At 69.1% G+C, this 225564-nt stretch carries 209 protein-coding genes, 5 tRNA genes, 1 rRNA gene, 3 pseudogenes and 1 riboswitch (1 of these 219 only partly in view); of the genes and pseudogenes, 167 read left to right on the top strand and 51 right to left on the bottom strand.

Features of this window, described 5'->3' with window-relative positions; genetic code table 11:
• Positions 1–138 precede the first annotated feature (138 nt).
• The 3 genes from rrf (at position 139) to ACZ7L5_RS00015 (ending at position 1185) form a co-directional block, all read left to right on the top strand.
• Positions 139–255: ribosomal RNA gene (gene rrf, locus ACZ7L5_RS00005) — 5S ribosomal RNA — on the top strand.
• A 114-nt stretch (positions 256–369) separates the two neighbouring features.
• A complete protein-coding gene (locus tag ACZ7L5_RS00010) occupies positions 370–1032 on the top strand; it encodes a DegT/DnrJ/EryC1/StrS family aminotransferase (RefSeq protein ID WP_363042130.1) in 663 nt (220 codons plus the stop codon).
• Positions 1033–1109: 77 nt separating this feature from the next.
• Positions 1110–1185, top strand: a tRNA-Thr gene (locus tag ACZ7L5_RS00015).
• Positions 1186–1249: 64 nt separating this feature from the next.
• On the opposite strand, the gene ACZ7L5_RS00020 is transcribed toward ACZ7L5_RS00015, so the two are convergent.
• A complete protein-coding gene (locus tag ACZ7L5_RS00020; protein WP_365062569.1) occupies positions 1250–4000 on the bottom strand; it encodes a SpoIIE family protein phosphatase in 2751 nt (916 codons plus the stop codon).
• 378 nt (positions 4001–4378) lie between these two features.
• Here ACZ7L5_RS00020 and ACZ7L5_RS00025 point away from each other — a divergent pair, with 378 nt between their 5' ends.
• From ACZ7L5_RS00025 to ACZ7L5_RS00065, 9 genes are all read left to right on the top strand, one after another.
• Positions 4379–9853, top strand: coding sequence for a HAMP domain-containing protein (locus ACZ7L5_RS00025; protein WP_471513019.1), 5475 nt, complete (start codon positions 4379–4381; stop codon positions 9851–9853).
• A 244-nt stretch (positions 9854–10097) separates the two neighbouring features.
• Entirely contained in the window at positions 10098–10778 is a 681-nt protein-coding gene (locus ACZ7L5_RS00030) for a response regulator (RefSeq protein WP_471513020.1), read from the top strand.
• Between the two features lie 160 nt (positions 10779–10938).
• Positions 10939–13677 carry a DNA translocase FtsK gene (locus tag ACZ7L5_RS00035; RefSeq protein WP_471513022.1) on the top strand — a complete coding sequence of 913 codons (2739 nt, stop codon included), beginning with the start codon at positions 10939–10941 and terminating at the stop codon, positions 13675–13677.
• Positions 13678–13956: 279 nt separating this feature from the next.
• A complete protein-coding gene (locus tag ACZ7L5_RS00040) occupies positions 13957–14787 on the top strand; it encodes a helix-turn-helix domain-containing protein (protein ID WP_363042053.1) in 831 nt (276 codons plus the stop codon).
• 94 nt (positions 14788–14881) lie between these two features.
• Positions 14882–16360 carry a 30S ribosomal protein S12 methylthiotransferase RimO gene (gene rimO, locus ACZ7L5_RS00045; RefSeq protein ID WP_362387713.1) on the top strand — a complete coding sequence of 493 codons (1479 nt, stop codon included), beginning with the start codon at positions 14882–14884 and terminating at the stop codon, positions 16358–16360.
• Positions 16357–17169, top strand: coding sequence for a CDP-diacylglycerol--glycerol-3-phosphate 3-phosphatidyltransferase (pgsA, locus tag ACZ7L5_RS00050; protein ID WP_471513024.1), 813 nt, complete (start codon positions 16357–16359; stop codon positions 17167–17169). Before rimO ends, pgsA begins: the two co-directional genes overlap by 4 nt.
• Positions 17166–17711 (top strand): CinA family protein, encoded by a 546-nt coding sequence (locus ACZ7L5_RS00055; RefSeq protein ID WP_471513026.1) that lies wholly within the window; start codon positions 17166–17168, stop codon positions 17709–17711. Before pgsA ends, ACZ7L5_RS00055 begins: the two co-directional genes overlap by 4 nt.
• A 109-nt stretch (positions 17712–17820) precedes the next feature.
• Complete coding sequence (locus ACZ7L5_RS00060) at positions 17821–18201, top strand: helix-turn-helix domain-containing protein (protein ID WP_062700236.1); 381 nt, start codon at positions 17821–17823, stop codon at positions 18199–18201.
• Between the two features lie 320 nt (positions 18202–18521).
• Positions 18522–18797, top strand: a complete 276-nt coding sequence (locus ACZ7L5_RS00065; protein ID WP_471513028.1) for a hypothetical protein — start codon at positions 18522–18524, stop codon at positions 18795–18797.
• Here ACZ7L5_RS00065 and ACZ7L5_RS00070 read toward each other — a convergent pair.
• From ACZ7L5_RS00070 to ACZ7L5_RS00080, 3 genes are all read right to left on the bottom strand, one after another.
• The gene (locus ACZ7L5_RS00070) at positions 18748–19512 is read right to left on the bottom strand and encodes an SDR family NAD(P)-dependent oxidoreductase (RefSeq protein ID WP_471513030.1); all 765 of its coding nucleotides are present in this window, start codon (positions 19510–19512) and stop codon (positions 18748–18750) included. The genes ACZ7L5_RS00065 and ACZ7L5_RS00070 overlap by 50 nt on opposite strands.
• A 32-nt stretch (positions 19513–19544) precedes the next feature.
• Positions 19545–20438 carry a DNA-formamidopyrimidine glycosylase family protein gene (locus ACZ7L5_RS00075; RefSeq protein ID WP_471513032.1) on the bottom strand — a complete coding sequence of 298 codons (894 nt, stop codon included), beginning with the start codon at positions 20436–20438 and terminating at the stop codon, positions 19545–19547.
• Between the two features lie 221 nt (positions 20439–20659).
• A complete protein-coding gene (locus ACZ7L5_RS00080) occupies positions 20660–25681 on the bottom strand; it encodes an ATP-dependent helicase (protein ID WP_471513035.1) in 5022 nt (1673 codons plus the stop codon).
• 340 nt (positions 25682–26021) lie between these two features.
• On the opposite strand from ACZ7L5_RS00080, the gene ACZ7L5_RS00085 reads away from it, so the two are divergent.
• The 3 genes from ACZ7L5_RS00085 to ACZ7L5_RS00095 are packed head-to-tail and all read left to right on the top strand — an operon-like array spanning position 26022 to position 27920.
• Positions 26022–26873, top strand: a complete 852-nt coding sequence (locus ACZ7L5_RS00085) for an AraC family transcriptional regulator (RefSeq protein ID WP_471513037.1) — start codon at positions 26022–26024, stop codon at positions 26871–26873.
• A 10-nt stretch (positions 26874–26883) separates the two neighbouring features.
• Positions 26884–27615 (top strand): AzlC family ABC transporter permease, encoded by a 732-nt coding sequence (locus ACZ7L5_RS00090; RefSeq protein WP_471513039.1) that lies wholly within the window; start codon positions 26884–26886, stop codon positions 27613–27615.
• Complete coding sequence (locus ACZ7L5_RS00095; RefSeq protein WP_365062552.1) at positions 27612–27920, top strand: AzlD domain-containing protein; 309 nt, start codon at positions 27612–27614, stop codon at positions 27918–27920. The genes ACZ7L5_RS00090 and ACZ7L5_RS00095 overlap by 4 nt, the downstream gene beginning before the upstream one ends.
• Before the next feature lie 6 nt (positions 27921–27926).
• Here ACZ7L5_RS00095 and ACZ7L5_RS00100 read toward each other — a convergent pair whose 3' ends face one another.
• Positions 27927–28871, bottom strand: coding sequence for a hypothetical protein (locus tag ACZ7L5_RS00100; protein ID WP_471513041.1), 945 nt, complete (start codon positions 28869–28871; stop codon positions 27927–27929).
• An 80-nt stretch (positions 28872–28951) separates the two neighbouring features.
• On the opposite strand from ACZ7L5_RS00100, the gene ACZ7L5_RS00105 reads away from it, so the two are divergent.
• The 4 genes from ACZ7L5_RS00105 (at position 28952) to recX (ending at position 32944) form a co-directional block, all read left to right on the top strand.
• Entirely contained in the window at positions 28952–29146 is a 195-nt protein-coding gene (locus ACZ7L5_RS00105) for a DUF3046 domain-containing protein (RefSeq protein WP_471513043.1), read from the top strand.
• A gap of 60 nt (positions 29147–29206) precedes the next feature.
• Entirely contained in the window at positions 29207–30484 is a 1278-nt protein-coding gene (locus tag ACZ7L5_RS00110; protein ID WP_471513045.1) for an AI-2E family transporter, read from the top strand.
• A gap of 373 nt (positions 30485–30857) precedes the next feature.
• Positions 30858–31985 (top strand): recombinase RecA, encoded by a 1128-nt coding sequence (gene recA / locus ACZ7L5_RS00115; RefSeq protein WP_363042080.1) that lies wholly within the window; start codon positions 30858–30860, stop codon positions 31983–31985.
• Between the two features lie 107 nt (positions 31986–32092).
• Positions 32093–32944: a recombination regulator RecX gene (recX, locus tag ACZ7L5_RS00120; protein WP_471513048.1), complete on the top strand. Its 852-nt coding sequence runs from the start codon at positions 32093–32095 to the stop codon at positions 32942–32944.
• A 109-nt stretch (positions 32945–33053) separates the two neighbouring features.
• Here recX and ACZ7L5_RS00125 read toward each other — a convergent pair whose 3' ends face one another.
• The 5 genes from ACZ7L5_RS00125 to ACZ7L5_RS00145 all read right to left on the bottom strand — a co-directional run bounded on the left by ACZ7L5_RS00125 (position 33054) and on the right by ACZ7L5_RS00145 (position 37100).
• On the bottom strand, positions 33054–33488 hold the full coding sequence (locus ACZ7L5_RS00125; protein ID WP_471513050.1) for a rhodanese-like domain-containing protein: 435 nt from the start codon (positions 33486–33488) through the stop codon (positions 33054–33056).
• 152 nt (positions 33489–33640) lie between these two features.
• On the bottom strand, positions 33641–34237 hold the full coding sequence (locus tag ACZ7L5_RS00130) for a cupin domain-containing protein (RefSeq protein WP_471513052.1): 597 nt from the start codon (positions 34235–34237) through the stop codon (positions 33641–33643).
• A gap of 90 nt (positions 34238–34327) precedes the next feature.
• On the bottom strand, positions 34328–34414 hold the full coding sequence (locus ACZ7L5_RS00135; protein ID WP_313960178.1) for a putative leader peptide: 87 nt from the start codon (positions 34412–34414) through the stop codon (positions 34328–34330).
• Between the two features lie 132 nt (positions 34415–34546).
• Positions 34547–36214 (bottom strand): FAD-dependent monooxygenase, encoded by a 1668-nt coding sequence (locus ACZ7L5_RS00140; protein ID WP_471513054.1) that lies wholly within the window; start codon positions 36212–36214, stop codon positions 34547–34549.
• Between the two features lie 256 nt (positions 36215–36470).
• Positions 36471–37100, bottom strand: a complete 630-nt coding sequence (locus ACZ7L5_RS00145; protein ID WP_471513055.1) for a response regulator transcription factor — start codon at positions 37098–37100, stop codon at positions 36471–36473.
• Positions 37101–37583: 483 nt separating this feature from the next.
• Between ACZ7L5_RS00145 and ACZ7L5_RS00150 the strand changes: the two genes are divergently transcribed.
• Complete coding sequence (locus tag ACZ7L5_RS00150; protein WP_471513056.1) at positions 37584–37928, top strand: hypothetical protein; 345 nt, start codon at positions 37584–37586, stop codon at positions 37926–37928.
• A 125-nt stretch (positions 37929–38053) separates the two neighbouring features.
• Positions 38054–38431, top strand: a complete 378-nt coding sequence (locus tag ACZ7L5_RS00155; protein ID WP_471513058.1) for a hypothetical protein — start codon at positions 38054–38056, stop codon at positions 38429–38431.
• 84 nt (positions 38432–38515) lie between these two features.
• On the opposite strand, the gene ACZ7L5_RS00160 is transcribed toward ACZ7L5_RS00155, so the two are convergent.
• The 4 genes from ACZ7L5_RS00160 to ACZ7L5_RS00175 form a co-directional block, all read right to left on the bottom strand.
• Positions 38516–39424: an amino acid ABC transporter permease gene (locus ACZ7L5_RS00160; protein WP_471513059.1), complete on the bottom strand. Its 909-nt coding sequence runs from the start codon at positions 39422–39424 to the stop codon at positions 38516–38518.
• Positions 39421–40086, bottom strand: a complete 666-nt coding sequence (locus tag ACZ7L5_RS00165; RefSeq protein WP_471514455.1) for an amino acid ABC transporter permease — start codon at positions 40084–40086, stop codon at positions 39421–39423. The genes ACZ7L5_RS00160 and ACZ7L5_RS00165 overlap by 4 nt, the downstream gene beginning before the upstream one ends.
• 75 nt (positions 40087–40161) lie before the next feature.
• Entirely contained in the window at positions 40162–41004 is an 843-nt protein-coding gene (locus tag ACZ7L5_RS00170) for a glutamate ABC transporter substrate-binding protein (RefSeq protein ID WP_471513060.1), read from the bottom strand.
• Between the two features lie 102 nt (positions 41005–41106).
• The gene (locus tag ACZ7L5_RS00175) at positions 41107–41883 is read right to left on the bottom strand and encodes an amino acid ABC transporter ATP-binding protein (protein WP_328422621.1); all 777 of its coding nucleotides are present in this window, start codon (positions 41881–41883) and stop codon (positions 41107–41109) included.
• Between the two features lie 288 nt (positions 41884–42171).
• Here ACZ7L5_RS00175 and ACZ7L5_RS00180 point away from each other — a divergent pair, with 288 nt between their 5' ends.
• Together ACZ7L5_RS00180 and ACZ7L5_RS00185 are read left to right on the top strand one after the other, a co-directional pair.
• A complete protein-coding gene (locus tag ACZ7L5_RS00180; protein ID WP_471513062.1) occupies positions 42172–42858 on the top strand; it encodes a response regulator transcription factor in 687 nt (228 codons plus the stop codon).
• Between the two features lie 9 nt (positions 42859–42867).
• Positions 42868–44262 carry a sensor histidine kinase gene (locus ACZ7L5_RS00185; RefSeq protein ID WP_363042098.1) on the top strand — a complete coding sequence of 465 codons (1395 nt, stop codon included), beginning with the start codon at positions 42868–42870 and terminating at the stop codon, positions 44260–44262.
• Positions 44263–44423: 161 nt separating this feature from the next.
• Here the strand turns inward: ACZ7L5_RS00185 and ACZ7L5_RS00190 are convergent, their stop codons facing one another.
• Complete coding sequence (locus tag ACZ7L5_RS00190; RefSeq protein ID WP_363042100.1) at positions 44424–45419, bottom strand: TAXI family TRAP transporter solute-binding subunit; 996 nt, start codon at positions 45417–45419, stop codon at positions 44424–44426.
• A gap of 299 nt (positions 45420–45718) precedes the next feature.
• On the opposite strand from ACZ7L5_RS00190, the gene ACZ7L5_RS00195 reads away from it, so the two are divergent.
• From ACZ7L5_RS00195 to ACZ7L5_RS00205, 3 genes are all read left to right on the top strand, one after another.
• Entirely contained in the window at positions 45719–46123 is a 405-nt protein-coding gene (locus tag ACZ7L5_RS00195; protein ID WP_471513065.1) for a pyrophosphohydrolase domain-containing protein, read from the top strand.
• Positions 46124–46209: 86 nt separating this feature from the next.
• Positions 46210–47727, top strand: a complete 1518-nt coding sequence (gene miaB, locus ACZ7L5_RS00200) for a tRNA (N6-isopentenyl adenosine(37)-C2)-methylthiotransferase MiaB (RefSeq protein WP_471513067.1) — start codon at positions 46210–46212, stop codon at positions 47725–47727.
• A gap of 105 nt (positions 47728–47832) precedes the next feature.
• Entirely contained in the window at positions 47833–48546 is a 714-nt protein-coding gene (locus tag ACZ7L5_RS00205; protein WP_471513069.1) for a class III extradiol dioxygenase subunit B-like domain-containing protein, read from the top strand.
• 120 nt (positions 48547–48666) lie between these two features.
• Here the strand turns inward: ACZ7L5_RS00205 and ACZ7L5_RS00210 are convergent, their stop codons facing one another.
• Both ACZ7L5_RS00210 and ACZ7L5_RS00215 read right to left on the bottom strand, forming a co-directional pair.
• On the bottom strand, positions 48667–48930 hold the full coding sequence (locus ACZ7L5_RS00210; RefSeq protein ID WP_471513071.1) for an antitoxin: 264 nt from the start codon (positions 48928–48930) through the stop codon (positions 48667–48669).
• A gap of 24 nt (positions 48931–48954) precedes the next feature.
• Positions 48955–49230 (bottom strand): hypothetical protein, encoded by a 276-nt coding sequence (locus tag ACZ7L5_RS00215; RefSeq protein WP_471513072.1) that lies wholly within the window; start codon positions 49228–49230, stop codon positions 48955–48957.
• Between the two features lie 182 nt (positions 49231–49412).
• Here ACZ7L5_RS00215 and miaA point away from each other — a divergent pair, with 182 nt between their 5' ends.
• From miaA to hflX, 6 genes are all read left to right on the top strand, one after another.
• Entirely contained in the window at positions 49413–50351 is a 939-nt protein-coding gene (gene miaA, locus ACZ7L5_RS00220; RefSeq protein WP_471513074.1) for a tRNA (adenosine(37)-N6)-dimethylallyltransferase MiaA, read from the top strand.
• 108 nt (positions 50352–50459) lie between these two features.
• Positions 50460–50963: a hypothetical protein gene (locus ACZ7L5_RS00225; RefSeq protein WP_328884299.1), complete on the top strand. Its 504-nt coding sequence runs from the start codon at positions 50460–50462 to the stop codon at positions 50961–50963.
• 60 nt (positions 50964–51023) lie between these two features.
• The gene (dapF, locus tag ACZ7L5_RS00230) at positions 51024–51893 is read left to right on the top strand and encodes a diaminopimelate epimerase (RefSeq protein WP_471513076.1); all 870 of its coding nucleotides are present in this window, start codon (positions 51024–51026) and stop codon (positions 51891–51893) included.
• Between the two features lie 299 nt (positions 51894–52192).
• Entirely contained in the window at positions 52193–54376 is a 2184-nt protein-coding gene (locus ACZ7L5_RS00235) for a RelA/SpoT family protein (protein ID WP_471513078.1), read from the top strand.
• Positions 54377–54584: 208 nt separating this feature from the next.
• Entirely contained in the window at positions 54585–56165 is a 1581-nt protein-coding gene (locus ACZ7L5_RS00240; RefSeq protein WP_471513080.1) for a M1 family metallopeptidase, read from the top strand.
• 191 nt (positions 56166–56356) lie between these two features.
• The gene (hflX, locus tag ACZ7L5_RS00245) at positions 56357–57850 is read left to right on the top strand and encodes a GTPase HflX (RefSeq protein ID WP_471513082.1); all 1494 of its coding nucleotides are present in this window, start codon (positions 56357–56359) and stop codon (positions 57848–57850) included.
• Between the two features lie 126 nt (positions 57851–57976).
• Here hflX and ACZ7L5_RS00250 read toward each other — a convergent pair whose 3' ends face one another.
• Positions 57977–59185: a trypsin-like serine peptidase gene (locus tag ACZ7L5_RS00250; protein WP_471513084.1), complete on the bottom strand. Its 1209-nt coding sequence runs from the start codon at positions 59183–59185 to the stop codon at positions 57977–57979.
• Positions 59186–59442: 257 nt separating this feature from the next.
• A complete protein-coding gene (locus ACZ7L5_RS00255; RefSeq protein ID WP_471513086.1) occupies positions 59443–60663 on the bottom strand; it encodes a trypsin-like serine peptidase in 1221 nt (406 codons plus the stop codon).
• A gap of 353 nt (positions 60664–61016) precedes the next feature.
• Here ACZ7L5_RS00255 and ACZ7L5_RS00260 point away from each other — a divergent pair, with 353 nt between their 5' ends.
• From ACZ7L5_RS00260 to ACZ7L5_RS00275, 4 genes are all read left to right on the top strand, one after another.
• A complete protein-coding gene (locus ACZ7L5_RS00260; RefSeq protein WP_471513088.1) occupies positions 61017–62678 on the top strand; it encodes a diaminobutyrate--2-oxoglutarate transaminase family protein in 1662 nt (553 codons plus the stop codon).
• 428 nt (positions 62679–63106) lie between these two features.
• Positions 63107–65167: an IucA/IucC family protein gene (locus ACZ7L5_RS00265; RefSeq protein WP_471513089.1), complete on the top strand. Its 2061-nt coding sequence runs from the start codon at positions 63107–63109 to the stop codon at positions 65165–65167.
• 195 nt (positions 65168–65362) lie between these two features.
• The gene (locus ACZ7L5_RS00270) at positions 65363–66187 is read left to right on the top strand and encodes a GNAT family N-acetyltransferase (protein WP_471513091.1); all 825 of its coding nucleotides are present in this window, start codon (positions 65363–65365) and stop codon (positions 66185–66187) included.
• Positions 66188–66673: 486 nt separating this feature from the next.
• Complete coding sequence (locus ACZ7L5_RS00275; RefSeq protein WP_471513093.1) at positions 66674–68662, top strand: ATP-dependent DNA helicase; 1989 nt, start codon at positions 66674–66676, stop codon at positions 68660–68662.
• Positions 68663–68897: 235 nt separating this feature from the next.
• Here ACZ7L5_RS00275 and lexA read toward each other — a convergent pair whose 3' ends face one another.
• The gene (gene lexA, locus ACZ7L5_RS00280) at positions 68898–69677 is read right to left on the bottom strand and encodes a transcriptional repressor LexA (RefSeq protein WP_328878695.1); all 780 of its coding nucleotides are present in this window, start codon (positions 69675–69677) and stop codon (positions 68898–68900) included.
• 563 nt (positions 69678–70240) lie between these two features.
• Between lexA and nrdR the strand changes: the two genes are divergently transcribed.
• A complete protein-coding gene (nrdR, locus tag ACZ7L5_RS00285) occupies positions 70241–70810 on the top strand; it encodes a transcriptional regulator NrdR (RefSeq protein WP_471513095.1) in 570 nt (189 codons plus the stop codon).
• 166 nt (positions 70811–70976) lie between these two features.
• Positions 70977–73871, top strand: a complete 2895-nt coding sequence (locus tag ACZ7L5_RS00290; RefSeq protein ID WP_471513097.1) for a vitamin B12-dependent ribonucleotide reductase — start codon at positions 70977–70979, stop codon at positions 73869–73871.
• 150 nt (positions 73872–74021) lie between these two features.
• Here the strand turns inward: ACZ7L5_RS00290 and ACZ7L5_RS00295 are convergent, their stop codons facing one another.
• Positions 74022–74633, bottom strand: coding sequence for a TerD family protein (locus tag ACZ7L5_RS00295; RefSeq protein WP_471513099.1), 612 nt, complete (start codon positions 74631–74633; stop codon positions 74022–74024).
• A gap of 77 nt (positions 74634–74710) precedes the next feature.
• Between ACZ7L5_RS00295 and ACZ7L5_RS00300 the strand changes: the two genes are divergently transcribed.
• From ACZ7L5_RS00300 to ACZ7L5_RS00310, 3 genes are all read left to right on the top strand, one after another.
• Positions 74711–75316 (top strand): YdbC family protein, encoded by a 606-nt coding sequence (locus ACZ7L5_RS00300; protein ID WP_363031855.1) that lies wholly within the window; start codon positions 74711–74713, stop codon positions 75314–75316.
• A gap of 120 nt (positions 75317–75436) precedes the next feature.
• Entirely contained in the window at positions 75437–76096 is a 660-nt protein-coding gene (locus ACZ7L5_RS00305; protein WP_328878692.1) for a histidine phosphatase family protein, read from the top strand.
• Positions 76097–76108: 12 nt separating this feature from the next.
• On the top strand, positions 76109–77014 hold the full coding sequence (locus tag ACZ7L5_RS00310; protein ID WP_471513101.1) for an ADP-ribosylglycohydrolase family protein: 906 nt from the start codon (positions 76109–76111) through the stop codon (positions 77012–77014).
• Positions 77015–77393: 379 nt separating this feature from the next.
• Here ACZ7L5_RS00310 and ACZ7L5_RS00315 read toward each other — a convergent pair whose 3' ends face one another.
• Positions 77394–78941: an MFS transporter gene (locus ACZ7L5_RS00315; protein ID WP_471513103.1), complete on the bottom strand. Its 1548-nt coding sequence runs from the start codon at positions 78939–78941 to the stop codon at positions 77394–77396.
• 187 nt (positions 78942–79128) lie between these two features.
• Here ACZ7L5_RS00315 and ACZ7L5_RS00320 point away from each other — a divergent pair, with 187 nt between their 5' ends.
• The 3 genes from ACZ7L5_RS00320 (at position 79129) to ACZ7L5_RS00330 (ending at position 81246) form a co-directional block, all read left to right on the top strand.
• On the top strand, positions 79129–79752 hold the full coding sequence (locus ACZ7L5_RS00320; RefSeq protein WP_363031852.1) for a TetR/AcrR family transcriptional regulator: 624 nt from the start codon (positions 79129–79131) through the stop codon (positions 79750–79752).
• Positions 79753–79834: 82 nt separating this feature from the next.
• Positions 79835–80536 (top strand): ribonuclease HII, encoded by a 702-nt coding sequence (locus tag ACZ7L5_RS00325; protein ID WP_471513105.1) that lies wholly within the window; start codon positions 79835–79837, stop codon positions 80534–80536.
• 68 nt (positions 80537–80604) lie between these two features.
• Positions 80605–81246 carry a hypothetical protein gene (locus tag ACZ7L5_RS00330; protein WP_471513106.1) on the top strand — a complete coding sequence of 214 codons (642 nt, stop codon included), beginning with the start codon at positions 80605–80607 and terminating at the stop codon, positions 81244–81246.
• Positions 81247–81759: 513 nt separating this feature from the next.
• Here the strand turns inward: ACZ7L5_RS00330 and ACZ7L5_RS00335 are convergent.
• Positions 81760–82395 (bottom strand): hypothetical protein, encoded by a 636-nt coding sequence (locus ACZ7L5_RS00335; protein ID WP_363031849.1) that lies wholly within the window; start codon positions 82393–82395, stop codon positions 81760–81762.
• A 336-nt stretch (positions 82396–82731) separates the two neighbouring features.
• Between ACZ7L5_RS00335 and ACZ7L5_RS00340 the strand changes: the two genes are divergently transcribed.
• From ACZ7L5_RS00340 to ACZ7L5_RS00375, 8 genes are all read left to right on the top strand, one after another.
• A complete protein-coding gene (locus ACZ7L5_RS00340) occupies positions 82732–84891 on the top strand; it encodes a RecQ family ATP-dependent DNA helicase (RefSeq protein ID WP_471513107.1) in 2160 nt (719 codons plus the stop codon).
• 607 nt (positions 84892–85498) lie between these two features.
• Positions 85499–87085, top strand: coding sequence for a DUF4192 domain-containing protein (locus tag ACZ7L5_RS00345; RefSeq protein ID WP_471513109.1), 1587 nt, complete (start codon positions 85499–85501; stop codon positions 87083–87085).
• A gap of 1073 nt (positions 87086–88158) precedes the next feature.
• Positions 88159–90048, top strand: a complete 1890-nt coding sequence (locus ACZ7L5_RS00350; RefSeq protein ID WP_471513111.1) for a glycogen debranching N-terminal domain-containing protein — start codon at positions 88159–88161, stop codon at positions 90046–90048.
• A gap of 130 nt (positions 90049–90178) precedes the next feature.
• On the top strand, positions 90179–90937 hold the full coding sequence (locus ACZ7L5_RS00355) for an NUDIX hydrolase (protein WP_099931797.1): 759 nt from the start codon (positions 90179–90181) through the stop codon (positions 90935–90937).
• A 418-nt stretch (positions 90938–91355) separates the two neighbouring features.
• A complete protein-coding gene (locus tag ACZ7L5_RS00360; protein WP_471513112.1) occupies positions 91356–93332 on the top strand; it encodes an ABC transporter ATP-binding protein in 1977 nt (658 codons plus the stop codon).
• Between the two features lie 163 nt (positions 93333–93495).
• On the top strand, positions 93496–94383 hold the full coding sequence (locus tag ACZ7L5_RS00365) for a FadR/GntR family transcriptional regulator (RefSeq protein ID WP_471513114.1): 888 nt from the start codon (positions 93496–93498) through the stop codon (positions 94381–94383).
• Between the two features lie 426 nt (positions 94384–94809).
• Positions 94810–96345 carry an RNA polymerase sigma factor gene (locus tag ACZ7L5_RS00370; protein ID WP_471513116.1) on the top strand — a complete coding sequence of 512 codons (1536 nt, stop codon included), beginning with the start codon at positions 94810–94812 and terminating at the stop codon, positions 96343–96345.
• Positions 96346–96507: 162 nt separating this feature from the next.
• The gene (locus tag ACZ7L5_RS00375) at positions 96508–97365 is read left to right on the top strand and encodes a S1 family serine peptidase (RefSeq protein WP_471513118.1); all 858 of its coding nucleotides are present in this window, start codon (positions 96508–96510) and stop codon (positions 97363–97365) included.
• Positions 97366–97474: 109 nt separating this feature from the next.
• Here ACZ7L5_RS00375 and ACZ7L5_RS00380 read toward each other — a convergent pair whose 3' ends face one another.
• Positions 97475–97705 (bottom strand): DUF7455 domain-containing protein, encoded by a 231-nt coding sequence (locus tag ACZ7L5_RS00380; protein ID WP_030790025.1) that lies wholly within the window; start codon positions 97703–97705, stop codon positions 97475–97477.
• 445 nt (positions 97706–98150) lie between these two features.
• Here ACZ7L5_RS00380 and ACZ7L5_RS00385 point away from each other — a divergent pair, with 445 nt between their 5' ends.
• The 3 genes from ACZ7L5_RS00385 (at position 98151) to ACZ7L5_RS00395 (ending at position 102505) form a co-directional block, all read left to right on the top strand.
• Positions 98151–100271, top strand: coding sequence for a DNA gyrase/topoisomerase IV subunit B (locus ACZ7L5_RS00385; protein WP_328878677.1), 2121 nt, complete (start codon positions 98151–98153; stop codon positions 100269–100271).
• A 219-nt stretch (positions 100272–100490) separates the two neighbouring features.
• Positions 100491–100916: a DUF485 domain-containing protein gene (locus ACZ7L5_RS00390; protein WP_471513120.1), complete on the top strand. Its 426-nt coding sequence runs from the start codon at positions 100491–100493 to the stop codon at positions 100914–100916.
• On the top strand, positions 100913–102505 hold the full coding sequence (locus tag ACZ7L5_RS00395; RefSeq protein WP_365062502.1) for a solute symporter family protein: 1593 nt from the start codon (positions 100913–100915) through the stop codon (positions 102503–102505). The genes ACZ7L5_RS00390 and ACZ7L5_RS00395 overlap by 4 nt, the downstream gene beginning before the upstream one ends.
• A gap of 134 nt (positions 102506–102639) precedes the next feature.
• Here ACZ7L5_RS00395 and ACZ7L5_RS00400 read toward each other — a convergent pair whose 3' ends face one another.
• The 5 genes from ACZ7L5_RS00400 to ACZ7L5_RS00420 all read right to left on the bottom strand — a co-directional run bounded on the left by ACZ7L5_RS00400 (position 102640) and on the right by ACZ7L5_RS00420 (position 107171).
• Positions 102640–103320, bottom strand: a complete 681-nt coding sequence (locus tag ACZ7L5_RS00400; RefSeq protein WP_471513122.1) for a response regulator — start codon at positions 103318–103320, stop codon at positions 102640–102642.
• Positions 103317–104993: a sensor histidine kinase gene (locus tag ACZ7L5_RS00405; protein ID WP_471513124.1), complete on the bottom strand. Its 1677-nt coding sequence runs from the start codon at positions 104991–104993 to the stop codon at positions 103317–103319. The genes ACZ7L5_RS00400 and ACZ7L5_RS00405 overlap by 4 nt, the downstream gene beginning before the upstream one ends.
• A gap of 107 nt (positions 104994–105100) precedes the next feature.
• Positions 105101–106042, bottom strand: a complete 942-nt coding sequence (locus ACZ7L5_RS00410) for a sucrase ferredoxin (RefSeq protein ID WP_471513126.1) — start codon at positions 106040–106042, stop codon at positions 105101–105103.
• A 220-nt stretch (positions 106043–106262) separates the two neighbouring features.
• The gene (locus tag ACZ7L5_RS00415; RefSeq protein ID WP_128430880.1) at positions 106263–106499 is read right to left on the bottom strand and encodes a hypothetical protein; all 237 of its coding nucleotides are present in this window, start codon (positions 106497–106499) and stop codon (positions 106263–106265) included.
• Positions 106500–106619: 120 nt separating this feature from the next.
• Positions 106620–107171, bottom strand: a complete 552-nt coding sequence (locus ACZ7L5_RS00420) for a DUF6082 family protein (RefSeq protein WP_471513128.1) — start codon at positions 107169–107171, stop codon at positions 106620–106622.
• Between the two features lie 323 nt (positions 107172–107494).
• Between ACZ7L5_RS00420 and ACZ7L5_RS00425 the strand changes: the two genes are divergently transcribed.
• Positions 107495–108559, top strand: a complete 1065-nt coding sequence (locus ACZ7L5_RS00425; RefSeq protein WP_471513130.1) for a CobW family GTP-binding protein — start codon at positions 107495–107497, stop codon at positions 108557–108559.
• Here the strand turns inward: ACZ7L5_RS00425 and ACZ7L5_RS00430 are convergent.
• Positions 108556–111012 carry a DNA gyrase/topoisomerase IV subunit A gene (locus tag ACZ7L5_RS00430; protein ID WP_467480579.1) on the bottom strand — a complete coding sequence of 819 codons (2457 nt, stop codon included), beginning with the start codon at positions 111010–111012 and terminating at the stop codon, positions 108556–108558. The two genes, ACZ7L5_RS00425 and ACZ7L5_RS00430, sit on opposite strands and share 4 nt — an antisense overlap.
• 546 nt (positions 111013–111558) lie before the next feature.
• Between ACZ7L5_RS00430 and ACZ7L5_RS00435 the strand changes: the two genes are divergently transcribed.
• From ACZ7L5_RS00435 to ACZ7L5_RS00450, 4 genes are all read left to right on the top strand, one after another.
• Complete coding sequence (locus ACZ7L5_RS00435) at positions 111559–112938, top strand: M16 family metallopeptidase (protein WP_362386603.1); 1380 nt, start codon at positions 111559–111561, stop codon at positions 112936–112938.
• Positions 112935–114323 carry a M16 family metallopeptidase gene (locus tag ACZ7L5_RS00440; protein ID WP_384192992.1) on the top strand — a complete coding sequence of 463 codons (1389 nt, stop codon included), beginning with the start codon at positions 112935–112937 and terminating at the stop codon, positions 114321–114323. The genes ACZ7L5_RS00435 and ACZ7L5_RS00440 overlap by 4 nt, the downstream gene beginning before the upstream one ends.
• A 212-nt stretch (positions 114324–114535) precedes the next feature.
• Positions 114536–114697: riboswitch (cyclic di-AMP (ydaO/yuaA leader) on the top strand.
• Between the two features lie 13 nt (positions 114698–114710).
• Entirely contained in the window at positions 114711–115493 is a 783-nt protein-coding gene (locus ACZ7L5_RS00445) for a M23 family metallopeptidase (protein WP_362386606.1), read from the top strand.
• Positions 115494–115694: 201 nt separating this feature from the next.
• Complete coding sequence (locus tag ACZ7L5_RS00450; protein WP_471513132.1) at positions 115695–116390, top strand: GntR family transcriptional regulator; 696 nt, start codon at positions 115695–115697, stop codon at positions 116388–116390.
• Positions 116391–116602: 212 nt separating this feature from the next.
• Here ACZ7L5_RS00450 and ACZ7L5_RS00455 read toward each other — a convergent pair whose 3' ends face one another.
• Complete coding sequence (locus ACZ7L5_RS00455) at positions 116603–116884, bottom strand: HPr family phosphocarrier protein (RefSeq protein WP_153543677.1); 282 nt, start codon at positions 116882–116884, stop codon at positions 116603–116605.
• Between the two features lie 190 nt (positions 116885–117074).
• Here ACZ7L5_RS00455 and ACZ7L5_RS00460 point away from each other — a divergent pair, with 190 nt between their 5' ends.
• From ACZ7L5_RS00460 to ACZ7L5_RS00475, 4 genes are read left to right on the top strand one after another with little or no spacing between them, the layout of a single operon-like run.
• Entirely contained in the window at positions 117075–119921 is a 2847-nt protein-coding gene (locus ACZ7L5_RS00460; RefSeq protein ID WP_471513134.1) for a bifunctional acetate--CoA ligase family protein/GNAT family N-acetyltransferase, read from the top strand.
• A gap of 52 nt (positions 119922–119973) precedes the next feature.
• A complete protein-coding gene (locus ACZ7L5_RS00465; protein WP_328422510.1) occupies positions 119974–120561 on the top strand; it encodes a DUF5998 family protein in 588 nt (195 codons plus the stop codon).
• 1 nt (position 120562) lies between these two features.
• Complete coding sequence (locus ACZ7L5_RS00470) at positions 120563–121756, top strand: alkaline phosphatase family protein (protein WP_471513136.1); 1194 nt, start codon at positions 120563–120565, stop codon at positions 121754–121756.
• A 55-nt stretch (positions 121757–121811) separates the two neighbouring features.
• Positions 121812–122459, top strand: coding sequence for a thymidine kinase (locus ACZ7L5_RS00475; protein ID WP_328878661.1), 648 nt, complete (start codon positions 121812–121814; stop codon positions 122457–122459).
• A gap of 37 nt (positions 122460–122496) precedes the next feature.
• Here the strand turns inward: ACZ7L5_RS00475 and ACZ7L5_RS00480 are convergent, their stop codons facing one another.
• Positions 122497–123300: a VOC family protein gene (locus ACZ7L5_RS00480; RefSeq protein ID WP_365062485.1), complete on the bottom strand. Its 804-nt coding sequence runs from the start codon at positions 123298–123300 to the stop codon at positions 122497–122499.
• Positions 123301–123595: 295 nt separating this feature from the next.
• Here ACZ7L5_RS00480 and ACZ7L5_RS00485 point away from each other — a divergent pair, with 295 nt between their 5' ends.
• Entirely contained in the window at positions 123596–124447 is an 852-nt protein-coding gene (locus ACZ7L5_RS00485; RefSeq protein ID WP_471513139.1) for a sulfurtransferase, read from the top strand.
• A 147-nt stretch (positions 124448–124594) separates the two neighbouring features.
• Here the strand turns inward: ACZ7L5_RS00485 and sepH are convergent, their stop codons facing one another.
• The 3 genes from sepH to ACZ7L5_RS00500 all read right to left on the bottom strand — a co-directional run bounded on the left by sepH (position 124595) and on the right by ACZ7L5_RS00500 (position 128617).
• Complete coding sequence (gene sepH / locus ACZ7L5_RS00490; protein WP_328878658.1) at positions 124595–125635, bottom strand: septation protein SepH; 1041 nt, start codon at positions 125633–125635, stop codon at positions 124595–124597.
• Positions 125636–126099: 464 nt separating this feature from the next.
• Entirely contained in the window at positions 126100–127419 is a 1320-nt protein-coding gene (locus tag ACZ7L5_RS00495) for a D-arabinono-1,4-lactone oxidase (RefSeq protein WP_471513140.1), read from the bottom strand.
• Positions 127379–128617, bottom strand: a complete 1239-nt coding sequence (locus ACZ7L5_RS00500; RefSeq protein ID WP_328878656.1) for an MFS transporter — start codon at positions 128615–128617, stop codon at positions 127379–127381. The genes ACZ7L5_RS00495 and ACZ7L5_RS00500 overlap by 41 nt, the downstream gene beginning before the upstream one ends.
• A gap of 223 nt (positions 128618–128840) precedes the next feature.
• Here ACZ7L5_RS00500 and ACZ7L5_RS00505 point away from each other — a divergent pair, with 223 nt between their 5' ends.
• Both ACZ7L5_RS00505 and ACZ7L5_RS00510 read left to right on the top strand, forming a co-directional pair.
• Positions 128841–129968 carry a ferrochelatase gene (locus ACZ7L5_RS00505; RefSeq protein ID WP_471513142.1) on the top strand — a complete coding sequence of 376 codons (1128 nt, stop codon included), beginning with the start codon at positions 128841–128843 and terminating at the stop codon, positions 129966–129968.
• An 8-nt stretch (positions 129969–129976) separates the two neighbouring features.
• Positions 129977–130792, top strand: coding sequence for an inositol monophosphatase family protein (locus ACZ7L5_RS00510; protein WP_471513144.1), 816 nt, complete (start codon positions 129977–129979; stop codon positions 130790–130792).
• A gap of 73 nt (positions 130793–130865) precedes the next feature.
• Here the strand turns inward: ACZ7L5_RS00510 and ACZ7L5_RS00515 are convergent, their stop codons facing one another.
• The gene (locus ACZ7L5_RS00515) at positions 130866–131039 is read right to left on the bottom strand and encodes a hypothetical protein (RefSeq protein WP_328878653.1); all 174 of its coding nucleotides are present in this window, start codon (positions 131037–131039) and stop codon (positions 130866–130868) included.
• A 419-nt stretch (positions 131040–131458) separates the two neighbouring features.
• Here ACZ7L5_RS00515 and ACZ7L5_RS00520 point away from each other — a divergent pair, with 419 nt between their 5' ends.
• The 4 genes from ACZ7L5_RS00520 (at position 131459) to ACZ7L5_RS00535 (ending at position 135010) form a co-directional block, all read left to right on the top strand.
• A complete protein-coding gene (locus ACZ7L5_RS00520; RefSeq protein ID WP_007385219.1) occupies positions 131459–132112 on the top strand; it encodes a response regulator transcription factor in 654 nt (217 codons plus the stop codon).
• A gap of 5 nt (positions 132113–132117) precedes the next feature.
• Positions 132118–133371: a sensor histidine kinase gene (locus ACZ7L5_RS00525; RefSeq protein ID WP_471513146.1), complete on the top strand. Its 1254-nt coding sequence runs from the start codon at positions 132118–132120 to the stop codon at positions 133369–133371.
• Positions 133372–133776: 405 nt separating this feature from the next.
• A complete protein-coding gene (locus tag ACZ7L5_RS00530; RefSeq protein WP_005481602.1) occupies positions 133777–134073 on the top strand; it encodes a DUF4193 domain-containing protein in 297 nt (98 codons plus the stop codon).
• Positions 134074–134086: 13 nt separating this feature from the next.
• Positions 134087–135010 (top strand): hypothetical protein, encoded by a 924-nt coding sequence (locus ACZ7L5_RS00535; RefSeq protein ID WP_363031823.1) that lies wholly within the window; start codon positions 134087–134089, stop codon positions 135008–135010.
• 110 nt (positions 135011–135120) lie between these two features.
• On the opposite strand, the gene ACZ7L5_RS00540 is transcribed toward ACZ7L5_RS00535, so the two are convergent.
• On the bottom strand, positions 135121–135582 hold the full coding sequence (locus tag ACZ7L5_RS00540; RefSeq protein WP_471513148.1) for a DUF3093 domain-containing protein: 462 nt from the start codon (positions 135580–135582) through the stop codon (positions 135121–135123).
• Positions 135583–135640: 58 nt separating this feature from the next.
• Here ACZ7L5_RS00540 and ACZ7L5_RS00545 point away from each other — a divergent pair, with 58 nt between their 5' ends.
• From ACZ7L5_RS00545 to ACZ7L5_RS00580, 8 genes are all read left to right on the top strand, one after another.
• The gene (locus ACZ7L5_RS00545; RefSeq protein WP_363031822.1) at positions 135641–136225 is read left to right on the top strand and encodes a PaaI family thioesterase; all 585 of its coding nucleotides are present in this window, start codon (positions 135641–135643) and stop codon (positions 136223–136225) included.
• A complete protein-coding gene (gene dut / locus ACZ7L5_RS00550; protein WP_328422480.1) occupies positions 136222–136773 on the top strand; it encodes a dUTP diphosphatase in 552 nt (183 codons plus the stop codon). Before ACZ7L5_RS00545 ends, dut begins: the two co-directional genes overlap by 4 nt.
• Position 136774: 1 nt before the next feature.
• Positions 136775–137533: a DUF3710 domain-containing protein gene (locus tag ACZ7L5_RS00555; RefSeq protein WP_328422478.1), complete on the top strand. Its 759-nt coding sequence runs from the start codon at positions 136775–136777 to the stop codon at positions 137531–137533.
• 158 nt (positions 137534–137691) lie between these two features.
• Positions 137692–138858: an alginate lyase family protein gene (locus tag ACZ7L5_RS00560; RefSeq protein ID WP_471513151.1), complete on the top strand. Its 1167-nt coding sequence runs from the start codon at positions 137692–137694 to the stop codon at positions 138856–138858.
• 139 nt (positions 138859–138997) lie between these two features.
• Positions 138998–141574 (top strand): sensor histidine kinase, encoded by a 2577-nt coding sequence (locus ACZ7L5_RS00565; protein WP_471513153.1) that lies wholly within the window; start codon positions 138998–139000, stop codon positions 141572–141574.
• Entirely contained in the window at positions 141568–142287 is a 720-nt protein-coding gene (locus tag ACZ7L5_RS00570; RefSeq protein ID WP_365068190.1) for a response regulator, read from the top strand. The genes ACZ7L5_RS00565 and ACZ7L5_RS00570 overlap by 7 nt, the downstream gene beginning before the upstream one ends.
• A gap of 85 nt (positions 142288–142372) precedes the next feature.
• Entirely contained in the window at positions 142373–142771 is a 399-nt protein-coding gene (locus tag ACZ7L5_RS00575; protein ID WP_328878645.1) for an OB-fold nucleic acid binding domain-containing protein, read from the top strand.
• 3 nt (positions 142772–142774) lie between these two features.
• Positions 142775–143515: a DUF3159 domain-containing protein gene (locus tag ACZ7L5_RS00580; protein WP_328878644.1), complete on the top strand. Its 741-nt coding sequence runs from the start codon at positions 142775–142777 to the stop codon at positions 143513–143515.
• Between the two features lie 183 nt (positions 143516–143698).
• Here the strand turns inward: ACZ7L5_RS00580 and ACZ7L5_RS00585 are convergent, their stop codons facing one another.
• Positions 143699–144376, bottom strand: a complete 678-nt coding sequence (locus ACZ7L5_RS00585; RefSeq protein ID WP_062670424.1) for a potassium channel family protein — start codon at positions 144374–144376, stop codon at positions 143699–143701.
• Positions 144376–145047, bottom strand: coding sequence for a potassium channel family protein (locus ACZ7L5_RS00590; RefSeq protein WP_328422468.1), 672 nt, complete (start codon positions 145045–145047; stop codon positions 144376–144378). The genes ACZ7L5_RS00585 and ACZ7L5_RS00590 overlap by 1 nt, the downstream gene beginning before the upstream one ends.
• Positions 145048–145563: 516 nt before the next feature.
• Here ACZ7L5_RS00590 and ACZ7L5_RS00595 point away from each other — a divergent pair.
• The 10 genes and pseudogenes from ACZ7L5_RS00595 to ACZ7L5_RS00640 all read left to right on the top strand — a co-directional run bounded on the left by ACZ7L5_RS00595 (position 145564) and on the right by ACZ7L5_RS00640 (position 157811).
• Positions 145564–147621, top strand: a complete 2058-nt coding sequence (locus ACZ7L5_RS00595; protein WP_471513156.1) for an APC family permease — start codon at positions 145564–145566, stop codon at positions 147619–147621.
• Positions 147622–148048: 427 nt separating this feature from the next.
• Positions 148049–149377 (top strand): class I SAM-dependent RNA methyltransferase, encoded by a 1329-nt coding sequence (locus ACZ7L5_RS00600; protein ID WP_471513158.1) that lies wholly within the window; start codon positions 148049–148051, stop codon positions 149375–149377.
• Between the two features lie 116 nt (positions 149378–149493).
• Positions 149494–149826, top strand: coding sequence for a hypothetical protein (locus tag ACZ7L5_RS00605; protein WP_471513160.1), 333 nt, complete (start codon positions 149494–149496; stop codon positions 149824–149826).
• Between the two features lie 1347 nt (positions 149827–151173).
• Entirely contained in the window at positions 151174–151983 is an 810-nt protein-coding gene (locus ACZ7L5_RS00610; RefSeq protein WP_471513162.1) for an SDR family oxidoreductase, read from the top strand.
• 695 nt (positions 151984–152678) lie between these two features.
• Positions 152679–153278 carry a flavodoxin family protein gene (locus ACZ7L5_RS00615; RefSeq protein WP_471514457.1) on the top strand — a complete coding sequence of 200 codons (600 nt, stop codon included), beginning with the start codon at positions 152679–152681 and terminating at the stop codon, positions 153276–153278.
• Positions 153266–153655, top strand: a pseudogene (locus tag ACZ7L5_RS00620) (DJ-1/PfpI family protein); the annotation flags it as partial. The gene ACZ7L5_RS00615 and the pseudogene ACZ7L5_RS00620, both read left to right, overlap by 13 nt.
• A gap of 32 nt (positions 153656–153687) precedes the next feature.
• Positions 153688–154089 carry a hypothetical protein gene (locus tag ACZ7L5_RS00625; protein ID WP_471513164.1) on the top strand — a complete coding sequence of 134 codons (402 nt, stop codon included), beginning with the start codon at positions 153688–153690 and terminating at the stop codon, positions 154087–154089.
• Positions 154086–154226 carry a hypothetical protein gene (locus ACZ7L5_RS00630; RefSeq protein ID WP_471513166.1) on the top strand — a complete coding sequence of 47 codons (141 nt, stop codon included), beginning with the start codon at positions 154086–154088 and terminating at the stop codon, positions 154224–154226. The genes ACZ7L5_RS00625 and ACZ7L5_RS00630 overlap by 4 nt, the downstream gene beginning before the upstream one ends.
• 216 nt (positions 154227–154442) lie before the next feature.
• Entirely contained in the window at positions 154443–155726 is a 1284-nt protein-coding gene (locus ACZ7L5_RS00635; RefSeq protein ID WP_471514459.1) for an ATP-grasp domain-containing protein, read from the top strand.
• A 48-nt stretch (positions 155727–155774) separates the two neighbouring features.
• Positions 155775–157811, top strand: coding sequence for a CocE/NonD family hydrolase (locus ACZ7L5_RS00640; protein WP_471513168.1), 2037 nt, complete (start codon positions 155775–155777; stop codon positions 157809–157811).
• A gap of 153 nt (positions 157812–157964) precedes the next feature.
• Here the strand turns inward: ACZ7L5_RS00640 and ACZ7L5_RS00645 are convergent, their stop codons facing one another.
• The 6 genes and pseudogenes from ACZ7L5_RS00645 to ACZ7L5_RS00670 all read right to left on the bottom strand — a co-directional run.
• Positions 157965–158642 (bottom strand): HAD family hydrolase, encoded by a 678-nt coding sequence (locus tag ACZ7L5_RS00645; RefSeq protein ID WP_471513170.1) that lies wholly within the window; start codon positions 158640–158642, stop codon positions 157965–157967.
• Positions 158639–159715, bottom strand: a complete 1077-nt coding sequence (locus ACZ7L5_RS00650) for an iron-containing redox enzyme family protein (protein ID WP_471513172.1) — start codon at positions 159713–159715, stop codon at positions 158639–158641. Before ACZ7L5_RS00650 ends, ACZ7L5_RS00645 begins: the two co-directional genes overlap by 4 nt.
• Positions 159712–159960, bottom strand: a complete 249-nt coding sequence (locus ACZ7L5_RS00655) for a CDGSH iron-sulfur domain-containing protein (RefSeq protein ID WP_471513174.1) — start codon at positions 159958–159960, stop codon at positions 159712–159714. Before ACZ7L5_RS00655 ends, ACZ7L5_RS00650 begins: the two co-directional genes overlap by 4 nt.
• On the bottom strand, positions 159944–160639 hold the full coding sequence (locus ACZ7L5_RS00660) for a HemK2/MTQ2 family protein methyltransferase (RefSeq protein WP_471513176.1): 696 nt from the start codon (positions 160637–160639) through the stop codon (positions 159944–159946). The genes ACZ7L5_RS00655 and ACZ7L5_RS00660 overlap by 17 nt, the downstream gene beginning before the upstream one ends.
• Positions 160640–161358: 719 nt before the next feature.
• The gene (locus tag ACZ7L5_RS00665) at positions 161359–162219 is read right to left on the bottom strand and encodes a DUF72 domain-containing protein (RefSeq protein ID WP_471514461.1); all 861 of its coding nucleotides are present in this window, start codon (positions 162217–162219) and stop codon (positions 161359–161361) included.
• Positions 162220–162447: 228 nt separating this feature from the next.
• Positions 162448–162543 (bottom strand): annotated as a pseudogene (locus ACZ7L5_RS00670) (ANTAR domain-containing protein); the annotation flags it as partial.
• Between the two features lie 128 nt (positions 162544–162671).
• On the opposite strand from ACZ7L5_RS00670, the gene ACZ7L5_RS00675 reads away from it, so the two are divergent.
• Positions 162672–163493, top strand: coding sequence for an SDR family NAD(P)-dependent oxidoreductase (locus ACZ7L5_RS00675; protein ID WP_471513178.1), 822 nt, complete (start codon positions 162672–162674; stop codon positions 163491–163493).
• A gap of 29 nt (positions 163494–163522) precedes the next feature.
• On the opposite strand, the gene ACZ7L5_RS00680 is transcribed toward ACZ7L5_RS00675, so the two are convergent.
• Entirely contained in the window at positions 163523–164041 is a 519-nt protein-coding gene (locus ACZ7L5_RS00680) for a GtrA domain-containing protein (RefSeq protein WP_471513179.1), read from the bottom strand.
• 389 nt (positions 164042–164430) lie between these two features.
• On the opposite strand from ACZ7L5_RS00680, the gene ACZ7L5_RS00685 reads away from it, so the two are divergent.
• From ACZ7L5_RS00685 to ACZ7L5_RS00700, 4 genes are all read left to right on the top strand, one after another.
• Positions 164431–164949, top strand: a complete 519-nt coding sequence (locus tag ACZ7L5_RS00685; protein ID WP_471513181.1) for a hypothetical protein — start codon at positions 164431–164433, stop codon at positions 164947–164949.
• A gap of 88 nt (positions 164950–165037) precedes the next feature.
• Positions 165038–165886, top strand: coding sequence for a DUF4097 family beta strand repeat-containing protein (locus ACZ7L5_RS00690; protein WP_471513183.1), 849 nt, complete (start codon positions 165038–165040; stop codon positions 165884–165886).
• Positions 165887–166075: 189 nt separating this feature from the next.
• Positions 166076–167110: an ATP-binding cassette domain-containing protein gene (locus tag ACZ7L5_RS00695; protein WP_471513185.1), complete on the top strand. Its 1035-nt coding sequence runs from the start codon at positions 166076–166078 to the stop codon at positions 167108–167110.
• Entirely contained in the window at positions 167107–167898 is a 792-nt protein-coding gene (locus tag ACZ7L5_RS00700; protein WP_471513186.1) for an ABC transporter permease, read from the top strand. The genes ACZ7L5_RS00695 and ACZ7L5_RS00700 overlap by 4 nt, the downstream gene beginning before the upstream one ends.
• Positions 167899–167949: 51 nt before the next feature.
• Here the strand turns inward: ACZ7L5_RS00700 and ACZ7L5_RS00705 are convergent, their stop codons facing one another.
• Positions 167950–168414 carry a DUF6174 domain-containing protein gene (locus ACZ7L5_RS00705; protein WP_471513188.1) on the bottom strand — a complete coding sequence of 155 codons (465 nt, stop codon included), beginning with the start codon at positions 168412–168414 and terminating at the stop codon, positions 167950–167952.
• A gap of 180 nt (positions 168415–168594) precedes the next feature.
• Complete coding sequence (locus ACZ7L5_RS00710) at positions 168595–169086, bottom strand: MarR family winged helix-turn-helix transcriptional regulator (protein WP_471513190.1); 492 nt, start codon at positions 169084–169086, stop codon at positions 168595–168597.
• Positions 169087–169187: 101 nt separating this feature from the next.
• On the opposite strand from ACZ7L5_RS00710, the gene ACZ7L5_RS00715 reads away from it, so the two are divergent.
• Positions 169188–169706: a YceI family protein gene (locus tag ACZ7L5_RS00715; RefSeq protein ID WP_471513191.1), complete on the top strand. Its 519-nt coding sequence runs from the start codon at positions 169188–169190 to the stop codon at positions 169704–169706.
• Between the two features lie 240 nt (positions 169707–169946).
• Here the strand turns inward: ACZ7L5_RS00715 and ACZ7L5_RS00720 are convergent, their stop codons facing one another.
• Entirely contained in the window at positions 169947–173996 is a 4050-nt protein-coding gene (locus ACZ7L5_RS00720) for a molybdopterin-dependent oxidoreductase (RefSeq protein WP_471513192.1), read from the bottom strand.
• Positions 173997–174252: 256 nt separating this feature from the next.
• Between ACZ7L5_RS00720 and ACZ7L5_RS00725 the strand changes: the two genes are divergently transcribed.
• The 4 genes from ACZ7L5_RS00725 to ACZ7L5_RS00740 all read left to right on the top strand — a co-directional run bounded on the left by ACZ7L5_RS00725 (position 174253) and on the right by ACZ7L5_RS00740 (position 176970).
• On the top strand, positions 174253–174642 hold the full coding sequence (locus tag ACZ7L5_RS00725) for a cell division protein SepF (protein ID WP_063807332.1): 390 nt from the start codon (positions 174253–174255) through the stop codon (positions 174640–174642).
• Between the two features lie 101 nt (positions 174643–174743).
• Positions 174744–176003, top strand: a complete 1260-nt coding sequence (locus ACZ7L5_RS00730) for an AAA family ATPase (protein ID WP_471513194.1) — start codon at positions 174744–174746, stop codon at positions 176001–176003.
• Complete coding sequence (locus ACZ7L5_RS00735) at positions 176000–176326, top strand: nucleotide pyrophosphohydrolase (protein ID WP_471513196.1); 327 nt, start codon at positions 176000–176002, stop codon at positions 176324–176326. The genes ACZ7L5_RS00730 and ACZ7L5_RS00735 overlap by 4 nt, the downstream gene beginning before the upstream one ends.
• Positions 176327–176508: 182 nt before the next feature.
• Positions 176509–176970: a DUF6099 family protein gene (locus ACZ7L5_RS00740; protein ID WP_363031794.1), complete on the top strand. Its 462-nt coding sequence runs from the start codon at positions 176509–176511 to the stop codon at positions 176968–176970.
• A 354-nt stretch (positions 176971–177324) separates the two neighbouring features.
• Here the strand turns inward: ACZ7L5_RS00740 and ACZ7L5_RS00745 are convergent, their stop codons facing one another.
• Positions 177325–177492 (bottom strand): hypothetical protein, encoded by a 168-nt coding sequence (locus ACZ7L5_RS00745; RefSeq protein ID WP_471513198.1) that lies wholly within the window; start codon positions 177490–177492, stop codon positions 177325–177327.
• A 243-nt stretch (positions 177493–177735) separates the two neighbouring features.
• Between ACZ7L5_RS00745 and ACZ7L5_RS00750 the strand changes: the two are divergent.
• The 7 genes and pseudogenes from ACZ7L5_RS00750 to ACZ7L5_RS00780 all read left to right on the top strand — a co-directional run.
• A pseudogene (locus ACZ7L5_RS00750) lies at positions 177736–177837 on the top strand (LLM class F420-dependent oxidoreductase); the annotation flags it as partial.
• Between the two features lie 22 nt (positions 177838–177859).
• Positions 177860–179632, top strand: a complete 1773-nt coding sequence (locus tag ACZ7L5_RS00755) for a recombinase family protein (RefSeq protein ID WP_471513200.1) — start codon at positions 177860–177862, stop codon at positions 179630–179632.
• A gap of 956 nt (positions 179633–180588) precedes the next feature.
• Positions 180589–180659, top strand: a tRNA-His gene (locus tag ACZ7L5_RS00760).
• A 2-nt stretch (positions 180660–180661) separates the two neighbouring features.
• A tRNA-Gln gene (locus tag ACZ7L5_RS00765) sits at positions 180662–180732 on the top strand.
• A 156-nt stretch (positions 180733–180888) separates the two neighbouring features.
• Positions 180889–180961: transfer RNA gene (locus tag ACZ7L5_RS00770), tRNA-Thr, on the top strand.
• A 215-nt stretch (positions 180962–181176) separates the two neighbouring features.
• Positions 181177–181249 (top strand) — tRNA-Pro (locus ACZ7L5_RS00775).
• A 94-nt stretch (positions 181250–181343) separates the two neighbouring features.
• Complete coding sequence (locus ACZ7L5_RS00780) at positions 181344–181670, top strand: hypothetical protein (protein WP_471513202.1); 327 nt, start codon at positions 181344–181346, stop codon at positions 181668–181670.
• A 63-nt stretch (positions 181671–181733) separates the two neighbouring features.
• On the opposite strand, the gene ACZ7L5_RS00785 is transcribed toward ACZ7L5_RS00780, so the two are convergent.
• Positions 181734–182171 carry a DUF4352 domain-containing protein gene (locus ACZ7L5_RS00785; RefSeq protein WP_471513203.1) on the bottom strand — a complete coding sequence of 146 codons (438 nt, stop codon included), beginning with the start codon at positions 182169–182171 and terminating at the stop codon, positions 181734–181736.
• A gap of 390 nt (positions 182172–182561) precedes the next feature.
• Here ACZ7L5_RS00785 and ACZ7L5_RS00790 point away from each other — a divergent pair, with 390 nt between their 5' ends.
• The 61 genes from ACZ7L5_RS00790 to ACZ7L5_RS01090 form a co-directional block, all read left to right on the top strand.
• Positions 182562–182750, top strand: a complete 189-nt coding sequence (locus ACZ7L5_RS00790; RefSeq protein WP_471513205.1) for an HNH endonuclease — start codon at positions 182562–182564, stop codon at positions 182748–182750.
• Between the two features lie 3 nt (positions 182751–182753).
• Positions 182754–183005, top strand: coding sequence for a hypothetical protein (locus ACZ7L5_RS00795; protein ID WP_471513206.1), 252 nt, complete (start codon positions 182754–182756; stop codon positions 183003–183005).
• Positions 183006–183313: 308 nt separating this feature from the next.
• Positions 183314–183877: a DNA primase gene (locus ACZ7L5_RS00800; protein WP_471513208.1), complete on the top strand. Its 564-nt coding sequence runs from the start codon at positions 183314–183316 to the stop codon at positions 183875–183877.
• 340 nt (positions 183878–184217) lie between these two features.
• Positions 184218–184682 carry a phage terminase small subunit gene (locus ACZ7L5_RS00805; protein ID WP_471513210.1) on the top strand — a complete coding sequence of 155 codons (465 nt, stop codon included), beginning with the start codon at positions 184218–184220 and terminating at the stop codon, positions 184680–184682.
• 80 nt (positions 184683–184762) lie between these two features.
• A complete protein-coding gene (locus ACZ7L5_RS00810) occupies positions 184763–186400 on the top strand; it encodes a terminase (protein ID WP_471513212.1) in 1638 nt (545 codons plus the stop codon).
• Positions 186401–186413: 13 nt separating this feature from the next.
• The gene (locus ACZ7L5_RS00815) at positions 186414–187940 is read left to right on the top strand and encodes a phage portal protein (protein WP_471513214.1); all 1527 of its coding nucleotides are present in this window, start codon (positions 186414–186416) and stop codon (positions 187938–187940) included.
• Positions 187915–188730 (top strand): hypothetical protein, encoded by an 816-nt coding sequence (locus ACZ7L5_RS00820; RefSeq protein WP_471513216.1) that lies wholly within the window; start codon positions 187915–187917, stop codon positions 188728–188730. Before ACZ7L5_RS00815 ends, ACZ7L5_RS00820 begins: the two co-directional genes overlap by 26 nt.
• A gap of 41 nt (positions 188731–188771) precedes the next feature.
• Entirely contained in the window at positions 188772–189446 is a 675-nt protein-coding gene (locus ACZ7L5_RS00825; RefSeq protein ID WP_471513217.1) for a hypothetical protein, read from the top strand.
• A 24-nt stretch (positions 189447–189470) separates the two neighbouring features.
• Positions 189471–189866: a head decoration protein gene (locus ACZ7L5_RS00830; protein ID WP_471513219.1), complete on the top strand. Its 396-nt coding sequence runs from the start codon at positions 189471–189473 to the stop codon at positions 189864–189866.
• A gap of 10 nt (positions 189867–189876) precedes the next feature.
• Entirely contained in the window at positions 189877–190905 is a 1029-nt protein-coding gene (locus tag ACZ7L5_RS00835) for a major capsid protein (protein ID WP_471513221.1), read from the top strand.
• A 243-nt stretch (positions 190906–191148) separates the two neighbouring features.
• Entirely contained in the window at positions 191149–191529 is a 381-nt protein-coding gene (locus ACZ7L5_RS00840; RefSeq protein WP_471513222.1) for a hypothetical protein, read from the top strand.
• Positions 191526–191882 carry a hypothetical protein gene (locus ACZ7L5_RS00845; RefSeq protein ID WP_471513224.1) on the top strand — a complete coding sequence of 119 codons (357 nt, stop codon included), beginning with the start codon at positions 191526–191528 and terminating at the stop codon, positions 191880–191882. The genes ACZ7L5_RS00840 and ACZ7L5_RS00845 overlap by 4 nt, the downstream gene beginning before the upstream one ends.
• Positions 191882–192220: a hypothetical protein gene (locus tag ACZ7L5_RS00850; protein ID WP_471513226.1), complete on the top strand. Its 339-nt coding sequence runs from the start codon at positions 191882–191884 to the stop codon at positions 192218–192220. Before ACZ7L5_RS00845 ends, ACZ7L5_RS00850 begins: the two co-directional genes overlap by 1 nt.
• Positions 192213–192578 (top strand): hypothetical protein, encoded by a 366-nt coding sequence (locus ACZ7L5_RS00855; protein WP_471513228.1) that lies wholly within the window; start codon positions 192213–192215, stop codon positions 192576–192578. Before ACZ7L5_RS00850 ends, ACZ7L5_RS00855 begins: the two co-directional genes overlap by 8 nt.
• A 62-nt stretch (positions 192579–192640) precedes the next feature.
• Entirely contained in the window at positions 192641–193231 is a 591-nt protein-coding gene (locus tag ACZ7L5_RS00860; protein WP_471513230.1) for a phage tail tube protein, read from the top strand.
• Positions 193232–193337: 106 nt separating this feature from the next.
• Positions 193338–193664: a hypothetical protein gene (locus ACZ7L5_RS00865; RefSeq protein WP_471513232.1), complete on the top strand. Its 327-nt coding sequence runs from the start codon at positions 193338–193340 to the stop codon at positions 193662–193664.
• A 35-nt stretch (positions 193665–193699) separates the two neighbouring features.
• Positions 193700–194077 (top strand): hypothetical protein, encoded by a 378-nt coding sequence (locus tag ACZ7L5_RS00870; protein WP_471513234.1) that lies wholly within the window; start codon positions 193700–193702, stop codon positions 194075–194077.
• Complete coding sequence (locus tag ACZ7L5_RS00875; protein ID WP_471513236.1) at positions 194077–198765, top strand: aggregation-promoting factor C-terminal-like domain-containing protein; 4689 nt, start codon at positions 194077–194079, stop codon at positions 198763–198765. Before ACZ7L5_RS00870 ends, ACZ7L5_RS00875 begins: the two co-directional genes overlap by 1 nt.
• A 556-nt stretch (positions 198766–199321) precedes the next feature.
• Complete coding sequence (locus tag ACZ7L5_RS00880; protein ID WP_471513237.1) at positions 199322–201118, top strand: hypothetical protein; 1797 nt, start codon at positions 199322–199324, stop codon at positions 201116–201118.
• Positions 201119–201125: 7 nt separating this feature from the next.
• A complete protein-coding gene (locus ACZ7L5_RS00885) occupies positions 201126–202235 on the top strand; it encodes a DUF5047 domain-containing protein (protein ID WP_471513239.1) in 1110 nt (369 codons plus the stop codon).
• Complete coding sequence (locus tag ACZ7L5_RS00890) at positions 202232–202486, top strand: hypothetical protein (protein WP_471513241.1); 255 nt, start codon at positions 202232–202234, stop codon at positions 202484–202486. Before ACZ7L5_RS00885 ends, ACZ7L5_RS00890 begins: the two co-directional genes overlap by 4 nt.
• A gap of 44 nt (positions 202487–202530) precedes the next feature.
• Entirely contained in the window at positions 202531–203163 is a 633-nt protein-coding gene (locus ACZ7L5_RS00895; RefSeq protein WP_471513243.1) for a hypothetical protein, read from the top strand.
• A gap of 69 nt (positions 203164–203232) precedes the next feature.
• Positions 203233–204306 (top strand): PGRP and LysM peptidoglycan-binding domain-containing protein, encoded by a 1074-nt coding sequence (locus ACZ7L5_RS00900; protein WP_471513245.1) that lies wholly within the window; start codon positions 203233–203235, stop codon positions 204304–204306.
• Complete coding sequence (locus ACZ7L5_RS00905) at positions 204303–204605, top strand: hypothetical protein (RefSeq protein WP_471513246.1); 303 nt, start codon at positions 204303–204305, stop codon at positions 204603–204605. Before ACZ7L5_RS00900 ends, ACZ7L5_RS00905 begins: the two co-directional genes overlap by 4 nt.
• Positions 204606–205502 carry a hypothetical protein gene (locus ACZ7L5_RS00910; RefSeq protein WP_471513248.1) on the top strand — a complete coding sequence of 299 codons (897 nt, stop codon included), beginning with the start codon at positions 204606–204608 and terminating at the stop codon, positions 205500–205502.
• 533 nt (positions 205503–206035) lie between these two features.
• A complete protein-coding gene (locus tag ACZ7L5_RS00915; RefSeq protein ID WP_471513250.1) occupies positions 206036–206626 on the top strand; it encodes a deoxynucleotide monophosphate kinase family protein in 591 nt (196 codons plus the stop codon).
• A gap of 12 nt (positions 206627–206638) precedes the next feature.
• Positions 206639–206881: a hypothetical protein gene (locus ACZ7L5_RS00920; RefSeq protein ID WP_471513251.1), complete on the top strand. Its 243-nt coding sequence runs from the start codon at positions 206639–206641 to the stop codon at positions 206879–206881.
• 382 nt (positions 206882–207263) lie between these two features.
• Positions 207264–207674, top strand: a complete 411-nt coding sequence (locus tag ACZ7L5_RS00925) for a hypothetical protein (RefSeq protein ID WP_471513253.1) — start codon at positions 207264–207266, stop codon at positions 207672–207674.
• An 88-nt stretch (positions 207675–207762) separates the two neighbouring features.
• On the top strand, positions 207763–208518 hold the full coding sequence (locus tag ACZ7L5_RS00930; RefSeq protein ID WP_471513255.1) for a hypothetical protein: 756 nt from the start codon (positions 207763–207765) through the stop codon (positions 208516–208518).
• Between the two features lie 243 nt (positions 208519–208761).
• Positions 208762–209565, top strand: a complete 804-nt coding sequence (locus ACZ7L5_RS00935) for a PD-(D/E)XK nuclease family protein (protein ID WP_471513257.1) — start codon at positions 208762–208764, stop codon at positions 209563–209565.
• A complete protein-coding gene (locus ACZ7L5_RS00940) occupies positions 209562–210071 on the top strand; it encodes a hypothetical protein (protein WP_471513259.1) in 510 nt (169 codons plus the stop codon). Before ACZ7L5_RS00935 ends, ACZ7L5_RS00940 begins: the two co-directional genes overlap by 4 nt.
• A gap of 67 nt (positions 210072–210138) precedes the next feature.
• The gene (locus ACZ7L5_RS00945; RefSeq protein WP_471513261.1) at positions 210139–210786 is read left to right on the top strand and encodes an RNA ligase family protein; all 648 of its coding nucleotides are present in this window, start codon (positions 210139–210141) and stop codon (positions 210784–210786) included.
• Positions 210783–210998: a hypothetical protein gene (locus ACZ7L5_RS00950; RefSeq protein ID WP_471513262.1), complete on the top strand. Its 216-nt coding sequence runs from the start codon at positions 210783–210785 to the stop codon at positions 210996–210998. Before ACZ7L5_RS00945 ends, ACZ7L5_RS00950 begins: the two co-directional genes overlap by 4 nt.
• 182 nt (positions 210999–211180) lie before the next feature.
• Positions 211181–212140, top strand: coding sequence for a phosphoadenosine phosphosulfate reductase domain-containing protein (locus ACZ7L5_RS00955; RefSeq protein WP_471513264.1), 960 nt, complete (start codon positions 211181–211183; stop codon positions 212138–212140).
• Positions 212137–212514, top strand: a complete 378-nt coding sequence (locus ACZ7L5_RS00960; protein ID WP_471513266.1) for an HIT family protein — start codon at positions 212137–212139, stop codon at positions 212512–212514. The genes ACZ7L5_RS00955 and ACZ7L5_RS00960 overlap by 4 nt, the downstream gene beginning before the upstream one ends.
• Positions 212515–212542: 28 nt before the next feature.
• Positions 212543–212728 (top strand): hypothetical protein, encoded by a 186-nt coding sequence (locus tag ACZ7L5_RS00965; protein WP_471513267.1) that lies wholly within the window; start codon positions 212543–212545, stop codon positions 212726–212728.
• Positions 212725–212964 carry a hypothetical protein gene (locus ACZ7L5_RS00970; RefSeq protein ID WP_471513269.1) on the top strand — a complete coding sequence of 80 codons (240 nt, stop codon included), beginning with the start codon at positions 212725–212727 and terminating at the stop codon, positions 212962–212964. The genes ACZ7L5_RS00965 and ACZ7L5_RS00970 overlap by 4 nt, the downstream gene beginning before the upstream one ends.
• Positions 212964–213149, top strand: a complete 186-nt coding sequence (locus tag ACZ7L5_RS00975) for a hypothetical protein (RefSeq protein WP_471513271.1) — start codon at positions 212964–212966, stop codon at positions 213147–213149. Before ACZ7L5_RS00970 ends, ACZ7L5_RS00975 begins: the two co-directional genes overlap by 1 nt.
• Entirely contained in the window at positions 213146–213448 is a 303-nt protein-coding gene (locus ACZ7L5_RS00980; RefSeq protein WP_471513273.1) for a hypothetical protein, read from the top strand. The genes ACZ7L5_RS00975 and ACZ7L5_RS00980 overlap by 4 nt, the downstream gene beginning before the upstream one ends.
• Positions 213445–213750, top strand: a complete 306-nt coding sequence (locus ACZ7L5_RS00985) for a hypothetical protein (RefSeq protein WP_471513274.1) — start codon at positions 213445–213447, stop codon at positions 213748–213750. Before ACZ7L5_RS00980 ends, ACZ7L5_RS00985 begins: the two co-directional genes overlap by 4 nt.
• Positions 213747–214190: a hypothetical protein gene (locus tag ACZ7L5_RS00990; protein ID WP_471513276.1), complete on the top strand. Its 444-nt coding sequence runs from the start codon at positions 213747–213749 to the stop codon at positions 214188–214190. Before ACZ7L5_RS00985 ends, ACZ7L5_RS00990 begins: the two co-directional genes overlap by 4 nt.
• Complete coding sequence (locus ACZ7L5_RS00995) at positions 214187–214405, top strand: hypothetical protein (RefSeq protein ID WP_471513277.1); 219 nt, start codon at positions 214187–214189, stop codon at positions 214403–214405. Before ACZ7L5_RS00990 ends, ACZ7L5_RS00995 begins: the two co-directional genes overlap by 4 nt.
• Complete coding sequence (locus tag ACZ7L5_RS01000; RefSeq protein ID WP_471513279.1) at positions 214402–214947, top strand: C40 family peptidase; 546 nt, start codon at positions 214402–214404, stop codon at positions 214945–214947. Before ACZ7L5_RS00995 ends, ACZ7L5_RS01000 begins: the two co-directional genes overlap by 4 nt.
• Entirely contained in the window at positions 214940–215476 is a 537-nt protein-coding gene (locus ACZ7L5_RS01005; protein WP_471513281.1) for a hypothetical protein, read from the top strand. The genes ACZ7L5_RS01000 and ACZ7L5_RS01005 overlap by 8 nt, the downstream gene beginning before the upstream one ends.
• Positions 215477–215594: 118 nt before the next feature.
• Positions 215595–216341 carry a recombination directionality factor gene (locus ACZ7L5_RS01010; RefSeq protein ID WP_471513283.1) on the top strand — a complete coding sequence of 249 codons (747 nt, stop codon included), beginning with the start codon at positions 215595–215597 and terminating at the stop codon, positions 216339–216341.
• Between the two features lie 101 nt (positions 216342–216442).
• Positions 216443–216946, top strand: coding sequence for a DNA cytosine methyltransferase (locus ACZ7L5_RS01015; protein ID WP_471513285.1), 504 nt, complete (start codon positions 216443–216445; stop codon positions 216944–216946).
• A 551-nt stretch (positions 216947–217497) separates the two neighbouring features.
• Positions 217498–217776, top strand: coding sequence for a hypothetical protein (locus ACZ7L5_RS01020; RefSeq protein WP_471513287.1), 279 nt, complete (start codon positions 217498–217500; stop codon positions 217774–217776).
• Positions 217773–218519 carry a phiSA1p31-related protein gene (locus ACZ7L5_RS01025; RefSeq protein ID WP_471513289.1) on the top strand — a complete coding sequence of 249 codons (747 nt, stop codon included), beginning with the start codon at positions 217773–217775 and terminating at the stop codon, positions 218517–218519. Before ACZ7L5_RS01020 ends, ACZ7L5_RS01025 begins: the two co-directional genes overlap by 4 nt.
• 75 nt (positions 218520–218594) lie before the next feature.
• Positions 218595–218765, top strand: a complete 171-nt coding sequence (locus ACZ7L5_RS01030) for a hypothetical protein (protein WP_471513291.1) — start codon at positions 218595–218597, stop codon at positions 218763–218765.
• Complete coding sequence (locus tag ACZ7L5_RS01035; protein ID WP_471513293.1) at positions 218762–218956, top strand: hypothetical protein; 195 nt, start codon at positions 218762–218764, stop codon at positions 218954–218956. The genes ACZ7L5_RS01030 and ACZ7L5_RS01035 overlap by 4 nt, the downstream gene beginning before the upstream one ends.
• Positions 218956–219204, top strand: coding sequence for a hypothetical protein (locus ACZ7L5_RS01040; RefSeq protein ID WP_471513295.1), 249 nt, complete (start codon positions 218956–218958; stop codon positions 219202–219204). The genes ACZ7L5_RS01035 and ACZ7L5_RS01040 overlap by 1 nt, the downstream gene beginning before the upstream one ends.
• Positions 219204–219560, top strand: coding sequence for a hypothetical protein (locus tag ACZ7L5_RS01045; protein WP_471513297.1), 357 nt, complete (start codon positions 219204–219206; stop codon positions 219558–219560). The genes ACZ7L5_RS01040 and ACZ7L5_RS01045 overlap by 1 nt, the downstream gene beginning before the upstream one ends.
• A complete protein-coding gene (locus ACZ7L5_RS01050) occupies positions 219560–219823 on the top strand; it encodes a hypothetical protein (protein ID WP_471513299.1) in 264 nt (87 codons plus the stop codon). Before ACZ7L5_RS01045 ends, ACZ7L5_RS01050 begins: the two co-directional genes overlap by 1 nt.
• Positions 219820–219957, top strand: a complete 138-nt coding sequence (locus ACZ7L5_RS01055; RefSeq protein ID WP_471513300.1) for a hypothetical protein — start codon at positions 219820–219822, stop codon at positions 219955–219957. The genes ACZ7L5_RS01050 and ACZ7L5_RS01055 overlap by 4 nt, the downstream gene beginning before the upstream one ends.
• Positions 219954–220217: a hypothetical protein gene (locus ACZ7L5_RS01060; protein WP_471513302.1), complete on the top strand. Its 264-nt coding sequence runs from the start codon at positions 219954–219956 to the stop codon at positions 220215–220217. Before ACZ7L5_RS01055 ends, ACZ7L5_RS01060 begins: the two co-directional genes overlap by 4 nt.
• Complete coding sequence (locus tag ACZ7L5_RS01065; RefSeq protein WP_471513304.1) at positions 220214–220408, top strand: hypothetical protein; 195 nt, start codon at positions 220214–220216, stop codon at positions 220406–220408. Before ACZ7L5_RS01060 ends, ACZ7L5_RS01065 begins: the two co-directional genes overlap by 4 nt.
• 235 nt (positions 220409–220643) lie before the next feature.
• On the top strand, positions 220644–220820 hold the full coding sequence (locus ACZ7L5_RS01070) for a hypothetical protein (RefSeq protein WP_471513306.1): 177 nt from the start codon (positions 220644–220646) through the stop codon (positions 220818–220820).
• On the top strand, positions 220804–221220 hold the full coding sequence (locus ACZ7L5_RS01075) for a hypothetical protein (RefSeq protein WP_471513308.1): 417 nt from the start codon (positions 220804–220806) through the stop codon (positions 221218–221220). The genes ACZ7L5_RS01070 and ACZ7L5_RS01075 overlap by 17 nt, the downstream gene beginning before the upstream one ends.
• Positions 221217–221435: a hypothetical protein gene (locus tag ACZ7L5_RS01080; protein ID WP_471513310.1), complete on the top strand. Its 219-nt coding sequence runs from the start codon at positions 221217–221219 to the stop codon at positions 221433–221435. The genes ACZ7L5_RS01075 and ACZ7L5_RS01080 overlap by 4 nt, the downstream gene beginning before the upstream one ends.
• The gene (locus ACZ7L5_RS01085; RefSeq protein WP_471513312.1) at positions 221374–224022 is read left to right on the top strand and encodes a phage/plasmid primase, P4 family; all 2649 of its coding nucleotides are present in this window, start codon (positions 221374–221376) and stop codon (positions 224020–224022) included. Before ACZ7L5_RS01080 ends, ACZ7L5_RS01085 begins: the two co-directional genes overlap by 62 nt.
• Positions 224019–225564: the 5' portion of a DNA polymerase gene (locus ACZ7L5_RS01090; protein WP_471513314.1), read on the top strand. Its footprint extends 374 nt past the window's final position; only the first 1546 of its 1920 coding nucleotides appear in the window; the start codon lies at positions 224019–224021; its stop codon lies beyond the right edge, outside the window. The genes ACZ7L5_RS01085 and ACZ7L5_RS01090 overlap by 4 nt, the downstream gene beginning before the upstream one ends.

A 225564-nucleotide genomic window follows, 5' to 3' on the forward strand; every position in this document is an offset into this window, starting at 1 on the left:
AAGCACGGTAACGTGTGGAGGTGACCGGTACTAATAGGCCGAGGGCTTGTCCATAGATGCTCGCGTCCACTGTGTTAGTTCTGAGGCAACGACCGATGTCCCCAGTTCGGGGTTTCCGGTTTGTTTGTTTCATAGTGTTTCGGTGGTTATAGCGTGAGGGAAACGCCCGGTTACATTCCGAACCCGGAAGCTAAGCCTTACAGCGCCGATGGTACTGCAGGGGGGACCCTGTGGGAGAGTAGGACGCCGCCGAACTCCTTTTAATAGGGTTGGATCCAGAACTTCGGTTCTGGGTCCAACCCTTTTTTGTTGCGCGTCACCTGAAGTTCACGTTTCGCAACCAACATCCCACACATGGGTACTGCTGCAATGCTCAGGGCCGCCGGCGTCGGAGTCGGTGACGAGGTTGTCGTACCGGCGTTCGGGAACGTCGATGTCGCCGAGGCCGTGGTCCTGGCCGGGGCGCTGCCGGTGTTCGCCGACATAGATCCGGTGACGTACTGCCTGGACGCCGGCGCTGTCGAGGCGGTCGTCACCTCGCGGACGGCTGCTGTCGTGGCCGTACATCGTTTTGGGCGGTGGGCCGACATCGCGCGGCTGCACGAGATCGGGCAGCGGCATGGGCTGCTGGTGTTGGAGCAGGGCGAGTCCGAGGTTCCGTACGACGAGATCGCTCAGCGTCGGCAGCGAGCCGCTTACCTGGACGCGAAGTTGAAGGGCGTTCAGACGCCCGATGGCGGTGACGGGCACACCTATCAGCAGTACGTCGTGCGCGTGCCGGGGAACGGGCGGCCGGATCGCGACGCATTCGCCCGGGCCGTGCGGGCCAGGGGAGTTGAGTGCCGGGTGCCGGTGAAGACGGCCGTGCACAGGCTGCCGGAGTACCGGCGGTGTGTGTCCCTGCCGGAGACCGAGCGGGCCGCTGACGAAACGTTGGCCCTGCCCGTCGACGCGTCTTTGACCAAGAGGGACATGCAGCGGATCGTGTCCGCCTGCAATGCGCTCGGAGGACTTCTCCAGCCCGCCTTCTGAGCGGGTTTGGGAGCACGGGTGTGTTCGGGGTACGATCTATTCCGTTGCCGCGAGGGAAGCTTCGCAAATGGTGACAGGCCCCTATAGCTCAGTCGGTAGAGCGTCTCCATGGTAAGGAGAAGGTCAACGGTTCGATTCCGTTTGGGGGCTCCAAACTGAAGGCCCCGCCCAATTGGGCGGGGCCTTTTGCATGTCCTCCCCGTGTGCTCCTCGGTCCCTAATCCTTGTGAAGGCCAGGGACGCGCATGGCAAGGATGGCCATGTCGTCGGACGGGGCGTCCGAGGCGAAGCGTTCGACGGCGCGCATGATGCGGGCCGCGACCGCGCCCGCGGTCAGACCCGTGCAGGTGGTGAGGACGTCGGTGAGGCCGTCGTCGCCCAGCATGCGGCTGCCCTCGCGGCGTTCGGTGACGCCGTCCGTGACGCACAGGAGGACGTCACCGGGATCGAGGGTGACCGTCTGCTCGTAGAGCTCCAGGTCTTCCATCACACCGAGGAGCGGCTGGGGTTCGGCCGCCGGCTCGACCGTGCCGTCCTGGCGCAGACGGAGGGGGAGCGGGTGGCCGGCGCAGACCACCTTCAGCTCGGCGCTGCCGTCCTCCTGCGGCCTCAACTCGCCGTAGAGGAGCGTCAGGAAGCGGCTGCGGGCGCCCTCGTCGAGGATCGCGGAGTTGAGGCGCTCCAGCACTGCCGGGCCACTGAGGCCCTCGCGTGCGAGGAGCCGGAGCGCGTGCCGGGCGAGTCCCGTGACCGCCGCCGCGTTCGGGCCCGTACCGCAGACGTCGCCGATGGCGAAGCCGTAGGCGCCGTCGCTGATCGGGAAGAGGTCGTAGAAGTCGCCTCCGACCTCGTTGCCCTCGCCGGCCGCGCGGTAGATGACCTCGACCTCGACGCCGTCGATCTCGGGCAGCTCGGGCGGCAGGAGGCTGCGCTGGAGGGACTGGCTGATGGCGGTGCGCTCGGAGTAGAGGCGGGCGTTGTCCAGGGCCAGGGCGGCCCTTCGCGAGAGGTCCTCCGCCAACTCCAGGATTTCCTGACGGAAGTGTTCGTCCGTCGGCTTGCCGAGCGTCAGCATGCCGATGACCCGGTTGCGGGCCACCAGCGGCAGTACGACCGTCTCGCCGCCCACCGCGGAAGCCGTGGCCAGGGTGGGGCCGATGCCGATGCCCGAGCTGACCCGGTGCGGGGGCTCGCCGAGGCCCAGGCTGCGCATGGAGGTGCGCAGGGCCGCCTGGTGGGCCGCCTGGGCAGGGGCCGACCAGACGCGGGCGCCGGGGGTGGGGACGGGGTCGGGAGGGGAGATCTTCGACAGCAGAGACTTAATGCCGTCGATGAGTTCCTCGTCCTCGTGCAGGACGTATGACAGGTACGGATCCGAGGCCTGGTCGGCGATCGTGTAGACCGCGCACCAGGTGGCAAGGGTGGGGACCGTCATCTGGGCCATCAGGGCCAGGGTCTGGTCGCGGTCCAGGGTTCCGGCGAGCAGGTCGGAGGCCTCGACGAGGAAGCTGAGCGAGCCGCGGCGCAGGCGTTCCAGTTCGCCCAGCCGGGCCGACTCCACGGCCAGGGCGATGCGGTCGGCGGCGAACTGGAGGCGCAGTGCCTCCTCGTTGGAGTATCTCGCGGGGGCCTCGGCGGCGACGCCGAGGGAGCCGGTGAGGCGGCCCTCGACCTTCAGGGGCACGGTGACGACCGAGCGCATGCCGGTGCCCCTGAGCAGCGGGACGGCGCCGGGGACCATCGTGAGGTCCTCGTGGACCGCCGGCATGCGGGCCGAGCCGTAGCGGCCGGGGCCTGCCTCGACGGGCACGCGCGCGAAGCGCTGGCGGGCGGAGGGCAGGCCGGTGGAGGCGCGGACCTCCAACTCCGTTTCGTCGTCCGTCGCCAGGAGCAGGAACGCCGAGTCGCCGTCGAGCATGTCGCGGGCGCGTTCCACCGTGCGCTGGAGGAGGCCGTCGAGGTCGTCCGGGGCGGGTGAGCCGATGAACACCTCGAACGGGTCGGTGCTCTGGGCGTCGTTGCCGGTGTCGGAGGCCGGGATGCGCAACGGCGTCTGCAGAACAGCCCGTTCGTGGTCCCGGACCAGGAGGCAGACCGTTGACGGTTCGCCGCCCGTGTCACGGACGCGGAGGTGGGAGGCGTACACCGGAGTGACGCGGCCGTTGGCGCCCCTTATGCCGTAGCTGCCCTCCCAGCGGGAGAGCTGGAGTGCTTCGGCGATGCCGGTACTCGTGCCCGGAGTGTGCGGCCAGGCGGCGAGGTCGGTGAGGGGCTTTCCGGTGACCTGCTCTGCCGCATAGCCGAAGAGGTCCTCGGCGTCCTCGTTCCAGGACGAGATGGCGCCCGTGCGGTCGATCTGGACCACCGCGACGCGGACGCGGCCGTCGGCGAGGGGGAGGAGGTCGGAGGGCAGGGACGGGCCGGCCGCGCGGGTGCCCACCGGGCGCTCGGGGAGGTCCAGTTGGAACCAGACCTGCTTGTGCGTGGGCGTGTATTCGACGCCCCAGCGGCCGGCCAGGGCCGCGCACAGCTGGAGGCCGCGGCCACCCTCGCGGTCGGGGCTGCCCATGTTGACAGGCGAGCCCTGGAGGGGGATCTCGCGCTCCGGATACCGGTCTGCCACCTCGACGCGTACGCCGTCGTCACTGCGCAGACACAGAACGTCCGCGGACGTGCCCGCGTGGACGACGGCGTTCGTCACCAATTCACTGGTGAGGACTACGGCGTCGTCGACGATGTCGGCGAAGCCCCAGCCCTGGAGTGTGTCGCGGACGAAGGAGCGGGCGCTCGCCACCGATCGCCCGACGGGGTCGAAGCTGGCTGCCGCGCGCGCGGTGATCACAGAACTCCTCGTCCGGTTGTCGACGTGCAAGGCCCCGTGGCCGGCCGGCTCGCGCCGCTGATGCGGCATCTGCGCGCCCGTCGGCCGCTCCGGGGATTGTCCCCCCGGGATCAGTCCGGTGGTCATGTCCGGCTGCCCCTCCGATGCCCGCTCGTTGCTCCTCCTGCCACCGCCCAGGCCGGACGGACCGGCGCGGCTGGACAGCCGCATGCAAGGTTACTTACCTTCGCCGTCCATGCGGATGCCGGTCTGCAGTGTTTCCGTCCGGAGGGTGTGCGGACGATGTGCGAAGCTGCCGAACTGTTATGGCCGGGTTCGGCGGGGGTGAAACACTGGGCAAGCTTCTTGTGAAGGTCCGGGCAGGCCGAGTGTCGTTCGCGTATCGCGGGCAGCAGCACGTGGTGTGGCCTGGTATATCCGGCAGGAATACCCAGCAGTAGCGAGAACGCCGAACAGCAGAACCCGAGCACAGCAGTAACGGTCGACCCCTGCGGGAGGGACACAGTGGAGTCTGGCGCAGCGACGCGGGGCACTAAGACGCGCGCGAAAGGCGGACAGTCCCTGAGGAACGAGCGTAAAACGCGAGGCGGGACCACTGCGGTGGACACGGCTGCCCTGAACCGGCTGCTGACGGCCCTTGTGTCGATGCGCGACGGGAACTTCCGAAAGCGGCTCACGGTGTCCGGGGACGGCGTGATGTCGGAGATTGCGGCCGTCTTCAACGAGGTGGCCGACCGCAATCTTCATCTGACGGGTGAGTTGGCGCGGGTGCGGCGCATGGTCGGCCGCGAGGGCAAGCTCACGGAACGGCTGGAGACGGGCGCCTGTGAGGGCTCCTGGGCGGCCGCCGTCGACAACTCCAACGCCCTGGTCGACGACCTCGTACGGCCCGTCTCCGAGGTCGGGCGGGTGCTGTCCGCGGTGGCCGACGGTGATCTGTCGCCGCGTATGGAGCTGCGGACGCAGGCACAGGACGGGACCGGGCACCCCCTGCGGGGCGAGTTCCTCAAGGTCGGACGTACTGTAAACAACCTTGTCGATCAACTGTCGACGTTCACCGACGAGGTCACGCGCGTGGCCAGCGAGGTGGGCACCGAGGGCAAGCTCGGCGGGCAGGCACGCGTGCGTGGCATGTCGGGTTCGTGGAAGGACCTCACGGACTCCGTCAACACCATGGCGTACCGGCTGACGGCCCAGGTGAGGGACATCGCGCTGGTGACCACCGCGGTCGCCAAGGGTGATCTGTCCCGTAAGGTCACGGTTCACGTGGCCGGCGAGATGCTCGAACTGAAGAACACCGTCAACACGATGGTGGACCAGTTGTCGTCGTTCTCCTCCGAGGTGACGCGAGTCGCGCGCGAGGTGGGGACCGAGGGTGAGCTGGGCGGTCAGGCGCAGGTGCCAGGTGTGGCCGGCGTGTGGAAGGACCTCACCGATTCGGTGAACCTCATGGCCGGCAACCTGACGGCGCAAGTGCGAGGAATCGCACAGGTGACGACGGCGGTCGCCAACGGTGATCTGTCGCAGAAGGTGACCGTGTCGGCACGCGGCGAGGTCGCGCAGCTCGCTGACACGATCAACCAGATGACCGAGACGCTGCGGATCTTCGCGGACGAGGTCACGCGCGTGGCGAACGAGGTCGGCGCCGAGGGCCGGCTGGGCGGCCAGGCGAACGTGCCGGGTGCGGCGGGCACCTGGAAGGACCTCACGGACTCCGTCAACACCGTGTTCCGGAATCTGACCATTCAGGTGAGGGACATCGCGGCGGTCACCACGGCTGTGGCCAACGGTGACCTGTCGCAGAAGGTCACGGTCGACGTGGCCGGCGAGATGCTCGAGCTGAAGAACACCGTCAACGGCATGGTCGACCAGCTGTCGTCGTTCGGTTCCGAGGTCACACGTGTCGCGCGTGAGGTCGGCGTGGAGGGTGAGCTCGGCGGTCAGGCCCAGGTGCCAGGGGCCGCGGGGACGTGGAAGGACCTGACGGACTCCGTCAACACGGCGTTCCGCAACCTCACCGGACAGGTGAGGAACATCGCCCAGGTGACCACGGCCGTGGCCAACGGTGACCTGTCGCAGAAGGTCACCGTGGACGTCTCCGGCGAGATGCTCCAGCTGAAGAACACCGTGAACACGATGGTGGACCAGCTGTCGTCCTTCGCCGACCAGGTCACGCGCATGGCCCGGGACGTGGGCACCGAGGGCAGGCTGGGCGGTCAGGCGGTCGTACCGGGGGTGGCCGGTACGTGGAAGGAGCTCACGGACTCCGTCAACGGAATGGCAGGAAACCTCACCGCCCAGGTGAGGAACATCGCCCAGGTGACCACGGCGGTGGCCCGGGGTGACCTGTCTCAGAAGATCGACGTCGACGCGCGCGGCGAGATCCTGGAGCTGAAGAACACCATCAACACGATGGTCGACCAGCTGTCGTCCTTCGCCGACCAGGTGACCCTGGTCGCGCGCGAGGTGGGCACCGAGGGCCGCCTGGGCGGACAGGCACAGGTGCCCGGCGTCGCCGGTGTGTGGCGTGACCTGACCGACTCCGTGAACGGCATGGCCTCCAACCTGACCGGCCAGGTGCGCAACATCGCCCAGGTCGCCACGGCGGTGGCCCGGGGTGACCTGTCCCAGAAGATCACCGTGGACGCGCGCGGCGAGATCCTGGAGCTGAAGAACACCCTGAACACGATGGTGGATCAGCTGTCGTCCTTCGCCGAAGAGGTCACGCGTGTGGCCCGTGAGGTGGGCACAGAGGGCATCCTCGGAGGTCAGGCCGAGGTGCAGGGTGTCTCCGGCACCTGGAAGGACCTCACGCAGTCCGTGAACTTCATGGCGAACAACCTGACGATCCAGGTGCGCAACATCGCCGAGGTCACGACCGCGGTCGCCAAGGGCGACCTGTCGAAGAAGATCACCGTCGATGCCAAGGGCGAGATCCTCGAGCTCGTCACCACCGTGAACACGATGGTGGACCAGCTGTCGTCCTTCGCCGAGCAGGTGACCCGAGTCGCCCGTGAGGTGGGCACGGACGGCATCCTCGGTGGCCAGGCGCACGTGCCGGGCGCCACGGGCATCTGGAAGGACCTCAGCAACAACGTCAACCTGATGGCCAACAACCTCACCGTTCAGGTGCGGAACATCTCCCAGGTCGCGGCGGCCGTCGCCAACGGTGACCTGACGCGGACGGTGACCATCGAGGCGCGCGGTGAGGTCGCGCAGCTCGCGGACACCTTCAACACCATGGTGAAGACGCTGAGTTCGTTCGCCGACCAGGTCACCAAGGTGGCCCGTGAGGTGGGCACGGACGGCATTCTCGGTGGTCAGGCGCATGTGCCGGGTGTGGCCGGTACCTGGAAGGACCTCACCGAGTCCGTGAACCAGATGGCGTCCAACCTGACCGGGCAGGTGCGCAACATCGCCATGGTCACGACCGCCATCGCCAAGGGTGACCTGACCAAGAAGATCGACATTGACGCCCGAGGCGAGATCCTCGAGCTCAAGACGACCATCAACACGATGGTCGACCAGCTGTCGTCCTTCGCCGAAGAGGTCACCCGAGTCGCCCGCGAGGTGGGCACCGAAGGACAGCTCGGCGGCCAGGCACGCGTGCGTGACGTCGACGGCACCTGGCGGGACCTCACCGAGTCCGTGAACGAAATGGCAGGAAACCTTACTCGGCAGGTACGTGCCATCGCGCGCGTGGCGACCGCGGTGACCCGCGGTGACCTGAACCTGAAGATCGACGTCGACGCGTCCGGCGAGATCCAGGAACTCCAGGACTACATCAACAAGATGATCGCCAACCTGCGCGACACCACGATCGCCAACAAGGAGCAGGACTGGCTCAAGGGCAACCTCGCCCGGATCTCGGCACTGATGCAGGGCCGCCGCGATCTGGCGGACGTCGCCTCGCTGATCATGAGCGAGCTGACGCCGGTGGTGACTGCGCAGCACGGTGCCTTCTTCGTCGCCATGCCGCTGCTCGACGGCAAGGACCTGGCGGCCGAGAACGATGACCAGTACGAGCTGCGGATGCTCGGGTCCTACGGCTACTCGATGGGTTCCATGCCGACGTCCTTCCGGCCGGGTGAGGCGCTCATCGGGACGGCAGCCGAGGAGAAGCGCACGATCCTGGTGGAGAACGCGCCCAGCGGCTATCTGAAGATCTCCTCCGGGCTCGGCGAGGCGCCGCCCGCGCAGGTGATCGTCCTTCCGGTGCTGTTCGAGGGCAAGGTGCTAGGCGTGATCGAGCTGGCCTCCTTCACGCCGTTCACGCAGATCCAAAAGGACTTCCTCAACCAGATCGCCGAGATGATCGCGACCAGCGTCAACACCATCTCCGTCAACACCAAGACCGAGGTGCTGCTGAAGCAGTCGCAGGAGCTGACCGAGCAGCTCCGTGAGCGGTCGGAAGAGCTGGAGAACCGGCAGAAGGCCCTTCAGGCGTCCAACGCCGAACTGGAGGAGAAGGCCGAGCTGCTGGCCCAGCAGAACCGCGACATCGAGGTGAAGAACACCGAGATCGAGGAGGCGCGGCAGGTCCTGGAGGAGCGCGCCGAGCAGCTCGCGGTCTCCATGCGCTACAAGAGCGAGTTCCTCGCCAACATGTCGCACGAGCTGCGTACGCCGCTCAACTCGCTGCTGATCCTGGCCAAGCTGCTCGCCGACAACGCGGAGGGCAACCTCTCGCCGAAGCAGGTCGAGTTCGCCGAGACCATCCACGGCGCCGGCTCCGACCTGCTCCAGCTGATCAACGACATCCTGGACCTCTCGAAGGTCGAGGCGGGCAAGATGGACGTCTCCCCGACGCGTATCGCGCTCGTGCAGCTCGTCGACTACGTGGAGGCCACCTTCCGGCCGCTCACCGCGGAGAAGGGCCTGGACCTGTCCGTGCGGGTCTCGCCCGAGCTGCCCGCCACCCTGCACACCGACGAGCAGCGGCTGCTGCAGGTGCTGCGCAACCTGCTGTCCAACGCGGTGAAGTTCACCGACTCCGGGTCGGTCGAGCTGGTCATCCGGCCCGCCGGGATGGACGTGCCGCAGAAGATCCGGGAGCAGCTGCTGGAGACCGGCTCGCTGACCGAGGCGGACGCGCCGCTGATCGCGTTCTCCGTTACCGACACCGGCATCGGGATCGCGGCCAGCAAGATGCGGGTGATCTTCGAGGCGTTCAAGCAGGCGGACGGCACGACCAGCCGTAAGTACGGCGGTACGGGGCTGGGGCTGTCGATCTCGCGGGAGATCGCGCAGTTGCTCGGCGGTGAGATTTACGCGCAGAGCGAGCCGGGACGCGGCTCGACGTTCACGCTGTATTTGCCGCTGCACCCGAGCGAACTGCCTCCGCACGGCTACCAGCAGCAGTTGCCGTCCCTCGATGCGGGCGACTTGGTGGCCTCGGCCGCCGAGCTGGCGGAGCTGGCCGACGTGGAGATCGAGACGCCGGCCGAGGTGCGGTCGTACCGGGAGACGCAAAACGGCGCCGCCGCTCTCTTCAGGCGCCGCCGCAGGGCCGCGAGCGAGCTGGAACAGCGGCCTGCGCAGCAGGAGCAGTGGACGGCGCCGGAGCCGGCCAGGACGCCGCAGTCGTTCCGGGGCGTCCGCTTCGGTGGCGAGAAGGTGCTGATCGTCGACGACGACATCCGTAACGTCTTCGCGCTGACCAGTGTCCTGGAGCAGCACGGCCTGTCCGTGCTGTACGCGGAGAACGGCCGTGAGGGCATCGAGGTCCTGGAGCAGCACGACGACGTGGCGGTCGTCCTGATGGACATCATGATGCCCGAGATGGACGGATACGCGACGACCACGGCGATCCGCAGGATGCCGCAGTTCGCCGGACTCCCGATCATCGCGCTGACCGCCAAGGCGATGAAGGGCGACCGGGAGAAGGCGATCGAGTCGGGCGCCTCCGACTACGTGACGAAGCCGGTCGACCCCGATCATCTGCTGGCGGTGATGGATCAGTGGATGGCCGAGGAGTGACGGCAGCTGACAGTGTTCACGCGGAGTTGCTGACTCAGTGTGCTCGAAGTCGTGTAGAAGTGCGGGATTCGGGGAACCTTCTGGTCTCCCGCTGCGTTTCTGCTACGTGCACAGTGACATCGCGGTGACAGGGTGTGGCGACAGGCGGGGTGCGGCTACCATGACCGGCACGAGGGCGGGCGGCGTAACGGAGTCGTCCCCTGGGGCGGAGCCCGGTGCACTGCCGGGGCGAGGAGGGCGGGCCATGGTGCAGAAGGCCAAGATCCTCCTGGTCGATGACCGGCCGGAGAATCTGCTGGCGCTGGAGGCGATCCTCTCTGCGCTCGATCAGACCCTGGTGCGGGCATCGTCCGGGGAGGAAGCGCTCAAAGCACTGCTGACGGACGACTTCGCGGTCATTCTGCTGGACGTCCAGATGCCGGGAATGGACGGTTTCGAAACCGCGGCGCACATCAAGCGCCGAGAACGGACCCGCGACATCCCGATCATCTTCCTCACCGCGATCAACCACGGCCCGCATCACACCTTCCGCGGCTACGCGGCGGGTGCGGTGGACTACATCTCCAAGCCGTTCGACCCGTGGGTGCTGCGGGCGAAGGTCTCGGTGTTCGTCGAGCTGTACATGAAGAACTGCCAGCTGCGAGAGCAGGCGGCGCTGCTGCGGCTCCAGTTGGAGGGCGGCGGCAAGGCCTCGGGTGCCGACCAGAAGGAGCCGGCGGGGCTGCTGGCCGAGCTGTCGGCGCGGCTGGCTGCGGTCGAGGAGCAGGCCGAGGCGCTGTCCAAGCAGCTTGACGACGACTCGGCGGATGCGGCCGCGGTGGCCACGGCGGCTCATCTCGAACGCAAACTCACGGGGTTGCGGCGGGCGCTCGACGCGCTGGAGCCGGGTACCGGGAGTACGTCGTCGGTTCCCTCGCAGAACTGACGTCGCGGTGGCGCGTGTTGACGCGCGTCGTATCCGGGCCGTCCGGCGTGTGACCGGCTCGTGAACCGGCGTCAGTTCACCGCCCCCGTAAGGACGACACGAACGGGTGAAGCAGTGGGCACACGTGTCCGCTGTCTTCTCCACCGGTAACCTCACACCCATGGCCTCACGTCCCTCCGCAGCCAAGAAGCCGCCCGCAAAGAAGGCGGCTGCTTCGGCGAAGGCTCCGGCGAAGAAGGCCGCCGCCAAGAAAGCCCCCGCGAAGAAGGCGCCGGCAAAGAAGGGCGCGGCGAAGAAAGCCGCGCCCGCGCCCAAGCCGGCGCCCAGTCCCACCGGGGGCATCTACCGCCTCGTACGCGCCGTCTGGCTCGGGCTCGCACACGCGGTCGGCGCGGTCTTCCGCGGCATAGGGCAGGGCGCGAAGAACCTCGACCCCGCCCATCGCAAGGACGGCATCGCGCTGTTGCTCCTAGGGCTCGCGCTGATCGTCGCCGCCGGCACTTGGTCCAACCTGCGCGGCCCCGTCGGCGACCTCGTCGAGATCATCGTGACCGGCGCCTTCGGCCGGCTCGACCTGCTGGTGCCGATACTGCTCGCGGTCATCGCCGTACGGTTCATCCGGCACCCCGAGCAGCCCGAGGCCAACGGCCGAATCGTCATCGGCCTGTCCGCGCTCGTCATCGGCGTGCTCGGCCAGGTCCACGTCGCCGTCGGCTCGCCCGCCCGCAGCGACGGCATGCAGGCCATACGGGACGCCGGCGGGCTGATCGGATGGGGCGCGGCGACTCCGCTGACGTACACCATGGGCGAGGTCCTCGCCGTACCGCTGCTCGTGCTGCTCACGATCTTCGGTCTGCTGGTCGTCACGGCCACCCCGGTCAACGCCATCCCGCAGCGGCTGCGACTGCTCGGTGTGAAGCTCGGGATCCTGCCCGACCCCGAAGAGGACGACGAGTACACCGACGACGAGCGCTACGACGACCAGTGGCGCGAATCGCTGCCCGCGGCGCGTGGTCGCAAGCGCCGTCCGGCCCCCGAGGCGTACGACCCCGACAGCGCCGAGCAGGAGGCCCTCTCGCGGCGTCGCGGCCGTCCGAGGCGCTCCGCGGTGCCGCAGCCCGAGATGGAACGTCCCATGGACGCTGTGGACGTCGCCGCGGCCGCCGCTGCCGCGCTCGACGGCGCTGTCCTGCACGGGATGCCGCCCTCGCCGATCGTCGCCGACCTCACCCAGGGCGTGAGCGTGGGCGACCGCGCGGAGACCACCCCGGTGCCGACGCCGGTCCCGGCTGCGCGTCCCAAGCAGGAGAAGCTCCCCAAGTCCGAGGTGACGAACCTCGGCAAGGCCGAGGTCCCGGACCTCACCAAGGCCGCGCCCGAGCAGATGCGCGACCTGCCCACGCGCGCCGAACAGCTCCAGCTGTCCGGTGACATCACGTACTCGCTCCCGTCGCTCGACCTGCTCGAGCGCGGCGGCCCCGGAAAGTCGCGCAGCGCCGCCAACGACGCCATCGTCGAGTCGCTCACCACCGTCTTCACCGAGTTCAAGGTCGACGCCCGCGTCACCGGCTTCACGCGCGGGCCGACGGTCACGCGCTACGAGGTCGAGCTCGGGCCGGCAGTGAAGGTCGAGCGGATCACCGCGCTGACGAAGAACATCGCGTACGCGGTCGCCAGCCCAGACGTGCGGATCATCAGCCCGATCCCCGGCAAGTCCGCGGTCGGCATCGAGATCCCCAACACCGACCGCGAGATGGTCAACCTCGGTGACGTGCTACGTCTCGCGGCCGCCGCCGAGGACGACCACCCGATGCTGGTCGCGCTCGGCAAGGACGTCGAGGGCGGCTACGTGATGGCCAACATCGCGAAGATGCCGCATGTGCTGGTCGCCGGTGCGACCGGTTCCGGTAAGTCGTCCTGCATTAACTGCTTGATCACTTCGGTGATGATGCGGGCGACCCCGGAGGACGTCCGCATGGTCCTGGTCGACCCCAAGCGCGTCGAGCTGACCGCCTACGAGGGCATCCCGCACCTGATCACGCCGATCATCACCAACCCGAAGCGGGCCGCCGAGGCGCTCCAGTGGGTCGTACGGGAGATGGACCTCCGGTACGACGACCTGGCTGCGTACGGATACCGGCACATCGACGACTTCAACGAAGCCGTTCGCAACGGCAAGGTGAAATCGCCCGAGGGCAGTGAGCGCGAGCTTCAGCCGTACCCGTACCTGCTGGTCATCGTGGATGAGCTCGCCGACCTGATGATGGTCGCGCCGCGCGACGTCGAGGACGCGATCGTGCGGATCACGCAGCTCGCGCGCGCGGCCGGCATCCACCTGGTGCTCGCCACGCAGCGGCCGTCGGTCGACGTCGTCACCGGTCTCATCAAGGCGAACGTCCCCTCACGGCTCGCGTTCGCCACGTCCTCGCTCGCGGACTCGCGCGTCATCCTCGATCAGCCCGGCGCGGAGAAGCTGATCGGCAAGGGCGACGGGCTGTTCCTGCCGATGGGTGCCAACAAGCCCACGCGTATGCAGGGCGCGTTCGTGACCGAGGAGGAGGTCGCGGTCGTCGTCCAGCACTGCAAGGACCAGATGGCTCCGGTCTTCCGGGACGACGTCGTCGTGGGGACGAAGCAGAAGAAGGAGATCGACGAGGACATCGGCGACGACCTCGACCTGCTGTGCCAGGCGGCCGAGCTGGTGGTCTCCACGCAGTTCGGTTCGACGTCGATGCTCCAGCGCAAGCTGCGGGTCGGTTTCGCGAAGGCGGGGCGGCTGATGGACCTCATGGAGTCCCGCAACATCGTCGGACCGAGCGAGGGCTCGAAGGCTCGTGACGTTCTTGTGAAACCTGATGAGCTGGACGGAGTGCTCGCCCAGATCCGCGGGGAGGCTTAAAAGAGTCCGGGGCGGAAAAGCGACACAGTGATGGCCTCCGACGGGTGGGTGATGAGTCGATGTCCGATCGTGACTCACCCGTAAGGGATCATTGAGCAACCGTTCCCCTTCGGCGTACGTCAAGTTGAGGGAAGCGCGACAATCTCGTACCCCCACCATCGGCGTGTCCGGCCATTCCGATGGCGTACAAAGTCCTACCGCCCGGTTGCCCCACCCTTTCGTACCCCCCCTAGACTGAACCTGCAGCACAGGTGGCTTAAACGCTCGAAAGGCGCCCCCGTGTCCATCGGCAACTCCCCTGAAGACGAGCGTCCGTTCGAAGACGTGTCCGAGGAAGCCCGCCCCTCGATCGGCCGTGCCCTCCAGCAGGCCCGTATCGATGCCGGGCTGACTGTCGACGACGTCACCAACGCCACCCGGGTCCGAATCGCCATCGTGCATGCCATCGAAGCGGACAACTTCGCCGCCTGTGGCGGTGACGTGTACGCCCGTGGCCACATCCGGACCCTGGCCAAAGCCGTCCACCTCGACCCTGCCCCGCTGCTCGCCCAGTACGACGACTCGCACGGCGGACGACCGGCGCCGACCCCGGCCGCCCCCCTGTTCGAGGCGGAGCGCATCCGCCCCGAGCGGCGCGGGCCCAACTGGACCGCGGCCATGGTCGCCGCGATCGTCGCCGTGATCGGGTTCGTCGGGTTCACCGCGTTCAAGGGCGAGGACGAGGGTGGCAAGTCGGCGGTCGCCGAGGGCGGCTCGACGCCGACGGCCGACAAGACCACACCCACGCCGAAGACCGACAAGCCCAAGGACCCGAAGCCGTCGGACAGCGCCATCGCCGCCGTCCCCCAGGACAAGGTGACCGTCCAGGTCAGCGCCGCCGACGGAAGGAGCTGGGTCGCCATCAAGGACCACAACGGCCGGCTTCTCTTCGACGGCCTCCTCAAGCAGGGCGACTCCAAGACGTTCCAGGACAGCGAGAAGATCAACCTCGTCCTCGGTGACGCCGGCGCGATCGACCTCTACGTCAACGGCAAGAAGATCGAGGACGACTGGCAGCCGGGCGCCGTGGAGCGCCTCACGTACACGAAGGGCGACCCGCAGGCCGGATAAGTCTGGCTCAAGGGTTTGGTTGCGGACGGGGTTGGCCAAGATCGGCCAACCCCGTCGACGTGGGCTGTCAGTGAGACAAAGTAGTCTTGAGCCCATGCCTGAACGCCGTACCGTCGCACTCGTCACTCTTGGCTGCGCCCGTAACGAGGTGGACTCGGAGGAGCTCGCAGGCCGCTTGGAGGCGGACGGCTGGGACCTCGTGGAGGACGCCGGGGACGCGGATGTCGCCGTCGTCAACACGTGTGGCTTCGTCGACGCCGCCAAGAAGGACTCCGTCGACGCCCTCCTGGAGGCCAACGACCTCAAGGGGCATGGGAGAACCCAGGCCGTCGTGGCGGTGGGCTGTATGGCCGAGCGGTACGGCAAGGAGCTCGCCGAGGCCCTCCCCGAGGCCGACGGCGTGCTCGGCTTCGACGACTACTCCAACATCTCGGACCGCCTGCAGACCATCCTGAACGGCGGCATCCACGCCGCGCACACCCCGCGCGACCGGCGCAAGCTGCTGCCGATCAGCCCGGCCGAGCGGCAGGAGTCCGCGGCCGACGTCGCGCTCCCCGGGCACGCGCCCGTCGACCTTCCGGACGGGCTCGCCCCGGCCTCCGGTCCCCGCGCGCCCCTGCGCCGCCGCCTCGACGGCGCCCCGGTCGCCTCGGTGAAGCTCGCCTCCGGCTGCGACCGGCGCTGCTCCTTCTGCGCCATCCCGTCCTTCCGCGGCTCCTTCATCTCGCGCCGACCCAGCGACGTGCTGAACGAGACCAGGTGGCTGGCCGAACAGGGCGTGAAGGAGATCATGCTGGTCTCCGAGAACAACACCTCGTACGGCAAGGACCTGGGCGACATCCGTCTGCTGGAGTCCCTCCTGCCGGAACTCGCCGAGGTCGACGGCATCGAGCGTGTCCGCGTCAGCTACCTCCAGCCGGCCGAGATGCGGCCCGGCCTCATCGACGTGCTGACCTCGACGCCGAAGATCGCCCCGTACTTCGACCTGTCCTTCCAGCACTCCGCTCCCGACGTACTGCGCTCGATGCGCCGCTTCGGGGACACCGACCGCTTCCTGGAGCTCCTCGACACCATCCGCGGCAAGGCACCGCAGGCCGGTGTGCGCTCCAACTTCATCGTCGGCTTCCCTGGCGAGACCGAGGCCGACCTCGCCGAGCTGGAGCGGTTCCTGAACGGTGCGCGGCTGGACGCCATCGGCGTCTTCGGCTACTCCGACGAGGACGGCACCGAGGCCGCCACCTACGAGAACAAGCTCGACGAGGACGTCGTGGCCGAGCGGCTGGCACGTGTCTCCCGGCTCGCGGAGGAACTCGTCTCGCAGCGGGCCGAGGAGCGCCTCGGGGAGACACTGCACGTGCTCGTCGAGTCGGTCGACTCCGAGGACGCGGAGGGTGCGTACGGCCGTGCGGCCCATCAGGCACCGGAGACGGACGGCCAGGTGCTGCTCACGAGCGGCGAGGGACTGAGCATCGGTCGTATGGTCGAGGCGAAGGTGGTCGGTACGGAAGGTGTCGACCTCGTGGCCGAGCCGCTGCAGGGCACGCTCGCGTGTAGTGAGGAGGCCGGCAGATGACCGGAGTTCCGGCGTCCGCCGCGGGTGGCTCCTCCCCGGCGGGTGCGGCAGGCAGAGCGAGTGCGGTGGGTTCGTCCAAGGCCGGTGGCCCGAAGGCCGGCGGTTCGAAGGCGACCGGTTCGAAGGCGGCCGGCGGCTCGAAGACGGGCGGCGCCGAAGGGGGCGTCCCCGGCGGTACGAAGCCCGCGCGCGGCGGGAAGATCGCGGCCGCGGCCGTCAATCAGGCAAGCGTCTGGAACGTCGCCAACCTCCTGACCATGCTCCGGCTGGTCCTCGTGCCCGCGTTCGTGGCACTGATGCTGGCCGACGGCGGATACGACCCGGCGTGGCGCTCGCTGGCCTGGGCGGCCTTCGCCATCGCCATGATCACCGACCTCTTCGACGGTCACCTGGCGCGCGCGTACAACCTCGTCACCGACTTCGGGAAGATCGCCGACCCCATCGCCGACAAGGCGATCATGGGGGCGGCGCTGATCTGTCTGTCCGCGCTGGGCGATCTGCCGTGGTGGGTGACGGGCATCATCCTCGGCCGGGAACTCGGGATCACGCTGCTTCGTTTCATCGTCATCCGGTACGGCGTGATTCCGGCGAGCCGCGGCGGCAAGCTCAAGACCCTGACGCAGGGCGTGGCCGTCGGGATGTACATCCTGGCGCTGACGGGGTGGCTGGCCACCCTGCGGTGGTGGGTGATGGCCGCGGCGGTCGTCCTGACCGTGGTGACCGGGCTCGACTATGTGAGACAAGCCATTGTGCTGCGCAGGCAAGGAATCGCAGAGCGCAAGGCCGCGTTGGAGGAGACGGAAGCGTGAGTTCTCCGGCATCCGACGTGGTGCGACTACTCACAGTGAAAGGCGAGACGCTCGCTGTCGCCGAGTCGCTGACCGGTGGACTGGTCGCGGCGGAAATCACAGCCGCCCCTGGGGCTTCCAAGGCCTTCCGGGGATCGGTCACCGCCTACGCCACCGAACTGAAGCATGAGCTGCTCGGCGTCGACGCCACGTTGCTGGCACGGCACGGAGCCGTGAATCCGCAGGTCGCGGCCCAGATGGCAGCCGGTGTGCGGAAGGCGCTGGGAGCCGACTGGGGCGTTGCCACGACCGGCGTAGCGGGACCCGAGGAGCAGGACGGACAGCCCGTGGGGACCGTCTTCGTCGCCGTGGACGGACCCGCCGGCCACGGTTCCGGTTCCGCCGGTGGCGGAAAAGTGGAGGCCCTGCGGTTGAACGGCGACCGCGCGGAAATTCGTATGGAGAGTGTACGGAGCGTACTCGCGCTCCTCCTGAAGGAGCTTGCGAGCGAACTCAGTGGGAATGAGCGGGCACAGGATACGGAACAGAACGGGGGGTTTTGATGTTTGCAGCCCTGAGTGAACACGACATCGCTCCCCGCACGGCCGCGGCGCAAGGCGGTACGGTGGGGCGTGAAGGATGCGGCTACGCGGTCCGAGGAGGGAGCCACCGATGATTCTGCTCCGTCGCCTGCTGGGTGACGTGCTGCGTCGGCAGCGCCAGCGCCAGGGCCGTACTCTGCGCGAAGTCTCCTCGTCCGCCCGAGTCTCGCTCGGCTATCTCTCCGAGGTGGAGCGGGGGCAGAAGGAGGCTTCCTCCGAGCTGCTTTCCGCGATCTGCGACGCGCTTGACGTACGGATGTCCGAGCTCATGCGGGAAGTGAGCGACGAGCTCGCCCTCGCCGAGCTGGCCCAGTCTGCTGCGGCCACTCCGAGCGAACCTGTACCCACGTCGGTCCGCCCGATGCTGGGTTCCGTGTCGGTGACCGGTGTGCCACCGGAACGGGTGACCATCAAGGCGCCTTCCGAGGCGGTCGACGTGGTCGCCGCCTGACTGTGACCATCGCGCGCGTGGCCTGACCGTGCGCTGAGATCTGTGTGGGGCCCCGGCCGGGCCTCCTCCAGGGAGACTTGGGGGAGTGCGGTCGGGGTTTCGTGCTGTCTGGGGGCTCCTGTGCTGCGCGGGGGCGCCTGGGACGGCCTATGGCGCCTTGCGGCGTCCGTTTGCCGGTGTCGGGCCCGGCGGTCATGGTGGAGGGTGTGATCGGCGCATGACGCGCTGTGATGACGTTGGCCCGCGCTGCATCCGTGTGCCGCCGGTGCGCCCTCCCGGTGGGTGAACGGGCGGCCTAGCCTCGGGCTGGAGGTGAGCGGATGGCACGGCCGATAGCGCGCTGGGGGGTGACCCTCGGGTTCGGGGCGCTGTGGTGGTGGGCCGTGCTGCGGCTCGCCCTGGCGCCCGGCGCGGGGGTGCTGGAGGGCGCCGTCGCCGCGGGAGGGTGGGGGCTGAGCCTGCTGCCGGTGCACTGTGTGCCGAAGGGGCGAGCCGCGGGAGCCGTTGACTCACGGCGATGGGCTCAGGCCTGGCGGGCGGGGCGCGCTACCACGGCATCGCCACACCACCGTTCGGACGCAGGATCTGCCCCGTAGTGAACGACGAGGCGTCGGACGCCAGGTGCAGCACCGCGTGCGCGATGTCCTCCGCTTCACCGACCCGACCCAGCGGCGACATACGGGCCATGAGCGCCTCGGTGTGCGTCTGGGCCGCGCCGTCGTGGCGGTCGGTCATGGGGGTGCGGATCCAGCCCGGGGCGACCGCGTTGACGCGGATGCCGTGCGGGCCCATCTCCGTCGCCAGTGTCTTGGTCAGCTGCACGACGGCCGCCTTGGCGGCTCCGTAGCAGAGCAGGCCCGGGCCGCCGGTGTCCACGGCGCCGGAGGCCATGGTGACGATGCTGCCTCTGATGTCTTGGGCGAGCATCGCGCGGGCCGCCTCCTGGCAGGCGTACAGCACTCCCTTGAAGTTGACGTTCAGTACCCGGTCGAGGTCCTCGTCGCGGGTCTCCAGGACCGGGCTGCTGTGCATGATCCCGGCGACCGCGGCCATCACGTCTAGTCGGTCGCAGGATGCGACGGCCTGGCGGAGCTGCTCGCGGTCGGTCACGTCGAGGTGATGGGTGTGGGCGGCGCCGCCGCTCGTTTTGATCAGGGTCGCCGTGTCGTGGAGGCCCTGTGCGTCGCGGTCGGCGCAGTGCACGGTTGCGCCGGCCTCGGCGAGGAGGACGGCCGAGGCGCGGCCGATGCCGCTGGCGGCGCCGGTGACGAATGCGGTGCGTCCGGAGAGGTCGTACGCCTTGACGGCCATGAAAGGACGGTACGAGGAGTTCTGATGGATCGTCAATTAGTGGTGTGGGGCGGAGTGCTGGGCCGCTCCGGCGAGCGGGGCCCTTGGGCGGTGTGTGGCGCCCTGCGCGCAGCGGTTGCGCTCGGGGCCGGGCCCGCCTGGCAGTTCGGGCACCAGTAGGTGGGGCGCTCGCGGGAACCGTCGCCCTGGTCGGCTGCGCGGATGGCGGTGCCGCAGCGCAGACAGGAACGCTTCGCACGGCCGTACACGAAGAGGTCCTGGCCGCGGCGGCCCGTCGTACTGCGGATCGGGCGGTCGCGGTTGGCTTCCAGGAGTTTCTTGGCGAGTACGGGCAGTTGGGCTGCGTGCTCGGCCGGGAGTGCGCCGACGGGGAGCCAGGGGGTGACTCGGAGCAGGAAGCAGAGCTCGCTCTTGTAGACATTGCCGATGCCGGCGAGGTTGCGCTGGTCCAGCAGGGCCTCGCCGAGGGGGCGGGCGGGGTCGGCCAGGAGGTTGGCGAGGGCGCGGTCAGGTGCCCAGTCCGGGCCCAGGAGGTCGGGGCCGAGGTGGCCCACTGCGCGGTGTTCCTCGGTGGTGCGCAGGAGGTCGAGGACGGGGAGGCGGTAGCCGACGGCTGTGCGGCCGGGGCGGGCGTCGGCGGCGGCGAGGACCAGACGGATCTGGTGGGCGGGGCCGCCCGTCCAGCGTTCCTGGTCGGCGAACACCTTCCAGGAACCTTCCATCCCGAGGTGCGTGTGGACCGTCAGGCCGCCCTCGATGCGGGTGAGGAGGTGTTTGCCGCGCGGGGTGACGTTCAGGACGGTGCGGCCCGTGAGATCGACCGTGGCGTACCTCGGTACCCGGAAGTCGCTGACGGTCAGCATCTCGCCCGCGAGGGCCGTGTGCAGCCGCTTCGCTGTCTGCCAGACCGTGTCTCCTTCGGGCATGGGTCAAGGGTGGCATGGGGGGCGAGGTGTGGGGTGCGGCTGTGTGGGGCGAGGGTGTGTGGGGCGGGTCGGATCGCAGGGTCCGTCGGGCTCGTGGGGGAGGGCTGAGGCTCGGGCTGGTGGTACGGGCGTGAGCTGGTCGTACGGGGTCAGGTTGGGCCGGGTTACGGGCTTCGGTATGGCCGGGTTGAGCGGCCGGACTGCCTCGTCCGAAGCCCGGGTCAGGCGCGTAGGCGTAGGCCTCGGGGTGTTGCGATGAAGCCCGCGCCTTCCAGGAGGGTGCCTATGGGGGACGTCAGGGCCGCGGCGCCGTTCACGCGCTCCACCGTGACGGTGCCGAGGGAACCCGCGCGGGCGGCTGCGGCGAGGGCCTCTGCTGCCGTGTGCAGCCGGGGGTCGTCGGTGGGCTCGATGTCCGGGGCCGAGGCCCAGGCCAGCAGGGTCTTGCCGCCGCGCTCCATGTAGAGGGTCAGCTCGCCGTCGACGAGTACGACTAGGGAGCCCGCCTTGCGGCCCGGCTTGTGTCCGGCGCCGGTCGGGGGCTCGGGCCAGGCGAGTGCGGCGCCGTACGCGTTCGCCGGGTCGGCGGCGGCGAGGACGACGGCCCGGGTGTCGGCGGCGGGGCGGGAGCGGCGGGCAGCGGAGCCTGGGCGGCCGGGGCCGGGGCCGGGGCCTGAGCCTGGGCCGAATCGGGGGCCGCCGCTGTGCCAGGCGGGGCCCTGGGGGGTGCGTCGGTCGCCCGGGGAGGCGAGGTCGCGGGGCGAGACGTAGTCGCCCGGACCGAGGTGGGCGTCCAGGAAGTCGTGGTCGAGGTCGGGGATGTCGTACGCGGGCGTGCCGTCGGGGTTGTCCCACGCGGCGTTGTCCCACGCTGGGGTGTTGCCCTGGTCGGCGCGAGGAGTGCCGAAGCCGTCGAGGGGGCCGTGCGTGTCAGATCCGCCGTAGCCGATGGGGGCGGCGCCGTCGCTGTCGGGAGTGCTGGGGCCGGGCAGGGCTTCGCCGCGTTCGCGGGCGTTGGCAACCGCGCGCAGGCGGTCCACCGCGCCGTCCATGGCGAACTGCGCGGCGCCGAGTCCCTCGACCACATAGCCGCGACGCGCCTGCCCGCTCTCCTCGAAGGCGGACAGGATGCGGTACGTCGCCGAGAAGCCGCCCTCGACGCCCTCGGCGGCGACCGCTCCCCGGGTCACCACGCCGTGCCGGTCGAGGAGCGCGCGGGCCAGGGCGTGGGCCCGCACTGTGGGGTCCGGCTCGTGGGCCGGGAGCAGGGACCAGCGGCCGGCGACGGTTGGGGGGCCGGTGCGGGACGCGGGGCGGGCGGCGGACGTGAGCGAGCCGTAGCGGCCGCGTGGGACGGTGCGCTTGGCGCGGTGGGCCGTGGAGCCCGCGGTGCGGCCCGAGCCCAGCAGGGAGCGCATGGGCGCGAGCGTGTCGTTCGTCAGGCGGCCGGACCAGGCCAGCTCCCAGAGTGCGTCGGCGAGTTGGGGGTCGGTGACATCGGGGTGCGTGGTGGCGCGGACCTGGTCGGTGATCTGGCGGAAGAACAGGCCGTAGCCGCCGGACAGGGCGTCCAGGACGGACTGGTGCAGTGCCGTCAGCTCCTGGGGGTGGGGCTGCGCCAGGAGCAGGGGGGCCGCGTCCGCCATGTAGAGGGACACCCAGCCGTCCTTGCCGGGCAGTGAGCCCGCTCCGGCCCAGACGACCTCGCCGGCGGCGGTGAGTTCGTCGAGCATCGCGGGGGTGTAGTTCGCGACGCGGGACGGCAGGACGAGTTTCTCCAGGGCGGACGCGGGCACGGACGCGCCCTGCAACTGCTCGATGGCGCGGACCAGTCCATCGATGCCGCGCAGCCCATGGCCCTTGCCGATGTGCTGCCACTGCGGCAGGAACTGCGCGAGCGCGGCCGGTGGCACCGGTTCCAGCTCATGACGCAGGGCAGCGAGGGAGCGGCGGCGCAGGCGACGCAGGACCGTGGCGTCGCACCACTCCTGGCCGATGCCGGCCGGGTGGAACTCGCCTTGTACGACCCGTCCGCTCCCCGCCAGCCGCTGGAGGGCGCCGTCGGTGATCGCGGCGCCCAGGCCGAAGCGGGCCGCCGCGGTGGCCGACGTGAACGGGCCGTGGGTGCGGGCATAGCGCGCGAGGAGGTCGCCGAGCGGGTCCTTGACCGGTTCGGTGAAGGCCTCGGGGACGCCGACCGGCAGTGCCGTGCCGAGCGCGTCGCGCAGGCGGCCCGAGTCCTCGATCGCCGCCCAGTGGTCCGTGCCGGCGATGCGGACCTTGATGGCGCGGCGGGCGCCGGCCAACTCCTGGGCCCACTGCGGCTCGGCGCCGCGCTCGACCAGCTCGGCGTCCGTGAGCGGGCCGAGGAGGCGAAGGACGTCCGCGACGCCTTCGACGTCCTTGACGCGGCGGTCCTCGGTGAGCCACTGGAGCTCTTGCTCCAGCTCGGTCAGCACCTCGGCGTCGAGCAGTTCCCGCAGCTCCGCCTGGCCCAGCAGCTCGGCCAGCAGGCGCGAGTCCAGCGACAGGGCGGCGGCGCGGCGCTCGGCGAGCGGGGAGTCTCCCTCGTACAGGAACTGGGCGACATACCCGAAGAGGAGGGAGCGCGCGAACGGGGACGGCTCGGGGGTGGTGACCTCGACGAGGCGTACCTTGCGGGCTTCGAGGTCGCCCATCAGCTCGGTCAGGCCGGGGACGTCGAAGACGTCCTGGAGGCATTCACGGACCGCCTCCAGCACGATCGGGAACGAGCCGAACTCGCCGGCGACCTGAAGCAGTTGGGCGGCGCGCTGGCGCTGTTGCCACAGCGGGGTGCGCTTGCCGGGGTTGCGGCGCGGCAGCAGCAGCGCGCGGGCGGCGCACTCGCGGAAGCGGGAGGCGAACAGGGCCGAGCCGCCGACCTGGTCGGTGACGATCTGGTCGACGTCGCCCTTGTCGAAGACGACGTCCGCCGCGCCGACGGGCGCCTGGTCGGCGTCGTACTCCGTGCCCGCCTTTCGCGGCTCCTGGTCGAGCAGGTCCAGGCCCATGAGGTCGGCGTCGGGCAGGCGCAGCACGATGCCGTCGTCGGCGTGCATGACCTGCGCGTCCATGCCGTACCGCTCGGAGAGCTTCGCGCCCAGGGCGAGTGCCCAGGGGGCGTGGACCTGGGCGCCGAAGGGGGAGTGCACGACGACGCGCCAGTCGCCGAGTTCGTCACGGAAGCGTTCGACGACGATCGTGCGGTCGTCCGGGATGTGGCCGCATGCCTCGCGCTGCTCGTCCAGGTAGGACAGGACGTTGTCGGCCGCCCAGGCGTCCAGGCCTGCGGTGAGGAGGCGCAGGCGGGCGTCCTCCTTGGGTAGCGAGCCGACCTCGCGCAGGAACGCGCCCACCGCGCGGCCCAGTTCGAGGGGGCGGCCCAGCTGGTCGCCCTTCCAGAAGGGGAGGCGGCCCGGTACGCCCGGTGCGGGGGAGACCAGGACGCGGTCGCGGGTGATGTCCTCGATGCGCCAGGAACTGGTGCCGAGCGTGAAGACGTCCCCGACGCGGGACTCGTAGACCATCTCCTCGTCGAGCTCGCCGACCCGGCCGCCGCCCTTCTTGGGGTCCGCCCCGGCGAGGAAGACACCGAACAGGCCGCGGTCCGGGATGGTGCCTCCGGAGGTGACGGCCAGGCGCTGTGCGCCGGGGCGGCCGGTGATCGTCCCGGCGACCCGGTCCCAGACCACGCGCGGGCGGAGCTCGGCGAACGCGTCCGACGGGTAGCGGCCGGCGAGCATGTCGAGGACCGCGGTGAACGCGGATTCGGGGAGCGACGCGAAGGGGGCGGCTCGGCGGACCATGGTGAGGAGGTCGTCGACCTGCCAGGTGTCCATCGCCGTCATGGCGACGAGTTGCTGGGCGAGGACATCCAGGGGATTGGCCGGGACCTTCAGGGACTCGATGGACCCGGTGCGCATCCTCTCGGTGACCACGGCTGCCTGGACGAGGTCGCCGCGGTACTTCGGGAAGACCACGCCGTTGGAGACGGCGCCCACCTGGTGACCTGCGCGGCCCACGCGCTGGAGGCCGGAGGCCACGGAGGGCGGTGACTCGACCTGGACGACGAGGTCGACGGCGCCCATGTCGATGCCCAGTTCGAGGCTGGAGGTGGCCACGACTGCGGGAAGGCGGCCTGCCTTGAGGTCCTCCTCGACCAGGGCGCGCTGCTCCTTGGAGACCGAGCCGTGGTGGGCGCGGGCGATGACCGGGGGCGCGCCCTGGGCTGCGCCCGAGCCGCCCATGAGCTCGGCCGGGGCGTGGTGCTCGTCCAGGGGTTCGCCGGTGGCCCGCTCGTAGGCGATCTCGTTGAGGCGGTTGCACAGGCGCTCCGCCAGACGGCGGGAGTTGGCGAAGACGATGGTGGAGCGGTGCGCCTGGACCAGGTCGGTGATCCGCTCCTCCACGTGGGGCCAGATCGAGGGGCGTTCCGCGCCTTCGGAGCCCTCGGCGACCGGGGAACCGCCCAGCTCGCCGAGGTCCTCGACGGGGACCACGACCGAGAGGTCGAACTCCTTGCCCGACTTCGGCTGGACGATCTCCACCTTGCGGCGGGGGGAGAGGTAGCGGGCGATCTCGTCGACCGGGCGGACGGTCGCGGAGAGGCCGATGCGGCGGGCCGGCCTCGGGAGCAGCTCGTCCAGGCGCTCCAGGGTGAGCGCCAGGTGGGCGCCGCGCTTGGTGCCCGCCACCGCATGGACCTCGTCCAGGATCACCGTCTCGATGCCGGTCAGGGCGTCGCGTGTCGCTGACGTCAGCATCAGGAAAAGGGACTCGGGGGTCGTGATGAGGATGTCCGGGGGGCGGGTCGACAGGGCTCGGCGCTCTGCGGCGGGAGTGTCGCCGGAGCGGATGCCGACCTTCACCTCGGGCTCGGGGAGGCCCAGGCGTACGGATTCCTGGCGGATGCCGGTCAGGGGGCTGCGGAGGTTGCGCTCGACGTCGACCGCCAGGGCCTTGAGGGGGGAGACGTAGAGGACTCGGCAGCGCTTCTTGGGGTCTGCCGGTGGGGGTGTGGCGGCCAGCTGGTCCAGGGCGGCGAGGAAGGCGGCCAGGGTTTTGCCGGAGCCGGTGGGGGCTACGACCAGCACGTCCGAGCCCTCGTGGATGGCCTGCCACGCGCCTGCCTGGGCTGCGGTGGGCGCGGAGAATGCGCCCGTGAACCAGCCGCGGGTGGCGGGGGAGAAGCCGGCTAGGGCTTGGTGCGGGTTGCTGACCATGCGTCCATCCTGCACCCGGGGACTGACAACGTGGCTGAGCTGGGGAAATGTGATCGGGGCGGCGGGGCGTCCTGCCTCCGGCGGTTGGGCCGTGATGCCTGCGGCGGCCTGTGCGGGTTCGGCGGGGGTGCGCGTAGTGCCTCGGTGCGTTTGTGGGTCGGGGCCGTGCCGGGGGTGTCCGTCCTCGGTCGGGCGGTTGCTGTGCCTCAAGAGGGGCTGTCTTTTGACGCCCGCCGCTGCGGGCGGACACCCCCCGGCACGTCCCCTTGCCGCCGTACGCGGGTGCTGCGCCGCGGGGTGCGCCGGGCGGTCGTGTCTCGCCGTCGCGGAGAATGGAGGCATGGCAGGTTCGGGTGAGCGGGCGCGGCACTGGCAGTACGCCGACTTGCCCGGTGTTGATCTGCTGCGGGCCAGGTACGTGCAGAAGACGTTTGTGCGGCATACCCATGAGAACTTTGTGATCGCCGCCATCGCCGATGGTGTGGAGGTCTTTCACTGTCGGGGTGCTGATCAGTACGCCGGGGCCGGTGCGCTTGCGTTGGTCAATCCGGAGACTCCGCATACCGGGCGGGCCGGGGTTCCTGAGGGGTGGCAGTACGGGGCCGTTTATCCGTCGCCCGAGGTGGTCGCCGAGATCGCGAGGGAGACCACTGCTCTTCGGGGGACGCCGGGGTTTGTGAGGCCGGTGCTCGATGATGCGTATGCCGTGGGGCTGGTGCATCAGGTGTTGCGGGCTGCGGATGAGGGGAATGCGCTGGCCGCCGACACGTTGCTTCGGGTGGCCGTGACCAGGCTGCTGCGGTTGAACGGTGGGGCTCTGCCGCAGCGGGAGGTGCGGACGGCCGGGGCTCGGGTCGCCGTACGTGCGCGTGAGGTGCTGGAGGGGCGGATGGCTGAGCCTCCGAGCCTGGAGAGGCTGGCTGTCGATCTCGGTACCGGTCCGTTTGCCTTGCTGCGGGCGTTTCGGGATCTGTACGGGATGCCGCCGCATACGTGGCTGACCGATGCGCGCGTGCGGCGGGCCCGGCGGATGCTGGATGCGGGGGTCTCGCCGGCGGAGGCGGCCGTTGCTGTGGGGTTCACCGATCAGCCGCATCTGAATCGGCACTTCAGCCGGATCGTCGGCGTTCCGCCTGGGGCCTATCAGCGGGAGCGCAAGAACGTACAAGACGTGACTGAGTGGCTGTCCTAGCGTCGCGGGTGTGTCAGAACAGAAAGCTCTCGAAGACCTCCGTGTCGACGGAGGCAAGCCCGACAGGGTTGTTGTACGAGACGCCCTGGGCGTTGGAGTCGCCGTTGGGTTGTCCGGGTTCGCCTTTGGGGTGACGTCGGCCGGTAGTGGGCTCACGCTCTTGCAGACCTGTGCGCTCAGCCTGCTGGTGTTCACGGGGGCGTCGCAGTTCGCGCTGGTCGGGGCGCTGGCTGCCGGGGGTGGTCCGTGGACCGCGGCCGCCGGTGCGTTCTTCCTTGGCGTGCGTAATGCCTTTTATGGGCTGCGGTTGTCGCAGTTGCTGAGCCTCACGCGCGTGGTGCGGCCGTTCGCGGCGCAGTGGGTGATCGACGAGACGGCGGCAGTAGCGCTGGCGCAGCCGACTCGGCGCAGTGCGCGGATCGGGTTCGTGGTGACAGGGCTCAGTCTGTACGTGCTGTGGAACCTCACCACGCTGCTCGGTGGTCTCGGGGCGGAGGCCATGGGGGACACCGATGCCTGGGGGCTGGATGCGGCCGGGCCTGCCGTCTTCCTGGCGTTGCTCGCCCCGATGCTGAAGTCCGCGACCGAGCGGGCTGTCGCCGGCCTGGCTGTGGTGCTGGGACTCGGGTTGTTGCCTGTTCTGCCTGCAGGCGTTCCGGTGCTGGTTGCCGCCCTTGCTGCGCCGGTCGTGGTGTGGGCGCAGGGGCGGCGTCGGGGAGATGTGCGGGAGGGGGAGCTGTGAACACCTGGATTGCGATCGGCGTCACCGCCCTCGGCTGCTACGGCGTCAAGCTCGTCGGGCTCCTCGTGCCGGCGGGTGCTCTGGAGAGGCCTCTCGTACGGCGTCTGGCCGCCCTGTTGCCCGTCGCCCTCCTTGCCGCCCTCACAGCTCAGCAGACGTTCGGTGACGGGCAGGCGCTGGTACTGGACGCGAGGGTGGCCGGAGTCGCAGCGGCTGCTGTGGCGCTGGTCCTGCGGGCTCCGTTCCTGCTTGTCGTCGCGGCGGCCGTGCTGGTGACGGCAGGGGTGCGCGCCCTGGGTGGGTGAGGTTCGTCAGCCGATGTGGCGGCCGTATGCCCTGAGCGTGCGCAGTGCCTCCAGCGTCACCATGGGGCGGGCCTCGGAGGCGATGCTGGGCGCCCACTGATGCCGGCGGATCTGCCAGCCGCCGTCCTCCTGCTGCTGGCCGGCGAGGTGGTCGAGGGAGCGGCTCATCTCGTCGTCGGTGAACCACGCGCGCGCGAAGGAGCGCGGTGTCCGCGCGTAGTCGTGCGGGAAGTGGTGCTCGCCTGGGGCGTAGTCGGGGGAGGGCGGGTACGCGTCGAGACTGTCCGGCTCCAGTACCACCAGGCGCTGGTCGCGCACGAGGCGGCCCAAGCGGTCGGCGGCCGCCTCCGCGCGCGGGCGGTCGGGAACGGAGTCCAGGAAGGCCACGGCAGCCTCGATCTCGTACGGATGGGACTTCTCCAGGGATTCGACCGCCTGCCAGCAGAAGTCCGTGGCCCGGAACAGCCAGGCGTGCCACACCTCGTTGCGGTGCAGCAGTCCGACGACCGGTCCGGTGGCCAGGAGCGAGCTGGGAGCGTCGTCCACGATCGGCATGAAGGGAGCCGCCGGGTAGCCGCGCTGGCTGGGATGGATCGCCGGGAGGGCGCCGTCCGGCGTGGAGACCGAGGTGAGGTAGCGGCAGACACGATCCACGCGCTGTCCGCCGCAGCGCTCTACGGCGTCCAGGATGTGCAGGGCGTGACCGGTGTGCAGCGGCTGGCTGACCGGGCCGCGCAGATCGGGCTCCAGCGCGTGGCCGTACCCGCCGTCCTCATTGCGATAGGCGTCCAGCGCGGTCTCCACCGGGTCGGCGGAACCGTTCAGGAAGTGGTACGCGAAGAGACGCTGCTCGAGCACGCGCGCGCTGAGCCAGACGAACTGCTCGGCGCGGAAGAGCGGGGAGTGCGCCGAGGGCGTCGGGGGGAGTGCGGAAGCTCCTGTTTCGGGCATGCGTCAGACCGTAGGACGGAAAGCGGTCTCGACAAGGGGTCCCGGGGCAGGCCCACTCTCAGGGGCGGGATACTGGACGCATGCGGTTGACGGTCTTCTGGGAGCGGATGGCGGATCACTTCGGTCCGGGCTACGCCGACACCTTCGCACGCGATCACGTGATGACGGAGCTCGGCGGGTGCACGGTGCACGAGGCGCTGAACGCCGGCTGGGAGGCGAAGGACGTGTGGCGTGTGGTGTGTGGCGTCATGAACGTTCCGGGTGAGAAGCGCTGACCGGTCACGAAGATCGCAGGACCGAAGCCGTTTGTCGGTGGCGTGGGCGACACTGGCTCCGTGGCACGCACTGACGAGACCGGGCAGCTCGCCCGGCACGGATCCCCGTTCGGCACGACGCCGCCGACCCCGCCATCGGGCGAGGGCGGCACCGAGTCGAACGCCCGTATGCCTCGTTGGCTCCCGCGCGCCATGGTGCTCGCGCTGGCGCTCGTCGGCGCGTTCCAGCTGGGCAGCTGGGCGTTTCACCAGCTCACGGGGCTGTTGATCAACGTCCTCATCGCGTTCTTCCTGGCTCTCGCCATCGAGCCCGCAGTGAGCTGGATGGCTGCGCGCGGTATGCGCCGCGGACTGGCCACCGGGATCGTCTTCCTCGCCGTGATCGTCGCGTCCGCCGGATTCGTGACCCTGCTCGGGTCCATGCTCGCGGGCCAGATCATCAAGATCGTCGAGGACTTCCCGAACTACCTCGACTCCGTCATCAACTGGATCAACGCGCACTTCAACACCGAGCTGCGCCGCGTGGACGTCCAGGAGGGCTTGCTCCGTTCCGACTGGCTGCGCAACTACGTGCAGAACAGCGCCACCGGGGTCCTGGCCGTGTCCGCACAGGTCCTCGGCGGTCTCTTCCAACTGCTGACGATCACGCTGTTCTCGTTCTACTTCGCCGCGGACGGCCCGCGACTGCGCCGCGCGCTGTGCTCCGTGCTGCCGCCGGCCAAGCAGGCCGAGGTACTGCGCGCGTGGGAGATCGCCGTCACCAAGACCGGCGGGTACCTGTACTCGCGCGGCCTCATGGCGCTCGTCTCCGGCGTGGCCCACTACATCCTGCTCGCGAGCCTGGATGTGCCGTACGCGCCCGTGCTCGCGGTGTGGGTCGGCCTGGTCTCGCAGTTCATCCCCACCATCGGCACGTATCTCGCGGGCGCCCTGCCCATGCTGATCGCCTTCACGGTCGATCCCTGGTACGCGCTGTGGGTGCTGATCTTCGTCGTGGTCTACCAGCAGTTCGAGAACTATGTGCTGCAGCCCAAGCTGACCTCGAAGACCGTCGACATCCACCCCGCGGTCGCCTTCGGTTCGGTCGTCGCCGGCACCGCCCTCCTCGGCGCGGTGGGCGCCCTGATCGCCATTCCGGCGATCGCCACGCTGCAGGCGTTCCTGGGGGCGTACGTGAAGCGGTACGACGTCACCGACGACCCCCGAGTGCACGGGCACCACCGGGGACGGAGAGCGGGGCGGGGTCTGGTCGCCCGCGCGCGGGCGCTGTGGGCCCCGCGGCCGGGAGCGGCCGAGCCAGGGGCGAAGACGGAGGACCCCGGGGAGAACTCCTCCTGAGGAGGAGCCGACGCCCGCGGGCTCCTCGCGGGGGCCGCCTTCGCCAGGCGCTTCAGGCAGGAGCATGGGCCGTGGAGCCCGGGGCGGAAGCCGGGCAATCCGCCCCGAGGAGCGGGCTGTCGGCCGGGAATCCGAGGCTGTGTCAGGCCGCGGACGTAGTCTCGTAGGTGCCGTGTGGTGCGCTTGACACGAAAATCGAACATCCATTCTGATGGAGGCATCGAAGAGGCGCTCGGCGGGCATTTCGCCAGGGTTTCGGTGGAGAAGTGACCGAGTTATCCACAGGCCGGACAGGCGTCGGGGCCCATTGTCAGTGGCAGGCGTTAGCGTCTTTGACGTGAAGCGATCGACTCAAGCAAATCGGGTGGAACCCATGGCAGGAACCGACCGCGAGAAGGCCCTGGACGCCGCGCTCGCACAGATTGAACGACAGTTCGGCAAGGGCGCAGTGATGCGCCTGGGCGAGCGGCCGAACGAGCCCATCGAGGTCATCCCCACCGGGTCGACCGCGCTCGACGTCGCCCTCGGCGTCGGCGGCCTGCCGCGCGGCCGCGTGGTGGAGGTGTACGGACCGGAATCCTCCGGTAAGACCACGCTGACCCTGCACGCGGTGGCCAACGCGCAGAAGGCCGGCGGTCAGGTCGCCTTCGTGGACGCGGAGCACGCCCTCGACCCCGAGTACGCGAAGAAGCTCGGCGTCGACATCGACAACCTGATCCTCTCGCAGCCCGACAACGGCGAGCAGGCCCTGGAGATCGTGGACATGCTGGTCCGCTCCGGCGCCCTCGACCTCATCGTCATCGACTCCGTCGCCGCGCTCGTCCCGCGCGCGGAGATCGAGGGCGAGATGGGCGACAGCCACGTCGGTCTGCAGGCCCGACTGATGAGCCAGGCCCTGCGGAAGATCACCAGCGCGCTCAACCAGTCGAAGACCACCGCGATCTTCATCAACCAGCTCCGCGAGAAGATCGGCGTGATGTTCGGCTCCCCGGAGACCACGACCGGTGGCCGGGCGCTGAAGTTCTACGCCTCGGTGCGTATCGACATCCGCCGCATCGAGACCCTGAAGGACGGCACGGACGCGGTCGGCAACCGCACCCGCTGCAAGGTAGTCAAGAACAAGGTCGCGCCGCCCTTCAAGCAGGCCGAGTTCGACATCCTCTACGGCCAGGGCATCAGCCGCGAGGGCGGCCTGATCGACATGGGCGTCGAGCACGGCTTCGTCCGCAAGGCCGGCGCCTGGTACACGTACGAGGGCGACCAGCTCGGCCAGGGCAAGGAGAACGCACGTAACTTCCTGAAGGACAACCCCGACCTGGCCAACGAGATCGAGAAGAAGATCAAGGAGAAGCTGGGCGTCGGCGTACGGCCCGAGGAGCCGGCCGCCGAGCCGGGCGCGGACGCCGCGGTCGCCGCCACCCCGGACGACGCCGCGAAGACGGTGCCCGCTCCGGCGGCGGCCAAGACGGCCAAGACCAAGGCCGCGGCAGCCAAGAGCTGATCCGTACGGTGCCTGATTCAAAAGCGTGGCGAACCGACTGGGCCGAGTCCGCCCGCCCCGACGTTTCGCATGAGCGGGGAAGGGGCGGCGACGGCCACGGGGGAGATATGGACCGGGGTAGCTACGACGGAGAAACCGCTCGGGGTGGTTACGGGGGATACGGCAGTGCGGCGTCGTACGGCACGAAGAGGCCGTACGACGACGGGCCGAGCGAGGGCATGCCGGGCGGTGGTGACTGGCCGGGCGACGGCATCCAGGGCAGCAGCGAGCGGCCCGAGGGCGGCTCGGCGGACGGCGGTGGATACGCCGGCGGCAGCTCGCGCCGGGGTGGCCGCAGGATGCGTGGTGAGGGCGGCTCGGCCGCAGGGCGTGGGCGCCGTCGGCGCGGCTTCGGGGAGTCGCCCGGTGAAGACGGAGGCGCCCCCTCCTCGTCGAGGGCCGAGAAGGGGGACCTTCCGGCGGACCCGGTGGAGCAGGCGCGGGCGATCTGCCTACGCCTGCTCACCGGGACCCCGCGGACGCGGAAGCAACTCGCGGACGCCCTGCGCAAGCGGGAGATCCCGGACGAGGCCGCCGAGGAGGTGCTCTCGCGGTTCGAGGAGGTCGGCCTCATCAACGACAGTGCGTTCGCGGATGCCTGGGTGGAGTCCCGGCACCACGGCCGGGGTCTCGCCAGACGCGCGCTCGCCCAGGAACTGCGCACCAAGGGCGTCGATTCCACACTGATCGACGCGGCCGTTTCGCAGCTCGACTCCGAGCAGGAAGAGACGACCGCACGCGAACTCGTCGCCCGCAAGCTGCGCTCCACGCGCGGGCTCGACCGCGACAAACGCCTGCGCCGCCTCGCGGGCATGCTCGCTCGCAAGGGCTATCCCGAGGGCCTGGCCCTCCGGGTGGTCCGGCAGGCGCTGGAGCAGGAGGGCGAGGACACGGAGTTCCTCGAGGGCGAGGGGTTCTGACCCCGGCAGGAGACATGGACGTGGGCGAGGGTCCGCGACCGCAGGATTCCGGCGCCGGACACGGTGGACGCGCGGGGGCGCCCATCGCGTTCGGGCCGGGATCACCGACCTAGACGTCCGCCCCTGGCCCCGAGGTCACCGGAAGCCCAGCCGCCCGCCACGCCTGGAACCCGCCGACCAGGTCGGTGGCCCGGTTCAGCCCCAGTCGCCGTAGCGACTCGGCCGCCAGACTGGACGCGTAGCCCTCGTTGCAGATCACCACGACCCGCAGGTCGTGGCCGGTGGCCTCGGGGGCGCGGTGGCTGCCCTGCGGGTCGAGCCGCCACTCCAGTTCGTTGCGCTCGACGACCAGGGCGCCGGGGATCAGACCGTCCCGCTCCCGCAGGGCCGCGTACCGGATGTCGACCAGCAGCGCCTCGCCGCCCTGAGTGGCCTCGTACGCCTCCCGAGGCTCGATCCGCTCGTAGACCGCGCGCACCCGCTCCAGCAATTCGTCGATGCCGATGGGCCGTTCGTCCACGCCGCGTCCAACCACGTCACTCACGCCTGTCTCCCACTCGCCCCCACCGACCGGCGACTCGCCTACCCCGCCCGGCAACTCGCTCACACCGACCGCGGCACTTGCCTTCAACTCACCGCTGCCAACCTGCCATTCGCTCGGACCTCGCACCACAGGTTCGCTTCCGGCCAGCCCGCTCACTGCCAGTCCTCCGGACGTTCCACCTGCTCAAGGCGCAGGATCGGCCCGCTGCGGCTGAAACGGCGGATCTGCGGCAGGGGTGGGTAGTAGGCGTGAACCGAGATCGCATGCCGGTCGGGGGACTCGTTGAGCACCTCGTGCACATGGTGGTGGCCGAAGGAGCGGCCCTTTCCGGCGGGCAGCCGCCGTTCCCGGTCGACGTCATCCGTCAGTTCCAGTGTCTTCCAGCCGTCGGCGGGCAGCCGGACGGCGAGTGAGTGCTCCTTGAGCTCACCGGCCGCCGTCACGAAGGCCCCGGCCGAGTCGGCGTGGTCGTGCCAGCCGGTGCCCGTTCCGGGGGGCCAGCCGATCAACCAGGCCTCGCTGCCGCCGGGACCCTCGAGCCGTACCCAGGTACGGCCCTCGGGGTCGAGCGGGAGCGAGGTGACCAACTCGGTGTCGGCCGCCGTGCGCCGTACGAAGTCGAGCAGGTCCGCCTGGGTCGGCGCGGAGCCCGGCGCGGAAACCCGCGCAGGAGCCGGCGCGGAGTTTGGCTTGGCGCCGGGCTCGGACGCGGCGACGGCGGTGGGGGAGGCGGCAGAGGGTACGGACACGGGCACCGTCCTGAAGAGAGTTCGCGAAGAGCGCGCGACAGCACATGCGGCAGAGTCAGCAGTGGTGCGCGCGGGAAAGGGGATGCGAGTTCAGCAGGACGGGCGACACACGCAGCCCGCATAGCGGACGAGGTCCATATGGACCCTCCGCCACAGGCGCACACAGGTGTCGGTCACGATCCGGAGTACACCACGCCGGTGCGGACCGGTCAACTCACTGTCACTATGCGGACCGCACCGTGACAGTGAGTGCTGCCATCCGGTGAGGTCGGGCTTATACGGCCGGGTCAGCGCGAGTTCTCTTCGACGTCAGCGCGAGCCGGCCGTAGCCCCGGCCTCCGCCGCCGCGGTCCCGGCTTCCGCCTCCGCCGCGCCGGCCGGTGCCTTGACCGGTCCGCCCAGCGCTGCCTCGGCCGCCGCGTACAGATCGGTCGGCCGCACCCCGCTCAATGCCGTCACCAGATGACCGTCGGGCCGCACCAGCAGGACCGAATGCGCGGCCGCCCCCGGATAGGCCTCCGCGACCAGCAACTCGGCTCGGTACGGCAGTGCCGTCACCGCGGCCGCCAGCCGAGGCATGATCCCGGCGGTCGCCCAGTGCTTGCGCTCCCAGACGCCAGTGCCCGGCGCGATCAGCAGGACCAGCAGCGCGCCGCGCCCGAGCCGGTCGCGCAGTTGTACGAAGGAACCGTCCTCCGCAGTGACCCGCACGTCCACGACCGGTGCACCGCGCGGCGTGTCCACCGGGACCTCGCCCTCCAGGGGCCCGGGCGCGAGCGGCGACCCGGCGTACGTCCCCAGCGCACCGATCGCGCCGTGCCCCAGGTGGCCGTCCATCAGCAGCGTGTCATGACCCCGGGCCGAGCCGGGGACGTAGGCACGCAGCCCACCGCCGCCACGCAGCAGCGGCAGCGCCTGGTCCGCGGCACGCAGTCGGGTGGCGACGACGGCGCGCCGCTCCGCCTGGTAGCTGTCGAGCAGTGCCTCGTGCGGCCCGTGGTGCCAGGCCGGTGCCAGCTTCCAGGCGAGGTTGTCGGCGTCCCGCAGCCCCTCGTCGAGACCGTGGGTGCCGAGCGTGCCGAGGCAGTGTGCCGCGTCCCCGGCGATAAAGACGCGCCCCACGCGCCAGCGGCGGGCCAGCCGGTGGTGGACCGTGTGAACTCCGGTGTCGAGGAGCTCGTACGGCGGTGTCGGCCCGCCGGTCCAGCCGGCGAGCGTCTCCCGGATGCGAGCCACCACCAGCTCCGGCGTGACCAGGTCCTTGCCCGGCGGCAGCAGCCAGTCCAGGCGCCACACCCCGTCCGGGAGCGGGCGTCCGGTGACCTCCCCAGCCGAAGGTCCGGACATCCGCCACGGCGGCATCCGATGAAGCAACGCCTGACCGTCCCACGGAAGTTCCGCACGCAGCGCAGCCACGGCGTGTCGCTCCACGGCCGTACGGCCGGGAAAGCGGATGTCCTGGAGTTTGCGCACGGTCGAGCGCGGGCCGTCGCAGCCCACCAGGTAACTGCCCCGCCACCAAGTTCCCTTGGGGCCGCGCGTGTGGGCGGTGACGCCCGACGGCTCCTGCTCGACGGCGTCCAGGCGGCTGTCCACGGCGATCCTGACGAGCGGTTCGCCTTCGAGGGCCGAGCGCAGGGCGCCGGTCAGCACGTGCTGGGCGATGTGCAAGGGGGCGGGGTTCGTGACGCCCTCGGGCTCGTTCGCCGCGTCGTCGAACGTGACCTCGCGCATCACCTGCTTGCGCCGCATCGCCCGCCATCCGGCCCAGCGGGCGCCGGCCTCGGCGATGGGCACGCCCGTCAGGCGCTCCATGAGGGCGGTGGTGTCCTCGCGCAGGACGACTGAGCGCGCGAGGCGGGGTTCGTCCTTGCCGGGCCCCTCGTCGAGTACGACGGACGGCACTTCCTGACGGGCCAGCGCCAGGGCGAGCGTGAGCCCCACGGGCCCCGCTCCGACGATGATCACCGGGTCCACGGCGCGGCGCCCCCTGCCCGCAGCGGTGTCCCGAGGGACGCAAGTGAACAGAAAGTTGGAGCAGGGTGCACGATCACAGAACGTATGCAACCCATTGCCGGTGCTTGCGTCAAGTGAGGGAGGGCAGTGGCGATCACGCCCTCGGCCATTCGGCACTCAGCCCGTCAGGGACCGGTGACGAGCGCTCCAATGACACTACCTGTGGAGGTGTGTGCCCACGGCGGGACACGGGAGCGGACGAAATAGGAAGTAGGCCCTAGGCTGCATCTCGCGTCTGGATGTCCCGCGCCAGCCAGGCGACGTGGGCGACGTGGACACGACTGGCGACGTCCAACTTCGTGCGAATTGCTCGGACGTGGTCCTTCACTGTCTCGGGACTGATGATCAGGTGTCCCGCGATCTGACGGTTTGACAATCCACGACCGATAAGCTCCAAAACTTCTCGCTCTCTTTGGCTCAATCGGTGGACCAGTTCTAGAGCAGACTGCTCTTGAGATGTCCTGGATTCTGGGGTGAGGCAGCGGATCACCGGCTCCGATATTTCGCTCGGAATTATAATTAACCCGTTCAGGATCGCTGGGAGGGCCCAGGATATGTGTTTTGTGACAGTTTCCTGGAGAAGGATCCCAGCCGCCCCTACTGCCAGGATGCGCCGAATATCATTCTCTGGAAGCTGGTCGACAACGACGAGAAGCGGAATTCCAGGATGCCCCTGTCTGGTGTGCTTCAGGGCGTCAATGGAGTTCTGCATCCAAAGATGACTGCTGATGACGACGTCAGGCTCTCCCTTACCTTCGACGCCAACCCTCAGCGATGGCTGCGATTCCAAAATTGCATGGAGATTTTCACGGAATGAATTCCCGTCATTGATTACTTTGATTCGCATTCCGCGCCCCCGATGGCTTGGTGATTTGCGGAACCTGGATATTGCTGGCCACCTGGTCAGGGCGACCTGTTTAGGCTATTTTTTCGCTCGATTGACTCAACGTCAAGGGTATATCGAGAGGCGTGTCGGCATGATTTATTCACTTGCAGTCAACTTTGCTAATTATCATCAACAAATGAACCTTTGCCTCGAATGGCATGTCTAGGTAGTGTCGCACATTTGTCGCTGATGCCCGATTGGGTCATCCTGTTGCCGGGGTGCGGCTTCCCCCCCCCGAAAAGGGGATATCGGACGGGTGGTCCGCCGCTGTGTAATAGGTGCGCGGCTCGCCAGTTTGGCGAACCGGAGTTGTTTGAAATGGAAATAGTCCCTGAGAGGGGATGAAGGATGCCATTGTCAGTCTCACGAAGCCGACCGCTCCGTATCTTGGCTCGGCGCAGTTCGCTCGTACTTGCGGGTGCCCTCCTTGCCTCTTCGGCAACGATGGTGACGGCGACCCCAGCTGCGGCCGCAGGCTGCACCGCACCCAAACTGAAAGTTTGGTATGACTCGGATCAGTTTGGGACGTACCTGAAAGCCTGGTTCAAGACAAACCCCGGCTGCACGTCGAGAGTGCTGAAATTGCGGGGGGAAATCTATTGCGGGGACCCCGTCAAGAAGGTCTACGACAAGAACACCAAGGGGAGGGCGCCACTGGAAACGGAAACGAAGACTCTGCCGCCCAAGAACAAGTGCCAGAAGTTCGTCGCCAAGGCCGTTATCAATTATTACGTCGGTGAGGACTTCGATGACATGTGGACGTGGAAGTGGGGTGACTACCCGGCATGACCAGACGCCGTGCAATCGCTGATTCGGGTGGCGCAGTCCCAGCCGTGACCAAGGAACCTCAGATGTCCCATTCTCGCAGTAGGCTGCGTACGAGACTCGCGGTGCTTGCGACTTCCCTTGCGGTAATGACCAGCGCTTTCGCCATCGCACCCGCAGCGGCCGACGATGTCGATGCCATCTACCTCGGCACGCGCAAGGGCAAGGTCAGTCTCGGTCTCCCCACGAAGTGGGAATACTCCGACAAGCAGTACCGCAGCCTGATGATGAGCAACACGCGTAACCACTACTTTCGCGTGACCTACAAAGGTTGCCAGGAATGGCGGGTCCGTATTTCCGTGGCTCATCCCCGCGGTGGATATACCGAAGATGAGACCACAGTGGCGGGGTGCAACAAGACCGCTGTGGTCAGCACTATCGGCAAGATGAATGCCAACGTCACCCTCGGTATCACCCTTACCGTGAGCGGAGACACTCATAGCGTCTCGGTCAAGCCCATCAACTGACCTATTGGGGCGGAACCCTGGTGGCAGGTTCGGGGGGCAGTGGCGAACGTGCCACTGCCCCCCGGTCTGTCTCCTGCCGGCTGGCTATTTCTCGGCACCGGTCCCGAAGGAGCCGCCGACTGCCGCGGGGTTGAGTTCCTCCATGTCTTCGGCACTGAGTACCGCACCCGTGCTCTTCTTACTGCGCCGCAGCCTGCGTTCCAGCCAGCTCGCGAAGCTCGTCAAGGCGAAGTTGATCACAATGAAGATCACGGCCACGACGGTGAAGCTGGCGATGGTGTTTGCGCCGTAGTACGAACTCATCGGGCTCACGGCGGCGATCAGGTCGGGGAACGTGAGGACCGCGCCGCCGAGGGCGGTGTCCTTCACGATCACGACCAGTTGGCTAACAATCGCCGGCAGCATAGCGGTGACTGCCTGAGGGAGCAGGATCGACGTCATGGTCTGGGTCTTGCGCAGACCGACCGCATGCGCGGCCTCCGTCTGGCCCTTGGGAAGAGCGAGGATGCCGGCACGGACGATCTCCGCGAGCACCGCTGCGTTGTAGAGCACCAGGCCTGTGACGACCGCGTACAGGGGGCGGTCGTCGGAGCTGACGTTCGTGTACTCGGAGTACAGGGCCACGCCGAAGATCATCAGGATCAGCACCGGGATGGCACGGAAGAATTCCACGATCATGCCGACCGGCACCCGGATCCAGGCATGGTCCGAGAGGCGTGCAATGCCGAGAACGGCGCCGAGCGGTAGCGCGATGACCATCGCGAGAGCCGCCGCGATCACGGTGTTTTTCAGGCCGGGCAGGAGGTACGTCGTCCATGCCTCGCTGCCGGAGAAGAAGGGTTTCCACTTCTCCCAGTCCAACTGGCCCTTGTCGTCGAGGCTCATGTACACCCACCACATGAGCGCGGCCAGCGCGACTAGGAACAGACCCGTGAAGAGTACGTTGCGCCTCTTGGCCCGCGGGCCCTGGGCGTCGTACAGGACTGAGGTCATCGCTTCACCGCCACCTTCTTGCCCACCCAGCCCAGGATCAAGCCGGTCGGCAGCGTCAGGCACACGAAGCCGAACGCGAAGATCGCGGAGATCAGCAGGAGTTGCGCCTCGTTCTCGATCATGTCCTTCATCAAGAAGGCAGCTTCGGCCACGCCGATTGCGGCAGCGACCGTGGTGTTCTTGGTGAGTGCGATCAGTACGTTGGTGAGCGGACCGACGACCGAACGGAACGCCTGCGGCAGCACGATCAGCGTCAGGACCTGGGTGAAGCTCAGTCCGATTGCGCGGGCTGCCTCCGCCTGGCCGACCGGAACGGTGTTGATGCCGGAGCGGATCGCCTCGCAGACGAACGCCGAGGTGTAGGCGATCAGACCGAGTACCGCAAGCCGGAAGTTGATGGACTCGAACCTGTCCGCACCCAGGCTGATACCGAGGGTCTGGTTGAGGCCCAACGAGGTGAACAGGATGATCACGGTCAGCGGGATGTTCCGCACCACGTTGACGTACGAGGTGCCGAAGCCCCGCATCAGAGGCACTGGGCCGACGCGCATGGCGGCCAGCAGGGTTCCCCATACCAGGGAGCCAACGGCGGAGAGCAGGGTGAGCTGCACCGTCACCCAGAAGGCTCCCAGCAGGTCATAACCTTTTAGAAAGTCGAACACGATCTCCCGCGCTTCCGCGTGTGGATTGGGCCCGTTGCGCCGCCCCAACGGGCGGCGCAACCATCAGGCGCTGATTCAGCTCTTGATGTCGCCGATCTTCGGCGCGGGCTCGTTCTGGTAGTTCGCGGGACCGAAGTTCGCCTTCACGGCCGCGTCCCAGGACTTGTCGGCGACCATGTCCTCCAGAGCCGTGTTGATCTTGTCCTTGAGGTCGCTGCCCTTCTTGACGCCAATGCCGTAGTTCTCGTTGGTCATCTTGAACCCGCCGAGCTTGAACTTGTCCTTGAAGTTCGCCTGGGAGGCGTAGCCGGCAAGGATGGAGTCGTCGGTTGTCAGCGCGTCGATGGCCTTGTTCTGCAGGCCACTCAGGCAGGCCGAGTACGTCGGGTACGTCTGCAGGTCGGCCTCGGGTGCCAGCTTGTCCTTGACGTTCTGCGCCGAGGTCGAGCCTGCCACCGAGCACAGCTTCTTGTTGTTGAGGTCGGACGGCGACTTGATCGAGTTGTCGTCGGCTCGGACCAGCACATCCTGGTGGGCCAGCAGGTACGGGCCAGCGAAGTCGACCTTCCCCTGGCGCTCAGGGGTGATCGAGTAGGAGGCGGCGATGAAGTCGACGTCACCGCGCTGCAGCATGGTCTCGCGGTCAGCGCTCTTCGCTTCCTTCCACTCGATCTGGTCCTCGGTGTAGCCGAGCTTCTTGGCGACGTACGTGGCGACGTCGACGTCGAAGCCGGAGTAACCCTGCGGCGTCTTCTGCCCGACGCCCGGCTGGTCGAACTTGATGCCGACGGTGATCTTCTTGTCGCCGCCCCCGGAGCCCGACCCGCTGTCGCTGTCGCCGTCACCACCACAAGCGGTGGCGGTGAGAGCGAGGACGACGGCAGCGGCGGCCGCGGCGGAGGCCTTGCGGAGCTTCATGGTGAACATCCTTTGCGTGATGAAGAGATGCGTGCCGTCAGGTGCGGCGGTTGACGCAGGTCGTCGGCTGCGTGACGCAGTCCGTCAGTGGGGCGGGATCCGTCAGTGATGCAGGATCTTGGACAGGAAGTCCTTGGCGCGGTCGCTGCGCGGGTTGCTGAAGAACTGGTCCGGCACAGCTTCTTCGACGATCTTGCCGTCCGCCATGAACACCACCCGGTTGGCGGCCGAACGGGCGAAGCCCATCTCATGGGTGACGACGATCATGGTCATGCCGTCCCGGGCGAGCTGCTGCATGACCTCCAGGACCTCGTTGATCATCTCCGGGTCGAGAGCCGACGTCGGCTCGTCGAAGAGCATGACCTTGGGGTCCATGGCCAGCGCTCGGGCGATGGCCACACGCTGCTGCTGGCCGCCGGAGAGCTGGGCAGGATACTTGTCCGCCTGGCTGGCCACGCCCACCCGGTCGAGCAGGGCGCGGGCCTTGTCCTCGGCGGCCTTCTTGTCGGTCTTGCGGACCTTGATCTGTCCCAGCATCACGTTCTCGAGCACGGTCTTGTGCGCGAAAAGGTTGAAGGACTGGAAGACCATTCCGACGTCGGCGCGCAGCTTGGCAAGCGCCTTGCCCTCGGCGGGCAGCGGCTTGCCGTCGATGGCGATCGCGCCGGAGTCGATCGTCTCGAGGCGGTTGATGGTGCGGCACAGGGTGGACTTGCCGGACCCGGAGGGTCCGATGACCACGACGACCTCACCGCGGGCGATCGTCAGGTCGATGTCCTGGAGCACGTGCAATGCGCCAAAGTGCTTGTTCACGTTCTTCAGGACGACCAGGTCGCCGGTCGCGGCCGCATCTTCCTTGGCCACCGATACTTCGGTCATCGCTCTCAGGCTCCGTCCTCCTCGGTTTCGGAGGACAGTAGTAACCGTATCCGACCTGCGTCATTAGTTCTGAGGGGAATCTGAGCATCACGATCCGATAGCAATCGGACACGTGTCGTAGCACTTGCGACCTGGGCGCGTACCGGCTGGATAACGGAAGCCGCGAGCAACCGGAACCCACTTGACGGCGTCATCGTCCATCAGCGTGACTTCCTTGGTGCACACGCGCGCGTGCACGCACTGTGTACCTGTCCGAATCGTACGTCCGATGAACCGAAGGAGGCCGGGATGAGACTGCTCCTCGTCGAGGACGACAACCACGTCGCCGCCGCGCTGTCCGCGGTCCTGGCACGTCACGGTTTCGACGTCACGCACGCGCGTAGCGGCGAGGAGGCCCTCCAGGCGCTCGTCCCCGAGGGCAACGGCTTCGGTGTCGTCCTCCTCGACCTCGGTCTGCCCGACCAGGACGGTTACGAGGTCTGCGGCAAGATCCGCAAGCGCACCAGCACCCCGGTGATCATGGTCACCGCACGCTCGGACGTCCGTTCGCGTATTCATGGCCTCAACCTCGGTGCCGACGACTATGTAGTGAAGCCGTACGACACCGGAGAGCTGCTCGCCCGGATCCACGCCGTCAGCCGGCGCACCGTCCAGGAGGACACCGTTACGGGCGGCGAGGGCGTGCTGCGCATGGGTGCCGTGCACATCGAGCTGAACACGCGCCAGGTGAGCGTCGACGGTTCGGTAATCCAACTGACCCGCAAGGAGTTCGATCTCCTCGCCCTGCTCGCCCAGCGCCCCGGTGTGGTCTTCCGTCGGGAGCAGATCATCAGCGAAGTGTGGCGCACGAGTTGGGAGGGGACCGGGCGCACTCTTGAGGTGCATGTGGCGTCCCTGCGCGCCAAGCTGCGCATGCCGGCGCTGATCGAGACCGTACGCGGCGTCGGCTATCGACTCGTCGCCCCGGCCTCGTAGCGGGCAAGGGTGCGCACTCGTCTTCTCCCGCTGCTCATCATCCTGATGGCGGCCGTCCTGCTTGCCCTCGGCGTACCGCTGGCCGTCAGCCTGGCTGCGGCCCAGCAGCAGAAGCTGGTCGTCGACCGTATCGACGACACCGCGTACTTCGCGGCCATCGCACGGCCCGCCGCCGACACCGCCAGCTCCGGGTCCCGCGACGAGCTGCGCATCCTCAGCCGGGAACTCGAGAGCTACTACGAGGTCTACGGCATCCGGGCCGGCGTCTTCCTGCCCAACGACACGCCCCTGGCCAACGGGCCGACGACGTGGTTCCTGCCCGAGACCGGTGAGGAGCGCGAGGCCTTCGAGGAGTCGCTGCTGAGCCGGCGCAGTCACGACCCCAAGCAGGTGTGGCCCTGGCAGCGCAACCGGCTCGTCATCGCCTCGCCGGTCATCCGGGACGGTGACGTCGTCGCGGTCGTGGTCACCGACTCGCCCACCGGACAGATGCGGTCGCGGATCCTGCACGGCTGGCTGATCATCGGCGCGGGCCTGACGGCCGCGATGCTGGTGGCCGTCGGGGCCGCCCTCCGGCTGACCGGCTGGGTGCTCAGGCCGGTGCGTGTGCTGGATGTGACCACGCACGAGATCGCGAGCGGCCGCCTGAAGTCCCGCGTCGCGGTCGCCAGCGGTCCGCCGGAACTTCGGCGGCTGGCCCGGTCGTTCAACGAGATGGCGGACAACGTCGAGGACGTGCTGGAGCAGCAGCGCGCCTTCGTCGCGGACGCCTCCCACCAGCTGCGCAACCCCCTCGCGGCGCTGCTGCTGCGGATCGAACTACTCGCTTTCGAGCTACCGGAGGGCAACGAGGAGATCGCTTCGGTGCAGGCTGAGGGCAAGCGCCTGGCGCAGGTCCTGGACGATCTGCTCGACCTGGCCCTGGCCGAGCACACCGCGGCCGACCTCCGGCTGACCGACGTCGGCGCGCTGACCGCCGAGCGCGTCGCGGCCTGGGCGCCGACTGCCCAGGCCAAGGGCGTGCAGCTGGTGGGGACCTGCCCGCCCACCACCGCTTGGGCCGACCCGGTGGCACTGTCCAGCGCGCTGGACGCGGTGATCGACAACGCGGTCAAGTTCACGCCCGAGGACGAGCGCGTCGAGGTGACCGTCACGTCCAACGGCAGCACGTCGACGATCGAGGTGACCGACAACGGCCCCGGCCTCACCGACGAGGAACTCGCTCGCGTCGGCGACCGCTTCTGGCGCAGTGGACGGCACCAGAACATCAAGGGCTCGGGCCTGGGCCTGTCGATCTCGCGGGCGCTGCTCGCTGCGGGCGGCGGCTCGATCTCGTACGGCCGTCATGAGCCGCACGGACTGCGGGTGACGGTGGCGGTGCCCAGGTCGGGGCCGACGCCTTAGCGCGCCCTGGCGGGGTTGAAAGCCTTAGCGCGCCCTGGCGGGGTTGAAAGCCTTAGCGTGCGCTGGTCGGCTGACAGCCTTGGCGCGCCCTGGGGGCTGACATGGGCCAGTCCGGCTGTTGGACGGCTTCCGTGGACCCGTTTCTGCGGTTCCGCAGAGCTCTACGGCTTCACCGAGCGGTAGTAGTTCCGGGCCCCGGTGTGCAGGGTCAGGGGGTTGGTGTAGATCGCCGTGCGCAGGTCGACGAGTTGGGCGGAGTGGACGTGGGCGCCGATGCCGTCGCGACTCTTGATCACCGTCCGGGTCAGCCATTCGGTGAGCCGGGGATCCATGTCCTTGCGGGTGATCAGCAGGTTGGAGACGGCGATCGTGGGCACCGTGTCGCCGTTCTGGATGGTCGGATAGGCCGACTCCGGCATGTTGGTCGCGCGGTAGAAGTGGGCCGCGTCGCCCTGGGCGTGCACCTTGGCGACGAGGCCGGCGTCGATCGGCACGAACCGGAACGCGGAGGTCTCGGCGATCTGCTCCAGCCCGCCCGTGGGCACCCCGCCCGACCAGAAGAACGCGTCGAGCTCGTGCCCCAGCCGCTTGGGCCCGGTGTCGATACCGTCCGACCTGGGCGTGATGTCCTTCTCCGGGTCGATGCCGGCGGCCTCCAGCACGCGCGTGGCGATCAGCCGCACGCCGGAGTTGGGCAGCCCTATGGCCACCCGCTTGCCCTTGAGGTCCGCGACGGAGCGGATGTCCGAGTCCGGCGGGACGACGAGCTGCACGTAGTCGTCGTACAGGCGGGCGACGCCGCGCAGCCGGTCCATGACGGGCTTGCCGTCGATCCGGTACGTGTCCACCGCGTCGGCGGCGGCGATCGTGAAGTCGGCCTTGCCGGTCGCCACACGCTCGACGTTCTCCTGCGACCCGGCACTGGTCAGCAGTCGCACCTTCAGCTGTGGCATGTCCTTGGCGAGCTCCTCGCGCAGCAGCTCGCCGTACTCCTGGTAGACCCCCGCGCGCGTGCCCGTGCTGAACGTGATCGTCCCGCTCGGCGTCTCCTCACCGAGGGGCAGCAGCCACCACAGCAGCAACCCGAGGGTCACGAACCCGGCGGCCGCGCCCTGCAGGGCCCGGCGCCTGCTGATGCGGGTGAGTGCCTTGGACATGCCTGCGATCCTGCCAGCCGGAACGCGGTGCTGACCAGGGCAGAGGTCACAGGCGGGCGGTGCGGACGGGGCGGGGAGGGCCGGCGACCGGCAGCGATCGGGCTCCGCGGGCGGCCCGCGGCAGCACCTTGGACGGCGGCCGCATCCGCGGTCACGACGGTCGGACCTGGTTGTCCCATCCGCCGCGAGGGTCGTCGGGACCCGACCGTCGGACTCCACTGTCCGACCCCACTGTCGGACCGGACTGTCCGACCCCACTGTCGGACCGGACTGTCAGACCCGGCCGATAAAGTCGCCGCATGAGTTCCTCTCCCGCCGACCTGGTCCGTGAATTCCACCTCGCCTTCGGTCTCGATGCCCGCAGTACACCGACCGAGGTCCCCGCGGAACTCGCCGCCCACCGTGGGGAACTGCTCGCCGAGGAGGCCGCCGAGGTCGCCGAGGTCTCCGTCACCGGCCCGCTCGACAAGCTCGCGCACGAGCTGGCCGACGTGGTCTACGTCGCGTACGGCACGGCCCTGGTCCACGGCATCGACCTCGACGCCGTCCTGGCCGAGATCCACCGCTCCAACATGACCAAGCTGGGCCCCGACGGCCGGGTCGCCCGCCGGGCCGACGGCAAGGTCCTCAAGGGTGAGCACTACGAGGTGCCGGACGTGTCGAGCGTGCTGCGCCGCCAGGGATGGGGCGTCGACGGGGCCTGACCGCGCGGCGACGGACGGTCGGGCGCTGACGGCGTGACCGTCTCGGGCCGGGGCAACGGGCCTTCACGACCGCATACCCTTGTCCCATGAGCAGCAGTGACCGGAGCCAGGCAGTGGGCGTGAAGACATACGAGGTGCGCACCTACGGGTGCCAGATGAACGTCCACGATTCCGAGCGATTGTCCGGGCTGCTCGAAGACGCCGGTTACGTACGCGCTCCCGAGGGCTCGGACGGGGACGCGGACGTCGTCGTCTTCAACACCTGCGCGGTCCGCGAGAACGCCGACAACAAGCTGTACGGCAACCTCGGCCATCTCGCGCCGATGAAGACCAAGCGGCCCGGCATGCAGATCGCGGTCGGCGGCTGCCTGGCGCAGAAGGACCGCGACACCATCGTGAAGCGGGCGCCCTGGGTGGACGTCGTCTTCGGCACGCACAACATCGGCAAGCTGCCCGTCCTGCTGGAACGCGCGCGCGTGCAGGAGGAGGCGCAGGTCGAGATCGCCGAGTCGCTGGAGGCGTTCCCGTCGACGCTGCCGACCCGGCGCGAGAGCGCCTACGCGGCCTGGGTGTCGATCTCCGTCGGCTGCAACAACACCTGCACCTTCTGCATCGTCCCGGCCCTGCGCGGCAAGGAGAAGGACCGTCGGCCCGGCGACATCCTCGCCGAGGTCGAGGCACTGGTCGCCGAGGGCGTCAGCGAGATCACGCTGCTCGGCCAGAACGTCAACGCCTACGGCTCCGACATCGGCGACCGCGAGGCGTTCAGCAAGCTGCTGCGGGCCTGCGGGACCATCGACGGCCTGGAGCGCGTCCGCTTCACGTCCCCGCACCCGCGCGACTTCACGGACGACGTCATCGCCGCCATGGCCGAGACGCCGAACGCGATGCCGCAGCTGCACATGCCGCTCCAGTCCGGCTCGGACACGGTCCTGAAGGCGATGCGCCGCTCCTACCGTCAGGAGCGCTACCTGGGGATCATCGAGAAGGTCCGCGCCGCCATCCCGCACGCCGCGATCACAACCGACATCATCGTGGGCTTCCCCGGCGAGACCGAGGAGGACTTCGAGCAGACGCTGCACGTGGTCCGCGAGGCCCGCTTCGCGCAGGCGTTCACCTTCCAGTACTCCAAACGCCCCGGCACCCCCGCGGCCACCATGGAGAACCAGATCCCCAAGAAGGTCGTCCAGGCGCGCTACGAGCGTCTCGTGGCCCTCCAGGAGGAGATCTCCTGGGACGAGAACAAGAAGCAGGTCGGCCGGACGTTCGAGCTGATGGTCGCCGAGGGCGAGGGCCGCAAGGACGGCGCCACCCACCGCCTGTCCGGGCGCGCCCCCGACAACCGCCTGGTCCACTTCACCAAGCCGGAGCAGGAGGTCCGCCCCGGCGACGTGGTCACCGTCGAGATCACGTACGCCGCCCCGCACCACCTCCTCGCCGAGGGGCCCGTCCTGGACGTGCGCCGCACGCGCGCGGGTGACGCGTGGGAGAAGCGCAACGCCGCCGAGGCCGCCCAGTCGGCGGGCGTGATGCTCGGCCTCCCGAAGATCGGCGTCCCGGCTCCGCTGCCGGTGGCGGCGGGGAGCGGCTGCGGCTGCGACTGAGGTGCGCGCGCTCCTCGACTGACCGAGTGCCGCGCAGTCCTCGACTGACCCGAGTGCTGATCGAGGAGTGACACCCTGCCGACCCGCAGGGTTACCCTGCCCATCATGCTTGTCGCTGCCGCAGTCTGCCCCTGCCCGCCTCTCCTCGTCCCGCAGGTCGCCGAGGGCGGCGCGCCCGAGCTGGACGCCGCGCGGGCGGCGTGCACGGACGCGCTCGGCGTCCTCGCAGCCGCCCGGCCCGACCTTCTCGTGGTGGTCGGCCCCGCCGAGGAGGGCGGGCACGGGACGTACGAGGAAGGTACGCCGGGCTCGTTCCGGGGGTTCGGCGTGGACGCCGACGTACGTCTCGGGGCGGAGTCGGCTGAGGAGCCTCAGCGCTCGCTGCCGACCTCGCTCGCCGTCGCGGCGTGGCTGCTGGAGCGAACCGCGTGGTCGGACGCCCCGATCGAGGGCCTCGGTGTGGGGGAACCTCTCGAGGCCGAGCGGTGTATTGATATCGGAAGGGACATCGCCGCCCAGGCCGACCGGGTGGCGCTGCTGGTGATGGGCGACGCCAGCGCCTGCCGCACGCTCAAGGCTCCCGGTTACCTCGACGAGCGGGCGGCACCTTTCGACGCGTCCGTCGCGCGTGCCCTGGGCAAGGCGGACGTGGCCGCCCTCAAGGAGCTGGACAGCGAGCTCGCACGCGAGCTGAAGGCCTCCGGCCGAGCCCCCTGGCAAGTCCTTGCGGGCGCTGCCGAGGAGGCGGGCCTAGCGGGCGCCTTGCTGTACGAGGACGCGCCTTACGGCGTGGGGTACTTGGTCGCGACCTGGTCGTAGCCCCCATCTGCCGGGTCGTGGCGCCCATCGACGCCGCCGGCATTCCGCATGCCGACGCTGTCCGGAAACGGCGGACGGCCGGGAGCGGTCAAGCTCCGCGGCCGTCCGGCGATGTGCCGTTCAGGTGGTCGGCGGGGGTGCGTCCGGCGGCGGTGTGCTGCTGCCGGTCGCCGTGTCCCTGTGCGCGAGTCGGCCCATGGCACCCTTGGCCTTGCCCGTGCCCGTGTGGATCTTGCCGCTGTACTTGCCCTTGGTCCGCTGGTCGACGGCCCTGGCGGCCTTGTCGAGGCCGTGATGGACCTGCTCCTCGTGCCGCTGCGCGAAGTCGGAGACCTTGTCCGTGGCCGGGGCGAGTTTGGCTTTCAAATTGTGCATCAGACCCATGCTTCACCTTCCCGCGCGGGGCAGTTACGTGCGGGCGCCCTCGCCGGCCTCACTGTCGGCCGCCTCGTCGGCGGACTGCTGCTTCGGGATTTCGACGCCGTCGTCGGAATCGGCATCGGCCTCGACGGCCTCCGCCGCCGTCGACTCAGCCGCGTTCTCAACCTTGGTCTCGGCTGACCCCTTCGCCTCCGCCGCCTCTTCCGCCGCCGCCTCGGCCGTTGGTGTGTCGGCCTGGGCCTCGGCGGTTGACGCCTCGTCCGTAGCCTTCGACCTCCGGAAAAGTCGTGCGAAAACGCCCATATCCACTCCATACGTTACTCGTGCGGTCGAAATCCCGCGTCGTCCGGTGCGTCCGTTTGCGCCCCCGGGCCGCCGCCTCCGCGAAACCGGCGGCGAGAACCTCGCAACAGGCAACGACCCCGCGCGTGTGCCGTCACGTAACTCGTTCGAGGCCACCCCGTGAGGTTTGCGAGACTGGGGCGGTGAGCAGTGCACCCCTCGCCCCCCGTGTCATCGCCGTAGTCGGACCAACCGCGGCCGGAAAGTCCGATCTGGGCGTCTTTCTCGCCCAGCAGCTCGGGGGTGAGGTCGTCAACGCCGACTCCATGCAGCTCTACCGAGGGATGGACATCGGCACCGCCAAGCTGACGCCCGAGGAGCGCGCGGGCGTGCCGCACCACCTCCTGGACATCTGGGACATCACCGTCACGGCGTCCGTCGCCGAGTACCAGCGGCTCGCGCGGGAGCGGATCGACGCGCTGCTCGCCGAGGGGCGCTGGCCGATCCTGGTCGGCGGCTCGGGGCTGTACGTCCGTGGCGCCGTCGACAATCTGGAGTTCCCCGGCACCGACCCCGCGGTCAGGGCCCGGCTGGAGGAGGAGCTCGCGCTGCGCGGATCCGGCGCGCTGCACGCCCGCCTCGCCGCCGCCGACCCCGACGCCGGGCAGGCGATCCTGCCCAGCAACGGCCGCCGCATCGTCCGTGCTCTTGAGGTGATCGAGATCACCGGCCAGCCGTTCACGGCCAACCTTCCCGGCCATGACTCGATCTACGACACGGTCCAGGTCGGCGTCGACGTGGCCCGGCCCGAGCTGGACGAGCGCATCGCGCGCCGGGTCGACCGGATGTGGGACGCCGGGCTCGTGGACGAGGTCCGCGAGCTGGAGGCGCAGGGGTTGCGCGAGGGGCGTACGGCCTCGCGCGCGCTCGGGTACCAGCAGGTCCTCGCGGCGCTCGCAGGGGAGTGCACGCTGGAAGAGGCACGGAACGAGACCGTACGTGCCACCAAGCGCTTCGCGCGCCGCCAGGATTCATGGTTCAGGCGCGACCCGCGGGTGCACTGGCTCAGTGGGGCTGCGGCAGATCTCACAGAACTTCCGCATCTCGCACTGGCGTTGGTCGAACGACCGGTTACAGCCTGATCACGTGATGGCATCGGGACGCTCCGGCCGTCATCCCGGCCTCCGGCGCCGTGCCATCATCGAGCTTCGATCGACCAAGTGGAGTCCGAGTTGGGAGGGCGCGTGGCGATGGAGGCCAGCCCTCGCGACACCGCACAAGGCACCGAGAACGGCACCGCCGCCCGGGACGAACCGGAGCGGGACGGCGACCGTCTGAGCCCGGACCTGGCCGACGAGACCGAGGGCGGCGTCACCGACGACGGCCCCGAGCCCGAGGAGATGTACGCCGGCGGCCCGGAGGTCGAGGTCGAGCTGCGCCCGCAGCGACGACTGCGTATCTGGCAGCTCGCGCCCATCGTGTCGCTGGCCGCGGTCGGCTCCCTGATGTTCGCGTTCCCGCTGGCCTTCGACTTCGGCGACAGCGGGGCCGTGATCGCCATGCTGGGGCTGCTGATCTGCTCCTGCGCGGCCGGCTGGGGCATGATGGCCGCGCGGCGGGTCGGCTACACCTGGCCCGGGCTGCCGCAGCGGGGCTCCGGGCGCAGACCGGACTGGCGGGTCGTGATCGCCTACGCCCTGGTCGTCGCCGCGATCGTCGTTCTGGCCGTGTGGCGCGTGGCTCGCCTGCGCTGACCCGGTCGCCGGACGGGCTCCCTTTTCGGCTCTGTCATAGCGGCACCGTACGATCGAGGAATGAGCACGCGGATCGCCTTCCTCAAGGGGCACGGCACCGAGAACGACTTCGTGATCGTCCCGGACCCCGAGAACGCCGTCGACCTGCCCCCGACCGCCGTCGCCGCCCTGTGCGACCGCCGCGCGGGCATCGGTGGTGACGGCCTGCTGCACATCGTGCGGTCCGCGGCACACCCCGAGGCCAAGGACATGGCGGCCGAGGCCGAGTGGTTCATGGACTACCGCAACGGCGACGGCTCGATCGCGGAGATGTGCGGCAACGGCGTGCGCGTCTTCGCGCGCTACCTCCAGCACGCCGGACACGTCACCGAGGGGGACCTCGCGGTCGCCACGCGCGGGGGCGTGAAGTCCGTGCACATCGCCAAGGACGGTGACGTGACGGTCGGCATGGGCAAGGCGCTGCTCCCCGAAGGTGACGTCACGGTCAGCGTCGGTGAGCGCAGCTGGCCCGCGCGGAACGTGAACATGGGCAACCCGCACGCGGTCGCCTTCGTGGACGACCTCGCGCACGCCGGCGACCTGTTCTCGCCGCCGCCGTTCAGCCCGGCCTCGGCCTACCCGGACGGTGTCAACGTCGAGTTCGTCGTCGACCGGGCGCCCCGGCACGTCGCGCTGCGCGTGCACGAGCGCGGTGCCGGCGAGACCCGGTCGTGCGGCACGGGCGCGTGCGCCGTCGCCGTGGCCGCCGCGCGGCGGGACGGGGCCGACCCGGTGGTCACCGGCGCCGCCGTGACGTACACCGTCGATGTGCCCGGCGGCACCCTGGTGATCACCGAACGGCCCGATGGTGAGATCGAGATGACCGGCCCCGCGGTGATCGTTGCCGAAGGTGAGATCGACGCGGAGTGGCTGGAAACCGTCGCTCGTTGAGCGGTTCTCGACTCGGCATCAGAGCGGCCCAGTCGGGCCGTGGCCCGGGAACACGGGCGCGGGGATGCTGGGTGCGTTCGAGATCGCGAACGGCGGCTGGCCGTATGGCGCAAAAACGTAAACCCAGCAACCCTCGCTCGAATGGGTGATCCGTTTCACGCTCGGCGAGAGGCGGTCAGTCGCACGTGATGGGCTCGGTAGCATCAAGCACCGGCCCGGACGGGGGAGATGTCGTCGTCCCCTGAGCCGTGTCCGCCATGGGGCACCCCGTTCGCCGGTCCACGCAGCCGGAGGTGCCCATGAGTGCGGAGGCCACGAATCCCGCGACGCCAGGCCCGGTAGCAGGCCCTGTGACGCCTGCCGTGCCTCGCAGGAAGGCCCGCGCACGCATCGACCTGCGCCGCCTCGGCCGGGCTGCGCTGCTCGGCCCCGCCTCGCGCGGCCGACTGCCCGACGCGATCGGCCATGTCGTCGAGGCCCACCGGGCCCACCACCCCGACGCCGCCCTCGAACCCCTGCGCCGCGCCTATGTGCTGGCCGAGTCCTCGCACCGCGGCCAGATGCGCAAGAGCGGGGAGCCGTACATCACGCACCCGCTCGCGGTGACCCTGATTCTCGCCGAACTCGGTGCCGAGACCACGACCTTGACGGCGTCTCTGCTCCACGACACGGTCGAGGACACCGACGTGACGCTGGATCAGGTCGGTGAGCAGTTCGGCGCGGAGGTCCGCTTCCTCGTCGACGGCGTGACCAAGCTGGAGAAGGTCGACTACGGCGCCGCCGCCGAACCCGAGACCTTCCGCAAGATGCTCGTCGCGACCGGCAACGACGTCCGCGTGATGTCGATCAAACTCGCCGACCGGCTGCACAACATGCGCACCCTCGGTGTGATGCGCCCCGAAAAACAGGCCCGCATCGCCAAGGTGACCCGCGACGTCCTCATCCCGCTCGCCGAGCGGCTGGGCGTCCAGGCGCTCAAGACGGAACTTGAGGACCTGGTCTTCGCGATCCTGCACCCGGAGGAGTACGAGCACACACGGGAGTTGATCGTCGGCAACGTCGCGCGCGCCGACGATCCGCTGGCGGAGATGGCCGACGAGATGCGCAAGGTCCTGCGCGAGGCCGACATCCCGGCCGAAGTCCTCATCCGACCCCGGCACTTCGTCTCCGTGCACCGGGTGTCCCGCAAGCGCGGCCGGCTGCGCGGCTCCGACTTCGGGCGGCTGCTGGTCCTGGTGAACGAGGACGCGGACTGTTACGGCGTCCTGGGTGAACTGCACACCTGTATGACGCCGGTCGTCTCGGAGTTCAAGGACTTCATCGCCGTCCCCAAGTTCAACCTGTACCAGTCGCTGCACACGGCAGTCGCCCGCGCGGACGGCCAGGTCGCCGAAGTCCTCATCCGGACCCACCAGATGCACAAGGTCGCCGAGGCCGGCGTCGTGGCGCTCGGCAATCCCTACGCGACCCCCGCGGAGGAGCAGGCAACGTCGAGCGACGGCGAGCGCGCCGACCCCACGCGCCCCGGCTGGCTGTCCCGTCTCCTCGACTGGCAGGAGGCCGCTCCCGACCCGGACACCTTCTGGTCCACGCTGCGTGAGGACCTCGCCCAGGACCGCGAGATCACCGTCTTCCGGCCCGACGGCGGCACCCTCGGCCTGCCCGACGGCGCGACCTGTGTGGACGCCGCCTACGCCCAGTACGGCGAGGACGCGCACGCGTGCATCGGCGCCCGCGTCAACGGCCGCCTGGCGACGCTCAGCACGGTGCTGCGGGACGGCGACACCGTCCAGCTCCTCATGGGCCAGGATCCGGCCTCGGAGCCCTCCAGGGAGTGGCTGGAGCACGCCCACACGCCCGCCGCGCGGATCGCCATCCAGCGGTGGCTGGCCACGCATCCACCGCAGGGCGACGCCGCCGAGGAGCCCGTGACGCAGTTCCGGCCCTCGGCGGAGGAAGCGGCGAGCCCGTCGGCCGACGCGGACGGTCCGGCCGTACGCCTGGCCGCCGAAGGGCCACTCGGGCGGCCCGCAGCCAGCGTCCTCGTCGACCGCCCCGGTGCGACCGTACGCCTCGCCGGTTGCTGCACGCCCGTACCGCCCGACGAGGTCGCCGGGTTCTCCGTGCGCGGAGGAGTGGTGACGGTTCATCGCGTCGAGTGCCCCGCGGTGGCGCGTATGAAGAGCGCCGGGCGCGCGGAGGTCGACGTGCGCTGGGGTGACACCACCGAGTGCCGGGTCACCCTGGTCGCCGAATCGTTCGTTCGCCCTCACCTCCTGGCGGACCTCACCGAAGCCATGGCCCTGGAAGGCGCGGAGATCGTCTCGGCGACGGTCGAGCCCCCGACCCAGCAGCGCGTACGCCACACGTACACGGTCCAACTGCCCGACGCGGCGCTGCTGCCGGGGCTCATGCGGGCGATGCGGAATGTGGCGGGGGTGTACGACGTGACGAGGGCGCAGCCGCAGACGCAGGGGGCGTGAGGGGGCGCGCCAGGGGCGCAGGGTGGGTCGGGCGACGTCGCCTTTCACGCCAGGTCGTCCCTCGGGCAGCCGCACACCGGCCGTTCGCTTGGTGATTCCCCAAAGGCTTGCAATTCCCCAGAGCCTTGCACCCACTTGACATACCCGTTCGAGTGGGCCGGTCGCGCGTCGTCAACGCCGCGTACGCGCGCGCTGATAGCCGTGGTGCATGCTGCTCACCCCCCGCACCGAGGCTCAGCGACCAGTCCCTGGCGCTCCTCGCACCCGTCCCGGATCCTCGAGGCGACACAAGGCGCTCGCGCTGTTCGCCGCAACGGCCTCCTTCGGTCTCCTCGCCGCCAGCGCCCCCGTCACGCCCCTGGGCATCGGTGACCGCCTCTTCCCGAACCTGGGCAACCCCGGCTACGACGTGGCGTCGTACCACCTGTCGTTCCGCTACTCCGGCTCCAACGACAAGCCGCTCCAGGCCGTCACCACCATCGACGCCTGGACGACCAAGGACCTGGAGCGCGTCAACCTGGACTTCGCCCACGGCAAGGTCGAGTCCGTCGAGGTCGACGGGGAGCCGGCGACGTTCCGCAGCGCCGGTGAGGACCTCGTCGTCACGCCCGAGGAGCCGTTGTCCGACGGCAGCTGGACGCAGATCACGGTGCGCCACACCAGCGATCCCGTGTCCGCCAAGGGCCGGGACGGCGGCTGGGTGCAGACCTCGGACGGCCTCGCCATGGCCAACCAGGCCGACGCCGCCCACGTCGTGTTCCCGTGCAACGACCACCCGTCCGACAAGGCGATGTTCACCATCCGGGTCACCGCGCCCAAGGGCTACACCGCCGTCGCCAACGGCCTGCCGACCGGCGTGGACCGCGCGGGCGCCGCTACGACGTGGACGTACCGCACGAGGCACCCCATGGCCACCGAGCTCGCCCAGGTGTCCATCGGCCGCTCCACGGTGGTGCACCGCACCGGCCCGCACGGGCTGCCCCTACGGGACGTGGTGCCCACCAAGGACCGCAAGCAGCTCGAACCCTGGCTGAAGAAGACCCCCGGCCAGATCGCCTGGATGGAGAGCAAGATCGGGCGGTACCCCCTCGAGACGTACGGCCTGCTCATGGCCGACGCCGCCACCGGCTTCGAACTCGAGACCCAGACGCTGTCCCTCTTCGAAAGGGACCTCTTCACCGAGGCCGCCTACCCGAAGTGGTACATCGAGTCGATCATGGTGCACGAGCTGGCGCACCAGTGGTTCGGCGACAGCGTCAGCCCGCGCACCTGGTCCGACCTGTGGCTGAGCGAAGGGCACGCGACCTGGTACGAGGCCCTGTACGCGGCGGAGAAGGCGGACAGGCCGATGGAGGCACGCATGAAGGCCGCGTACGCCGCATCCGACCGGTGGCGTACGGCCGGCGGACCGCCCGCGGCACCCAAGGTGGCAGGCGCCGGCAAGAAGAACGGCATCTTCCGGCCGAACGTCTATGACGGCGCGGCCCTGGTCCTGTACGCCCTCCGTCAGGAGATCGGCGCCTCGGACTTCGAGCAACTGGAGCGCGCCTGGGTGAAGCGCCACAAGGACCGCTCCGCCAGCACAGCGGACTTTGTCGCGCTCGCGGAGGACATCTCCGGACGCCGGCTGGACGGCTTCATGCACGCCTGGCTGTACGGCAAGAAGACCCCGCCGATGCCCGGGCAGCCGGAGTGGAAGTCCGCGGACCCCGAGAAGCCGGCCGCCGGAAAGGCGGCCAAGAAGGCTGGTCCCAAGAAGGCGGGTCCCAAGAAAGCGGCCAACGAATAAGGCGGTGACGAGACGGGCCGTGCCGTGCGACCATTTTCCGGTCGGCACGGCACGGCCCGCGGGAATCTCCCGGGGCGCTCGTGCGTTAGGAGCAGTGACGGACAGGTTTCCGGGCGCCACGGACTCGGTCCGGGACGCCACTGTCACCGCCACCGTCGCCGCACGCGGATTCCCATCGACGTAAGGACCCAATGACCTCCTCTTCTTCCCCTTCCCAGGACACGCAGCGCGCCGCGCACACTTATCCCGAAGGTCTTCGGGCCGATGCCCTGATGGAAGAGGACGTCGCCTGGAGCCACGAGATCGACGGAGAGCGGGACGGCGACCAGTTCGACCGCTCCGACCGCGCGGCTCTGCGTCGCGTGGCAGGCCTCTCCACCGAGCTCGAGGACGTCACCGAGGTCGAGTACCGCCAGCTCCGCCTGGAGCGGGTCGTGCTCGTCGGTGTCTGGACCTCGGGAACCGTGCGGGACGCGGACAACTCCCTCGCGGAGCTCGCCGCCCTCGCGGAGACCGCCGGCGCGCTGGTGCTCGACGGCGTGACCCAGCGCCGCGACAAGCCCGACGCGGCCACCTACATCGGCTCCGGCAAGGCCGAGGAGCTGCGGGACATCGTGCTGGAAACCGGCGCCGACACCGTCATCTGCGACGGTGAACTCAGCCCGGGCCAGCTCATCCACCTCGAAGACGTCGTCAAGGTCAAGGTCATCGACCGTACGGCCCTGATCCTGGACATCTTCGCCCAGCATGCCAAGTCCCGAGAGGGCAAGGCACAGGTCGCGCTCGCGCAGATGCAGTACATGCTGCCGAGGCTGCGAGGCTGGGGTCAGTCGCTGTCCCGGCAGATGGGCGGCGGCAAGGGCGGCGGGCTCGCCACCCGTGGTCCCGGTGAGACCAAGATCGAGACTGACCGGCGACGGATCCGCGAGAAGATGGCGAAGATGCGCCGTGAGATCGCGGAGATGAAGACCGGCCGCGAAATCCAGCGCCAGGTGCGCCGGCGCAACAAGGTGCCGTCGGTCGCCATCGCGGGCTACACCAACGCGGGCAAGTCGTCGCTGCTCAACCGCCTCACGGGCGCGGGCGTGCTGGTCGAGAACGCCCTGTTCGCGACCCTCGACCCGACCGTGCGCCGGGCCGAGACCCCGGGCGGAAGGCTCTACACGCTGGCCGACACCGTCGGCTTCGTACGACACCTGCCGCACCACCTGGTCGAGGCGTTCCGCTCCACGATGGAGGAGGTCGGCGCGTCCGACCTGATCCTGCACGTGGTGGACGGTTCGCACCCGAACCCGGAGGAGCAGCTGGCCGCCGTGCGCGAGGTGATCAGGGACGTCGGCGCCACCGACGTACCGGAGATCGTCGTGATCAACAAGGCGGACGCGGCCGACCCGCTGACGCTGCAGCGGCTGCTGCGGATCGAGACGCGTTCCATCGCGGTCTCGGCCCGCACGGGCAAGGGCATGGACGAGCTGCTCGCGCTGATCGACAACGAGCTGCCCCGCCCGTCCGTCGAGATCGAGGCGCTCGTGCCGTACACGCACGGCAAGCTGGTCGCCCGCGCCCACACCGAGGGTGAGGTGATCTCCGAGGAGCACACCCCGGAGGGCACGCTGCTCAAGGTGCGGGTGCACGAGGAGCTGGCGGCGGATCTCGCGCCATACGTTCCGGCGGCGACCGCCTGAGCCGTCACAAGCCGACCGCCGGAGCCGCCGTGGAACAGCGGCCGTGGTTGACCTGACAACGCCGAAGGCCCGCCCCCTGTCGCAGGGGAGCGGGCCTTCAGTGCGTGTCCGTGTCCGTGCCTGCCGTCACCGACCGCCGTACGCCCTGCTCATGTGCTGGTACACCGCCTCGGCGCCCGCACCCAGCTGCGGGCCCGCGAGCCAGGTGTTGTCCTCAGGGCCGATCGAGGTGTTCGACACCAACTCCGTCTCGCCGTTCACGACACGGAACCAGCCGCCGCCCGACGAACCGCCGGTCATGGTGCAGCCGATGCGGTACATCGTCGGCAGGGCCGGGCTGAGCGAGAACCGGCCGGGCTGGTCGAGGCACTTGAACATCTGCAGACCGTTGTACGGAGGCGCCGCCGGGTAGCCCCAGGCGCCCATCGTGCCGGCCTCGGTCGCTGCCGGGGCCGAGAAGTCCACGTCGAGTGCGGCGCCGACCGTCTCCTCGAGCGACTTGGAGCCCTGCTCCGGCTTCACATGCAGCACGGAGTAGTCGTACGCGGCACCCGCACCGCCCGTCTCCGAGCCGCCCTGGATCCACTCGTTCGACGTCGAGACCCAGTCGGCCCACCAATTGCCGTACGGGGCGACCTCCGCGGGCGCGGCGTTGTCCAGCTGCGCCTCGGACTTGCCGAGGTCGTTGTAAGACGGGACGAAGACGATGTTGCGGTACCAGCCGCCCTTGCCGCCGGCGTGCACGCAGTGACCGGCCGTCCAGACCAGGTTGGACTTGCCGGGGTGGTTCACGTCCTTGACGACCGTGCCGGAGCAGACGGCCGGACCGTCGGGGGAGTCGAAGAAGACCTTGCCGACGGCGGCCGCGTTGTCGTGGTACGGCGTCTTCTCGGCCGTGGCCTGGACGGGCGCCGGTTCCGGGTCACTCACGCCCTGGTCGGCCGAGGCGTCCTGCGTGGTGACCGTCTTGTTGGCCTCCTTCGCGGACTGCATCCGCTCAGGCTTCCAGAGGCCCTCGATCACCGGGTTGACGAAGTCCTGGGCCTCGCTGAGCCACTTGTCCTTGTCCCAGTCCCTCCAGCCACCGGTGGTCCACTTGTCGACATCGATTCCGTGCTTCTCGAGCTTGTCCGCGATGTCGGCCGGGATCTGGATCTTGCCGTCGCCGAGTCCGGCTGCCTGGGACGCGGCAGCGTCGGCCTGGTCGCTCGCCGCACCCTCCTCCGAACCGTCACAGGCGGTCGCGGTGAGCGCCAGGACGGCCACGAGGCCGGTGGCGGCGAGGACGGAGCGCCGTCCTCTGCGTGGAGCTGCGGACGTAGGTGTGGAATGCATGGTGCGGTAAACCCCCGTTGGAACGTGCTGTGCCGTAGTGCCGTAGTGCCTGATGGCAGGTGCGGGTCGCGGTGGTCCGTGCACTGCACGCTCTCGCGTGGACCCTCGGACGCGACACCCCACTATGCCCGGGGAGTTGAGGGCGTACGGAGGTGAGGCGGTGAAGGTTTCTTCCCACCGCTCCACTGCTCCGCCGCCCCCCGCGTCCACCGCCGTCGGTGCCTACGGTGCCGTCACGGCCCGACTTCCGGCCGACATCACTGACCGGTGAACTTGTCGCTCATCCTGTCGAAGATGCCCTTGGCCTCCTTGCCCAGCCGCGGACCCGCCAGCCAGCCCGCATCCACCGGGCCGATGGAGGTGTTGGAGACGAGTGCCGGCTTGCCGTCCGAGCCCGTCGCGACCCAGCCGCCACCGGACGAACCGCCGGTCATGGTGCAGCCGATGCGGTACATCGTCGGGTCCGACGCCTTGAGCGACAGCCGGCCCGGCTTGTCCTGGCACTGGTACAGCTTCTCGCCGTCGAACGGCGCAGCGGCCGGATAGCCGATCGCCTTGATGCTCTCCACCTCAGGGACGGCCGGAGCGTTGAAGTCCACCGGCAGGGCCGAACCGACCGTCTCCTCCAGAGACTTGCCGTTGCTGCCCTCCTCCGGCTTCACATGCAGCACCGCGAAGTCGTACGAGGCGCCGTCGCCGCCGGTCGCACCGCCCTGCGCGATCCACTGGTCGGAGGTCTGCGCCCAGTCGGCCCACCAGACGCCGAACGGAGCGACCTGCTCCCGGGTTGCGCCCTTGCGCTCGGTGGCCGACATGTCGTCGTTGTTGTACGACGGCACGAACGCGATGTTGCGGTACCAGCCGCCGCTCTTGCCCGCGTGCACGCAGTGGCCGGCCGTCCACACCATGTTGGACTTGCCGGGGTTGGCCGGGTCCTGCACGACCGTCGCCGAGCAGACCATCGTGCCCTCGGGGGAGTCGAAGAACACCTTGCCCGCCTCGGGCGCGTTGGCGTGGTACGCGGGCGGCACGGCCTGAGCCTCCACGGGCTCCGGCGTCGGGTCGGTCACACCCTGGTCACCGGAAAGGTCACTTTCGTCGACGCCCCGGTCCGGGTCCTGGGCGTCCCGCATACGGTCCGGGTCCCACAAGCCCTCGATGATCGGGTTGATGTAGTCCTGCGCCTCGCGGAGCCAGTCGTCCCTGTCCCACTTCTTCCAGGCGCCGTCCTTCCACTTGTCGATGTCGATCCCGTGCTCTTTGAGCTTGTCCTTGATGTCGTCCGGGATCGTGATCTCGCCTTCGCCACCGGCCGCAGCGGACGCGGTGGCACCGCTGCCTGCCTCGGCGTCGCCCGAGTCGCAGGCCGTGGCGGTGAGGGCCAGCGCAGCGGCGAGCGCGACCACGGGCAGTGGGGAGGTTCTGCGGCGCGCGCTCCTCCCTCGGCGAGCGGTGAACGACGGCCGTATCGATCGCATGATCTGACTCCCCCTGGGGTGACGGTACTTGGCGCTGTCGCCGTGCACTTCCGCTGATCACCAGCGGTTCCGGCGTGATGTCACGGCGCGTTGGGACGGCACCACACACTATGCGCTCGCTGTGGGGGACTTCCGACGGAACGGCAACGGTTCCGTCACGGCAAGGATCTTGAAGCAACCCGTAACCCGGTGAACGGTCCGCGGTTGGTAGCCGTGGGGACCTGCTGTCTGTGAGCGGTCCCCTGTGCTCGGTTCCCCGGAGTTTCGAGTGGACGCTCGCGGGGCTTCGTATGTCGGGTCGGGCGAGGATGCGACACACCTGCTCGCCCTGGACAGCGGGAGGACAGGGAGCCATGGCCGTGACCGAATCTGTGCGCGGGGGTACGTCCGACTCGGCGGGGGCATCCGCCGTGCACGAGGGGATCCTGCGGCGACAGTCTGCGCGCGAGTCATCGGCGCGCACTTACGCTCGCGCCCTGCCGATCGTGCCCGTGCGGGCACGCGGGCTGACCATCGAGGGGGCGGACGGCCGCCGTTACCTGGACTGCCTCTCCGGCGCCGGGACGCTGGCGCTCGGACACAACCATCCCGTGGTGCTGGAGGCCATCCGCAAGGTCCTGGACTCGGGCGCACCACTGCACGTCCTCGACCTGGCTACGCCCGTCAAGGACGCCTTCATCACCGAGCTGTTCCGGACCCTGCCGCCCGGTCTCGCCGACCACGCACGCGTGCAGTTCTGCGGACCGGCCGGAACCGACGCGGTGGAGGCCGCCTTCAAGCTCGTCCGGGCCGCGACCGGACGGACCGGGATGCTCGCCTTCAGCGGCGCCTACCACGGGATGACCGCGGGAGCGCTCGAAGCATCCGGAGGCGCCTTCGACGTACGCGTCGCGCGCCTGCCGTACCCCCAGGACTACCGCTGCCCCTTCGGCGTCGGCGGCGAACACGGTGCCGAACTCGCCGCCCGCTGGACCGAGTCCGTCCTCGACGACCCGAAGTCGGGCGTACCACGCCCCGCAGGGATGATTCTCGAACCGGTGCAGGGTGAGGGCGGAGTCATCCCCGCCCCCGACGCGTGGCTGCGGCGCATGAGGCAGATCACCTCTGACCGCTCCATCCCGCTGATCGCCGACGAGGTCCAGACCGGGGTCGGGCGCACCGGTTCCTTCTGGGCGGTGGAGCACGGCGGCGTCACCCCCGACGTCATGGTCCTCTCCAAGGCCATCGGCGGCAGCCTGCCCCTGGCCGTCATCGTCTACCGCGACGAACTCGACGCCTGGCAACCCGGCGCCCACGCCGGCACGTTCCGAGGCAACCAACTCGCCATGGCCGCCGGAACAGCGACACTCGCGTACGTCCGTGAAAACCGTCTCGCCGAGCGCGCGGCCGAATTGGGCTCGCGGATGTTGCGGCAACTCCAGGGGCTTGCCGCGGAGTTCGCGTGCGTCGGGGATGTGCGGGGCAGGGGGCTCATGATCGGGGTCGAGGTCGTGGAGCCACAGGGCGAAGCCCCGGTGGACGAGGGGCGGTCGGCGATCCTGGCGGCACTTGAAGCGCGGAGCGATCTTGGCTGGACTGGCGGTGGGGCAGGCGGTCTCGCGGGTCTCGACCCCGCCCGGAACGCGGGCGGATTCCCGGAGGGCGTCGCCCTTGACGGCGGAGGAGAGGGGGCGGCGACACCGCGGGACCCGGACCGCCATCCCCGTCCCGCCGCCCCCGAACTCGCTGTCGCCATCCAACAGGAGTGCCTGCGCCGTGGCCTGATCGTCGAACTCGGCGGCCGCCACTCCAGCGTCGTACGGCTCCTTCCGCCCCTGACCATCAGCGATGAGCAGGCGGCCGCGGTTCTTGACCGGTTGGCCGACGCGGTGGAGGCGGTGTCCCGCGGTCCCATCGGGCACGCCGGCCGTCACCGTGGTTACACCGGTCACGCCGGTCATACCGACCGTGATCGGACGCATCAGCCGCACTCGAGCCACCGGCAGCACGGTGACCGAGGCGACCGCGCCGGGTAGCGCGGTCGGGGATATGGGCACGCCGATTTCTTCCGGGCCCCATACTCTCGCCTCGGTGACCCTCGAACGACCCACTCCCGAGCGATCCGTTGCTTCCCGTTGGAACCTCGCCGCCATCTGACACACCCCCTCCAACCGCGCCCCGTTGGAAACGCAGGCCTTCCACGCCGCGCCCAACCTCACTGCAAGAACACGGCCGTCGCCGCACAGCCGGACCCACTTCAAGAGGACCAGCCTTGACCACCATCCCCGCACCAGACGGCCACACGGATACCGGCAAGCGAGGCTCCTCCGCCTCACCGCTCTCCCAGCAAGTGCCGCCCACGTCTTATGCGGGAGGCGCCCGGCAGGGAGGGGGCGAGGGCGCACCGGAGGAACGAGTGCCGGCACAGGCAGTTCGAGAGGAGCGGGCAGCCCTGTGTGCGCCGATGGAGGAAGGTGCCTCGGCCGCCGAGCGTCTGCATGGCGACGACACCCTTGACCTCCTTGAACATCCCGACCCTCACATCGCAGCGCAGGCCGCCGCCGTGGAGAACCTGCTCCGCTGCTGGGTGCGTGAGACAAACCTCCCGGCACCCGACACAGGGACCCTCCGAATCCCCTTGCCCGCTACTGGCACAGCCCTGCAGGTCCCCGTCGGCTACTGGTCGCCTACGGGGTGGCACCGCTTCGGCCTCCCGCACCTGGCCGACGCACCGGCCCAGTGCCCGCCGACGGACGCGGTCACCCTCGCCGCACTGCTCACCAGGGAGACGCTCGGGGCGCTGAGTCCTGCGGCCGCGGTCGCGGACGCCGACCCGTCAAGACCTTTCCCCGTGCCCCCGATCTCTGCCGCACCCCCCTCGACCTCTACCGCGCCGTTGGCCACTGCGGCACCTCGGATCGCTGCCACCCCTCTGATCTCTGCCTCACCTTCTGCCTCCGCCGCACCCCCGACCTCCTCCACACCGCCGACCCACCGCGCCTCCAATTCCCCCGCCTCTCCGACGCCCACAGTCCTGACCGGCCCTGCGATCTCCGTCGCGACTGACCTCGGCGCCCGTGTCGCCGACTCTGTCCGGCGAACCGTCACCTTCATCAGTGAGCGTCGTGCAAACCCCGCCGACAGCCCCGACCTGTTCCTCGCGGCCGAGCAGGCCCTCCTGCTCGGACACCCGCTCCACCCGACGCCGAAGAGCCGAGAGGGTCTCTCCGAAGCCGAAGCGCACCCGTACTCACCCGAGTTGCGCGGCTCTTTCCCTTTGCACTGGCTTGCTGTCGCTCCCTCTCTGCTCACTGCCGACTCGGCCTGGACCGAACGTGGCCGTGTTGTTCCCGCCGTCCAGCTCACGTGCCGACTCGCCGACCCTGAACTGTCATTGCCCGACGGCTACGCGGCTCTGCCCCTGCACCCTTGGCAGCTGCGCGAGGTCCGGCACCGCCCGGAGATCGCGGCGCTGCTCGATGCCGGACTGCTCCAGGACCTCGGCGACGGCGGCGCCCGGTGGCATCCAACCTCCTCCGTACGAACCGTCTACAGGTCCGGTGCCCCCGCCATGCTCAAGCTGTCGCTCGGCCTACGGATCACCAACTCCCGCCGTGAGAACCTCCGCAAGGAACTGCACCGAGGCGTCGAGGTTCACCGACTGCTGCGCAGTGGCCTCTCCACGCAATGGCAGTCCGAGCACCCAGGCTTTGACATCGTTCGCGACCCGGCATGGATCGCCATCGACGGGCCGGATGGCGTCCCGGTGGCCGGTCTCGACGTGATGATCCGGCACAACCCGTTCCGACCTTCCGACGACGTGTCCTGTGTAGCCGGACTCGTCGCACCCCGGTACGCAGGGCCCGACACCGCGACAGGCCGACCCTCCTCGGAGAGGAAGCCGCTGCGATCCCGCTTGGCTGAGCTCGTCACGCGTCTCGCCGACCGAACAGGCCGCCCTAGTGGTGCCGTTGCCGCCGAGTGGTTCCTGCGCTACCTCGAACAGGTTGTCCGCCCCGTGCTGTGGCTGGACTCGGAGGCCGGAGTCGCACTGGAAGCACATCAGCAGAACACGCTGCTCGTGCTGGACGATGACGGCTGGCCTTCGGGATGCCGGTACCGCGACAACCAGGGTTACTACTTTCGTGAGTCCCGGCGTGCGGCACTCGACGCCCGGCTGTCCGGCATCGGCGAGCACAGCGAGACCTTCGTCTCGGACGAAGTGACCGACGAGCGCTTCGCGTACTACCTCGCGATCAACAACGTGTTCGGCCTCATCGGAGCGTTCGGCTCCCAGCGTCTGGCCGACGAGCGGCTGTTGCTCGCCGCCTTCCGCCGCTTCCTCCGCGAAGTGGCCTCCGGCCCTACCCGACTCCGAACCTCACTACCTGCCCACCTGCTCGATTCACCGGTTCTGCGCTGCAAGGCCAATCTGCTGACCCGGCTGCACGGCCTCGACGAACTCGTCGGCCCGGTCGACACCCAGTCCGTGTATGTCTCCATCGCCAACCCCCTGCATTCCTGACCACTGACCACTGACCACTGACCATTGACCTCGCCCGAGCCCTTCGACGCACTGCATTTCCGAGTCCGACCTCACCTCCGATCACGGTCCCCCTCCCTCGCTGGGCTTTTGTACCCCGACATCGCCTCCGGCTGTCACCAACACCTTTCATCCCTGAGGAACGTGCCTCACCCCACCTCTGAGAGGAGCGTCGCCGTGCCTCCCACCGACGCGAGTGCCGATGCCGGTACTGCCCCCATCACTGACATTGGCATCGCCATGAGCCTGGGTTCCCGCAACGGCCGTATCGCCGAGGCGAGCTTGAGCGCAGACGGTGAGGACACGCTGGACATGCGCCTGCCCGACGAGTTCGTCGCACTCTTCGCGGACGACCCCGGTGCCCTGGGGGAGCGGAACCCGGGCGCAGGCGCGGCCCCCCTCGCCTCAGATCCAGATCTCCCGAACGCCGACGACCTGCTGGACCACGTTGCCGAATGGGGGCCGATCAGCACACCTGCAGGAGTGCTTCACCTCGTTCCCGTGCGCATCGAGCGCGACCTCCCGATCATTGATCAGTGGATGAACGACCCCGCCATTGCCGCGTTCTGGGGGCTGGCCGGGCCTCAGAACGCGACCGAGGAGCACCTGCGGTCCCATCTCTCCGGCGACGGACGCAGCGTTCCGTGCCTGGGCCTGCTCGACGGCACGCCGATGAGCTATTGGGAGCTCTACCGAGCCGATCTCGACCCGCTCGCCCGGCACTATCCAGCTCGACCCCACGACACCGGACTCCATCTCCTCATCGGTGCCGCCGGCGACCGCGGGCGAGGGCTGGGCGGCACCCTCCTCCGAGCCGTTGCCGACCTGGTCCTCGACAAGCGGCCCGCCTGCGCTCGCATGGTCGCCGAACCCGACATTCGCAACACCCCTTCCATCGCCGCGTTCCTGAGCGCCGGTTTTCGGTTCTCCGCCGAGATCGATCTGCCCTTCAAGAGGGCTGCCCTCATGGTGAGAGACCGGAGCCTGCGCCATCTGCTGTGACGCCGTGTCGCGGCGTCATCACAATTGGTACACCGGCCGAGCCGATCTGGTTCCCACGCGGCTCTGACTCGCAGCCGAACCGCCAGCCCCTTGGAAACTCGGATCCGTCTCACGGAGCGATGGGCTGCAGCAGTCCTACCTGGCGACTCCGCCCCCAACCCGGGCGCGGTCGAACACGCCTGCTCTGAGCCGCTCCGTGGCCGAAAGCCCTCGCCGTACCCGGTCGGTCCGAGCGCAGTCGAAGCGGCCTGACTGCAATCGAATCGCTCCGGTCGCAAACGAGTCGCCCCGGTCGCAACCGAACCATCCTGACCACGGCTGAACCGGCCGCACCCTCATTCGCACAGCATCTGACGGCAATCGAACCAACCCGACACCCACCCGAACCGATCCGATCCCCACCGAGGAAGCCCCGGTCTTGATCCCGACCCCGGCCCCCACCGTGATCGCCCGTTTGTCAGTGCCTGGCCGTAGGGTGGTCACGCTATGACGAAGCCCCCACTCCCCGAACTCCTGCATGCTGCCGTCACTGCCGTCGGCGGTACGGAGCGCCCCGGCCAGGTGACCATGGCCGAATCCGTCGCGGAGGCGATCGACGGCGGTTCCCATCTGCTGGTCCAGGCCGGCACCGGTACGGGAAAGTCGCTCGGCTACCTCGTGCCCGCGCTCGCGCAGGGGGAGCGCGTCGTCGTGGCGACGGCCACCCTGGCCCTGCAACGCCAGCTCGTGGAGCGGGACCTGCCGCGCACGGTCGACGCACTGCACCCGCTGCTGCGCCGTCGCCCCGAGTTCGCGATGCTCAAGGGCAGGTCGAACTACCTTTGCCTGCACCGCTTGCACGAGGGCGTTCCGCAGGATGAGGACGAAGGGCTCTTCGACCAGTTCGAGGCGGCCGCGCCGACCAGCAAGCTGGGGCAGGACCTACTGCGGTTGCGCGACTGGTCGGACGAGACGGAGACGGGTGATCGCGACGATCTGACGCCCGGTGTGTCCGACCGGGCCTGGGGCCAGGTGTCGGTGTCGTCGCGGGAGTGCCTGGGCGCATCGAAGTGTGCGTACGGCGCCGAGTGCTTTGCCGAGATGGCCCGTGAGCGGGCCAAGCTCTCGGAGGTCGTGGTCACCAACCACGCGCTGCTCGCGATCGACGCCATCGAGGGCGCCCCCGTCCTCCCGCAGCACGAGGTCCTGATCGTCGACGAGGCACACGAGCTGGTCTCCCGGGTCACCGGGGTCGCCACTGGCGAGCTCACGCCCGGCCAGGTCAACCGCGCGGTGCGCCGCGCCGCAAAGCTCGCCAACGAGAAGGCCGCCGACCAGCTCCAGACTGCTGCCGAGGGCTTCGAGCGGCTGATGGAGCTCGCCCTGCCGGGCCGCCTGGAGGAGATCCCGGAGGACCTCGCCTACGCCCTCATGGCGTTGCGGGACGCCTGCCGTACCGTCATCTCCGCGATCGGCGCGACCCGCGACAAATCCGTGCAGGACGAGGACGCGGTCCGCAAGCAGGCGCTGGCCTCGGTCGAATCCGTGCACGACGTCGCGGAGCGGATCACGAACGGCTCCGAATGGGATGTCGTCTGGTATGAGCGTCACGATCGTTTCGGTGCGTCCCTGCGGGTGGCCCCGATGTCCGTGTCTGGCCTGCTGCGGGAGAAGCTCTTCGCGGACCGTTCCGTCGTCCTGACCTCAGCGACTCTGAAGCTTGGCGGCGACTTCAACGGCGTCGGCGCCTCACTGGGCCTCGCTCCCGAGGGCACGGAGGGCGATGACCTTCCGCAGTGGAAGGGCGTGGATGTCGGCTCGCCCTTCGAGTACCCCAAGCAGGGCATTCTGTATGTCGCCCAGCACCTGTCGCGCCCAGCGCGGGACGGCGACCGAGTGGACATGCTCGACGAGCTGACCGAACTGATCCAGGCGGCCGGCGGTCGCACGCTGGGCCTGTTCTCCTCGATGCGTGCCGCCCAGCTGGCCGCCGAGGAGCTTCGCTCCCGCATCCCCGAGTTCCCGATCCTCCTGCAGGGCGAGGAGACGCTCGGTGAGCTGATCAAGAACTTCGCGGCCGACCCGCAGACCTGCCTCTTCGGCACGCTGTCCCTCTGGCAGGGCGTCGATGTGCCCGGCCCCAGTTGTCAGCTGGTCGTCATGGACAAGATCCCGTTCCCGCGCCCGGACGACCCGCTGATGAGCGCGCGCCAGAAGGCGGTGGAGGACGCCGGCGGCAATGGCTTCATGGCGGTGGCCGCCACTCACGCGGCGCTGCTGATGGCTCAGGGCGCCGGCCGTCTCGTACGGGCGTCGGGGGATCGAGGCGTGGTCGCGGTACTGGACCAGCGGCTGGCCACGGCCCGGTACGGGAGCTACCTGAAGGCGTCACTGCCTGACTTCTGGTACACCACGGACCGTAACCAGGTTCGAAAGTCGCTGGCCGCGATCGATGCAGTGGCGAAGAAGGCAGAGGCAGAAAAACAGCCGCAGTGATGGCGGCACAGCCCGGGTGAAGATCGGGGGTTAGCCTGTCGCGCGCCGCGACAGGCTAACCCCCGATCAAGAGTCCGCAGACGGCGGGGTTCCCACACCGCACAGGATGAGACAGCGGCGGTAGGTCTGAAGCGGTGCGAAGGGCGTCACGGGACAGCACAGGGCCCCGGAACCGGCGCAGGGGTCCCGGGGCCCGGTCAGGGGGCGCCGCCTTCGGCTTCGCCCGCCGCGGCCGTCACACGCGCCGCAGCACTGCCACCACCTTGCCCAGGATGGTCGCGTCGTCGCCGGGAATCGGCTCGTACGCAGCGTTGTGCGGGAGGAGCCACACGTGGCCGTCCTCACGCTTGAAGCGCTTGACGGTGGCCTCGCCGTCGAGCATGGCGGCGACGATGTCGCCGTTCTCCGCGACCGGCTGGCGCCTGACCGTGACCCAGTCGCCGTCGCAGATGGCGGCCTCGATCATCGAGTCACCGACGACCTTCAGGACGAAGAGCTCGCCGTCGCCGACCAGCTGCCGGGGGAGGGGGAAGACGTCCTCGACCGACTCCTCAGCGAGGATCGGTCCACCGGCGGCGATGCGGCCGACCAGCGGCACGTACGACGCGGCGGGCTTGCCTGTGGTGTCCGTGGGCTGCACGGAGGCGGCCTGGTCGGAGCCTCGCACTTCGTACGCGCGCGGGCGGTGCGGGTCGCGGCGCAGGAATCCCTTGCGCTCCAGTGCCATCAGCTGGTGGGCGACCGAGGACGTGCTGGACAGGCCGACCGCCTGGCCGATCTCCCGCATCGACGGCGGATAGCCACGCCGCTGCACGGAATCCCTGATGACTTCGATCACGCGGCGCTGCCGGTCGGTGAGCCCTGAACTGTCCGCCCGGATGCCGGGAGGTCGGCCCGGCAGGGAGCGCTTGTGTCCCTCGGGACTCATGGCTTCGTTCATCGCATGCACCGGCTCGAGTCGGCCCTGGGAGCGGTCCTGGGCAGTGATGGTGGCACTGTCTGCGGTGGTGGTCACGTCGGCCCCTCTCGATGGTCTCCCTGCTGCACAACGGTAGTTGCTTTCGAAAGGTTGCGCCAAACACACGTTCGAGTGAAAAATCGCGAATCACCTGACGTGATCGTGTGTCTGGGTGTATGGCTGACGTGCTGCCCGACGGGCAAAAGGGGCCATTGTTGTACCCTTCACCGCCGAGATGACGACCTCGTAGGTTGTTGCCCCAGTCTGCCATCCGGGATCGGATCAACCTGGAACCGACCCTCATCTGTGCGGGAGTCCCACGTCCCCTCCGTGTGGCGCTCACGGTATCTCCGTATGTGTCGTGGGGATACGGCCGTGCGCCAAGTGCGCGGCGCGCCGGTCCGTCCGTACGGGACCTGGCAATGTCTGAGCGACACGCGCGTGTGGTGTCGATGTATGAGCCAATCCCCACATCTAGTGGTTGGATTGCAGCAGCAGCCCAGAAGTTGTGGTCCCCCCGGTCTTCGACCGCTCAGAGATCGCCTATGCTTGGGGCTGCTTCGCGGGGCCCATGAGGTCCAGCGAGGCTATTGAGTCTGCTGTGAGGAGGGTTGGGAGTTATGCACTGCCCCTTCTGCAGGCACCCCGACAGTCGCGTCGTCGACAGCCGTACGACCGACGACGGCACGTCGATCCGCAGGCGCCGCCAGTGTCCTGACTGCTCCCGTCGTTTCACGACCGTGGAGACCTGCTCGCTGATGGTGATCAAGCGGTCCGGAGTCACCGAGCCATTCAGTCGTACCAAGGTCATCAACGGCGTGCGCAAGGCATGCCAGGGACGGCCTGTCACCGAGGACGCGCTCGCCCAGCTCGGCCAACGGGTCGAGGAGGCGGTGCGGGCCACCGGAAGTGCCGAGCTGACCACCCACGACGTGGGGCTGGCCATACTCGGCCCGTTGCAGGAGCTCGACCTCGTCGCCTATCTGCGATTCGCCTCCGTCTACCGGGCGTTTGACTCGCTTGAGGACTTCGAGGCCGCGATCGCCGAACTCAGGCTGGCGACGGGACGCATCGCCGCGGACGACGACGATCGCGAGGGCGACGCACGCGCAGTCACGGGGGGCCGGGAGGACGACCGCGGGTCCGGAGGGACTGCACAAGTCCCCGTGCCCGCCAACGCCGCCGACTGAGGGCGAGCCGGACCCGGTCCTCGGACCTCCGGATCCGGCCGCGAGGCGGCGACAGAAGACCTGCTGCGGGTGGCAATCCGACGGTGCCCGCAGCACCAGACAGAACACCGTGCCACGGGGAACATCGAGGCACTTCAGGGCGTTTTAGCCCGTACAGGGAGGCGGCATGACAGAGACGGCGAGCGGTCCGGCACGGAGTTCCCGCGCCAAGGGCACCAAGGCGACCAAGGGACTGCGTATCGAGCGCATCCACACCACCCCCGGCGTGCACCCGTACGACGAGGTGGCCTGGGAGCGCCGTGACGTCGTCATGACCAACTGGCGCGACGGCTCGGTCAACTTCGAGCAGCGCGGCGTGGAGTTCCCCGACTTCTGGTCGGTGAACGCGGTCAACATCGTCACCAGCAAGTACTTCCGCGGTGCCGTCGGCACCCCGCAGCGCGAGGTCAGCCTCAAGCAGCTGATCGACCGCATCGTGAAGACGTATCGGAAGGCCGGCGAGGACTACAAGTACTTTGCCTCGCCCGCCGACGCCGAGATCTTCGAGCACGAGCTGGCGTACGCCCTCCTGCACCAGATCTTCAGCTTCAACAGCCCCGTCTGGTTCAACGTGGGCACCCCGCAGCCCCAGCAGGTCTCCGCCTGCTTCATCCTGGCCGTCGACGACTCCATGGAGTCGATCCTCGACTGGTACAAGGAAGAGGGGATGATCTTCAAGGGCGGCTCCGGTGCCGGCCTGAACCTCTCCCGCATCCGCTCCTCCAAGGAGCTGCTGTCGTCCGGCGGCAACGCCTCCGGTCCGGTCTCCTTCATGCGCGGCGCCGACGCCTCCGCAGGAACGATCAAGTCGGGTGGCGCCACCCGGCGCGCCGCCAAGATGGTCATCCTCGACGTCGACCACCCCGACATCGAGGACTTCATCCAGACCAAGGTCAAGGAAGAAGAGAAGATCCGCGCGCTCCGTGACGCGGGCTTCGACATGGACCTGGGCGGCGACGACATCACGTCGGTCCAGTACCAGAACGCCAACAACTCGGTCCGTGTGAACGACACGTTCATGAAGGCAGTAGAGACGGGCGGCAAGTTCGGCCTCACCTCCCGTATGACCGGCGAGGTCATCGAAGAGGTCGACGCCAAGGCCCTGTTCCGCAAGATGGCCGAGGCCGCCTGGGCCTGCGCCGACCCCGGCATCCAGTACGACGACACCATCAACCACTGGCACACGTGCCCGGAGTCCGGCCGTATCAACGGCTCGAACCCCTGCAGCGAGTACATGCACCTGGACAACACGTCCTGCAACCTTGCCTCGCTGAACCTGATGAAGTTCCTGAAGGACGACGGCAAGGGCAACCAGTCCTTCGAGGTCGAGCGCTTCGCGAAGGTCGTCGAGCTGGTCATCACCGCGATGGACATCTCCATCTGCTTCGCGGACTTCCCGACGCAGAAGATCGGTGAGAACACGCGCGCGTTCCGCCAGCTCGGCATCGGCTACGCCAACCTCGGCGCCCTGCTGATGGCGACCGGTCACGCGTACGACTCGGACGGCGGCCGCGCGCTCGCCGGTGCCATCACCTCGCTGATGACCGGCACGTCGTACAAGCGTTCCGCCGAACTCGCGGCGGTCGTGGGCCCGTACGACGGGTACGCCCGCAACGCCCAGCCGCACCTGCGCGTCATGAAGCAGCACGCCGACGCCAACACCGCGGCCGTCCGCATGGACGACCTGGACACGCCGGTCTGGGCCGCGGCCACGGAGGCCTGGCAGGACGTGCAGCGCCTTGGTGAGAAGAACGGTTTCCGTAACTCCCAGGCGTCCGTCATCGCCCCGACCGGCACCATCGGTCTGGCGATGTCCTGCGACACCACCGGTCTTGAGCCCGACCTCGCCCTGGTCAAGTTCAAGAAGCTCGTCGGCGGCGGCTCGATGCAGATCGTCAACGGCACCGTCCCGCAGGCCCTGCGCCGCCTGGGCTACCAGGAGGAGCAGATCGAGGCGATCGTCGCCCACATCGCCGACCACGGCAATGTCGTCGACGCCCCGGGCCTCAAGCACGAGCACTACGAGGTGTTCGACTGCGCCATGGGCGAGCGCTCCATCTCCGCGATGGGCCACGTCCGCATGATGGCTGCGATCCAGCCGTGGATCTCCGGCGCCCTGTCCAAGACGGTCAACATGCCGGAGTCGGCGACCGTCGAGGAGGTCGAGGAGATCTACTTCGAGGCCTGGAAGATGGGCGTCAAGGCGCTCGCCATCTACCGCGACAACTGCAAGGTCGGCCAGCCGCTCTCCGCCAAGACCAAGGAGAAGGAGAAGACCGAGATCACGGAGAAGGCCGAGGCCGCCATCCGTGAGACGGTCGAGAAGGTCGTCGAATACCGCCCGGTCCGCAAGCGCCTCCCGAAGGGCCGTCCCGGCATCACGACGTCCTTCACCGTCGGTGGCGCCGAGGGCTACATGACCGCCAACTCCTACCCGGACGACGGTCTCGGTGAGGTCTTCCTGAAGATGTCCAAGCAGGGTTCGACTCTCGCGGGCATGATGGACGCCTTCTCGATCGCCGTCTCGGTGGGTCTGCAGTACGGCGTGCCGCTGGAGACGTACGTCTCGAAGTTCACGAACATGCGCTTCGAGCCGGCCGGCATGACGGACGACCCGGACGTGCGGATGGCGCAGTCGATCGTCGACTACATCTTCCGCCGCCTGGCGCTCGACTTCCTGCCGTTCGAGACGCGCTCCGCGCTCGGCATCCACTCCGCCGAGGAGCGTCAGCGTCACCTGGAGACCGGTTCGTACGAGGCCGGCGATGACGAGGTGGACGTCGAGGGCCTGGCCCAGTCGGCGCCCCGCGCGCAGGAGCTGAAGGCCGTCGCCACGCCGAAGGCCGAGGTCGAGGCGGCCAAGCCCGCTCCGCAGCAGGCGCACACCAGCGCCGAGTTGGTGGAGATGCAGCTGGGCATCCAGGCCGACGCCCCGCTTTGCTTCTCCTGCGGCACGAAGATGCAGCGGGCCGGCTCGTGCTACATCTGCGAGGGCTGCGGCTCGACCAGCGGCTGCAGCTGAGGCCGATCAGAGGTGTGGCCCCGATGAGTCGGGCAGCCTCTGAGGTGCATTGACGAGAGTCCCGTGAGGGGGGCGCCGACCACGTGTCGGCGCCCCCCTTCGCGTGGGACCCTCTTCCGCCGGATGCACCGACGAGCGCACGAGCGACGCTCAGGGACGGCGGGCCTTGCCCATCGCCTCCGTGAACGTCGCCGGGTCGTCCTCGAAACCGTGGATGCCGGAGCGGAACTCCCACGTGCTCGATCCCTCGCGTACGAACTCCGCGACCGTGGCCGCCGTCGACCCGAGGACGCCGCCGAAGTCGTCCTCGGCCATGACGGTGTAGCCCTCGCGGATGCGCAGGGCCGGATTGATGACACTGACGAAGGTGCGCTGCGCGGGGCGCTGCTGGATCGCGACACCGACGATCACACGCGCGTACCGGACGTCGAGCCTGTCCAGCTCCACGGTCAGGACCTCGTCCCAGCCGAAGCCCTTGCCGTCCTGACTGTCCCGGTTGAGATAGATGGTGCCGTCGGGAGAGCGGCTGTCGAAATGCACCACGTAGGCCGGATCGCCGTACGGATCGCTCGCCAGATAGGTTGCGGCGACGAGATCCAGGTCGGTGGGCGGATCACCCGCCGGACTCGGATCCCACTTGAGCGAGATCTCGACTTTCCGGATCCCCTTGTTGATGGCGTTCACCGGGCTTCCCCTTCCCCGTTGTGCTTGTGGCTCAGCCTGAACTGCCCAGCAGGCAAGGCCGGTTGCCCATCCTGCCACGCGTGCGGCAACGTACGCCGAAGAGCTCTCCTGTCGAGCGTGACCGGCGCCACGCCCCGTGGCCTTACCATGGCGCGGTGCTGGTCAAGTGGATTCGCTGCACCGTGGTGGACCGCCGCGGTTTCGAGCGGGGGCAGCGAAAGTGGGCGGGGCTTCCGGGGGAGCCGGGATTTCGGGGGCAGGGTGGTGGTTGGAGCCGGGGGCGGCAGGGGGTCGCGCATGTCTTCTCGTTCTGGGAGAGCCGTTCCTTCTACGACTCCTTCATGGCGCGCTCCCACGACAGACTGGCAGCGGCCCAGTCGGGCACCTACAAGGACATGCAGGTCAAACTCTTCGACTACCGCTTCGACGTGAAGACCGGCTTCGAGCCGCGCTTCACCGACGCGGACCTTGTCCGAGTGGCTCACTGTCGTGTCCACGAAGACCGAGCCGAGCACTTCACGCTCATGCAGGAGAAGGTCTGGAACCCGGCGATGGCCGGCTCCCCGGGCATGATCCGTGGGCTTTTCGGTGAGGCGCCGGGCCATGAGTTCCTGGTGCTGTCGATGTGGCGGTCGGCCGCGGAGCACGGCAAGTACCGCACGGAACGTGTGGAGCGGCTTGCGCTGCGTGCCCAGACGGAGGCCGACGTCGCGGCCCTCACGGGCGACATCGTCCAGCTCGAATCGACCTGGACGGTTTGAATTCCGGACCCGCTAAAAATGGCCTTCTGGTGTGGCCGCCGGCGCAGGAAAGGTGTGACCTACGCCTTATGAGGCCCGCCCGAGTCCACGATCGGACCCCAACCGATCTAGGGTTTTGGCATGGCACGACCACGGCGCATCGTCCTTGTCCGGCACGGCGAGTCAACGGGCAATGTTGATGACACCGTGTATGAGCGTGAGCCCGACCATGCTCTGGCCCTGACCGAGCGCGGCTGGCGCCAGGCCGAGGAGACGGGCAAACGGCTGCGGGAGGTGTTCGGCCGCGAGCGGGTCAGTGTCTACGTCTCGCCCTACCGCCGCACGCACGAAACGCTGCGCGCCTTCCACCTGGATCCCGAGGTGATACGCGTGCGCGAGGAGCCCCGGCTGCGTGAGCAGGACTGGGGAAACTGGCAGGACTGCGACGACGTACGACTCCAGAAGTCCTACCGGGACGCCTACGGCCACTTCTTCTACCGCTTCGCCCAGGGGGAGTCCGGCGCCGACGTGTACGACCGGGTCGGCGGATTCCTGGAGAGCCTGTTCCGCAGTTTCGAGGCGCCCGACCATCCACCGAACGTGCTGCTGGTGACCCATGGGCTGGCGATGCGCTTGTTCTGCATGCGCTGGTTCCACTGGACGGTCGCGGAATTCGAGTCGCTGTCCAACCCGGGGAACGCGGAGATGCGGATGCTCGTTCTCGGGGACGACGGCAAGTACACGCTTGACCGGCCTTTCGAACGCTGGCGAGATCCGGAACCGTACGGGATCACCGGATAGAGTGGCAGAGCGATGACCGCTGATTCCTCCCCCGAAGGGCGCCTGAACCGCGCCCTCGCCAGCCTGCGCGGACTCGCGGTGGGAGACGCGCTGGGCTCGCAGTTCTTCGTTCCGGTGAACTACCCGCTGCTGAAGCGCCGTGAGCTGCCGTCCGGGCCCTGGCAGTGGACCGACGACACGGAGATGGCCTGCTCCGTAGTCGCAGTCCTGGCCGCCCATCACCGCATCGACCAGGACGCTCTGGCCCGCTCCTTCGCCGAGCACCATGACTTCGACCGGGGCTACGGCCCCGCGGTCAACCGGCTGCTGCGCCTGGTCCGGGAGGGCGGTGACTGGCGCGAGCTGTCGGCCGCGCTCTTCAACGGGCAGGGTTCCTGGGGCAACGGCGCCGCGATGCGGATCGCACCGCTTGGTGCCTGGTACGCGGACGACCCGGAGCAGGCGACACACCAGGCCGAGATCTCGGCCTACCCCACGCATCAGCATCGCGAGGCCGTCGTCGGTGCCATGGCAGTGGCCGCGGCTGCCGCACTGGCCGCCGCTCCCGGCGGTCCGCCCAGTCCCGAATCGCTCCTCGATGACGTCATCGCTCTCATCCCTAAGAGCGCGGTCGGAGCAGGCCTACGGCGTGCGCGGGACATGCTCGACTACGCGGATGCGGCCACCGTCGCGGCTGTACTGGGCTGTGGACGACGTACGACGGCCCACGACACAGTGCCCTTCGCCCTCTGGTCGGCCGCGCGTGCCCTCGGCGACTATGAGCGGGCCTTCTGGACGACCGCGCAGGTCGGCGGCGACGTGGACACCACGTGCGCGATCGTGGGCGGTGTGATCGGTTCCGGGAAGGCTGGGGCGGTGCCTACCGAGTGGGTGGAGCGGACCGAGGCACTCCCGGAGTGGGCGCCGACGGCGGTGTAGCCCCGTTCAGCTGTCGGCGTCGGAACCCTGCGGGCATGGCCGCGGACTTTCATTGACTTTCTGTGCTTGACGGGAACTCTGTGTAACCGTCGGTCCGTTGTCGTGGCAGTTGATGTGCGACCGCTGGGGTCGGACGCGCAGGTGTCACGCGAGGGGCGCAGGGGGTGGAGCGGTGGGGTTCATGTCGGTGTTGGGCATGCTGTTCGTCTCGGCGGCTGCCGCGTGGGGCGGGCTCCGAATCTCCCGCCCCAGCGGCTCCGGCCGGACGCGGGGCGTCGTGAAGGTGGCGCGGATGGCCGGCTCGTCGTCCTTGCCGTTGGTCCCCCGGACCTGGTCCGGCCATCCGCGGTCCTTCGAGGACCCCGCCGGGTCAGCCGGTTCAGCCGGCCATGGGACCAGCCGTCCCTGCGAGGGCGTCCAGGTCGCTCTTGCGGACCCGGATGACGAACCAAGCGGTGGCCAGGGCGAGTACGGCCATTGCGGCGGCGGCCACGAAGCCCGTCGAGATGCCGTGGGCCAGCACTTCGTGTCCCCACGGTCCGGGCAACTGCTGCGTCTTGGCGAACTCCGCCTTCTGCTCGGCCGATCCCTCCGCCAGGAACTTCGGCAGCTGCTTCTCCGCCTCGTCCTTGCTGGCCGATCCGAACACAGTCGTCAGGATGGACAGACCGAGCGAACCGCCCACCTGTTGGGTGGCGTTGAGGAGCCCGGACGCGGCGCCGGCCTCATGCTGGGCGACACCGGAGACCGCGGTGACCGTCAGTGTCACGAAGTTCAGGCCCATGCCGAAACCGAACAGCAGCATCGGGCCGAGGACTCCGCCGACGTACGAGCTGTCGGCGCTGAGGAGGGTCTGCCAGGCCAGCCCGGTCGCCGTGAGCGCCGAGCCCACGAGCATGAACGGCTTGGGGCCGAGCACCGGAAGGAAGCGCTGCGAGAGGCCCGCGCCGATGGCGATCACGACCGTCACCGGCAGGAAGGCGAGTCCGGCCTCGATGGGGCTGTACTGCAGCACGTTCTGCACGAACAGCACGATGTAGAAGAACATGCCGAACATCGCCGCGGCCAGGCTGAGCATGATCACGTAAGTGCCCGAGCGGTTGCGGTCGGCGAACATCCTGAGCGGGGTGATGGGCTCCTTCGCCCGCGACTCGATGAACGCGAAGGCGACCAGCAGGACCACCGCGGCGACGAAGGACCCGATGGTCAGGCTGTCCCGCCAGCCTTCGTCCGCCGCGCGGATGAAGCCGTACACCAGGGAGGCCATGCCCGCGGTGGAGGTCAGTGCACCCGCGATGTCGAAGCGTCCGGTGTGCCGCTCGGACTCGCTGATGTACAGCGGCGTGAGCACCGCTATCAGGACGCCTATCGGCACGTTGACGAAGAGCACCCACCGCCAGTCGAGCCATTCGGTGAGCATGCCGCCGGCGAGCAATCCGATGGCGCCACCGCCTGCGGAGACGGCGGCGAAGACGCCGAACGCCCGGTTGCGCTCCGGGCCTTCGGGGAACGTCGTGGTGATGAGCGCCAGCGAGGTCGGCGACGCGATCGCGCCTCCCACGCCCTGGAGCACGCGGGCGGCCAGCAACTGCCAGGGCTCCTGCGCGAATCCGCCGAGCAGGGAAGCCAGGGTGAACAGCAGGATGCCGGCCATGAAGACCCGGCGACGGCCCAGAATGTCACCCGCGCGACCGCCGAGAAGCAGCAGGCCACCGAAGGTGAGCGTGTAAGCGCTGACGACCCACGTGAGGTCGGTGGTGCTGAAGTTGAGGGCATTTTGAATGTGCGGCAGAGCGATGTTCACAATCGTCGCGTCGAGTACCACCATGAGTTGGCAGGCCGCGATGACGGTGAGCGCGATGCCGGGATGTCCTTCCCGACGGGCCGCACCTGGTTTCTGATCCTTGATCAACTGAGAGGTTGTCACTATGGGTCCCCCACAAGTGCCTTAGTGAACGCTCGCGTTCACTGTCGCGTCAACCGTAGTGAGTCCTCGGTAGTGAACGCAAGCGTTCACTTATGTTGTTGTCGCGCGGTCTGTCCCCCCGTAGTTGCCGCGCAGAGCTCCTGTATCCCCGAAATCCCCGCCTCGCTTGTTCGTTGGAGACGCTCAGATGGTTACCTCGCGCTGGACGGCCGCCCCCGCTCAGGCGGCCTCTCCCCGTCGCCGCGGCGCCGCGCTCGAACGCGCGATCCTCGATGCCGCGCTGGAGCAGCTCAGTACGGTCGGATGGAACGGCCTCACGATGGAGGGCGTCGCCGCCGGCGCCCAGACGGGGAAGGCCGCCGTCTATCGGCGCTGGCCCTCCAAGGAGGATCTCGTCGCCGATGCCTTGCGGGCCGGGCTGCCGAACTTCGCGTCGGCTCCCGACCTGGGAGGTGTGCGCGAAGATCTGCTCGAGCTGTGCCGGCAGGCGCGGGACGCGATGTTCTCCCGGCCCGGTTTCGCGCTGCGGTCAGTGATTCACGAATGCGACAGCCTTCAGGCCGAGCGCTTTCATGGTGTGATCTTCGAGGGGGTCGTGGAGCCGACGATCGCGATGCTCCGGGAGGTCGTCAACCGTGGCATTGAGCGGGGGGAGGTGCGGGCCGACGCGGCGAACGGCTACGTCTTCGACGCCATTCCGGCCATGATGATGTACCGGTCAAAGATGTGCATGAGCGAATGGAATGATCGAGATCTTGAGGAGATGGTCGATCAGTTGATGCTTCCGCTGCTCCGCCCGACCGCCCACTGAACCGTGGCTGGACCGGCCCGGAGATGGCTTCGGTGAACCAGGGTGTCGAAGCCGGTTCCGGGCGGCGTACGCTAAGGGCGCCATGCCGTACGAACCGCCTACTCACACCGTCGAGCGCTCCCTCCGAGCCACGACCGGAGCGAAGATCATTGCCGGTGTCGACGAGGTGGGGCGCGGTGCGTGGGCCGGCCCCGTCAGCGTCTGCGCCGCGATCACCGGACTGCGCCGACCCCCCGAAGGCCTCACCGACTCCAAGCTGCTCACCGTCAAGCGGCGCACCGAGATCGCCGATCTGCTGCGGACGTGGGTGACCTCGTACGCCCTCGGACACGCCTCTCCGGAGGAGATTGACGCCCTGGGGATGACTGCCGCGTTGCGGCTCGCCGCGGTGCGTGCCCTGGACGCCCTGCCGGTCCGGCCCGACGCGGTGATCCTCGACGGGAAGCACGACTATCTCGGGAACCCCTGGAGGGTCCGGACGGTCATCAAGGGTGACCAGTCGTGTGTGGCGGTCGCAGCGGCCTCGGTGATCGCCAAGGTGCAGCGCGACAAAATGATGGCCGAACTGGGTATCGACCATGCAGACTTCGGTTTTGCGGACAACGCCGGGTACCCGTCGCCCGTCCACAAGGCCGCACTGGCGGAGCGGGGGCCCACCCCGTACCACCGGTTGTCGTGGGCTTATCTTGATGCGCTGCCCCAGTGGCGGCACCTCAAGAAGGTCCGCAGTTGGGTGGAAGGAAGCGTTCCGGAGATCGAGGGGCAGCTCGGCTTCGACTTCTGACGATTCCGCTCGCACTTGTGTGCCACCCGGCCATGCGAGCCGCACCTGTGTTTGATAAAAATCAGCTCATGCCTCTCATTCCCGAGGAGCCTCAGATTCACGAGAGTGCCCAGGGTCCCCGCGCCACGCCGGCCAACGGCCGCACCGCGCCGACCCCTCGTCCTGTACCCGGCCCCCGCCCCGCGGCTCCGTCGCGTCCCGGCCGACCCGGGCCTGTGCGGCCCGCGCCGCCCGTGCAACGTTCGCCGCGTGACGTGGCCGTGACCAAGCCCGGACCGTCGGGTCCGGCTGCTCCCGCCGCCTCCGCTCCGGCTGCGGCGACCCCGCAGATCCAGCTGATCCCGGCCTCGCTCGAGGGCGCGCTCGACGCTGCCGAGGAAGCCGTCGACCTGCTCTTGGAGTCGGGCCGCGCCCCCAGCGATGTGCTGGTGATCACCACCGGCGAGCAGCACCCGTGGGCCGCCCACGAGCTGTCCTTCGGTGAAGCGTCCTACTGGGCGCAGCACGACGCCGGTGACGACGTCTTCTACGCCGATGCCTCCGTCGCGGGTCGCGCCGCGTCGCGTCCCGTGGTCGTGGTGGCCGTCAACGGCGGTCCCGACACCGCTGCCGCCAACGCCCTGCCTCTGGCCCTCGGCCGGGCCGGCGCCCTGCTGATCGTCTGCGGTGACCCGCAGCGGATCAACTCGGTGCTGGGCGCGGGCGTCTGAGTCGTTCCGGCTCGTCCTGGGGGGACACTCCGCAGGACACCGGCCGGGGGATGGGGCGTCGATCTGGCGGCGTTTGCACGGCGGGCATTCCGGCGCGCGCGGATGAGCCGGAAGGGCGCGCTGGGTGCAGGCCCGTCGGGTCGGGACCGGGATGCGAGTCCACGCTTTACGGATGAGTCGGCGTGGAGCGGTCTCGCCGCTGGGGTCGGCCGAGCCCCGGGCGCATGTTGCTGCCGGGGTGCCGTGCGGGGAAGCCCTGACCGTCGGCGGCCGGTCACGGCCGGATGCCGTCGCCTTCACGGCGTCAACTGAGCGGGCTTTCGTTCGACGGCTGCTCGACGGCTACGACGGCTGCCCCGACGGCTACTTGGTGGCTGCTCGGTGGCGCTCGCAGCGGCTTGGCAGTCCGCGCCGGGTCGTCGTGTGCCTCGGCCGTCGTACCGGATGGGTCCTGCCGCGTCGGGCAGCCTGCGGCTCGGCAGTGCCGTCAACCGAGGACTCCTGTCGGTGTCCTCAGCGAGCCGCTGCGCGCCGTAGGACCTCCGAGGCCGCGCCGCCGGTGCGTGGCAGCGGGAGCGGTGACTCGGACGTGGCGAAGGGTTCCGGCGCCGAGTCCGTGCTGGGGCGGCGGCCGCCACGGCCCTCGCCGAGGACCTGCCAGCCGTCACGGGTCAGCGTGATGTACGCGCCGCATCGCAGGCCGTGCAGGGTGCAGGCGTCCCGCAGGCCCCACATCCATGCGCCGTCCTCCTCTGTCCAACGAGCGTCGCCCTCGCGGCAGTAGAGCAGGACGGCGGTGCGCACGGGGGTGCGGCGCCGCAGGTCGTGCGGGATGACGCGGCGGAGCTGGGTGAGCAGCGCGTTGCGGAACATCCAGCCGTCCGCCGGGGACGGGCGACGCGCGAACGAGGCACTCGCCCGCAGGCGCTCGTCGGCGTCGAGGACGGCCACGATCGCGGTCGTCGGCCCTGGGCGGTGCCGGGAGTGCAGACCGCTGACGACCTCGCGGGGATTACGCAGCAGCGGGATGCCCGCGGCGGCCCACTCCGCTGGTTCGAGCATGCGGGCCAGCGGGTTGGTGGATGCGGCGGACGGGTCGGCTGACGTCGACACGGATCCTGCAGAGGACGGAGCGAATCCGAAGGTCACGGTCCTCCCTTCGGCTACGCGCCCACACTGCGGGCGGGGTCGGAATCGGGGGAGCGCACGCCGCAGCAGAGCCCTACCGGATCACGGACGAGCCGTGCGGGGAGCGGACTTCAATTCTTCCTGTCGAACCTGAATGCGGCAACGAGCAATTGGGGCCACCGACCGATATCTGGTGGTGCGAGGGTTATATCCCTACCCAGCGCGTCACTGTGCGACGCATGGGGCTACCTGCACAACCAGGTCTTTGATGCCCGCTGCGCTCCGTCGACGGTCCGTGAGCACCTGTCGCTCCGGGTGAGGTGGCTGATTGTCAGTGGCATCGGGTTGCATGGAGGCATGGACGATCTGGAGCTCCGTACCGAAGCCGATGCCATCCTCGCCGAGCTCGTCGGCGCCCCGGGCGGCTCGGCCCGGCTGCGGGAGGACCAGTGGCAGGCGGTGGCGGCCCTGGTGGAGGAGCGCCGACGTGCCCTGGTGGTGCAGCGCACGGGCTGGGGCAAGTCGGCGGTGTACTTCGTCGCCACCGCTCTGCTGCGCCGGCGTGGTGCCGGCCCGACCGTGATCGTCTCGCCCTTGCTCGCGTTGATGCGCAACCAGGTCGAGTCGGCGGCGCGGGCCGGCATCCGGGCCCGGACGATCAACTCCGCCAATCCCGAGGAATGGGACACCATCTACGAGGAGGTCGAGCGCGGTGAGACCGACGTACTCCTCGTGAGCCCGGAGCGCCTCAATTCCGTGGACTTCCGCGAGCAGTTGCTGCCCAAGCTCGCTGCCACGACCGGCCTTCTGGTGGTCGACGAGGCGCACTGCATCTCCGACTGGGGCCACGACTTCCGGCCCGACTACCGCCGGCTTCGGGCGATGCTCGCCGCGCTCGCCCCCGGGGTTCCGGTGCTGGCGACCACGGCGACCGCCAATGCACGAGTGACCGCGGACGTCGCCGAGCAGCTGGGTACCGGTGTCGGTGAGGCCCTGGTGCTGCGCGGCTCGCTGGAGAGGGAGAGCCTGCGGCTGGGTGTGGTGCAGCTGCCGGACGCCGCACACCGTCTGGCCTGGCTGGCCGAGCACCTGGACGAGCTGCAGGGTTCCGGGATCATCTACGTGCTCACGGTGGCCGCGGCCGAGGAGGCCACCGCGTTCCTGCGGCAGCGCGGCTTCCAGGTGGCCTCTTACACGGGGCGCACGGAGAACGCGGACCGGCTGCAGGCCGAGTCCGACCTGCTGGCGAACCGGGTCAAGGCGCTGGTCGCGACGTCGGCGCTGGGCATGGGGTTCGACAAGCCGGACCTGGGCTTTGTGGTTCACCTCGGCTCGCCGTCCTCGCCGATCGCCTACTACCAGCAGGTCGGCCGCGCCGGCCGCGGCGTCGAACACGCGGACGTGCTGCTGCTGCCCGGCAAGGAGGACGAGGCCATCTGGCGCTACTTCGCCGATACGGCCTTCCCGCCCGAGGCGCAGGTCCGCCAGACCCTCTCGGCGCTTGCGGAGGCGGGGCGCCCGCTGTCGGTGCCGGCCCTGGAGGCGGCGGTGGATCTTCGGCGTACCCGGCTGGAGACCATGCTCAAGGTCCTCGACGTGGACGGGGCGGTCAAGCGGGTCAAGGGCGGCTGGATCTCCACCGGTGAGCGATGGGTGTACGACGCTGAGCGGTACGCGTGGGTGGCGCGCCAGCGAACGGCAGAGCAGCAGGCCATGCGCGAGTACGTGAAAACGACGCAGTGCCGGATGGAGTTCCTGCGCCGGCAGCTGGACGACGAGGGGGCCACCCCGTGCGGCCGCTGCGACAACTGCGCGGGCACCTGGATCGCCTCGTCGGTCTCGGCCGAGGCTCTGACGGGTGCGGCGAAAGAGCTGGATCGGCCGGGGACGGAGGTCGAGCCGCGCCGGATGTGGCCGACGGGGATGCCCGCGCTGGGCATCGACCTCAAGGGCCGTATCCCCGCCAAGGAGCAGTGCTCCACCGGGCGGGCGCTGGGCCGGCTCTCCGACATCGGCTGGGGCAACCGCCTGCGGCCCCTGCTGGCCGAGAACGCGCCCGACGGTCCGGTCCCAGACGACGTCCTACAGGCCGCGGTCGCGGTCCTCGCCGACTGGGCGCGCTCACCGGGCGGCTGGGCGCCGAACGTGCCTGATGCCTCTGCCCGGCCGGTGGGAGTCGTGGCCGTACCGTCCCTGGCTCGGCCGCAACTGGTCGATTCCCTCGCCCAGGGCATCGCGACCATCGGCCGCCTCCCGTACCTGGGAAGCCTGACGTACACGGGGCCGGGTGGCGCGCATGCGGCACGGCGCAGCAACTCCGCGCAACGCCTGCGGACACTGGCCGACACGTTCGCCGTCTCCGAGGAATTGGCCGCTGCCCTGGCAGGCTCGCCGGGCCCCGTCCTGCTGGTGGACGACTACACGGACTCGGGCTGGACCCTCGCCGTCGCCGCCCGTCTCCTGCGCCGGGCCGGCAGCGAAGCGGTTCTTCCTCTGGTCCTCGCTGCGGCGGGGTGAGCTGCCCTGGGGGTTGTGGTGGAGACAGGCGGTGATGGGCTGCGCCAGCGCCTCGGCTGTGGCAAGGGCTTGCCGGGGCGCGCTGCCGGTCACGTGCGCCTGAGGGAAGCCGGTGACGGTCGCCTGACGGCGAGCGCGGGCCGCCGTGGTGGTCGGGGTTCGGTCAGGAGCCGGTGCGTGCGTGGAGCGTGGCGATTCGGTCCCACGTCCAGGTGGGGTTGGAGTACATCCGCCAGTGCCCGCTGTGCGGAACCTGTGCCAACTGGATGGCGTTCACCGTGAGTTCGGCAGGTAGGGCGGTGACGCGTGTTGCGCTTCGGAGTGAACGGCGCCGCGCGTCCCATGAATGACGCCGGGCACCAGTGAACGACGTCGTGCACCAGCGCACGGCACTTGAATGTCGTCGTGCACCAGCGCACGGCACTTGAATGTCGTCGTGCACCAGCGCACGGCACTTGAATGTCGTCGCGCACCAGCACACGGAACTTCAATTGACGCCGCGCACCAGCGCACGGCATTGCGCATCTCCGAGCGGATTGTCGTGTCCCTGGTCGGACTTATCCACAGGGTCAAGCGGAACATTGTGATCCGGGAGATCGTCTGTCGCATGACGAATCACAGCGAAGCGACTGGCTTTTCCGAGAGCGACGACGCCGGGCGCGGTGAACAGCCCCTCGCCCCTGGGACAACCGACCCCAACGAAGGGGGACTGCCCGAGCATCAGGTCACTCTGCGCACTCCGGCCGAACTCGCCGATGCGCTGCCGTATCTCCTTGGCTATCGCCCCGAGGACAGCATCGTCCTCGTCGCCCTGCACGACAGGGCAGGCCGGGGACGGTTCGGTGGCCGAGCGCGGCTCGGCATTCCCGCGAGTGCGGACGACTGGGACTCCGCGGCCGGGCAGTTGGCCCACGGCCTTGTGACCGGCAGCGAGCGCAGGGGAGTCCGGCCGGAGCAGATGGTGGCCTTCCTCTGCCAGGAACCGGCCAAGGGCGAGACGGGCCGCCAGGTCATGGAACGGCTGCGACCGCTGGCCCAGAAGATGCGTGTGGCCTGCGGCAACCTGGATGTGCCGGTGATCGAGGCCCTGTGCATCTCGGACGGCCGCTTCTGGTCGTACTGCTGCGACCGCGCCGAGTGCTGCCCGCCCGAGGGCGGTCCGATGGGCCTGCCCGGTACGTCCGTGCTGGCCGCCGCGGCCACGTACGCCGGAGTGCAGGTGCGCGGCACGCTGCGCGAGTTGCGGGCCAGGTTGCTCCCTTGGGAGACCGCGGGCGTCCCGGAGCAGGAGGCCGCCCTGGACAGGATCGGCGTGGAGCTGGTCACCAGGATCCTGGACGATTCGAAACGCGCGGGCGTGGCGGAGGAGACGCTGGAGCTGGCGGAGCGGCTCAGGTGCCGGTTCGCCGAGGCTCCACCTGTGTCCGGAACGCTCACCTCGGATCTCCGTGATGACGGGCTGCTCGGTCACGACGAAGCCGCGAGGCTCATTCTGGGTCTGCAGGACCGTGCGACCCGCGACCGCGCGGCCGAGTGGATGGAGGGCGACGAGGCCGCTCCGGCGCTGCGACTCTGGCGGGCACTGGCCCGCCGCTGTGTCGGACCGTACAGCGAGCACGCGGCGGCGCCCCTCACCCTCGCCGGCTGGGTCGCCTGGTCCACCGGCGATCAGCTGGAGGCCCGAGAGGCCCTCGCCATGGCACTCGGCGTCGACTGCGACTACCTCTTCGCCCGTCTGCTGCATCAAGCCTGCAATGAGGGGCTGGACCCCGAGTCGATCCGCCGCTGCCTGCGCGCAGAACGCGTGAGCCGTGAGCCGGAGGACACAGAGCAGCTCGACCAGCCGGAGCACGTGGAAGAGCCGGTGCGAGGTGACGGGGTGGTGTGCTCGCCGAAGTCTGGGGATGGTGGCGGTCGCCGATCCCGGCAGACGGCGGGTGCTGCCGGCAGCCTGCCTCGATCAGCCAGGGGCACCGGGCGGAACCCGGGGGAGCGGGGCGCGAGGGGGTCGCGTGTCGCACGTCCTCGTGCGTCGGCGGGGAGCCGACCCGGTGCCGTGCAGCCGGGCGGCACGGCACCGGGGAGCTCGAAGGGCTCGGCTCCGCGTACGTCGAGGAAGGGCGCCGCTCGCCGGAGTGGGCCCCACCCGGACGGCCTGCGCCCCGGAGGAGCCGGCGGGGAGGGGGACGCGTGAGGCATCTTGGGCGAAGCGCCTACCGAGATCGTGGAAGCGTTGGCAACTACTTGCGACGCCGCTTGGGCGGGAGTGTCATGCGGAGCCTGAGCCGCGCGGGTGGGGGCGCCGTAAAGGGGCTCAGCTGTGTGGGCGGGGACGCCGTGGAGGGGCTCAGCCGCGTGGGCCGGAACGCCGTGAGAGGGCTCAACGGCCCGGACCGGAACGCCATGGAGAGCCCCAGCTGCGCCGGCCAAGCCAAGCAACCCGACCAACGCGGAGACGCTCCGGTGGAGTTACCCGGGCACGGGCGTGACCTGGAGGGATCTGCCCCCGTTCACCTGAGTGGCGGAACGCCTGAACCGGCCGTGCCGCCGCACCGCCCCTGTCACTCCGGGTCCCCCAGCCGGCGCCGCACACGCCCGCGGCGCACAGAGCGCAGAGGAAGCCGCCCCATGCCACAGTCGACTCCGGTGCAGGCGCCGATCCCGGTGCCCCCGCCGACGCCGATGCCATCGTCGACTCCGGCCTCCCGTGCCGTGGACGATTGCCCGACACCTGGCGGACTGGTGCCGTCCCAACGGCTGGATACGGGGCTGCCTCCGGACGAGGCCGATACGGGGCGGCGCACGCCCGGGGGCCCGAGCGATACCCCTCGACGCGATGCCTCTCGGAACGCCGAGTTAGGCGGTGCAACTCGAAGCGCTCATGGCGGTGACGGCTCCCGGACCGCGGAGCGCGGCAGTGCACCCCGGACCGCCGAGTACCCCGATGCCCCTCGCAGAGCGGACTACGCCGACGCCGCTCGCCGCCAGGACTACGCCGATGCCCCCCGCCGCGCGGACTACGGCAACACGCCGCGACGATCCGAGCCCTCCAACCGGCCGACGACCCAAACCCCCTCGCCCACGACGCCCGCACACCAGAGCCCGGCAACGCCGCCAACTCCCGACCGCGCACGGCGCGCGTCCCGGCCGCCAGGCATCCCCTCGTCGGCTCAGCCGCCAACGACACCAACCACATCACCCCCACGTCCGTCAGACCTGCCTCCCACCCACAACGCCCTCATCTGCGTAGCCCTGCCTGGCCTTGCCATGTCGACGGACCAGGGGCAGTTGACGGGCCGGGGTCTCGACGGTTTCTACCGCGCAGGTCGTCGCATGCTCTCGCGCTGTCAGATCCGTGTGGCCGGGCGTGAGCCGCTCGCCGTGCAGGCCCGGATGACCGGGGCCGACCGCGCCCGGTTCGTGGGCACACTGCGCAGTTCCCCGCAGGCGGGCCCCGACCCTGACGTCGTCGTCGAGCGAACCCGTCACGCGGACGGCACCGAGCGGATCACGCTGCACAGCGCGGCAGCCCGCCCCCTGCGTCTGCCGGTCGAGGTAGCCCTGGGCACGGACCTGGCCGACCTCGGTGCGATCGTGAGCGGCACCGCGGGACCGGAACTCCCCGCCACCGTCCACGACTGCGGCCTGCGCTGGTCGTCCGCCAAGGGGACCTCGGCAGTGACGGCCGACCCCCCGCCCGCCGACGCGCTGGCCTCGGCCGGGCTGTTGCGCTGGGAGTTGGTACTGCCCCCGGGTGGCAGCGCGACCATCGAGCTCCGGATGCGGGCGGAGGGTGCCGGACCCGTGCGTGCCGTGGGCAGAGCAGCGACCAGCCCGCTGGCGCCGGCGCGTGCTGCAGGCGACGACCCCGGCGTGGAGGCGCTGCTGCGGACGAGCATCGAGGACCTCCAGGCCCTCCTGCTGCGCGACCCGGCCCACCCCTCCGACATCCACCTGGCCGCGGGGGCGCCGTGGCGCTGTGGCCTGGCCCCGGCCGAGGCCCTCGCCGCGGCCCGGATGACGCTGCCTCTGGGCACCCGGCTCGCCGCAGGCACGCTGCGCACACTCGCTCGTACCCAACTCCGGGGCCAGGGGCCGCAGTCCGGCACGATCCCCGCGCCTATGAGGGACGCCGGCACCCATCTGCCACCGGGCTGCACGGGCACGGAGGCCACGCTGCTCTTCCCGGCACTGCTAGCGGAGGCCCGACGCTGGGGGCTGCCCGAGCCCGAGACCGAGGAACTCCTCCCGGCGGCCGAGCGGTGTCTGACCTGGCTGCGGACCAGCGTGGGCGACGGCACGTACCTGCCCGACCCGCAGCCCGGCGGTCCCGTCCGCTGCGAGACCCAGGCCCACGCCCATCGCGCGGCACTGCTCGGTGCCGATCTGCTCGACGCCTTCGGCAGACCGGGGGGTGCCGAGCTGCGGCACTGGGCCGGGGCGCTGCGGCAGGCGTTCCGTGCGGATTTCTGGATCGACGACCTGGGCGGCGGCCGGCCCGCGGCAGCCCGGGCCCCGGACAGACGCCTCGTGCCGCATCTCGGCGCCGCCGCCGTCCATCTGCTCGACACCGGCCTGCTGGGCGGAGGCGAACTGGCGCCCGGCCTGCTCGACAGGGTGCAGACCGAGCAGCTCGCCCGGCTGCTCGGCGGTCCGGCCATGGATTCGGGCTGGGGCCTGCGCGGGCTGGGCGTGAAGGAGGCGGGACACAACCCGTTCGGTCACCGCAGTGGCGCGGTGCGGGTCCACGAGACGGCGCTCGCTGTCGCGGGCCTCGCCACGGCCGACTACGAGAAGGAGGCGAGCGCGTTGCTGAGAGGCGTCCTGGCCGCCGCTGCCGTGTTCGGCCACAGGCTGCCCGACATGTACGCGGGGGAGCGGCGCACCGACGGGAGTGCACCCCTCCCGCATCCGGCGGCCTGCCGCCCCGCGGCCACGGCGGCGGCAGCCGGAGTGGTGCTGCTGACCACCCTCGCGGGCATCCGCCCGGATGCTCCGGCGGGGACGGTCACCCTGCGACCCGTGCGCAGTGCGCCGCTGGGCGAGATCGTTCTGACCGGCCTTCGGGTCGCCGGGGCGCCGTTCTCCGTACGTGTCAGCCGCCTGGGTCTCGCCATGGTCGAGGAGGCCGCCGACGGGCTGCAACTGAGGGCCTGACCTCGCACGACGCCGGACGGCACGACATGGGGAGGGGCGGTGCGGCCCGCACCAGGCCCGAATTGGATCAGTCATCGATGAGGCCGACGAAGGGAGTGTTTATCGTCAAGCAGACGACTATGATCGCCGCATGCCCTACGACCCGTCAGCGTTTCCGCCCTTTGCCGTCACCGTGGACCTGGTCGTGCTGACCGTGCGCCGCCATGCCCTGTGCGCGCTGGCGGTGCGCAGGGGCGAACCGCCGTTCCAGGGGCGCTGGGCACTGCCGGGCGGGTTCGTACGGGCCGACGAGGACCTGGCGCAGGCAGCCGCGCGCGAGTTGGCTGAGGAGACCGGGCTGAGGGCCCACGACCCGGCTGTCCCGGCGCAGGACAACGGCGCCCACCTGGAGCAGCTCGCGACCTACGGTGACCCCAAGAGGGATCCGCGGATGAGGGTGGTCAGCGTTGCCCACCTGGCGCTTGCCCCCGACCTGCCGGCGCCCCGCGCGGGCGGCGACGCCAGCAACGCCCGCTGGGCGCCGGTCGACGAACTCCTGCAGCAGGGTGGTTACGGCCGCGACGGCGAACCGGTCGCACCGCTCGCCTTCGACCACGCACAGATCCTGTCCGACGGAGTGGAGCGCGCCCGCTCCAAGATCGAGTACTCGTCGCTGGCCACGGCGTTCTGCCCCACGGAGTTCACCGTCGGTGAGCTGCGCCGGGTCTACGAGGCCGTGTGGGGCGTGGCGCTCGACCCGCGCAACTTCCACCGCAAGGTGACGGGCACGCCGGGCTTCCTCGTCCCCACCGGCGGTACCACCACGCGCCAGGGCGGCCGTCCCGCCCAGCTTTTCCGCGCCGGCGGAGCCACGCTGCTCAACCCTCCGATGCTGCGGCCCGAGGTCTGACGCGGGCCAGAAGCCTGGCGTGGACCGGGACGCACCCCCGACGCCGAGGCAGGCTCGGGAACGACGTCATGGGATCCGAACGGGGCTCAGGGGCAAGGGCCACGGCATCCGAACCGAGCTCAGGAACAAGGGTCACGTGAACCGAACGCGGCTCGGGGACAGGGGCGACGGGTCCCGAACGCGGCTGGGGAACATGCGTCCCAGGCCCCGAACGTGGCTCGGGAACATGCGTCACAGGCCCCGAACGCGGCTCAGAGACATGGGCCAGGGGTCCCGAACAGTGGTCGAGAACGAGGGCCACAGGCCCCGAACAGTGGTCGGAAACGAGGACCTCGAAATCCCTCCAGGCCGAATCCCGCCTGCACAGCGGGCCTTGCCCTACCCGAAAAAACGGACATAGCGCGCTATCTTGCTGCGAGTGATCCAGGCCATCGGACTGACCAGCGACCCGCGCAAGGAGCTTCCTCCTGCCGTCGACGACGTCTCCTTCGAGGCCCACGCGGGCCGCGTCACCGCGCTGCTCGGGGCGTCGGGAGCGGGCAAGACGACAGTGCTCAGACTCATGCTCGCACTCCAACGGGGCCGTGGAATCACCTACTTCAGGGGCCGCCCCCTGCACCGCATCGCCCATCCTTCGCGCGAAGTCGGCGTGCTGCTGGGCGACCTCCCCGGGCACCCGGCGCGCACGGTCCGCGGGTATCTGCGCATGCTGTGCGCCGCCGCGGGCGTTCCGGCCCGGCGCGCCGACGAAGTCCTGGAGGTGGTCGGACTCGTCAGCCTGCGCGAGGAACGCCTCGGCACCCTCTCGCGCGGCATGGACCGTCGCCTCGGCCTGGCCTGCGCGCTGCTGGCCGACCCGCACACGCTCGTCCTCGACGGCCCTGCCGAGGGGCTCTCGGGCCGCGAGAGCCGCTGGCTGCACGGCATGCTGCGGGCGCACGCGGCCCAGGGCGGCACGGTGCTGCTGACCACAGCCGACCCGAAGGAGGCCGCGCGCACCGCCGACCGGGTCGTCACGCTGCAGCGGGGCCGGCTCGTCGCCGATCAGGATGCCGACGACTTCGCCCGTACCCGGCTGCGCCCCCGGGTCGCCGTCCGCACCCCCCACGCCTCCCGCTTCGCCTCCCTGCTCACCAAGGAGGCCCGCACCGCACACCGTTCCGTCGAGGTCGTACGCGAGAGCGGCAACCGTCTGTCCGTGTACGGCAGTACGTGCGCCGACGTCGGCGAGACCGCGTTCCGTCACGGCATCCTCGTCCACCAACTCGCCGACGAGATCGGCGACATGGGCCCCGGTGCCGGGGTGGGCACCCGGCCGACCGAACCGCGAAGCGGCGAGGTGCCGTACACGTCGGACGTCGAATTGGCCGCTGCCGGTGGCCGTGGGCGCAGGACCACGGCGCCGCAGGCGCCGGACGCAGGGTCGGCCACAGTCACCTCGCAGGAGGCGTCCGCAACAGCCTCGAGCGCATCCGCGGAGGTTCCGCAGGCACGGGCAGGCGTGCCGCGACCGGCCGACGCAGCCACCGCCGGGTCCTCGCCGCAGGCCGCCGCATCGTCGCGTCCGTCGGCCTCCGCTGCCGTCGCCCTCCCCGATCTCCCGCCCCCCATCTCCGTCCGCCCCGCCCCCAGCCCCCTCCGCCCCCTCCGCTACGAACTCCGGCGTGCCCTCGGCGTCGGTACCAGCTTCGTCACCGGCGCCGCCGTGCTCGTGGTGTCAGCCCTCACCGCAGTACTGCTGGCACGCGTCGGGCACACGCCGCAGGCGCGGCTGATGGCCGGGTGGCCGCAGCAGCTGCCGCTGCCGCCCGCGGCGCTCGGGGCCGGGCTCCTCGGCGCGATCGCGTTCGGCGACGAGTTCCGCCACCCCGCCCTGGCGGCGGATCGCGGCACCGTGCCCCGCCGGCTGGGGCTGCTGGCCGCGAAACTCCTCGTCGCCACCGTCACCGCGCTGGTGCTGGCCGTCCTCACCGTGGGCTGCGACACCGAAGTGCTCTATCTCGTATACGGACCGGAGCTCGCTGAGGTTCCCGCGGACTGGCTTTCGCTGGGCGTGAGTTGGATCGGGCTCATGGTCGGCTGCGCATGGGCCGGAGTCCTCGCGGCGGGTCTCTTCCGGTCCACCACGGCCGGGCTCGCGGCGGTGGTCGCCGTGCCCATCGTCGTCGTACCCCTCGTACAGAAGGTCCTCGAAGGACCGTCTGTGCGGACGGCGGCCGGGTTTCCGCTGCGGGTGCGGGAGCTGCTTCTGTCGCAGTGGCCGTTCGGGGGAGAGCGCTATCTGGAAGCCGTCGCGCGTGTCGTCGCCCAACCCGTCGGCGGCGCCCTGACGTTGTCGCTCACCGCCCTGCTCTGCGCCTACCTGCTCACGACCCTGCGGGGCAGGGTCCGATGACGACGATCTGTGCCGCCTCCGTTTCTGTCGTGCGCACAACTCCCCGGGGGAAGCCCATTTCTTTCCGATAAGGCGTCAATTGCGACGGGGTGAGCGATCACCCTTTCGTGTGCTTTTCACCAAAGACCTCAAGGGAGTTGAGGACGGCGCCGACAAAGGATGCGTGAGTACCCTTGCGCACACCATGATGACCGCCGCCCGCTCCGCAGACTCCGGCCTCGCCGGCCCGGGCGAACTCGACCGCTACCCCTACGCCGAGGCCCCCGTCGCCGACCGCGTCGGCGCCCCCGTCTGGGACGGCGGGGACCCGGAGCTGGGCCGCGTGGGCCGGCGCGCCGCCGGCAGCCGCGGACGCGGGCTGCACGGCCAACTCGTCCAACAGCTCGGCCAGATGATCGTCTCCGGCGACCTGGGCGCCGACCGTCCGCTCGTGCCCGAGGAGATCGGCCAGCGGTTCGAGGTCTCCCGCACCGTCGTCCGAGAGTCGCTCCGTGTCCTGGAGGCCAAGGGCCTGGTCAGCGCCCGTCCGAACGTCGGCACGCGCGTGCGTCCCGTCAGTGACTGGAACCTCCTCGACCCGGACATCATCGAATGGCGGGCCTTCGGACCGCAGCGCGACGACCAGCGCCGGGAGCTCAGCGAGCTGCGCTGGACGATCGAGCCGCTGGCCGCCCGCCTCGCCGCCGGGCACGGGCGCGATGACGTCCAGCAGCGGCTCGGCGACATGGTCGAGATCATGGGCCACGCGATGGGGCAGGGTGACGTGCTCACGTTCTCCCGCGCCGACGCCGAGTTCCACTCGTTGCTCATCCAGGTCGCGGGCAACCGCATGCTGGAGCACCTTTCGGGGATCGTCTCGGCCGCCCTCCAGGTCTCCGGCGGCCCCGTGACGGGCTGCGACCGGCCGAACGAGGCGTCGCTGGCGCAGCACGGCAGGATCGTCGACGCCCTTGCCGCCGGTGACGGCGCGGCCGCCGAGGCGGCCATGCGCCAGCTGCTCACCGTCCACCCCGAGGTCGAGCGCGTGGTGCCCGCGCCCCGCGAGCACTGACCGCGCCACCGGGTGGCGCGGCCGGGATGCCTCCCCCTCCTGTGGCATCTCCCGGTCTGCGCTCCCTCCACCGTCGGACCCGCAGGATCCAGTACGGATCCTGCGGGTCCGACGGTGCGACGAGGCCCTGGAATCGCCGTACAGTGCATGGTTCGGGCCGTGGGCGACCTGTTATGTCTGCGTCTGTCTGTTTTTGATCGGTTACGGGATGTGACTCGGGCCACGCAGATTGGGCGTAACGCTTGGGGAAACAGCGCGATGACCTAAGAGGTGACTGCCGAGGAGGGAATACGGACGCCGCTCCAGGCGCTGTGAATCTTCCCGGCCCCCGCCCGCACCGTCGGCCCAATCCCCAAGCCGGTGGTCGGCTCCTGTCCGCCGTGGACGGGGCCGGAAGCCGTTTTCCAACGTTCCGAGAGGTTGTTCGTGTCGGCCAGCACATCCCGTACGCTCCCGCCGGAGATCGCCGAGTCCGTCTCTGTCATGGCTCTTATCGAGCGGGGAAAGGCTGAGGGGCAGATCGCCGGCGACGATGTGCGTCGGGCCTTCGAAGCTGACCAGATTCCGGCCACTCAGTGGAAGAACGTACTGCGCAGCCTCAACCAGATCCTCGAGGAAGAGGGTGTGACGCTGATGGTCAGTGCCGCGGAGCCCAAGCGCACCCGTAAGAGCGTCGCAGCGAAGAGTCCGGTCAAGCGCACCGCAACGAAGACGGTCGCGGCGAAGACGGCGACTGCCAAGAAGGCCACCGCCCCCGCCACGCCCGAGGCGGCCGCCGACGATCCCGCCGTCGAGGACGACGCCCCCGCCAAGAAGGCCGCTGCCAAGAAGACGACCGCCAAGAAGGCGGCTGCGAAGAAGACCGTCGCCAAGAAGACGGCGGCCAAGAAGACCACCGCAGGCAAGAAGGACGACGCCGAGCTCGTCGAGGAAGAGACCCTCGAGGACGCCCCCAAGACCGGCGACGAGCCCGAGGGCGCCGAGAGCGCCGGCTTCGTGCTGTCCGACGAGGACGAGGACGACGCGCCCGCGCAGCAGGTGGCGGCCGCCGGTGCCACCGCCGACCCGGTCAAGGACTACCTCAAGCAGATCGGTAAGGTCCCGCTGCTCAACGCCGAGCAGGAGGTCGAGCTCGCCAAGCGCATCGAGGCCGGTCTGTTCGCCGAGGACAAGCTGGCCAACGCCGACAAGCTCGCCCCGAAGCTCAAGCGCGAGCTGGAGATCATCGCCGAGGACGGCCGCCGCGCCAAGAACCACCTCCTGGAGGCCAACCTCCGTCTGGTGGTCTCCCTGGCCAAGCGCTACACCGGCCGCGGCATGCTCTTCCTGGACCTCATCCAGGAGGGCAACCTCGGTCTGATCCGCGCGGTCGAGAAGTTCGACTACACCAAGGGCTACAAGTTCTCCACGTACGCCACCTGGTGGATCCGTCAGGCGATCACCCGCGCCATGGCCGACCAGGCCCGCACCATCCGTATCCCGGTGCACATGGTCGAGGTCATCAACAAGCTCGCGCGCGTCCAGCGCCAGATGCTCCAGGACCTGGGCCGCGAGCCCACCCCGGAGGAGCTGGCCAAGGAACTCGACATGACCCCCGAGAAGGTCATCGAGGTCCAGAAGTACGGCCGCGAGCCCATCTCCCTGCACACCCCGCTCGGCGAGGACGGCGACAGCGAGTTCGGTGACCTCATCGAGGACTCCGAGGCCGTCGTCCCGGCCGACGCGGTCAGCTTCACGCTTCTGCAGGAGCAGCTGCACTCGGTCCTCGACACCCTGTCCGAGCGCGAGGCGGGCGTCGTCTCCATGCGCTTCGGTCTCACCGACGGTCAGCCGAAGACCCTCGACGAGATCGGCAAGGTCTACGGCGTGACGCGCGAGCGGATCCGCCAGATCGAGTCCAAGACCATGTCGAAGCTGCGCCACCCGTCGCGGTCCCAGGTGCTGCGCGACTACCTCGACTAGGTCGCTTCCGTCGCATCCGTACGACACACAAGGCCCGGCCCCCGAGTGGGGACGGGCCTTCGTGCTGTCGGGGGCCGCTCTTCGGACCGGCGCGCGGGTGCGGGGTCAGGCGGGCTGAATCACTCTGGGTGTCCCACGACCACTCCAGAGTGAGGAGCGTGCATGCGACGTCCCATTATCCGGGTCCTCGCCCGGCCGCTGGTCCTGGCGGCCGTGGCGGCTGCCATACCGTTGGCGTCCGCCGCCCCCGCGGCTGCCGACAGTGTCGTCGTCGGCGGCTTCCCGGTCGATGTGTCCGACAGCCCGTGGACCGTGGCGCTGTCCAGCCGTGACCGGTTCGGGGGTACGCGGGCGGGCCAGTTCTGCGTCGGTGTGGCGGTCGGCCGGACCACCGTGCTCACCGCGGCCCACTGCCTCAGCGAGGAGGTCATGGGGGCACCGCCCCACCAGGTACGCGACTTCACCGTCATCACAGGCCGTACGGACCTCGTGTCCGGCCGGGGCCAGGAGATCCGCGTCCGCGACAGCTGGGTGAACCCGGCCTACGACGATGTCAGCAACGCCGGCGACTTCGCCGTGCTCTCCCTCACCCAGCCCCTTCCGGCGAGCTCGGTCATCAGGATGGCCCGCGCCGGCGATCCCGCCTACGTGCCCGGGACGCCGGCCCTGGTCTACGGGTGGGGAGACGTCACGGGGGCGGGCGACTACCCGCGCAGCCTGCGGGCGGCACGCGTGCACGTGCTGCCCGACACCCTGTGCAAGCAGGCGTACCCGGGCGGTGGTGACGGCAGATACCAGGCCGCCAGCATGGTCTGCGCCGGGGAACGGGAAGGGGGCCGGGATGCCTGTCAGGGGGACAGCGGGGGCCCCCTGGTCGCCCAGGGGAAGCTGATCGGGCTCGTGTCCTGGGGCACCGGCTGCGGCCGCGCGGGCAGTCCCGGCGTCTACACGCGAGTGTCCGAGGTCGTACGGAGCCTGGGGTGGCGGGCCGTGGGACGCGAGCGCCATGCCGACGGCTGACAGGAGCTGAGGGCTCGCGGGGCATGAGCGCGGGCGGCCGCCCCTGCTTTCAGGGGCGGCCGCCCGTCAACCGGCCTGTGCCGGAGCTGGCTCGTCGTTAATGCGAGGTTCAGCGCTCTTCTTCGGACGCCGATGCGGGAACGGTCGTCAGCCGCTCCGTCTCGTCCTGTATCTCAGCGGCGATCTTCTTGAGTTCCGGCTCGAACTTGCGGCCGTGGTGGGCGCAGAAGAGCAGTTCTCCGCCGCTCAGCAGGACGACACGCACGTACGCCTGGGCGCCGCAACGGTCGCAGCGGTCAGCGGCCGTCAGCGGGCTCGCGGGGGTCAGAACAGTAGTCACGTCGCCTCTTCTCTAGCTCGACGAGCTGTCGTACCAGGGTCAACATCCAACCAGCCCCAAAACGTTCCCGCTCGCGGCTTCTCTCAGAGAGAAATTCTTTCCGGGGCGGCTGGCTGCTGCCGGTTTGGCGGCGAATGTGCCGTAGTGCGTCTTTGTCTTGCTTACGGTTTCGCGCTGTCGGTCAAGGTCGGGTCCCTCCGGCTGGGTTGCCGGTTGTTCATGAGGACGTGCCCGGAGCCTAAATGGTTCATGCCTGGAAGGGAACGTGATATGTGCTTCACTCCAACGAGGGATCGAACACGCATGCGACTCTGGTCTAGTCTGGGTTTCGTACGAGGGTGGCGTTACAACGGCTCTACCAGGCCTCGGTACCCTCTTGACGGCGACCGAAGCCGCGCCCTTACCCACAAGGGCCTCATCTGAAATTCAGCGAGGAGCGAACCGCGTGACCGCCGAGACGTCCGTGCCGTCCACAGCGCTGCTGGCAGGAGCAGACCTGGACGGTTCCAACTACACCGCGCGGCACCTGCTCGTCCTCGAGGGCCTCGAGGCCGTGCGCAAGCGCCCGGGTATGTACATCGGGTCGACCGACAGTCGTGGTCTCATGCACTGCCTCTGGGAGATCATCGACAACTCCGTCGACGAGGCTCTCGGTGGCTACTGCGACCACATCGACGTGATCCTCCACGACGACGGGTCCGTGGAGGTCCGGGACAACGGCCGGGGCATCCCGGTCGACGTCGAGCCCAAGACCGGCCTGTCCGGCGTCGAGGTCGTGATGACCAAGCTGCACGCCGGCGGCAAGTTCGGCGGCGGCTCCTACGCCGCCTCCGGCGGTCTGCACGGCGTGGGCGCCTCCGTGGTGAACGCCCTGTCCGCGCGACTGGACGTCGAGGTGGACCGCAGCGGCCACACGCACGCCATCAGTTTCCGCCGCGGTGTCCCCGGAGCCTTCGCCGCGGACGGCCCGAACGCCAAGTTCGAGACCGGCGGCCTGCGCAAGACCAAGAAGATCCCCAAGACCCGCAACGGCACGCGCGTGCGGTACTGGGCCGACCGACAGATCTTCCTCAAGGACGCCAAGCTGTCCCTGGACACGCTGCACCAGCGCGCCCGCCAGACCGCGTTCCTGGTGCCCGGCCTGACCATCGTCGTCCGCGACGAGCTCGGCCTCGGCGACGGCGGCAGCAAGGGCGAGGAGTCCTTCCGCTTCGACGGCGGCATCAGCGAGTTCTGCGAGTACCTGGCCAGCGACAAGCCGGTGTGCGACGTCCTCCGCTTCTCGGGCCAGGGCACCTTCAAGGAGACCGTCCCGGTTCTGGACGAGCACGGCCAGATGACGCCCACCCAGGTCACCCGTGAGCTCGACGTCGACGTCGCGATGCGGTGGGGCACGGGCTACGACACGACCCTGAAGTCGTTCGTGAACATCATCGCCACCCCCAAGGGCGGCACCCACGTCGCGGGCTTCGAGACGGCCGTGACGAGCACCATGAACGAGGTGCTGCGCACCAAGAAGATGCTGCGCGTCGCCGAGGACGACATCGTCAAGGACGACGCCCTGGAGGGCCTCACCGCGGTCGTCACGGTCCGCCTCGCCGAGCCGCAGTTCGAGGGCCAGACCAAGGAGGTCCTCGGTACCTCGGCGGCCCGGCGCATCGTGAACACCGTGATCGCCAAGGAGCTCAAGGCGTTCCTGACGTCCACGAAGCGGGACGCCGCGGCCCAGGCCCGGGTCGTCATGGAGAAGGCCGTCGCCGCCGCCCGTACGCGCATCGCGGCCCGCCAGCACAAGGACGCGCAGCGCCGTAAGACGGCCCTGGAGTCCTCCTCGCTGCCGGCCAAGCTCGCCGACTGCCGCAGCGACGACGTCGACCGCAGCGAGCTGTTCATCGTCGAGGGAGACTCCGCGCTCGGCACCGCCAAGCTCGCCCGGAACTCCGAGTTCCAGGCGCTGCTGCCGATCCGCGGCAAGATCCTCAACGTCCAGAAGTCGTCCGTCACCGACATGCTCAAGAACGCCGAGTGCGGCGCGATCATCCAGGTCATAGGAGCGGGGTCGGGCCGGACCTTCGACATCGACGCCGCCCGCTACGGCAAGATCATCATGATGACCGACGCCGACGTGGACGGCTCCCACATCCGGACGCTCCTGCTGACGCTGTTCCAGCGCTACATGCGGCCGATGATCGAGGCGGGCCGGGTGTTCGCGGCCGTGCCGCCGCTGCACCGGATCGAGATCGTCCAGCCCAAGAAGGGGCAGGACAAGTACGTGTACACGTACTCGGACCGTGAACTGCGCGACAAGCTCATGGAGTTCCAGAGCAAGGGCATCCGCTACAAGGACTCCATCCAGCGGTACAAGGGTCTCGGTGAGATGGACGCCGACCAACTGGCCGAGACGACGATGGACCCGCGTCACCGGACCCTGCGCCGGATCAGCCTCACCGATCTTGAGGCCGCCGAGCGGGTCTTCGATCTGCTGATGGGGAACGACGTGGCGCCGCGCAAGGAGTTCATCTCCAGCTCGGCGGCCACGTTGGACCGGTCGCGCATCGACGCGTAGTCGCTGCGCGGCTTCGGCCGAGGCCGGCCGCGACTTCACCTTCGGCCGGGTTGGGTTCCACCCGCACCGCCCGTGCGGCATCGCCGTCGGGTGCGGGTGGCCCCTGTGGGGGCCTCTCGCCCATGGCGGCTGCAGGCCTATCGGCGACATATCACCTGATGGGGTGAAGCCCTCGGAGAACGCGATCCGGGGATCTTTCCGTTCTGTCCATGCTTGGGCATGCACTCAAGCCGCGATCCCTGGTACGACGCCCTCGCCTCCGGATGGGGGGAGTCGGGCGTCGTGGACGTCCCGGAGACTGCTCCGCCGGGCGCGGCCGATGTGTACCTCGAGGTGCAGCGGAGCGCGGCTTTCCAGGAAGTACGCAGTCGGTACCGGCGGTTTGTGGTGCCGGCTGTTGTGCTCTTCCTCGCGTGGTATGCGGCGTACGTCGTGGCCGCCACGACCGCGCCGGAGCTGATGGCCCGGCCCGTGGCGGGCGCCGTGAACGTGGCGATGCTGGCCGGGCTCGGGCAGTTCCTCACCACCTTCCTGCTCACCTGGGCCTACGCCCGTCACGCGCGGCTGCGCCGGGATCGGGCGGCGCTGGAACTGCGCTGGGACACCCAGGAGTTGGCCCGCGTCACCAGGGGAGGTGCCGCGTGACGCACGATCACCAGACGCCGGCGCTGATTCTGTTCAGCCTGTTCGTCGCGATCACGCTGGCGATCACGACCTGGGTGAGCCGCAACCGGCGTGGTTCAGCAGAGGAGTTCTACGCGGGCGGCCGGCTCTTCTCGCCCATGGAGAATGGTTTTGCCATCGCGGGTGACTACATGTCGGCCGCCTCCTTCCTCGGCATCTCCGGGCTCATCGCCCTCTTCGGCTACGACGGGATGCTGTACTCGGTGGGCTTCCTCGTGGCCTGGCTGGTGGTGCTGTTCCTCGTCGCCGAACTCGTGCGCAACTGCGGGCGGTTCACGCTCGCCGACGTGGTCGCCGCGCGGATGCGGGAGCGCCCCGTGCGGATCGCGCTGGGAACTTCCTCGGTCACCGTGTCCGTTCTGTATCTGGTGGCGCAGATGGTGGGCGCGGGCACCCTGGTCGCGCTGCTGCTCGGGGGCAAGGGCGAGGCGGTGCAGGCCTGGACAGTCATCGGCGTCGGCGCGCTCATGGTGATCTACGTGTCGTTGGGAGGGATGCGGGCCACCACCTGGATCCAGATCGTCAAGTCGGTCCTGCTGCTAGGCGGCACCGTGGCGTTGACCGTGCTCGTCCTGCTGCGCTTCCACGGCGACTTCGACCGGCTGCTGGTCACGGCGGCCGAGCGCAGTGGTCACGGCGCGGCGTTCCTGGCACCCGGGCTGAAGTACGGCGTTGACTGGACGGCCCGGTTCGACTTCATCAGCCTCGGCCTCGCGCTGGTGCTGGGTACGGCGGGGCTGCCGCACATCCTGTCCCGCTTCTACACCGTGCCCACCGCTCGCGCGGCACGGCGGTCGGTGGTGTGGGCGATCGGGCTCATCGGCGGCTTCTACCTGATGACGATCGTGCTGGGTTTCGGCGCGGCCGCGATCGTCGGGCCCGAGGCCGTACGCGGGTCGAACGCGGCCGGGAACACGGCAGTTCCGCTGCTCGCCCTCGATCTCGGCGGCGGCGCGGACTCCACGGGAGGAACGGTTCTCTTTGCCATCGTGGCCGCCATCGCCTTCGCCACGATCCTCGCCGTGGTCGCCGGAATCACGCTCGCCTCCTCGGCCTCCGTGGCCCACGACCTGTACGCCTCGCTACGGCCGCGCCGCGCCAAGCCCCGCAGCGAAGTTGCCGTGGCGCGTGTCGCGGCGGTCGGCATCGGCGTGGTCGCGATCGCCCTCGGACTGCTGGCCCGCGACCTCAACGTCGCCTTCCTCGTGGGACTCGCCTTCGCCGTCGCCGCGTCCGCCAATCTGCCGGTGCTGCTCTACTCCCTGTTCTGGCGGGACTTCACCACGCGGGGCGCCGTATGGGCCGTCTACGGGGGCTTGATCCCGGCCGTGGTGCTGGTGGCGCTGTCGCCGGTCGTATCGGGCAGCCCCGAATCGCTGTTCCCCGGTGTCGACTTCCAGTACTTCCCCCTGCAGAACCCGGGGCTCGTCTCGATCCCGCTGGGCTTTGTCGCGGGCTGGCTCGGCACGCTCATCTCGTCCGAGGCACCCGATGAGGCCAAACACGCGGAGGTCGAGGTGCGGTCGCTGACGGGGGCGGGGGCCGCATAGGCCCGATGGTGGAAGCGGTCGGGGACGCCCGCACCGACATGGCAATGGGTCGAGCGGTCGGGTGATACGTTGCGCGGCCCGCATCCGTATGAAGAAGGGGCACGGTTCCTTCCCCCGCCCCCACGGGCCGTGCCTCAGGCGCGGGTCGCCCACACGTAACGGTGTTCCGGGCGACCCGCGTCACCGTACTTGAGGGTGAGCCGGGCCCGTCCCGTGCGCTCCAGGAGCTTGAGATAGCGCTGGGCGGTCTGACGGCTCACTCCGGTCCGCTCGGCGATCTCCTGGGCCGACAGCGGGCCTTCGGCGTTCATCAGGGCGCGCCGTACGAGTTCCGTGGTGGTGGGGGAGTGGCCCTTGGGCAGATCGGGCTCCGAAGACGCCGACAGGGCGCCGAAGATGCGGTCCACCTCGGCCTGCTCCGCCTCGCCGCCGCCGTCCAGGGTGCGGCGCAGTTCGCCGTACGCCTCCAGCTTGGCGCGCAGGCCCGCGAAGGCGAACGGCTTGACCAGGTACTGCAGCGCCCCGTGCCGCATCGCCGCCTGCACGGTCGACACGTCCCGCGCCGCCGTCACCATGATCACGTCGGCCTGGTGGCCGCGCCGGCGCATCTCCTGGACGACCGCGAGGCCCGTCTCGTCGGGCAGATAGTGATCCATGAGGACCAGGTCCACGCGGGGCAGCTCCTCCACCTGGCGAAGCGCTTCGGCCGCGCTGTGCGCCTCGCCGGCCACGTGGAATCCCGGCACCTTCTCGACGTAGGCGGCGTTGACCCGCGCCACGCGCGTGTCGTCGTCCACGACCAGGACCTCGATCATCGCGACTCCTCCTCGGCGACGGTCTGCGCATCTGACGGCACGGCGAGGGCAGGCTCCAGATCCGGCTCGGCCAATGCCTCGGGCAGGACGACGGTGAACTCCGCGCCGCCGCCGGCCGCCTCGCCCACCGTTGCGGTGCCACCCTGCCTTTCGGCGAACCTGCGCACCAGGGAGAGACCGATGCCGCGCTCACGGTGAGCCGGGGGCTTCTTGGTGGACCACCCCTCGGTGAAGATCAACTCGCGCTGCTCCTCGGGGATTCCCGGCCCCGTGTCGCGTACCAGGAGGGTCGCTGTCCGCCCCTCGGCACGCAATTCGACCTCCACGCGCGGGTGCGTGGTGCCCGCGGCGGCGTCCAGAGCGTTGTCCACGAGGTTGCCGACGATCGTGACGAGCCCCCGAGGGTCGATCAGCCGGTCCGGGAGCCCGGTGCGGTCCGAGAGACGCAGCGCGACGCCCCGCTCGGCCGCCACGGTCGCCTTGCCCACCAGCAGGGCGGCGAGCAGCGGGTCCTGGATCTTCTCGGCGACCTGCTCGGCGGTTTCCCGGTGGTCGCCGACCACCTCGCCGACGAACTCCACGGCGTCGTCGTACATCTCCAGTTCGAGCAGTCCGAGGAGCGTGTGCATGCGGTTGGCGTGCTCGTGGTCCTGGGCGCGCAGGGCGTCGATCAGGCCGCGCGTGGAGTCGAGCTCCCGGCCGAGCTGCTCCAGCTCGGTGCGGTCGCGCAGGGTGGCGACGGCGCCGCCGTCGTCGGTGGGCATGCGGTTGGCGACCAGGACACGCTGACCGCGGACCGTGAGCAGATCGGTGCCCGTCACCCGGCCGGCCAGCACGTCGGTCGTACGGCCCCCGCCGAGCGCCTCGTCGAGGGACCGGCCGACGGCCTCGTCGCCGAGGCCCAGCAGGCGCCGCGCCTCGTCGTTGAGGAGGCGGATGCGGCCGGTGCGGTCCAGGGCGACGACACCCTCCCGGATGCCGTGCAGCATCGCCTCGCGCTCCGCGAGCAGCGCCGAGATGTCGGAGAAGGCCAGGTCGCGGGTCTGCCGCTGGACCCGGCGGGAGATGAGCCAGGCGGCCAGCGCGCCGACCGCCAGGGCGCCGCCCGCGTAGGCGAGCAGCCCCGGGATCGCGTGCAGCAGACGGGCCCGCACGCTGTCGTAGGCGATACCGACCGAGACGGCTCCGATGATCCTGCCGTCGTCGTCGCGCAGCGGCACCTTGCCGCGGGCGGTGCGGCCCAGGGTCCCGTCGTCGATCTGCATGACCTCGTGGCCGGCGAGGGCCTGGCCCGGGTCGGTCGAGACGATTCTGCCGACCTCGCCCGGGGTGGGGTGGGACCAGCGCACCCCGCGCCGGTCCATCACGACGACGTACTCGGCCTTGGTGGCCTCGCGGATCCGCTCCGCCTCCCGCTGGACCGGCCCGCCGGTCGTCGCGGGGGTGTTCGCCAGGTCCTCGGCGATGTCCGGCTGCGCCGCGGTGGTCTGCGCGATCGACAGCGCGCGCCGCATCGCCTGGTCGTCCAGCTGATCGCTGAGCGGGGCGAGGAACAAACCGGTCGCGAGCACCGCCACTCCCGCGGCGATCGCCACCTGCATCAGCAGCACCTGCGCGAACATCCGCCGGGGCAGAACGAGGCGCAGGCGACGTGCGGGGGGAGTGCGGCTCATACCCATGACGGTACGTGGGCGTGTCGGCGCTGCTGGAGGGGTGTGGCGTGGATCTCTTGATCAATATCGGGCAGCCGGCCCACCCGACGGTGGGCCGGCGCCCCTGATCAGCCGGCGACCGCCGTTGTCACCGTGAGCTCACGCACCGCCACGACGTCCATCCGCGCGGGTGAGCCGAGCACCGAACCGCAGCTCTCAGGCCGTGGCGGCACGGACGCCCCCTGTGCGACGACGACCCGCCAGTGGCGCCCGTCCACGTGCGCGACCGTCACTCCCCACCGCGGGGCCGCGCCGTCCGTGCGCACGACACTCAGGGCCTCGGCGGCGTACACACCCGCGGCCGAGCGCACGGCCAGCTCGGCCGCCTGGCCCGGTCGCTCCCAGGCCGAGTTCCCGCGGCACCCCTCCACGACGATCCGGCCCTCCTGAACGCTGTGCAGGACATCCTTGACGGCGTGGGCCTGCGCCCGCCCGTAGGCATAGCCGTACGGCAGCACGAGCAACGTCGGTGAGAACCGGTGGCCGCCCAGATGGGTGACCTCCCAGACGCCGTCCACGCCGGAGGCGGCGAGCTCGGCAGCGAGCGGGCGGCCGAGGAGCGCGCAGCAGCGGTCGCGCTTGCCGTTGGTGCAGACGAGCGCGAGCGGGTCGCCGGTGTGGGGCTGCCCCTGGAGGGCAGAGCCGAAGGAGCGGTGGTCGCCCTTCCCGAGCGCGGCGAAGTCCAGGTCGAGCAGCTGCCGGGGGTCGCGGGTGGTGGCGGAGTGCAGCCACACGTTGCCGGGTGCGGTGTGGGCCGCGTAGACCCGGCGCTCGGCCAGGGTCCCGCAGTCGGCGTGCCGGCCGGGGCGGCGGATCAGCGCGATCCGCACGCCCGTGCCCTGCGCGGCCGCCTCCAGGGCGCGGCCCAGAGCGGGATCCAGGTGGCTCTGCGTGAGCGCCTTGGCACCCCACGGGCCGGGCTGCTCGAGCAACAGCCAGGTCGTCGCGGTCGCCGCGGTCCCCGCGATGGGCTCGTCGAGGTCCTGCGAGACGGTTGAGCACGTACTCACAGAGGTGAGCCTAACCTGACTTGCGTGGCGGTGGCGGCTCGAGGGGCTGACACACGTGTGGCCTGGAGCCGTTCTGGCGCCAGGCCTCATCGGTGGAGATCGAGCAGTGACGGGGTGCCGGCTGCTCGCCGGGTCGGTGGCCCGGCTCGCTCAACGGTTGCGCGCGGGCCGGGGAGCGTGACGGTACGGGTCTGGGTGGACGCGTGCTCGTGCGGTGGGCTCAGGCGTCGGGGATGTCTGCCTTGGCGCGGATGAGCGTCTCCCGGCTGACGATGACGATGCGCTCGTAGTCGGCGCGGGCGGCATCGGCGGGCAGTTCCGGGTCAAGCGCCTCGGTGGCCTCGGTGCCGATCACGGCGAAATTCCCGTCGCTGAGTTCGAACACGTCCGGGCAGGTAGCTCCTGAACTACTGCCACGGGCGCTTGGAGGCACACCGATGCGGCGCACGATCTTCAAAGGTACCGGTCCTTAGGAACAAAAGGGCTGGAGGAACAAAAGGGCTGGGCATGCTGAGTGGGGAGCAGATTACTGGTGTTTCAGAGCCCCTTGTGGCTGGACGGCAAGAAAATCACTCGGTCAGTCGCTCGGCGGATCGCCGACCACCCACCACTCGTCCGTGTCGGATTCGTCGAGGTCCCGGACGAGGCCGTCCACCATGTGCCCCAGCTGGGCTTCCACGGATGCATCGTCCAGGCTGGCGCGCATATGCCGTGATGCCTCCCAGTACTCGCGGAAGACCGGACTCTGGAAGAACTCCCGCAGACGTGTGTACAACTCCTCCCGATCCAGGAGTTCCGCCTGGTAAAGGTGGTAGAGGTGGACGTACCAGGCGTTGGCGTAGAAGAACTGCCGGCGCCTCTCCGTCGGGATGCTCTGGTCGTAGGTGTCGATCACCGCGGCGAGGGACGGATCGTCGATCGCCCGTGCCAGCAACTCCCAATGCATGCGCTGCTGATGGGCCAGAGCCGTTCGCCGGATCGCCAGCTCCTCGAGCTCCAGCTGCCGCTCGTGCTGACGCGCCTTCTCCGACCGCCATTGACGCGCAGCCAGCGTCACGGTGGCGGTGGCGGCCAGGACGGCGAGCGTGGTGGAGCCCAGCCTCCTTGCAGAACACTTCAGTGTGGCCATGTCAATTACCCCCGATCAAACGGCCGTCCGCCGGTCGTCGGGGTGCGGGTCGACTGGAGGGGACCGGCGAGCCGTGGGCGGCGCTTGCCATCTCCCAGAGTGCCGAGCGGCTCTGATCGGCGGGGAGGCGGAGAAGCGGCGCACGGAGGGAAGCGAGGGTCGCACGCTCCAGCGCCATGCCCAACGTCTGCCCGGCAAGTGCTGCTAACAATCGTTCACTTCGCAGTGATTCTTACGGCTCGTATCCTGGGTCGGCATTCAATCTTCGTACGCGCGCCGACCTCGTGAGCCGGTGCACCCGTCGGCGTGAGAGAGGTCGCACGTTGAGCCAGCCGAACCCCGGTCCGCAGCAGATTCCGGTCGTCGTCCTCGCCGGATTCCTCGGTTCCGGCAAGACGACTCTGCTCAACCACCTCCTCCACCGCAGCGGCGGCACCCGCATCGGCGCCATCGTCAACGACTTCGGGGCCATCGAGATCGACGCCATGGCCGTCGCCGGTGCGCTCGGCGACTCCACCGTCTCCCTCGGGAACGGCTGCCTGTGCTGCGCCGTCGACTCCAGTGAGCTGGACGTCTACCTGGAGCGGCTCGCCCGGCCCGCCACCGGCATCGACGTCATCGTCATCGAGGCCAGCGGGCTCGCCGAGCCCCAGGAACTCGTGCGCATGGTCCTCGCCAGCGAGCATCCGGGCATCGTGTACGGCGGACTCGTCGAGGTCGTCGACGCCGCCGAGTTCGAGGAGACGCGCGCCAAGCACCCCGAGATCGACCGGCATCTCGCCCTCGCCGACCTGGTCGTCGTCAACAAGCTCGACCGTGCGGTGGACGGGGAGCGCGTCCTCGGGCTGGTCCGCGAGCTCACCGACGGCGCCGCCGTCGTCCCTGCCGCCTACGCCCGTATCGACCCCGAGTTCCTCTTCGACTGCCGGCCCGGCGAGGAGCGCATTGGGCAGCTGTCCTTCGACGACCTGCACGGGCACCATGAGCCTCATCAGGACCACACCGGCCACCTGCACACCGGCTACGACAGCCTCTCCTTCACCTCCGAGACCCCCCTCGACCCGCGCCGGCTGATCGCCTTCCTCGACAGCAGGCCCGAGGGGCTGTACCGGATCAAGGGTTACGTCGACTTCGGGCCGCACGACACCGTGAACCGCTACGCCGTGCACGCCGTCGGGCCGTTCCTGCGCTTCTACCCGGAGCCCTGGCCGGCCGCCGACGCCCGCCTCACCCAGCTCGTGCTCATCGGCACCGGCATCGATACCGTTGCCCTGGCCAAGGAGCTGGAGGCGTGCAAGAGCGACGCCCCACACGCCGACGAGCACGGCATGTGGGGCGTTCTGCGCTACGTACAGGACCCGGAGGACGGGGCCTTCGAGGAGGCCTAGACCGGGCCGGCCACCACCGACACCGTCTTCGGCAGCGACACCCCCGAGCCGTCACGGCGCGGGTCGATCTCCGGGAGGTCGGCCGGCGTGCCGTTCTTCTGCGCGGCCCGTGCCGGGACGGCGCCCGCCCAGGCCAGGGCCAGGCAGTCCTCGCCCTTGAGGAACCGCTGGCAGCGCACGCCTCCGGTGGCGCGGCCCTTGCGGGGGTACTGGTCGAACGGGGTCAGCTTGGCCGTCGTCTGGACCGAGTCGTCCAGCGTGCCGCGCGAGCCCGCGACCGTGAACACCACCGCGTCGACCGCCGGGTCCACGGCCGTGAAGGAGATCACCTTCGCGCCCTCGGTGAGCTTGATGCCCGCCATACCGCCGGCGGCGCGGCCCTGCGGGCGGACCTGCGAGGCCTGGTAGCGCAGCAGCTGTGCGTCGTCCGTGATGAAGACCAGGTCCTCCTCACCCGTGCGCAGCTCGATCGCGCCGACGATCCGGTCGCCCTCCTTCAGGGTGATGACCTCCAACTCGTCCTTGTTGGTCGGGTAGTCGGGCACCACGCGCTTGACGACACCCTGTTCCGTGCCGATCGCCAGGCCGGGGGAGGACTCGTCGAGCGTGGTCAGGCAGACCAGGGTCTCGTCGCCCTCCAGGGAGACGAACTCCGACAGGGGCGCGCCGCCCGAGAGGTTCGGCCGCGCCGCGGTCTCCGGCAGCTGCGGCAGATCGACGACGTTGATCCGCAGCAGCCGTCCCGTGGACGTCACCGCGCCCACCTCGCCGCGGGCCGTGGCCGGCACCGCCGAGATGATCACGTCGTGCTTGGAGCGCTTCGCCTCGCCGTCCTCCGCGAACGGGTCGCCGTTAGCCGTACGGGCCAGCAGACCCGTCGAGGACAGCAGCACCCGGCACGGGTCGTCCGCCACCTGAAGCGACACGGTGGCGACCGGCGAACCCGCCGACTCCAGCAGGACCGTACGCCGCTCGGTCCCGAACTTCTTGGCGACCGAGGCCAGTTCCGCGGAGACCAGCTTGCGCAGCTCCGCGTCCGAGTCGAGGATCCGCGTCAGCTCGGCGATCTCCCCGTTCAGCCGCTCCTTCTCCGCCTCCAGCTCGATGCGGTCGTACTTGGTGAGACGGCGCAGCGGCGTGTCGAGGATGTACTGGGTCTGGACCTCGCTCAGCGAGAAGCGCTCCATCAGGCGCTCCTTCGCCTGCGCGGAGTTCTCGCTGGAGCGGATCAGGCGGATGACCTCGTCGATGTCCAGCAGCGCCGTGAGCAGGCCCTCGACCAGGTGCAGGCGGTCGCGGCGCTTGGTGCGGCGGAACTCGCTGCGGCGCCGGACGACCTCGAAGCGGTGGTCGAGGTAGACCTCCAGCAGCTCCTTCAGGCCCAGGGTGAGGGGCTGGCCGTCGACCAGCGCGACATTGTTGATGCCGAAGGACTCCTCCATCGGCGTCAGCTTGTACAGCTGCTCCAGGACCGCCTCCGGCACGAAGCCGTTCTTGATCTCGATGACCAGGCGCAGGCCGTGCTCGCGGTCGGTGAGGTCCTTGACGTCTGCGATGCCCTGCAGCTTCTTCGAGCCGACCAGGTCCTTGATCTTGGCGATCACCTTCTCCGGGCCGACCGTGAAGGGCAGTTCGGTGACGACGAGGCCCTTGCGGCGGGCGGTCACCGTCTCGATCTCGACCGTGGCGCGGATCTTGAAGGTGCCGCGGCCCGTCTCGTACGCGTCCCGGATGCCGGCCAGGCCGACGATCCGGCCGCCGGTGGGCAGGTCGGGGCCCGGGACGTGCTTCATCAGGGTTTCCAGATCCGCGTTCGGGTGGCGGATCAGGTGGCGGGCGGCCGAGATGACCTCGGAGAGGTTGTGCGGCGGCATGTTCGTGGCCATGCCGACAGCGATGCCCGACGCGCCGTTGACCAGGAGGTTCGGGAAGGCGGCCGGCAGCGCCACCGGCTCCCGCTCCTGGCCGTCGTAGTTGGGCGTGAAGTTGACCGTGTCCTCGTCGATCGACTCGGTCATCAGGCTGGTCGCATCGGCCTGCCGGCACTCGGTGTACCGCATGGCGGCCGGCGGGTCGTCGTTGCCCAGGGACCCGAAGTTGCCGTGGCCGTCGACCAGCGGGACGCGCATCGAGAAGGGCTGGGCCATGCGCACCAGGGCGTCGTAGATCGACGCGTCGCCGTGCGGGTGCAACTTACCCATGACCTCGCCGATGACGCGGGCGCACTTCACATAGCCGCGGTCGGGGCGCAGGCCCATCTCGTTCATCTGGTAGACGATGCGACGGTGCACCGGCTTGAGGCCGTCGCGGGCGTCCGGCAGGGCGCGGGAGTAGATGACCGAGTACGCGTACTCGAGGAAGGAGCCCTGCATCTCGTCGACGACGTCGATGTCGAGGATCTTCTCCTCGTACGAGTCCTCGGGCGGCGGGTTCTTCGTGCTGCGGCGGGCCATCGCTGCCGGCTCCTCTGGTTCTGGTCGCTCGAGCGTCTGCGGATCTGACGCGGACCATTGTGGACCGCGGCACTGACAACCACCGACCAGGACCCGATGTTGGGCTCCGACCCGGCATCGCAGAAGTGTCGCCGACGCCGGGCCTCCACCGCGACAGAGGGGCGGGGCGAGAAGCGAACATCACTGTCCGGGACCGTTCTTGCGACCGGACGGGCCGAAGGCAAGCGCGCGCCGCGAGACCGTTCACCCGCCGGAGTGATCGGCGGGCACAGTGCCAGGTCGCAGGGTGTGCGGGCCCGCCTGAGCCCCCTGGACACGGTCGGCGCGTGCCGGGCCCGCCCCGTTCGGCAGGTCCGCGGGACAGGACGACGAGCCGTGCTTGAGGGCCGTCGCGCGTGTCGTCGCGGGCCCGGACGCACCCGCATACCGGCACGGCGTTCCGACCGGGAACTTCGCCGACCCTTCGGACGCTGCATACAGTGGCAGGAACGGAGCACGAACCGCTCGACACAACGCAGTGCACGCGACCGGAAGGACACCTTGCCCATGGGTCACACGGCCACACCGGAGGCACAATCCGGCGGCCTCACCGCCACGGAGCACCGCCTGGCCAACGGCCTGCGCGTGGTGCTCTCCGAGGACCACCTCACGCCGGTCGCCGCCGTCTGCCTCTGGTACGACGTCGGCTCCCGCCACGAGGTCAAGGGCCGTACCGGACTCGCCCACCTCTTCGAGCACCTGATGTTCCAGGGCTCGAGCAGCGTGAAGGGCACGGGCCACTTCGAGCTCGTCCAGGGTGCGGGCGGCTCGCCGAACGGCACCACGAGCTTCGAGCGCACCAACTACTTCGAGACCATGCCCGCGCACCAGCTGGAGCTCGCGCTCTGGCTGGAGGCCGACCGCATGGGCAGCCTCCTGGTGGCGCTCGACGAGGAGGGCCTGGAGAACCAGCGCGACGTCGTCAAGAACGAGCGCCGGCAGCGCTACGACAACGTCCCGTACGGCACGGCGTTCGAGAAGCTGACCGCCCTGTCGTACCCCGACGGGCACCCCTACCACCACACGCCGATCGGCTCGATGGCCGACCTGGACGCGGCCAGCCTGGAGGACGCCCGCGCGTTCTTCCGCACCTACTACGCGCCCAACAACGCCGTCCTGTCGATCGTCGGCGACATCGACCCGGCGCAGACGCTCGCCTGGGTCGAGAAGTACTTCGGCTCCATCGAGTCCCACGACGGCAAGCCCGCCCCCCGCGACGGCTCGCTGCCCGACACCATCGGCGAGCAGCTGCGCGAGGTCGTCGAGGAGAACGTGCCCGCGCGCGCGATGATGGCCGCCTACCGGCTCCCGACGGACGGCACGCGCGAGTGCGACGCGGCCGACCTGGCGCTGACCGTCCTCGGCGGCGGCGAGTCCTCCCGCCTCTACAACCGGCTCGTACGCCGTGACCGTACGGCCGTGGCGGCCGGGTTCGGCCTGCTGCGCCTGGCCGGGGCGCCCTCGCTGGGCTGGCTGGACGTGAAGACGTCCGGCGACGTCGAGGTGCCGGTCATCGAGGCGGCCGTCGACGAGGAGCTCGCCCGCTTCGCGCAGGAGGGCCCCACCGCCGAGGAGATGGAGCGCGCGCAGGCCCAGCTGGAGCGCGAGTGGCTGGACCGGCTCGGCACGGTCGCGGGCCGCGCCGACGAACTGTGCCGGTACGCCGTCCTGTTCGGCGACCCGCAGCTCGCCTTCACCGCCGTGCAGCGCGTCCTCGACGTCACCGCTCAGGAGGTCCAGGCGGTCGCCCAGGCGCGTCTGCGTCCCGACAACCGCGCGGTGCTGGTGTACGAGCCGGTCGCCGACGAGGCCGAGGACCTGGAAGCCGCCGCCGACGGGGCCGCACCCGCCGGGACCACCGACGAGAACGAGGAGTCGGCGCAGTGACCGAGCTCGCCAGCATGGAGTTCCACCCGCAGCCCCAGGCGGGCCAGGCCCGGCCCTGGGCGTTCCCGGCACCGGAGCGCGGCAAGCTGGACAACGGCCTGACGGTCTTGCGCTGCCACCGCCCCGGCCAGCGCGTCGTCGCCGTCGAGGTCCTCCTGGACACGCCGCTGGAGGCCGAGCCGAAGGGCCTGGACGGCATCGCCACGATCATGGCGCGTGCCTTCTCGGAGGGCACCGACAAGCACACCGCCGAGGAGTTCGCCGCCGAGCTGGAGCGCTGCGGCGCCACGCTCGACGCGTACGCCGACCACCCCGGCGTCCGCGTCAGCCTCGAGGTGCCCGTCTCCCGGCTGCCGAAGGCACTCGGCCTGCTCGCCGACGCGCTCAGGGCGCCCGGGTTCGAGGACACCGAGGTGGAGCGCCTGGTGCGCAACCGCCTCGACGAGATCCCGCACGAGCTGGCCAACCCCTCGCGCCGCGCCGCCAAGGAGCTGTCCAGGCAGCTGTTCCCGGCGACCTCGCGCATGTCCCGCCCGCGCCAGGGCACCGAGGACACGGTCGCCGGCATCGACTCCGCGGGCGTACGCGCCTTCTACGAGCGGCATGTGCGCCCGGCGACGTCCACCGTCGTGGTCGTCGGCGACCTCACCGGCGTCGACCTCGACGCCCTGCTCGGTGACACCCTGGGCGCCTGGACCGGCTCTCCGGCCCAGCCCCGGCCGGTCCCGCCGGTGACCGCGGACGACAGCGGGCGCGTCGTCATCGTGGACCGTCCCGGCGCCGTCCAGACGCAGCTGCTGATCGGTCGCGTGGGCCCCGACCGGCACGACCGCGTCTGGCCCGCGCAGGTGCTCGGCACGTACTGCCTGGGCGGCACCCTCACCTCCCGCCTGGACAAGGTCCTGCGCGAGGAGAAGGGCTACACCTACGGTGTGCGCGCGTTCGGGCAGGTCCTGCGCTCCGCCCCGGACGGCTCGGGAGCGGCGATGCTCGCCATCAGCGGCTCCGTGGACACGCCGAACACCGGTCCCGCCCTGGACGACCTCTGGAAGGTCCTGCGCGGTGTCGCCGACGGGGGACTCACCGACGCCGAGCGGGACTTCGCCGTACAGAACCTCGTCGGGGTGGCGCCGCTGAAGTACGAGACCGCCGCGGCCGTGGCGAGCACGCTGGCCGACCAGGTCGAGCAGAACCTGCCCGACGACTTCCAGGCGACGCTGTACCAGCAGCTCGCCGCCACCGGCACCGTCGAGGCGACCGCTGCGGCCGTGAGCGCCTTCCCGGTCGACCGCCTGGTGACGATCCTCGTCGGCGACGCGGCCGAGATCCGGGAGCCCGTCGAGGCCCTCGGCATCGGCGAAGTCAGCGTCGTGGCGGCCGAGTAGGGGACTGGCGCGGCGCCGGAGACGGCCGCACGCGTAGGGGCCCTGGTGACGGAAGAGTCACCAGGGCCCCTTTATGCCCGAATTGAGGGAGAGGTTGCCTGTCTGACCTGTGGGATGCACTACAAAAGGCAGGATCCGTTTGGGGATTGAAAGATGCCCCGTTTAGCGTCTTCCGGGCTGTCCGTCAGGCACTGCGCCGCGCCCGCGGCACCGGACAGCCATCGCCGAGTCCCCGTACGGCGCGAGCCAGGGGAGCCGGGGACCCATGAAGTCCCTGGGGTGAATCGGACGCCCGCGCAGCCGCGAGGGGGTCCGTAGGAGACCTTCCTGCTCCGAACCCGTCAGCTAACCCGGTAGGCGAGAAGGAAGGAAAGGACCAGCCACTTCATGGCGTTCACCTGCGCCACCGGGAAGCGTCCCGCGGGGAAGCACCGTCGTCCCAGCCGCTTCGAACGCACCACCGCCCGCGCCGCGGGCGTCGCCGCACTCACCGCCACCGGCGTGATCGGCACCCTGGCCGCCCCGGCGCTCGCCGCCGAACCGGCCGTCGAACAGACCGGCCTCATCCCGGTCGTCTCCGTCGAGAACTCGATCGCCGACCAGATCGACGCCCAGGCCGCCGCCCAGGAGCAGGCCGCCAAGGAGGCCGCGGCCCGCAAGAAGGCCGCCGAGGAGGCCGCCCGCAAGAAGGCGGCCGCGAAGGCGAAGAAGGAGCGCGAGGCCAAGGAGCGCGCCGCCCGCGAGGCCGAGCGCAAGCGCCTGCTGTCCTACGTCGCCCCGATCTCCGGCTCGTACGTCTCCACGGGCTACAAGACCGGCGGCGCCCTCTGGTCCTCCGGCAGCCACACCGGCGTCGACTTCCATGCCGCCAGCGGCACCTCGGTCCACTCGGTGGCCTCCGGCACCGTCGTGGAGGCCGGCTGGGACGGGTCGTACGGCAACCAGGTCGTGATCAAGATGAACGACGGCACCTACACCCAGTACGGCCACATGTCGTCCATAGCCGTCTCGGTGGGGCAGACCGTCACCCCCGGTCAGCAGATCGGCCTGTCCGGCGCCACCGGCAACGTCACCGGGCCGCACCTGCACTTCGAGGCCCGCACGACGCAGGAGTACGGCTCCGACATCGACCCCGTCGCCTACCTGCGCTCGCACGGCGTGAACCTCTGACGCCCCACCTCTGACGCTCACACCGCGTCTTCCGAAAGCCCCGGCTCCCCGAGCCGGGGCTTTCGGCGTTTCGAACGGCCCGCTGTCCAAAAAATATCCATGGATTCCGGCCCGCCGTCGGAAATTCCGGCCGGTTGCAATAGAGTCACTGAACACACGTCATTCGTCGACGTTTCACGGGGATTAAGGCGGAGGTCGGTCATGCGTATTCCGGCGCACTCGGTATGCACCGCGATCCGGGACGACATCGTCGCCGGGGTCCACGCGCGCGGTGGCAGGCTCACCGAAGAACTCCTCGCCCGCCGCTACGGCGTCTCCCGAGTCCCCGTGCGCGAGGCCCTGCGCACCCTGGAGGCGGAGGGCTTCGTGGTGACCCGGCGGCACGCGGGCGCGTGCGTTGCCGAACCGAGCGAGCAGGAGGCCGCCGACCTGCTGGAGATGCGCACCCTCCTGGAGCCGCTCGGCGCCTCCCGGGCCGCCCAGCGGCGCACCGAGGCCCATCTGAAGGTCCTGCGCGGCCTGGTCAGGCTGGGCCAGGAGCGGGCCAGGCGGGGAAACAGCGAGGATCTGCGCTCCCTGGGCGGCTGGTTCCACGAGACGCTGGCCCAGGCCTCCGGCAGCCCCGCCCTGACCTCGATGCTGACCCAGCTGCGCCACAAGATCGCCTGGATGTACGCCGTCGAGGCGCCGGCCGACCCCGTGGAGTCCTGGACCGAGCACGGCGCGATCGTGGACGCGGTGGCGCGCGGCGACGGCGAGCGCGCCCGCGCGATCACGGCGCTGCACACCGAGCGCTCGATCTCCGCGCACCGGCTGCGCTTCGGCTCCCGCCGTGATCGCACGGAGCGTGTGAGGAATTCGCAACATCCCGTAAACATGCCGAGCCTGCGGCATTAACACGGGCGCCGTATACAAAGAGGAGATATTCGGAGGCGGCGAATTCTCGCTGCCCATTTTCGGATGTGCAGGTAATTCTCGGGCCCGCCCGCCTCGAAAGTGGGAGCGCCTGCTCGAAAACACGAACCCAGTGCCGAAAACAGTGAAGCCGCGCCCGCCGGAAAGGCGAGCGCGGCTTCACCGCTTGCTGTGGGAGGTCCCGCTCAGGTCCGTCAGACCGTCTCGGGCAGCTCCTCGAGGCCCTCGGAGACCAGCTTCGCCAGACGGTCGAGGGCGGCGTCCGCACTCTCGGCGTCGGAGGCGAGGACGATCTCCTCGCCGCCCTGGGCGCCCAGGCCCAGGACGGCCAGCATGGAGGCCGCGTTGACGGGGTTGCCGTCGGCCTTGGCGATCGTCACCGGGACGCCTGTGGCCGTGGCGGCTCGGACGAAGATGGAGGCGGGGCGGGCGTGGAGGCCCTCGGCCCAGCCGACGTTGACGCGGCGCTCAGCCATGTGATGCTGCCCTTCGGTTCTCAGGGTTGTCTAGACCAGTTTCCCACACCCGTGAAGCACGACGGAACTGGACGAACGTCCGACGAACGTCCCCTCCTGAGGTGACCGTCGGGTCGCGGCCTCGACCCCACGTACGTCCTGAACAGACTGCCTCGCGCCGTTGTCGTACGCGAGCCGTACTCTGGGCCCCATGCAGAGCGCCTCGGACAGGCACGCGTACCCCGCCCACTGGGAAGCCGACGTGGTGCTGCGCGACGGCGGCACCGCGCGCATCCGCCCCATCACCGTTGATGACGCCGAGCGCCTGGTCAGCTTCTACGAGCAGGTGTCGGACGAGTCGAAGTACTACCGCTTCTTCGCGCCCTACCCGCGGCTGTCCGCAAAGGACGTCCACCGCTTCACGCACCACGACTTTGTGGACCGGGTGGGACTCGCGGCCACGGTGGGCGGCGAGTTCATCGCCACCGTACGCTACGACCGGATCGGCACCGACGGAATGCCCGCGTCCGCGCCCGCCGACGAGGCCGAGGTCGCCTTCCTCGTCCAGGACGCCCACCAGGGCCGCGGCGTCGCCTCCGCCCTGCTCGAACACATCGGCGCCGTCGCCCGCGAGCGCGACATCCGCCGCTTCGCCGCCGAGGTGCTGCCCGCCAACAACAAGATGATCAAGGTGTTCACGGACGCCGGGTACACCCAGAAACGCAGCTTCGAGGACGGCGTCGTCCGCCTGGAGTTCGACCTGGAGCCGACGGACCGCTCGCTCGCCGTCCAGTACGCGCGCGAACAGCGCGCCGAGGCCCGGTCCGTGCAGCGGCTGCTGGTGCCCGGCTCGGTCGCCGTCATCGGCGTCGGCCGCACCCCGGGCGGGGTGGGCCGCAGCGTCCTGGGCAACATCAGCGACGCCGGGTTCACGGGACGGCTGTACGCACTGAACAGGGCGTTCCCGGAGGACCTCAAGGAACTCGACGGCGTGCCCGCGCACCGCTCCATGCGCGACATCGAGGAACAGGTCGACCTCGCGGTGGTCGCCGTGCCGGCCGCGTACGTCCCCGACGTGGTCGCAGAGTGCGGCGAGCACGGCGTGCAGGGGCTGGTCGTGCTCTCCGCCGGGTACGCCGAGAGCGGGCCCGACGGCCGCGAGCGGCAGCGTGAACTCGTACGGCAGGCACGCGCCTACGGCATGCGCATCATCGGGCCGAACGCCTTCGGGGTCATCAACACCTCCGCCGACGTACGGCTGAACGCCTCCCTGGCCCCCGAGATGCCCCGCCCGGGCCGCATCGGCCTGTTCGCGCAGTCCGGCGCGATCGGCATCGCGCTGCTGTCCCGGCTCCACCGGCGCGGCGGTGGTGTGACCGGGGTCACCGGGGTGTCGACCTTCGTCTCGTCCGGCAACCGTGCCGACGTGTCCGGCAACGACGTCCTTCAGTACTGGTACGACGACCCGGACACCGACGTCGCCCTGATGTACCTGGAGTCCATCGGCAACCCGCGCAAGTTCAACCGCCTCGCCCGGCGTACGGCTGCGGCCAAGCCGTTGGTCGTGGTGCAGGGCGCGCGCCACGGCGGAGCGGCGCCGCAGGGCCATGCCGTGCGCGCCACGCGGCTGCCGCACGCCACGGTGTCCGCGCTGCTGCGGCAGGCCGGGGTGATCCGGGTGGACACGATCACCGAGCTGGTGGACGCGGGCCTGCTGCTCGCGCGCCAGCCGCTGCCGACCGGCCCGCGGGTCGCGATCCTCGGCAACTCCGAGTCGCTGGGGCTGCTGACGTATGACGCGTGTCTCTCCGAGGGGCTGCGGCCGCTGCCGCCCCTGGATCTGACGACGGGGGCGTCAGCGGGGGACTTCCACGAGGCGCTGTCGCACGCGCTCGCCGACGAGACGTGCGACGCGGTCGTCGTCACCGCCATACCCGCGATCGGCGACGCGTCGACCGGCGATGCCGAGCTGGCACAGGCCCTACGGTCGGCGGCAGAGCAGGTGCCGGGGAAGCCGGTGCTGGTGGTCCACGTCGAGCTGGGCGGCCTCGCCGAAGCCCTGTCGGCCGCGGCGAGCACAGCACCCCAGGCGGACCGGAAGACGCCCGGCGCCCAGATCCGCCCCCACCCGTTCCGCCCCCTGGACTTCCAGGCCGGGAACCCGGCCGAGCAGCCGGACACCGCGCAGGGCCCGACGACCCTCATCCCCGCCTACCCCGCCGCCGAGCGCGCCGTCCGCGCCCTCGCCGAAGCCGTCAACTACGCGCAGTGGCGGCGCGACGCGGCCGACCCCGGCAAGGTGCCCGAGTACGAGGACATCGACGAGAAGGGCGCCGCCCAGCTGATAGGCGGGCTGCTCGCGCGCGGGCAGGGGCTCACGCTCGGCACGGACGAGACCTGTGACCTGCTCGGGAAGTACGGCGTCGACGTGCACCGAGCCCTGCACGCGCCCACCCCGGACGCCGCCGCCGACGCCGCCCGCACTCTCGGGTACCCCGTCGCCCTCAAGGCCACCGCCCCGCACCTGCGGCACCGCGCCGACCTCGGCGGCGTGCGGCTCGATCTCGCCGACGAGGAGCAACTGCGGCGGGCGTACGCCGAGTTGACCGAGCTGTTCGGCAGGCCGGAGGAGCTGCGGCCGGTCGTGCAGAGCATGGCACCGCGCGGCGTCGACACCGTCGTACGGGCCGTGATCGACCCGGCGGCCGGTGCCGTCCTGTCCTTCGGTCTCGCCGGTGCCGCCTCGCAGCTGCTCGGGGACATGGCGCACCGGCTGATCCCGGTCACCGACCGCGAGGCGACCTCGATCGTCCGCTCCATCCGGACGGCACCGCTCCTCTTCGGCTGGCGCGGCTCCACTCCCGTCGACACACCTGCGCTGGAGGAGCTGCTGCTGCGGGTGTCGCGGCTGGTCGACGACCACCCCGAGGTCGTCGCGGTCACCCTGGAACCGGTCGTCGTCGCCACCCACGGCCTGAGCGTGCTCGGCGCCTCCGTCCGCCTCGCGCCGCCGCCCGCCCGGGACGACCTCGGGCCGAGGACGCTGCCGACGTACTGAGAGCGCCCGCAGCGGTGCCTCGCAGTCAGTGCGCCCCCGTAGGATGGGCGTCATGGCCAAGACCAGTACGACGACCCAGGGGCTGCGTGCGGCGATCGAGCGCAGCGGCTACTACCCGGCCCTCGTGGCCGAGGCGGTGGAGGCCGCTGTGGGCGGCGAGCCCATCCGGTCGTACCTGGTCCATCAGGAGACGACGTTCGACCAGAACGAGGTGCGGCGGCACGTGACCGTGCTCGTCCTCACCCACAACCGCTTCATCGTCAGCCATACCGACGAGCAGGCCGCCGACAGCACCTCCCCGACGCCGTACGCCACGACGTCCACCGAGTCCGTGAAGCTCGGCCGGATCTCCTCGGTCGTCGTCAGCCGCGTCGTCGCCAACCCGGAGTCGTACACGCCGGGCACGCTGCCCCGCGAGATCGTGCTGACCATCGGGTGGGGCGCCGTCGCCCGGCTCGACCTGGAGCCCGCCGCCTGCGGGGACCCCAACTGCGAGGCCGACCACGGCTACACGGGCAGTTCCACGGCGGACGACCTCAGCCTGCGCGTCAGCGAGGCCGGCGACGGACCGGAGACCGTGCGCCAGGCGCTCACCTTCGCTCAGTCGCTCTCCGAGGCGACCGCGGACATCGCCCGCTGAGATGATCCAGCCCACCGCCTGGGACTCCCACCCGGAACCCCTCGCCGTCGACTCCGCGCCCGTCCCCGAGTACGGCAGCGGCTCGCTCGCCGATCTGCTGCCCACGCTGGCCGCCGGCATGGCCGTACCGGACATGACCGCCGCGATTCCGGAGCTGACCGCCGCCGACCGCGCCTGCGTGTTCCTGATCGACGGCCTCGGCTGGGAGCAGCTCAAGGCGCACCCCGAGGAAGCGCCGTTCATGACGTCGCTCCTGAGCAGCTCGCGCGGCGGCACCGGACGCCCGCTCACCACCGGCTACCCCGCGACCACCGCGACCTCCCTCGCCTCCGTCGGCACCGGCCTGCCGCCGGGCGCGCACGGCCTGCCCGGGTACACCGTGCGCGACCCTGACACCGGTGAGCTGATGAACCAGCTGCGCTGGCAGCCGTGGACGTCGCCGCGCGTCTGGCAGCCGTACCCCACGGTCTTCCAGCTGGCCCAGCAGGCGGGCGTGCACGCGGCGCAGGTGTCGTCGCCGACGTTCCAGAACACCCCGCTGACCAAGGTCGCGCTCAGTGGCGGAACGTTCCTGGGGCGGCTGGCCGGCGAGGAGCGGATGGACCTCGCGGCCGTACAACTGGCCGCGGGCGACCGGTCCCTGGTCTACACCTACTACGCCGAACTCGACGGCGCCGGCCACCGCTACGGCGTCGACTCGGACACCTGGCGCGGCCAGCTCATGTACGTCGACCGGCTCGTCCAGCGCCTCGCCGAGCAGTTGCCGCCGCGCACCGCGCTCTATGTCACCGCTGACCACGGCATGATCGACGTGCCCTTCGACGAGCAGCACCGCATCGACTTCGACGAGGACTGGGAGCTGCGCGCCGGCGTCGCCCTGCTCGGCGGCGAGGGCCGCGCGCGGCACGTGTACGCGGTGCCCGGCGCCGCGAACGACGTCCTGACCTGCTGGCGCGAGGTGCTCGGCGAGCAGTTCTGGGTGGCCTCCCGGGACGAGGCGATCGCGGCGGGCTGGTTCGGGCCACGGATCGACGAGCGGGTGTACGGGAGGATCGGCGACGTGATCGCGGCCGCGCGGGACGACGTCCTGATCATCGCGTCCGAGCGGGAGCCGAAGGAGTCGGCGATGGTCGGCAACCACGGTTCGATGACCCCCGCGGAGCAGTTGGTCCCCCTGCTCGAAGTACGCTCCTGACACCTCCGCAGCCCGCCGTAGCCGACTCTCTCCGCCGAAAGGTGCTCAACTCAACATGCCCGAGCTGGTGTTCTTCTCCGGAACGATGGACTGCGGGAAGTCGACGCTGGCTCTCCAGATCGAGCACAACCGTTCGGCGCGCGGGCTCGCGGGCATGATCTTCACGCGTGACGACCGCGCCGGCGAGGGCAAGCTGTCCTCGCGCCTCGGCCTGGTCACGGACGCGGTGGAGGTCGAGGACGGCGTGGACCTGTACGCGTACGTCGTCGACCACCTCTCCAGGGGTGGCCGCGCGGACTACGTCATCGCCGACGAGGCCCAGTTCCTCGCGCCCGACCAGATCGACCAACTCGCGCGCGTGGTCGACGACCTGGGCCTGGACGTCTACGCCTTCGGCATCACGACCGACTTCCGCAGCAAGCTGTTCCCGGGCTCCCAGCGCCTGGTGGAACTGGCCGACCGGGTCGAGGTGCTCCAGGTGGAGGCACTGTGCTGGTGCGGGGCCCGCGCCACGCACAACGCCCGCACGATAGGCGGCGAGATGGTCGTCGAGGGCGCCCAGGTGGTCGTCGGTGACGTCAACCAGGCGGACGCCGTCGGCTACGAGGTCCTGTGCCGCCGCCACCATCGACGCCGTATGACGGCCGCGAGCGCACGGGCGGCGGCGTTGTCCCCGGACGTCCTGCCGGTGCATTCGGTCTGAGCCGAGGTCCCGTTCGGCGCCCTTGCTCCCGAGCCCGTCAGCGCGGGTCCTGGATCAGGGCGAACCGGGCCCCCTCGGGGTCCGCCACCGTCGCCACGCGGCCGTGTGCGCTGTCGTGGGCCGGCTTGAGGACGTGGCCGCCGAGGTCGACGACCCGATCCAGTGTCTCGTCCGTGTCGGCGACCTCGAAGTACGTCACCCAGTGCGGGCCCCGGTCGCGCGGCAGGGAGGTGCCGACGCCGTGGATGCCGGCGACCGGGCGGCCGTCGACGAGCAGGGTGACGTAGTCGAAGTCGGCGGAGACCACCGGCTCCTCCTCGTAGGCGAACACGGTCTCGTAGAACTTGGCCACGTTCACGGACTCGAAGGTCAGCAGCTCGTTCCAGGCCGGGGTGCCGGGCACGCCCGTGATGGCCGTGCCGCGGTGTTCGGCCCCCTGCCAGATGCCGAACACGGCGCCGGACGGGTCGGAGCAGATCGCCAGCCGGCCGGCCTCGGCGGCGTCCAGCGGGCCCACGCCGACCGTGCCGCCGCACAGCCGTACCGTGTCGGCGGTCTGGCCGACGTTGTTCGAGGCGAGGTAGGGCGTCCAGGCGATGGGGAGGTGGCGGTCGGGCGGCAGCTGGCCGATGCCGGCCACCTCACGGCCGTTCAGCAGGGCCCGCACGTAGGGGCCGAGTTGCTGGGGGCCGGGCTGGAACTCCCAGCCGAACAACGCTCCGTAGAAGTCCTGGGTCGCGGCCAGTCCATGCACCATCAGACTCACCCAGCAGGGCGTGCCGGGCGCGTGCCGAGCGTGCGTCTCGCCGTTCGGGCCGGCCGACCCCCGTGCCTCGGTCATCGTCACTCTCTCCTCGGCCCCTCGCGGTGGCCGCGTCGCTTCCGCTGTCCGGACCCCCGTGCCGATGCTCGCACCACCCGTGGCCACGCGCGCTGCGGGCGCGCCGCGCGCGGCGGCCGGTGCCCGGAGGATGCCCGGTGTGCGATTTACCGCCCGTTTCCGTGCGATTGCCGCCGGATGTCGATCGGCTGTACAGCATGTGCCTGATCCCGTACGCCTCGTGATCGGGCCTGTCCGGCGGGCAGAGTAACCGGACCGCGACGATGGGGCCACCCCGTGCGCAAGGATGGTGGCCATGAACGCCATCATCTCCGCATCAGAACTCGCCGGCGAACTGACGGGCGACAACCCTCCGGTACTGCTGGACGTCCGCTGGCAGTTGTCCCTGGCCAAGACGCCCGGCGAGCCGCCGTTCGACGGCCGCGCCGAGTACGAGGCCGGGCACATCCCGGGCGCGATCTACGTCGATCTGGACCGGGAACTGGCCTCCGCGCCCGGTTCGCGCGGCCGTCATCCGCTGCCGGACTTGGCCGAATTCGGTACGGCGATGCGGCGTGCGGGCGTGACCTCGGGGACGCCGGTGATCGTGTACGACGGCGGGCAGGGCTGGGCGGCGGCCCGGGCGTGGTGGCTGCTGCGCTGGACGGGTCACCCCGATGTGCGGGTCCTCGACGGCGGGTTGCCCACCTGGGAGGGACCGCTGGAGACGTCCGTGCCGACCCCGGCGGAGGGCGACTTCGAGCCGGTACCGGGGGCGACGGAACTGCTCGACGCCGACGGCGCCGCGGCGCTCGCCCGGTCCGGGGTGCTGCTGGACGCGCGGGCGGGGGAGCGGTACCGCGGCGAGGTCGAGCCGATCGACCCGGTCGGCGGCCACATCCCGGGTGCCCTGTCCGCCCCCACGAACGAGAACGTGGCCGCGGACGGCCGCTTCCGCCCTGCCGGGGAACTCGCGGCACGCTTCAAGGACCTGGGGGCGGCCGAGGGCACGGCGGTCGGCGTGTACTGCGGCTCGGGCGTGTCCGCCGCGCACCAGGTACTGGCACTGGAGGTCGCCGGCATTCCGGCGGCGCTGTACGTCGGTTCGTGGTCGGAGTGGTCGTCGGACCCGTCGCGGCCGGTGGCCGTGGGGGCGGATCCGCAGTAGGGCGTAGTAGGGCGTGTCGAGCGGGGGAGCGGCGAGTCGCCCAGCGGGACGCCGCCCCGGCCCCGCACAGCCCGAGGGCCGCGCTGCTACCAGCGCGGCCCTCGGGCTCGTACGACCGCCCCGCAGCCGTGCGACCGACTACTCCTGCTACTCCTGCTTCTTCCTCCGCGTCCCGAACACGATCTCGTCCCAGCTCGGTACCGCGGCGCGGCGGCCCGGGCGGACGCCGTCCGCTTCGGCCTGGCGGTCCGTGGCGCCGATGAGGCGGTCGCGGTGGCTGCCGACGGATCGGGGCATCAGGACGTCCGCGTAGGCGGAACCGGCCGAGGCGGCGGGGGCGGGAGGTTCCTCCGCGTCCGGCTCGGTGGGGGGTTCCTCCACCTCGGGCTCCGGCGGGCGCTCCGGCACCACCATGTCGCCGCGGAAGCTGGGCACCGCCTCCAGCAGGCTGGTGAGCGAGTCCCGTTCCTCCGTGGTCTCCTCGACCGGCTCGGAGGCCTGAGCCGGCAGGCTCGGGCGCTCTGTGCGTTCGAGGGCACGGTCCATCGACCGCTCGCGCGGAAGCCGGGCGATACGCGGTACGAACGGGAAGCTGGGCTCGGGCGCGGCGAGGTCCTCGGACTCGCCGATGAGCGAGCGCGCCTCCTCGTCGACGGCCTGGACGAGCCGCCGGGGCGGGTCGTACGTCCAGCTCGCCGAGTGCGGTTCGCCCGCCACCAGGTAGACCAGCAGTACTTCCCAGGTGCCGTCGTCGCGGCGCCACGAGTCCCACTGCACGGTGTCCTTGTCGGCGCCGCGCAGCAGCAGCCGCTCCTGGACGGCCTCGCCGAGCTGCGGACCGGCGGCGTTCTCGCCGGGCCGGCGGACGGGAGTCTTGCGGGCCCGTTCGGCCATGAAGGCACGCTCGGCGAGCACGGGGCCCTCGAAGCGCCGTACGCGGTCGACGGGGATGCCGGCGAGTTGGGCGACCTCTTCCGCGGTCGCACCAGCGCGTATACGCGCCTGGATGTCTCGGGGGCGGAGATGGCTCTCCACCTCGATCTCGATCTGGCCGAGGCGCGGACGGTCGCCGCGCACGGCGGCGCGCAGGCGTTCGTCGATCGGAAGCGTGTACTCCGTTGCGTCGGCAGCCTTCAGCACCAGCCGTGTGCCGTCATTGGAGACGGCCACGACACGCAGTTCGGGCATGGGGACCTCCCGGGTGGTGCCTGCCGACGTCACGTGCGTCGCTGCTTCCGCTAGTCGAGTGTGGCCTGCCCGGGTGCAGCCTGCCACAACCTTGCCGAGTTGCCCGGCGTGTCGGGCACGGGCCCTGGATCGCCGTTATGGCACGGTTACCTATTCGCAACGCTAAGTGACCAACTCCGTCACCCTGTGCAACTAGCCCCCTCCCGGCGGTCCTTGAAGGCCACGGACGCCCAGGCGGGAGACCGGACCCAGGGCTCGCAACAGTACTCCATTTGGGCCACGTGCGTGGATTGGCACGCCGCCCAACTTCTGGCAAGAAGTGTGACTCGGCCGCCCGTTGGGCGATTCGCGGATCTTGAACGTGGCGTACTTCACGCAAACATCGGAAACGGAACTATTGCTTTCAGCCGTACGCCGCCCAGCAGCGAAGTCCGTTGCCCGAAACGGGTCGAACCGGTCGGGTGCTACGCCCCCAATACCCGCCGCAAGTAGTCGTTCTGGAATCGGCGGTCGGGGTCCAGCCGGTCCCGCAGGGCCGTGAACTCGCCGAAGCGCGGGTATACCTGAGCGAAGTACTCGGCGTCCCGCGTATGCACCTTGCCCCAGTGCGGACGTCCCTCGTGCGCCGTGAAGATGCGCTCGGCGGCGGTGAAGTACCGCTGGTACGGCGCGCCCTTGACCATGTGGACGGCGATGTACGCACTGTCACGGCCCGAGGCGGTGGACAGCGTGATGTCGTCGGCCGGCGCGGTACGCACCTCGACCGGGAAGCTGACCCTGAGGCCGGAGCGCTCGACCATGGCCTTCAGTTCGAGCAGCGTCTCGACGACTGCCTCGCGCGGGACGGCGTACTCCATCTCCACGAAGCGCACCCGGCGCGGCGATGTGAAGACCTTGTACGGGATGTCGGTGTAGGTCCGCGCGGACAACGCCTTGCTGGAGACCCGGGCGATCGTCGGAATGGTGGCGGGCGCCGCGCGGCCGACCCACTGGGCCACCTGGAACACGCCGTTGGAGAGGAACTCGTCCTCGAACAGGCCCCGGAGTTGGGGTACCGGCTTCTCGGGGCCCGCACTGCGGTTGTTGCGCTTGGTGTTGGTGCTGCCGGTGTGGGGGAACCAGTAGAACTCGAAGTGTTCGTTCTCGGCCCACAGTTCGTCGAAGTCCGACAGGACCTTGTCGAGCGGCATCGGCTCCTCGCGCGCGGCGAGCAGGAAGACGGGCTCCACGGCGAAGGTGATCGCGGTGACGACGCCCAGCGCGCCGAGGCCTGTCCGGGCGGCCGCGAAGACCTCGGGGTTCTCCTTCTCGGAGCAGGTGAGCACCGAACCGTCGGCCGTGACCAGTTCCAGGGCCTTGATCTGGGCGGCGATCGAGCCCGACTCGCGGCCCGTGCCATGGGTGCCGGTGCTGGTGGCGCCGGAGACGGTCTGCTCCATGATGTCGCCCATGTTGGTGAGCGAGAGCCCCTCGCGCGCGAGGGCCGTGTTGAGCCTCTTGAGCGGGGTGCCGGCCTCGACCGTGACCGTCATGGCCTCCCGGTCGATGTCGCGGATGCCGGTGAGCAGCTGAGGGCGGATCAGCACGCCGTCGGTGGTGGCGATCGACGTGAAGGAGTGCCCGCTGCCGACCGCCTTCACCTTCAGGCCGTCCTCGCCGGCCCGGCGTATCGCCTCCGCCAACTCCTCGACGGAGGCGGGAGTGACCTCTCGCGCGGGGCGGGCGGCGACCGTGCCGCCCCAGTTACGCCACGTGCCGTTCCTGCCGCTCGCTGTGCTGCTCAACGGTGCCTCCCCGACGCGGAGCCGGCTTGCTGAGCCGGCGGTACCCCAGAAAACCGACCACGACCGCGACGGCCCCGGACACCGCCGGAACCCCGTACCCGGCACCCGCACCGGCGGCGTCGATCACCCAGCCGGCCGCGGAGGAGCCGAGCGCGACCCCGACCGCGAGCCCGGTGCTCACCCAGGTCATGCCCTCGGTCAGTTGCGCGCGTGGTACGTGCTCTTCGATCAGGGACATGGTCGTGATCATCGTGGGAGCGACGGCCATGCCCGAGACGAACAGCGCCACGGCCAGAAACGGCAAGTTTCCGACCAGTAGGAGGGGGATCATACTCACGGCCATCGCGCATATGCCCAGCAGCCAACGACGTTCGGGCGCCCCCTTGAAGCGCAGCAGCCCGAACACGGCGCCCGCGGCGCAGGAGCCGGCCGCGTACAGGGCGAGCACGATGCTCGCGGCGCCCTTGTGGCCCTGCTCCTCGGCGAAGGCCACGGTGACCACGTCGACGGACCCGAAGATCGCGCCGGTCGCCACAAACGTGGCCACCAGGACCTGCAGCCCGAGCGAGCGCAGAGCCGAGCCGTCGTCGTTGTGCTCGCGCGGGTGCGGCGCGGGCTCGGTGGCCCGCTGTGCGGTCAGCCAGAAGACGCCGACCGCCAGGAAGCAGCCCGCGAGCAGCGGCCCGGCCTCCGGGAACCACGCCGTGGACAGACCGATGGAGATGATCGGCCCGAAGATGAAGCAGACCTCGTCGATCACGGACTCGAAGGAGTACGCGGTGTGCAACTGAGGCGTCCCGCGGTATATGGCGGCCCAGCGGGCACGGGTCATCGCCCCGATGCTCGGCACGCAGCCGATGCCGACGCACGCCACGAACAGCACCCAGTCCGGCCACTCGTAGTGCGCGGCGAACAGCAGCAGGGCGGCCGCTACGAGCGCGATCAGCGTCGCGGGACGCAGCACGCGCCGCTGCCCGTACCGGTCGACCAGTCGCGAGACCTGCGGGCCCGCCACCGCGGCGGCGAGCGCGATGGTGGCCGACAGCGCGCCGGCGAGGCCGTACCGCCCGGTCAGCTGGGACACCATGGTCACGACGCCGATGCCCATCATCGACAGCGGCATCCGGCCGAGGAACCCCGCGGCGGAGAAGCCCTTGGAGCCGGGGGCGGCGAACAGGGCGCGGTAGGGGCTCGGCACGGGGGTCTCCGTCAGGCAGGAGCAGCGGGGCTGCAGTGGCTCGGGGTGGTGCAGGCAGGCGTGCGGGCGCACGGCAGGGCTCGAAGGCGCCCCGTACGGCATGTGGATGGCCGATACAGCTTACGAGTTAGGTGACCCTAACGCACCCGTCCGGGCGCACGGGGAACCCGGGTGGTCACCCCGCCGTTTCCAGGCTGTCAGTACCGGATGACAGGATCGATCCATGCCAGACGCGCGCGATGCCACCCCCTACGACGCCTTGCTCCTGCTCTCGTTCGGCGGCCCCGAGGGCCCGGACGACGTGATCCCGTTCCTGGAGAACGTCACCCGCGGGCGAGGCATCCCCACCGAACGCCTGAAGGAAGTCGGCGAGCACTACTTCCAGTTCGGCGGCGTCAGCCCCATCAACGACCAGAACCGCGCTCTGCTGGACGCCCTGCGCAAGGACTTCGCCGAGCACGGTCTGGATCTGCCGATCCACTGGGGCAACCGCAACTGGGCGCCGTACCTGATGGACACGCTGCGCGAGATGGTCGCCGACGGCCGCCGCCGCATCCTCGTCCTCGCCACCAGCGCCTACGCGTCCTACTCGGGCTGCCGGCAGTATCGCGAGAACCTCGCGGACTCGCTCGCGGCCCTTGAGGCCGAGGGCCTGGAGCTGCCGAAGATCGACAAGCTCCGGCACTACTTCAACCACCCCGGGTTCCTGGAGCCGATGATCGACGGCGTGCTCGACTCCCTCGCCGACCTCCCCGAGGACGTCCGGGACGGCGCCCACATCGCGTTCTCCACCCACTCGATCCCGACCGCGGCCGCCGACAGCTCCGGCCCCGTCGAGGACCACGGCGAGGGCGGGGCGTACGTCGAGCAGCACCTGGACGTCGCGCAGCTGATCGTCGACGCCGTGCGCGAGCGCACCGGCGTCGACCACCCCTGGCGGCTCGTCTACCAGTCCCGCTCCGGCGCCCCGCACATCCCGTGGCTGGAGCCCGACATCTGCGACCACCTCGAGGAGCGGCACGCCGCCGGTGTCCCGGCCGTCGTGATCGCCCCCATCGGCTTCGTCTCCGACCACATGGAGGTCCTCTACGACCTCGACACGGAGGCCAAGGCCAAGGCCGAGGAGCTGGGCCTGCCGATGCGCCGCTCGGCCACCGTCGGCGACGATCCGCGGTTCGCCGCCGCGATCCGCGACCTCGTCCTGGAGCGCGCCGCCGTGGAGCGAGCGGAGGACGTCACGCCCTGCGCTCTCGGCGCCCTCGGCGCGAGTCACAACCTCTGCCCGGTGGGCTGCTGCCCGTCCCGCGCACCCAGGCCCGCCGCGGCGGGCGCCGACAGCCCCTACGCATGAGGAGCCCCGTGACCGACGCCCTGCACACGGAACTGCTCACCCTCGCTCAGGAGGCCGCCCGCCGCGCGGGAGAGCTGCTGCGCGACGGCCGCCCGGCCGACCTCGCCGTCGCGGCGACCAAGTCGAGCCCGATCGACGTGGTCACCGAGATGGACATCGCGGCCGAGAAGCTGATCACGGGCCTGATCTCCGAGCAGCGCCCGGACGACGGCTTCCTCGGTGAGGAGGGCGCCTCCACCGAGGGCACGAGCGGCGTCCGCTGGGTGATCGACCCCCTGGACGGCACCGTCAACTACCTCTACGGACTGCCGACTTGGTCCGTCTCCATCGCCGCCGAGCAGGACGGAGAGGCGGTCGCCGGCGTCGTGGCGGCCCCGATGCGGGGCGAGGTGTACCACGCGGTCCGCGGCGGCGGCGCGTGGGCCACGGGCGCCTGGGACGGTGAGCGCAGGCTCACCTGCCGTGCCACGGCCCCTCTCGCCCAGTCGCTGGTCTCGACGGGCTTCAACTACGTCACCGAGGTGCGCACCCACCAGGCCTACGTCGCCCAGCGGCTGATCCCCCTCCTGCGCGACATCCGCCGCGGCGGCTCGGCCGCGATCGACCTGTGCGACCTCGCCGCCGGCCGACTCGACGGCTACTACGAGCGGGGCCTCAACGCCTGGGACCTCGCGGCCGGGGACCTGATCGCCCGTGAGGCGGGCGCGCTGACGGGTGGGCGCCCGGGAGAGCGCCCCTCACGTGACCTGGCGGTCGCAGCGACACCGGGGGTCTTCGAGCCCCTCCAGCAACTCCTGGAGGACTTGGGCGCCTGGCACGACTGACGGCACGGCACCAGCAAAGAGCAGGGCCCCCGGCGCTGGATTCGCCGGGGGCCCTGTGGTGCTCATGAACCGGTCAGACGCTCGTCGCGCCGACTTCCACGCCATGCTCGGCGGCGAGGCGGCGCAGGTCGTCGAGCTCGCCCTGCTCCACCTCGACGAGGAAGTCGTCGCCCTCGTCGAGAGCCCGCGTAAGGTCGGACTCGGTCGCCCTTATGCGCTGCAGAAGTCCTGCGGTGAATGCGTCCATGCTGCGCCCCCTCGTCCTGGGTCGGTGGGTCGGTGGCACGGGGGTGTGCCGATCGGAAGGGACGATCACGTCTCCGGTGGATGCCCAGCGCTGCCCAAGCCGGGCGGCGACGGTGCCGGACACCCACATCCACTCTGCGGGAAGCGGATCGCCTCGTACCGCATGGTGGTGCGGCACAAGCAGAGCGTGATCGCGGGGTGTAAAGCCGTCCTCCCCCCGCTTTCTTCCGCGGAAACCTCAACCGGAAGAGAAAATCTCGCATCCCCGGGCTTCACACCTGTCCTTCATGGCCCACTCACCCGTCTTACCGCCGACTTATGGCCGAAAAGGGCAGGATGGAGGCCAAGACACCCGACGAAGACCCCTGCCCGCGCGCGATGACACGCGCTACGCGGGTGGACACAGGAAGGACAAGCGACGTGCGCGTACTCGTCGTCGAGGACGAGCAACTGCTCGCCGATGCGGTGGCCACCGGACTGCGCCGGGAGGCCATGGCCGTCGACGTCGTGTACGACGGTGCGGCCGCCCTGGAGCGCATCGGCGTCAACGACTACGACGTGGTCGTCCTCGACCGCGACCTCCCCCTCGTGCACGGCGACGACGTCTGCCGCAAGATCGTCGAACTCGGCATGCCCACACGCGTGCTGATGCTCACGGCGTCGGGCGACGTCAGCGACCGTGTCGAGGGGCTGGAGATCGGCGCCGACGACTATCTGCCGAAGCCCTTCGCGTTCAGCGAGCTGACGGCACGCGTGCGTGCCCTCGGCCGCCGTACGAGCGTGCCGCTGCCGCCCGTCCTGGAGCGCGCCGGCATCAAGCTCGACCCCAACCGCCGCGAGGTCTTCCGCGACGGCAAGGAGGTGCAGCTGGCGCCGAAGGAGTTCGCCGTCCTGGAGGTGCTGATGCGCAGCGAGGGCGCGGTCGTCTCGGCCGAACAGCTGCTGGAGAAGGCCTGGGACGAGAACACCGACCCGTTCACCAACGTGGTCCGGGTGACCGTCATGACGCTGCGCCGCAAGCTGGGAGAGCCGCCGGTGATCGTCACCGTCCCCGGTTCCGGCTACCGGATCTGATACCCATGGCCACGACACCCGCGCCTCCGCAGGCGCCCCCGAAACCCACCTGGGCACCCCGCAGGGCGGAGACCGCCTTCCCATGGCTGCGCCCGACCATCCGCATACGGCTCACGCTGCTGTACGGCGGCATGTTCCTGATCGCCGGCATCCTGCTGCTGTCGATCATCTATCTGCTGGCCGCACAGGCCATCAGCACGGGCAACCAGCCGCCGTTCAAGATCCTGAGCGCCAGTAACGAGATCAAGGTCGCCAGCGCCGACTGCCCGGCGGTCAACAACGCCACGGGCCTGACGCTCAACGAGTTCAACTCCGCGATCAGCGAGTGCATCGACCAAAAGCGTCACATCGCCCTGGACAACCTCCTCAGCCGCTCCCTGCTGGCCCTGCTCGGCCTCGCGGTCATCGCCTTCGCCTTCGGCTACGCCATGGCCGGCCGTGTCCTGTCGCCGCTGGGCCGGATCACCCGGACCGCGCGCGCGGTGGCGGGCTCGGACCTGTCCCGTCGTATCGAGCTGGACGGCCCGGACGACGAGCTGAAGGAGCTGGCCGACACCTTCGACGAGATGCTGGAGCGACTGCAGCGCGCCTTCACCGCCCAGCAGCGGTTCGTGGGCAATGCCTCGCACGAGTTGCGCACCCCGCTCGCGATCAACCGCACGCTCCTCGAGGTGCACCTGTCGGACCCGGGCGCGCCGGTCGAGCTCCAGCAGCTCGGCAAGACGCTGCTGGCCACCAACGAGCGCAGCGAGCAGCTTGTCGAGGGCCTGCTGCTGCTCGCCCGCAGCGACAACCAGATCGTCGAGCGCAAACCGGTGGACCTCGCGGAGGTGGCCGAGCAGGCCGTCGACCAGGTGCACGCGGAGGCGCAGGCCAAGGGCGTGGAGATCCGCGGCGAGCAGAAGCCCGCCGTTGTCCAGGGCAACGGCGTGCTGCTGGAGCGGATCGCCCTGAACCTGGTGCAGAACGCCGTTCGGTACAACATCCCGGAGGGCGGCTGGGTCGAGGTCACCACCGAGGTCCAGCACGGGCAGGCGGTCCTGGTCGTCTCCAACACCGGGCCCGTGGTGCCGGCGTACGAGATCGACAACCTCTTCGAGCCGTTCCGGCGGCTGCGTACGGAGCGCACGGGCAGCGACAAGGGCGTGGGCCTGGGACTGTCCATCGTGCGGTCCGTGGCGAGGGCTCACGGCGGCCACATCTATGCGCAGCCGCGCGAGGGCGGAGGTCTCGTGATGCGAGTGACCCTTCCGGTCTGAGAGCATGTGCGCCGACACCCGGCGGGTATTCGGGGATGTTCGCTTTGCGCGGAATTTTCTGGGCACCCGGTCGGCTGTTCCGTGTGTGATCGATCACAAGGGCGGTTTTCCGGCCATCTACTCTCCGTGATCATGTGCCTTGTCGGAAAGCCGGGAAAATCCGGGTTTTCAGGGGTCTTGATCACGGGAAGTACACGGTGAGACGCCTTTGAACTGCGGCATTGGGACCGTGTACGGTCCCGTTCGCCATCCAAGCCGATCACTCTTGAGGAGTCCGGTTGGGTGTCGATTGAGTAACAGACCTTGATGTGAGGCAAAATCTCCGCCTCGGGTCGGGCACAAGTCCGGCCTCTCACGCGTTACGTGCGCTGGAGACACCGCAGACACCCAGAGGGGGAGAGCGACATGGCAACGGATTACGACACCCCACGCAAGACCGACGACGACGTCGACTCGGACAGCCTTGAAGAGCTGAAGGCCAGGCGGAACGACAAGTCGACGTCCGCAGTGGACGTCGACGAGTTCGAGGCTGCCGAAGGCCTGGAGCTGCCCGGCGCGGACCTCTCGAATGAGGAGCTGGCCGTCCGGGTGCTGCCCAAGCAGCAGGACGAGTTCACCTGCATGAGCTGCTTCCTGGTGCACCACCGCAGCCAGCTGGCCCGGGAGAAGAACGGCCAGCCGATCTGCCGCGACTGCGACTGAGGTCGGGTCGGGCATGACTGGCTCGACCCCTCCTTGGAAGCGCCGCTTCCCCGCGCGGGGAGCGGACCAGGAGCCGTCCGACGGCTCGTACGGCGCGCGTGAAGGCGAGCGGGGCTCATCCGACAAGGGAGCCTCGCTCGAACCGATGTCCGGGCCTGACCTCCCGGCATCGGTGGAGGTTCCCGCGCCCGTCGCGAAGCGGCGGGTCGCGGCGTTCCGGGAAAGGGCCAGGGAAGGGGTCCGTAAGGGCGGCAGCCGCGCCAGGGCGGGCCTGGCGTACCTCGCCGACCGGATCATCGAGAACGCCCCGCGGATCCCCGTACGGGACCTCGCGACCCTCCGTCGGCACTTCCCGGGTCTCGGGCCCGAGCAACTCGCGAACAAACTCGTGGCGGGCGCCGCGAACGCGACCTCCACGGTCGGCGCGGGAGTGGGCGCGGCGGCGATGCTGCCGGTGCCGCCCGCGATGCCGACGGAACTGGCCGCCGAGGTCACCGGCGTGGCCGCGATCGAGCTGAAGATGATCGCCGAGCTGCACGAGGTGTACGGCGTACGCCCGCCCGGCAATCTCAAGGACCGCAGCACCGCGTATCTGTCCTCGTGGTCCGAGGAGCGCGGCATCGACCCGATGAAGCCTGCGACGATCAACGCCGCTCTCGGCGGGCAGATGAAGCGCGAGCTGCGTCAGCAGATCATGAAGCGCATGGTGCGCAACCTGCCGAACCTGATGCCCTTCATGGTGGGCGCCGCCGTCGGCGCGGTCATGAACCGCCGGGACACCAAGAAACTCGCGGCCCGCATTCGGGCCGACCTTCGCAAGGTCCAGGTCCCGTGGGACGAGCTGCCGGAACTGCCGGCCCTGGAGCGCCCCGCGCACCCGCTCGAGATGGGCGACATCATGCGTGAAGCCCGGGGCAAGGAACTCGGAGACGGCTGAGAACCGGCAGGCGGCACGCCCGCGAGAGGCCGTTCGGAATGCCGCGGCCAAACTTTTACGACGGCGAGAGCAAGCCTTGACCAGGGCCGGTGACGGCCCGTTCTGGTGTGCTAGGCCGAGACCTTCGCAGCCTTGATCGCCTCCGCAAGCCGCTCCGGCTCACGGGTCGACAGGTAGAGGTACGGCGTCGGGTCCTCGGGGTCGGTGACCTCGACGCGAAGGGCCGTGGGGATGTAGGCGCGCAGCAGCAGGAAGGCCCGGGTGTCGGCCTTGTGGGTGCGCCAGGCACGGGCCTCCTCGGGGTCCAGCACATGTGCCTCCCCCAGCGCCCGCACCGGAACCTTCGCCTCACCGGCGATCAGCGCGTCGCCCACCACGCGGATGCGGACCGAGCCGTACGAACTGGCCATGACGGCCGCCGCGGCGGTGCCGCCGGCCAGGCCGACGAGCATGGGCAGCGTGCCGAACGGCAGCAGGATCAGGGCCAGGGAGAGCCCGACCAGGCACGAGACCAGCCACCAGGAGCGGGGCGCGGTGAGGCGTTCTTCGTACGGGGCGGCGGAGGGCTGCATGGAGCCAAGCTTGGCACGGTGTCCGGATGCAGCCGACGCGCGGGTAAGGTCTGCGGCTGTGAGTGGCATTTCCCCGTCTCTTAAGCCTCCGGCCGACGCCGTGAAACCGGTGCGGCATGCCGAGGCTCCCGCGCCCGGCGAGCTGCTTGGTGCGCACTACGGCGAGTGTTTCGGCTGCGGCGGCGAGCAGCCCCACGGGCTGCACCTGGAGGCACGGGCGGGTGACGGCGTCAGCATCACGGCCGAGTTCACCGTGCAGCCCGCCCATCAGGGCGCGCCCGGACTGGCGCACGGCGGTGTCCTCGCGACCGCCCTCGACGAGACCCTCGGTTCGCTGAACTGGCTGCTGCGGACGATCGCCGTGACCGGACGGCTGGAGACCGACTTCGTACGGCCGGTTCCGGTGGGCACGGTCCTGTACCTGGAGGCCGAGGTGACGGCGGTGGCGGGCCGCAAGATCTACTCCACCGCCACCGGTCGGATCGGCGGCCCCGAAGGACCCGTCGCCGTCCGCGCCGACGCCCTCTTCATCGAGGTGAAGGTCGACCACTTCATCGACAACGGCCGCCCGGAGGAGATCCGGGCCGCCATGAGCGACCCGGACCAGGTCCGGCGTGCCCGTGCCTTCGAGGTGAACCCGTGAGCCGTGAACCCCTGAACGTGCTGATCCGCCGGGTCGACCCGGACGTACCGCTTCCGACGTACGCGCTTCCCGGTGACGCGGGAGCCGATCTGCGCACCACCGAGAGCCGTGAACTCAAGCCTGGGGAACGGGCCGTACTGCCCACCGGGGTGTCTGTCGCACTCCCGGAGGGGTACGCGGCCTTCGTGCACCCGCGTTCCGGTCTCGCCGCCCGCTGCGGTGTCGCCCTCGTGAATGCCCCGGGGACGGTTGATGCCGGGTACCGTGGGGAGATCAAGGTGATCGTGGTGAATCTCGACCCGCACGAGCCCGTGCGGTTCGAGCGCTTCGACCGGATTGCCCAACTGGTTGTCCAGCAGGTCGAGAGGGTTCGCTTCCAGGAGGTCGCGGAGCTTCCCGATTCGGCACGGGCCGAGGGGGGCTTCGGGTCCACCGGCGGGCATGCCGCGGTGGGCGAAACAAGCGATACAAGCGGTCAGGCCGCCGATGGCGGCGCTACGGGTGGGAATCGATACGCTTCGGTCGTATCCGACCGGGAAGGACAGTGACGTGTTCGGACGTCGCAACAAGAAGGGTGCCGCCGAGGACGCGGCGGGCGAGCCCGAGCAGGTCGTCGACATCGACACTGAGGCGGACGACGACGGTACGCGCGAGCGCGTACGGCTGGAGCCGGAACCGCGGCCCGACGGGCCCTGGGACAGCTCCGAGGTCCGTGAGCCCGGCGAGGGCCGGGTGGACCTGGGCGGCCTGTTGGTGCCGGGCGTCGACGGCATGGAACTGCGCGTGGAGGTCGCGGGTGACGCGATCGTCGCGGCCACCGTCGTGCTGCGCGACAGCGCCATTCAGTTGCAGGCCTTCGCCGCGCCCAAGCGCGAGGGCATCTGGGGCGAGGTGCGCGAGGAGATCGGCTCGGGCATCACTCAGCAGGGTGGCATCATCGACGAGGTCGAGGGGCCGCTCGGCTGGGAGCTGCGGGCCCAGGTACCGGTTCAGCTGCCGGACGGCACGGGCGGTTTCCAGGTCGTGCGGTTCGTCGGTGTGGACGGACCCCGCTGGTTCCTGCGCGGTGTGATCTCGGGTCAGGGTGCCGTGCAGCCGCAGGCGGCCGGTCTGCTCGAGCAGATCTTCCGGGACACGGTCGTGGTGCGCGGCGAAGGCCCGATGGCCCCCCGTGACCCGATCGTCCTGCAGCTGCCGACCGACGCCCAGATGGTCCCCGAGGGCGTGCAGCAGGAGGAGGCCGGTTCGCGCTTCTCCGGCGGCATGGGCCAGCTCCAGCGCGGACCGGAGATCACCGAGGTTCGCTGAGACTCGTAGAGACATCAGGGCCGTACCCCTCAGGGGTGCGGCCCTTTCTCGTGCGTGAACTCTTGACGGTGCATTGGTCTGTACCTACCGTCTCGGCCCAACGCGCCGTTCATAAAGGCGCTTTACGTTCACATACGAGAACGGAAGGCCCCCCACGCATGCGCAGAACCGCACTCCTCACGGCCGCGGCCGCCCTCGTCGCCGGTGTTCTCGCCTGGCCCGCCGACGCCGCTCCCACCACCTTCGTGCACCCCGGAGTCACCGTCTCCAAGGGGCAGTTGGAGTTCACGCGCTCCAAGGTCAACGCCGGCGCCCAGCCCTGGAAGGGCGCCTTCGACCGGATGATGGCGAGCAAGTACGCCGATCTGAACCGCACTCCCAAGCCCCGCGCGGTCGTCGAGTGCGGTTCGTACTCGAACCCCAACTACGGCTGCACCGATGAGCGCGAGGACGCGATAGCCGCCTACACCCAGGCCCTCGCCTGGTACATCACCCGCGACGAGCGGCACGCGAAGAAGGCCATCGAGCTGATGGACGCCTGGTCGGCCACCATCAGGGACCACACCAACAGCAACGCGCCCCTGCAGACGGGCTGGGCCGGCTCGTCCTGGCCCAAGGCCGCCGAGATCATCAAGCACACGTACACCGGGAACTGGGCGAACTCCGGCCGGTTCGCCACCATGCTCCGCAACGTGTACCTGCCCGAGATCATCAACGGCTCCAACTCCAACGGCAACTGGGAGCTGTCGATGATGGAGGCCGCCGTCGGCATCTCCGTCTTCCTGGAGGACAAGGCGTCGTACGACAAGGCCATGGGGAAGTTCCGCACCCGCACCGCCGCGTATGTGTACCTGTCCTCGGACGGCGATCTGCCGAAGACCGTGCCGAGCCAGAACCTCAACACGCGCGAGAAGATCGTCAACTACTGGCAGGGGCAGTCCACCTTCGTCACCGGCCTCACCCAGGAGACCTGCCGCGACTTCACGCACACCGGCTACGGCATCTCCGCGATCTCGCACGTCGCGGAGACCAGCCGGATCCAGGGGCAGGACCTGTACGGCACCGACGTCGGCGAGCGGCTGCGGCACGCGCTCGGGTTCCAAGCCAAGTACGAGCTCGGTGAAGGCGTGCCCAGCTGGCTGTGCCGCGGCTCGCTGAAGCTCGGGCTCGGCCCGGTCACCGAGGTCGGGCACAACGCCCTGGCCAACCGTCTCGGGCATGCCATGACCAACACCGAGACGCTGAACACGCGCAACCGCCCGTCCGGCAGTAACAACCTCTTCGTGGCCTGGGAGACCCTCACGCACGCCGACAACCCCAGCTGAGTCCCCACGACGCACCTGGCGGGAGCGTCAGAGTTGCGTCAAAGACGCTCCCGCCGCCGCACCCGGCCCCATTTGTCGCGAATATTGGCCGTAAGGTCGACGCTGCGTAGGCAGCAGTGGCCGGAACACAATGAGGAACATGGGACGCGGCAGGCTTCGGATCTATCTCGGTGCGGCACCGGGCGTCGGCAAGACGTACGCGATGCTGTCCGAGGCGCACCGGCGCGTGGAGCGGGGGACCGACTGCGTGGTCGCGTTCGTGGAACACCACGACCGGCCGCGCACCGAGGTGATGCTGCACGGCCTGGAGCAGATACGGCGCAAGGAACTGGAGTACCGGGGTTCGTCCTTCACGGAGATGGACGTGGACGCCGTCCTCGCCCGCAGGCCCCAGGTGGCGCTCGTCGACGAGCTGGCCCACACCAACATTCCGGGCTCGCGCAACGGCAAGCGCTGGCAGGACGTGGAGGAGCTGCTCGCCGCCGGTATCGACGTGATATCGACCGTCAACATCCAGCACCTGGAGTCTCTCGGTGACGTCGTCGAGTCGATCACGGGCGTACGGCAGCAGGAGACGGTGCCGGACGAGGTGGTGCGCAGGGCCGACCAGATCGAGCTGGTCGACATGTCGCCACAGGCACTTCGGCGACGGATGGCGCACGGCAACATCTACCAGCCGGACAAGGTCGACGCGGCCCTGTCCAACTACTTCCGGCCGGGAAACCTGACCGCACTGCGGGAGCTGGCGTTGCTCTGGGTGGCCGACCGCGTCGACGAGTATCTGAAGCAGTACCGCAGTGATCACCGGGTGTCGAAGATCTGGGGTTCGCGGGAACGGATCGTCGTGGGCCTGACCGGCGGTCCGGAAGGGCGGACGCTGATCCGCCGGGCGGCCCGGCTCGCGGAGAAGGGCGCCGGCGGCGAGGTGCTCGCCGTCTACATCGCCCGCAGTGACGGCCTGACCTCCGCCTCGCCCAAGGAGCTGGCCGTCCAGCGCACCCTCGTCGAGGACCTCGGCGGCACCTTCCACCATGTCGTCGGGGACGACATCCCGGCGGCCCTGCTGGCCTTCGCGCGCGGTGTGAACGCCACCCAGATCGTCCTCGGCTCCTCGCGCCGCAAGAGCTGGCAGTACGTGTTCGGACCTGGGGTGGGCGTGACGGTGGCCCGGGAGTCGGGCCCCGACCTCGACGTGCACATCGTGACGCACGAGGAGGTCGCCAAGGGGCGCGGGCTGCCCGTGGCCCGCGGGGCGCGCCTCGGCCGGGCGCGGATCATCTGGGGCTGGTTCACCGGCGTCGTCGGCCCGGTGCTGCTCACGCTGCTGCTGACCCACGTCGACGCCGACCTCGGTCTCGCCAACGACATGCTGCTGTTCCTGACCCTGACGGTGGGCGCCGCCCTGCTCGGCGGGCTCCTCCCGGCACTCGTGTCGGCGGCGGTCGGTTCACTGTTGCTGAACTGGTTCTTCACACCGCCCGCTCACACACTGACCATCGCCAACCCGAAGAACCTGCTCGCGCTCGTGATCTTCGTCTTCGTGGCGGTGTCCGTCGCCTCCGTGGTCGACCTCGCCGCCCGCCGCACGCACCAGGCGGCACGTCTGCGCGCCGAGTCGGAGATCCTCTCCTTCCTCGCGGGCAACGTGCTGCGCGGCGAGACCGGCTTGGAGGAGCTGCTGGAGCGGGTCCGCGAGACCTTCGGCATGGAGTCCGCGGCCCTGCTGGAGCGCGCGAGCGACGTCGATCCGTGGACGTGCGCGGGCCGGGTGGGCCTGGAACGGGCACTGCAGCGGCCCGAGGACGCGGACGTGGACGTGCCGGTCGGCGACCACATGGCACTCGCGCTGACCGGCCGGGTGCTGCCCGCCGAGGACCGCCGGGTGCTCGCCGCCTTCGCCGCTCAGGCCGCGGTCGTCCTGGACCGCCGCAGGCTCCAGGAGGAGGCCGACCAGGCCAAGGAGCTGGCCGAGGGCAACCGGATCCGCACGGCACTGCTCGCCGCCGTCAGCCACGACCTGCGTACGCCGCTCGCGGGCATCAAGGCGGCGGTCTCGTCGCTGCGGTCCGACGACGTGGCGTGGTCCGAGGAGGACGAGGCCGAGCTCCTGGAGGGCATCGAGGAGGGTGCCGACCGGCTCGACCACCTCGTGGGGAACCTCCTGGACATGTCCCGGCTGCAGACCGGCACGGTGACGCCGCTCATCCGCGAGATCGACCTCGACGAAGTGGTGCCGATGGCGCTCGGCGGGGTGCCGGAGGACAGCGTGGAGCTGGACATTCCGGAGACGCTGCCCATGGTTGCCGTGGACCCCGGGCTGCTGGAGCGGTCGGTGGCCAACCTGGTCGAGAACGCCGTCAAGTACAGCCCGGACGGCGGCCGGGTTCTCGTCGCCGCCAGCGCCCTCGCCGAACGGGTCGAGGTCCGGGTGGTCGACCGCGGTCCCGGCGTGCCCGACGAGGCGAAGGAACGCATCTTCGCGCCCTTCCAGCGTTACGGCGACGCCCCGCGCGGAGCCGGAGTGGGGCTGGGGCTCGCGGTCGCCCGCGGCTTCGCCGAGGCGATGGGCGGCACGCTCAACGCCGAGGACACGCCGGGCGGCGGGCTCACCATGGTGCTCACGCTGCGGGCGGCAGGATCGCGCGCGGCGCTTCACGAAGAGGGGGGCGTGCCAGTGGAGCGCCCCGTGGAACCCGAAAGGCAGACCACATGCTGAGCCCGACCGGGGGGACCCCCCAGGCCCCCACGAGGGTACTGGTGATCGACGACGAGCCGCAGATCGTGCGCGCCCTCGTGATCAACCTCAAGGCCCGCAAGTACGAGGTCGACGCGGCCCACGACGGGGCCACCGCCCTCGAACTCGCGGCCACCCGCCACCCCGACGTGGTCGTCCTCGACCTCGGTCTGCCCGACATGGACGGCGTCGAGGTGATCCGCGGGCTGCGCGGCTGGACCCGGGTGCCGATCCTGGTGCTGTCCGCCCGGCACTCCTCCGACGAGAAGGTCGAGGCGCTGGACGCGGGCGCCGACGACTACGTCACCAAGCCCTTCGGCATGGACGAGCTGCTCGCCCGGCTCCGTGCCGCCGTCCGCCGCGCCGAGCCGGTCGGGCCCGGCGAGGACGACGTGACCACGGTGGAGACCGAGGCGTTCACCGTCGACCTGGCCGCGAAGAAGGTCAACCGGGGCGGGAAGGACGTACGCCTCACCCCCACCGAGTGGCATCTGCTGGAGGTGCTCGTCCGCAACATGGGGCGGCTCGTCAGTCAGAAACAGCTGCTCCAGGAGGTGTGGGGGCCGTCGTACGGCACGGAGACGAACTACCTGCGGGTGTACATGGCCCAGCTGCGCAGGAAGCTGGAGGGCGATCCGTCGCACCCCAAGCACTTCATCACGGAGCCCGGGATGGGGTACCGGTTCGAGAAGTGAGCGGTGGGGCGGGCCGGCAGCGGCTGGTTCGGGCGTCGGCACCGGGGGTACGAGAGTGTCGGTGCACCCCGGTAGGCTTCAAGACATGAGTGCTGTTCCTCGTTCGGAAAAGTCGGTGGGCCGGTTCCGGCGCATGCTCGACCGGCTCTCCTCGTCGCAGGAGGACCTGGAGTCCGAGGAGCTGCGTGAGGACGCCGAGACGACCGGCTGTACCAAGATCGGTGACTGCCGTGACCGACAGATAGTGACGGTTACTGGTACGTTGCGCACGGTCACCCTGCGGCCGCGTGCGGGAGTCCCCGCCCTGGAGGCCGAGCTGTTCGACGGCTCCGCCGCCCTGGACGTGGTGTGGCTCGGCAGGCGCTCCATAGTAGGGATAGAGCCGGGGCGCCGGCTGATCGCATCGGGCCGGGTCTCCATGAGCCGGGGCCGCCGGGTGCTGTTCAACCCGAAATACGAACTGAGACCCCTCGGACGGGAGTAGCCGGTGACGTCGCTCGACAAGCCGACTGAAGACACCACCGACACCACCGCAGACGCCGAGCAGAATGCCCGGGCGGTGACCGAGGCTGCGCTGTTCGAGGCCTTCGGCGGCATGCGCGGCATGATCGAGACGGTGCTGCCCGGTCTGCTCTTCGTCACCATCTACACGATCAACAAGGATCTGCACCTCTCGGCCATCGCCGCGCTTGCGGTGTCCCTGGTGCTGGTGGTGGTGCGCCTGGTGATGCGGGACACCATCAAGCACGCGTTCAGCGGCGTCTTCGGCGTCGCCTTCGGTGTCGTGTTCGCGATGATGACCGGCAACGCCAAGGACTTCTACCTGCCCGGCATGCTCTACACGCTGGGACTGGCGCTCGCGTACATCATCACGACCCTGTGCGGCGTGCCGTTGATCGGGCTGATCCTCGGGCCGGTGTTCAAGGAGAACCTCTCCTGGCGCACCCGCAATCCCGGGCGCAAGAAGGCGTACGCGAAGGCCAGTTGGGCCTGGGGCCTGATCCTGCTCGCCAAGTGCGCGATCCTCTTCCCGCTGTACTGGTGGGCGGACACCACGCAGTTCGGCTGGGTCCTGATCGCCCTGAAGATTCCACCGTTCCTGCTGGCCGTGTGGCTGACGTGGGTCTTCCTGGCGAAGGCGCCCGCGCCGATCGACGTGTTCGCGGAGATGGAGGCGGCGGAGAAGGCCGAGCAGGAGCGCAAGGCTGCCGCCGGCTCGGCCGAGTAGGTACCCGCCGTTGGTGCCGTTGGTGCGCCCCTGTCTGGGGGCTGCCGCCCCCAGGCCCCCGCTGTCGGCCTGAACGGCCTCGTCCTCAAACGCCGGACGGGCTTGATTTTGCCGGCCGGCCCCCCAACGCGAAGGGCGCCCTGTGATCCCCAGGGCGCCCTCCGTCGTCGTATGCCCGCAGGGCTAGCCCGCCGCGTCCTCGCGCCGCACCGACAGCAGGTCCTCCAGCTGCTCCTCCCTGGCCTGAGCGGCCACGAAGAGGAGTTCGTCGCCGGCTTCCAGGGAGTCCTCGCGGGACGGAGTGAGGACCCGGGTGCCTCGGATGATGGTCACCAGGGAGGTGTCCTGGGGCCATTCCACGTCGCCTACCTGGGTGCCGGCGAGGGCCGACTCCTCAGGGAGGGTCAGTTCGACGAGGTTGGCGTCACCGTGGCTGAAGCGCAGGAGGCGGACCAGGTCGCCGACCGAGACCGCTTCCTCGACCAGGGCCGACATCAGACGGGGGGTGGAGACGGCCACGTCGACGCCCCAGGCCTCGTTGAACAGCCACTCGTTCTTGGGGTTGTTCACACGGGCCACGACACGCGGTACGCCGTACTCCGTCTTCGCCAGCAGGGAGACGACCAGGTTGACCTTGTCGTCGCCCGTCGCGGCGATCACCACGTTGCAGCGCTGTAGGGCTGCCTCGTCCAGCGATGTGATCTCGCAGGCGTCGGCCAGCAGCCACTCCGCCTGCGGGACGCGTTCGACCGAGATGGCGGTCGGCGCCTTGTCGATCAGAAGGACCTCGTGGCCGTTCTCCAGCAGTTCGCCCGCGATCGAGCGGCCCACCGCACCGGCACCGGCAATGGCGACCCTCATCAGTGACCGCCCTCCTCTTCGGGACCCTTGGCGAACGCCGCCTCGACCTTGTCGACCTCGTCGGTGCGCATCATGACGTGCACCAGGTCGCCCTCCTGCAGCACCGTCTGCGAGGTGGGCAGGATCGCCTCACCGAGCCGGGTCAGGAACGCGACGCGGACGCCCGTCTCCTCCTGCAGCCTGCTGATCTTGTGGCCCACCCAGTCCGTGGACGCGTGCACCTCGGCGAGCTGCACGCCGCCGGTGGGGTCACGCCACAGCGGCTCGGCGCCCGAGGGCAGCAGACGGCGCAGCATCTGGTCGGCCGTCCAGCGGACGGTGGCCACGGTGGGGATGCCGAGGCGCTGGTAGACCTCGGCGCGACGGGGGTCGTAGATCCGGGCAGCGACGTTCTCCACGCCGAACATCTCGCGGGCCACGCGCGCGGAGATGATGTTGGAGTTGTCACCGCTGGAGACGGCGGCGAAGGCGCCCGCCTCCTCGATGCCCGCCTCGCGCAGGGTGTCCTGGTCGAAGCCGACGCCGGTCACCCGGCGGCCTCCGAACCCGGGGCCCAGCCGGCGGAACGCGGTGGGGTCCTGGTCGATCACGGCGACCGTATGCCCTTGTTGCTCCAGGGTCTGGGCAAGAGCGGAGCCCACCCTTCCGCAACCCATGATGACGATGTGCACGGCGCTTACCCCGCACTCCTCGTGAGGCGTCTGACTTGCGTGAACGTGGTGCTCATATCCTTCTCTCGGTTCGCCGGGCAACAGGCGCGGGCCGGTCGGGGACCGCTGGGCAACATCATGCCGGGGAATCCCGTCGATGATCCCCCGCGGTACGGATCGTGGGCTCGCGTGTGCCTTCGTCCACCGTAACCTCCGGGTCCGACAGGCCGACCGGGGCGTCCCGCCCGCCCGCTCAGCGGCGGTTGAAGCTGCGGAGGCTGGCCAGAGTCAGGACGCCGAGGCCGGCGAGCGAGACGAGGACTCCGACGAGCTGAGCGGTCGTCTGCGACATGAGGTCTCCCGGTGGTGATGAGCGTTCAGACGGGGTGATGAGCGTTCAGGCGCAGGTCATGGAGGCATGGGGGCGCCGAACGGATCGGCGCAAGGCACGAGCGCGGCCCGGAATTCACCCCGGCGCCGCGCGTGATTTCACCCGGATGTGCTCCGGCCCAGGCAGGGGGCCTACGATTCTCTGTTGTGTCCAAACTGACCGACGTGCCCAAACGGATTCTGATCGGGCGCGCGCTGCGCAGTGACCGGCTGGCGGAAACGCTCCTGCCGAAGCGCATCGCACTGCCCGTCTTTGCCTCCGACCCGCTGTCCTCCGTGGCATACGCGCCCGGAGAAGTACTGCTGGTCCTCTCCATCGCGGGCGTGTCGGCGTACCACTTCAGCCCCTGGATCGCGGTCGCGGTCGTCGTGCTGATGTTCACCGTGGTCGCGTCCTACCGGCAGAACGTGCACGCCTACCCCAGCGGTGGCGGTGACTACGAGGTGGCGACCACCAACCTCGGCCCCAAGGCCGGCCTGACGGTCGCGAGCGCCCTGCTCGTCGACTACGTCCTGACCGTCGCCGTCTCCATCTCCTCCGGCATCGAGAACCTCGGCTCCGCGATCCCGTTCGTGGTCGAGCACAAGGTCGAGTGCGCCGCCGCGGTGATCCTGCTGCTGACGGTGATGAACCTGCGCGGCGTCCGGGAGTCCGGCGGGCTCTTCGCCATCCCGACGTACGTCTTCGTCGTGGGCGTCTTCATCATGATCGCGTGGGGCGCGTTCCGCGGGCTGATCCTCGACGACACCATGCGGGCACCCACGGCGTCGTACGAGATCAAGCCGGAGCACCAGGGGCTCGCGGGCTTCGCGCTCGTCTTCCTCCTGCTGCGCGCCTTCTCCTCCGGCTGTGCCGCGCTCACCGGTGTCGAGGCGATCTCCAACGGCGTCCCGGCCTTCCGCAAGCCCAAGTCGAAGAACGCGGCGACCACGCTGGCGATGATGGGCCTGCTGGCCGTCACCATGTTCTGCGGCATCATCGCGCTCGCGATGGTGACCAAGGTCCGCATGGCCGAGAACCCGGCCGTCGACCTGATCAAGGACGGCGTCGCGGTCGGCTCCGGCTATGTCCAGAACCCGGTGATCACCCAGGTCGCCGAGGCAGTCTTCGGCAAGGGCAGCTTCTTCTTCATCGTGCTCGCCGCGGCCACCGCGCTGGTGCTGTTCCTGGCGGCCAACACCGCCTACAACGGCTTCCCGGTGCTCGGCTCGATCCTCGCCCAGGACCGCTACCTCCCCCGCCAGCTGCACACCCGCGGCGACCGGCTCGCCTTCTCCAACGGCATCGTGCTGCTGGCGGGCGCGGCCATGCTGCTGGTGTGGGTCTACGGCGCCGACTCCACCCGCCTGATCCAGCTGTACATCGTCGGCGTGTTCGTCTCCTTCACGCTCAGCCAGACCGGCATGGTCCGCCACTGGAACCGTCTGCTGAGGACGGAGAAGGACCAGGCCAAGCGCCGCCACATGATCCGCTCCCGCGCGATCAACACCTTCGGTGCCTTCTTCACCGGCCTGGTCCTGATCGTCGTGCTCGTCACCAAGTTCACGCACGGCGCCTGGGTCGCGCTGCTCGGCATGGTGATCTTCTACGGCGTGATGACGGCGATCCGCCGCCACTACGACCACGTCTCCGAGGAACTCGCCGCCCCCGAGGGCCCGAGCGACGACAGCGTACGGCCGTCCCGCGTGCACTCGGTCGTCCTGGTCTCCAAGATCCACCGCCCGGCCCTGCGCGCCCTGGCCTACGCCAAGTTGATGCGCTCGGACAGCCTGGAGGCGCTCAGCGTCAACGTCGACCCGGCGGAGACCAAGGCGCTGCGCGAGGAGTGGGAGCGGCGTGGGATCGACGTACCGCTGAAGGTGCTCGACTCGCCCTACCGCGAGATCACGCGGCCGATCATCGAGTACGTGAAGGGGCTGCGCAAGGAGTCCCCGCGCGACGCCGTGTCCGTGATCATCCCGGAGTACGTCGTCGGCCACTGGTACGAGCATCTGCTGCACAACCAGAGCGCACTGCGGCTGAAGGGCCGGCTGCTGTTCACGCCGGGCATCATGGTGACCTCGGTGCCCTACCAGCTCCAGTCGTCCGAGGCGGCGAAGGCCCGGGCCCGCAAGCGGCAGGACTGGAACGCACCGGGAGCGGTGCGGCGGGGGCCGGCCCAGGAGCGGGCGAAGGAGCCTGCGGAGCCGGACGCCAAGCGCTGACGGGGGCGGGGCGGGGGCGCGGCAGGAGTGCGTGGACCTTGGAGTGGGCGACGGGGTGGTCCGGGGGCTTGAGGGCCTGTGCTGACGGGGCCGGGCGGAGTGTCCGGAGTGCCTGGACCTTGGGGTGGGCCAAGGAGGCCGCCGGGCCGGACGCTCAGCGATGACGCGGCAGGAGTGCGTAGCTTCAGGAGCGGGCGGAGACATCCGGTGGGGGAGGGCCTGCGCTGATGGGGGCCGGGCGGGGTGGCCGGAGCGCGTGGATCTTGGGGTGGGCCAAGGAGGCCGCCGGGCCGGACGCTCAGCGATGACGCGGGCCGGGGGTGCGGGCGGGAGCACGTAGACTGGTGGGCTGTTGTCAGGCCCGGGCCGCTGAAGAGCGCCGTCGAGGGCCGCGCCGTCCCGCCTCTCGATCTGGAGTCACCCCACCATGCAGGCAGAACAGAAGAAGTCGCTGGTGGGGGAGGAGTACGAGGTCGAGATCGGCCCCGTCGCCCACGGCGGGCACTGCATCGCCCGCACGGACGCGGGCCAGGTCCTGTTCGTCCGGCACACCCTGCCCGGCGAGCGTGTCGTGGCCCGGGTGACCGAGGGTGATGAGGGCGACCGCTTCCTGCGCGCCGACGCGGTCGAGATCCTGTCGGCGTCCAAGGACCGCATCGAGGCACCCTGCCCCTTCGCCGGGCCCGGCCGCTGCGGCGGCTGCGACTGGCAGCACGCCAAGCCGGGGGCGCAGCGCCGGATGAAGGGCGAGGTCATCGCCGAGCAGTTGCAGCGGCTCGCGGGGCTCACGCCCGAGGACATCGGCTGGGACGGCACGGTCATGCCGGCCGAGGGCGACAAGCTGCCCGCCGGGCAGGTGCCGCAGTGGCGGACGCGCGTGCAGTACGCCGTCGACGCCGACGGCCACGCCGGACTGCGCCGGCACCGCTCGCACGACGTCGAGCCGATCGACCACTGCATGATCGCCGCCGAGGGGGTCAGCGAACTCGGCATCGAGAAGCGCGACTGGTCCGGCATGGCGGGGGTCGAGGCGATCGCGGCGACCGGTTCGCAGGACCGCCAGGTGATCCTGACGCCGAGGCCGGGCGGGCGCCTGCCGATCGTCGAACTGGACCGGCCGGTCTCGGTGATGCGGGTCGGCGAGAAGGACGGCGGCGTCCACCGCGTCCACGGCCGCCCCTTCGTCCGCGAACGCGCGGACGGCCGTACCCACCGGGTCGGCAGCGGCGGCTTCTGGCAGGTCCACCCGAAGGCCGCGGACACCCTGGTGACGGCGGTCATGCAAGGCCTGCTGCCCCGCAAGGGCGAGATGGCCCTCGACCTCTACTGCGGCGTCGGCCTCTTCGCCGGCGCCCTCGCCGACCGCCTTGGCGACAAGGGCGCGGTCCTCGGCATCGAGTCCGGCAAGCGCGCGGTGGAGGACGCCCGGCACAACCTGGCCGACTTCGACCGAGTGCGGATCGAGCAGGGCAAGGTCGAGTCGGTACTGCCGCGTACGGGGATCACCGAGGTGGACCTGATCGTCCTGGACCCGCCGCGGGCGGGCGCCGGCCGGCAGACGGTGGCGCATCTGGCGTCCCTGGGGGCGCGGCGCATCGCGTATGTGGCTTGCGATCCGGCGGCGTTGGCTCGGGATCTGGGGTACTTCCGGGAGGGGGGTTATCGGGTGCGGATGCTGCGGGCGTTTGATCTGTTTCCGATGACTCATCATGTTGAATGCGTCGCGATCCTCGAACCTGCCGCAAAGGGCGCCTGACCTGCTGTTTCGTCGAATGTGCATTATGTGCGCCGTGGGCGTTACGGGCGATGTCTTCATGCGGGTCATGGCCTGGTTCGGGGCTCAGTAGGAGCGGGGTCTGTAAGGCTCCCTGCTTGTTCTTCGAGGTGTTTGACGCGATAAGCGTGGGCGTACGCGGCACGGGCTTCCTGCATGGCGGCTTCCCGGCGCCGGTGCTGCTCCTCGCGCGCTTGCTGGTCTGCGCGGCGTTTGCGTTCCGCGGCTTCGCCGCGGAGGCCGACTTCCTGCGCGATTTCGGCGAGTGGTCACGTGTTCGCCGCGGTCCTGTTCCTGGGAATGAGGAATCCGACGCTTTCGCCTTGGGCGGCGATGGTGAAGTGCGGTGGTGCGCTGCGGCGCCGATGGGGTGGGTGAGCGCCTTGTGTGGTTCCGAGCCCGTCTTGAGCCTTGTGTTTCGGTGGCGGTGATGAGGGCCTGGATGACGCGCAGGGCGCGCCCTTGGACGGACTTCGTCAATCCCATGGCCTGCGGCTGCTTTGGGAGGGCGGCCACGACGGATTGGGGTTTGGTGAGTCTGGATGGAACGGGGAGCGGTGTGAGTGCGGCGAGGCGCCAGGCGGGGATGTCGACGAACTTGATTTCCTAGCAGCGGTGGGTGCGGTATCCGTAGAGCTCCTGCGTGTGGGGGATCTTGCCGGACTTGCGGGCGGCGTTGACCCATGACGCCCAATTCACCGCGTGCGGGCCGGGTTCGAGGGGCTTGGTGAGACAGGCGTCGTTCGCGGCCAGTTCTTCGAGGAGCCGATCCGCATAGCTTGTACGGGCCTTCGGTGCCGTCTTGGGCCGTGGCGGTGCCGGCCTGCGGCCGAGCCGCTCTGGCGGTGCGGCGCGCTGCTCCGTGGGGCGGATGCCGCGGTCGGTGAGGTCCTGTCGGCCTGTGTCGGTGAGGTGGGCGCTTCAATGGCCGCGGCTTCTGGTGATTTCGATCAGCCCTCGGTTTTGCACAGCCTGCTGGCGCTCGTTTGAGGGCCTGGTGCATGTGGTCCTCCCGCGGTTCCCCAGGTGTGCTGCCGCGGGGACAATGCCCGCTGCTTCCCCGCGAATTCAGGGCGGGCCGAGGGGACCTTTGTTCGGATGAGACGCACGTGGCGTGTTTACAGCGAGAACATTTCCTCCTGGTAGTTCTCGACGATGTCCCGGCACGGAGAGAACAGGCCGAGCAGCTTGAACGTTCTGGGGCACTTGACCGTAAGGGGCGGCAGTGCTCGGGGGCTGCGCGGTCGAGGTGTACGCCGGCGACGCAGCTCGCCTCGCGGCAGTTCGTTGCCAGTTGCGGATACGTCTTGACCATGATCATTACTCGCGCGCGCTCCCACGCTTCTGCCATCCCCCTCCGGCCCGCTGCGGCTGGAGAGATGGGAGGGGAGTTCCAAGTGGGGGTCGATGAGTTCCGCGGTGCAGACGGGGTGACAAAAGTTGTGAAGCAGTACGCGGCCGGGTGTACCAGGGCCGTCGCAGTGAACCGGGCATCCTTCACGCCGGAAGCCGACGTGCAGCAGGTCGCTTTCCGGGTCTGTGCGGATGGGTTCGCGGTCGTCGATGGTCCGATCGCTTCCCGGGCGCACATCATCGCAGGCGGGTGTGTTTTGGCGCTCGCGTCCGGGTTACGCGGAGGGCGCCCTCTGTACGTGTGACTGGAGATTAGGCTGATGACTGACGCGCGTGATGTTCCTTCTGCCCGGCCGGACGGGGCCGGTGAGCCGGCGCCGCCGTATCGGTTTGAGCGTCAGTCGCGACCCGGCCTGGAGTCGAAGATGTCGACGCCGCCTCGCTACATGGCGCCGCGCTACCGCGGGTCGGACAAACTGCGGGGCAAGGTGGCGCTGATCACCGGTGGCGACTCGGGCATCGGCAGGTCCGTGGCAGTGCTGTATGCCCGTGAGGGCGCCGACGTGGCGATCGTGTATCTGCCCGAGGAGCAGGAGGACGCCGAAGAAGCCCGCAAGGCGGTCGAAGCCGAGGGCCGGCGGTGCCTGCTGATACCGGGTGACCTGTGTGATCCGGACTTCTGCCGACACGCCGTCGAAACGACGGTGGACACTCTGGGCGGCTTGAACATCCTGGTGAGTAACGCGGCTCGCCTCAACAGTCAGAACTCGCTCGAGGACCTGAACTTCGAGGACTTCGACCTGGCGTTCAAGACGAACGTCTACGCCTACTTCCACCTCGTACAAGCGTCCCTGCCCCACCTGAAGCGGGGGGACGCGATCATCGCGACGGCGTCGGAGGAGGGCCTCAAAGGCAGCGACATGATGATGGACTACGCGGCATCGAAGGCCGCGCAGATCATCTTCACGAAGTCGATCGCCTCTCACCTGGCCAAACGCGGGATCCGCGCGAACGTCGTGGCCCCTGGCCCCACATGGACCGTCCTGAACCTCGCCGGCCAGCGCTTCCCCGACGACTACCTGAAGGAGAACCTCGCTGCCGCGGATCCGATGGGCCGCGCGGCCCAGCCGGAGGAACTCGCCCCCGCTTACGTCTACCTCGCCTCCGAAGCCGATTCCAGCTACACGATCGGCGAAACCATCGCGGTGACCGGCGGAATGACCGACAGCCGTTGACACGGCGGCCACGCAGGTCGGGCGACAGCCTGCGCCGCGCCACCATACGTCCGGCCGCCGCCGGTGACCCCTCCTACTCCGTCGGGCGTCTGGACGATCGGCTGATGCGCGGCCAGTATCTGCGGGAAGCCGAACACCTCATGGCGGTGTCCGACGAGCCTGTCCCCGTCGACGTCGACGTCGACGTCTCCGGGTTCCGGTTCCGGCCCGAGGCCGCGGCGCCGGCCGGCCGGAGGGAGGACGGGTTCGTCACGATGACGCCGGACGCAGACCTGATGGGGCAGTTCCGGCGCGCGGGAGGCGGCCGGAAGCCCGTACTCGGCGGCATGAAGGTGTGCTGGGGCACGGACCGCGGCCAGGCGGTCACGACGGCCTACAGGCTGTGGCCGACCCCGTTCCTGCCGGGCGAACTCGGCCAAGTGCTGCCCGACTCGGCCCATTTCGAGCAGGCGTCGACGCTCGTGACCGAGGAGGCCGTCGCCGACGGCATGGTCTGCGGCGACGACGTGGACGAACACGTAAGCGCCGTGGCGGCTTACGTCGACGCGGGCTTCGACGAGGTGTACGTCGGCCAGGTCGGGCCCGACCACAAGGATTCTTCGACTTCTACAGCAGTGTCGTCCTGCCGCGCCTTGATGGCAGGTGACCCTGTGTACATGCCGCTCGTTCCACTCTCGCACAAGGAGAAACACACCATGCGCGCCCTGTCCCTGGTCTGCACGCTCAACTCTTCCCCCGCCCCCTCCAGCAGTCTGCTGCTGTCGGACCAGGTCTGCGCCGAACTCGACAAGCTCGGCGTGACGACGGAGACGGTACGCGTCGCCGACCACGACGTACGCCCCGGCATCGGGGTGGACATGGGGGAGGGTGACGCCTGGCCGCTCCTGCGCGAGAAGGTGCTCCGGGCCGACATCCTCGTGATCGCCACGCCGATCTGGCTCGGGCATCCCTCCAGCATCTGCCAACGTGTCCTGGAACGGCTGAACGCCGATTCGTCGCAGACCGACGAGCAGGGGCGCCCCCTCTTCTCCGGCAAGGTCGCCGCAGTCGCAGTAGTCGGCAACGAGGACGGGGCGCACAAGGTGAGCGCCGACGTCTTTCAGGGCCTGAACGACGTCGGCTTCTCCCTCGCCCCCGGCGCCGTCACGTACTGGGTCGGAGAGGCCCAGCAGGGCACCGACTACCAGGACCTCGACGGGACACCCGAGGCAGTGGCAGACACGACCCGCGCGCTCGCGGTCAACACCGTCCACCTCGCGAAGCTCCTGGAGGACCACCCCTACCCGGCCGGATGACCCCGGACGTGTCCTACGAGACTTTGGGCGCAGCCCCGCACGACCTCCTGCTCATTCGCGGCGGCACGCTCAACGCCGTCCACCTGCGCCTGGAGGTCGTGGCCGTGGACACGGTGAAGGCGTTCGCGGCGAACGGCCGTCCCGTCGCCGCCATCTGCCACGGCATGTGGGCGCTGGTGGAGGCCGACGTGGTGCGGGGCAGGACCTCACCTCGTACCCGTCCATGCGCACCGACATCACCAACGCCGGCGCCAAGGCGTGGGTAGACGAACCGGTCGTCGTGGACACAGAGGGCGGCTATCCGCTGATCACCCTCACGCACCCCGAAGGACCTGGACGACTTCGTGACGGCGATCCGCGAACGGCTCACCCAGTGAGAGGTAACGGACGGACGAGCGCAGGACGACGCGTGCCCCGTACCAGAGCGGCTGCCCGGCGCAGCCATCCTCGGCACCATCGGCGCGGCGAGGCCCGCCTGCCCGCCGTCGTTGCGACGCTGTCGGCGCTCGGGCTGTACCTCCTCCTGCCGGAGCAGCTTCTGATTCCCCCGCGTTACGTCCTGCCGGCTCTGGAGGTCGTCCTGCTGGTGCCGTTGGTCGCCATCAATCCGCGCCGTCTCATCCGTCGGACCAGCACCTTCCGCATCCTCTCGCTCACGCTGGTGGCGGTCATCGCAGCCAGCAATCCGGTCGCGCTCGGCATGCTGATCCACCAACTGGTGCACGCGGGAGTGAAGGACGGCTCGGAGACGGCGCCAGCGGCGCGTCCGACTGGGTGCCCACACTGGTGGGCTGCCTGTACGTCTCCGTGACCAACTCCACGGCGTTCAGCCCGACGGACACCATGGCGCTGTCAGCGCGCGCCAAACTCCTGATGAGCGTGCGGAGCGTCGCCGCGCTCCTGACCTCGCTCCTCGTCATCGCCCGAGCAGTGAGGGTGCTGCCCTGAGCTCTCCACGACACAGCCCCCGTTCACGTACGCACATGCTGTCGGCTCCTCCGGGCGGCTCCGTGACTGCCATGCATACGTACAACTCCTCGTGGGCACCCGCTGGCCGGTCGGTCCGGAGCCGCGTCCTTACGCCTGGCCCAAGTCCGGACCTGATCGTGATTCCCACCGTCCCCTTAAGGAGCACATGTGAGCGAGGACATCTTCGTCATCGGTATGGACGAGGCGAATCTGCCGACCCTGCGGGCGGCCGGTGCCGGGCGCGACTGCCGGTTCCACGGTCTTTTGACCATCGAGGAACTGCAGGGCGGAGAGGTCTCCGTACCGGATCTGCTCGACCGGGCCCGCCGCGTGCTCGATGCCTTTGACGGCACGATCGACGCGATCACGGGCTACTGGGACTTCCCGGTCTCCACCATGGTGCCGATCCTCGCCCGCGAGTACGGCACCCGCGCCACCGATCTGGCCTCGATCGTCAAGTGCGAGCACAAGTACTGGAGTCGCCTGGAGCAGCGCGCGGCCGCGCCGGAGGCGGTGCCCGCGTTCGGCCGGGTGGACCTTGACGCGGACGAGCCGCAACTGCCGGATGGCGTCTCCTACCCCCTGTGGCTCAAGCCCGCCCTCTCCTACTCCTCCGAGCTGGCCTTCGGTGTGAAGGACGAGGACGGCTTCCGCGCCGCCGTGCAGGAGATCCGTGCGGGTGCCGGCCGCATCGGCCGCCCTTTCGAGTCCGTCATGGAACGGCTGGAACTGCCGCCCGAGATGGCAGACGTCGGAAGCCTGGTCTGTCTCGCCGAGGAGGGCCTTACCGGCATTCAGGTCGCGGTGGAGGGATACGTGCACCAGGGCGAGGTGACCGTTTACGGGGTGCTCGACTCCATCAACTACCCGGGCAGTTCCTCCTTCCTGCGTCACCAGTACCCCTCCATGCTCCCGCAGCCGGTGATCGACCGTCTGCACGACGTGTCCGAGCGGGTGATGCGCCGGATCGGTATGGACGGCGCGACCTTCTCGATCGAGTTCTTCTACGACCCGGGGAAGGAGGCCGTGCACATCCTGGAGATCAATCCGCGCCACTCCCAGTCGCACGCCGAGTTGTTCGACTTCGTCGACGGCGTGCCCAACCATCACTGCATGCTTTCGCTGGCCCGCGGCGAGGACCCCTGTATGCCGCACAGGGAAGGCCGCTACGCGATGGCCGCCAAGTGGTACCACCGCTGGTTCGCCGACGGTGTGGTGCGCGACGTGCCCGGCCGCGACCGGCTGGATCAGATAGAACGCGACATCCCTGGTGTCCGCGTCGACGTGGCGCCCAGGGAACGGCAGCGCCTGTCCGATCTGTCGCAGCAGGACAGCTACAGCTACGAGTTGGCGCACATCTTCACCGGCGGCGACAGCGAGGAGGAGCTGCGCGAGAAGTACGACCGCTGCGTGGCCGCCCTCGGCCTCTCGTTCGAGGACACCGCGCCTGCCGCCGACCGACAGCCCGGCCCGGCCTGAGCGCCCGCACCCCCTGCCCTCGACGCGAAGAAGGAGCCAGACGCCTCTATGCGCACCGTGACCGATCTCCCGCACAAGGTCCGCGAGGAAGCCCACGTCCGCATCCCGATGTCCGACGGCGTGCACCTGTCCGCCCACATCTGGCGCCCCGTCTCCAGCGACGGGCAGCCTGTACCGGCGGTGCTGGAGTACATCCCCTACCGTAAACGCGACCTGTCCTCGGTGCGTGACTCCGTCCACCACCCCTACCTCGCCGGACACGGGTACGCGTGCGTCCGCGTCGATCTGCGCGGCACCGGCGACTCCGAGGGCGTCCTGACCGATGAGTACCTGGAGCGGGAGCAGCAGGACGCCGAAGAGGTCCTGGCCTGGGTCGCGGAGCGCCCCTGGTGCGACGGTGGCACGGGCATGATGGGCATTTCCTGGGGCGCGTTCGCCGCGCTCCAGGTCGCCGCGCGCCGCCCGCCGTCGCTCAAGGCGATCGCCATCGCCTCCTTCACCGACGACCGCTACGCCGACGACATGCACTACATGGGCGGAGCGCTCCTCTCCGACAGCCTGGCCGAAGCGGGCACCATGTTCGCCTACGGCACCTGCCCGCCCGACCCGGAGGTGGTCGGTGGCCGGTGGCGCGACATGTGGCACGAACGCCTGGAGCGCACCCGCCCCTGGGTACTGGAATGGCTGCGTCATCAGCGCCGTGACGACTACTGGCGGCACGCCTCGGTCTGCGAGGACTACGCGGCCGTCCGGTGCCCTGTGCTGGCCTCCAGCGGATGGGCCGACGGCTACTCCAACGCGGTCACCCGCCTGCTCGCGCACCTCGACGTGCCCCGCAAGGGGCTGATCGGGCCGTGGTCGCACAAGTTCCCGCACCTGGGCGAGCCGGGCCCCGCCATCGGGTATTTGCAGGAGCTCGTACGCTGGTGGGACCACTGGCTCAAGGGCGCGGAGAACGGGGTGATGGACGGGCCCATGCTGCGCACCTGGATGCAGGAGAGCGTGCCTCCCTCCACGTCCTACGCCGAGCGGCCGGGTCGCTGGGTCGCCGAGCCGTCGTGGCCCTCGCCCCACGTACAGGAACGCGTCCACCCGCTCACCCGGCACCGCATCGGGTCGCCGGGGAGCGACAACGGCGCCCCGCGTGGCGTGCTGACGGTGCAATCGCCGCTGTCCGTGGGCCAGTTCGCCGGAAAGTGGGCCTCCTACAACGCCCCGCCGGACCTGCCCTACGACCAGCGCGAGGAGGACGGTGGCTCCCTGGTCTTCGAGACGGAGCCACTGCCGGAGACGCTGGAGATCCTCGGCTCGCCCCGGGTGGATCTGGAGGTCTCGGCCACGGAACCGGTCGCGATGGTGGCGGCCCGCCTCTCCGACGTGGCCCCCGACGGACGCGCGACCCGCGTCACGTACGGCCTGCTGAACCTGAACCGCCGCGATGGCGGCGACGAACCGACGGTGCTGGAACCGGGTCGTCGGTATCGCGCCAGTGTGCACCTCAACAGCGTCGCCCAGGCGTTTCCCGCGGGCCATCGGATCCGTCTGTCCTTGTCGACCTCCTACTGGCCGCTCGCCTGGCCGCCGCCGCGGCCCGTCCTGCTGGGTGTCCATGAAGGCACCAGCACGCTGGCCCTGCCGGTTCGCCCGATGCAGGACCACGACGCCACGCCGTCCGAGGCGGACCCGTTCGGCCCGCCCGAGGGGACCCCTGCGCTTCCCACCACGCGGGTGACCCCGCCGGAGCAGCGGTGGGAGGTACGCCGCGAACTGGTCACGTACGGGTCCGCCTTGGAGATCGTCAAGGACGCCGGGACGGTCCGCTTCGACGACATCGACCTCGAGGTGGGGCGTCGGGCGGTCGAGCGGTACGGCGTCGTGGCCGACGACTTCACCTCCGCGACCGGAGAGTCCACGTGGACCATGCGTTTCCACCGGGATGACTGGGACACGGAGATCGTCACCCACACCGAACTCTCCTGCGACGAGCAGGATTTTCATGTGTCGGCGACGCTGGATGCGTACGAGGGGCGACGGCGGGTCTTCTCCCGGACATGGAACGAGTCCGTACCACGCGACCTCCTGTGAGCGGGGGTCGGGGAGCAAGGCGCCGAATCTGAACGGCCACGTCTGACGGGGCCCGGGGCGCGGCCGTGAGCGGCCCAGGGGGCGGAGCCTGCGGTCGCGCGTCTCACGGCCGGCAGGCGGGAGCACTGAAGAGGCTGACCCTGGCGGATCTGTTCAGGCCGACGCCTCAGCCCCTCCGAGCGCGCTGCCGTCGAGGTTTCTCAGCAGGTCGGCCGTGTCCGTGTACACCTCCGCAGCCCCTGCGGCCTCCAGTTCGGCGCGGCACACTCCGCCGCTCAGTACGGCGATGGTGTGGACGCCCGCGCGTCGCCCTGCCCGCATGTCCCAGACCGAGTCGCCGACGAAGACGCTGCCGCGGGCCTGGGCTCCCACCAGATCCAGGGCGTGCCGGACCGGATCGGGTGCGGGTTTCCCCGCGTCCACGTCGTCGGCGCTCGCGGTCTCGGTGATCGCCTCGTCCGCGTCGATCGCCCTTCTGAGCGCCTTGAGTTCAGGCCCGCTCGCCGAGGTGGCGAGCACGACGGGGCGACCGTCCGCGTGCAGTCGCCGCAGGAGATCGCGGGCACCGTCGAAGGGGGTGAGGCGCTCGTGCCAGGTGCCGTACAGGGCTTTGTGGCCGGCGCTGATGGCGGAGTCCTCGTCCCGGTTCCGGCCCTGGCCCAACAAGTGCTCCAGCAGGTCGCTCGAGCCGAGCCCGATGGCGCCGTGCACCGATGTCATGGAGACGCGGTGGCCTGCCTGGCGCAACGCCTCCCACCAGCACACCGTGTGCAGGTGATTGGTGTCCACGAGTGTGCCGTCCACGTCGAAGACGGCAGCGTGCGTACTCACGGTGTTTCTCCTTGCGGCGGTGTGTCCGTGTCCTGCAGGGGGCGCAGCAGCGCGCTCCGGCCCTGGCGCCACCGGGTCAACAGGTGTTCGCCGAGGCGGCCTTCGAGGAGACCGGTGGCGCTCACGCCGAAGGCGACGTCGCCGTCGAGGTAGGGCTCGGCGTGCAGCAGGCCGTCGACGACCTCGTGGCGCACCACCTGTTCGTGCACCGCGTCGGCTTCCACATGCTCGTCGTAGAACCGCTGGGCCGCCGCGCCTGCGCCCAGTCGCCGCAGGGCGTTGGCCAGCCGGCGCGAGCCGGGCGACGACGTGATCTCGACCGTCGCGAAATGGCCCACCAGGGCGCCGCGCAGGCTTCGGTGCAGACCGAACAGTGACATGAGATTGACCGTGGCGAGGGCGGCCGCCGGGGCGGCGTCGAGGTAGTGGCCGTAGACGGTCTCCAGGTCGAGGTCATTCATCAGGTCCGCGAACAGGTCGGCGTGAATGTCCTCGGCGCGGCCGGCCCCGAACTCGTCGTACTCGATGGCCACCATCGCGGCCTTGGCCCGGCCGTGCAGGCGCGGGATGACCCAGGCGTGGGGGTCGGCTTCCTTGAGATGGTAGAGGGAGCGCAGAGCGGCGTACTCCCTGAACTGCTCTGTGCTGCCGTCGCGTTCGAGGTAGTGGCTCACGCTGGTGGCCTGGTGACCGACGGGCTCGATCTGCAGGTCGGCCAGCGCCTGGGCGGCGTCCGTCAGCGGCGCCGCGTCGGTGCGCAGCGAGGTGAGGAAGCGTTCCTCAAGCCGGCGTCGCAGTGCCAGCAGGCCCGGATCCCACTCCAGTTCAGGATCGACGCCCTGAAACCCCTGGTAGTGGAGCTCGTAGAGCACGTACAGGGTGAGTTGGAGGTCTTCGCCGTACGGATCGGCGGCGGTGGTTTGGCGCTGCTGCGTCGGGGCGCCGGGAAGGAGGCCGCCGCGCAGTGCGGCGATCACCCGACTGGACAACTCTCCTCGCGGAAAAGGGAGTTCGGGCTGTCGGGCGCGGGATTCCGACGGCCGTGAATCAGCCCTCGGGTGCACAGTCGTCATGTCTCCTCACCTTCGGCGCGGTCCGACCGTCGGGGCGCGGTGGATTCCCGTGCTGCTTTGCGGCGGTGGTTGGTGTCGCACCAGGGGAAGGTACGGCTTCGTCGGCACGTGCAGATCGCGACCTGGAAGCGGCGCGACTCGTGCACCACGCCATCGCCGTCGGTCACCTCGACCGGGCCCTCCACCAGCAGAGGGCCCTCACGGTCGACCCTGATGCGACGCGGGCGTTCAGAGGAGTTCGGCACGGATGACCACCAGCTCTTCCCTCGTCGCTTCCTCGTCGAGCAGCCCCTGGGCGCAGAGCCAGTGCCGGCGTGCGCGCATCACCGGGCCGAACGGCACGAAGGCCCGGTCGATCACCGCCGCCTTCATGCCGAGTCCGTCGAGGCGCTCCAGGGTCTCGTCCTCGCCGCACAGCGCGGAGTGGACCATCAACAGCGCGCCGCCGGGGCGCAGGGCCCGTGCCGCGGCGACGCAGACCTGGTCGACGACCGTACGACCGGAGCGCCCGCCCTCCCAGGCCACCGCGGTGCCGCGCGGAGGCACAGACCCCGGCGAGGGCACATAGGGCGGATTGCTCAGGGCCAGGTCGAACGTGCCGAGGTCAGGTACCGCGCCGAGGTCGCGGTGCCGAACAGTGACGGCGGCACCGTTGAGCAGAGCGTTCAGGCGCGTCGTCCACACCGCCCGCCACGAGATGTCGACCGCGGTCACCCGCGCCCCGTACCGGGCCGCGGCGAGGGCCAGCGCCCCCGAGCCGGTGCCCAGGTCCAGCACGGCGGCGCGTGGGTCGAGGGCCTCGTGGTCGAGGGCCTGCATCAGGAGCGCGGTGTCGTCGTCGGGCGTGTACACGCCTCGAGGCGCCAGCAGACGGCGTCGGTGGGGCAGTTGTGCTGCGTGCCCCGCCCTGGGCTGTGTCGTCATGCGGTGCTCACCACACTGGGGATCACGGAGATCAGAACCGGACCGTCCTCTCACCTTGCGTCGCTACGCCACGATCGGCCACTTGGAGCGCGGCGTGACGCACCATGCACGTACGGCGACAGGAGTGCGCCGACAAGTAGGAGTGCCCCGATGACGACAGCTGAACCGCGGCGAAGGCGGCCCGGATGGCGGCCTTCGCAGGCAGACGCTGGACTGGTGAGAGGTGCCGACATCTGTCGACAAGAGATCTTTCCGCCGACCTTGACTCAGTCCTGCTTGGCTCGGGAGTCTCGTCGGCACCGATCGGTGCTCGCCGTGTGGCGGGCAGAAGGCGGCCACATGACACAGGTGAGTGTGGCGGAGCAGCGCCGAGCACGCGGGGCTGCCAGGCCGAGGGAGGCCCTTCCGGCAAGCGACGAGGCTCAAGGCGAGACGGCGCCCTTACTCGGGCCGGGCGCGGCCCTGCTGATGTCCGCAAGTGCAGATCCGGGTCGCGCTCCTTGGCAAGGTCGCCGATGCTCACCACGCCGACCGGCCGACCGTCGCCGACGACGGGAAGACTCAGCGCCGGCTTGGTAGCGAGACACTGACGGGCGCCGCCAGAGAGCGATCATCCCGGCGTGCGTGTACCTGCTGCCCGACGCGGACTCCGGGCTCACCGTGTGCTTGGTGACCGCGGTGACCGACACGGAGGCGGTTCCTCTCCGAGCTGTCGCCGATCACGCACGCCAGTGGCTCTCGCGCAGCAGGCGGTTCATTTGTTCGGCGGCCCGCACCGAGGCGTCACCGCAACAGTTGTTGAACAGCACGTGGACCCGCTCCGCCTGCCCGGCCAGTTCGCGCAACCGGGGTGGCCACGAAGCGAGTTCGTCTTGGGAGTACGCGTACCGGAAGCGGTCCTCCTTGCTCCCCCGCCCCCAAGAAGCGCTGCGTCCGTGGAACCGCACGACGGCCAGCCGCGACGTAGTCACGGGTGCGACGGGCGGCAGGGAAGAGGGCAGGCCCTGGACCATGTCGACGGCGACGGCGGCCATGCCGTGGTCCGCGAGCAGGGCGCACGTCAACTCGGCCTGCCCCTCACGCCACCAGCCGGGATGCCGGAATTCCACAGCGACCGGCCAGCCGGCCGTACGTCGCGCGGTCTGCGCCAGGATCCGCTCGGCCCGGGCTCCGGGCCGCAGCCACGGAGGGAACTGGAACAGCACGCTGCCGAGTCGTCCGGCCCGCCGCAACGGCCCTACTCCCTCGGCGAATCGCGACCACACTTCGTCGAGCACGCCGTCGTCCTGCGCGTCGGCCGGCAGCCCGCCCGGCATCATCGCCTCGCGCGTGGTGTGCCCGGTCAGCAATGAGAACGCCTTTACGTCGAAGGTGAATCCGCCCGGCGTGCGCCCCACCCACATCCGGCTGACCCGTTCCTGAGGCAGGGCGTAGTACGACGCGTCGGCCTCGACGACAGGAAACCGCTCTGCGTAGTACCGCAGTCGCCCCTCGGCATCGCGCTGCCCGGCCGGATACCAGCCGCTGCGCACCAGTGCCGGATCGGTCCACGAGCACGTGCCCACGAGGATGTCGCCCATGGGAGACCGGTACCCACGGGACACGAGTCTGCCCGTGCGGTGCCGCATGGCGCCGGCTTGACCCCCCTCCACGTCCACCCCTGACTCTTGCCGGGGCATGTCTCCTCGTCCAGCCGCGAGAAGAGTTGCTCGCGAGGTCCATGTACTACGCAAGCGGAGTTGGCGGTCCAGTTCGACGCGGATCTCCGCGGCCAACTCGCCGGATCGACCCCACTCAACCAGCAGTTCGGCGACGTGCCGGAGCTTGATGTTGGTGTGCATCGAGACCTTGCGCAGCATGTCCCATGCCTCGGCTGCTGGGAGCTGCCCGACGGCGAGCACCACGCTGATGGCCCGCGGGAAACAGCAGGCTGTCGTGCGTGGATGTCGACGGCTGCCTGAAAGCCGTCAGCAATGGATCAGTAGGTTCTAGGCTCGGATCACCTTGTGATCCCGAAGGAGCCAGAACAGCAGTGACGGAAAAGCGAGTTGTCATCGTGACCGGTGGCGGTACAGGCATTGGAGAGGCCGCCGTACGCCTGCTGCGCGAGGGAGGTCACGACGTGATCGTCTCCGGTCGGAGGAGCGAACCGTTGCGGCGTCTCGAACAGGAGACCGGGGCCCTCGCATACCCGTCCGATGTGGGGGACCCCGAAGCCGCCGACGGTCTCGTCCGAGCAGCCCTGGACGCCCATGGACGACTCGACGGACTTGTGCTCAATGCGGGCATCGGGCGCGGTGGAACCGTGGGCGACCTGTCGTTGGAGGACTGGGACGAGGTGATGCGCACCAATGTCACCGGCCCGCTGCTGCTTCTGCGCGCAGCGATCCCGCACTTGCTGGAGGCGGGCGGTTCGGTGGTCGCTGTCGCTTCGGTGTCCGCGCTGCGCAACGGCACCAGCAACGCCCCGTACGCCACGTCCAAGGCAGCCCTCCTCCAGCTCTGCCGTTCCGTCGCCGTCGATTACGGGCGTCAGGGGGTGCGGGCCAACATCGTGTGTCCGAGCTGGGTACGGAGCGAGATGGCCGACCGGCGCATGGCCCACTTCGCCGCGGAAGCGGACCTGCCAGGAGACGGAGTGGCGAGCGCCTATGAGGAGGTGACCAGACTCCTGCCCCTGGGCCGGCCGGGTGAGCCGCGTGAGATCGCGGAGGCGATCTGCTGGCTGCTCTCCCCGGCCGCGTCGTATGTCAATGGCGCCGTGCTCACCGTCGATGGCGGGGCGACGGCCATTGATCCCGGGACGCTCGCGTTCGACTTCCGTGTCGCGCCCCGCCGCGACGAGTTCTCCTGACACTCCTCGGAGAGGAGCCCGGGTAACCGTCAGGCGGCGTAGCAGAGCACCGCAGTGTCGGCCGGGGTCGAGGCGTGGGCCACGGTCGTGGGCACGGGTTGGACGGTGCTGGCGGTGGCCTGAGAACGGTTCCGGGTGAAGACGACGAGGCGCAGTGCCGCGAACCGTGCGACGCCGGCGAGTGCGGAGGCGGACAGGTAGACGACCTGCTCCAGCACCGCACCGGGCGCCGCCACCAACTGGTGCAGGACGAGCATCGCCACGCAGGTCACCACGTACGCGGCCGCCGCGGACCCCGCCGACTGCGCATGCTGACGCCAGGTCGCGCGCCCACCCGCGGCGAAGGTGAAGCGGGCGTGCAGCTCGGTGGCGAGGAGCGTGGAGACCACGGTGATCAGCGCATTGGCGAAGACCCAGGGAAGCCAGCAGGCGAGGGCCACCACGGCGAAGCTGGAGGCGAGCCCCACCCCGCCGCCGCAGAACACGAAGCGGGCGAAGGCGGTGAAGACGCCGGGCGCCGCCTGCTGTTGTCTCTGTGCTGTCTCCATGGTCCGACCCCTTGCTGGCTCATTCCGCGAAACGCGCACCCCTCGGCTGCGAGACCGAGGAGTGCCCCCTGTGGTGCCATAATGGCACACGGATGGCGCCATTAGGGGGTTATTTATGGCCCCTCCGTGTCGTCGGGGGTGTCACGGTGGTGCGTGCCCCGCCCGTCGTGCCTGAGGGGCTGGCCCCTGGGGTTGTGTGTGAGGTTGCGGCCTCGGTGGGAGATGGGCTGAGTCTGGGGTGGCGGGCCCGGTCATGTGTCGGTCGGTCCCGGGGTTTGGCTGGTCCGGCGGTGTCCGGGGGTCGCGTGGTGCCATGAGGTGAGCCAGGCGGGCGTGCGTTGCCGCCAAGGCGCTTGCGCATGGCGCCAAAGTGGTGCCACTATGACGGCATGGACCTCACGCCGTATGTCGACACTCTCCGCCGCGAACTCGCGGTGGCCGCCGAAGCCGGTGGCGAAGAAGCTCGCGAGCTGGCGGAGCGGCTGACCGCTCCGCTGGAGTCGGCGACCCGCCTGACCATGCTCAATGTGCTCTCGGCCGCGATGGACGAGATCACCCGCGACCTCGCCCCGGGCTCGGTCGACGTACGGCTGCGCGGGCTCGACCCCGACTTCGTGGTGACACCGCCGCCCAACTACGGCGACGTCCCCGCCGAGCCGGCCGCGCCCGTCGAAACGTTCAAGGCCTCGGCCCCGGTCGACGGCGATGAGGGCGGCACCGCGCGCGTGAACCTGCGTCTGCCGGCCCACCTCAAGGCCCGCGCGGAGGAGGCTGCGAGTCGCGAGGGGCTGTCGGTCAACGCGTGGCTGGTGCGCGCCGTGTCGGCCGCCGTCGACGGCGGCACCCGGCCGCGTACGCCGGAGAAGGCCAAGACCCTCGGGCAGAGCTTCACGGGCTGGGTGCGCTGACCGCGCCCCGCCTCCGAACCGAACCACTTCAGCCACACCACGTCCCACCAGCGGGGACGGCCCAAGGACTCAAGAGGACGGGACAGCCATGCCTTCTTTCGACACTCCCGAAGCGATCTCGGTCACGGCTCGCGTGGAGGCCGGTTCCATCCAGTTCATCGCGGGCGACCGCCTCGACACCGTCGTGGAGGTGCAGCCGCGCGACCCGAAGAGGGACCCGGACGTGCGGACGGCGGACCAGACCGAGGTCACGTACGTGAGCGGCGTACTGACCCTCAGGACGCCCAAGGCCAATCTGTTCGGCCTCGGCCGCACCGGCGTGGTCGACGTGACCGTCGAACTGCCCGCGGGCTCGCACGTCGACACGACCGGCGCCTGGACCCAGGTGCTCGGCGTGGGCCGGCTCGGCGAGGTCCGTGTGAAGACCTCGGTCGGCGACGTCCGCCTCGACACGACCGGCCCGGTGAAGCTGACCGCGTCGCACGGTTCGATCACCGTGGACCGGATCGAGGGCATGGCCGAGATCACCAGCAACACGGGCAACGTGCGCGTCGGCACCATCGACGGCCCTGCCGTCCTGAAGAACTCGCACGGCACCACGACCGTCGGCGCCGTGACCGGCGAGCTGCGGCTGAGCGGTGCCAACGGCGGCATCGACATCGCGCGCGCCGAGGCGTCGGTCACCGGCACCGCGACCAACGGCTACCTGCGCGTCGCCGAAGTCGCCCGCGGCGAAGTCCAGTTGGAGACCTCCAACGGCATCATCGAGATCGGAATCCGCGAGGGCACCGCCGCCTGGCTCGATGTCAGCTCCAACCGTGGGCAGGTGCGCAACACGCTCGCCGAGTCCGAGGCGCCGGAGCAGACCGACGACACCGTCAAGGTTCACGCGCGGACCAACTGGGGGAACATCGACATCCGCCGCGCGAAGGTCTGAGCGCCGCACCCCCTGCCCAACCGGCCCGGTCTGCCGCGCACTTCAGCAGCACGCACTTCAGCAGCACGCACTCAGCAACACGTACTGCAGCAACACGTACTGCAGCAACGCCACTTCAGGACCGCGCACTTCAGCTCCGCATACCAGCCTTCACATCAGCTTTCACCTCAGCCTTCAACGGAGGGCCCCATGCCTTCATCTGTCATGCCCACGTCCAGGCGGTGCGACGGTCATCCGTCACCTGCCGCAGTCTCTGCCGTCGGCCTGCGCAAGTCGTACGGCGACAAGACCGTCCTCGACGGCCTCGACCTCGCGGTCCCGGTCGGCTCCGTGTTCGCGTTGCTCGGCCCGAACGGCGCCGGCAAGACCACGGCCGTGAAGATTCTGTCCACCCTCATCACCGCCGACGGCGGGCAGGCGCAGGTCGCGGGTCACGACCTCGCCGCCGACCCGCAGGCCGTGCGTGCCGCGATCGGCGTGACCGGGCAGTTCTCCGCCGTCGACGGCCTGATCACCGGCGAGGAGAACATGCTCCTGATGGCGGACCTGCACCACCTGTCCAAGCGCGAAGGGCGGCGCGTCGCCGCCGAGTTGCTGGAGCGCTTCGACCTCACCGAGGCCGCCAGGAGGCCGGCTCAGAGCTACTCCGGTGGCATGAAGCGGCGCCTCGACATCGCCATGACCCTGGTCGGCAACCCGCGGATCATCTTCCTCGACGAGCCGACGACCGGTCTCGACCCACGTGCCCGGCACAACATGTGGCAGATCATCCGCGAGCTCGTCTCCGGCGGGGTGACTGTCTTCCTCACCACGCAGTACCTGGAGGAGGCCGACGAACTCGCCGACCGTATCGCCGTGCTCAACGACGGGAAGATCGCCGCCGAGGGCACTGCCGAGGAGCTGAAGCGGCTCATCCCGGGTGGACACGTCCGGCTGCGCTTCTCCGACCCGGCGGCGTACCAGTCGGCCGCCTCCGCCCTGGGTGAGGCCACCCGGGACGACGAGGCACTGTCGCTGCAGATCCCGAGCGACGGCAGTCAGCGCGAGCTGCGCTCGATCCTCGACTGGCTCGACGCCGCCGGCATCGAGGCCGACGAACTCACCGTGCACACCCCGGACCTCGACGACGTCTTCTTCGCCCTGACCGGCGGCAATGCGCCGGCCCAGACCAACCAGCCCAACCAGCCCAACCAGTCCAACCAGCGCAAGGAGAACGTCCGATGAGCTCCCTCTCCCTCGCCGTACGCGACTCTTCCACCATGCTGCGCCGCAACCTCCTGCACGCGCGCCGCTACCCGTCGCTCACCCTGAACCTGCTGCTCACCCCGATCATGATGCTGTTGCTCTTCGTCTACGTCTTCGGGGATGTGATGAGCGCAGGCATCGGCGGGGGCGGTGCCGACCGCTCCGCGTACATCGCGTATCTCACTCCGGGCCTGGTGCTGATGACCATCGGCAGTACCACGATCGGCACCGCGGTGTCCGTGTCCAACGACATGACCGAGGGCATCATCGCCCGCTTCCGCACGATGGCCATCCACCGCGGCTCCGTGATCATCGGACACGTGATCGGCAGCGTGCTGCAGTCGATCCTCAGCGTGGTCCTCGTGGGCGCCGTCGCCGTCACCATCGGGTTCCGTTCCACCGACGCCACCGTCCTGGAATGGCTCGCGGCGTTCGCACTGCTCGTGCTCTTCGCCACGGCACTCACCTGGATCGCGGTCGGCATGGGCCTGATCAGCCCGAACGCCGAGGCCGCCAGCAACAACGCCTTGCCGCTGATCTTCCTGCCGCTCATCTCCAGCACCTTCGTCCCGGTCGATGCGATGCCGGGCTGGTTCCAGCCGATCGCCGAGTACCAGCCGTTCACGCCGGCCATCGAGACCCTGCGTGGGCTGCTGCTGGGGAACGAGATCGGCCACAACGGGTGGCTGGCCGTGGCCTGGTGCGTCGGGCTGGCCGCGCTCGGCTACGTCTGGTCCAAGTCGGTGTTCAACCGCGACCCGAAGTAGGCGGCAAGCCGCTCACGGGCAAGACCTTTCACCACCCCGGGACCGGCGGCCTCACCCGAGCTGCTGATAGGCGCTGATGACATAGACCGCCTCGTCATCGATCGCGTCCTTCTCCCAGTCCAGCGAGATCCGCACCGGGTGCCCTCCGGAGGCGTACTCCGCCTCGGCCACGTCCGCGTCGTCCCGCCGTGCCTGCTCCAGCTCCGCCAGGAGTTCCCCCAGGGTGGGCACCGCGTCGGGGATGTCCTGCGCCACGCGTCGCCCGCTGTCGTCCAGGCCGACCGCCTTGACCACGGCGCCGTCGCGGACGGTTATCCGGAAGGTGCCGATCAAGGCCCGTTCCCCCTCGCTGGAGCGGAGCGTGTAGGTGTAGGCGGAGGGCTCCTGCCAGTCGGACCGACTGTGAGCCGACGTGCTCTTCGCCGTCTCGGCGCCGCACGCGGCGACCGCGCAGAGCAGCCCTCCGATCATTGAGGCAATGAACACGGCACGGGTGGACCGGGATACGGCGGTCATGGCGGCAGTCCCTTCGAAGGCGGCTACCGCTATGACGCCCGCCCTCTGAGGAACGTTCGGCGCGTGGAGGCAGCCGGACTCCCAACTCGCCATCCCCGGCGTTGAGCCACTCTGCCGCGGCGTACGACGAGTGCGGGCCGGTCGGAGGTGCCCGGCGACGGCTCGGCCGCCGCCCGCGGGCTACTCCGGCGTCGCCTCCGCGGCGAAGTCGGGCATCAGCGCGCACATCGCCTCGCGCTGGGTGGGGCCCATGAACCGGGCCAGCGCTTCCTTGACCGTCTCGGCGAGGACCCCGGAGGCTTCCTTGAGCAGGCCCCGGGCCTTCTCGGTGAGGGCGACCTCGACGCCCCGCTTGTCGCCGCACACCGATTTGCGGGTGACGAGGCCGGCGTGCTGGAGGCAGGCGATCTGGTAGGTGAGCCGGGTCTTGGGCCGGCCCAGGAGCTCGGCGATCCGCGTCATGCGCAGGGCTTCCCCGGGGCCCGCGGCGAGCAGGCACAGGACCAGGAACTCGTCGTGCGAGACGTCCAGCCGCTCCTTGACGACGGCACGCAGCTCCTGCTCGACGGCCCCCGTCGCGGCCAGCATCAGCATCCAGGCGTGCAGCTCGGCGGGCAGGAGTCCGTCACCGGAGGCGGAGGGGCAGTCGGGGATGTCGGGGATGGCGGCCATGGATTCGAGTGTAGCTGTTGTTCAATTTTGGAGTATCGGCTAGCGTGCGTGAGGTCATCCAAATTTGGACTACGGATTCATACGGATTCAGGAGTGAGATCATGACCGTCGCCGTCGAAACCGGAACCTGGCAGCTCGACAGCACCACCTCCACCGTCGCCGTCCGGCACAAGACGTTCTGGGGCCTGGTCACCGTGAAGGGCGCCTTCGCCGCCGTCACCGGCAACGGCGAGGTGCGGCCCGACGGCTCCGCCGTAGGCACGATCACCCTGGACGCCGCCTCCCTGGACACCCGCAACGCCAAGCGCGACGAGCATCTGCGCTCGGCCGACTTCCTCGATGCCGCCAACCACCCCGAGATCACCTTCGCGGTCCGCAGCGCCGAGCTCCGCGACGGCGACGGCGTGCACGTGGTCGGCCGGCTCACCGTCCGCGGCATCAGCCGGCCCAGTTCCTTCACCGGCCGTCTCGTCGGCGCCGACGACGGGTCGCTCACCCTGGACGCCGAGTTCTCCGTGGACCGCGAGCACTTCGGCATGAGCTGGAACCAGCTCGGCATGATGCGCGGCCTCACGACGATCGCCACCACGCTCCGCTTCACGCGGACGGCCGCGGCCTGACGTCGGCGCTCGACGGCGTCTGCGGTACGGCCGTGAAGGCCCGCAGCCGGATCCGTACGCCCGGACGGCGGGGGAGAACGGTGGGGCCGCCCACCGCACCGACGTCACCCGCAGGTGCAGCGGAGGCGTCCCCGTGGCCGCCGCGATCCGCCCCGGGCGCCGGGTCAGGACCCGCAGCGGGGCCGCCGGGCGGAGGCGGTGTGAGGCGGGTGAGAAGGGCAACGGGCCCCGGTGGCAGGGTCAGTACACGTCCCGGACGTAACGCTTCGCCGCCGCCAGCTGCTTCACGTACGCCGACGCCTCCGCCTCCTCCAGGCCGCCGTGCGCGACCGCGATGTCCCGCAGGGCCCGGTCCACGTCCTTGGCCATGCGGGAGGCGTCACCGCAGACGTAGAAGTGGGCGCCGTCCTGCAGCCAGCGCCACAGCTCGGGGCCGTGTTCGCGCATCCGGTCCTGGACGTACACCTTGTTGCGCTGGTCGCGGGAGAACGCGGTGTCGAGGCGGGCGAGGGTGCCCTCGTCGAGCAGCGCGGTCAGCTCGTCCTCGTAGTAGAAATCGCTCGCCCGGTGCTGCTCGCCGAAGAACAGCCAGTTGGGCGCCCGGTGCCCGAGCGCGCGCCGCTCCTGGAGGAAGCCGACGAACGGCGCGACACCGGTGCCCGGGCCGACCATCACCATCGGCGTCGAGGCGTCCGCGGGCGGGCGGAAGTGCGGGGACGCCTGCACGAAGACCGGCACCTCGGTGTCCGGCTCGGCGTCGGCCAGGAAGGGCGAGCAGACACCGCCGCGCGGTCGGCCGTGCAGGTTCTCGTACCGGACGACGGAGACGGTGAGCGAAACGAGGTGCGGGTCGACGAGTGGGCTCGACGATATGGAGTACAGGCGCGGCTGGAGCTTCCTCAGCACCCCGGCCCACTCCTCGGCGTCCGCCCGCACGGGGTGCTCGGCGATGACGTCCACGGCCTGCCGCCCCCAACTCCACTGCGCCAGGGCGTCCTTGTTGTCGGGTCGCAGCAGCCGCCGCAACTCCCGGTCGTCGCGGACACGTTCGGCGACGAAACGGAGCAGGTCCGGGGTGATCCGCGTGATGTCGAGGTGCCGGTACAAGGACTCTGCGAAGGAGGCTTCGCCAACGCCGTGCACCTGAATGGGAGTTGAGGCGCCCACTCCGGTCACGGCCAGCCACTCCTCCACCAACGCGGACGAGTTGACCGGCCGCACGCCGAGCGCGTCGCCCGCCTCGTACGTCAGCGAGGTGCCGCTCGTGTCGCAGGTGAAGCGCCGCACCTCCTTGCCGCCGCCGGGTCGGCTGAGCAGCCGGTTGCCGACCAGGCGGGCGGTGGTGGGGGCGGGCTTGCGCCCGGCGTTCGGCTCGGCCTTCGGCTTCTCGACGGCGGGGGCGTCCGTCCCGCCGAGCGCCGTGAGGACCTGGTCGAGCCATGCGCCGGCGGACGGCTCGTAATCCGGTTCGCAGTCCGTGCGGGGGGCCAGGGCCACCGCGCCCAGCTCGCCCAGCCGGGTGTCGAGCCGGCGCCCGTGCCCGCAGAAGTCGTCGTACGACGAGTCCCCGAAGGCGAGCACGGCGTACCGCACCCCGTCCAGCCGCGGAGCCTCGTCCTCGGACAGGGTGCCCCAGAGGCCGGCTCCGTTGTCGGGCGCGTCGCCGTCGCCGAACGTGCTGGTGATGAAGAGCAGGTCGGCCGTGCGGGCGAGGGCGCGGACATCGGCCTCGTCCATGCCGACCAGAGTGGCCCGGTGCCCGGCCGCGCCCAGCCGCTCGGCGGTGGCGGTGGCGAACTCCTCGGCGTTCCCGGTCTGCGAGGCCCACAGCACGACGACCTCCCGGCCCCGCGGCGTACGCGGCTGCGACGCCGTGCGGGAGTACATGCCGGCCAGGACGCCGTTGACCCACAACGCGTGTTCGGGGCTGAAGGGGGCGTCCGGCGGGAGTACGGGCACCCCAGGCGCGCCGGAGTCGAGGCCGGCGAGGAACCCCGTGAGGTAGAGGCGTTCCTGCGCGGACAGGACGGGCGGCGGAGCGGGTTCCAGACCGAAGGGGTCGAAGGGGGCGGATGTGCCAGGGGTGACGGCTGTCGGCGTCAGGGCCGGCACGACCGGAACCGCCGGCTCGGGCGCCGTCATGGGAGCCGCGACCCGTGCCAGGGAGACGGCACACACCTTGAACTCCGGTTGGAAGGAGATCGGATCCACCGCGTCGCTCGTCACCGCGTTGACGCTCAGATACTCCCCGAACAGGTCGTTCCAGTGGAACGGCGCGAAACAGCACCCCGGCAGCACCCGCTCGGTCACCACCGCCGGCAGCACGGCCCGCCCACGCCGCGAGGCGACCTCCACCTGATCCCCGTCGGCGATCCCCAACTCGCGCGCATCCGCCGGATGCAGTTCCACGAACGGCCCCGGGTTCAGCTTGTTGAGCTTGGCGACCTTGCCGGTCTTGGTCAGCGTGTGCCACTGGTGCTGAACGCGCCCCGTGTTCAGTACGAAGGGGTAGTCGTCGTCCGGCATCTCGGCGGCCGGCATGTGCGGCCGGGCGTGGAACGCGGCTCGCCCGCTCGCGGTGGGGAACCGCAGCCCGCCGTCCGGGTCGACGTACCGGATCGGATTGCGGTGCGGCCCGTCCGGGGCGGCGGCCGGCCACTGCACGGGCGTGGCCCGCAGCCGCTCGTACGTCACCCCGCGCAGATCCCAGCCGGTCACCGGGTTCCAGGCCCGCCGTATCTCCTCGAAGACGTCCTCGGCACTGTCGTACGAGAACCCCTTCTCGTACCCCATCGCACACGCGACGGCCGCGATGATCCGCCAGTCCGCCATCGCCTCGCCGGGCGGGTCGGCGACGGGCCGGGTCAGGGTCAGATTGCGCTCACTGTTGACGAAGACACCCTCGCCCTCGGTCCACATGGCGCCGGGCAGCACGACGTCCGCGTACGCGTTGGTCTCGGTGTCGGTGAAGACGTCCTGCGTGACGACGAACTCGGCGGCCTCCAGCCCCTCGATGACGGTACGGCGATTGGCGACGGAGGCGACGGGATTGGTGCAGATGATCCAGCAGGCCTTGATCTCCCGGTCGGCCATCCTCTGGAACATCTCGACGGTCCCCTTGCCGACCCCGTCGGCGCGCAGGGTGCCCGGCGGCAGCTCCCACAGCTCCTCGACGAAGTCCCGCTCGGAGTCGACGAGGACCGACCGCTGGCCGGGCAGCCCCGGCCCCATGTAGCCCATCTCGCGGCCGCCCATGGCGTTGGGCTGGCCGGTGAGCGAGAAGGGGCCGGAGCCCGGACGGCAGATGGCGCCGGTGGCGAGATGCAGGTTGACCAGGGCGTTCGTGTTCCAGGTGCCGCGCGTGGACTGGTTCAGGCCCATCGTCCAGCAGCTCATCCACTCGCCCGCCTCACCGATCAGCCGGGCGGCGGTACGTAGGTCGTCCTCGGCGAGTCCGGTGATCTCGGCGACGGCGGCCGGCGGGTAGTCGGCGAGGAAGGCGGGCAGCTCCTCCCAGCCGTCGGTGTGCGCGGCGATGAAGCCGGGGTCGGTGTGGCCGTTCTCGACGAGCAGATGCAGCAGGCCGTTGAGGAGGGCCAGGTCGGTGCCCGGCTTGAGCTGGAGGTAGAGGTCGGCCTTGGCGGCGGTGGCGGTACGCCGGGGGTCGACGACGATGAGCTTGGCGCCCGCCTTGACCCGCTCCATCATGCGCAGGAAGAGGATCGGGTGGCAGTCGGCCATGTTCGAGCCGATGACCAGGAAGGTGTCCGCCCTGTCGAAGTCCTCGTACGACCCGGGCGGCCCGTCGGCGCCGAGGGACAGCTTGTAGCCCATGCCCGCACTGGCCATGCACAGCCGGGAGTTCGACTCGATCTGGTTCGTCCCTACGAACCCCTTGGCCAGCTTGTTCGCCAGGTACTGCGCCTCCATGCTCATCTGCCCGGAGACGTAGAAGGCGACCGCGTCGGGCCCGTGCTCGTCGATGATCGTGCGCAGCCGCCGGGCGGTCTCGGAGATCGCGTCGGCCATGGGGGACGGCACCGGCTCCTCGCCCCGGTCGTCCCTGACCAGCGCCGTGGTCAGCCGCCCGGGCGCGGCGAGCATATCGGCCGTGGTCGCGCCCTTCGTGCACAGCCGGCCCGCGTTCGCCGGGTGCGCCTTGTCGCCGGAAGCCTTCAGGACCGTACGCCGTCCGTCCGGCCCCATTCCGACGTCCAGCAGGATTCCGCAGCCGACCCCGCAGTACGTGCAGACCGTCCGGACCTGAGTCGTGGGGGTGGTCTCGGTCACGTGCTGCCCTTCTCCGGCGGTCGGGGTGATGTCTGGAGCGTACGAATTGCCCGTTACGTCGATGTCACATCCCTTGATCATGAGGAGTTACGTAGGCCACACAGGCGGCCCGGGCGAGCTGTGAGGGGGCGCGACGGGAGGAGTCGTGATGCGCGCAAGGGGCTCGCGGACCGTGTCGGTGTTGGGCCGAACGGGTGACTTGGCGTAAGAATTGGCTGGTGCAGGCATTGAAGGCGAGTCAAGGCGGGGGGAGCCGGTGAACAGCCACGACGTCACCGATGAACAGTGGGAAGGGCTCGCCCAGGTCGTGCCGTTGCGGGGCCGGGACGCCTGGCCGTCCGCGGTGGACCACCGGGTGCCTCCGGAAGCGGCGACGGAACCGCGTCGCCGGTTCGTCGTCCTGCGGGTCAATGTGTTCGCGGACGCCCGCGACGTCGCCGAGACGCTGATGGCGGGGATTCCGGTGCTGCTCGATCTGACGGGGGCCGAGACGGAGGTGGCCAAGCGGGTGCTGGACTTCAGCACCGGGGTCGTCTTCGGCCTGGCGAGCGGAATGCATCGGGTGGACCGGAACGTGTTCCTGCTCACGCCGCCCGGGACCGAGGTCAGCGGGTTGATGGAGGGGGCGGGGGTTCCCGGTACGTGAGGGGTGCGTGAGGGGGGGCGGGCCTGCGGTGGTCGCTCGATCGTAGGAAGGGTGCCGAGGTGGAACGGTTCGTCTTGCGGTAGCGGGCCTACGGTCCGGGCATGACTGTCTCCTCTGCATCGTCCGTGTCGTCGGTTTCCGGTGTCGTGTCCGTCCCCGCGCAGGGGCGGCGGGTGGATGGCGCGGGCGGCGGGTGTTCCGGCCGGCCCCATCTGACCGAGCTACGGCTCTCCGCGTTCGCCCGGCACCGGCGGGTCGCGCTGCCGCTCGGGGCGTTCACGGTCCTGGCCGGTCCGAGTGGGTGCGGGAAGACGACCGCGTTGCGGGCCTACGAGGCGCTCGCTCGGCTCGGTGGGGGTGCCGAGGTCGGCGAGGTGTTCCCCGATCCCGTGGCCTGCGTGCCCGAGCGGGCCCGGCCCGATGTGCAGCAGCGGCGGGGCTTCCGGATCGGCTGTACCGCCGACGGTCCCGAGGGGCCGGTTCGACTCGACGTCGCCGTGCAGGCCGAGCCCGAACTGCGCATCGTGGGAGAGCGGTTGAGCGCGGACGGGGTCGTCCTGCTGGAGACTGCCCTGCGGGATCCGAGTCGGCGTTGTGTGCAGGCCGCCTGGCATACGGCGGGTCAGTCGCCGGTGACACGGGCGCCGCTGCCCGACGACCGGCTCGGTACCGCGCTGGTACCGCTGCGGGTGGCCGGGAAGACGGAGGGGCAGCGGCGGGTGCTGGCCGCCGCCGAGCAGATGGTCGTGGCGTTGCGGTCGGTGTTCGCATGCGACCCTCGGCCCGATCGGATGCGGGGTCCTGTGCCGGTTGGTTCCGGGCGGCTGCTCAGGGGCTGCGACAACCTTGCCGATGTGCTCTGGCGGACTCGTGCCGAGTGCGCGCGGCGGCATGCGCAGCTTGTGGGCGCGGTACGGGCGGGGTGTGCCGGGGCGGTGGCCGATGTGGCCGCCGAGATGCTGGGGGACGGGACGGTACGGGGGGTGCTCGACCGGGGGGACGGGGTTCGCACGGAGCTCCGGCGGTTGGGGGACGGTGAGCTGCGGTATCTCGCGCTGTCGCTGGTGCTGCTGACCGGGCCGGGGGTGCTGGAGGTCGATCCGGTGGGGGAGGTGCCTGCGGCGATGCAGACGTTGAGTGTGGTGGTGGACGGGCTCGATCGGGGGCTGGATCCGGTGCAGCGAGGGGAGTTGGTGGGGCTTGCTGCGCGGATGTGTGAGCGGGGGCATATTCGGGTGGTGGGGGCTGTGAGTGACTTGGCGGGTGTGGTGGCGGGTGCGGGTGCGGGTGCGGGAGCGGTGCCGGGGTCGGTGGGGGTGTCGGGGGTGGGTGGTGTGACGGTGGTACACCTGAAGCCGTGACCGAACCTCTTGATGTGGCCCAGCTGCAGCGCCGGCTGGCCGAGTTCGCTGCCGCGCGCGACTGGCAGCCGTACCACACGCCGAAGAACCTCGTCGCCGCGCTCAGTGTGGAGGCGTCCGAACTCGTCGAGATCTTCCAGTGGCTGACGCCCGAGGAGTCGGCTCGGGTCATGGGCGACGCGGAGACCGCGGGGCGGGTGACCGATGAGGTGGCGGACGTGCTCGCCTATCTGTTGCAGCTGTGCGAGGTGCTCGGGATCGATCCGTTGGCGGCTTTGGACGCGAAGATCGATCGGAACGAGCGGAGGTTTCCGAAGCCGTAGAGGCGGGGAGGGTCTCGGTCCGTTTTCACTCTGCGTGTTCGTTTGCTTGGTTGTAGCTGAAAAGTTGTCCGCAGATTTCCGTCTTCCTCTGGCTTTTCGTCTCAAGGGCCTTCACTCTGGGTAGTGGACAAGGGAGTTCGGGCGGCGCGTGGGCAGCGCGTCGGGACAGACGGGGACTGCGTATGGACGCGGTGCGGCTGATCGTGACGAGCAGGCGGGCGCTGGCCGGGAGCGAGGGCGCGCCGGAGATCTTGACCGAGGTGTGGCAGGCGCAGGCCCTGGCGCAGGCGATCGGCAGCCGGCTGGCGGTGTTCGGGCCACCTGAACTGCGGGGCGAGGCGCTGGGGTTGACCGAGCTGGCGGGGCGTGGGTGTGGGGTGCTGGAGGTACCGGACCTTGCGGAGGGTGACTTACGCGCGGCCCAGCTCACGGAGTTGGGCGATGCGCGGCAGTCGCTGATGCATCTGGGCAGCCTGTTGGGTGAGGTGGGGATCGCTTTGGTGGGTATGGCCAGCGCGGCGGATGACGAGACGACGTACTGGCAGTGCATGGAGGCGATCGACGCGGCGGATGAGTCTCGGGATCGGGTGCGGGAGATGCTGCGCAGGCTGGCGGATCGGGAGGGGTTGCCTGCGGCGGGGTAGGTCTGCGGGATGCCTGCGGCGGCCTGTGCGGGGCGGGTGGGGGTGCGCGTAGCGCCTGCGGGTGTGGGTGGGTCAGGGCCGTGCCGGGGGTGTCCGTCCTAGGACCGGCGGTCGGGGTCGGACAGGATGGTGCCGTTTCTTGACGCCGGCCACTGCGGGCGGACACCCCCCGGCACGTCCCCTTGCCGCCGTGGGCGACTGCGGCGCCGCGGGGGTGCGCCACCACCACGGCCACTTCGCCGGTCACTTGTTGGTGCCGGTCCGGGCATCATTCAGCCCGTCCGGCGTTTGAGGACGAAGCCGTTCAGGTCGAGGGGGGTCCAGGGGGCTCCGCCCCCTGGCGGGGGTGGAGGGTCAGCCGGCGTCGGTGTCCTGGCGCTGGGGCCCCGTTGACTGCAGGTCCGCGTCCAGGGCCGACAGGTCCGCGTTCAGGGCTGCCATCAGCTCCTCCATCTGCTGCAGCAGCCCCTTGGGCCGGCCGGCGTCGCCGGTGGTCTGCTGTGGCGCGAATTCCTCGGACATGACGGCCTCCTCGGGCCTCCGGCCCCCCAGTGGCAGTGGGCCGACACGGTGACGCTCCGGCCGGCAGGGGCCGGCGCGAGGGCCGGGCGGTCCGGCTCCGATCGAGCCAACGATCACCGTGAGGGCCGGTCACTGGCCCGGGCAGGGGGTGGCTCCGGCGTTGACGGAATTCACCCGACCGGGGACGCGAGGGCCAGGGGGACCCGCGCGGTTGACGGGTGCCTCGGCGTGCAGGATGGAGACATGGATCTTCGCATCTTCACCGAGCCCCAGCAGGGGGCCACCTACGACACCCTCCTCACCGTGGCGAAAGCCACCGAGGATCTCGGCTTTGACGCGTTCTTCGGAACCGGTACCGTATCTACCCATGGAGCTCATTGCCCTGGGGGACAGGGACCACGCAGACATGGTCAGGGCAGTTACGTACGGCCGGCAGAGCCACAAGAGTGAGACGGACAGTCAGGCATCCCCGCAGATGCAGAAAGAGAAGGGGATCGCCTACATCAACTCGCAGGACCGATGGTCCCACGTCGGGCACTACGAGGACGTAGGACTTTCAGGATACGACCCCAACGTCTACCGGCCCGACTTCGAGCGCCTCATGGAGGACGCTCGGGCGCGGAAGTTTGATGTCGTCGTGATCTACATGCTCTCGCGACTCACGCGGCAGGGGGCCGCGGAAGCGCTGAGGATTCAGCAGGAGTTGGCGAGCTACGGCGTCGCTCTCGTATCGACGCAAGAGCCGTTCATCAACACGTCGGACGACAACCCCTTCGGCGTTGCGTTCTTCGCCCTTATCGCGGGGCTTGCGCATCAGGAGTCCAAGAACAAAAGCAAGTTCATCCGCGACGCTTTCGCGGCGTTGCAGTCGAAGGGCTCACATACCTCCGGCCCTGTCCCCTACGGATTTGAGGCGGAGAGTGTCCAGATGGATGGCCTTACGGTCCGCTTGCTAAAGCCCGGGGAGAAGAGCGGCGGCAAGATCGGTCCCAAGTCAACGCCGGCCGACGCCGTAGTGCACATGATCGAGGCCGTCGAATCGGGGAGCAAGGAAAACGCCATCGCGACCGAACTGACAGCGAAGGGCGTACCTACTCCGCTGGGCTCCCTCGACGAGGAGGCCGCAAAGGCGCGCCGTGCTGCCGCGCAGACTCGACGCAAGAGCGGCGCGAAAGACGCCGCGGATTGCGAATGGTCGCCGACGGTCGTCCGGCGCATCCTCCGGGACCCGCGGCTCGCAGGCTTCGCCATTGGCCCCGTTGACCAGAAGACGAAACGCCGGGAGATCCTCCGCGACGACGAGGGGCAGCCGGTTCGCCCACACACTGGCTTCATCGACCCGAAACGGTGGTACGACCTGCAAGCGGTACTCGACGGCCGCAAGCGCGAGCGGAACATGGACAGGTCGGGGACCATGACGTTCCTTGGATCATGGGGCGTCCTCCGTTGCGGTAAGTGCGGCTCAGGGATGACCGTCAGCAACGTCAGCCAAACGTACGTTTGCAATCTCCGGCGCACCGTTGGCGACGTCCCGAAGCACGTTGTGCGGATCGGGCAGGAAGACACGAACAACGTTGTGGCGGCGCGGCTCTGGGCGAAGGTCGCTTCACTGGATCCTGACGACGAAGAGGACGTTGCCCTCCTGACGGCAGCCGCGGAGCGGTTCGCGGTCCAGGGCGCGGACCCTGAGGCAGCCGCAGAGCTCGCAGAGCAGGAGGCACAGCTCGCGCACGTCCAGAACAGCATGGAGGAGCTCTACGAGGACCGAAAGGCGGGGCTGTACGAGGGACCTACGGGCCGTAAGGCGTTCGGCGACACCATCCGCAAGTACCAGCAGCACGAGGCGCGTTGTGCAGCCCGTATCGACGAGCTGAAGGCTGCCGCTACAACCTCTACCCGCCTCCCCATCGACGAGTGGTTCGCGGACACCGACGACGGCGACCCGTTCTCGCCGGGCGGGCTCTGGGAACGCTGGAGCGTCGAGGACAAACGCGCGTTCCTGTCCCTTTTCGTCGACAGCGTCACCGCCAACGCCAACACAACGCGACGCGGACCCGCGTTGGAGCGAGTGAACGGACGGATCGAGATCGACTGGGCGAAGCCGAAACCTGCGGAGGAAGAGACCGACGAGGCTGTTTAGTAACGGTCAGATAACGGAATCGAGGTCGCATCGGTGTCGGTTTGAGCGCCCCGGGGGAGTCGCTGGGCGCTGCGTCGACGTCGATGCAACCTCCAACTCGTCCACAGGCACCTGTGGATAACTCCAGCGAGTGACGAATTTGGGCTCTGAAGTCACCCGTTGTGCCCGTCGAAGGCGAGACTGACACCAAAACGCCAAACTAACCCCTGTTTTCAACTCCCTCTAAGACGCGTTAAGAGGAGTTAGAAATAGGGGGTTAGTTTGACACTCTGGCCACCGGTCCGGCCGCAGGACGACGCGGAGGCCGACGAGCCGCGTCACGCGCCCCCCATAACAAAGGTGTAGGGGGAGGACGTGGCGAGCGCCGGCGAGTGGCGCGGTGCCCCCGCCTCCCTCCTGCTTGGCCGACGTCGCTCCTGACGCTCCCCGCACTCTCCTCCGGGTCGCAGCGCGGTTGCAGCGACGTCGGCCCTTGACGTCACATGATCCGCCCGTTCCCCCATAACTACGGTAAGAGGGCGCACGGCGACCGGAGCGAGGGAGCATGGAGACACCAGACGAGCTAGGCCCGACGTGTAGGGACCCGGAGTGCCGGGAGGCGCCGGAAGTCGCCGGCTGGTGTCCGGGGCATGCGATCTCCAGGTACAGGCGGCAGGCAGTCAGAGAGACGCCGGAACGGTACTTGAGCGGCAAGCGCCGGAAACGCTCTACGGAGGGGCGGAGCAAGATCACAGCTCTGATGAGGCTCCCCCTCGACTGAGGGGGCACTGAAGCGGCTGCACCGGACGGACGCTTAGTCAGCGACCCTTGTCCCGGTTCAGAGGGCGTAGCGGGGTGACACCCACTCAAACGCGTGACGCCCGCGACGAGCCTCGTGCGGTGTGAGGCAGTACACGCCCTGGCGGCCAGGGGTGGAATCGCGGGTTCGAATCCCGTCCGCGACGGCTCGTTACGCACCTTTCGTAGCTCAGTGGTAGAGCGGCGCGCTGTGGTCGCGCACACCCCGGTTCGACTCCGGGCGAAGGGACTTCCTCGCTGGTGTAACGGCAGCACGCCCGCCTCTGGAGTGGGTAGTCCGGGTTCGAATCCCAGGTGAGGAGCAGAGTCGCTGAACGATCCCTGCCCCACAGCCGTTGTGGGCACATCACGGCGACACCCACCGTGGCGCCTATGACGAGGTGGGCGGGACGACAGTGGCCCGCAGGAATCGGCGCGCACCCACGCGACGTCAGGTCGGCTCTGACGGTGGGTGGCTTGCCTCCGTAGCTCAGTCGGTAGAGCGCCGTCCTCGTAAGACGGAAGTCGCGCGTTCAAGTCGCGCCGGGGGCTCAAAGGGAACGGCCTCCCGAAGGAGGCCGCTCTGTGACGGGTCACTGCCGTACCGCAAGGATGATTGCGAGCACGACTACCAAGGCGACGAGTTCCACCTTTCCACCTCCTCTCCGGGGAGTCCGGCGCCGACGGAGCCGTAGCTCCCGCCGGCGCCACTCCCCTGATCAATCAGAGGTGGCGTCAGTGCCAAGTATGCCTTAAGTCATCCGCAACGGGACGTAGTTCAGAGGTCAGAGCACCCGCTTTGGGAGCGGGGGGTCGGAGGTTCGAATCCTCCCGTCCCGACTCATCCGGCGACCGGAGCGTCCGGTCACAGGGCTCCGCCGGAGGCAGGAACGAAGGCGACGCCTGCCGGACTTCACCACCATCCGGAGGTCACATGCCACGCGCAGCAATCTCAGTCATCAGCTCCACCCGCGCCGGAGTCGCGCTCACAGCGACGACGGGCGACCCGGTGAACAACCACACGATCCCCAACGACGGTCGTACGGCCGTGATCGTAGAGAACACGGGCAGCACCGTCGCACGCACTGTGACGTTCAGGATCACGCGGAAAGTCGACGGCTTCGCCGTGACGCCGCGGACGGAGTCGGTAGCGGTGGGGGAGCGGCAGCTCTTCGGCCCGTTCGACGTCCAGGAGTACGGCGGACAGCTTCAGGTCGACGTGGACAACGCGGAGCTGAAGCTCACGCCGATCCGGATCTGAGCGACGCCCAACGACACAGCCCCGCCCCGGAGGTGAGATCCCGGGGACGGGGCTGCACGACGTTCAGGACTTCGGCAGTTCCACCACGAACGCCGGCTCTCCGCTCGGGTCGTCGGACCCGTAGTAACCGACGGTGCCGCCCTTGCGGCCGACGTCGAGGATGAGCTTCCCCGTCACGGACTGACCCGGCTTGTACGTCGTGTCGATGTCCTGGCCTTCACCGACGCCTTCGAGTGTGGTCGCGTCCTGAGCGGCCGTCTGCTCGTCCTCCCACTTGAGCATGCCGTACGTCATGACCTCCGCCGGAGCCTTGCCGACGTTCTCCAACTTGAGCGTCAGCTCGACGAACTGACCGTTCTCCGGTTCGGTCTCGTCGACCTGTGCTGGCGTCAGGTACTTCGCGCTGACGACGGTGACTTCCATCTGCGTCGTCACCTTGTAGTTCTCGCCGTACTCATCGGTCTCCCCGAGCCCGAACTTCCCCGTTTCGCCGACGCCCACTACGGGCGCAGGGGCGGACGAGGGCGATGCCGACGGCTCTTCAGTCGGCTCCTCGACGGCGGCTTCCTCTACGACGGCCGACTTCTTCGGAGCGGCCCCCTCGTCTGATCCCCCCGACGAACACCCCGCCAACATAACGGCGGATACGAGTACTGCCGGCACGCAGGCACGGCGAATGTAAGCGCGCATTGCGCATACCCCCATGACTCAGTGGCCTCCCCTGGCCACACGGAGTAGCAAGCGTAAGGCACAAGCGCGGGACGCGGAGGCGATATGGCGTGGCAAGGAAGTACACGCAGAAGCCGCCTTCCGAATGACTGGCCACGCACGAGGCGCCGCATCCTGAGGCGTGACAACCACGAGTGTCAGACCCGGTTCTCAGACGGCCGCATGTGTGGAGCACCTGCTAATCAGGTGGACCACATACAGCCCGGTGATAACCACAGTGACGCCAACCTCCAAGCCCTATGCCAGTGGTGCCATACCCACAAGAGCAGTAGTGAGGGTGGTAAGGCAGCAGCACGCACACGCGTGCGTACAGAGCGACCCAAGCAGACGCACCCAGCACTGGAGGACTAGCCCATGAGCGGTGCCCATGTGGTGCTGGTGGAGGAGGACGATACAGGCGCGGATGGAGTGATCGTCACTCGCGTGTCAGTCAACGGCGTTGATGTTGGTCTTCTCGCTGAAGCACCGAAGATCGTCGTCGGTGCGAAGGACGAGGTCACGAAGGTCACGCTGACGTTGATCCCGAGTCGCCTGGAGATCCGCGGCGAGCACGCCGATGGTGATCGTCGAGAGCCTCGCGCCGGCTTCGCGGCCAAGATCGACTAGCGAGCGACGGCACGTGACCAGGGGGGTGACCCCCTCCGGGAGGATCTCCGAACCGTAAAGGTGCTGGGCCTCTCTGTCTGTACGGGTCTGGGGGATCTGGAGACGTGCGTTCGCCCCCTGATCTGCGGTAGGCCGCGAGATGGCCGCATACGGCTTTCTGGGGGTGTCTGAGTGCCGCGGGACGGTCGAAGTGTAACGCGCTGACTGTCTCCGACGATTGCATTTCCCCTGGTGAGAGCCTTGAAAGTGTAACGGGCCGCATCTAGGATGGACCCATGAAGAGGACTTGCGAGCACTGCGGAGGACCGATGCCGATCACGGCACGGGCCCACGCTAAGACGTGCTCGAACCGGTGCCGGATGGCCCGGTCGCGCGCTCGTGCGCGGAAGACGCTCCCCGACGAGCTGACGACCCGCGACAGGTGGGTCCGACGCGCCGCGGACAAGAGGCCGCTCACCGTCGCCGGCATGGCGGCATCGAGCACCGACTCCCGCACGTGGAGCACATACAAAGACGCCGCCGCTTCGACGGCCGGCGCTGGTCTGGGCTTCGTCCTCTCCGACGTCGACGACATCGTCTGTCTCGACCTGGACCACTGCTTGAATCCGCTCACTGGGCGACTCGCCCCGTGGGCCGCAGCCATCATCCGCGACGCGGGCGCCACCTACGTTGAGGTGTCCCCGTCCGGCGACGGCTTGCACATCTGGGGCCGCGCGGACGTCCGACAGGGACGCCGCATCCGGCGCCCTGACGGTACGGCCGTGGAGATCTACGGCACGGGCCGGTACATCGCAATGACGGGGCGCCGACATGGCGACACCCCGTCAGTGCTTGGGCATCTTGCGGGGGTTGTGCGCCGCCTTACTGGGTGACTTGCTCAGCGATGTTGCGCTAGGAGTGCGGAGTTCCTCACGGAGTTTTCGCACTGCGCGAACTGCCCTGATCGCTTTTCGGCTGAGCGGCGGAATCTGCTCTAGAACCCGCCCAAGCAGGTAAAGCGCGCCGGTAATTGCAGACAGGGCAACGCTGACCCATCCCATTGTCTCCACCGTTGGAGTCCTTCGTCGTCGTGCGTGGGACGACTTCAGCGAGGCGCGTGAAGCCGCCCTCAGGACGACGTTGGCCTGAGTGGGTTTGCTCTACCACTGTAGGAATCACGCTCGGCAGCGTCAACGTCCCTGCGTGTTAACCCGCTTCATGAGAGGAGCGCCGATGGCCGGACGAGGTCCCGCCCCGAAGGACCCAAGCAAGCGCCGTCGGCGCAACGCGAGCGAGCCGGAGACAGTCCTCGTCCCTGACGATGAGCTCCGCGGCCCTGAGCTGCCGGAGGGCGTGCTCGGGGTCGACGAGGACTCCGGACAGATCGTCGAGTGGCACGCCATGACACAGCTCTGGTGGGACTCCTGGCGGAAGTCGCCGATGGCTCAGAACTTCGGTGAGACCGACTGGCTTTTCCTGATCGACACCGCGCTCATGCATCACACGATGTGGGCTAAGGGCCGATGGGAGTTCGCCTCCGAAGTGAGGCTCAGGGCAGCCAAATTCGGCGCCACGCCGGAGGACAGGGCTCGCCTGAAGCTCAAGGTCGACGAGCCCCAGAACCGCCCGCAGGCGCCCGCACAGCGCCCCGACAACGTCAGTGACATCACGAGCCGACGAGCTCGTCTGACTGGATAGGAGACCGGATGCCGCGCGCTCTCGTGCGCGCCCCCGGTCATGACCGCAACCGCTCCCTAGGGTGGCTGTCGGTCGCATGGATGGAACACTTCGTTGTCCACGGCCCTGGCGACGTCCAGGGCGAGCCCGTACGCCACGGCGACGAGTACACGGGCTTCGTCGTCGACTGCTACGCCGTCGACGACGACGCCGGCAGACTCCTCTACGACTCCGCGTTCTTCTCCCGCCCGAAGGGCTGTGACAAGAGCGGACTCGGCGCCCGGCTCGGTCTCTTCGAAGCCTTCGGTCCCGCGCGCTTCGCCGGCTGGGCGGAGGGCGGTGAGGTCTACCGCGACCCGTGGGGACTCGGCTTCGAGTACGTCTACGAGCCCGGTGAGCCGATGGGCCGTCCGGTCAAGGTCCCATACCTCCGCATCATGGCGACGGAGGAGGGGCAGACCGGCAACGTCTTCGACACCATCCACTTCAACCTGACCGATGAGGCGTCGCTTCTGTCACAGATCCCCGGCGTCGATGTCGGGATCACTCGAATCATCCTCCCTGACGGCGGAGAGATCATGCCGTCGACCGCTTCGTCCTCATCGAAGGACGGCGGTAAGGAGACGTGGGTCTGCTTCGACGAAACCCACCTCTACAACACCCCTGAACTGCGGCGCATGTACGCGACCGTGACTCGTAACCTCCGCAAGAGGAAGCGAGGGGCGCAGACGTGGTACCTCGAAACGACCACTATGTTCGCCCCCGGGCAAGATTCCGTCGCTGAGCGAACGTACGAAGAAGCCGAAGCCATCCGGGACGGTCGTAAGAAGCGTGGTCGCTCGCGCCTCATGTACGACCACCGTTGGGGCGAGTGCAAGGATCTGAAGGACGAGGAAGCCCTCCGGTCCGCCCTCCTGGACGCCTACGGCGACGCCATGGAGTGGATGGATCTGGAGTCGCTCGTCGACGACTTCTACGACCTACGCAACGACAGTGCGGACGGCCGACGCTACTTCCTCAACTCCCGTACGGTCGCGTCCAACGCATGGATGGACCCGGACGCGTGGGCACTCTGCCGGCGCGAGGAGGAGATAGCCGAAGGCGACCTCATCACCCTCGGGTTCGACGGCTCGATCCGCGACGACGCGACGGCGCTCACAGCCTGCCGTGTCTCCGACGGTCACCTGATGCTCCTCGGTTGTTGGGAGAAGCCTGAAGGGCCGGAGGGCGAAGGGTGGCAGGTCGACCGCGAGGCGGTTGACGCTGCTGTTGCTCGCGCATTCGACCGATACGAGGTCTGCGGTATGTACGGCGACCCGCCTCACTGGCAGGACTACGTGGACCGCTGGACCGCAGACTTCGGCGAGCAGCTCCAGGTGCGCGCCACGCAGGCCCGTCCCATCGAGTGGTGGACCAACCGGCCGACGCACATGGAAACGGCCCTGGACCGCTTCGTCGAGGCCGTCGACGACAAAGCTCTCTCCCACGCGGAGACGCTGGACCCCGACGAGACGTCGGAGTACCTGCTCCTCGGCGCCACCCTCTCCCGGCACGTCCGCAACGCGCGACGTAAAGAGATGGGCCGCAACCACATGGGCATCGCGAAGGAACACGCGAAGAGCCCGAAGAAGATCGACGCCGCGATGTCCGCGGTCCTGGCCTACGAGTGCCGCGCTGACGCCGTCGCCGCAGGCATCACCAAACGTAAGAAGCGGTCCAACCGCCTAGTTGCCTTCTGAGGGAGGTTCGCGAGTGCCTATCAGTGCTGAGAAGGTCGAATCTCCCGGGTGGTGGCTTCAGCGCCTCGGGCGGAAGCTCCTCGACGAACGAGAGGACCACACCGACTCCGACGGCGAGACGGAGCCGGGGCTCGACACCCTGAAGCGGTACGCGGAGAACAAAGCACCCCTCCCGCGCGTCCCAGGTATCGACCCTGCGGAAGCTCGCGAGTGGATGCGCGATGCGCGAACCAACTGGGCGTCGCTCGTCATTGATTCGCCCGTCGAGCGCATGCACGTCGACGGCTTCCGCTTCGGCGAGCCGGACGACGACAGCGACGACGCGAAGAATGCGGACAAGGAAGCCAACCGTGTTTGGCAGGAGAATAGCCTCGACGCGGACGCGGACCTCGTCCACTACGGAGCGCTCTCGCAGAGGCGAGCCTTCGTCCTAGTCGAGAAGGGTGACGACGGCCGCCCGGTCCTGACCCACGAGACGCCCCGACAGGTGGCCGTGGAGCACGTCCAGGGCAGCCGCCGGAAGCTCGCCGCCGGGTTGAAGCTCTGGCGGGACGACTGGACGGGCCAGACCCGAGCGACGCTCTGGACGCCAGACAAGATCTTCGACTTCATCACGAAGTCCGACGCCCCGGTGTTCTCCGGGCAGTCCGCGATGCTCCACAGTTGGGACGCCTTCGCCCTCCCCAACGCGACGGACGGCGAGCGCCCCAACGACCTGAAGCTCGTCCCCTTCGGAGTCTTCACGAACCGCCGTAACCGTCGTCTCGACGGCTTCGCCGAACACGAAGACGTTCTGACGATCCAGAACCGGATCAACCTCTCGCTGATCATGCTCATCGCCGCCATGAAGTACGGCGCATTCAAGCAGCGATGGGCTGCGGGTCTGGAGGTCGACGAGGACCCCGTCACGGGCGAGAAGATCCAGCCGTACAAGCTCGACATCAAGAGCCTCTGGACGAGCGGCGACCCGGAGACCCGATTCGGAGAATTCGCCGCAACTGACCTGAAACCGTACGTTTCTGCTGTCCAGGCTGCGGTACAGGACCTCGCCGCGATCTCCAGGACCCCACCGCATTATCTGATCGGCGCCGTCGTGAACGTCTCCGGCGACGCCCTGAAGGCTGCGGAGACTGGCCTCGTCAGCAAGGTGCGCGACCGTCAGCGCAACTTCGGCGAGTCCTGGGAGCAGACCATGAGGCTGGCTTTCCGAATCCTGGGCGACGAGCAGCGTGCCACGGCCTACACCGCGGAGACGGTGTGGCGTGACCCGGAGTCCCGCTCCGTCGCCGAACTGGCGGACGCTGCTGTGAAGAAGAGCACCGCGGGTGTTCCGTGGCGTCAGCGCATGGAGGACATGGGCTACACGCCGGCGGAAATCTCGCGCATGGAGATCGACCGTGCGGCCGACGCGATCAACGCTCAGGCTGCCGCGGAAGCCATGGCTCCTCAGCCCACGTCGCTTGCCGACGCCCGTACCGCTCGTGACCAACGACCTGTGATCACGAGGGAGGACGATGGCGCAGACGCTGACGCGGCTTGACCGACAGTACGGTTCGGCCGTCCGAAGCGTCTGGGCTAGCGTGCTCGGGCGCCTAGGCCGCTCCTGGACCGACCTCCGGTCCTGGCGCGACGCAGACGTCCAGCCCTTCCAGGCCAAGACGCTCCCCATCATCCTCGCCGGCGAGCGGCAGATAGCGACGCTGACGGCGTCCTACCTGGAGCAGCTCTATAAGCCGCTCGCCGACAATACGCATCGCGTGGCCGTGAACCTTGACGCCGTGACAGGCAAGTCCCTGCGTGGCGTGAACCCTGCCGACGTCTACGAGCGGCCGTTCAAGGAAGTCTGGACGTCGCTCTCGGAGGGCGCCTCCCTAGACGCTTCCGTCGGCCGCGGAGCTCACCGTCTGGAGACGATCGCAAAGACCGACCTCCAGCTAGCCCGCACGCACACCGTGCGCGAGGTGGCGGCCGACCTTCCCCGCTTCGAGTACACGATTCGCGTCCTTCAGGGCGAGTACGACTGTGCGCTCTGCATGATCGCTGCGACGCAGCGCTACCACAAGCGCGACCTTGCCCCGATCCACCCAGGCTGTGACTGCCTCGTCAAGACGGTCACCGCCGACTACGACCCGGGCCAGGTCGTCGACGAGGACCGGCTAAACGCCGTTCACGACGCAGTGGAGGCGGCTCTCGGCACCTTCGACCGCGGAGGACGAGCGGTCGACTATCGAAAGCTCATCATCGCCAACGATCACGGCGAGATCGGCCCCGTTCTGGGGTTCGCGGGACAGCACTTCACCTCCCGCACAGACATCAACATCCCGACCTGACGCCCGCCATGGGCTGACGACTCCCGACAGGGGATTTCCGCATGCCTCGACGCACTCTCGCGCGCCGTAACGCGCTCCTCACCCTCGCCCATCAGCCCTGGACCCTCTACGAGGACGACCCGGGCGCCGGCGGTGGTGGTGGAGGCGGGAACGGCGGCCCACAACTCAACGAGCACGGGTTCCCGGACAACACCCCCGTCGCCGACATGGCTGCGGAGCATCAGGCCGCGTACTGGAAGCACCACGCGCGCAAGCACGAGCAGCGGGCCAACTCTGCGCCCGACGCTACGGAGCTCCAGCGACTCAAGGACCGTGACGCGGCCCTGAAGAAGCTCGAAGACGAGAAGCTCCCCGCCGACGAGCGCGATCGCCAGGAGCGCCAGACGCTCACGCAGGAGCGCGACACGGCGCAGGGCTCCGTCACGACGCTGACCGACGAGAACGCCCGCCTGAAGGTCGCCCTGAAGAAGGGTCTCAGCCTCGAACAGGCGGAGCGGCTCCGCGGCACCACGCCGGAGGAGCTGGAGGCCGACGCGGACACGCTCCTGAGCCTCTTCGGCGGCTCTGGGGCCGGCTCCAACGACGGCCAGGGCAACAGCGGAGGCGGCTCCACGTCGCACCGTTCCGGCGGCCCCCGTGGCGGCGACGTCGGCAACGCCGGATCAGTCACCGCCGGCGCGGAGCGCTACCGCGCACGCCACGGCAAGCAGCAGTAACCACCCAACAACGGAGGGATCCGTATGGACCTCAGCCTCAAGTCTGAGAGCTTCGTTCAGGACCGTCGGGATTGGCTGGGGTCCGCCCACGGCACCGACGCTCCGATCAGCGTGACGCTCGACGTCAGCAAGTTCACGGCGAACACCCACTACCCCAACGGCTTCATCAAGTCGGGCATTCCGCTCGGCAAGGTCACCGCAACGGGTCTCTACGGCCCGTACGACAACGCGGCTTCTGACGGTCGTGAGGTCTGCGTGGGGTTCCTCTTCACGGCTCAGGACGTCGACGCCCGGCGCGTCGCCTCGACGAAGGTCGTCGGCTCGATGCTCCTGCACTGCTTCATCCGTGAGGCCAAGCTCCCCGTTTCCATCGACGCCGCCGGTAAGACCGATCTCGGCGCCCGCGTCGTCTTCGTCTGAGAGGTAGTCGATGCAGCTCACCACTGAATACGCGACGCCCGCTGAGCTGACGGGCTACGCCCGCGCTGCGCTCCGGGACCGCGAAGAGAACGCGTTCAGCCTGAACCGGTGGCTTCCGAACGACACGATCAACGACCTCACGTACCGGTTCAACCGGGGAGGCGGTGGCCTCGTCGAGGCGGCCGTGTACCGGGCGTACGACGCTGAGTCGGACATCGGTACCCGCTCGGGTGCCGCGCGTGTGAGCGGCGAACTGCCGCCCATCTCGCGAAAGATGCCCGTCGGCGAGTACGAGCAGATCCGCATGCGGAACGTCGACTCGCAGTCCGGCGAACTGCGGGACGCGATGGAGTCCGACTCCGTCAAGCTCGTCAGCGCCATCGCCGCGCGTGTCGAGCTCGCCCGTGGCGACGCGATCTTCAACGGCTCCGTGACGATCAACGAGAACCGGGTGTCGGCGTCCGTCGACTTCGGCCGCAAGGCTGAGCACTCCGTGACGGCCGCGATCGCGTGGAACAACACGGAGACCTCCCTCGCCTACGACTACTTCATGTCGTGGCTGGACGTCTACAACGACACGAATGGCGACCTCCCTGCCGCGACGCTGATGTCCCGCAAGGCGTACAACCTCCTGCGGCGCAACAAGCAGATCAGGGAGCTCGCCTACCGTGGGTCCTCGATGGCTCCGACCGTCCTGACGCGCGACGACCTGAACAACATCCTCGGGGACTTCGACATCCCGCCGGTTCAGATCTACGACGCGAAGGTCTCCGTCGACGGCTCTGCGACCCGCGTGACGCCAGAGGACAAGATCGCTTTCCTCCCCGCGGAGGGTGACGCTCTCGGTAAGACGCTCTGGGGCGTCCCAGTCGAGGCGAACGACCCGCGGTACGGCCTCCAGGGCGACGCTGCCGGCGTGGCCGTCGGTGGCTACAAGAGCGAGGACCCACAGACGCTGTGGACCCGCGCGACGTCCATCGTCCTCCCGGTCGTGGCGGCTCCTGACCTGACCTTCGTCGCCGACGTCCTGTCGTCCTGACTAGAAACGCGAGGCACTCACGCATGGCAACCCTGGCAACGAACGTCCACGTGACGGACGACAAGGGCGTAGCCCACGTGTTCGGCCCCGCGGACGAGGTCCCGACGTGGGCGCAGGAGCGCATCATGAACCCGAAGGCGTGGGCGGAGGCACCGGAGCGCTCCGTAAGTCGACTTACGGAGTCCGCTCCTGCGGCGAAGGCTCCGGCGAAGCGCGCCACGCCACGGCGAAAGGCGGGCGGAAGTGGCACTGTTCGAAGCGACTGAGCTCCGGACGCTCCTGAAGCGACCGCTCACGGACGCGGAGTGCGCGCTCGCCCACCACCTCACTGAGGATGCCTTCTACGGCGAGGTGGGGGAGCGGCTGACCGATCCGCCACAGCGCGGAGTCAAGTCGGTCGCTCTCGCGGTCGCTGCTCGCGTCCTGACGAACCCCGGCGGGCTCCGAAGTGAGCAAGCAGGCGGCATGCTCCAGTCCTACGCCGACTCGGAGACTGGCGTCATGCTCTCTGATGACGAGCGACGCCGGCTCCGTCGGGCCGTCGGCCAGGCGTCCGGCGCCTCGTCGCTGAACATCGCACCGGAGGACGTGGCGCCTCCGGTGACGGTCTGGAGGGCGCTATGAGCCTCTTCGGGCAGATCTTCAACGAGACGATCGAGATAGAGCGCCCGGGGGCGGCAGTCCGCGACTCGACGGGTACCAAGGTCCCCGGACCTCCAGTGCGATTCGAAGTCGAGTACTGCGCAGTCATGCCGCCCTACGGCGTGACCGTCGGCTCGTCGAGCGAGACGCACAACGCAAGTGCAACCGTCGAGACGAGGCGCGTCCTCTTCGCTCCTCTCGGGACCGACGTCCGACCCGCTGACGTCGTCGTCCGCGCGAACGGCGAGCGATGGCAGGTGCAGGGAAGGCCCAACACCCTCCCTGCAACCTCGCTCGCTCACCTCGAAGCCGCCCTGAAGGAGGTGACCGGCTGATGCCGTTCCGGTCGAAGTACCACGGCCGCTACAGCGGTATCGGTGCAATGCTCTCCCGCCCGGGACTACAGGCGAAGTGCGTCTCTGTGGCGGAGCGGGCAAAGGGCATCGCGGAGGGGCGTTCCCCGCGCGAGTCGGGCGAGTACTCGCGGAGCTTCAAGGTAGTTCCGATCATGAAGAACGTCCCCTTCCGCGGGAAGCCTCGGATGCGTGCTGGCGCTCGCCTAATCAACACGTCGGATCACGCGAAGATCGTCGAGTACGGCAACGGTAAGACGCGTCGGTACGCGGTCCTCTCGAAGACGATCGACGACCTGAAGGCGGCGAACCGTGCCTGACATCGAAGCCGTCCTGAACCCGTGGGCAGAGTCGCAGTTCGATGCCACGGCCGGCGCTGAGACGCCCGACGACCTGGAGCAGCAACTCCCCTTCATCCGCATCGAGCGGGGAGGGGGAAACGACGACCGCTTCTCGGAGCACCCCAGGGTGTTCGTCGACGTCTTCGCAGCGTCGGCCGACGAGGCTCGAACGCTGTCGAACTCCATCCGTGACGCCCTGCTGTTTCTCCGCGGACCCGTGAACGGCGCCATCATCCGGGACGTCCGATGCGACTCCGGTCCGTCCCGCCAACCGTGGGCGAATGAGGAGATCCACCGTCGAGGCGCGACCTACACCGTGAGCCTCCGGCCCGCGTAAATCCCTGACACTTCAACCCGCTGCCTGTGGCGTGCGGGTTTTTCGCATGCCCTGGAGGCACTGTGGCTGACACGAGGAATGCCGACCTCACTTTCGGCGCAACCGACTATCTCGTCCACATGGCGGCCGTGAACACCACGGGGCCTGTGGGCTTCGCTGACCCTGCCGTCGCGTGGCAGTGCCTCGGGTGGGTCACGACGGAGGGCGGCCTCTTCAAGCTGGAGGAGGAGTCGAAGGACGTCGAGGCGGCCGGCTCGCTGGAGCCGATCCGGACCCTGATGACGAAGTCGACGAAGTCCGTCCAGGTCACGTTCCTGGAGGGGATCAACCCTCTCGTCCGGGCGCTGTACGACAACGTCCCCGTCACGTCGCTTCAGCCGACGGACGGCGTCGTCAGCTACGACTTCCCCGACAAGCCCAACGACCTCCGATACGCCTTCCTCTTCGACACGATCGACGGTGACAAGAAGATCCGGCTGTTCATGCCGAACGGCAAGGTCACCGAGCGAGGCGACGAGCAGCCGCAGACGGAAGACGTCATGCCGGTTCAGATGACCTTCCGCTTCTACCGTGGCGCGTCGGGCGTGGCGGCTGTGAAGCGCTCCATCGACTACGGCGACATCGACGTCTCGGGCTACTTCCCGGCGCCGTAAGGCCAATGACTAGCGGAGCCCGTATCTGCGCGGGTCCGGGCTCCGCTCCAGCTCCACAGCGACCCGCGCAGACCCCAGAACCACAACCTGAGAGGCAGACCCGCGCATGTCTGAGAACACCGTGACCCCCGCTGAGGCGCAGGAGATCGAGGCCACCGAGGAGTACGTGACGGCCGAGCTCGCCGGCGAGACGCTCCGCGTGAAGACAGTGGACCACTGGAGGCCGTCGTACCTGCGCGCTCTGCGCCTGGGCGACTACGACACGTGGGCGAAGGGTGCACTCCACCCGGAGGACGCGGACCTCTTCATCGAGGCTGACGCGACCTTCAAGGAAATCAACGAGTTCACGGCGAAGGCCATGGAGTCCGCCGGGGAGGCCCCGGGAAAGCCTTCCGCACGCTCGCGATCCTCTCGGAGCACGCGGAAGCGCTAGAAGCTGACATCCCGCGTTACTACCCGGGCGCGAGAGTGCTCGACGTCTACCGCGGGACGCTGTCGATTCGCACGCTGCGGATCTGGATCGAGCACCTTCCGCCGGAGTCGGCGACGAAGACCGCGATTCGCAACAGCATCCCGGCTGAGGAACTGGACCGGCACACCGACGAGGGGCGTCCGGACCTTGCGCCGTGGAGCAGCACGGAGACCCTCCTCGCGGCCGTGAAGGACGAGATCAGACTCCTGCGGATCACGCTGCTCGCCGTCAACGGCAACAAGGCACCCGAGTTCACACCTACTCCACGCCCCGGCATTCCGCCGAAGAGCGCGCAGAAGTCGCGCAGGTCACTTACAGACGATCAGCGCCGCGCGCTTGACCCGCGGATGAGGAACGACCCGAAGGAGGCGTGATGGCAGCGGATTTGGACATCGTCGGTAGTGCAGCGGTGGACGTGGTACCCATTGCACCGCTCTTCCACGAGAAGCTGAAGGCGATTGCCCTCCCTGCCGCGGACCGTGTGGGCGAGGAGGCAGGACGTCGCTTCGGCGACGCCATGTCGCGGCACATCACCGTTGCCATCCCCAACGCCATCAACAACGGTGGCCAGGCTGGACGGACTGCCGCCACACGGCAGGGCAACGCCAACGCCGGCGCCTTCGCCCGGAGCTTCGAGAACAGGCTCCGGGCCGCATTCCAGTCCCTCCCGCGCCCCGACGTCCGGCTGAACGACACAGGATTCAACGCCGACCTTGCCCGCCTCCGGGCTCGCATGGAGACGCTGAGCAACAAGAGGATCGGCGTCGATATCGACGCAGCGACGGCGATTGCGGAGATGACCGCGATCGATGCTCAGCTAGCGCAACTGGGGTCACGCTCCCCGAACATCCAGGTAAGGGCCGACATCGCGACGGCTCGCGCTGAACTCGCGGCGATGCAGCGCCAGATCAACGACATCGACCGCGACGACGTCAACATCAAGGTCCGCGCGAACACGGCGCAGGCGAACGCCGCTCTCTTGCAGCTCGCGGTGTCGCTCGGCATCGTCGCTGCGATCCCGCTCTTCCCCATTGCTGCCGCAGGCATCGGAGCCATCGCGTCGGCCGCCGTTGCTGCGACGGCTGGTGTCGGTGCAGTCGCCCTTGCAGCCATCCCGGCAATCAAGGGCGTCACCACCGTCATTCAGGCGAAGACGGCCGCGGACAAGGAAGCCGCGAGCGCGTCGGACAACTCGGCTGCCGCGAGCGTCCGCGCGGCTCAGGCTGCGATTCAGATGGAGAACGCACAGCAAGCCCTCTCCAACGCTCACCGCAACGCAGCCCGCTCCATCGCTCAGGCGAACCGCCAGGTGGAGGACGCGGAGCGTGCGCTCGGGCAGGCTGCGGCTCGTGCGATGGAGCAGCGGGAGCAAGCTGCCGAACGCGTCGAGGACGCGGAGCGCTCCCTCTCCGACGCGAAGCGCCAGGCGCGCCAGGCCGAAGAGAACCTGACGCAGGCTCGCGAGGATGCAGCTCGAAAGCTCGCTGACCTGAACGACCAACTCGAACGGGGCAAGCTCGACGAGCGCGACGCGACGCTCCGCGTCAAGGAAGCACAGGAAGAGCTCAATCGCGTATCCGCGGAGTACGAGCTTGGACTTGCCAACGAGCTAGACCTCGAACGCGCTCAGTTGGCCTTCGATCGGGCGGCGCAGTCTGCCAAGGATCAGCAGAAGGACTACGCGCAGCTCCAGAAGGACGCCGAAGCCGCGAAGAAGGCGGGCGTCGACGGCAACGAGCAGGTGAAGACGGCCGCTCAGCAGCTCGCCGACGCTCAGCAGAACGTCCGCGAGCAGACGGAAGCCGTCGCTGACGCCAACCGCGCGGCTGCACAGGCGCAGGTCGACGCTGCTCAGCAGGTGGCCGACGCTCAGCGCAACCTTGCCGACGCAGTGACCAACGCTGCTGACACGCAGGTTCAGGCCGCGCAGTCCATCGAGTCCGCGGAACGGGGCGTCGAGTCGGCACGCCTGTCGTCCATCAACACGACCACTCAGGCCACTACGAAGGCTGATGAGTACCGCCAGGCACTCGCAAAGCTGACGCCTGAACAGCGCGCCCTTTACGACGCCATCGCCGGCCCTGGCGGGCTGACGGCCGCGTATAAGGCGTGGTCGAAGGAGCTTCAGCCTGACGTCCTCCCGCTCTTCACGAGGGCAGTGGACGGGGCGAAGAACAGCCTTCCGGGACTCTCGCCACTCGTCCGCAACTCCGCGGACGCAATCGGTGAGCTCATGGACCGCGCGTCGAGGGATTTCAAAAACCCCTTCTGGCAGCGATTCAAAAAGGGCATCGCGGAGAACGCAAAGCCCGCGATCGTCGGGCTCGGGATCTCGTTCGGGAATGTCTTCAAGGGTATGGCGGGCATTGTCGACGCCTTCTTCCCGCACATGGACAGTATCTCGGAGCGGATGCAGCGGATCACCGGTCGGTTCGCCGACTGGGGTACGAAGCTCCGCGGCTCTCCGGCCTTTGAGAAATTCCTCGACTACGTATCCGAACACGGCCCGATCGTGGCTGAGGCTTTCGGCGACATCGGCTCGGGAATCTTCGATCTCGCGAAGGCGCTGGAGCCCTTCTCGACGGTGATCCTCGAACTACTGGGGTACGTAGGCCAAGCTATCAGTTACGTATCAGAACATGCGCCGTGGGCAATTCAGCTGATCTACGGCCTGTGGATTGCTACGAAGCTTTGGACGATTGCGATGGCGGCGAATCCAGTCGGCCTCGTAATCCTGGCGCTCGTCGGCCTGGCCCTTGCCGTTAAGTACGCCTGGGATCACTTCGGATGGTTCCGTGACATCGTCAAGGGAGCTTGGGAGGGCATTCAGTCCGCCGCAATGTGGGCTTGGGAGAACGTGCTGAAGCCGACGTTCTCGGGAATCGTCGACGCCGTCCAATGGGTGGGCGAAAAGCTCGTCTGGCTCTGGCAGAACGTATTCGTCCCTGCCTGGAATTTCATCTCGCTCGCCGCCAGGATTGCCGCCGCGATCTTGATCACCCTGGTGTTTACGCCCATCGTCATCGCGGTTCAACTTCTGGGCGCGTGGCTCGGGTGGCTCTGGAAGACCATCTTCAAGCCGACGCTCGAACTGATCGCTGCTCTCGCCGTATTGGTCTGGCAGAAGTGGCTGAAGCCATTCTTCCAAGGCTTCTGGGACGCGATCAAATGGGTAGGCGACAAGTTCGTCTGGCTTTACAGCAACGCGATAGCTCCGGCGGCTGGGTGGATAGCCGATAAGGCTAAGTGGCTCTGGGATAAGGGCATAAAGCCTGGATTCAAGTTGCTCTGGGAAGGCATCAAATGGGTCGGCGACAAATTTGTCTGGCTCTATGACCACAGTGTCGGGCCGATCTTCGGCTGGATAGCCGACAAGACAGAGTGGCTCTGGGACAAGGGAGTCAGCCCGTCGTTCAAGCTCCTCAGGGCTGGCGTCCAGCTCGTCGCGGACGCCTTCGACGACGCGAAGCGCGCAATCAAGGTCGCCTGGGATCGCGTGAAGGACATCACGAAGGATCCCGTAAACTTCGTAATCAAATGGGTTTACACGAAGGGCATCAAGGCCGTTTGGGATAAGGTCGCCAGCTTTGTCGGACTCGACAAACTCCCTGACGCACCGAAGCTCCTCGAAGCAGGTGGCACGGTCGGAAACGGCTGGGGTCCAGCGGTTCCGATGAAGACGAATCGCCCGACGGCAATCGTCGGCGAGGGAAATCCGCGGTACCCCGAGTACGTCATCCCGACGGACCCGAAGTACAGAGGCCGTGCTCTCGCCCTCCATCAGGCAGCGGGGACACAGCTCCTCGAATCCGGTGGCATCCTCGGCGGCTTCAAGTCCGCGTGGGACTGGACGAAGGACACCGTCTCTGACGTCGTCGGTCAGGGAATCGACTGGGCGAAGGCTGGCGCGGATCTCCTCGTCAACCCGTCGAAGGTCTGGGACAAGCTGACGAAGCCAGTCCTGAACAAGGTCGCCGGCGGTGTCGGAACCTCGCCCATGGGCAAGTCGCTGACGAAGATCCCGACAAAGATGATCGGTGGCCTCCGGGACAAGATCGTCAACGCCGTCAGCTCCATGTTCGCCGGCGGGGGACTGGGGGGCGGCCAGTGGGTCAAGCCCGTCAACGCCGGGTACGGCACGCGCTTTGGCGTGGCCGGCTCGATGTGGGCGTCCGGCCGGCACACGGGCCTCGACTTCCCGGCGCCAACCGGTACCCCGGTGCGCGCGGTGGCAGGCGGAAACGTCAGCGCGACGAACCGAGGCGGCCCATACGGCAACCACGTCATCATCAACCATGGCGGAGGGCTCCAGTCCCTCTATGCGCACCTCTCGCGCATCCGCGTAGCCGTCCCGAAGATCGTCGACCCGGGTGACCGTATCGGCGATGTGGGCGCGACGGGCAACGTCACGGGTCCTCACCTCCACCTGGAGGCGCGGCTCAATGGCCGCACCGTCGACCCCATGCCGTACCTGACGGGCGGAGGTGGTTTCAACGCCAACGCCGTCGGTGCCGCGCAGCAGTACGCGAAGAGCATCCTCGGCAACTACGGCTGGGGACCCGAGCAGTTCGGGCCGCTTAAGAAGCTGTGGGAGGGCGAGTCCAACTGGCGTTGGAACGCTGACAACCCCACGAGCGACGCGTACGGAATTCCGCAGGCGCTTCCCGGCTCGAAGATGGCGTCGGCCGGCTCGGACTGGCGGACGAACGCGAAGACACAGATCCGTTGGGGGCTGGGCTACATCAAGAACCGCCCGGACTACGGATCTCCGGCAGCCGCCTACTCGAAGTGGCTGTCGCGCTCGCCGCACTGGTACGACGACGGCGGCATGATCCCGCCCGGCCTCTCCCTCGTCGCGAACGGGACAGGGAAGCCGGAGCCCGTTTTCACGTCTGGCCAGTGGGCCGACATCCGTGCTTCGAAGGGCGGAGGTGCGTCGACGATTCACGCCGATGTCCGCGTGTTCGTCGGCGACCGCGAGATCACGGACATCGTCCGCACGGAGATCGACACGTACGACTCCGAAGTTGCAACTGACCTCAACAACGGAAGGTGGGTCTGACCATGCCCGAAGAGCCAACTGAAGGCGAAGTTGTCCCGCCAATCGTGGACTACACGCCGGAGGAGGTGGAGCCGGAGCCCGAGCCGGGACCGGCTACGCCGCCCCTGATTGAGGGGCCGACGTACCCAGCTCCCGGGGAGGACGTCGACTAGTGGCTATCGCCGGAAACTTGCTGCCCGCTAACGCGGAGTCCGCCGAGACGGACGGCTCCGCGTGGGTAGCACTCGTCAACTCGACGACTCCGGGACGGGGGAGCGGCGGAACGTTGGGCTCCTTCTGCCTCAGTTTCCGGTCAGTGGCTACCGGTGACGTACAGGTCGGCCTGGCAGCACGAGTGACGGTCACGCCCGGTGTTGAGCACTGGGCGTGCTCGTCCATCTTCCCGCCAGCCACCGGAGTTCAGTCCCGAATTGAGATCCGTTGGTACACCTCCGGCGGATCGCTCATCAGCACGTCACAGGGTCCGCTCACTACGGCGCCGGCTGCCGCGTGGCATCAGGTCGGCGCCATAGGCACGGCTCCTGCGAACGCTGCGACGGCGGATGTCGTAGTTCGTGTGACGGCGACAGCCACGAATCAGGTGTGGTTCGCCGACCGGATCTTTCTGGGGCTCACGTCGACGTCCAGGGTTGCCGTCAATCTTCTCCCGTTCAACGCGGAGACGGTGGAGGTCGACGCTTCCGGTTGGTTCGCCGCTACAAACTGCACCCTCGCGCTCTCCGCCTCCGCCTACACGTGGTACCAATCGCTACTCGTCACGTCCGTTGCGGCGGGCGACGTTATGGCTCGCTCCGCTCTGTCGCAGGCTCCGGCCGTAACGCCTGGAGTTGAGTACGTCGCAACGGCCAGAGTCGCACCAGGTACCGCAGGACTGACGCAGAAGATCCAGATCTATTGGCGTGACGCCGGCGGGACGGAGATCGGCTCCTCCTCGGCGACGTGGACTCCGGGAACGGGGCAGTGGACGCAGATAGCCGTGGTCGCAACCGCTCCGGCAGGCGCTGCGGTTGCCCGTGTTGCGATGTCTCCCACGGCCACGGCTGCCGGACAGCAATGGATCTACGACCGAATCGTCTTCGCCCCGGCGAGCGCGCTCATGGTTGCGGGCAATGTCCTGCCCTACAACACGTCGGACATGGAGCAGGACGTGTCCGGGTGGACGGTCATGGGTGCGACGAAGGCGCAGACCACGGAGCAGGTTCTCGGCGGCGCCTACGCGATGAAGCTGACAGCTTCCGGCGGCGACATGGTGGCAACGATCACCGTCCCTGTCACTGGGATCCAAGAGGGGCTCGGCTACCAATTCGCTCCGTGCGTACACAAGAGCGTGAATCGCGTCTACCAAACGCGGATCGAGTGGCTCAACTCCGCAGGTGACGCGGTCCGAACGCGTTGGCAGTCGTGGGCTGGAAACCCAGGATCATGGGCCGTGGCTCGCATGGGTGACCTTGCCCCCGTCGGTGCTGTGTCTGCCCGTCTGAGCCTGATCATCCCCGACACCACTGCCGGTGAAATCTGGTATGTGGACCGTGTCGAGTGGCTCCAGGGAGGCTTGACCGCGCAGGCTGTTCCGGCAGGAGGGGGCGGTGTCGCAATCACCCTCCGGGGGCTGACGACGGGCGGACCCACCTACAAGTGGTCGCTCATGCGTGTTATCGCCGGTCAGACGCCCCAGCCCGTACGTGGTTGGACCGGCGACCTGACGTCGCAGATGGTCACAGGGGACATCGCCGTTGCGACGGACTACGAGGCACCCCTAGGCGTCCCGGTCCGATGGCGCGTGGCGCTCGCAGACCCGGGCGGCACGACGAGAATCAGCTACCTCACCGACCCGTTGACGCTCGAAGCGTCGACCACGGAGGTATGGCTGAAGGACCCCGGACTCCCACAGCGTTCGGTCAAGCTAACCGTTGCGACGCCAATGCCGACGTGGAATCGCTCAGCACGGCAGGGCGTCAGCCAAGTCCGCGGCAGGAAGCTCCCCGTCGTCATTAGCGACGTCCGCGGAGGGCGGACGGGAGACCTGACGATCGTCACGGAGACCACGGAGGACCGGCAGGCCCTTGACTGGGTCCTCGACGCAGGAAGCGTGCTCCTCCTCCAGTGGCCTCCCGGGTGGGGCGAAGAGGACATGTACGTGTCCGTTGGCGATATCTCCGTGGCCCCCATCGTCGAGTACGCGGAGTTCCACGACCGAACGTGGGTCCTCCCGCTGACGGAGGTCGACCGGCCAATAGGCGGCGTCACTGGAAGCGCTGACCGCACATGGCAGACCGTGAAGGACTCCGGCGACACGTGGGCCGACGCCCTGGCCGGCGCCACCACGTGGCTCGACGTCTACACCGGAACGTGAGGCACTGATGTACCCCGTCACTAGCACGTTCCTGGCGACCCTGGCGACATCACACACGATGCTCGCCAGGGTCGACGCCTACTACGACGGCGCTCTCGTCCGATCGAGCCTCCCCTTCACGGCAGGCTCCGTCACCGTCGACCGGGGGAGTAAGACGAGGCGGACGATATCCCTGACCGTCGCCGACCCGAAGCTCCTCCCTTGGGCCGCGACGGATCCGCTCGCGGCGTACGGACAGCAGCTTGTAGCGTCGCGCGGAATCCGCTTCTCGAACGGCGCGGAGGAGTGGGTCCCGCTCGGGACCTTCCGCATCAACGAGCCTTCCGGCGACGTTCACTTCGGCCCTGTGACGGTCACGGGTGCCTCGATGGAATGCGCCCTGATCGACGACAAGTTTCAGGTGCCGACCTCCACGCGGGGATACGGCGGATGCGTCGACGCAATCGAGGCGCTCATTCGTCAGACCCTCCCCGATGCCGTGATCGTCAACCTCACGGTCGGAGCCCGAAATCCAGCGTGCGCCGTTGCCACGTGGGACGCTGGCGGTGACCGTTGGGACGCCGTTGCTCAAATCGCTCTGGCGATGCAGGCGGAAATCTACGTCGACGCTCAAAACCGGTTCGTCATTACCGACCTGCCCGACGTGGTAAACGGCGCTGTTGCGTGGGACATCGCGGAGGGCGAAGGCGGAACGCTGATGTCCGCGTCCCGTTCCATGCCAAGAACGGGCGTTTACAACGCCGTTGCGGCATCAGGGCAGAACGCGGCATCTGGGTCCGTCCCTGTGAGCGCGATAGTAAAGGACGAGGACCCGTCGAGCCCGACGAGGTGGGGCGGTCCATTTGGCAAGGTGACGAAGTCGATTTCGTCGGCTCTCTGGACGACAACTGGAGCGTGTTTCGCAGCAGCGCAATACGCGCTATTCGACGCCATCGCGCCGAACGTTCAGACCTCCATTAGCTCCCTGCCGAATCCGGCGCTGGAAGGTAACGACATCATCCGCCTGTCTTACGCGGCCCGAAAGGAGCGGTACCTCGTGCAGTCCCTGACAGTCCCGCTGACGGCCGACGAGAACTTCTCCATAGCCCTCCGTGGAGGCAAGGAGGAGACGCCGTGAGGCTCCCTCGCAAGACGATAGACGCAGTTCAGCGCCTCGTCGTGGAGACCGTCAAGCAGCGCGCAGCGTCGTGGATCCTCGCCACAGTGACAGCCGTGAACGGGGACGGGACGGTCGACATCGACACGGACCGCGGACCCGTCGACAGCGTCCGACGGCTGAAGTCGTATTCGTCGCCGGCCGTCAATGACGTCGTGAAGGTCTCCAAGAACCCCGACGGGAATTGGGTAGTGGACGGCGCACTTGCATAGTCCCCGGAATTCCATTCCCCAAATCTCACTGAGGAGTATCTCCCGTGCCTAGAAATGACTCCTACAGTCAGGGAGTTCAGTATCCGGTTCTCGGCGACGCGCCGGACATGGAAGCGGCGATGCAAACGCTCGTCAACGGTTTCGTTCCGCTGCTCGTCATGCGTTTCGCCAACGCCAACGCACGTGCTGCGGCGTTGACCGGAGCAACGAAGCCCGTTCCCGGAATGGTGACGTACCTTATCGCCGAAGACCGGTGGGAAGGACGTCAGGGCGACGGCAGTTGGCTCCTGTTGTCCGACGGACCATGGCAGCCGTTGACCTTCAAAACGGGCTACATCGCGCACACCGGTTCCCCCGGTTGGCGAAAGAAGGCGGGCGGAGGAATTGAACTCCGCGGCCGTGTCCGGCGAACGACCGGTGGCCCCTTCGAGGACAACGGCGACCTTGTGGAGTTCGCCTCGATCCCGTCCAGTGCCGCCCCCGCCGCGATGCGCTTCTTTCAGGTACCGGCGAAGCGAGTGACCGTCAGCGGAGTGACTCGCTACTCCGCCCGCATCGAGGTGAAGACGGACGGCACGCTTCAGTACACCGTCGAGAACGGGGGAGGAAGCGGCACGATGGCCGACCCCGGATGGATAGCACTCGACGGGATTCAGTTCAGCCCCGCCGGCGACTGACGCTCAGCACAAGACATTCACGCCTCGCAGGCAGCGGGGCGCTTTTTCATGCCCTGGAGGGGATCACGCATGGGTGAGATCTGGATCAAGGAAGCGGAGCGACTCGGCGACGGCAGCATCGGCGGAGCGATGGACACTCCGTCGGCGCCTGGCCGTGTCGTCTGGCACACCACGGAGTCCGGCCACGGCAACACGAGCTTCAAGAACGTCGGTCAGTACCTGATCAACGTCGGCGCTGAGCCACACATCCTCTACGACCCAACGACCGACCGGCTTGCGCAGTACGGCCCCCTGAACCAGAGTGCTCGCGCCCTGCGGAACGACGGCCTGACGAGGACGAACCGGACCGGGCGCGTCTGCATTCAGATCGAGGTGCTCGCGAAGGCGGCGCGCCCGTTCACCGAGTACTGGAAGCCGGGTCCGAACTTCAAGGCCCTCATGCGCGCCATCCGCTCGTGGGGCATCCCGGACGTCTGGCCGGCGGGGGCACTCGCGGGCTCCTACAGCGCCAACGTCTCCCGCAACCGAACCACGTGGGCGACGAAGGGCGGACACTACGGGCACTGCAACGTCCCCGGCAACGACCACTGGGACCCGGGGAAGATCGACCGCGCGGCCCTCTTCGCGGCGGCTCCGAAGGGCTCGACGCCTGCCCCGTCCAAGCCGTCGACCGGCTCCAGCTCCTCGACGTACACCGTCAAGGCGGGGGACACCCTTTCCGGCATCGGTGAGAAGACGGGTGTCAAGTGGGAGACGATCGCGAGCCTGAACGGCATCAAGGCGCCATACACGATCAAGGTCGGCCAGGTGCTGAAGCTCAAGGCGACGTCGACCTCGAAGCCCGCCACGAAGCCGACGGTCTCCGTCGCGCACCTGAACTCCGCTCGTGCGAAGGACATCCCGGCGGCGACCGGGCACACGACCTACCCGGCGGAGGTCAAGCTCGTCGAGGCCGCGCTCAAGGCGGAGGGGCTCCTCGACGCGAAGTACGCGGCTGACGGCTCCTGGGGGACGACGACGGAGGCGGCCTACAACGCGTTCCGACGGAAGGTCGGTTACACGGGTTCCGCGGCTACCGGCGCCGTCGGCCTGGAGTCCCTGAAGAAGCTCGCCGCCCGCCACAACTTCACGGCGAAGGCGTGAGCTCCGAAGTCCTCGTCTCGCTGATCACGGCTGCGTCAGTCATTGGCGCGGCCGTGATCGCGGCTGTCCCGGCGTTCCTCAGCCTCCAGCGTCGCACTACGGGCGCCGTGGCGGCAGAGGGGACGGCCACCCGCGAGGCACTGGACGGAATAGCGACCGCACTGAATGCGCGCATCGACGACGTGCGCGACGACATCGACGACATCCGGGAGCACGTGACGAGCGTGCGCGAGTGGCAGGCCGGCCACGACGCAGAACACCTCCTGATCGGCCGACAGCCTCCACGAGGAGATGCCTAGATGCCAGAACTACCGATCACCGTCGAAGCGGTGACCCTCTCGGGGCGCTACATCCGACCGGACGGCACCCCGATATCCGGCACGATCACCTTCGAGCCTCCCGCTCACCTGACGTTCCCCGACGCCGACATCATCAGCGCCGGCGCTGCAACGGTGGAGCTCGACGCCACCGGAGCATTCACCGTCAACCTCATCGCGACGGACGCGGACGGCGGGGACCCGGCCAACTGGACGTACACCGTCGTCGAGCGGCTACGGAACACGAACGGCCGGACGTTCCACCTCGCCCTGCCCGCTGCTACGCCGCTCGTTGACCTGGCGGACGTCGCACCAACGGACCCGTCTCTCGGGGACTACGTGGTCGTAGAGGGTCCGCCTGGACCAGCGGGACCCGCAGGACCGGAAGGACCGCAGGGACCTCCTGGGGAGGTCACGGAGGCGGAGCTCGCCGACGCACTCGCCGGGCTGGCCGCCCTTGCTGGCGCGACGTTCACGGGCGTCGTGACTATCAACGGCGCCCCATTCGCCGTGATGGGCACGGGCAAGGGTTACAGGTTCCGCCCCCTGGGATCGCGCCTGGACCTTGAAGCCACCGGCTCCGACCTGATGCTGAACGTGTTCTCCGGTCCCAACTTCGACGGCGACCAGCACGTCTATCTGCGCCTGGAGGCGGGCGTCCAGCTCGCCCACGCCATCGGCCGGTGGGAGTTCAACGCGGGTCCAGACTCCGGCCCTGTGCACGTCCTTGACGGCGCAGCGAACGTGCTCGGCTTCCATGGAGCGACACCGGTAGCCAAGCAGACCGTCACCGGATCCCGCGCGAGTGGCGCGGCTCTGGCCGACCTCCTGACGAAGCTTGCGGCTCTCGGTCTGATCACGGACGGAACTACAGCGTAACGGGGGGCTGTTCGTCGTCGTCCGCGTCGCTCTCGGCCCGTCCATCCCTCCACGCACGCCGGGCGCGGTGCCATGAAGCGAAGACGTCGGGGAGCGCGTCAAGGAAGCCCTTGACGCAGAAGAGGAAGATAGCCAGGACGCCGAAAGCGCTGAGCAGCCAAAGGATGACGGAATCACCCATCGGTTCGGAAACCCTTCATGTGAGGGCAGTCGAACCGGGTGCGGTGGGCAGACCTCAGCTCGACCACCACGTGTGTACGTGGTTGGGAAGAGCTGAGGCTCTGCCGACGTCAAAGCTTCAGTGGCTGCGTCGCTAGCGCGTACTTAGCAGGCGTCCCCCACGCTTACCCCGTGGGGCCGGATGACCGGGTCGTCGGCAGACCGGTTCCGCAACACGGGGGCCACCTCGATGGCGGCTGACTCCAGGGTAGCGCTGAACTCCGTTGATCGCATTACTACTTGAAGCCCCGCGTCACAACCCCGGCCGATTCCCCCACTACTCATGTGTCAGCACAGTGGAGGGGAGAGGGACCATGCCGAACATCGGGATCATCGGCCGCGCACGGGCCGGTAAGGACACAGCGGGGAAGTTCTTCGTCGACGGCCACGGCTACCGCCGGGTGGCGTTCGCGGACGCGCTGAAGGAAGCGGCGCTGAGGGTGGACCCGATCGTCGACGTGAGCGAGCACGGGGACTACACCGTCGACCTGACTACCGTCGTGGGCGATCTCGGGTGGGAAGAGGCCAAGGACGCTCACCCCGAAGTCCGCCGCATCCTCCAGGAGCTCGGAGCCGCCATGCGCGGCGTCGACGAGGAGGTGTGGCTCCGGGCAGCGCTGGCAAAGGTCCGTGACGCCAACGACTACGGCGTCCCCTGCGTGATCACCGACGTCCGCTACCGGAACGAGGCTGCCTCTCTCGTCCGAGCCGGCTTCTACCTGATCCACATCAACCGCCCCGGCATTCCGCAGCTCGACCACGAGTCGGAGCGCGATCTCGGACCGGAGGACGCCCGGTATCTCGTCCAGAACGACGGCGACCTTGCCCACCTGGGCGAGCAGCTCGAACGCATCTGGGACGAGATCTACGAGATCGAGTCCATCAAGCACGCCGCCCGCCTCTAAGGAAAGGCACTCATGAAGAAGCTCCGCGCCTATCTGAACGACCTCACCCTCCGCGCCTACGTCAAGCTCCAGACCTTCGCTGCGACGGAGCCCGTACGGCTCCGGGCGACGCTCGTGTCCTTCGTCCTGGCCGTCGGCCTCCTCTTCCCCGCACTGCGGGAGGGGGACGTCGCCCTGACGATCGCCAGTGTTGGCGCCACCGTGCTCCCTGTACTCGTAGGTGAGTCCGCACGACGGCGCGTGACTCCTGCCTGACGATTCACTTAGTAGAACCTAAGTGACATTGGTCACCACCATTGAAGCCCCCGTCTTCCCCACCTGGGAGGACGGGGGCTTTTCTGTTTTCGGGACTCCGTAAGTCGACTTACGGAGGATGAGAGTCTCGTTGTGTCGGCCGACATGCCGCCTGTACTGTCCGGTCATGCCGACCTCACCCGGCCCTCTACTCCAAGCACTCGCCGCCACATGGGAGCGAGTGCGGCGGGACGTGGAGGGACTACCACCCGCACAACCGACTATCTCAGCGACACCGCTCCCGCTCGATCATGGGCCGGAACGGTGGTCGACGGGACCAGGCGATTCCCTTCTCGGGCTCGCCGTCAGCGCTGAGACTCTCCAGGCCGGAGGCCAGGGAGTCGTGGAGTTTCTCAGACACGAAGCTGCGCACATCCTGGCGTGGAAGCGCGGGATCAAAGACACCACCATGCGCGGCGGCTACCACAACGCGAGCTTCCTAGCCCTTGCGGAGGAGGTAGGCCTTCACTGGGCTGACGGCCAGGAACGGAGCGCGAGCAGAGGCTTCAACAAGCCATCGCTAACGGACGAAGCCATTCAGCGCCACGTTGACGACATTGCAGCCCTCGACGAGGCTATTCCGTCTGCCCTCCCGCTCTATGCCCGGCCGGCGTCGCGAAGCACGAGGCCAGACCGGCTAAGCGTGCAGTGCGAGTGTGATCCTCCGCGGAAGGGCAGGTTCTCGAAAACAGCCTTCGAGCTAGGCCCGATCGTGTGCGGCGTGTGTAAAGCGGAGTTCAAGGAAGCGCCCTAAAGGGCAGAACCGGGGTATGGTCTAGCCCACAGAAGTACTTCGCGGTAACCTACCCCGGTCAGCCGCAGCACGTTTGGAAGAGGACGAGATGAGCCCGAAGGAAGTCACCCGCCGGCAGACGGCGAAGCCTGCGCCTGTCGACGTCGACAACCTCCCCGCTCTACAGCTCGACAGCGTCAAGGGCGAGTCGACGGCCACCCTCCAAGCGCGTGGAGCGTCTTACGCTCGGGAGTACGCCCGGATCGAGCACGCGCCAACCATCCTGCTGAAGAACATCGCAACTGTGGTCGTCGCTTTGCGCGAGCGCCGGGAGGACTGGCTAGGGCGCACGCAGGACTACCGCGACGAGGTGGCGGAGATGTACCGCCTCGCCAACATCCCGCCTGACTCGAAGGACCGGATTCAGTCCGCGGTCCGGTGGCACATCGGCAACCTCCTCCGCGAGGTGCTTCCAGCGGAGGAGCTTCAAGCCCTAGTCCTGAACGCGAAGTCGCCACTAGAGCGGCTACAGGACCGTCGAGCGCTCGACAGTGCCGTCCTTGCCTCGGCTAAGGCGTCCACTGCTGTCGCTGCCTCCACGCCGAAGAAGACGAAGACAGCGAAGGGCAAGGTGGAGGAGCCAGAGCCCCGCGTCCCCGAGCAGGGCGACGGCGTCAAGGCAACGGCTGATCACCTCCGACTTGCGAAGGTCGGGGCTAGCGTCTTCCGTCAGCTCGATCTCACCGTCATCGACGAGCACATGACCGACGGGCAGCGTGCCAAACTGGACGACGAGCTCGCGGAGCTCCAATCCTTGATCGCGAAGCTCCGTCGGCACACCCGAAAGCGCAGGTCAGACGGCTAGTCGAGGCTCTTCGTCGCCCGACGCCTCCGCCTCCACCACGGCCAAAGTGTCAAACTAACCCCTATTTTCTAACTCCTCTTAACGCGTCTTAGAGGGAGTTGAAAACAGGGGTTAGTTTGGCTTTTTGGACCGACTCTGTCTGCGAGGGAGGAGGCGGCAGGTTCCTCGGCGGTCCGCGTCACAACCTGCGCCGCTTCCCCCATAACTCCTGTGTCAGCAACGAACGACGGCACAGGAGGCCGAATGGCCGGAGTGAGCACACTGCAACGTGGCGGAAGCCGCTTCTACGTAGATCCCGACAACGGGACAATCAAGGTTCCCGGCGTGACGAGCGTCGTCGGCATGGCGCCGAAGGACTTCCTGACCTACTGGAACGCGAAGGTCGTAGCGGAGACGGCCGTCGAGCAGATCGACACCATCGTCCGCCTGGCGGAGCGCGATCCTGCTGGCGCCGTCGACTACCTGAAGGGTGCGCCCCGACGGTTCACGAGGGCGGCGAGCGATCTCGGCTCCGCGGCTCACGACCTCTTCGAGCGACTCGCACGAGGGGAGACGGTCAACGACCGTCACGTCCACGTGGACGTGAAGCGTCATGTTCGTTGGTTCCGTGAGTTCCTCGACGAGATCCAGCCGGAGTTCATCCACCTCGAAGAGACCGTCTGGAGCGACACCCATCAGTACGCGGGTAGCTTCGACGCTATCGCCAAGGTGGACGGCGAGGTAGTCATCCTCGACTGGAAGACGTCGAAGGCGATTTACGACTCGGTGGCTCTCCAGCTAGCCGCCTACCGCTACGCGGACCGCATCATCCTCGCGTCCGACGGCTCGTCCGTCGACGTCCCGGAGATGGCCGGCGGAGCAGCTCTCCACATCCGGCCGGAAGGCTGGGCACTGCACCCTGTCGAGTGCGCTCCGTGGGTGTTCGACGCGTTCCTTCACCTCCGCGGCACCTTCGACTGGGAGCGCGAAGGGAAGAAGCGCGTGATCGGCAAGCCCATCGCGCGCGGCGGGGAGATGGAGACGGGTACGCAGCGGAGGGCGGCGTGAGGGCGCACTACCGCGTGAGCGGGAGGGTGCGCATCGATCTCCCCACTGACGGGTACGAGATGGAAGTCCTCCATCCTGCGCCTGGTCAGGGTCGGCTCCCGAAAGCTGTACGCCTGGTCGTTTCGGCAACGGAGTTCGAGGAGCTCGCGGCACAGATCCGGGACGGCGACGTCGAGAAGGCGGAGCTGAAGCGGGAGCTGGAGGAGACGAAGGAGCGTCTCCGGCGAGTGGCGGAGGACCGCGTCACTTGGAAGGAAGCAGCTCACAGCCATGCCGCCGACCTGGCGCGGATGGCGGACGAGGTTGCCCGGCTTTCCGACGACCGCGACCGGATGACGGGGCAGCGTGACTCGTCCGTGAAGCACGCGGCGTCAGTCGACGCCCTCCGTCCGATCCGCATGGAGGTCCCGGCGGAGCTCTTCACGGCGTCGGCCGACGAGGAGCTGAAGGCCACCATCGTGCGCCAGGCGCGCGAGATCACGAGGTTGATGGGCGAGAGCGAGTAGGACAAGGCACACACGCGGGGCGTCCACATCGGGCGCCCCGCTTCGCATTCACACGAGAGGAGAGAACGTGCACGAGTTCACGCCCTGGCCGAAGACGGCGAGGCTCTTCCGCGACGTAGTGGTGACGGAGAAGCTCGACGGGACGAACGCCGCGATCCACATCAGCAAGGGGTCGGCCGTCGAGTACCCGAGTATGACTCTCGACGCTTACCCCCTGAAGCCCGGTGAGTTCTTCGTCGACGGCCACATCTGGTACGTCACCGCGCAGTCGCGCAAGCGCATCGTCACGCCGGGGAAGACGACCGACAACTACGGGTTCGCGGCGTGGGTCTACACGTACGCCTCGGAACTCGTCCGCCTCCTGGGGGAGGGTCTGCATTTCGGTGAGTGGTGGGGGCAGGGAATCCAGCGGAATTACGGCATGGAAGACCGACGCTTCTCGCTCTTCAACACTGAGCGGTACGACCACCTGAACCACGATGATGCGGCCGTGTTCGACGGAAGCCGACTCAACACGGTCCCGGTGCTGTACGAGGGGCCGTTCAGTGAGGACGAGATCACGGGGGCTCTGACTGATCTCCGGGAGTTCGGCTCCCGATCGGCCCCCGGCTTCATGAACCCCGAAGGCATCTGCGTCTACCACACGCAGACCCGGAGCGTCTTCAAAGTCACGCTCGACGCCAACGACGCGGGCAAGTGGGAGGCGGCAGCATGAAGCACCTGACGCCACTCGCCGTTGCCCTGACGATCGTCGCTCTGATCCTCGCCGGCTTCGCGCTGACGTCCTGCGACACCGGAGGCTCCGCATCGGTGCCGTCGATTGAGATCGACGTCGACGCCCCGCGGAAGCCGAAGGCGAAGACGCCGAAGGTCACCACTCCGAAGGCGCCCGCCTTCAAGGCTCCCTCGACGACGCGGAGGAGGTAGCGCTCAGTGCCGACCGAGGAAGAGCAACGCAGCCCTGACTTCTGCTGGACGCACGGTTGTCACCGGTCTCAATGCCCTACCCCGCAGCACTGACGTAAAGCGCACACACACAGTACCCAAGCCCCCGGTTGCTTCGGCGCCGGGGGCTTTCGGCGTAGGAGCACATGAGAGGAGAGACACGGGTGAGTGACGTTCTGTATGTTCCGTTCCCGCGTACAAGCACGGCCGCACGCGCCCTGAAGCGCTCGCCGGAGGACGTGGCGCGGATGACGAAGAGCGAGCGAGAGCAGCGCGTCCGCGAGCTGTTGGGGCTGTCCCATTGGATTGTGGATCGGGCTCTTGAGAAGTACTTCGTCAAGCACCGCGTGGCGGCGATGGCGATCATGTACTCCGGCGGCAACGACTCCACGACCCTGGCGCACGTGTTCCGCAACCGGGCGGACCTGGCCATCCATGCCAACACCGGTATCGGCGTCGAGCAGACGAGACAGTTCGTCCGCGACACCTGCGCGACGTGGGGCCTCCAACTCATGGAGAAGTCCCCCAAGCCGCAGGACTCGTACCGGCAACAGGTACTAGACGTTGGGTTCCCCGGGCCTGCGCAGCACTTCAAGATGTTTCAGCGCCTGAAGGAGCGGTGCCTCGAACAGGCTCGCTCGGAGTTCGTGAGGAAGCCGCACCAGGAGCGCATCCTCTTTCTTGGCGGCCGACGTCGTAGCGAGTCTGCCCGTCGGGCCACGATCACGACGTGGGACCGCAAGCGCTCCATGTGCTACGCGTCTCCGCTGACGATGTGGATGAAGCTCGATCTCAACACCTATCGCCTGATGGCGGGCGACGTTCCCGTAAATCAGGTTTCCGACCTGATCCATATGTCCGGTGAGTGTCTCTGCGGAGCCTTCGCGGAGAAAGACGAGCTGGACATGATCGGAATGTGGTTTCCGGAAGTTCAGGCGGAGATCGAGGAGCTTGAAGCGCTCATTGCCGATCGGGAGGACATCCCCGAGCCCCGAAGGACGTGGGGATGGGGCGCCTACCGCCGGGATCTCCAGGCCATGAAGCAGCAGGGCCGGTTCAAGTCCGGGGCCATGTGCTCCTCGTGTGACGCCCGGGCGACGGGCGGAAAGGTGATCGCGGCATGAGCTTTTGTCGGTTCTGCTCTTTCGCGGCGGACGAATACCAGGTGACACGGATCGGATCCGTCGTCTCCTTCCTGGACGCGTATCCGGTGAGCGACGGCCACACGCTCATCATCCCGGAGCGCCACGTCGTCGACGTATTCGAGATGGGGACGGAAGAGATCGAGGACATGTGGTCCGCGGCACGCATCACGGCGGCGTTCCTGCGCGCTGACGACCCGACCATCACCGGCTTCAACGTCGGTTTCAACGCCGGTGAGGACGCTGGCCAGACCGTCATGCACGCGCACTTGCACGTCATTCCGCGCCGACGTGGTGACACCCCGCACCCACGTGGGGGAGTCCGGGGCGTGATCCCGTCGCGCATGTCGTACTGAGGAGCGCCAATCACTCATGAGGAGAAAGATGCAGACCATCCACACGGCCGACGGCTCGTCGGTGACGGTCACTCCGCGGGGAATCGAGTTCGACCTCCACGTCCGTAACGCGAAGGGCGAGACCGTCGCGACTGTCGAGATGAGTCAAGACGACCTTGACGCGCTGTACCTGGAGATGGACGAGCACACCACGGTGGAGTGGGAGGCGGCGTGAGCGCCCGCGACACCCTCGTCTCCACCCTGACGAACCTCCTCGCTGTCTCCACCCGGGGACGCATGGAGGCGCACCGCGCGAAGGCGGAGGCGCTCGTCGGTGACGCGCTGAAAGAGCACGCGCACGGGTTGGCGGAGGAAGTCCGCGGCCTGGACAGGGGCGTCGTCGTCATGGCCGGACGCCGGGTGACGGACGTTGACGTGATCGCAGACCTGATCGACCCGGAGGCGCCCTGATGGCGCTCAGCGTCGAGACGGTTCAAGCCCTGGCCGTCGTGCAGGAGGGCGCGTTTCAGAGCCACATGTACGACGCCCACCGGAAGCTCATGATCCCGGGCGAGGTTGCCCGGCTCTTCGTGCTGCTGACGGAAGAAGTCGCTCGCCTGGAGCGACGCGTGAAGGAACTGGAGGAGAGCTCATGAGCCTGGCCCAACTCGTCGAAGCCGGCGCCCCGGAGCTGCCGGAGGGGTGGTTCTACCGCGTGCGGGAGTCGCTCCACGTCGGATACAAGCTGGAGATCCGCGAGCAGCGCCGGTTCAGGTCGCGGTTGATCGTGGAGACGTACGTCCTGGAGGAGCGGCACGACGACATGACGGAGGCCGTCGTCGCCGCCTGCCGACGTGCGCACCAGATCGTCCAGGAGCGCGCAGGGCAGCGGGACAAGTTCGCCGCTCTCGCGCAGCTCGCCGGAGACCACGACCCGAAGGGCGGACACGCATGACCACCGCGAAGGACGCGCGCGGAGTCGAGATCCACGAGGGAGCAACCTGCATCTACGGCGCCAGCGTCGGGCGCTCTGTCGCCATGGTGGAGGCCGTCGTCGACGGGTTCACCGACTCCGGCCGCGTGTGGGTGAAGGTGGTTCGTCGCTCGTACGGCGAGACGACGTGGAGCAAGCCGCGGGACCGGGTGCATGTCGGACCCGATCGGATCGTGATCGTCGACGTGCTTCCCGCGTCCCCGCTCACGACGCAGGCGGAGAACGCTGCCGCACGCGAAGCACGGCGAGCGGAGGGCGCGTGACCACCCTCGCCGATGCCATCCGCGCGCAGTTCGAGCGCGACCACCCACTCGGTAAGAACACACTCCTGTGCGAGCGGTGCCGACGCCGGAAGGACCGTAAGGACTTCCGAGAGACGCCGTGGCACGGCCGCGCGGCCGACTGCAAGAGCTGTGAAGGGATGCGGTGGGTCGACGAGCTCCGGCTCCGCCAGGAGTGGGAGCTGGAGCAGGAGCGGGAGAGGACGCGGATGTTGGTTCGCCACATCGGACGGCTCCGTCTTCAGCGCATCCTGACGCCGCTCGTCAGGTCGGCCGACGCCTTCGAGGCGCATCACCAGCCGTATTACGACGCCTTGGAGCGCGCACAGCGCCGTTGGTTGGCGGCGTTCATGACGTTGCCCATTCCCGACTTCGAGCATCGCCAGAAGCGCACACGACTCACGCAGGAGAGGACGCGATGACCGACGACGGGATGACCACGGAAGTGCGTGACTTCGCGCTCGACGTGCTCGGGGAGTGGATCAAGGGCTACACCGTCCCCGAGGAAGGGCCGCAGCTCCGGCTCACGCCCCTCTGGTTTGCCGATGACGATCTCCACGTGCGCGTGGAGGAGTGCGACCCGTTCCCCAGCAACGCCCGCGAGTTCCGCATTTCCCTGACCGTGGAGGAGCTTTGACCACCTACCCCCAGCCCGGAGACTTCGCCCTGACGAAGATCTCCGGCTTCACGGGTGCATTCGTCGCCGCCGGCCAGTGGTTCGTGGGCGACGCAGCTCCCGTCCAGCACGCATACGTGTACGTCGGGAACGGGGAGATCGTCCAGGCCATGCCCGGCGGGGCGGAGTTGATCCCGCTGGCGGAGGCGAACGAGCCTGTCGTGTGGTCGACGGGGAAGATCCCGCTGACGTCCGCGGACCGCATTCGGATCTGCTTCGCTGCTCGCGGCCTCATCGGGACTCCGTACTCCTTCGTCGACTACGCCTCGATAGCCCTGGCCCACTATCGGATCCGTCCGCGGTGGGTGCGGGACTTCGTCGCCGACACGGGACATCTCATTTGCTCTCAGCTCGTCGACGAGGCGTACCTCCGCGCCGGCGTGCATCTCTTCGACGACGGCCGACTCCCGGGCGACGTCACGCCGGGGGACCTCTACAAGCTGCTTGCCACGAAGCGTGTGTCATCGACGGACCGCGACCTCTGGAGGTTGGCGCATGGCTGACTGGGCTCAGATGGTCGCGAACCGGGACGCGGAGATCGAGCGTCTGACGTCGCTCGTCGGCTACTGGGAACACCGCGCGGAGGAGTCCGACCGTCTCCGAGAGCACGCGGGAAGTCTCTACGAGATGTTCAAGCGGCTCCGCGACGAGGAGGCGGACCGGGCCGACCGCTACCGTCTCGCCTGGACGTCCGCCCGCCGGCGTGCTGCGGACGAAGCCAACTTCGGTATGGAGGCGCTGGAGCTGAAGGAGCGGGAGGTCTCCCGTTGGCGCTCCGGCCACGAGACGGCGGAGGCTCAGCTCGTCAGGGAGCGGCGTGCGAACGCACGGCTCCGCGCCTTCGCGGCCGACGTCAGCGCCGTACGTGACTGGACCATGTGCGCGGAGACTCCGCGGGATCTCCTGGAGTCTCACCTTCGCCCGGTCTACGACTCCCTCTATGAGCTGGAGGCCGCGGAGCGGGAGAGCCGTCCCTTCGTCGACCGCACTGGGCGCCGTGCTGCCCGCGGGGAGTTCGACGAGGCTCCGTAAGTCGACTTACGGAGCGAACTCCCACGTCACATCCCGTCCCCGTTCCCCCATAACTCATGTGTAAGGCCGAACGGCCGCACACCAAACGCACACTGTCATCTACGAGAGGCACTCACATATGGCGAACAACCTCCGCAAGATCTGGGACGCCGACCCCGACGCCGCTCCGAAGGAGCGCAAGTCCTTCGCGGATGACGTCGTCGGGCGCTTCCGCTCCGGCCGCACGGTCAAGATGGACGGCAAGGACGTCCCGGAGAGCCTGAACGAGTGGCGCGTCACCACCGGGGACCCGGTCGTCGCGGAGCGCCTTGCGTCGCTCCTGGGCGGCGAAGTCGAGCCGTGGGAGACGGACAAGGAGGACAACCTCCAGATCCTCACCGACGCAAAGACGGTCGCCATCGTCATCGAGCCGAATGGCGTCGACGCCTCGTTCAAGCAGTTCATCCCGGGTAGCGGCCTCGTCCACCACTGCGACGGCTTCGAGTACCTGTCGCCGGAGGAGGACAAGGGCGAGCCCTGCAAGTGCCCGACCCTGATCGCGGAGCGCAAGCTCGCCTCGACGAAGGGGCGCGGCCCGAAGCCGAGCGTCGACATCACGTTCCGCCTGGCCGACGAGTACGACGCGGGCATCTTCCGCTTCAACTCCGGCTCCTGGAAGCTCGTCGAGGTTCTCGGCCCGCTGTTCGCGGAGCTGGACAAGTACCCCGGCAAGTCGGTGCGGGCGACGCTGACGATCGAGAACGTCACCTTCACCCCGCAGAAGGGTCCGCGCGCCGGTCAGGAAGTCAGCTACAACAAGCCGGTCGTCAAGATCCTCGGTGCCTACGAGGCCGCGGAGCCGGCCGACCTGGCGAAGGCTGCCTAGCCCCATCTGAGCGACGCAATTGCGCCCGCTCCTCCCGAATTGCGGTCGGGAGGGGCGGGCGCTTTTCACGATTCTACGCACACTGAGGAGACAGATGCCCCATGCCGATCCTGGAACTCTGCGCCGGATACGGCGGACTTGGGATCGCGGTTGAAGCCCTGACGGGAGACAAAGTCACCGTCGTCGCGGAAGTCCACGGAGCCGCCTGCCGAGTCATGGCACACCGCTTCCCCGACGCCCCCAACATCGGCGATGTCCGGTTCCAGAACTGGGGCGCGCTGTTGGACGAGGGGATCGACACCATCACGGCGGGATTCCCCTGCCAGGACATCAGCAACGCCGGGAGGCGGGAGGGGATCAAGGGTGAGCGCTCCGGTATCTGGTTCAACATCGCCGACGGGATACGGGTTCTTCGACCGCGACACGTCTTCCTGGAGAACGTGGGAGCACTCCGAAATCGGGGACAAGGCCACGTGCTCCGTTCGCTTCACGAGATCGGGTACAGCGCTTCGTGGCTCTCTCTACGAGCTTCCGACATCGGGGCTCCGCACCATCGCGACCGGTGGTTCTGCTACGCGACTCCTTCCGTCTCCGACGGTCAGTGACGCAACGCGCGGCCCTGACTTCGCGAAGAAGACACGAGAAGGCTCCGGCGGAGACGATCTAGTCACGGCGCTCGCCCGCCTCTTCCCGCGGGAGAAGGCGGAGAAGCTGTTCAAGACGCCGACGGCGAACCTGGCGTCGAACGGCTCCGCTCAGCACCCGGACAAGCGCAAGGCGGGTGGACACGGGCCGACGCTGGAGGACGAGGTCGTATTCCTCCTGAACGTCGACCCGGACACTGTGGCGGACGATGGACCGCACTCGCCGGCTGAGTGGTGGGGAGAGTTCGCCACGGCCGTGTACCGGTGGGAGATCTTCATGGGGCGTCAGGCTCCGGTCCCTCTGATGCGCGGCCCCCGAGGCGGCTTGAAGCTCGCCCCGAAGTTTGCTGAGTGGATGATGGGCCTCCCCGACGGGTGGGTCACTGACGTCCCGGACCTCACACGCGAAGAGCAGATCGGCCGTATCGGTAACGGCGTCTGCCCACAGCAGGCACACCATGCTTTCGGGTTTCTCCGGGAGCAACTTCACAGAGCACTCACGGAGGAGAGCAATGGGCAAGGCCCGTCTGACTGACTTCACGGGTGCGGAGATCCGCCCCGGCGTCGTTATTGCGTACCCAACCCGTCAGGGCAACGTCGTCCGCAACTCGGAGGCTGTCGTCCTGGAGACCAAGAGTGATAAGAGCACGGGGCGCGTCGTCCCGATGCTGAAGGTGAAGCCGACGGGGCGCGACTCCGGGTTCATCGCACGCAAGACACTCGCTGTTCAGACCGTCAGCGCTGAACACGCCGTCGTTATCGCGGACACGAACCCGGGGGATAGCAAGTGACGGAGACGTTCGAGGTCGGCGACAAGGTTCGCCACGACACCTTCGGCGAAGGTGTCGTCACCTACGGTCCCTTCGTCGGTCGGTTCATCGCCCGCGCCTACCTGATGAAGACGGACGGTGAGTCGGAGACGCTCGTCAACGCGAACCGGCTGTCCGCCATCCCCGAGACTCCGAAGTTCGCCGTTGGCGACGTCGTCACCCTGGCCACTCGCACTGGCGCGAAGGCTACCGTCGAATACGGCCCGCTCGACGACCGGGACGTCTACGTCGTCAAGCTCATCGACGAGCCGTCGGACGCGGACGACGTACGGACCTTCACGGCCATGGGGCACGTCATGATGAAGGCCTCCGAGCCGGAGCCCGTCAAGGTCGGCGACCGGGTGCGGGTCGTGAAGGACGATCCCGTCGTTTGCACGGGCCAGTACGTCGGCAAGGTCGGCGTTGTCGAGCAGGTGGGCGGATGCTCGCGAAAGCCTCTGGAGTACCGCCTCAACTTCGGTGGCGGCGACCTCTGGTGGGTCGAATCCGTCGAGCGCGTCGAGGACGCGACCACCCACGTCCACAACGGCGTGACCTATGACCTCACCGCGAAGTACGAGGACAACGAGGGCGACGTCTGGCGCCTGAAGAGGATCGGCGACACCGTCCGTGCCCGTATCGACGACGACCACGAGGCCCCGACGTCGGAGAGCTTCAGCCTGGAGTACGTCGTGAGTAGGTGGGCGCCCCTGACCCGCGTCTGAGTAATACCCATAGCCCCCGGTGACTTCGGTCCCGGGGGCTTTCGGCGTAGGAGGACCGACGAGAGGAGAGAGCACATGGCGAAGGTGGTCGCGAGCAGTGGTCTGACGGTGGAGCTGAGCGCACGGGAGGTGGAGCTCATCCGCCAGGCACTCCGGTTCGCCGTGGACAACTACGGGGGCTGGGACAGTTACGCCGACTCGAAGGCGAACGAGCTGGAGCGCACGCTCGCCCGGGGCGCGGAGTGAATGCACTTCACGTCATCGACGACGCGTCCGCCCCAGCACTGGGCGACGTCCGGGACGCCGGCTCCGGAGACCTGATCTACATCCGCCCCGTGGCGACGAGCCGGAAGGACTTCCCGAAGTACTGGGAAGCGGCCGGCGTAGCGCTCGCGCGAGGCGCACAGGTGGTTGTGATGAACCGAGAGGAGAGCTAGTGGCCTGGAGAGACTCGTTCGGCGTGGCCGTCGAGGAGGACGACTACGTCATGTCTGCGTCCACGAGTGGTGGCGTGGCGAAGCTGGGGCGGATCTACTTCGCTGCCTCCGGTCGACCCATGATCCGCGTGGAGCACTCGAACCACGAGCTCCGCAACAAGGGCAGTGAGTTGGGCTACATGGTGCTCGTACTCCGCAAGGCAGACGGCACCGTGCCGCCGCACGTGGCGGGGGAGGTGACCGGCTGATGGCGACGAACGGGGCGCTGAACGACATGGAGCAATGGCGCTCCGTCGTGGAGTACCAAACGCGGAAGCCGAATCCCGACTACCACTGGCGGGACAACCGCGACGTTCCGCAGTACCTCGACGAGTGGCATGACGAGGTTCGTACCGACGTGCGCGGGCCGTATCAGTCGGCGGAGAACGCACGGCGCCAGGCGAGCCGTGACGCGCAGTCGAGGAACCGCGAAACCGTGGGCGGCTGGGGTGCGACTCCCCGGCAGCAGACGAGCCGGGTCACTCGCGTCTACGTCGAGCGCGCGTCACTGGCGTGGGAGCCGTGCGACGAGCGCGACCCTGACACGAAGAAGTGGGGCGGCTGATGGCACTCCGAACGATGAAGGGTCCGGAGACCCTCTGGCGCGTCAAGGTCGTCCGGCGGAAGTCGGAGCCCAACCCCGCATACACGGGCTACGGATGCGGTGAGCCGACCCGCGTCTTCGTCGACGGCGAGACGATTGAGTACTACGGCCCGTACATCCGTCGCCACGGCGCCGTCACGGTGGCCGGTACGCACGACGGTCTGTGGGGCGTCGTGTCGTCGACCATTGAGCGCTGCGACCCGAAGTGGGAGGCGACCGGATGATCCGCGAACCTGACACCGTCATCGTCCGCGCCGTCCCCGACTCGATCCCCGTCGAGTTCGACAAGCCACGCTGCGTGTATGCCTCGTGGCCATGGCTGACGGAGGAGTTCATGAGGGAGGTGGAGGAGGGGTGACCTCGATGGAGGCGCAGTGCGCAGAGCACCGTTCCAAGCTCAGGTCAGATCCCTTCGCGACGATCATCCCGGACCGTCGGCCGCCAGTGAAGTGTCACGCCCACATCGGCCTGGCGAAGCTCGCCGTCGGATGGGAGGGCGGTTGGTCCGGCGTTCGCGGAGGCGAGATCTACGAGCTCACCTCGGACGGGTGGGAGCTCCGCTACCGAGTCGAAGCGGGGACGCCGTCGAGCGAACTCCCCTGGAAGGAGAGCAAGTGAGCTACATCAACGTCTTCGAGACGGAGACAGGTGACAGCAGACTGGAGATCAACCTCCCTGCCCTCCAGCGGGGCGAGGAGCAGCACTCGTTCACCGACGGCGAGGAGCTCGCGGCAGCATCGGCGATCATCGACCTCGTCCGCAACCTCGACAACGGCGAAGCCCTCGTCATCACAGTGGACATCTTCTGATGGGCGCCCTCGTCTGGGTCACCCTCATCCCCGTCTTCGTCGCACTCGCCGCCCTCGTCTTTGGCGTCGTGTGGTTCCTGACGGCGAAGGACGACGAACAGGCGTCGTCACCCGGTGAGACTCGTGAACATCCTGAGCCCGCTGCGAAAGTCTGGTAATCAGCCGTAACCGAAAGCCTGTTCGCTCGTTGTCTTGAGATTGCCACCCCCATGTGGTCAGCGCGAGAGGCGGCGAGATGAGCAACGGAAGCCAGGAGCAGCGCCAGAACGACGAGCAGGAGGGTCCGAGAGGCCGCCTCACGTTCGACGACCGTACCTGGAGCGTCGAGTCAGAGCCGAAAGTCGTTGAGACTGACGAGGACTACCGCCTCGTCGAAGTCTGGGTGAAGGAAGAGGGTGGAGGAGTCGGCTAACCCATCGAAACAGAAGGGGACTGCGTGGGAGACCGCGTGGACCCGCTACATACAGGAGAACCACAACCCGGCGGCCCATCGGAACGTTCAGATGGGTCGCCTCGACATCGGCGACGTGTCCGGTTACTACCTTCACGCCGCGGAGCTGAAGGCCGAGAAGACGATCACGCTCGCCGACTACATTGCGCAGGCCAACCGCGAGGCGCTGCACGCCGGCCAGCCGTTCGGGTGCGCGGTCGTCAAGCGGCGCATGAAGGGCGTGGCTGACGGCTATGTCGTGCGCGACGTGCGGACAGACGTGCGGCTCCTGAACCGACTCCGGGACATGGAGGAAGCGCTCCAGGCAGCCGCGCCAGGCGCTTACGCACTTATCGACAAGCAGCACCGGGAGGCAGCGTGAAGAAGGCAGTCATTGACTTCTCCGGGACTCTCGTCGTCTACCCCGACGGCGACGAGTACGAGGGCGGAGAGATGACCGACCGGGACGCGTCTGGGTGGGTCAGCCACGCCCTGGCACGCGGCGATAAGCATGCCGGCAACTACCTCACGTCCGGTGGCGTCACGGCAGTCACTTACGAGGACTGCCCGCCAGAGGAGTACGACCCGGAGGAGTAGCTCCGTAAGTCGACTCACGGACCACACAAGGGGCGTCCTTCGGGGCGCCCCTTCCGCATGCACGAAGAGGGGAGAGACCTTGCGACTGTCGGACATCTTGGGGCGGCTCGACGGCGTGGAGGAGGACCACGACGGACACCTTGCGCTCTGCCCCGCGCACAACGACCGGCGGCACCCGTCGCTGAAGCTCACGCTCAAAGACGACGGCAAACTCCTCCTCGTCTGCCGCACCGGATGCCCGAAGGGCGACGTCCTCGACAAGATGCGGATCCGGGAGGCGGACCTCTTCGACGTCGTCAACGACTTGGGCGCGAGCACGATCAGCGCGAAAGCACCGGAGTCCGTGGGCGTTGCGGAGATCGCGGGCCTCCGTATGGTCATCGAGCAGTGGGCCGACGACCTCCAGGACGTCGAGGGCGTGGAGCCCTTCGCGGCGACGGCGCAGAAGTACGCGGCTGACCGGTTCGGCCTGACGCCGGAGCAGTGCGCAGACCTCCGAGTCGGCGTCTCGACGCAGGCTGAGCAGTCGCGACCATGGCTCTCCCGCAGCTTCACCCGATACCCGCGACTGACGGTTCCGCTCCTCGGCTTCGACGGCGTGGCTCGTGGCCTCCAGGGTCGCGACCTCTCCGGCAAGTGCCCCGCTCGTTGGGTCGGCCTGACCAACGTTGAGGGGAGGACGTGGGCGAAGTACGGCGTCATGCGTTCCGGCGCAGGCTTCGACACGATCCTCATTTGTGAGGGTCCGGGCGACGCACTGACGGCCGTGGGTGCCGGCTACGACGCCATAGCAATCCGCGGCGCGGGGCTAGCGCGTAACGCCGCCCTCGTCGAGGAGCTCGCCGACGGACTCCGGGACTTGGACGTCGTCATCGCTGGCGACCGTGACAGGGCTGGCGCTGGGTTCACTGACTCCCTGGCCGTGGCCCTCGTCCGCGCGGGAGTCATGGTGCGGCGCCTGGAGATTCCGGACGAGGGGGACGACCTGACCGACTGGAGAGGCAGGGACCCGGAGGGGTTCCCGCAGGATCTCCACGCACGGGTTCGTATCGCGACCGTCGTCGAGCTCGACGCTCCTGCCGCGACTCCCGCCCCCTCCACGGAGGTCGACGTCCCGGACACAGACGCCGCTCTTCAGTCGATGTCCTCTTCCGCGCGCGAGATGTTCGACTCAACTGACGTGGGGCTCGCCGTCCGTCTGCGTGACTACATGCGTCGCACAGGCGGGGGAGTGCGCTACGCGCAGGGGCTCGGCTACCTCGTGTGGAGCGGGACGATATGGACGAAGGGCGACCACACGGTCCGGGAAGCTCTCCACCGCATGGGGGCGGAGATGATCGCGGACGGGAGCGACTTCGAGCGGAAGCTAGCTCTGAAGGCGCTCACGAACCGCCACATCGACGGCATCCTGAAGGAGCTCCCCTCCGTCCCCGGAGTTCCGGCGTCGGCCGACGAGTTCGACGCTCGCCCGGAGCTGCTGAGCGTCGCGAACGGAACGGTCAACCTCCGCACGGGGCAGATCCACCCGCACACTCCGGCGGACATGATCACGAAGCGGCTCGACGTTGCGTACCGACCGGAGGCGGAGGCGCCGAGGTGGGAAGCATTCCTGACGGAGATCTTCCCCAACCACCCGGAGCTCCCCGCCTTCATGCGTCGCATCGTCGGCTACGGGATCACAGGGTCGACGGCTGAACAGTGCTTCGTGTTCATGCACGGCCAGGGGGCGAACGGGAAGAGCGTGTTCCTCGACGCCCTCCTCTACGTCCTGCGCGGGATCACGAAGTCGACGGAGTTCTCCACCTTCGAGCAGCGCACGGCCGTCGGCCAGGCGTCGCCCGAACTCGCTTCCCTCCGCGGGGCGCGGCTCGTGACGGCGAGCGAGACGGAGAAGTACAGCCGCCTCGCGGAGGCGCTCGTCAAGCAGTTGACGGGCGGCGACCCGGTGACGTGTCGCTTCCTGAATCAGAACCCATTCACCTACATCCCGTCGTTCCTGCTCATGGTCGCTGGCAATTACAAGCCCGCGATCCTGTCGCAGGATCTCGGGGTCTGGCGACGGGTCAAGCTCGTCCCGTTCGAGGCGACGTTCCGCGGCGTGAAGGCGGATAAGACCCTCCCCGCGAAGCTGCGGGACGAGGCGGAGGGCATCCTTGCGTGGGCTGTTCAGGGCGCGCAGGAGTGGTACGAGCACGGCCTTCAGGAGCCCGCCTCCGTCCAGGCCGCGACGCAGGACTACCGGGAGTCGGAGGACCGTCTTCAAGAGTTCCTCACGGCCCGTTGCGTCCAGGAAGCGGGCGCCCGCACCGCCCCCATGGCTGTCCGGCGTGCATACGCGGAGTGGGCGGAGGACGCCGGCCTGAGCCGGAAGGAAGTCCTCTCCGGGTGGGCGCTCGGCGTCGAGCTGGAGTCGCGCAACTTCCCGAAGGACAAGCGCGGTGGGCGCTGGGGCTTCAACGGGCTCCGGCTCATGACCGACGAGGAGCAGCAGACCGCGCGAGCGGAGGCAGAGAGCACACCCACCGACGAGGCGGACGACGCCACGTCCCGAGACATCTTCGGCCAGAAGCGAGAGGAGGCAGCGTGAAGTACTTCCCGTACACCATCGCGGGCGAAGAGACGATGACCCGCGTACCGGAGACTGCCGCGGACCTCGACGAGTTCCGTCGGTGGATCGAACGCAAGGCCATGGCTGGCGAGATGGTCGGCGCGGACACGGAGACGACCGGCCTCGACATCTTCTCCCCGACGTACCGTCTCCGGACCGTCCAGTTCGGCGACGCCCGCGAAGCGTGGGTGATCTGCGTCGAGCTGGGTCCGGTCTTTGCGGAGGCCGCACGGTGGGCCTTGCTCACGCTGCCTCGACTCGTCTTCCACAACGCCACCTTCGACATGCTCGTCCTGGACCGCCACCTCGGGGTACCGCTGGCGACGCTGGCGCCCAAGGTGACGGACTCGAAGACTATCGCGCACCTGTTCGATTCGCGACCCCGACACGAGGGCGGATACGGACTGAAGCTGAAGGAGCTGTGCGCGCGGGACGTCGACCCTGCTGCGCCGGACACGCAGGAAGACTTGACGGCTGTGTTCCACTCCATAGGCGAGACGAAGCACACCGGGTGGCGGAAGATCAGCATCCATCACCCGACCTACCTGCTGTACGCAGGCCTGGACGCAATCCTCGTCTCCCGGTGGCTGCCGATCGGTGAGGAGCGGCTCCGCAAAGTCGGAGTCCGCCAGGCACTCGTGGAGTTCGAACACCGCGTGATGTACGTCTGTGCGCTCATGGAGCGTCGCGGGATGCTCGTCGACCGGGAGTACGTGGGTCCGCTCGTCGAGCGCCTGGAGGAGGAGGCGGCGCTCCACGCGGGCAAGGCGCGCCAGTACGGCGTGACGTCAGTCAACGCTCCGAAGCAGGTGTCGACGGCGCTGCTCGGTATGGGCGAGACCCTGACGGAGAAGACCGCCTCTGGGAACCTGAAGGTCGATAAGGAGATCCTCCAGGTTCTCGCTGACGTTGACCGTGACTGGCAGCGGATCGGCGCCCGGAAGCCGAACCCCCTGGCGGACGCGGTCCTTCGCAGCAAGCGGGCGGGGAAGTGGGCGAAGTCGTACGGCGTCGCCATGCGCGACAACCTCGACGCCTACGGACGGATCCACCCCAACATCAGCTCGCTCGCGGCACGCACGGCCCGTATGTCCATCTCGAAGCCGCCGCTCCAGCAACTCCCGTCGGCGGACTGGATCATCCGGCGCGCGCTGCTTGCGGACGAGGGGCACCGGATCTTTTCCGTCGACTACTCCGCCGTCGAGATGCGCGTCCTTGCGGCCCTGGCCGACGAGAAGACGATGAAGCGGGCCATTGCGGAGGGGCGCGACCTCCACGACTTCACCGCGGAACTCATCTGGGGTCCGAACTTCACGAAGGCGCACCGCAAGATGGGCAAGGGCGTCGGCTTCGGCAAGGTCTACGGAGGCGGAGCGACGACCCTGTCCCGCCAGACTGGCGCGCCCATCGCCGAAGTGAAGACGGCCATCGCTGCGTATGACCGGGTCTACCCAGGGATCCGGCGGTTCGCGAACCGTGTCCAGCGTGAGGCCCGTGCGAACGGGTTCGTCGTCATCACAC

The organism is Streptomyces sp. NPDC107528, from assembly GCF_055639295.1.

What these genes read in the sequence shown, in the direction of transcription:
- ACZ7L5_RS00010 (WP_363042130.1), top strand. Translation starts at nt 370, where the DNA reads ATGCTCAGGGCCGCCGGCGTCGGAGTCGGTGACGAGGTTGTCGTACCG.
- ACZ7L5_RS00020 (WP_365062569.1), bottom strand. Translation starts at nt 4,000, where the DNA reads ATGACCACCGGACTGATCCCGGGGGGACAATCCCCGGAGCGGCCGACG.
- ACZ7L5_RS00030 (WP_471513020.1), top strand. Translation starts at nt 10,098, where the DNA reads ATGGTGCAGAAGGCCAAGATCCTCCTGGTCGATGACCGGCCGGAGAAT.
- ACZ7L5_RS00035 (WP_471513022.1), top strand. Translation starts at nt 10,939, where the DNA reads ATGGCCTCACGTCCCTCCGCAGCCAAGAAGCCGCCCGCAAAGAAGGCG.
- rimO (WP_362387713.1), top strand. Translation starts at nt 14,882, where the DNA reads ATGCCTGAACGCCGTACCGTCGCACTCGTCACTCTTGGCTGCGCCCGT.
- pgsA (WP_471513024.1), top strand. Translation starts at nt 16,357, where the DNA reads ATGACCGGAGTTCCGGCGTCCGCCGCGGGTGGCTCCTCCCCGGCGGGT.
- ACZ7L5_RS00060 (WP_062700236.1), top strand. Translation starts at nt 17,821, where the DNA reads ATGATTCTGCTCCGTCGCCTGCTGGGTGACGTGCTGCGTCGGCAGCGC.
- ACZ7L5_RS00065 (WP_471513028.1), top strand. Translation starts at nt 18,522, where the DNA reads ATGGCACGGCCGATAGCGCGCTGGGGGGTGACCCTCGGGTTCGGGGCG.
- ACZ7L5_RS00070 (WP_471513030.1), bottom strand. Translation starts at nt 19,512, where the DNA reads ATGGCCGTCAAGGCGTACGACCTCTCCGGACGCACCGCATTCGTCACC.
- ACZ7L5_RS00075 (WP_471513032.1), bottom strand. Translation starts at nt 20,438, where the DNA reads ATGCCCGAAGGAGACACGGTCTGGCAGACAGCGAAGCGGCTGCACACG.
- ACZ7L5_RS00080 (WP_471513035.1), bottom strand. Translation starts at nt 25,681, where the DNA reads ATGGTCAGCAACCCGCACCAAGCCCTAGCCGGCTTCTCCCCCGCCACC.
- ACZ7L5_RS00085 (WP_471513037.1), top strand. Translation starts at nt 26,022, where the DNA reads ATGGCAGGTTCGGGTGAGCGGGCGCGGCACTGGCAGTACGCCGACTTG.
- ACZ7L5_RS00100 (WP_471513041.1), bottom strand. Translation starts at nt 28,871, where the DNA reads ATGCCCGAAACAGGAGCTTCCGCACTCCCCCCGACGCCCTCGGCGCAC.
- ACZ7L5_RS00105 (WP_471513043.1), top strand. Translation starts at nt 28,952, where the DNA reads ATGCGGTTGACGGTCTTCTGGGAGCGGATGGCGGATCACTTCGGTCCG.
- recA (WP_363042080.1), top strand. Translation starts at nt 30,858, where the DNA reads ATGGCAGGAACCGACCGCGAGAAGGCCCTGGACGCCGCGCTCGCACAG.
- recX (WP_471513048.1), top strand. Translation starts at nt 32,093, where the DNA reads ATGGACCGGGGTAGCTACGACGGAGAAACCGCTCGGGGTGGTTACGGG.
- ACZ7L5_RS00145 (WP_471513055.1), bottom strand. Translation starts at nt 37,100, where the DNA reads ATGCGAATCAAAGTAATCAATGACGGGAATTCATTCCGTGAAAATCTC.
- ACZ7L5_RS00150 (WP_471513056.1), top strand. Translation starts at nt 37,584, where the DNA reads ATGGTGACGGCGACCCCAGCTGCGGCCGCAGGCTGCACCGCACCCAAA.
- ACZ7L5_RS00155 (WP_471513058.1), top strand. Translation starts at nt 38,054, where the DNA reads ATGACCAGCGCTTTCGCCATCGCACCCGCAGCGGCCGACGATGTCGAT.
- ACZ7L5_RS00160 (WP_471513059.1), bottom strand. Translation starts at nt 39,424, where the DNA reads ATGACCTCAGTCCTGTACGACGCCCAGGGCCCGCGGGCCAAGAGGCGC.
- ACZ7L5_RS00170 (WP_471513060.1), bottom strand. Translation starts at nt 41,004, where the DNA reads ATGAAGCTCCGCAAGGCCTCCGCCGCGGCCGCCGCTGCCGTCGTCCTC.
- ACZ7L5_RS00175 (WP_328422621.1), bottom strand. Translation starts at nt 41,883, where the DNA reads ATGACCGAAGTATCGGTGGCCAAGGAAGATGCGGCCGCGACCGGCGAC.
- ACZ7L5_RS00180 (WP_471513062.1), top strand. Translation starts at nt 42,172, where the DNA reads ATGAGACTGCTCCTCGTCGAGGACGACAACCACGTCGCCGCCGCGCTG.
- ACZ7L5_RS00190 (WP_363042100.1), bottom strand. Translation starts at nt 45,419, where the DNA reads ATGTCCAAGGCACTCACCCGCATCAGCAGGCGCCGGGCCCTGCAGGGC.
- ACZ7L5_RS00195 (WP_471513065.1), top strand. Translation starts at nt 45,719, where the DNA reads ATGAGTTCCTCTCCCGCCGACCTGGTCCGTGAATTCCACCTCGCCTTC.
- miaB (WP_471513067.1), top strand. Translation starts at nt 46,210, where the DNA reads ATGAGCAGCAGTGACCGGAGCCAGGCAGTGGGCGTGAAGACATACGAG.
- ACZ7L5_RS00205 (WP_471513069.1), top strand. Translation starts at nt 47,833, where the DNA reads ATGCTTGTCGCTGCCGCAGTCTGCCCCTGCCCGCCTCTCCTCGTCCCG.
- ACZ7L5_RS00210 (WP_471513071.1), bottom strand. Translation starts at nt 48,930, where the DNA reads ATGGGTCTGATGCACAATTTGAAAGCCAAACTCGCCCCGGCCACGGAC.
- ACZ7L5_RS00215 (WP_471513072.1), bottom strand. Translation starts at nt 49,230, where the DNA reads ATGGGCGTTTTCGCACGACTTTTCCGGAGGTCGAAGGCTACGGACGAG.
- ACZ7L5_RS00225 (WP_328884299.1), top strand. Translation starts at nt 50,460, where the DNA reads ATGGAGGCCAGCCCTCGCGACACCGCACAAGGCACCGAGAACGGCACC.
- dapF (WP_471513076.1), top strand. Translation starts at nt 51,024, where the DNA reads ATGAGCACGCGGATCGCCTTCCTCAAGGGGCACGGCACCGAGAACGAC.
- ACZ7L5_RS00235 (WP_471513078.1), top strand. Translation starts at nt 52,193, where the DNA reads ATGAGTGCGGAGGCCACGAATCCCGCGACGCCAGGCCCGGTAGCAGGC.
- ACZ7L5_RS00240 (WP_471513080.1), top strand. Translation starts at nt 54,585, where the DNA reads ATGCTGCTCACCCCCCGCACCGAGGCTCAGCGACCAGTCCCTGGCGCT.
- hflX (WP_471513082.1), top strand. Translation starts at nt 56,357, where the DNA reads ATGACCTCCTCTTCTTCCCCTTCCCAGGACACGCAGCGCGCCGCGCAC.
- ACZ7L5_RS00250 (WP_471513084.1), bottom strand. Translation starts at nt 59,185, where the DNA reads ATGCATTCCACACCTACGTCCGCAGCTCCACGCAGAGGACGGCGCTCC.
- ACZ7L5_RS00255 (WP_471513086.1), bottom strand. Translation starts at nt 60,663, where the DNA reads ATGCGATCGATACGGCCGTCGTTCACCGCTCGCCGAGGGAGGAGCGCG.
- ACZ7L5_RS00260 (WP_471513088.1), top strand. Translation starts at nt 61,017, where the DNA reads ATGGCCGTGACCGAATCTGTGCGCGGGGGTACGTCCGACTCGGCGGGG.
- ACZ7L5_RS00265 (WP_471513089.1), top strand. Translation starts at nt 63,107, where the DNA reads ATGGAGGAAGGTGCCTCGGCCGCCGAGCGTCTGCATGGCGACGACACC.
- ACZ7L5_RS00275 (WP_471513093.1), top strand. Translation starts at nt 66,674, where the DNA reads ATGACGAAGCCCCCACTCCCCGAACTCCTGCATGCTGCCGTCACTGCC.
- nrdR (WP_471513095.1), top strand. Translation starts at nt 70,241, where the DNA reads ATGCACTGCCCCTTCTGCAGGCACCCCGACAGTCGCGTCGTCGACAGC.
- ACZ7L5_RS00290 (WP_471513097.1), top strand. Translation starts at nt 70,977, where the DNA reads ATGACAGAGACGGCGAGCGGTCCGGCACGGAGTTCCCGCGCCAAGGGC.
- ACZ7L5_RS00305 (WP_328878692.1), top strand. Translation starts at nt 75,437, where the DNA reads ATGGCACGACCACGGCGCATCGTCCTTGTCCGGCACGGCGAGTCAACG.
- ACZ7L5_RS00310 (WP_471513101.1), top strand. Translation starts at nt 76,109, where the DNA reads ATGACCGCTGATTCCTCCCCCGAAGGGCGCCTGAACCGCGCCCTCGCC.
- ACZ7L5_RS00320 (WP_363031852.1), top strand. Translation starts at nt 79,129, where the DNA reads ATGGTTACCTCGCGCTGGACGGCCGCCCCCGCTCAGGCGGCCTCTCCC.
- ACZ7L5_RS00325 (WP_471513105.1), top strand. Translation starts at nt 79,835, where the DNA reads ATGCCGTACGAACCGCCTACTCACACCGTCGAGCGCTCCCTCCGAGCC.
- ACZ7L5_RS00330 (WP_471513106.1), top strand. Translation starts at nt 80,605, where the DNA reads ATGCCTCTCATTCCCGAGGAGCCTCAGATTCACGAGAGTGCCCAGGGT.
- ACZ7L5_RS00340 (WP_471513107.1), top strand. Translation starts at nt 82,732, where the DNA reads ATGGACGATCTGGAGCTCCGTACCGAAGCCGATGCCATCCTCGCCGAG.
- ACZ7L5_RS00345 (WP_471513109.1), top strand. Translation starts at nt 85,499, where the DNA reads ATGACGAATCACAGCGAAGCGACTGGCTTTTCCGAGAGCGACGACGCC.
- ACZ7L5_RS00350 (WP_471513111.1), top strand. Translation starts at nt 88,159, where the DNA reads ATGTCGACGGACCAGGGGCAGTTGACGGGCCGGGGTCTCGACGGTTTC.
- ACZ7L5_RS00355 (WP_099931797.1), top strand. Translation starts at nt 90,179, where the DNA reads ATGCCCTACGACCCGTCAGCGTTTCCGCCCTTTGCCGTCACCGTGGAC.
- ACZ7L5_RS00375 (WP_471513118.1), top strand. Translation starts at nt 96,508, where the DNA reads ATGCGACGTCCCATTATCCGGGTCCTCGCCCGGCCGCTGGTCCTGGCG.
- ACZ7L5_RS00390 (WP_471513120.1), top strand. Translation starts at nt 100,491, where the DNA reads ATGCACTCAAGCCGCGATCCCTGGTACGACGCCCTCGCCTCCGGATGG.
- ACZ7L5_RS00400 (WP_471513122.1), bottom strand. Translation starts at nt 103,320, where the DNA reads ATGATCGAGGTCCTGGTCGTGGACGACGACACGCGCGTGGCGCGGGTC.
- ACZ7L5_RS00405 (WP_471513124.1), bottom strand. Translation starts at nt 104,993, where the DNA reads ATGAGCCGCACTCCCCCCGCACGTCGCCTGCGCCTCGTTCTGCCCCGG.
- ACZ7L5_RS00420 (WP_471513128.1), bottom strand. Translation starts at nt 107,171, where the DNA reads ATGGCCACACTGAAGTGTTCTGCAAGGAGGCTGGGCTCCACCACGCTC.
- ACZ7L5_RS00430 (WP_467480579.1), bottom strand. Translation starts at nt 111,012, where the DNA reads ATGGCCCGCCGCAGCACGAAGAACCCGCCGCCCGAGGACTCGTACGAG.
- ACZ7L5_RS00435 (WP_362386603.1), top strand. Translation starts at nt 111,559, where the DNA reads ATGGGTCACACGGCCACACCGGAGGCACAATCCGGCGGCCTCACCGCC.
- ACZ7L5_RS00445 (WP_362386606.1), top strand. Translation starts at nt 114,711, where the DNA reads ATGGCGTTCACCTGCGCCACCGGGAAGCGTCCCGCGGGGAAGCACCGT.
- ACZ7L5_RS00450 (WP_471513132.1), top strand. Translation starts at nt 115,695, where the DNA reads ATGCGTATTCCGGCGCACTCGGTATGCACCGCGATCCGGGACGACATC.
- ACZ7L5_RS00455 (WP_153543677.1), bottom strand. Translation starts at nt 116,884, where the DNA reads ATGGCTGAGCGCCGCGTCAACGTCGGCTGGGCCGAGGGCCTCCACGCC.
- ACZ7L5_RS00460 (WP_471513134.1), top strand. Translation starts at nt 117,075, where the DNA reads ATGCAGAGCGCCTCGGACAGGCACGCGTACCCCGCCCACTGGGAAGCC.
- ACZ7L5_RS00465 (WP_328422510.1), top strand. Translation starts at nt 119,974, where the DNA reads ATGGCCAAGACCAGTACGACGACCCAGGGGCTGCGTGCGGCGATCGAG.
- ACZ7L5_RS00470 (WP_471513136.1), top strand. Translation starts at nt 120,563, where the DNA reads ATGATCCAGCCCACCGCCTGGGACTCCCACCCGGAACCCCTCGCCGTC.
- ACZ7L5_RS00475 (WP_328878661.1), top strand. Translation starts at nt 121,812, where the DNA reads ATGCCCGAGCTGGTGTTCTTCTCCGGAACGATGGACTGCGGGAAGTCG.
- ACZ7L5_RS00480 (WP_365062485.1), bottom strand. Translation starts at nt 123,300, where the DNA reads ATGACCGAGGCACGGGGGTCGGCCGGCCCGAACGGCGAGACGCACGCT.
- ACZ7L5_RS00485 (WP_471513139.1), top strand. Translation starts at nt 123,596, where the DNA reads ATGAACGCCATCATCTCCGCATCAGAACTCGCCGGCGAACTGACGGGC.
- sepH (WP_328878658.1), bottom strand. Translation starts at nt 125,635, where the DNA reads ATGCCCGAACTGCGTGTCGTGGCCGTCTCCAATGACGGCACACGGCTG.
- ACZ7L5_RS00505 (WP_471513142.1), top strand. Translation starts at nt 128,841, where the DNA reads ATGCCAGACGCGCGCGATGCCACCCCCTACGACGCCTTGCTCCTGCTC.
- ACZ7L5_RS00515 (WP_328878653.1), bottom strand. Translation starts at nt 131,039, where the DNA reads ATGGACGCATTCACCGCAGGACTTCTGCAGCGCATAAGGGCGACCGAG.
- ACZ7L5_RS00525 (WP_471513146.1), top strand. Translation starts at nt 132,118, where the DNA reads ATGGCCACGACACCCGCGCCTCCGCAGGCGCCCCCGAAACCCACCTGG.
- ACZ7L5_RS00530 (WP_005481602.1), top strand. Translation starts at nt 133,777, where the DNA reads ATGGCAACGGATTACGACACCCCACGCAAGACCGACGACGACGTCGAC.
- ACZ7L5_RS00535 (WP_363031823.1), top strand. Translation starts at nt 134,087, where the DNA reads ATGACTGGCTCGACCCCTCCTTGGAAGCGCCGCTTCCCCGCGCGGGGA.
- ACZ7L5_RS00540 (WP_471513148.1), bottom strand. Translation starts at nt 135,582, where the DNA reads ATGCAGCCCTCCGCCGCCCCGTACGAAGAACGCCTCACCGCGCCCCGC.
- ACZ7L5_RS00560 (WP_471513151.1), top strand. Translation starts at nt 137,692, where the DNA reads ATGCGCAGAACCGCACTCCTCACGGCCGCGGCCGCCCTCGTCGCCGGT.
- ACZ7L5_RS00565 (WP_471513153.1), top strand. Translation starts at nt 138,998, where the DNA reads ATGGGACGCGGCAGGCTTCGGATCTATCTCGGTGCGGCACCGGGCGTC.
- ACZ7L5_RS00570 (WP_365068190.1), top strand. Translation starts at nt 141,568, where the DNA reads ATGCTGAGCCCGACCGGGGGGACCCCCCAGGCCCCCACGAGGGTACTG.
- ACZ7L5_RS00575 (WP_328878645.1), top strand. Translation starts at nt 142,373, where the DNA reads ATGAGTGCTGTTCCTCGTTCGGAAAAGTCGGTGGGCCGGTTCCGGCGC.
- ACZ7L5_RS00585 (WP_062670424.1), bottom strand. Translation starts at nt 144,376, where the DNA reads ATGAGGGTCGCCATTGCCGGTGCCGGTGCGGTGGGCCGCTCGATCGCG.
- ACZ7L5_RS00600 (WP_471513158.1), top strand. Translation starts at nt 148,049, where the DNA reads ATGCAGGCAGAACAGAAGAAGTCGCTGGTGGGGGAGGAGTACGAGGTC.
- ACZ7L5_RS00610 (WP_471513162.1), top strand. Translation starts at nt 151,174, where the DNA reads ATGTCGACGCCGCCTCGCTACATGGCGCCGCGCTACCGCGGGTCGGAC.
- ACZ7L5_RS00615 (WP_471514457.1), top strand. Translation starts at nt 152,679, where the DNA reads ATGCGCGCCCTGTCCCTGGTCTGCACGCTCAACTCTTCCCCCGCCCCC.
- ACZ7L5_RS00635 (WP_471514459.1), top strand. Translation starts at nt 154,443, where the DNA reads ATGGACGAGGCGAATCTGCCGACCCTGCGGGCGGCCGGTGCCGGGCGC.
- ACZ7L5_RS00640 (WP_471513168.1), top strand. Translation starts at nt 155,775, where the DNA reads ATGCGCACCGTGACCGATCTCCCGCACAAGGTCCGCGAGGAAGCCCAC.
- ACZ7L5_RS00650 (WP_471513172.1), bottom strand. Translation starts at nt 159,715, where the DNA reads ATGACGACTGTGCACCCGAGGGCTGATTCACGGCCGTCGGAATCCCGC.
- ACZ7L5_RS00660 (WP_471513176.1), bottom strand. Translation starts at nt 160,639, where the DNA reads ATGACGACACAGCCCAGGGCGGGGCACGCAGCACAACTGCCCCACCGA.
- ACZ7L5_RS00665 (WP_471514461.1), bottom strand. Translation starts at nt 162,219, where the DNA reads ATGGGCGACATCCTCGTGGGCACGTGCTCGTGGACCGATCCGGCACTG.
- ACZ7L5_RS00680 (WP_471513179.1), bottom strand. Translation starts at nt 164,041, where the DNA reads ATGGAGACAGCACAGAGACAACAGCAGGCGGCGCCCGGCGTCTTCACC.
- ACZ7L5_RS00685 (WP_471513181.1), top strand. Translation starts at nt 164,431, where the DNA reads ATGGACCTCACGCCGTATGTCGACACTCTCCGCCGCGAACTCGCGGTG.
- ACZ7L5_RS00690 (WP_471513183.1), top strand. Translation starts at nt 165,038, where the DNA reads ATGCCTTCTTTCGACACTCCCGAAGCGATCTCGGTCACGGCTCGCGTG.
- ACZ7L5_RS00695 (WP_471513185.1), top strand. Translation starts at nt 166,076, where the DNA reads ATGCCTTCATCTGTCATGCCCACGTCCAGGCGGTGCGACGGTCATCCG.
- ACZ7L5_RS00700 (WP_471513186.1), top strand. Translation starts at nt 167,107, where the DNA reads ATGAGCTCCCTCTCCCTCGCCGTACGCGACTCTTCCACCATGCTGCGC.
- ACZ7L5_RS00705 (WP_471513188.1), bottom strand. Translation starts at nt 168,414, where the DNA reads ATGACCGCCGTATCCCGGTCCACCCGTGCCGTGTTCATTGCCTCAATG.
- ACZ7L5_RS00710 (WP_471513190.1), bottom strand. Translation starts at nt 169,086, where the DNA reads ATGGCCGCCATCCCCGACATCCCCGACTGCCCCTCCGCCTCCGGTGAC.
- ACZ7L5_RS00715 (WP_471513191.1), top strand. Translation starts at nt 169,188, where the DNA reads ATGACCGTCGCCGTCGAAACCGGAACCTGGCAGCTCGACAGCACCACC.
- ACZ7L5_RS00730 (WP_471513194.1), top strand. Translation starts at nt 174,744, where the DNA reads ATGACTGTCTCCTCTGCATCGTCCGTGTCGTCGGTTTCCGGTGTCGTG.
- ACZ7L5_RS00740 (WP_363031794.1), top strand. Translation starts at nt 176,509, where the DNA reads ATGGACGCGGTGCGGCTGATCGTGACGAGCAGGCGGGCGCTGGCCGGG.
- ACZ7L5_RS00745 (WP_471513198.1), bottom strand. Translation starts at nt 177,492, where the DNA reads ATGTCCGAGGAATTCGCGCCACAGCAGACCACCGGCGACGCCGGCCGG.
- ACZ7L5_RS00755 (WP_471513200.1), top strand. Translation starts at nt 177,860, where the DNA reads ATGGAGCTCATTGCCCTGGGGGACAGGGACCACGCAGACATGGTCAGG.
- ACZ7L5_RS00780 (WP_471513202.1), top strand. Translation starts at nt 181,344, where the DNA reads ATGCCACGCGCAGCAATCTCAGTCATCAGCTCCACCCGCGCCGGAGTC.
- ACZ7L5_RS00790 (WP_471513205.1), top strand. Translation starts at nt 182,562, where the DNA reads ATGTGTGGAGCACCTGCTAATCAGGTGGACCACATACAGCCCGGTGAT.
- ACZ7L5_RS00795 (WP_471513206.1), top strand. Translation starts at nt 182,754, where the DNA reads ATGAGCGGTGCCCATGTGGTGCTGGTGGAGGAGGACGATACAGGCGCG.
- ACZ7L5_RS00800 (WP_471513208.1), top strand. Translation starts at nt 183,314, where the DNA reads ATGCCGATCACGGCACGGGCCCACGCTAAGACGTGCTCGAACCGGTGC.
- ACZ7L5_RS00805 (WP_471513210.1), top strand. Translation starts at nt 184,218, where the DNA reads ATGGCCGGACGAGGTCCCGCCCCGAAGGACCCAAGCAAGCGCCGTCGG.
- ACZ7L5_RS00810 (WP_471513212.1), top strand. Translation starts at nt 184,763, where the DNA reads ATGGAACACTTCGTTGTCCACGGCCCTGGCGACGTCCAGGGCGAGCCC.
- ACZ7L5_RS00820 (WP_471513216.1), top strand. Translation starts at nt 187,915, where the DNA reads ATGGCGCAGACGCTGACGCGGCTTGACCGACAGTACGGTTCGGCCGTC.
- ACZ7L5_RS00825 (WP_471513217.1), top strand. Translation starts at nt 188,772, where the DNA reads ATGCCTCGACGCACTCTCGCGCGCCGTAACGCGCTCCTCACCCTCGCC.
- ACZ7L5_RS00830 (WP_471513219.1), top strand. Translation starts at nt 189,471, where the DNA reads ATGGACCTCAGCCTCAAGTCTGAGAGCTTCGTTCAGGACCGTCGGGAT.
- ACZ7L5_RS00835 (WP_471513221.1), top strand. Translation starts at nt 189,877, where the DNA reads ATGCAGCTCACCACTGAATACGCGACGCCCGCTGAGCTGACGGGCTAC.
- ACZ7L5_RS00845 (WP_471513224.1), top strand. Translation starts at nt 191,526, where the DNA reads ATGAGCCTCTTCGGGCAGATCTTCAACGAGACGATCGAGATAGAGCGC.
- ACZ7L5_RS00850 (WP_471513226.1), top strand. Translation starts at nt 191,882, where the DNA reads ATGCCGTTCCGGTCGAAGTACCACGGCCGCTACAGCGGTATCGGTGCA.
- ACZ7L5_RS00865 (WP_471513232.1), top strand. Translation starts at nt 193,338, where the DNA reads ATGTCTGAGAACACCGTGACCCCCGCTGAGGCGCAGGAGATCGAGGCC.
- ACZ7L5_RS00875 (WP_471513236.1), top strand. Translation starts at nt 194,077, where the DNA reads ATGGCAGCGGATTTGGACATCGTCGGTAGTGCAGCGGTGGACGTGGTA.
- ACZ7L5_RS00885 (WP_471513239.1), top strand. Translation starts at nt 201,126, where the DNA reads ATGTACCCCGTCACTAGCACGTTCCTGGCGACCCTGGCGACATCACAC.
- ACZ7L5_RS00900 (WP_471513245.1), top strand. Translation starts at nt 203,233, where the DNA reads ATGGGTGAGATCTGGATCAAGGAAGCGGAGCGACTCGGCGACGGCAGC.
- ACZ7L5_RS00910 (WP_471513248.1), top strand. Translation starts at nt 204,606, where the DNA reads ATGCCAGAACTACCGATCACCGTCGAAGCGGTGACCCTCTCGGGGCGC.
- ACZ7L5_RS00915 (WP_471513250.1), top strand. Translation starts at nt 206,036, where the DNA reads ATGCCGAACATCGGGATCATCGGCCGCGCACGGGCCGGTAAGGACACA.
- ACZ7L5_RS00920 (WP_471513251.1), top strand. Translation starts at nt 206,639, where the DNA reads ATGAAGAAGCTCCGCGCCTATCTGAACGACCTCACCCTCCGCGCCTAC.
- ACZ7L5_RS00930 (WP_471513255.1), top strand. Translation starts at nt 207,763, where the DNA reads ATGAGCCCGAAGGAAGTCACCCGCCGGCAGACGGCGAAGCCTGCGCCT.
- ACZ7L5_RS00935 (WP_471513257.1), top strand. Translation starts at nt 208,762, where the DNA reads ATGGCCGGAGTGAGCACACTGCAACGTGGCGGAAGCCGCTTCTACGTA.
- ACZ7L5_RS00950 (WP_471513262.1), top strand. Translation starts at nt 210,783, where the DNA reads ATGAAGCACCTGACGCCACTCGCCGTTGCCCTGACGATCGTCGCTCTG.
- ACZ7L5_RS00960 (WP_471513266.1), top strand. Translation starts at nt 212,137, where the DNA reads ATGAGCTTTTGTCGGTTCTGCTCTTTCGCGGCGGACGAATACCAGGTG.
- ACZ7L5_RS00965 (WP_471513267.1), top strand. Translation starts at nt 212,543, where the DNA reads ATGCAGACCATCCACACGGCCGACGGCTCGTCGGTGACGGTCACTCCG.
- ACZ7L5_RS00975 (WP_471513271.1), top strand. Translation starts at nt 212,964, where the DNA reads ATGGCGCTCAGCGTCGAGACGGTTCAAGCCCTGGCCGTCGTGCAGGAG.
- ACZ7L5_RS00980 (WP_471513273.1), top strand. Translation starts at nt 213,146, where the DNA reads ATGAGCCTGGCCCAACTCGTCGAAGCCGGCGCCCCGGAGCTGCCGGAG.
- ACZ7L5_RS00985 (WP_471513274.1), top strand. Translation starts at nt 213,445, where the DNA reads ATGACCACCGCGAAGGACGCGCGCGGAGTCGAGATCCACGAGGGAGCA.
- ACZ7L5_RS00995 (WP_471513277.1), top strand. Translation starts at nt 214,187, where the DNA reads ATGACCGACGACGGGATGACCACGGAAGTGCGTGACTTCGCGCTCGAC.
- ACZ7L5_RS01005 (WP_471513281.1), top strand. Translation starts at nt 214,940, where the DNA reads ATGGCTGACTGGGCTCAGATGGTCGCGAACCGGGACGCGGAGATCGAG.
- ACZ7L5_RS01010 (WP_471513283.1), top strand. Translation starts at nt 215,595, where the DNA reads ATGGCGAACAACCTCCGCAAGATCTGGGACGCCGACCCCGACGCCGCT.
- ACZ7L5_RS01015 (WP_471513285.1), top strand. Translation starts at nt 216,443, where the DNA reads ATGCCGATCCTGGAACTCTGCGCCGGATACGGCGGACTTGGGATCGCG.
- ACZ7L5_RS01020 (WP_471513287.1), top strand. Translation starts at nt 217,498, where the DNA reads ATGGGCAAGGCCCGTCTGACTGACTTCACGGGTGCGGAGATCCGCCCC.
- ACZ7L5_RS01030 (WP_471513291.1), top strand. Translation starts at nt 218,595, where the DNA reads ATGGCGAAGGTGGTCGCGAGCAGTGGTCTGACGGTGGAGCTGAGCGCA.
- ACZ7L5_RS01045 (WP_471513297.1), top strand. Translation starts at nt 219,204, where the DNA reads ATGGCGACGAACGGGGCGCTGAACGACATGGAGCAATGGCGCTCCGTC.
- ACZ7L5_RS01050 (WP_471513299.1), top strand. Translation starts at nt 219,560, where the DNA reads ATGGCACTCCGAACGATGAAGGGTCCGGAGACCCTCTGGCGCGTCAAG.
- ACZ7L5_RS01055 (WP_471513300.1), top strand. Translation starts at nt 219,820, where the DNA reads ATGATCCGCGAACCTGACACCGTCATCGTCCGCGCCGTCCCCGACTCG.
- ACZ7L5_RS01070 (WP_471513306.1), top strand. Translation starts at nt 220,644, where the DNA reads ATGAGCAACGGAAGCCAGGAGCAGCGCCAGAACGACGAGCAGGAGGGT.